The 196,952-nt window shown below is 39.6% G+C and carries 168 protein-coding genes, 1 tRNA gene and 1 pseudogene (1 of these 170 only partly in view); 70 read left to right on the top strand and 100 right to left on the bottom strand.

All coding sequences use genetic code 11. The annotated features are described in order from the left end of the window. From FBD94_RS19810 to FBD94_RS19800, 3 genes and pseudogenes are all read right to left on the bottom strand, one after another. Positions 1-190 (bottom strand): annotated as a pseudogene (locus tag FBD94_RS19810) (IS5/IS1182 family transposase); the annotation flags it as partial. Positions 191-323: 133 nt separating this feature from the next. Beyond that, positions 324-3,140: a carbamoyl-phosphate synthase large subunit gene (gene carB / locus FBD94_RS19805; protein WP_131612169.1), complete on the bottom strand. Its 2,817-nt coding sequence runs from the start codon at positions 3,138-3,140 to the stop codon at positions 324-326. 212 nt (positions 3,141-3,352) lie between these two features. Then, positions 3,353-3,667, bottom strand: coding sequence for a peptidase associated/transthyretin-like domain-containing protein (locus FBD94_RS19800; protein WP_136881476.1), 315 nt, complete (start codon positions 3,665-3,667; stop codon positions 3,353-3,355). Positions 3,668-3,811: 144 nt separating this feature from the next. Here FBD94_RS19800 and pnuC point away from each other — a divergent pair, with 144 nt between their 5' ends. From pnuC to FBD94_RS19775, 5 genes are all read left to right on the top strand, one after another. Next, complete coding sequence (gene pnuC / locus FBD94_RS19795) at positions 3,812-4,426, top strand: nicotinamide riboside transporter PnuC (protein ID WP_136881475.1); 615 nt, start codon at positions 3,812-3,814, stop codon at positions 4,424-4,426. Beyond that, the gene (locus tag FBD94_RS19790) at positions 4,410-4,940 is read left to right on the top strand and encodes an AAA family ATPase (protein WP_136881474.1); all 531 of its coding nucleotides are present in this window, start codon (positions 4,410-4,412) and stop codon (positions 4,938-4,940) included. Before pnuC ends, FBD94_RS19790 begins: the two co-directional genes overlap by 17 nt. Before the next feature lie 254 nt (positions 4,941-5,194). Then, positions 5,195-7,642, top strand: coding sequence for a TonB-dependent receptor (locus FBD94_RS19785; RefSeq protein ID WP_136881486.1), 2,448 nt, complete (start codon positions 5,195-5,197; stop codon positions 7,640-7,642). Between the two features lie 22 nt (positions 7,643-7,664). Beyond that, on the top strand, positions 7,665-8,297 hold the full coding sequence (locus tag FBD94_RS19780; RefSeq protein WP_136881473.1) for a thiamine phosphate synthase: 633 nt from the start codon (positions 7,665-7,667) through the stop codon (positions 8,295-8,297). A 67-nt stretch (positions 8,298-8,364) separates the two neighbouring features. Next, on the top strand, positions 8,365-9,639 hold the full coding sequence (locus FBD94_RS19775; protein ID WP_136881472.1) for an MFS transporter: 1,275 nt from the start codon (positions 8,365-8,367) through the stop codon (positions 9,637-9,639). Here FBD94_RS19775 and FBD94_RS19770 read toward each other — a convergent pair. The 8 genes from FBD94_RS19770 to rplM form a co-directional block, all read right to left on the bottom strand. Further along, entirely contained in the window at positions 9,636-11,387 is a 1,752-nt protein-coding gene (locus FBD94_RS19770; protein ID WP_136881471.1) for an ABC transporter ATP-binding protein, read from the bottom strand. The two genes, FBD94_RS19775 and FBD94_RS19770, sit on opposite strands and share 4 nt — an antisense overlap. A gap of 94 nt (positions 11,388-11,481) precedes the next feature. After that, positions 11,482-12,045 carry a ribosome recycling factor gene (frr, locus tag FBD94_RS19765; RefSeq protein WP_131612156.1) on the bottom strand — a complete coding sequence of 188 codons (564 nt, stop codon included), beginning with the start codon at positions 12,043-12,045 and terminating at the stop codon, positions 11,482-11,484. A gap of 41 nt (positions 12,046-12,086) precedes the next feature. After that, a complete protein-coding gene (gene pyrH / locus FBD94_RS19760; RefSeq protein WP_131612154.1) occupies positions 12,087-12,794 on the bottom strand; it encodes a UMP kinase in 708 nt (235 codons plus the stop codon). 38 nt (positions 12,795-12,832) lie between these two features. Beyond that, the gene (gene nagA, locus FBD94_RS19755) at positions 12,833-13,939 is read right to left on the bottom strand and encodes an N-acetylglucosamine-6-phosphate deacetylase (RefSeq protein WP_136881470.1); all 1,107 of its coding nucleotides are present in this window, start codon (positions 13,937-13,939) and stop codon (positions 12,833-12,835) included. Positions 13,940-14,026: 87 nt separating this feature from the next. After that, the gene (gene tsf, locus FBD94_RS19750; protein WP_131612150.1) at positions 14,027-14,866 is read right to left on the bottom strand and encodes a translation elongation factor Ts; all 840 of its coding nucleotides are present in this window, start codon (positions 14,864-14,866) and stop codon (positions 14,027-14,029) included. A gap of 98 nt (positions 14,867-14,964) precedes the next feature. Next, positions 14,965-15,789, bottom strand: a complete 825-nt coding sequence (gene rpsB, locus FBD94_RS19745; protein WP_084288521.1) for a 30S ribosomal protein S2 — start codon at positions 15,787-15,789, stop codon at positions 14,965-14,967. A gap of 18 nt (positions 15,790-15,807) precedes the next feature. Continuing rightward, positions 15,808-16,194, bottom strand: coding sequence for a 30S ribosomal protein S9 (gene rpsI, locus FBD94_RS19740; RefSeq protein WP_084288523.1), 387 nt, complete (start codon positions 16,192-16,194; stop codon positions 15,808-15,810). An 11-nt stretch (positions 16,195-16,205) separates the two neighbouring features. Further along, a complete protein-coding gene (gene rplM / locus FBD94_RS19735; protein WP_090785697.1) occupies positions 16,206-16,649 on the bottom strand; it encodes a 50S ribosomal protein L13 in 444 nt (147 codons plus the stop codon). A gap of 226 nt (positions 16,650-16,875) precedes the next feature. On the opposite strand from rplM, the gene FBD94_RS19730 reads away from it, so the two are divergent. Then, entirely contained in the window at positions 16,876-17,226 is a 351-nt protein-coding gene (locus FBD94_RS19730) for a hypothetical protein (RefSeq protein ID WP_136881469.1), read from the top strand. Between the two features lie 208 nt (positions 17,227-17,434). On the opposite strand, the gene FBD94_RS19725 is transcribed toward FBD94_RS19730, so the two are convergent. Both FBD94_RS19725 and FBD94_RS19720 read right to left on the bottom strand, forming a co-directional pair. Continuing rightward, positions 17,435-18,307 (bottom strand): Rpn family recombination-promoting nuclease/putative transposase, encoded by an 873-nt coding sequence (locus FBD94_RS19725; protein WP_136881468.1) that lies wholly within the window; start codon positions 18,305-18,307, stop codon positions 17,435-17,437. Positions 18,308-18,620: 313 nt separating this feature from the next. After that, a complete protein-coding gene (locus FBD94_RS19720) occupies positions 18,621-18,908 on the bottom strand; it encodes a hypothetical protein (RefSeq protein ID WP_136881467.1) in 288 nt (95 codons plus the stop codon). Between the two features lie 604 nt (positions 18,909-19,512). Between FBD94_RS19720 and FBD94_RS19715 the strand changes: the two genes are divergently transcribed. From FBD94_RS19715 to FBD94_RS19705, 3 genes are read left to right on the top strand one after another with little or no spacing between them, the layout of a single operon-like run. Further along, positions 19,513-19,719 carry a YtxH domain-containing protein gene (locus FBD94_RS19715; protein ID WP_131612138.1) on the top strand — a complete coding sequence of 69 codons (207 nt, stop codon included), beginning with the start codon at positions 19,513-19,515 and terminating at the stop codon, positions 19,717-19,719. An 8-nt stretch (positions 19,720-19,727) separates the two neighbouring features. Next, the gene (locus FBD94_RS19710) at positions 19,728-21,125 is read left to right on the top strand and encodes an MBL fold metallo-hydrolase RNA specificity domain-containing protein (protein ID WP_136881466.1); all 1,398 of its coding nucleotides are present in this window, start codon (positions 19,728-19,730) and stop codon (positions 21,123-21,125) included. A 26-nt stretch (positions 21,126-21,151) separates the two neighbouring features. Then, on the top strand, positions 21,152-21,853 hold the full coding sequence (locus tag FBD94_RS19705) for a class I SAM-dependent methyltransferase (RefSeq protein ID WP_131612134.1): 702 nt from the start codon (positions 21,152-21,154) through the stop codon (positions 21,851-21,853). A gap of 14 nt (positions 21,854-21,867) precedes the next feature. Here FBD94_RS19705 and pepT read toward each other — a convergent pair whose 3' ends face one another. After that, positions 21,868-23,121, bottom strand: coding sequence for a peptidase T (gene pepT / locus FBD94_RS19700; protein WP_136881465.1), 1,254 nt, complete (start codon positions 23,119-23,121; stop codon positions 21,868-21,870). A 67-nt stretch (positions 23,122-23,188) separates the two neighbouring features. Here pepT and FBD94_RS19695 point away from each other — a divergent pair, with 67 nt between their 5' ends. Beyond that, a complete protein-coding gene (locus tag FBD94_RS19695; protein ID WP_136881464.1) occupies positions 23,189-23,893 on the top strand; it encodes a hypothetical protein in 705 nt (234 codons plus the stop codon). Between the two features lie 6 nt (positions 23,894-23,899). Further along, entirely contained in the window at positions 23,900-24,517 is a 618-nt protein-coding gene (locus tag FBD94_RS19690) for a rhomboid family intramembrane serine protease (protein ID WP_131612128.1), read from the top strand. A gap of 4 nt (positions 24,518-24,521) precedes the next feature. On the opposite strand, the gene FBD94_RS19685 is transcribed toward FBD94_RS19690, so the two are convergent. Beyond that, a complete protein-coding gene (locus tag FBD94_RS19685) occupies positions 24,522-25,490 on the bottom strand; it encodes a hypothetical protein (RefSeq protein WP_136881463.1) in 969 nt (322 codons plus the stop codon). Positions 25,491-25,578: 88 nt separating this feature from the next. Here FBD94_RS19685 and FBD94_RS19680 point away from each other — a divergent pair, with 88 nt between their 5' ends. Next, positions 25,579-26,619: a dipeptide epimerase gene (locus FBD94_RS19680; protein WP_131612124.1), complete on the top strand. Its 1,041-nt coding sequence runs from the start codon at positions 25,579-25,581 to the stop codon at positions 26,617-26,619. On the opposite strand, the gene FBD94_RS19675 is transcribed toward FBD94_RS19680, so the two are convergent. Both FBD94_RS19675 and FBD94_RS19670 read right to left on the bottom strand, forming a co-directional pair. Next, entirely contained in the window at positions 26,603-26,794 is a 192-nt protein-coding gene (locus tag FBD94_RS19675; RefSeq protein WP_131612122.1) for a DUF6358 family protein, read from the bottom strand. The two genes, FBD94_RS19680 and FBD94_RS19675, sit on opposite strands and share 17 nt — an antisense overlap. A gap of 2 nt (positions 26,795-26,796) precedes the next feature. After that, positions 26,797-27,114 (bottom strand): rhodanese-like domain-containing protein, encoded by a 318-nt coding sequence (locus FBD94_RS19670; protein WP_090785787.1) that lies wholly within the window; start codon positions 27,112-27,114, stop codon positions 26,797-26,799. A gap of 171 nt (positions 27,115-27,285) precedes the next feature. Here FBD94_RS19670 and FBD94_RS19665 point away from each other — a divergent pair, with 171 nt between their 5' ends. Both FBD94_RS19665 and FBD94_RS19660 read left to right on the top strand, forming a co-directional pair. Beyond that, on the top strand, positions 27,286-28,407 hold the full coding sequence (locus FBD94_RS19665; protein ID WP_136881462.1) for a DUF4407 domain-containing protein: 1,122 nt from the start codon (positions 27,286-27,288) through the stop codon (positions 28,405-28,407). A gap of 34 nt (positions 28,408-28,441) precedes the next feature. Next, positions 28,442-29,398: a M28 family metallopeptidase gene (locus tag FBD94_RS19660; RefSeq protein ID WP_136881461.1), complete on the top strand. Its 957-nt coding sequence runs from the start codon at positions 28,442-28,444 to the stop codon at positions 29,396-29,398. On the opposite strand, the gene FBD94_RS19655 is transcribed toward FBD94_RS19660, so the two are convergent. From FBD94_RS19655 to FBD94_RS19645, 3 genes are read right to left on the bottom strand one after another with little or no spacing between them, the layout of a single operon-like run. Beyond that, positions 29,395-29,889 (bottom strand): GNAT family N-acetyltransferase, encoded by a 495-nt coding sequence (locus FBD94_RS19655; RefSeq protein ID WP_136881460.1) that lies wholly within the window; start codon positions 29,887-29,889, stop codon positions 29,395-29,397. The genes FBD94_RS19660 and FBD94_RS19655 overlap by 4 nt on opposite strands. Further along, positions 29,886-30,449 (bottom strand): thiamine pyrophosphokinase, encoded by a 564-nt coding sequence (locus FBD94_RS19650; RefSeq protein WP_136881459.1) that lies wholly within the window; start codon positions 30,447-30,449, stop codon positions 29,886-29,888. Before FBD94_RS19650 ends, FBD94_RS19655 begins: the two co-directional genes overlap by 4 nt. Positions 30,450-30,451: 2 nt before the next feature. Further along, positions 30,452-30,790 carry a hypothetical protein gene (locus FBD94_RS19645; protein WP_136881458.1) on the bottom strand — a complete coding sequence of 113 codons (339 nt, stop codon included), beginning with the start codon at positions 30,788-30,790 and terminating at the stop codon, positions 30,452-30,454. Between the two features lie 228 nt (positions 30,791-31,018). Here FBD94_RS19645 and FBD94_RS19640 point away from each other — a divergent pair, with 228 nt between their 5' ends. Beyond that, positions 31,019-34,885: a TIM-barrel domain-containing protein gene (locus FBD94_RS19640; RefSeq protein ID WP_205945910.1), complete on the top strand. Its 3,867-nt coding sequence runs from the start codon at positions 31,019-31,021 to the stop codon at positions 34,883-34,885. Positions 34,886-34,972: 87 nt separating this feature from the next. Continuing rightward, positions 34,973-36,052 carry an acyltransferase family protein gene (locus FBD94_RS19635; protein ID WP_136881457.1) on the top strand — a complete coding sequence of 360 codons (1,080 nt, stop codon included), beginning with the start codon at positions 34,973-34,975 and terminating at the stop codon, positions 36,050-36,052. 3 nt (positions 36,053-36,055) lie between these two features. Here the strand turns inward: FBD94_RS19635 and FBD94_RS19630 are convergent, their stop codons facing one another. From FBD94_RS19630 to FBD94_RS19590, 9 genes are all read right to left on the bottom strand, one after another. Then, positions 36,056-38,260 (bottom strand): alpha-galactosidase, encoded by a 2,205-nt coding sequence (locus FBD94_RS19630; protein ID WP_136881456.1) that lies wholly within the window; start codon positions 38,258-38,260, stop codon positions 36,056-36,058. A gap of 13 nt (positions 38,261-38,273) precedes the next feature. Beyond that, positions 38,274-41,615, bottom strand: coding sequence for a DUF5107 domain-containing protein (locus FBD94_RS19625; protein ID WP_136881455.1), 3,342 nt, complete (start codon positions 41,613-41,615; stop codon positions 38,274-38,276). A gap of 114 nt (positions 41,616-41,729) precedes the next feature. After that, positions 41,730-43,076 carry a sugar porter family MFS transporter gene (locus FBD94_RS19620; protein WP_136881454.1) on the bottom strand — a complete coding sequence of 449 codons (1,347 nt, stop codon included), beginning with the start codon at positions 43,074-43,076 and terminating at the stop codon, positions 41,730-41,732. A 104-nt stretch (positions 43,077-43,180) separates the two neighbouring features. Beyond that, a complete protein-coding gene (locus FBD94_RS19615; RefSeq protein ID WP_169472361.1) occupies positions 43,181-45,106 on the bottom strand; it encodes a glycoside hydrolase family 97 protein in 1,926 nt (641 codons plus the stop codon). Further along, positions 45,096-46,151 (bottom strand): aldose epimerase family protein, encoded by a 1,056-nt coding sequence (locus FBD94_RS19610; RefSeq protein ID WP_136881452.1) that lies wholly within the window; start codon positions 46,149-46,151, stop codon positions 45,096-45,098. The genes FBD94_RS19615 and FBD94_RS19610 overlap by 11 nt, the downstream gene beginning before the upstream one ends. Before the next feature lie 129 nt (positions 46,152-46,280). Then, positions 46,281-47,504, bottom strand: coding sequence for a DUF4998 domain-containing protein (locus FBD94_RS19605; RefSeq protein WP_131612099.1), 1,224 nt, complete (start codon positions 47,502-47,504; stop codon positions 46,281-46,283). A gap of 27 nt (positions 47,505-47,531) precedes the next feature. Continuing rightward, a complete protein-coding gene (locus FBD94_RS19600; RefSeq protein ID WP_136881451.1) occupies positions 47,532-48,764 on the bottom strand; it encodes a DUF4959 domain-containing protein in 1,233 nt (410 codons plus the stop codon). A 38-nt stretch (positions 48,765-48,802) separates the two neighbouring features. Beyond that, entirely contained in the window at positions 48,803-50,740 is a 1,938-nt protein-coding gene (locus FBD94_RS19595; protein ID WP_131612095.1) for a RagB/SusD family nutrient uptake outer membrane protein, read from the bottom strand. A 21-nt stretch (positions 50,741-50,761) separates the two neighbouring features. After that, entirely contained in the window at positions 50,762-54,046 is a 3,285-nt protein-coding gene (locus FBD94_RS19590) for a SusC/RagA family TonB-linked outer membrane protein (protein ID WP_136881450.1), read from the bottom strand. 504 nt (positions 54,047-54,550) lie between these two features. On the opposite strand from FBD94_RS19590, the gene FBD94_RS19585 reads away from it, so the two are divergent. Beyond that, the gene (locus FBD94_RS19585; protein WP_131612091.1) at positions 54,551-55,435 is read left to right on the top strand and encodes an AraC family transcriptional regulator; all 885 of its coding nucleotides are present in this window, start codon (positions 54,551-54,553) and stop codon (positions 55,433-55,435) included. On the opposite strand, the gene FBD94_RS19580 is transcribed toward FBD94_RS19585, so the two are convergent. From FBD94_RS19580 to FBD94_RS19570, 3 genes are all read right to left on the bottom strand, one after another. Continuing rightward, positions 55,432-57,768: a glycoside hydrolase family 95 protein gene (locus tag FBD94_RS19580; RefSeq protein ID WP_136881449.1), complete on the bottom strand. Its 2,337-nt coding sequence runs from the start codon at positions 57,766-57,768 to the stop codon at positions 55,432-55,434. The two genes, FBD94_RS19585 and FBD94_RS19580, sit on opposite strands and share 4 nt — an antisense overlap. Before the next feature lie 532 nt (positions 57,769-58,300). Then, positions 58,301-59,047, bottom strand: a complete 747-nt coding sequence (locus FBD94_RS19575; RefSeq protein WP_136881448.1) for a metallophosphoesterase — start codon at positions 59,045-59,047, stop codon at positions 58,301-58,303. Positions 59,048-59,182: 135 nt separating this feature from the next. After that, entirely contained in the window at positions 59,183-59,410 is a 228-nt protein-coding gene (locus FBD94_RS19570) for a hypothetical protein (protein ID WP_205945909.1), read from the bottom strand. 204 nt (positions 59,411-59,614) lie between these two features. Here FBD94_RS19570 and FBD94_RS19565 point away from each other — a divergent pair, with 204 nt between their 5' ends. After that, a complete protein-coding gene (locus FBD94_RS19565) occupies positions 59,615-60,010 on the top strand; it encodes a tetratricopeptide repeat protein (RefSeq protein WP_169472360.1) in 396 nt (131 codons plus the stop codon). A gap of 109 nt (positions 60,011-60,119) precedes the next feature. Here the strand turns inward: FBD94_RS19565 and FBD94_RS19560 are convergent, their stop codons facing one another. Next, on the bottom strand, positions 60,120-61,163 hold the full coding sequence (locus tag FBD94_RS19560; RefSeq protein WP_136881446.1) for a helix-turn-helix transcriptional regulator: 1,044 nt from the start codon (positions 61,161-61,163) through the stop codon (positions 60,120-60,122). A 102-nt stretch (positions 61,164-61,265) separates the two neighbouring features. Between FBD94_RS19560 and FBD94_RS19555 the strand changes: the two genes are divergently transcribed. Together FBD94_RS19555 and FBD94_RS19550 are read left to right on the top strand one after the other, a co-directional pair. After that, a complete protein-coding gene (locus FBD94_RS19555; RefSeq protein ID WP_136881445.1) occupies positions 61,266-62,720 on the top strand; it encodes an RtcB family protein in 1,455 nt (484 codons plus the stop codon). Positions 62,721-62,807: 87 nt separating this feature from the next. Beyond that, complete coding sequence (locus FBD94_RS19550; RefSeq protein ID WP_136881444.1) at positions 62,808-64,385, top strand: TROVE domain-containing protein; 1,578 nt, start codon at positions 62,808-62,810, stop codon at positions 64,383-64,385. A gap of 714 nt (positions 64,386-65,099) precedes the next feature. On the opposite strand, the gene FBD94_RS19545 is transcribed toward FBD94_RS19550, so the two are convergent. After that, on the bottom strand, positions 65,100-65,870 hold the full coding sequence (locus FBD94_RS19545; RefSeq protein WP_136881443.1) for a DUF2310 family Zn-ribbon-containing protein: 771 nt from the start codon (positions 65,868-65,870) through the stop codon (positions 65,100-65,102). 270 nt (positions 65,871-66,140) lie between these two features. Next, the gene (locus FBD94_RS19540) at positions 66,141-67,286 is read right to left on the bottom strand and encodes an outer membrane protein assembly factor BamB family protein (protein ID WP_136881442.1); all 1,146 of its coding nucleotides are present in this window, start codon (positions 67,284-67,286) and stop codon (positions 66,141-66,143) included. A gap of 379 nt (positions 67,287-67,665) precedes the next feature. Here FBD94_RS19540 and FBD94_RS19535 point away from each other — a divergent pair, with 379 nt between their 5' ends. Then, entirely contained in the window at positions 67,666-68,511 is an 846-nt protein-coding gene (locus FBD94_RS19535) for a DUF4595 domain-containing protein (RefSeq protein ID WP_136881441.1), read from the top strand. A gap of 148 nt (positions 68,512-68,659) precedes the next feature. On the opposite strand, the gene FBD94_RS19530 is transcribed toward FBD94_RS19535, so the two are convergent. Then, positions 68,660-68,734, bottom strand: a tRNA-Arg gene (locus FBD94_RS19530). A gap of 325 nt (positions 68,735-69,059) precedes the next feature. On the opposite strand from FBD94_RS19530, the gene FBD94_RS19525 reads away from it, so the two are divergent. Next, positions 69,060-69,857, top strand: a complete 798-nt coding sequence (locus tag FBD94_RS19525; protein WP_136881440.1) for a hypothetical protein — start codon at positions 69,060-69,062, stop codon at positions 69,855-69,857. A 1-nt stretch (position 69,858) separates the two neighbouring features. Here the strand turns inward: FBD94_RS19525 and metG are convergent, their stop codons facing one another. Then, the gene (gene metG, locus FBD94_RS19520) at positions 69,859-71,967 is read right to left on the bottom strand and encodes a methionine--tRNA ligase (protein WP_136881439.1); all 2,109 of its coding nucleotides are present in this window, start codon (positions 71,965-71,967) and stop codon (positions 69,859-69,861) included. A gap of 40 nt (positions 71,968-72,007) precedes the next feature. Between metG and FBD94_RS19515 the strand changes: the two genes are divergently transcribed. Beyond that, positions 72,008-72,907, top strand: a complete 900-nt coding sequence (locus FBD94_RS19515; protein ID WP_136881438.1) for a S66 peptidase family protein — start codon at positions 72,008-72,010, stop codon at positions 72,905-72,907. A gap of 158 nt (positions 72,908-73,065) precedes the next feature. Here FBD94_RS19515 and FBD94_RS19510 read toward each other — a convergent pair whose 3' ends face one another. The 6 genes from FBD94_RS19510 to FBD94_RS19485 all read right to left on the bottom strand — a co-directional run bounded on the left by FBD94_RS19510 (position 73,066) and on the right by FBD94_RS19485 (position 85,743). Continuing rightward, positions 73,066-73,494 carry a hypothetical protein gene (locus tag FBD94_RS19510; protein ID WP_136881437.1) on the bottom strand — a complete coding sequence of 143 codons (429 nt, stop codon included), beginning with the start codon at positions 73,492-73,494 and terminating at the stop codon, positions 73,066-73,068. A gap of 7 nt (positions 73,495-73,501) precedes the next feature. Continuing rightward, positions 73,502-74,995, bottom strand: a complete 1,494-nt coding sequence (locus tag FBD94_RS19505) for a SusD/RagB family nutrient-binding outer membrane lipoprotein (protein WP_136881436.1) — start codon at positions 74,993-74,995, stop codon at positions 73,502-73,504. A gap of 5 nt (positions 74,996-75,000) precedes the next feature. Then, entirely contained in the window at positions 75,001-78,162 is a 3,162-nt protein-coding gene (locus FBD94_RS19500; RefSeq protein ID WP_136881435.1) for a SusC/RagA family TonB-linked outer membrane protein, read from the bottom strand. 377 nt (positions 78,163-78,539) lie between these two features. Then, positions 78,540-79,895, bottom strand: a complete 1,356-nt coding sequence (locus tag FBD94_RS19495; RefSeq protein ID WP_136881434.1) for a SusD/RagB family nutrient-binding outer membrane lipoprotein — start codon at positions 79,893-79,895, stop codon at positions 78,540-78,542. A 20-nt stretch (positions 79,896-79,915) separates the two neighbouring features. Further along, the gene (locus tag FBD94_RS19490; RefSeq protein WP_136881433.1) at positions 79,916-83,158 is read right to left on the bottom strand and encodes a SusC/RagA family TonB-linked outer membrane protein; all 3,243 of its coding nucleotides are present in this window, start codon (positions 83,156-83,158) and stop codon (positions 79,916-79,918) included. Positions 83,159-83,256: 98 nt separating this feature from the next. Further along, positions 83,257-85,743, bottom strand: a complete 2,487-nt coding sequence (locus FBD94_RS19485) for a M14 family metallopeptidase (RefSeq protein ID WP_136881432.1) — start codon at positions 85,741-85,743, stop codon at positions 83,257-83,259. A 91-nt stretch (positions 85,744-85,834) separates the two neighbouring features. Here FBD94_RS19485 and FBD94_RS19480 point away from each other — a divergent pair, with 91 nt between their 5' ends. After that, a complete protein-coding gene (locus tag FBD94_RS19480) occupies positions 85,835-87,136 on the top strand; it encodes a UDP-N-acetylmuramoyl-tripeptide--D-alanyl-D-alanine ligase (protein WP_136881431.1) in 1,302 nt (433 codons plus the stop codon). Here FBD94_RS19480 and FBD94_RS19475 read toward each other — a convergent pair whose 3' ends face one another. Genes FBD94_RS19475 through FBD94_RS19465 form a run of 3 tightly spaced genes read right to left on the bottom strand, consistent with a single transcriptional unit; the run spans position 87,137 to position 90,217 of the window. Next, positions 87,137-87,607, bottom strand: coding sequence for a gliding motility lipoprotein GldH (locus FBD94_RS19475; protein ID WP_136881430.1), 471 nt, complete (start codon positions 87,605-87,607; stop codon positions 87,137-87,139). Next, on the bottom strand, positions 87,600-89,066 hold the full coding sequence (locus FBD94_RS19470; RefSeq protein WP_169472359.1) for a PSP1 domain-containing protein: 1,467 nt from the start codon (positions 89,064-89,066) through the stop codon (positions 87,600-87,602). Before FBD94_RS19470 ends, FBD94_RS19475 begins: the two co-directional genes overlap by 8 nt. A gap of 2 nt (positions 89,067-89,068) precedes the next feature. Further along, positions 89,069-90,217, bottom strand: coding sequence for a DNA polymerase III subunit (locus tag FBD94_RS19465; RefSeq protein ID WP_136881429.1), 1,149 nt, complete (start codon positions 90,215-90,217; stop codon positions 89,069-89,071). Between the two features lie 210 nt (positions 90,218-90,427). Between FBD94_RS19465 and ruvX the strand changes: the two genes are divergently transcribed. The 8 genes from ruvX to FBD94_RS19420 all read left to right on the top strand — a co-directional run bounded on the left by ruvX (position 90,428) and on the right by FBD94_RS19420 (position 98,345). Beyond that, on the top strand, positions 90,428-90,844 hold the full coding sequence (ruvX, locus tag FBD94_RS19460) for a Holliday junction resolvase RuvX (RefSeq protein WP_131610116.1): 417 nt from the start codon (positions 90,428-90,430) through the stop codon (positions 90,842-90,844). Then, positions 90,841-91,476, top strand: a complete 636-nt coding sequence (locus FBD94_RS19455; protein WP_136881428.1) for an O-methyltransferase — start codon at positions 90,841-90,843, stop codon at positions 91,474-91,476. Before ruvX ends, FBD94_RS19455 begins: the two co-directional genes overlap by 4 nt. Positions 91,477-91,479: 3 nt before the next feature. Further along, a complete protein-coding gene (locus tag FBD94_RS19450; protein WP_136881427.1) occupies positions 91,480-92,160 on the top strand; it encodes a glucosaminidase domain-containing protein in 681 nt (226 codons plus the stop codon). Further along, positions 92,160-93,071 carry a glucosaminidase domain-containing protein gene (locus FBD94_RS19445; RefSeq protein ID WP_136881426.1) on the top strand — a complete coding sequence of 304 codons (912 nt, stop codon included), beginning with the start codon at positions 92,160-92,162 and terminating at the stop codon, positions 93,069-93,071. Before FBD94_RS19450 ends, FBD94_RS19445 begins: the two co-directional genes overlap by 1 nt. Positions 93,072-93,119: 48 nt before the next feature. Continuing rightward, entirely contained in the window at positions 93,120-93,872 is a 753-nt protein-coding gene (locus tag FBD94_RS19440; RefSeq protein ID WP_131610120.1) for a hypothetical protein, read from the top strand. A 403-nt stretch (positions 93,873-94,275) separates the two neighbouring features. Continuing rightward, positions 94,276-95,313 (top strand): DUF3078 domain-containing protein, encoded by a 1,038-nt coding sequence (locus tag FBD94_RS19430; RefSeq protein ID WP_131610122.1) that lies wholly within the window; start codon positions 94,276-94,278, stop codon positions 95,311-95,313. A gap of 83 nt (positions 95,314-95,396) precedes the next feature. Continuing rightward, the gene (gene ffh / locus FBD94_RS19425) at positions 95,397-96,731 is read left to right on the top strand and encodes a signal recognition particle protein (RefSeq protein WP_131610123.1); all 1,335 of its coding nucleotides are present in this window, start codon (positions 95,397-95,399) and stop codon (positions 96,729-96,731) included. Positions 96,732-96,806: 75 nt separating this feature from the next. Continuing rightward, the gene (locus tag FBD94_RS19420; RefSeq protein ID WP_136881425.1) at positions 96,807-98,345 is read left to right on the top strand and encodes a YifB family Mg chelatase-like AAA ATPase; all 1,539 of its coding nucleotides are present in this window, start codon (positions 96,807-96,809) and stop codon (positions 98,343-98,345) included. On the opposite strand, the gene FBD94_RS19415 is transcribed toward FBD94_RS19420, so the two are convergent. From FBD94_RS19415 to FBD94_RS19380, 8 genes are all read right to left on the bottom strand, one after another. Next, positions 98,342-98,605 (bottom strand): hypothetical protein, encoded by a 264-nt coding sequence (locus tag FBD94_RS19415; RefSeq protein ID WP_131610190.1) that lies wholly within the window; start codon positions 98,603-98,605, stop codon positions 98,342-98,344. The two genes, FBD94_RS19420 and FBD94_RS19415, sit on opposite strands and share 4 nt — an antisense overlap. Positions 98,606-98,636: 31 nt before the next feature. Beyond that, positions 98,637-100,070, bottom strand: coding sequence for a COG3014 family protein (locus FBD94_RS19410; RefSeq protein WP_136881424.1), 1,434 nt, complete (start codon positions 100,068-100,070; stop codon positions 98,637-98,639). A 26-nt stretch (positions 100,071-100,096) separates the two neighbouring features. Further along, positions 100,097-100,690, bottom strand: coding sequence for a penicillin-binding protein activator LpoB (locus tag FBD94_RS19405; protein WP_131610192.1), 594 nt, complete (start codon positions 100,688-100,690; stop codon positions 100,097-100,099). A gap of 32 nt (positions 100,691-100,722) precedes the next feature. Beyond that, on the bottom strand, positions 100,723-101,121 hold the full coding sequence (locus FBD94_RS19400; protein ID WP_131610193.1) for a hypothetical protein: 399 nt from the start codon (positions 101,119-101,121) through the stop codon (positions 100,723-100,725). Positions 101,122-101,258: 137 nt separating this feature from the next. After that, the gene (locus tag FBD94_RS19395; RefSeq protein ID WP_235884570.1) at positions 101,259-101,858 is read right to left on the bottom strand and encodes a TlpA family protein disulfide reductase; all 600 of its coding nucleotides are present in this window, start codon (positions 101,856-101,858) and stop codon (positions 101,259-101,261) included. A gap of 103 nt (positions 101,859-101,961) precedes the next feature. Continuing rightward, complete coding sequence (locus FBD94_RS19390; RefSeq protein ID WP_136881423.1) at positions 101,962-103,275, bottom strand: hypothetical protein; 1,314 nt, start codon at positions 103,273-103,275, stop codon at positions 101,962-101,964. Then, positions 103,272-103,862 (bottom strand): RNA polymerase sigma factor, encoded by a 591-nt coding sequence (locus tag FBD94_RS19385; protein WP_136881422.1) that lies wholly within the window; start codon positions 103,860-103,862, stop codon positions 103,272-103,274. Before FBD94_RS19385 ends, FBD94_RS19390 begins: the two co-directional genes overlap by 4 nt. 147 nt (positions 103,863-104,009) lie before the next feature. Beyond that, positions 104,010-104,711, bottom strand: coding sequence for a DUF4397 domain-containing protein (locus FBD94_RS19380; RefSeq protein WP_136881421.1), 702 nt, complete (start codon positions 104,709-104,711; stop codon positions 104,010-104,012). Between the two features lie 395 nt (positions 104,712-105,106). Here FBD94_RS19380 and FBD94_RS19375 point away from each other — a divergent pair, with 395 nt between their 5' ends. Then, positions 105,107-105,571 (top strand): pyrophosphohydrolase domain-containing protein, encoded by a 465-nt coding sequence (locus FBD94_RS19375; RefSeq protein WP_136881420.1) that lies wholly within the window; start codon positions 105,107-105,109, stop codon positions 105,569-105,571. Between the two features lie 215 nt (positions 105,572-105,786). Continuing rightward, positions 105,787-106,386 carry a helix-turn-helix domain-containing protein gene (locus FBD94_RS19370; RefSeq protein ID WP_136881419.1) on the top strand — a complete coding sequence of 200 codons (600 nt, stop codon included), beginning with the start codon at positions 105,787-105,789 and terminating at the stop codon, positions 106,384-106,386. Positions 106,387-106,534: 148 nt separating this feature from the next. Here the strand turns inward: FBD94_RS19370 and htpG are convergent, their stop codons facing one another. Further along, positions 106,535-108,424 carry a molecular chaperone HtpG gene (gene htpG, locus FBD94_RS19365; RefSeq protein WP_205945908.1) on the bottom strand — a complete coding sequence of 630 codons (1,890 nt, stop codon included), beginning with the start codon at positions 108,422-108,424 and terminating at the stop codon, positions 106,535-106,537. A 157-nt stretch (positions 108,425-108,581) separates the two neighbouring features. Here htpG and FBD94_RS19360 point away from each other — a divergent pair, with 157 nt between their 5' ends. The 5 genes from FBD94_RS19360 to def are packed head-to-tail and all read left to right on the top strand — an operon-like array spanning position 108,582 to position 113,063. Then, positions 108,582-109,040 carry a hypothetical protein gene (locus FBD94_RS19360; protein WP_136881418.1) on the top strand — a complete coding sequence of 153 codons (459 nt, stop codon included), beginning with the start codon at positions 108,582-108,584 and terminating at the stop codon, positions 109,038-109,040. Between the two features lie 4 nt (positions 109,041-109,044). Further along, a complete protein-coding gene (locus FBD94_RS19355; RefSeq protein ID WP_131610203.1) occupies positions 109,045-110,028 on the top strand; it encodes a DUF2157 domain-containing protein in 984 nt (327 codons plus the stop codon). Beyond that, positions 110,025-111,212 carry a hypothetical protein gene (locus FBD94_RS19350; protein WP_136881417.1) on the top strand — a complete coding sequence of 396 codons (1,188 nt, stop codon included), beginning with the start codon at positions 110,025-110,027 and terminating at the stop codon, positions 111,210-111,212. Before FBD94_RS19355 ends, FBD94_RS19350 begins: the two co-directional genes overlap by 4 nt. A 42-nt stretch (positions 111,213-111,254) precedes the next feature. Continuing rightward, a complete protein-coding gene (locus FBD94_RS19345) occupies positions 111,255-112,484 on the top strand; it encodes a M16 family metallopeptidase (RefSeq protein ID WP_136881416.1) in 1,230 nt (409 codons plus the stop codon). Positions 112,485-112,502: 18 nt separating this feature from the next. Beyond that, on the top strand, positions 112,503-113,063 hold the full coding sequence (gene def, locus FBD94_RS19340) for a peptide deformylase (RefSeq protein WP_136881415.1): 561 nt from the start codon (positions 112,503-112,505) through the stop codon (positions 113,061-113,063). On the opposite strand, the gene FBD94_RS19335 is transcribed toward def, so the two are convergent. Genes FBD94_RS19335 through FBD94_RS19325 form a run of 3 tightly spaced genes read right to left on the bottom strand, consistent with a single transcriptional unit; the run spans position 113,060 to position 115,144 of the window. Beyond that, entirely contained in the window at positions 113,060-113,701 is a 642-nt protein-coding gene (locus tag FBD94_RS19335) for a peptidase associated/transthyretin-like domain-containing protein (protein WP_131610207.1), read from the bottom strand. The two genes, def and FBD94_RS19335, sit on opposite strands and share 4 nt — an antisense overlap. Before the next feature lie 54 nt (positions 113,702-113,755). Next, positions 113,756-114,001 (bottom strand): NifU family protein, encoded by a 246-nt coding sequence (locus tag FBD94_RS19330; RefSeq protein ID WP_131610208.1) that lies wholly within the window; start codon positions 113,999-114,001, stop codon positions 113,756-113,758. A 51-nt stretch (positions 114,002-114,052) separates the two neighbouring features. Beyond that, on the bottom strand, positions 114,053-115,144 hold the full coding sequence (locus FBD94_RS19325) for an Mrp/NBP35 family ATP-binding protein (RefSeq protein ID WP_131610271.1): 1,092 nt from the start codon (positions 115,142-115,144) through the stop codon (positions 114,053-114,055). Between the two features lie 119 nt (positions 115,145-115,263). Between FBD94_RS19325 and FBD94_RS19320 the strand changes: the two genes are divergently transcribed. Genes FBD94_RS19320 through FBD94_RS19310 form a run of 3 tightly spaced genes read left to right on the top strand, consistent with a single transcriptional unit; the run spans position 115,264 to position 118,692 of the window. After that, entirely contained in the window at positions 115,264-117,411 is a 2,148-nt protein-coding gene (locus tag FBD94_RS19320; protein ID WP_136881414.1) for a transglycosylase domain-containing protein, read from the top strand. Between the two features lie 5 nt (positions 117,412-117,416). Then, a complete protein-coding gene (gene hpt, locus FBD94_RS19315; RefSeq protein ID WP_131610210.1) occupies positions 117,417-117,974 on the top strand; it encodes a hypoxanthine phosphoribosyltransferase in 558 nt (185 codons plus the stop codon). 58 nt (positions 117,975-118,032) lie between these two features. Further along, a complete protein-coding gene (locus tag FBD94_RS19310; protein ID WP_131610211.1) occupies positions 118,033-118,692 on the top strand; it encodes a phosphatidylserine decarboxylase family protein in 660 nt (219 codons plus the stop codon). A gap of 75 nt (positions 118,693-118,767) precedes the next feature. On the opposite strand, the gene FBD94_RS19305 is transcribed toward FBD94_RS19310, so the two are convergent. From FBD94_RS19305 to FBD94_RS19270, 8 genes are all read right to left on the bottom strand, one after another. Beyond that, entirely contained in the window at positions 118,768-119,880 is a 1,113-nt protein-coding gene (locus FBD94_RS19305) for a mechanosensitive ion channel family protein (protein WP_225874748.1), read from the bottom strand. A 2-nt stretch (positions 119,881-119,882) separates the two neighbouring features. Further along, entirely contained in the window at positions 119,883-121,109 is a 1,227-nt protein-coding gene (locus FBD94_RS19300; protein ID WP_131610213.1) for a Glu/Leu/Phe/Val dehydrogenase dimerization domain-containing protein, read from the bottom strand. Between the two features lie 91 nt (positions 121,110-121,200). Further along, positions 121,201-121,548 (bottom strand): 50S ribosomal protein L19, encoded by a 348-nt coding sequence (gene rplS, locus FBD94_RS19295; protein ID WP_008241658.1) that lies wholly within the window; start codon positions 121,546-121,548, stop codon positions 121,201-121,203. 282 nt (positions 121,549-121,830) lie between these two features. After that, entirely contained in the window at positions 121,831-122,100 is a 270-nt protein-coding gene (locus tag FBD94_RS19290) for a hypothetical protein (RefSeq protein WP_136881413.1), read from the bottom strand. A 34-nt stretch (positions 122,101-122,134) separates the two neighbouring features. Continuing rightward, positions 122,135-122,416 (bottom strand): hypothetical protein, encoded by a 282-nt coding sequence (locus tag FBD94_RS19285; RefSeq protein WP_136881412.1) that lies wholly within the window; start codon positions 122,414-122,416, stop codon positions 122,135-122,137. 225 nt (positions 122,417-122,641) lie between these two features. After that, positions 122,642-123,319: a tRNA (guanosine(37)-N1)-methyltransferase TrmD gene (trmD, locus tag FBD94_RS19280; protein ID WP_136881411.1), complete on the bottom strand. Its 678-nt coding sequence runs from the start codon at positions 123,317-123,319 to the stop codon at positions 122,642-122,644. Positions 123,320-123,333: 14 nt separating this feature from the next. Continuing rightward, positions 123,334-123,861 (bottom strand): ribosome maturation factor RimM, encoded by a 528-nt coding sequence (gene rimM, locus FBD94_RS19275; RefSeq protein ID WP_136881410.1) that lies wholly within the window; start codon positions 123,859-123,861, stop codon positions 123,334-123,336. Between the two features lie 75 nt (positions 123,862-123,936). Beyond that, positions 123,937-124,539 (bottom strand): 30S ribosomal protein S16, encoded by a 603-nt coding sequence (locus FBD94_RS19270; RefSeq protein ID WP_131610218.1) that lies wholly within the window; start codon positions 124,537-124,539, stop codon positions 123,937-123,939. 161 nt (positions 124,540-124,700) lie between these two features. Here FBD94_RS19270 and FBD94_RS19265 point away from each other — a divergent pair, with 161 nt between their 5' ends. After that, the gene (locus FBD94_RS19265; protein ID WP_225874749.1) at positions 124,701-125,219 is read left to right on the top strand and encodes a 5' nucleotidase, NT5C type; all 519 of its coding nucleotides are present in this window, start codon (positions 124,701-124,703) and stop codon (positions 125,217-125,219) included. 33 nt (positions 125,220-125,252) lie between these two features. On the opposite strand, the gene pfkA is transcribed toward FBD94_RS19265, so the two are convergent. Both pfkA and FBD94_RS19255 read right to left on the bottom strand, forming a co-directional pair. Beyond that, positions 125,253-126,236 (bottom strand): 6-phosphofructokinase, encoded by a 984-nt coding sequence (pfkA, locus tag FBD94_RS19260; protein ID WP_131610219.1) that lies wholly within the window; start codon positions 126,234-126,236, stop codon positions 125,253-125,255. A gap of 58 nt (positions 126,237-126,294) precedes the next feature. Beyond that, positions 126,295-127,029 (bottom strand): biotin--[acetyl-CoA-carboxylase] ligase, encoded by a 735-nt coding sequence (locus FBD94_RS19255; protein WP_262710995.1) that lies wholly within the window; start codon positions 127,027-127,029, stop codon positions 126,295-126,297. Positions 127,030-127,113: 84 nt separating this feature from the next. On the opposite strand from FBD94_RS19255, the gene rsfS reads away from it, so the two are divergent. From rsfS to FBD94_RS19235, 4 genes are read left to right on the top strand one after another with little or no spacing between them, the layout of a single operon-like run. Next, entirely contained in the window at positions 127,114-127,488 is a 375-nt protein-coding gene (gene rsfS, locus FBD94_RS19250; protein WP_131610221.1) for a ribosome silencing factor, read from the top strand. A gap of 26 nt (positions 127,489-127,514) precedes the next feature. Further along, complete coding sequence (gene ftsH / locus FBD94_RS19245) at positions 127,515-129,596, top strand: ATP-dependent zinc metalloprotease FtsH (RefSeq protein ID WP_131610222.1); 2,082 nt, start codon at positions 127,515-127,517, stop codon at positions 129,594-129,596. Between the two features lie 57 nt (positions 129,597-129,653). Beyond that, positions 129,654-130,307, top strand: coding sequence for a LutC/YkgG family protein (locus FBD94_RS19240; RefSeq protein WP_090783416.1), 654 nt, complete (start codon positions 129,654-129,656; stop codon positions 130,305-130,307). Positions 130,308-130,362: 55 nt separating this feature from the next. Beyond that, positions 130,363-131,445 carry a 3-oxoacyl-ACP synthase III family protein gene (locus FBD94_RS19235; protein ID WP_136881408.1) on the top strand — a complete coding sequence of 361 codons (1,083 nt, stop codon included), beginning with the start codon at positions 130,363-130,365 and terminating at the stop codon, positions 131,443-131,445. A 99-nt stretch (positions 131,446-131,544) separates the two neighbouring features. Here the strand turns inward: FBD94_RS19235 and FBD94_RS19230 are convergent, their stop codons facing one another. Genes FBD94_RS19230 through FBD94_RS19215 form a run of 4 tightly spaced genes read right to left on the bottom strand, consistent with a single transcriptional unit; the run spans position 131,545 to position 134,097 of the window. After that, positions 131,545-132,288, bottom strand: coding sequence for a zinc ribbon domain-containing protein (locus FBD94_RS19230; protein ID WP_131610225.1), 744 nt, complete (start codon positions 132,286-132,288; stop codon positions 131,545-131,547). Then, positions 132,288-133,385, bottom strand: coding sequence for a Nif3-like dinuclear metal center hexameric protein (locus FBD94_RS19225; RefSeq protein ID WP_131610273.1), 1,098 nt, complete (start codon positions 133,383-133,385; stop codon positions 132,288-132,290). Before FBD94_RS19225 ends, FBD94_RS19230 begins: the two co-directional genes overlap by 1 nt. Positions 133,386-133,412: 27 nt before the next feature. Continuing rightward, a complete protein-coding gene (locus FBD94_RS19220; RefSeq protein ID WP_131610226.1) occupies positions 133,413-133,772 on the bottom strand; it encodes a TM2 domain-containing protein in 360 nt (119 codons plus the stop codon). Further along, on the bottom strand, positions 133,765-134,097 hold the full coding sequence (locus FBD94_RS19215; RefSeq protein WP_136881407.1) for a DUF2752 domain-containing protein: 333 nt from the start codon (positions 134,095-134,097) through the stop codon (positions 133,765-133,767). The genes FBD94_RS19220 and FBD94_RS19215 overlap by 8 nt, the downstream gene beginning before the upstream one ends. A gap of 200 nt (positions 134,098-134,297) precedes the next feature. On the opposite strand from FBD94_RS19215, the gene mfd reads away from it, so the two are divergent. Beyond that, complete coding sequence (gene mfd, locus FBD94_RS19210) at positions 134,298-137,639, top strand: transcription-repair coupling factor (RefSeq protein ID WP_136881406.1); 3,342 nt, start codon at positions 134,298-134,300, stop codon at positions 137,637-137,639. A gap of 10 nt (positions 137,640-137,649) precedes the next feature. Continuing rightward, entirely contained in the window at positions 137,650-137,868 is a 219-nt protein-coding gene (locus FBD94_RS19205; protein WP_131610229.1) for a DUF3820 family protein, read from the top strand. On the opposite strand, the gene FBD94_RS19200 is transcribed toward FBD94_RS19205, so the two are convergent. Together FBD94_RS19200 and FBD94_RS19195 are read right to left on the bottom strand one after the other, a co-directional pair. After that, positions 137,865-138,674 carry a phosphatidate cytidylyltransferase gene (locus FBD94_RS19200; protein ID WP_131610230.1) on the bottom strand — a complete coding sequence of 270 codons (810 nt, stop codon included), beginning with the start codon at positions 138,672-138,674 and terminating at the stop codon, positions 137,865-137,867. The two genes, FBD94_RS19205 and FBD94_RS19200, sit on opposite strands and share 4 nt — an antisense overlap. Further along, positions 138,671-139,579 (bottom strand): CPBP family intramembrane glutamic endopeptidase, encoded by a 909-nt coding sequence (locus FBD94_RS19195; protein WP_136881405.1) that lies wholly within the window; start codon positions 139,577-139,579, stop codon positions 138,671-138,673. The genes FBD94_RS19200 and FBD94_RS19195 overlap by 4 nt, the downstream gene beginning before the upstream one ends. A gap of 53 nt (positions 139,580-139,632) precedes the next feature. Between FBD94_RS19195 and dusB the strand changes: the two genes are divergently transcribed. Together dusB and apaG are read left to right on the top strand one after the other, a co-directional pair. Further along, positions 139,633-140,640 (top strand): tRNA dihydrouridine synthase DusB, encoded by a 1,008-nt coding sequence (gene dusB, locus FBD94_RS19190; protein WP_131610232.1) that lies wholly within the window; start codon positions 139,633-139,635, stop codon positions 140,638-140,640. A gap of 34 nt (positions 140,641-140,674) precedes the next feature. Then, positions 140,675-141,061 carry a Co2+/Mg2+ efflux protein ApaG gene (gene apaG / locus FBD94_RS19185; RefSeq protein ID WP_136881404.1) on the top strand — a complete coding sequence of 129 codons (387 nt, stop codon included), beginning with the start codon at positions 140,675-140,677 and terminating at the stop codon, positions 141,059-141,061. A 1-nt stretch (position 141,062) separates the two neighbouring features. On the opposite strand, the gene FBD94_RS19180 is transcribed toward apaG, so the two are convergent. Then, a complete protein-coding gene (locus FBD94_RS19180) occupies positions 141,063-141,755 on the bottom strand; it encodes a zinc metallopeptidase (protein ID WP_131610234.1) in 693 nt (230 codons plus the stop codon). 239 nt (positions 141,756-141,994) lie between these two features. On the opposite strand from FBD94_RS19180, the gene FBD94_RS19175 reads away from it, so the two are divergent. After that, positions 141,995-143,317, top strand: a complete 1,323-nt coding sequence (locus FBD94_RS19175) for a DNA recombination protein RmuC (RefSeq protein ID WP_131610235.1) — start codon at positions 141,995-141,997, stop codon at positions 143,315-143,317. Here FBD94_RS19175 and thiL read toward each other — a convergent pair. Both thiL and nadA read right to left on the bottom strand, forming a co-directional pair. Continuing rightward, complete coding sequence (gene thiL, locus FBD94_RS19170; protein WP_136881403.1) at positions 143,312-144,352, bottom strand: thiamine-phosphate kinase; 1,041 nt, start codon at positions 144,350-144,352, stop codon at positions 143,312-143,314. The two genes, FBD94_RS19175 and thiL, sit on opposite strands and share 6 nt — an antisense overlap. A 44-nt stretch (positions 144,353-144,396) precedes the next feature. Further along, on the bottom strand, positions 144,397-145,389 hold the full coding sequence (gene nadA / locus FBD94_RS19165) for a quinolinate synthase NadA (RefSeq protein WP_131610237.1): 993 nt from the start codon (positions 145,387-145,389) through the stop codon (positions 144,397-144,399). A 600-nt stretch (positions 145,390-145,989) separates the two neighbouring features. Between nadA and nadB the strand changes: the two genes are divergently transcribed. Both nadB and FBD94_RS19155 read left to right on the top strand, forming a co-directional pair. Then, positions 145,990-147,576: an L-aspartate oxidase gene (gene nadB, locus FBD94_RS19160; protein WP_136881402.1), complete on the top strand. Its 1,587-nt coding sequence runs from the start codon at positions 145,990-145,992 to the stop codon at positions 147,574-147,576. A gap of 3 nt (positions 147,577-147,579) precedes the next feature. Further along, on the top strand, positions 147,580-148,089 hold the full coding sequence (locus tag FBD94_RS19155; protein WP_136881401.1) for a gamma carbonic anhydrase family protein: 510 nt from the start codon (positions 147,580-147,582) through the stop codon (positions 148,087-148,089). Here FBD94_RS19155 and FBD94_RS19150 read toward each other — a convergent pair whose 3' ends face one another. The 5 genes from FBD94_RS19150 to FBD94_RS19130 form a co-directional block, all read right to left on the bottom strand. Further along, entirely contained in the window at positions 148,090-149,718 is a 1,629-nt protein-coding gene (locus FBD94_RS19150) for an Ig-like domain-containing protein (protein WP_136881400.1), read from the bottom strand. 143 nt (positions 149,719-149,861) lie between these two features. After that, positions 149,862-151,724, bottom strand: coding sequence for a tRNA uridine-5-carboxymethylaminomethyl(34) synthesis enzyme MnmG (gene mnmG / locus FBD94_RS19145; RefSeq protein WP_136881399.1), 1,863 nt, complete (start codon positions 151,722-151,724; stop codon positions 149,862-149,864). A gap of 262 nt (positions 151,725-151,986) precedes the next feature. Continuing rightward, positions 151,987-153,849 carry an ABC-F family ATP-binding cassette domain-containing protein gene (locus FBD94_RS19140; RefSeq protein WP_136881398.1) on the bottom strand — a complete coding sequence of 621 codons (1,863 nt, stop codon included), beginning with the start codon at positions 153,847-153,849 and terminating at the stop codon, positions 151,987-151,989. A 550-nt stretch (positions 153,850-154,399) separates the two neighbouring features. Further along, the gene (gene ybeY, locus FBD94_RS19135) at positions 154,400-154,834 is read right to left on the bottom strand and encodes an rRNA maturation RNase YbeY (protein WP_136881397.1); all 435 of its coding nucleotides are present in this window, start codon (positions 154,832-154,834) and stop codon (positions 154,400-154,402) included. A gap of 11 nt (positions 154,835-154,845) precedes the next feature. After that, positions 154,846-158,160, bottom strand: a complete 3,315-nt coding sequence (locus FBD94_RS19130; RefSeq protein WP_136881396.1) for a DUF4175 family protein — start codon at positions 158,158-158,160, stop codon at positions 154,846-154,848. A 157-nt stretch (positions 158,161-158,317) separates the two neighbouring features. Here FBD94_RS19130 and FBD94_RS19125 point away from each other — a divergent pair, with 157 nt between their 5' ends. After that, the gene (locus tag FBD94_RS19125) at positions 158,318-159,115 is read left to right on the top strand and encodes a glycerophosphodiester phosphodiesterase (protein WP_136881395.1); all 798 of its coding nucleotides are present in this window, start codon (positions 158,318-158,320) and stop codon (positions 159,113-159,115) included. Positions 159,116-159,203: 88 nt separating this feature from the next. Here FBD94_RS19125 and FBD94_RS19120 read toward each other — a convergent pair whose 3' ends face one another. The 3 genes from FBD94_RS19120 to FBD94_RS19110 all read right to left on the bottom strand — a co-directional run bounded on the left by FBD94_RS19120 (position 159,204) and on the right by FBD94_RS19110 (position 161,722). After that, positions 159,204-159,395 (bottom strand): cold-shock protein, encoded by a 192-nt coding sequence (locus FBD94_RS19120; protein WP_008241764.1) that lies wholly within the window; start codon positions 159,393-159,395, stop codon positions 159,204-159,206. Between the two features lie 98 nt (positions 159,396-159,493). Next, on the bottom strand, positions 159,494-160,432 hold the full coding sequence (locus tag FBD94_RS19115) for a hypothetical protein (protein ID WP_136881394.1): 939 nt from the start codon (positions 160,430-160,432) through the stop codon (positions 159,494-159,496). 48 nt (positions 160,433-160,480) lie between these two features. Continuing rightward, entirely contained in the window at positions 160,481-161,722 is a 1,242-nt protein-coding gene (locus FBD94_RS19110; protein WP_235884567.1) for an aspartyl protease family protein, read from the bottom strand. A 40-nt stretch (positions 161,723-161,762) separates the two neighbouring features. Between FBD94_RS19110 and FBD94_RS19105 the strand changes: the two genes are divergently transcribed. Next, the gene (locus FBD94_RS19105) at positions 161,763-163,115 is read left to right on the top strand and encodes a D-alanyl-D-alanine carboxypeptidase/D-alanyl-D-alanine-endopeptidase (protein ID WP_136881392.1); all 1,353 of its coding nucleotides are present in this window, start codon (positions 161,763-161,765) and stop codon (positions 163,113-163,115) included. A 10-nt stretch (positions 163,116-163,125) separates the two neighbouring features. Here FBD94_RS19105 and FBD94_RS19100 read toward each other — a convergent pair whose 3' ends face one another. The 4 genes from FBD94_RS19100 to porX all read right to left on the bottom strand — a co-directional run bounded on the left by FBD94_RS19100 (position 163,126) and on the right by porX (position 167,507). Further along, positions 163,126-163,806: a M15 family metallopeptidase gene (locus tag FBD94_RS19100; protein WP_136881391.1), complete on the bottom strand. Its 681-nt coding sequence runs from the start codon at positions 163,804-163,806 to the stop codon at positions 163,126-163,128. 11 nt (positions 163,807-163,817) lie between these two features. Continuing rightward, the gene (locus FBD94_RS19095) at positions 163,818-165,044 is read right to left on the bottom strand and encodes an alanine dehydrogenase (RefSeq protein WP_136881390.1); all 1,227 of its coding nucleotides are present in this window, start codon (positions 165,042-165,044) and stop codon (positions 163,818-163,820) included. Positions 165,045-165,105: 61 nt separating this feature from the next. After that, the gene (gene tsaE, locus FBD94_RS19090) at positions 165,106-165,531 is read right to left on the bottom strand and encodes a tRNA (adenosine(37)-N6)-threonylcarbamoyltransferase complex ATPase subunit type 1 TsaE (protein WP_136881389.1); all 426 of its coding nucleotides are present in this window, start codon (positions 165,529-165,531) and stop codon (positions 165,106-165,108) included. Positions 165,532-165,953: 422 nt separating this feature from the next. Then, complete coding sequence (gene porX, locus FBD94_RS19085) at positions 165,954-167,507, bottom strand: T9SS response regulator signal transducer PorX (RefSeq protein ID WP_131610274.1); 1,554 nt, start codon at positions 167,505-167,507, stop codon at positions 165,954-165,956. 105 nt (positions 167,508-167,612) lie between these two features. On the opposite strand from porX, the gene FBD94_RS19080 reads away from it, so the two are divergent. The 8 genes from FBD94_RS19080 to FBD94_RS19045 all read left to right on the top strand — a co-directional run bounded on the left by FBD94_RS19080 (position 167,613) and on the right by FBD94_RS19045 (position 176,298). Next, positions 167,613-168,836, top strand: coding sequence for an HD domain-containing protein (locus FBD94_RS19080; RefSeq protein WP_131610252.1), 1,224 nt, complete (start codon positions 167,613-167,615; stop codon positions 168,834-168,836). A 119-nt stretch (positions 168,837-168,955) separates the two neighbouring features. Then, entirely contained in the window at positions 168,956-170,041 is a 1,086-nt protein-coding gene (gene lpxD / locus FBD94_RS19075) for a UDP-3-O-(3-hydroxymyristoyl)glucosamine N-acyltransferase (RefSeq protein WP_131610253.1), read from the top strand. Then, on the top strand, positions 170,031-171,440 hold the full coding sequence (locus tag FBD94_RS19070) for a bifunctional UDP-3-O-[3-hydroxymyristoyl] N-acetylglucosamine deacetylase/3-hydroxyacyl-ACP dehydratase (protein ID WP_131610254.1): 1,410 nt from the start codon (positions 170,031-170,033) through the stop codon (positions 171,438-171,440). The genes lpxD and FBD94_RS19070 overlap by 11 nt, the downstream gene beginning before the upstream one ends. Continuing rightward, positions 171,437-172,222 (top strand): acyl-ACP--UDP-N-acetylglucosamine O-acyltransferase, encoded by a 786-nt coding sequence (gene lpxA, locus FBD94_RS19065; protein ID WP_131610255.1) that lies wholly within the window; start codon positions 171,437-171,439, stop codon positions 172,220-172,222. Before FBD94_RS19070 ends, lpxA begins: the two co-directional genes overlap by 4 nt. An 11-nt stretch (positions 172,223-172,233) precedes the next feature. Continuing rightward, positions 172,234-172,848: an ABC transporter ATP-binding protein gene (locus FBD94_RS19060; protein WP_131610256.1), complete on the top strand. Its 615-nt coding sequence runs from the start codon at positions 172,234-172,236 to the stop codon at positions 172,846-172,848. 157 nt (positions 172,849-173,005) lie between these two features. Continuing rightward, entirely contained in the window at positions 173,006-173,566 is a 561-nt protein-coding gene (gene efp / locus FBD94_RS19055; RefSeq protein WP_131610257.1) for an elongation factor P, read from the top strand. A 311-nt stretch (positions 173,567-173,877) separates the two neighbouring features. Continuing rightward, a complete protein-coding gene (locus tag FBD94_RS19050) occupies positions 173,878-174,438 on the top strand; it encodes a 5-formyltetrahydrofolate cyclo-ligase (RefSeq protein WP_136881388.1) in 561 nt (186 codons plus the stop codon). A 69-nt stretch (positions 174,439-174,507) separates the two neighbouring features. Next, on the top strand, positions 174,508-176,298 hold the full coding sequence (locus FBD94_RS19045) for an OmpA family protein (RefSeq protein ID WP_136881387.1): 1,791 nt from the start codon (positions 174,508-174,510) through the stop codon (positions 176,296-176,298). Between the two features lie 57 nt (positions 176,299-176,355). On the opposite strand, the gene FBD94_RS19040 is transcribed toward FBD94_RS19045, so the two are convergent. From FBD94_RS19040 to FBD94_RS19025, 4 genes are read right to left on the bottom strand one after another with little or no spacing between them, the layout of a single operon-like run. Further along, a complete protein-coding gene (locus FBD94_RS19040) occupies positions 176,356-177,327 on the bottom strand; it encodes a formimidoylglutamase (protein ID WP_136881386.1) in 972 nt (323 codons plus the stop codon). Then, positions 177,327-178,571: an imidazolonepropionase gene (hutI, locus tag FBD94_RS19035; RefSeq protein ID WP_136881385.1), complete on the bottom strand. Its 1,245-nt coding sequence runs from the start codon at positions 178,569-178,571 to the stop codon at positions 177,327-177,329. The genes FBD94_RS19040 and hutI overlap by 1 nt, the downstream gene beginning before the upstream one ends. 2 nt (positions 178,572-178,573) lie before the next feature. Beyond that, on the bottom strand, positions 178,574-179,344 hold the full coding sequence (locus FBD94_RS19030) for an exodeoxyribonuclease III (RefSeq protein WP_136881384.1): 771 nt from the start codon (positions 179,342-179,344) through the stop codon (positions 178,574-178,576). Between the two features lie 17 nt (positions 179,345-179,361). Continuing rightward, positions 179,362-180,084, bottom strand: coding sequence for a peptidylprolyl isomerase (locus tag FBD94_RS19025; RefSeq protein WP_136881383.1), 723 nt, complete (start codon positions 180,082-180,084; stop codon positions 179,362-179,364). Between the two features lie 146 nt (positions 180,085-180,230). Between FBD94_RS19025 and FBD94_RS19020 the strand changes: the two genes are divergently transcribed. Beyond that, a complete protein-coding gene (locus FBD94_RS19020) occupies positions 180,231-180,803 on the top strand; it encodes a YceI family protein (protein ID WP_136881382.1) in 573 nt (190 codons plus the stop codon). Positions 180,804-180,853: 50 nt separating this feature from the next. Beyond that, entirely contained in the window at positions 180,854-181,687 is an 834-nt protein-coding gene (gene ygiD / locus FBD94_RS19015) for a 4,5-DOPA-extradiol-dioxygenase (RefSeq protein WP_317131570.1), read from the top strand. A 2-nt stretch (positions 181,688-181,689) separates the two neighbouring features. Here ygiD and FBD94_RS19010 read toward each other — a convergent pair whose 3' ends face one another. Then, positions 181,690-183,090 (bottom strand): aldehyde dehydrogenase family protein, encoded by a 1,401-nt coding sequence (locus FBD94_RS19010; RefSeq protein ID WP_136881381.1) that lies wholly within the window; start codon positions 183,088-183,090, stop codon positions 181,690-181,692. A 74-nt stretch (positions 183,091-183,164) separates the two neighbouring features. Between FBD94_RS19010 and FBD94_RS19005 the strand changes: the two genes are divergently transcribed. From FBD94_RS19005 to FBD94_RS18990, 4 genes are all read left to right on the top strand, one after another. Continuing rightward, the gene (locus FBD94_RS19005) at positions 183,165-184,373 is read left to right on the top strand and encodes a hypothetical protein (protein WP_136881380.1); all 1,209 of its coding nucleotides are present in this window, start codon (positions 183,165-183,167) and stop codon (positions 184,371-184,373) included. 162 nt (positions 184,374-184,535) lie between these two features. After that, complete coding sequence (locus tag FBD94_RS19000; RefSeq protein ID WP_131612265.1) at positions 184,536-185,168, top strand: peroxiredoxin; 633 nt, start codon at positions 184,536-184,538, stop codon at positions 185,166-185,168. 15 nt (positions 185,169-185,183) lie between these two features. Then, entirely contained in the window at positions 185,184-185,495 is a 312-nt protein-coding gene (locus FBD94_RS18995; RefSeq protein WP_131612263.1) for a thioredoxin family protein, read from the top strand. After that, a complete protein-coding gene (locus FBD94_RS18990; RefSeq protein WP_136881379.1) occupies positions 185,492-185,743 on the top strand; it encodes a DUF6952 family protein in 252 nt (83 codons plus the stop codon). The genes FBD94_RS18995 and FBD94_RS18990 overlap by 4 nt, the downstream gene beginning before the upstream one ends. A gap of 60 nt (positions 185,744-185,803) precedes the next feature. Here the strand turns inward: FBD94_RS18990 and FBD94_RS18985 are convergent, their stop codons facing one another. The 6 genes from FBD94_RS18985 to FBD94_RS18960 all read right to left on the bottom strand — a co-directional run. Further along, positions 185,804-188,392: a phosphoenolpyruvate carboxylase gene (locus tag FBD94_RS18985; RefSeq protein WP_136881378.1), complete on the bottom strand. Its 2,589-nt coding sequence runs from the start codon at positions 188,390-188,392 to the stop codon at positions 185,804-185,806. 265 nt (positions 188,393-188,657) lie between these two features. After that, on the bottom strand, positions 188,658-190,826 hold the full coding sequence (locus FBD94_RS18980; RefSeq protein ID WP_136881377.1) for an IPT/TIG domain-containing protein: 2,169 nt from the start codon (positions 190,824-190,826) through the stop codon (positions 188,658-188,660). A gap of 31 nt (positions 190,827-190,857) precedes the next feature. After that, a complete protein-coding gene (locus FBD94_RS18975) occupies positions 190,858-194,115 on the bottom strand; it encodes a TonB-dependent receptor (protein ID WP_136881376.1) in 3,258 nt (1,085 codons plus the stop codon). A gap of 30 nt (positions 194,116-194,145) precedes the next feature. After that, positions 194,146-195,144 carry a fasciclin domain-containing protein gene (locus FBD94_RS18970; RefSeq protein ID WP_136881375.1) on the bottom strand — a complete coding sequence of 333 codons (999 nt, stop codon included), beginning with the start codon at positions 195,142-195,144 and terminating at the stop codon, positions 194,146-194,148. Positions 195,145-195,146: 2 nt separating this feature from the next. Further along, on the bottom strand, positions 195,147-196,481 hold the full coding sequence (locus tag FBD94_RS18965) for a fasciclin domain-containing protein (protein WP_136881374.1): 1,335 nt from the start codon (positions 196,479-196,481) through the stop codon (positions 195,147-195,149). 6 nt (positions 196,482-196,487) lie between these two features. Next, positions 196,488-196,952, bottom strand: the 3' end of a protein-coding gene (locus FBD94_RS18960; protein ID WP_169472358.1) for a fasciclin domain-containing protein. 618 nt of this gene lie beyond the right edge of the window; the window shows 465 of its 1,083 coding nt (coding positions 619-1,083); its start codon lies off the right edge, out of view; the stop codon is at positions 196,488-196,490.

Genomic DNA, 196,952 nt, shown 5'->3' with positions numbered 1-196,952 from the left:
ACTTAAACATACGGATCGGACTCTCCGCAGTACGTCCATTGGTGTGGCAGTACTTCTCGAGCAGTTCATCATAAATGAAACTGAAGTCTATTAGATCGTTGATCTTTCGAAGTAAATTGTCTTTGGGAATGATCAAATCATACAATCCTGAGTAGGCACTGAATTGAATCTTTTGTTGATGAGCTAACATTGGGCACCTTTTAAAACCTACTTTTAAGGTACAAAAAAAGAGCAGATAACCATAGTTCTTCTGCTCTTTTTGGACTCCAAATATTTAAAAGGACTTTTTCAGTGCCCTCTCTCACGATACAGCCCTTTTAATTTTATTTAGATAGGTACATTGATTTATCTTTAACAAGCTTTCTGAAGTAAGGATCTTCAGTATCTTTAATGAATCTGATGGCCTCACCTGTCGACTTCATTTCCGGACCTAATTCTTTAGTTATCTCAGGGAACTTATAGAAAGAGAATACCGGTTCTTTAATTGCGTAACCTTCAAGTTTACGCTCAATAGTAAAGTCTTTCAGTTTATTCACACCCAGCATCACTTTAGCGGCAATATTAATGTAAGGAACATCATAAGCCTTAGCAATGAAAGGAACAGTCCTTGAAGCTCTTGGATTGGCCTCAATTACATATACTTTCTCATCTTTAACAGCAAACTGAATGTTTAACAACCCGATTACATTTAATGCTCTGGCAATCTTTTTAGAGTAAGTCTCCATGTCGTTCATTACCTTTTCAGATAAACTGAATGGCGGCAATACTGCGAAAGAGTCTCCAGAGTGGATGCCTGCCGGCTCAATATGCTCCATTAATCCGATAATGTGAACATCTTCGCCATCGCAGATCGAATCTGACTCAGTCTCTTCTGCTCTGTCCAAGAAATGATCGATCAGTACACGGTTACCAGGTAAATCTCCTAGTAATTTTACTACTGCTTTCTCAAGATCCTCATCGTTGATCACGATGCTCATCCCTTGTCCACCTAGCACATAACTTGGTCTAACCAGCACTGGATAACCTACTTCATTTGCTACAACGATTGCTTCTTCAGCATTCTCTGCAACACCATATTTAGGGTAAGGGATTTCCAATTCTTTTAAAAGATCAGAGAAACGTCCCCTGTCTTCAGCAACATCCATATCGTTATATGAAGTACCTATGATCTTTATGCCGTTCTCCTGCAACTTCTCAGCCATTTTTAAGGCCGTCTGACCACCCAACTGAACAATTACACCCACTGGGTTCTCCAACTCGATAATTTCACGTACATGCTCCCAGAACACCGGTTCGAAGTATAATTTATCAGCCATGTTAAAGTCTGTAGATACCGTTTCAGGATTACAGTTAATCATGATGGCTTCAAAACCACTCTCTTTAGCCGCCAATAAGCCGTGTACACAAGAGTAATCAAACTCTATACCCTGACCGATACGGTTAGGACCAGAGCCCAATACAATTACTTTCTTCTTATCGGAACGGAGAGATTCATTCTCTTCCTCAAAAGTTGAGTAGTAATATGGTGTTTGCGCAGCAAACTCAGCAGCACAAGTATCAACCATTTTATAAACACGTTTGATGCCTAATGACTTTCTGCGCTCATAAACCTCATCCTCCGTTACATTTCCTAAAAGATAAGCGATCTGAATATCAGAGAAACCTTTCTGCTTTAAGGTAAAGAAGAAATCCTTAGGAATATTATTTAGTGAATAACGTTTCAATTCTGTTTCCAGCTGAACCAATTCATGTATTTGTGACAAGAACCATTTATCAATACGGGTAACTTTACGGATTGACTCTAATGGAACACCCATACTCATGGCATCTTTAATCAGGAATAAACGATTCCAGCTTGGATGCTCAAGACCATGCATGATCTCTTCGATACTGCGGCTATGTTTACCATCTGCACCTAATCCAGCTCTGCCAATTTCCAAACTCTGACAAGCTTTTTGTATTGCTTCAATAAAAGTACGTCCGATGGCCATTACTTCACCTACAGATTTCATCTGCAAGCCCAACTCCATATTCGCTCCTTTAAATTTATCGAAGTTCCAACGAGGAACTTTCACAATCACATAATCAAGTGTAGGCTCAAAATATGCAGATGTAGTTTTTGTAATTTGGTTTTCCAGTTCATCCAGGTTATAACCTATAGCCAGTTTAGCTGCTATTTTAGCGATCGGATAACCTGTAGCTTTACTCGCCAATGCCGAAGAGCGGGAAACCCTTGGGTTAATCTCGATGGCAATGATCTCGTCGTTATCCGGATTAACCGAAAACTGTACATTACATCCCCCAGCAAAGTTTCCTATCGCGCGCATCATTTTGATAGCCTGGTTACGCATATCTTGGTAACAACGGTCAGACATAGTCATAGCCGGCGCTACTGTGATTGAATCTCCTGTATGGATACCCATTGGATCGAAGTTTTCAATTGAACAGATAATGATCACATTGTCATTACTATCCCTTAACAACTCCAATTCGTATTCTTTCCAACCTAAAACAGCTTGTTCTACCAAAACCTCATGAGTTGGAGAAGCTTCAAGCCCACGTTGTAAAGCCTGGTCAAATTCTTCTTTTTTGTGTACGAAACCGCCACCAAAACCACCCAATGTATAAGAAGGGCGGATTACCAATGGATAACCAATTTCCTGAGCTGCTTCTTTACCTTCAAGGAAAGAATTTGCAATTTTTGAAGTTGCTACGCCTACACCTATATCAACCATTAACTGGCGGAAAGCTTCACGGTTTTCTGTTTTCTCAATTGCAGCAACATCTACACCGATTACCCTAACTCCATATTTCTCCCAAATTCCACGTTCAGAAGCTTCGATACAAAGGTTCAGTGCGGTTTGTCCGCCCATGGTAGGTAATACCGCATCAATTTTACGTTCTTGTAAAATCTGCTCGATAGAATCTACTGTCAGTGGCCACAGGTAAACATGATCACCAATCACCTTGTCGGTCATGATGGTTGCAGGATTAGAATTGATGATTGAAACTTCAATCCCCTCCTCTTTTAAAGATAAGGCGGCTTGAGATCCCGAATAATCAAATTCGCAAGCTTGACCAATGATAATAGGTCCAGATCCGATAATTAGTACTGAGCGTATGGAGGTGTCTTTAGGCATAAGGCTTTGAAAAGTCTAATGTATAATATGGTAAAAAATGCAATTTAGAGACTGGAACAGTCGAGAGATTTCCCTTAGATAGGGTCTAAAGCTCCGACTCTTCTGTCGGGATGCAAAGTTACAGTTTTACCTATTAAAAATCAGCTATTTTTTAAAAAAGCATCATAAATAAAAAAGGAGGCTAAAATACCCCCCTAATAACGTGTTAAAGCTTATTCCTGCTTTAGTTTGACCAAGCCAACATCAGTAGTTATACTGTCTATTACAGGCACATTTACTACAGACGTATCTTTGTACGGAGCAATCGCTTTTACTTGAATGGTATAAGTCCCCACTTTAACAGCGGGAAATGCGAAATTACCATTGTTAATTTCAGCCCTTAAAGTATCAGTTCCCAATACCGCTAACACCTGCGATGCGCCATCTGCCGGAGCAATACGGCCTTGGATTTTACCTGTCTTAATAAAAGTAAAGGCAAGCAAACCAATCACCAGTCCTATTATCATTAAAAAACTTAATCTTTTCATCGTCATATTCCTTTTAGCCCATTTTCTTATTAACGCTAAATTACATACAAATAGTTCGTTTCTATTGTTTCAAATAAATCTTGCGTCCCTAACCTTCGCCCCTACGGGATTTTTTTATGTAAATACGTTTAGTACTTTTGGGCGATGATTGAATTACTCAAGGATAGCTTCACTCAACTTTTTGTTCAAACAGGCGCATTAGAGTGGTTTGGCGTATTTACCGGAATCTTATGTGTTTGGCTTGCGGCCAAGAATAACATTTACAGCTGGCCAATAGCCATTGTAAGTGTGGTCATTTATATCTTTATTTTTTTCGAATCAAAGCTATATGCAGACATGGGCCTGCAGTTTTACTTTTTTATCATGAACATTTATGGCTGGTATTATTGGAGTAAAAACAGAAACAACCCCGAAGCATCAAGACCTGTCGCAAATATCACCCAAAAGGAAATATTAATTTCCATAGTCAGCATCATCGTTTTCACCTTCCTACTGGGGCAATTGCTTTACAAAAATACAGATGCTGCATTGCCTTATCTAGATAGTTTTTGCACCGCTTGCAGCTTAGTGGCACAGATTTTTCTGGCCCGAAAAGTGATGCAAAACTGGTTGATATGGATATTTGTTGATATCATTTATGTGGGCATGTACATTTCAAAAGATCTATATGCGACTGCGGTGATGTACGCGCTGTATGTTTATATTGCATCAGTTGGTTATTTAGATTGGAGAAAGATTTACCGTGAACAAGCAAATTAAAAGAATAGCTATTGTTGGGCCCGAGAGTACTGGCAAGTCTACCATAACAGCACAACTGGCATTGCATTACCACACGCTATGGGTACCAGAATATGCCCGATATTATTGTGCCGCTTTAACCGCTCCCTGCAACTTACAGGACGAAATCAATATGTTTCACGGACAGGTAGCACTTGAGGAATCCATAACGGCCATCGCTCAAAAAGACTTGATTTTCTGCGATACCACCTTCTTAACGGTAAAAATATGGAGTGATGAGGTATTTGGAGAAACGCCGAGATTGGTGTTAGATGCCTTACCCAATTACCATTACGACCTATATCTATTGATGGATATTGATTTGCCTTGGCAGGAAGACCCGCTACGTGACTTTCCGAATAAGCGTGAGTATTTTATGCAGGTTTGGCACAATGAGCTGAAGGCCCTAAATGCAAACTACGATGTGATAAACGGAACCGAAAACAGGCTACACAATGCAATTGCTGCTGTCGACCGCTTTTTATCCAATCACTAACAAAATCCCCTTTCTTGGTATTCACAAAATAAGCAAGTACCTTTGTTCCATCAAAAGGGGGTGCCTTGTTTTGTAAAAAACACAAAAACAGGCTGAGAGCATACCCATTATATCTGTACGCAGATATATGCACCTGATCCGGATAATGCCGGCGTAGGGATTGGAGTTATGGAGTTTAACTGGGCTGTAAGTACCCCTTACTTGCAGCGGTTTAACTAAAAAATCAAAAATTGAAAACATTAAAAATTGCCGTGATGGCGATGTTGCTGTTGCCGGTTCTGGCAAAAGCTCAATTCAGTATTTCGGGAACAGTATCCGAAAAATCAAACACACTTTCAGGAGCCTCTGTACGACTTAAAAATAAGGCTACAGGAATGACTACTGATGCACAAGGCAAATATCGGTTCAGCAATCTAAAAGCAGGGAATTACACCCTTAGCACCAGTTATATTGGCTACCAAACAATAGAGAAAACCATAAAGTTGAGTAGTGATGAAGTTGTAGACTTTACCTTGATCTTAAGCGCATTTTTGGCCGATGAGGTAATTGTTAGGGCTACGCGTGCCAACGAGAAATCGGCCGCCACCTACAAAAACATCGACAAAGCCGAAATTGAGCGAAACAACTTTGGCCAGGATCTTCCTTTTATTTTAAACAACACACCTGGCGTTGTAGTCACTTCTGATGCAGGTGCAGGCGTAGGCTATACCGGAATTAGAGTTAGAGGTAGTGATGCCAGTAGGGTAAATGTAACCATCAACGGCATTCCTTACAACGATGGCGAAAGCCAGGGAATATTTTGGGTAAACATGCCCGACTTTGCTTCCTCTGTAGATAACATCCAGATCCAACGCGGCGTAGGTACCTCTACCAACGGTGCCGGTGCTTTTGGTGGAAGTTTAAACATCCAAACAGCAGCACCTTCAGAAAACGCATATGCAGAGTTAAACAATACCTACGGCTCATTTAACACCTTAAAAAACACCGTTAAAATTGGTACTGGCTTAATTGACAACAAATGGAGCTTTGACGGCCGTTTATCACGCATCAAATCTGATGGCTTTGTAGACCGTAGTGCTGCTGATCTGAAATCATTCTTCTTATCTGGTGCTTACCATGGGAAAACAGATTTATTAAGGATAAATGTATTTGGCGGTACAGAAAAGACCTACCAAGCCTGGAGCGGTGTTCCTGAGGCAAAACTAAGAGGCGATTTAGTCGGCCTACAAACCCATTACGACAACAATAAAGATTATTTGTATTACACAGACGCCGACCGTGATAATCTATTTAATTCTGACAACAGGAAATACAACCAGTTTACCTACAAAGATCAAAACGACAATTACGCACAAAATCATTACCAGGCATTATATGCGAAACAGTTTAACGAACAGTTTTCATTTAATGGAGCCCTGCATTATACCGAAGGTAAAGGCTATTATGAAGAGTACAAAAACCAACAAAAGTTTGGTAAGTATGGCTTACCTAATGCAAATGCAGGTGGCACCGACGTTGCTAAAACAGACCTTATTCGTCGCCGTTGGTTAGACAATGACTTTTACGGAGTAACTTATGCGTTTAACTATAATCCAAAGTCCGATTTAAACTTCACCCTGGGTGGAGCATACAATCAATACAGAGGTAAGCATTTTGGTCAAGTTATTTGGGCCCAGTATGCCTCAACAGCCACAAATGACTATCATTATTACGATGGCAAAGGAAATAAAGATGATTTCAATACCTATGCTAAAGTAAACTACAGTCCGATAAGTCAACTGAGCTTATTTGCCGACTTACAATACAGAAACGTAAAATACGATATCACTGGATTAGACAAAAATCGTAACCCATTAGATTTCCACAACAACTACAATTTCTTTAACCCTAAATTTGGTGCTACTTACTTCGTAAACGAACAAAGTAATATATATGCGTCATTTAGTGTAGCGAATAAAGAACCTAACCGCGATGACTTTACCAATCTAAAAACAGGATTAGCAGTACCAAAAGCAGAAAATCTAAACAATATTGAAGCTGGATACCGCATTAAAAACAGCGATTTCAATGTTGGCATTAATGTATATGGTATGTTCTATAAAGATCAGTTGATTTTTACAGGAGAGGTTAACGATGGTGGCGATCCTTACCGTCAGAATGTAGATAAAAGCTCAAGAATCGGGATTGAATTAGATGGTTCATACATCATCAGTTCTAAATTTGCAGTAAATGCCAATGCTGCATTAAGCAGAAACAAGATCAAAAACTATATTGATTACGTTTCAGAATACGATGCCAATTTTGATCTGATCAATGTTCAGGCAACCACTTATGCAAATCCAGATATCTCTTTCTCACCAAATACAGTCCTTTTCGGCGAGTTGGTATACAAACCGTTATCGGGCCTTGCTGTTGCTTTCCAGAGCAAATATGTGAGCAAACAATTTATGGACAATACGCAAAATGATAGCCGCAAGCTAGATGCTTATTGGGTAAACAATGCCAGAATAGGTTATGATTTTAGCTTAAAAGGCATTAAAAACATCAATATCGGCTTATTAGCCAACAACATTTTCAATAAAAAATACGAAAGTAACGGCTATACTTACAGCTCAATCTATCCATGGGGAACAACTACCGAAAACTTTTACTTCCCTCAGGCAGGAACTAATTTCCTACTTTCGCTAAATTTGAAATTTTAAAAGACAAGGAATACCTATATATATGAAAAAGTTCATCGAGAAACTCCAATTTATTACGCACGATATCCAGCAGCACAGTCATATTGAACAGGCGCAAATTGCCTGCTCTGCCGGAGCAAAATGGATACAATACCGTTGCTTAACTAAAAATGATGATGAGCTTTTGATAGATATCAATGCTATTGCAGAAATCTGTGACGATTGGGGGGCTACCCTGATCGTTACAGATCATGTACATTTAAACGGCAAAGCCGATATTCAGGGTTTTCATATCGAAGATTTTGATGCCGACTTTGTAAAGCTGCGAGAACAACTGGGCGAAGCAATAACCATTGGCGGCTCTGCCACTACATTACAAGGCTTAATCAGACTGGCCAAAGAAGGTGCAGACTATGCCGGTTTTGGTCCATTTTACACCACAACCACCAAGCCTAACAACGCTCCATTATTGGGTGTAGAAGGTTATCAGAATGCGATGGCAGAATTAAAAAAACTGGACATCAACCTACCTGTGCTTGCTGTTGGCGGTGTAACCATCAACGACATAGACCCATTAATGAATACCGGAATTTTCGGGATAGCTGTTTCTGCAGCCATAAATCAAGCCGAGGATATGCGTTCAGCCTATCTTGACTTTTATGACCAAATCGTGTAAATACTTTTTTAAATAAATGTATGTTATTGCAAGTCGATGGCATACATTTGTTTAAAACAATTTTCTGTTGGAAGAACATATACCTATAGAGAAACCCGATCCTTTCGCCGCCTTGCGCTACAGAGAATTCCGATCTTATCTCGGAATGCGTTTCTTTTTCACTTTTGCTTATCAAATGCAGGCCGTAATCATCGGCTTTCACATCTATCACCTCACTAAAGACCCATTAGCACTGGGATTAATTGGCCTCTGCGAAGCCATTCCAGCCATTGGCGTTGCGCTATATGGTGGATATATTGCGGATAAATCCGAAAAAAGAGGCCTACTCCTTAAAATATTTATCGGTGTGTTTTTATGCTCTCTGGTGATGCTTGTGGTTACCACAAAACAAATGCACACCTACATCCCTACCAGTTATATTGTGCCTATTATGTATTGCATGATATTCGGGGTTGGTTTAGCCCGCGGCTTTTTTAGTCCGGCCACCTTCTCCTTAATGGCCATGATTGTTCCTAAAAAACTATATCCAAATTCCAGTACATGGAACAGCTCCGGCTGGCAAATGGCCTCTATTCTGGGCCCAGCAGCAGGTGGATTAATTTACGGCTTCTACGGCATCACGGTAACCTATATCGTGATCATTACGTTTATATTTATTTCCATTGTTTGTATCTTCTTTTTAAAACCACACCCGCCAAGATACATCCCTAAAGAAAGTATTATAAAAAGCCTTACCGAGGGTGTACAGTTTGTATTTAAAAGCAAAATGATGTTGGGCGCCATGAGCCTGGACCTATTTTCCGTGTTTTTTGGCGGCGCTGTAGCCTTATTACCAGTATTTGCTAATGACATCCTAAAAGTTGGCCCAGAAGGCCTCGGATACATGCGTGCAGCAGCATCAGGTGGCGCTGTGATTACCATGTTGGTAATGACTCGTTTTTCGCCCATGAATAAACCCTGGCGTAACCTCCTCATTGCAGTTACTGGATTTGGAACCAGCATTATCTGTTACGGTCTATCCAAAAACTTCTACCTTACCCTTATGTTCTTGTTTATGGAAGGTGCATTTGATAGCGTAAGCGTGATTATCCGATCTACCATTATGCAACTCCTTACCCCCGACGAAATGCGGGGTCGCGTATCTGCTGTAAACAGTATGTTTATTGGCTCATCCAATGAGATTGGTGCCTTCGAATCGGGCCTAACTGCAAAGCTGATGCGTACCGTACCCGCAGTAGTATTTGGGGGCAGTATGACCATCCTCATTGCTGGCATTACCTATTTAAAAACAAAAGGCTTAATAAAATTAAGCCTTGATGAGATAAACGAACAAAAGGTTTAAGCCGTTACATGGCGCTCACCGATCTGTTGTCTCCACATGGCATAGTACAAGCCATTTAGCAACAATAAGTCTTCGTGTCTACCTTGTTCAATAATGTGCCCTTTCTCGAGTACAAAAATGCGGTCAGCATGTTTGATCGTCGATAACCTGTGTGCAATCAATATCGTAATGTGATTAGTCTGCTCCGAAATATCACGAATCGTAGCTGTGATATCCTCTTCTGTCAATGAATCCAAAGAAGATGTAGCTTCATCAAACACCAAAATATCCGGCTTACGTAGCAATGCTCTCGCTATCGATAAACGCTGCTTTTCACCACCCGACACTTTTACTCCACCCTCACCAATTACAGTATCCAGGCCATTGTCTGCCCTTGCCAATAGATTATGACAAGCTGCCTGCTGCAAAACCCGCATACATTCTTCATCAGTAGCACCGGGTCTTACAAACTGTAAATTCTCTCTAATCGTTCCCGAAAACAATTGTGTATCCTGAGTTACAAAACCAATTTTTTCCCTCAATAAATCAAGGTCAATATCCTTGCTCGAAGTATTATTATAAAGCACATCTCCCTCAATAGGCTGATAGAGCCCAACCAACAACTTCACCAATGTGGTTTTACCTGAACCCGAAGGGCCTACAAAAGCAATCGTCTCTCCATTATGGGTACTAAAGCTAATGTCGGTTAGTGCATTAAATTTCCCAGTTAAGTGTTTAAAATTAACATCTTCAAAAGCCAACTTGCTAATCTTTTCAAGCTTAACGGGGTTTAAAGGCTTCTGATCTATTGGCATACTTAAAATCCGCTTAAAATTCCCTAGAGAAACTTCCGCTTCCCGCCATGAAAGGATTACATTCCCAAGCTCTTGCAATGGACCAAAAAGGAAGAATGAGTAAAATAAGAAAGAAAAATATTGCCCCGGAGAGATGGTATTTTCAAAAATAAGAATCAATAGAACCACAACCATACAGCTACGTACAAAATTTACCGTTGTGCCCTGTACAAAGCTCATACTGCGCACATACTTTACCTTTCTAAGCTCAAGGCCCAGTATTTTATAAGTTGTTTTATTTAAGCGTTCTATTTCCTGACTAGCCAATCCTAAACTTTTAACCAGTTCAATATTTCTTAATGATTCTGTAGTAGAACCTGCCAAAGCGGTGGTTTCGGCAACAATACTTTTTTGTATGGTTTTAATTTTCCTGCTCAAAAACCAGCTCACAAAGCTGATGATAGGAATTGCAGAAAAATAGATCAGTGTTACTTTATAGCTTACCGTAACCGAGTAAACGATTACAAAAACCATCCCGATCAGGCTAACAAACAAAATACTGATAAATGAGGTGATGAACTTTTCTGAGTCCTGACGCACTTTCTGCAATATTCCCAATGTCTCTCCACTACGTTGATCCTCAAATACCTGGTAAGGTAACTCCAACGAATGTTTTAAGCCATCAGCATACATTTGAGCCCCTACTTTCTGAACAATAATGCTTGTAAAATAATCCTGAAAGTTCTTTGCAATTCTGGACACCATAGCCGCGCCAACACTCAAGCCGACTAGTCCAAGTACTCCCCAAACGAATTCGCTACGCTCCAAAATATCTTTCTTTTCGATGAAACGATCCACAATTCTACCTGTAATGTAAGGGTCTAATAAAGAGAATCCTATATTAACAGCAGCCAGCACAAGCGCTAAAACTACTATCCATTTATAGTTCTTCAAATATTCAATCAGTAAATTCATCTATAAGTTTTGTTTTGAGCGGTCAAAAATAAAGAAAGGGAATGAAGCATTATCCTCATTCCCTTTAATTTACAAGCAGATTATAATCCGACCTTTAAACGGTCATGATATCCTTCTCTTTCGCTTCAGAGTGCTTATCAACTTTAAGGATATAAACGTCAGTAATTTTCTGAACTTCAGCTTCACCAGTTTTAATCTCATCATCAGAAACGCTTTCGCCTTTCAATTTTTTGATCTTTTCGTTGGCATCTTTACGGATGTTACGAATGGTTATTTTACCACGTTCAGCTTCCTCTTTTACCTTTTTAACGAGTTGTATTCTGCGTTCTTCAGTCAATGGTGGAACTACCAAACGGATTACCACACCATCATTCTGAGGGTTGATACCGATATTAGCTTCCATAATAGCGCGTTCTATAGGCACTAACATATTTTTTTCCCAAGGCTGAACAAGCAAAGTACGTGCATCAGGTGTATTGATACTTGCTACCTGAGATAAACCAGTAGCACTACCATAATAATCTACAAATATGCCGTCTAACATACCTGCAGAAGCTTTTCCTGCACGGATTTTAGTCAATTCAGCTTCACAATGGTCAATCGCCTTGTCCATGTTTGCCTGGGCATCTTGTAATTGTTTCTTTATGAGGTCATTCATGTTTTGTAAAATTTAACCAAAAATATAAAATTTATTTAGGATCAGTTCTTAACCAGCGTACCGATCTCGTCGCCATTAGCAATTTTCATAAAATTGCCTGTTTTATTCATATCAAAAACGATAATCGGCAATTCATTCTCTTCGCAAAGCGTAAAAGCAGTCATATCCATTACATTCAATCCTTTAGCGTAAACTTCTTTAAAGGAAATCTCTGAATATTTAGTCGCTGTAGGATCTTTTTCCGGATCAGCAGTATAAATACCGTCAACACGCGTACCTTTCAATACCACATCAGCTTTGATCTCGATAGCGCGTAATGCAGCTGCCGAATCTGTTGTGAAATAAGGGTTACCTGTACCGGCTCCAAAAATTACCACACGACCTTTTTCAAGGTGACGTACAGCTCTTCTACGGATAAATGGTTCGCAGATCTGCTCCATTTTAATTGCAGTAAGTAAGCGAGTTTTCAAGCCTACTTTTTCTAAAGCATCTTGTAAAGCCATACTGTTGATTACAGTAGCCAACATACCCATATAATCGGCCTGTGCACGGTCCATACCCGACTTTTCTGCACTTAAACCTCTAAAAATATTTCCACCTCCAATAACGATTGCTATTTCAAGACCTTGGGCATGAACCGCCTTAATGTCCTCAGCATACTGCCTTACCACCTCATTATCAATACCATACTGCTTTTCGCCCATTAGCGACTCGCCACTTAATTTTAGTAGGATCCGTTTATATTTCATGGCTCCAAAAATAACTAATTGTTTTAATTAATAAGGGATCAAATGTCTAAACCACCCACAAAAACTTTAGTCAGCTTAAGTTCTGGGTTCAATAACAGCAGATTAGCATCGTTACCAACGCTTAATGAGCCTATTTTATCTGCAAGACCAATCAATTTTGCCGGATGGGACGAAGCCATATTTAAAGCGTCCTGTAAAGGAATCTCACAATGCTGTACACAGTTCTGAATCGCCTGCAACATCGTAATGTTTGAGCCCGAAAGCGTACCATCAGGGGTAATAAATTTATCTCCGGAAAGCTGATGCTGATACGGACCAATGTTACATTCAGACACCGCATCAGTAATTAAAAACAACCGACCTTTCATCAACCTATGGCTCATCTTTACCATTTCAAAATCAACATGACTACCATCTGCAATAATACTGGCCATTGCAGTAGGGTGATTAAATACAGCTACAGGCAAATTAGGAGCCCTGTGATGAATTGCAGGCATGGCATTGAACAAATGTGTAGTTGTCTTAAATCCTTTGTTATACGCAGCCGTAGCCTGCTCAAAGCTGGCGTCACTATGCCCCAATGATAAAAGAACATGATTATCTAACAAATAATTGATCACGGCATCGTCCTGAAGTTCGGCCGCCAAAGTCATCATCTTTACAGTGCCATCAGCATAATCCAGCAACCGCTTCACTTCATCAAGCTCCGCTTTATGGATAAATGCTTCAATGTGTGCCCCTCTGCGCTTAGGATTTAGGTAAGGCCCCTCTAAGTGCAAGCCTAAAAAACCTTTCGCTTGTGGGCGGTAAGCCTTTGCTGCATCTAAGGTCTGATAAACAATTTCCATACTGTTGGTAGCCACACAAGCCAAAAAGCCCGTAGTCCCTTTATGGATTAAGTCATGATCCATTTGTTCTAAGGTTTCTGCTGTAGGGTAAGCAGAAAAAAGTGGACCAGCACTACCATAGATCTGAAGATCTATAAAAGAAGGGCTAAGGAAGTCGCCGCCTGCATCAACTTGTGTATATCCCTCAGGAATTTTTTCATTAGATACCCTGGTTATTTTTCCATTTTCAATTAGCACAGATTGGTCTGCCAGCAGCACACCAGATTTAAACAGCTTACAATTGGTTATTGCGATCATACGATTCTATTGTATAAGCCCAAATATAAGGCAAAAAAAAAGCCTCCTGAAAACAGAAGGCTCTTCTAAAAAAAAATTAATTAAGTATTAAGCTCCTAATTGTACGCGTTTAAATGCAACAACGGTTAAACCGTTAGAAACATCATGTAAAAATTTACGTACATCTTTAGATGAATCTTTAACAAACTCTTGGTTTAATAAAGTACTGTCTTTGTAGAATTTATTCAATTTACCAGCAGCAATTTTTTCTACCATTTCTTCAGGTTTACCTTCAGCACGGATTTGTTCTTTAGCGATTTCAGTTTCACGTTCGATAGTAGATGAATCAACATCACCTTTATCTAAAGCAACTGGGCTCATTGCTGCAATTTGCATAGCAACATCTTTACCAGCTTCTTCAACACCTGCACCAGCTTGGTTTAAAGCAACCAATACACCTAAACGGTAGTTACCGTGGATGTAAGGAACAACTAACTCACCAGTAACAGTTTCAAATTTAGAGATACCGATTTTCTCACCGATTTTACCAGTGTTCTCAACGATGATATCAGAAACTTTTTGTCCGTCAATTTCAAGAGCTAAAAGTTCTTCTAATGAAGCAGGATTGTTTTCGATAGCTAAATCAGTAAACTTGTTAGCTAAAGCAACGAAATCAGCATTTTTAGCAACAAAGTCAGTCTCGCAGTTTAATTCAACCACAACACCACGTTTGCCATCAGCAGTAGCTTTAGCGATAACAACACCTTCGTTAGAATCACGATCCTGACGAGAAGCTGCTACTTTAGCACCTTTTTTACGTAAATAATCAACCGCAGCTTCGAAATCACCATTAGCTTCGATTAACGCTTTTTTGCAGTCCATCATACCAGCACCAGTTTGTTGGCGCAATTTGTTTACATCAGCTGCAGAAATTTGTACTGTAGACATTTTATTTCCTTTTTAAGTTTTTATCAAAAAATTATGGGTTGTGCAGGACTTGTTGAAGTATAAACTGCAACGCACCATACACAACCCAATTATATTATTTAAGCTTCTTCGCTTGTACCTTCTTCAGTATCAGCTTCAACTTTTTTTCTTCTAGCACCTGGTGCAGCAGCTTCTGGAGCATCAGCAGCAGCTTTAGCAGCTACAGCTTCTTTCTCAGTTTCCTCGTCTTTTTCACGTTTACGCTCATCTAAACCTTCTTCAATTGCTTTGATGATTACATCAGTAATTAAAGAGATAGATTTAGTAGCATCATCATTCGCAGGAATTGGGAAATCGATGTTTGAAGGATCAGAGTTAGTATCAACCATTGCAAAAGTTGGAATGTTTAATTTCAACGCTTCGCTAACAGCGATGTGCTCTTTTTTAACGTCAATTAAGAAGATAGCAGCTGGTAAACGGTTTAAGTCCGCGATACCACCTAATAAGCTTTCTAATTTAATACGCTCACGTTGGATCATTAAACGTTCTTTCTTAGAAAGGATCGAATAAGTACCGTCTTTAGTCATTTTATCGATGGTAACCATCTTTTTGATTGACTTGCGAACAGTAGCAAAGTTAGTTAACATACCACCTAACCAACGCTCAGTTACGTAAGGCATGTTTACTTTTTTTGCTTGATCAGCAACGATTTCTTTAGCTTGTTTCTTAGTAGCTACGAAAAGAATCTTACGACCAGATTTAACGATCTGTTTGATTGCTGAAGCAGCTTCTTCAGTTTTAGTTAAAGTTTTATTTAAATCTATAATGTGGATACCGTTGCGCTCCATGAAAATGTATGGGGCCATTTTTGGGTTCCATTTACGGGTAAGGTGACCAAAGTGTACACCTGCATCCAGTAAGTCTTGATATGTAGTTCTTGCCATTGTTTTGTCTCCTTAAGATTAACGTTTACTGAATTGGAATTTCTTACGTGCTTTCTTGCGTCCTGGTTTCTTACGCTCAACCATACGCATATCACGGGTCATTAACCCTTTAGCGCGCAATGCTGGTTTTTTCTCAGCATCTAATTCAACAATAGCTTTAGCAATAGCTAAACGAACAGCTTCTGCCTGGCCTTTAACGCCACCACCGGCTACATTTACAGTTACATCATACTGACCAACTAATTCAGATACTGTGAATGATTGGTTAACGATGTATTGTAAAGGCAATGTTGGGAAATATTCTTTGTGATCTTTACCATTTACGGTAATTGTGCCGTTGCCTTCTTTTAAATAGATACGAGCAACTGCAGTTTTTCTTCTTCCTGAAGTGTTAGTAACTGACATTTCTTCCTTAATTAAAGTTTAATGGTTGTTGGTGATTGCGCTGCATGAGGATGCTCAGCACCTGCATAAACAAAAAGATTTGTGTAAAGTTTTGCACCTAATTTAGTTTTAGGTAACATACCTTTTACTGCCTTTTCAACAACACGCTTAGGATGTTTCGCCATTAACTCTTTTGGAGAAATGAAACGCTGACCACCTGGATAACCAGTGTAGGAAGTATAAACTTTGTCGTTCATTTTATTTCCGGTCAACTTAATCTTGTCTGCATTAATAACGATAACGTTATCACCGCAGTCTACGTGTGGGGTGTACTCAGGCTTGTTTTTACCACGGATGATCATAGCGATCTTCGATGACAAGCGCCCCAAAATCTCGCCTTCAGCATCCACAACAACCCACTGTTTGTTAACAGTTTTTGCATTGGCAGAGACAGTTTTGTAACTTAACGTATTCACTTGCTTGTATTTAATTTGTTAAACAATTATTTATTATCCCTAGTTTTTTAGGGACTGCAAAGATAGATAGAAATATTTAATTACCAAATAGTTGAACAGATATTTATTTCACCGTTAACAATAATAATAAATGTCGTTTCCTCTAAGATTTACACGGATGCGAAAGTTGCCGAGGTAAATTATGTTATTTTACTATCTTCGGTTATCTCTAAAAACACATTCAAAAATGAATCAAACTTGGCGAATCATCTGGATTAGCACCGTCATAGTTCTCCTTGCACTTAAATTATTCAGGTACCTTAACAAGGCACCCGAGGGGAATGCACAAATAATTGCAAAAATTTTTCAAACTGAATGGCACAATGACGGTGAATCAATCGAACAATGGGTAAAACATGCGCTAAAAGAAAATAGAATCCCCTATTCACGCTTTTACATTAAGAAAAATATTAACGACAGTAATGAAGCCGTCGTAGCCTGCACCAGTGACGACAAAACATACCAGTTCTATAAATACAATTATGAACAGAAGAGCCTCGAGGCTCTTGAAGACAACGGAATATCGAAACCCCGTTAACTTAAGCGCTCTTGTCAGTAAATTGTCACGAAATTATATTTACGAATCATCACAAAACTATTCCGCAACATTCTCCGTTATAGTTGCAGTTTGTTTGGTTTAGGTTGATCTGTGGTGGATCAACCATCTTTATAGCAGGGACGTCTCGAAAGACCGTCCCTGTTTCTTTTATACCCAATAACCATCCAGTGCTCTTCTCAATCGTTCATCAAATACTTGGCAATTCTTCGATTTCCTCAATTAAAAGACCTGTAACTTTAGCTATTTCATCAGAGGGGCGTCCTATTGCCTTAAGTTCTGAGGCTACCTTAAGCAAAGTTTTTCTAGTAGCTTCTTTTGTTGCTTGCTCTGCTGCTTGTTCCTTAGCCCAATCCATACCACCCTTCCAATCAGATTTAGCTTTTATATCTGATTCATACAATTCGCGCTGTTCTTTGGTTAATTTACTCACTTCCGCAATTTTAAATATCTTTTGAAATACTCTTTTATCCAGGAAGCGAGGAATCTCATTCAGTCGACTTAAGTTCTTTAATAAATAAAACCATTTGTCTAACTCAGACTCTAATTCATGCTCCTGTTTATCAAAGTTAGGCAATTCAAGGAACTTGAAACCCATACCTTTGTAAAATACTTTACCCGTATCAGTGTTCGTAAATGCAATATCATGCAGGTAATTACTATTGATGTTATTGAACTGAAACTCCATAATACCGATGAGATAAACTTCTTTTAATGGTACATTCCAATCATGTGTTCCTCTTGGTAGCTGTGCACTAATCAGTCTGGACATATAAAACACGCACCTATCTGCAAAGAATTTTTGTCCGGTTCTCTGCATTTCAATAATAAATTGCTCGCCATCCTGTCCGGTGCAAGTCAAGTCGAAAAGCACCTTTTTCTCTTCAATACGACTACCCCCATGCTCAGTAGGGCTGTAGGTAATATCAATAATGCGCTTCTCTCCTTGAAAAAGGGTATTTAAAAATTCAATAAGAATGTCCTTATTGGGTTCACTTCCAAATATATGCTTAAAGCCAAAATCAGTTAGCGGATCAATGTATCGGTTAATATTTTCCGTCATAATTATTAAATTTAGTCATGAAGAATTTAATCTATCTACAATAGAAAAACACACTTTTTATAAATTAATTTATTTTTTAATCGCAAACTCTTCCATAAACTCATGGATCAATTCCAAAAGTTAAAAATCTGAGGGAGAGTGTTCGACAGAATTAAACCATATAAGGGTTACGCGCTAAGACTTCTCCTCACATCATACACACATTAGACACACTTCCTTCACAAAAAGGTACCTGTTTGTGGGTTTGGTGTGAAGGAGGTGTGAACAATGTGTGAAGAAGTCTGCTTTTGTGAATAAATGACATCAGGTGTCACTACGTAGTCCAAACCTGCTGGCTTATCCTAGTATTATGCAAAATACTAGCAGCCAAAATCATTTGATGAAGATTCTCATAGAAACTCACCAAATTTTCTCGCTCCGGAACTTTTAATGCGGTAGAGGGATTGAAGAAACAATGTTTCATAATTTGCCATAACAAGTCTTGGCTTTCGTCAAGATTATATTCTTCGAAAAAAAGTTGAATTGAACTCAAAGCTGATGCTTTTAATTCAGCTTCGGTGCCTTTTGGCCAACTCTGGAAATACTCTGCGTGGTTACTCATATGCTCATTTTTTAGTTTAAAATCTTAAAAATGAGTCTCAATCGAAATTTAGGGGAAGCCATTACGGCTGTTCGTCTATTTGTAAAATAAAACGAAGGTGCAACTACAGCAAGTTCTAAATACCGGAGCGTGGGGCTTTCTGACGGCCTAGGAAACGGGTTTACAATAGAACCCATGACGCTATAGTGCACCTTCAAAAGTACAACAAATATTATCATGGGCATTAATCTATTGTCTCTTCCTAGCATTTGTCAGAAATTTCACGCTAGAGACTCTTTAAATTAATACCTCATTTAAGAAGTAATGATATGTTGTTATATTTCTTTATTTCATTGGCCGGCCTTAATCAGTTTTTGGTATATAGTCCCCATAAAGGACGATTTTTAGCTACCGCTGATTTATTCCATAAGTTAATTAAAAGCCCCTAAACCACCCACACATTTATATGAAAATTAATTTAACATTTTTATTCAACCATCCACACGCCCTCAAAAAATCCATTTGATCAAGAACTATTCGGCTTCATTTTTGTTTATATTACACAGATATGCGGGCAAGACTAAAGAGCCGTAACTGATCAGTAATTAAAAAAGGAGAAATTATCATGACAAAAGAAACGAAAATAATAGCAGGAGTATTAGCCGGAGCTGCTTTAGGCGCTGCAATAATTTTAATCTTATCAACAGAAAAAGGCGGTGACGTAAAAGATAAAATGTCGGACTGGTTTTGTGACCTTTTAGATGCTTCTAAAGACAAGCTAGCCGATGTAACCGATCATGTAAAAGACACAATTTCAAAAGTAAGAGCCTAATTAACTGAATGAAGATCGCTTTTCATGGTGCAGCGCGTGCTGTAACGGGTAGTAAACACCTAATCACTTTAAATAACGGGACTAAAATATTATTGGACTGCGGCCTTTTTCAGGGCATGGGCGATATTACAGACAAGCTGAATGAATCTTTCGGATTTAATCCGGCTAAGGTCACTTACCTCATTTTGTCCCATGCCCATATAGATCACTGCGGATTGCTGCCTCGTTTAGTGGCCGAAGGTTTTAGCGGGACCATTTACTGCACGCCCGCGACAAAAGATCTTGCCGAAATCCTAATGCTCGATTCGGCAAAAATCCAGATGCAGGACGCAGAATACCAGAACAAAAAAAACAAACAGCCAGGTTTCCATGCGATCCCTTTGTACACCGATATTGATGTACAACAAACCATTAGCCAGTTCAAAACTGTTCCTTACGAGCAGGATTTTAAAATAGACGATCACATTACGGTTAGGTTTACCGATGCAGGCCATATTGTAGGTAGCGCAGCGGTGCATCTACAGATCAATGAAGATGGCAAAGAAACCCATGTTACCTTTAGTGGGGATGTAGGCCGATATGGCGATTTACTGTTAAAAAGCCCCCAAACCTTCCCGCAGGCAGACTATATCATCCTGGAATCTACTTATGGAGATTCTTTACATGTCGATGTAGAGGCTATCGAAAATTTGTTACTGCAGATAATTACACAGACTTGTATAGAAAAACAAGGCAAAATTATCATCCCTGCATTTAGTGTTGGCCGTACGCAGGAATTATTATACGCCTTAAACTCCCTCGAGTTAAAAGGTCGATTACCCGATATTCCTTACTACGTAGACAGCCCGCTTTCTATGGAGGCAACTCAAGTACTAAAAGATCACCCGGACGTATATAACAATGGCGTAAAGGAAATCATGAAGGTAGACCGCGATATTTTTGATTTCAAAGGCTTAAGATTTATTGAAAGCGTAGAAGAATCCAAAGCGCTAAACAACGATCCGCAGCCTTGCGTTATCATATCCTCATCGGGCATGGCCGAGGGTGGTCGCGTAAGACATCACATCAAAAATAACATCAGCGATCGCAAAAACACCATTTTAATGGTGGGATATGCCAGTCCAGGCTCACTTGCAGGGCGCTTAGTTAGCGGCCAAAAAAGAGTTTGGCTTTTTGGACAGGATTACGATGTAATTGCTGAAGTCAGATCTATTAAATCCATGAGTGCACATGGCGATTATGAAGACTTACTACAATTCCTTACTGGACAAGACCCTACAAAGGTTAGGCAGTTATTTCTGGTTCATGGCGAGTATGATGTGCAGTTAAAATTTGCTGAAAGGGTACATAATGCCGGTTTTCAAAATGTTGCTATTCCAGAATATCATCAGGAGTTTGAGTTGTAAAAGAATCTCTTTTCTATCTTTGTGGCATGGATGTTTTTGGAGAAGCGTTAAAAGATCAGTTTTTAAAACCACCGGCAGAAACCCTTTGGGTACATAATTCTTACGACGAACCGGAGGAAATGCCGGTAGATATTTACTTCAGAGACGAGAATGAAATGCCTGAGCTGGAGCTTAAAGCACTAGATCTTTGCAAAGGCAAAGTGTTAGATGTGGGCGCCGGTGTAGGCAGCCACGCTTTAGTGCTACAAAAAAGAGGTTTGGATATTACTGGCATGGACATATCCGCATCTGCGGTAACCATCATGAAACAACGTGGACTAAAACAGGCCATGGAAGGAAATATTCTCACTTATAAAATTCCAGAAGGAGATAAAAAATACGACACCCTATTGTTTATGATGAACGGGATCGGACTTACAGGATCTATTCCTGGATTAAAAGCCTTTTTAAAGCATGTTAAAAGCTTAATCAATAAAGATGGTCAGCTGGTTTTTGACAGCTCTGACCTGTCCTATTTATACCTTGAAATTCCATTTCCTGAAAACGGGTACTTTGGCGAAGTAAGCTTTAGGTACGAATACAAAAGCGTAAAAGGCAAATGGTTTAAATGGATCTATGTAGATCAGAAAACACTTATTGATATTGCCAAACAAACAGGATGGCATACAGAGATCATCATGGAAGATGATTCAGATCAATATTTGGCAAGACTAACGCTTGCCAAATAATCGACCTTAAATTTTTAGGCTTTCTCTTCCCAGATTGCAGCGATATTAACGATCGTTTCAACCGCTTTTTCCATATCCTGTACCGATGCCCATTCTTGCTTGCCATGGAAAGCGTGCTCTCCGGCAAAGATGTTAGGACAAGGTAAGCCCATAAACGACAAACGAGAACCATCGGTACCACCTCTGATGCTTTGTTGTTTAGGCGTAATACCTGCACGTTTGATGGCTTCAATACCAATCTCGATAATTTGAGGATGCTTATCCAACACCTGCTTCATGTTGCGATATTGTTCTGTGATCTTCAATTCATACGAAGCGTTTGGAAAATCTTCTATAATATTTTGTACCGTAGCATCTAACAACTCGCCATTAGCGGTCAATTCTTCATCATTAAATGCACGAAGAATAAAGCGCGCCTCGGCCTGTTCTACATTACCACTGATCGTAACCGGGTGTATAAAACCTTCTTTTAATTCTGTGGATTCAGGAGAAAGACAATCTGCCGGTAACGAACTGATCACATCAGATAAGATCTTAATCGCACTTTCCATTTTGCCTTTAGCAAAGCCTGGATGTGCACTCACACCTTTAATGGTCAGTACGGCACCATCAGCAGAGAAAGTTTCATCTTCAATAGAACCCAGTGTTTCACCATCAACGGTATAACCGAAATCTGCGCCCAACTTTTCAATATTCACTTTATCTACACCGCGACCAATTTCCTCATCAGGCGTAAATAAAATCTTGATTGTTCCATGCTTAAATTCAGGATTCTGCATTAAAAATGCCGCAGCCTCCATAATCTCTGCCAATCCAGCTTTATTATCAGCACCAAGTAGCGTAGTACCACTTGCTGTAATGATGTCATTACCAATCTGATCCTTCAGATCATGATGTTCTTTCATTTTTAAGACTACAGAATTATCATCCGGCAGCACCAAATCTTGTCCCTGGTAGTTCTCATGAACAATTGGCTTTACATTTAAACCGCTGCAATCTGGAGAAGTATCCATGTGCGAGCAGAAGCAAATTACTGGAACCTGCTTATCTGTATTGGCAGGAATAGTTGCGTATACGTAACCATACTCATCTAAATGTGCGTCAGCCACACCAATCTCTAACAATTCAGCTACCAGAACCTTACCTAAATTCTTTTGCTTTTCGGTTGAGGGGACAGTTGGCGATTGTGGATCGGACTGTGTATCGATCTGAACGTATTTTATGAACCTGTTTTGAAGGGATTTGTTTTTATTTATATATTTTAGCATACTCTTATAAAACTCCAAAGTTATATAAAGATTATAGTTTTGCCTACATACTTAAAAGAAGATACGTTTGAAACCAATTTTAACATCATTAACAGCACTCTTAATTTGGTTTAATGCCAACGCTCAGTCCAATTTTTATAAAATGTCAGTCGGTGCAGGTGCCGGAATCACACAGTCTTTCGGAGATTTGGCTAAACATGACCTAGGTTTGGCAGGTTATGGAACATTTGATTATTTATTTACCCCTTTTGTAAGCCTCGGGATAGAAGGACAGATGGGCGAAATCAATGGTGGAGACGTTTTTAACGACCCCCATAACCGCCAATTTATAAACAGCTACAAAGCCTTTTCAATTAATGGGAAGCTATATCTTGGCGCAGTGATAGATTATGGCCGTACCGGCTTTGCTAACGCAGTAAAAGGTCTATATGTTGGTGCCGGCGCCGGAGTACTGATGAACAAGATGCGTTACGTGGCCAGACAAAAACTAACCGATCCGTCATATATCTTCCCAGGAAAGGATAGTTCCAACGACCTACTCGTTCCACTAAACATTGGTATTGCTTTTAACTTTATGGATCGGTACGGGTATTACAAATACGGCATCAACTTTAATTATCAAGCAAATGTTACATTGGGAGAAGGTATGGATGGATATGATGACTCTCCGCTGAAATTTAAAAGCGGTAACCCCGATATTTATACCTACTTTTCGATCGGCCTCAAATACCACTTCGGATCCACAGGCCTTTCTATAAAAAACCTATATTAATTTAGAATGGAATACCTAATTCATACCCCTGTTGCCTCGATCATCTTCCTGCTAACGATTGTAACCAGCATTTACGCTTTTAGCAATCATGATTTGTACGGAAAGTTCATGCTACACCCATACAGTGTTTCGAGAAGGCATAAGGTATATACTTTATTGACCAGTGGACTGATTCATGGAGACTGGATGCACCTTATTTTTAACATGATGACCTTTTACTTCTTTGCTTTTCAACTGGAAGCAATGATTGGATCATGGCAGTTTGCAATCATCTATATTTTTGGCTTGATCTTAAGTGATATCCCTTCAGTTATTAAACACAAAAACGACATGTGGTACAACAGCTTAGGTGCCTCTGGAGCCATCAGTGCGGTATTATTTAGCTACATTTTATTTCAGCCATTCTCTTCGATGATCATATTCCCAATACCAATACCTATTTGGGCAATCATCTTTGGACCATTATACCTGATTTACTGTGTTTATGCATCCAAACAATCCAGAGATAACATTAACCACGATGCACACTTTTTTGGTGCACTAACAGGCCTTATTGTTACCGTACTAATTGTTCCCGGAGCAATTCCACATTTTATAGGACAATTACTCGCTAAAATCGGGTAATTGATTAATTGGTTTCTGGCAATGCTGCCGGCTCGAAATAGCTGATTGGCTTGGTCGGATCTTTAATGATTTCGAACAAGGTGTGTCCCCAAGGTTTCCAAAAATCCTGTAACACCTGTGCGTAGGTTTTATGCTGCCAATGATCAAATAACGGCTTGTTAAAGGTTCCTTTAAGCGGCATTGCATCCACATATATAGCACCTTCTACAGGCATAATCGCATATTCCGGCAAACGGTTAAACAGGTAGGCCGAGTAAAAGAATCTTGCACACAACTCTTCAAACTGAGGTGCCGATAATGCCGAACCACCAATCTGATCAAGTAATTCCTGATGATATTTTTTATTGGTTCCATTATCCTGCAGGCAGGCAATGATGCCAAAATCTTTAAGCTTTAAAGAAAAGGTAAGGGTATTGATTTCATCTCTGAAGCTGAAAGCTGTATCCTTATCTTCGAGCGGAACCACCACAATAGACCAAGGTGTAAAATCTTCGAACACCACATCCCGGTAAATTCCCTGAATCATGGTATTTAGATTGCCAAACTTATGCATCAGCCCTTGCGACATGTTTAACCCATCATCACTTAACTGTTGTAAGCGAACGGCGCCATTCATTTCTATATAAATCAGGCTGTACATAAACTTACCGATCCATCTAAAAAGATCTACTTCATCCAGTTCAGATACTCCTGCATAACCTTTGGCGAAAGCAGCTGAGATTTTATCTTCCAAAGGCTGGATAAATTGAGTTAAAACCTCGGTACTACAAGGAACCTTTAAAGCATTATACGACCTTACACTTTCGTCGAGCAACTTAATTTGCTCTTCGCCACTAAAGTTTGCTACTTCTAGCAGCCATGCAGGTAATATATTTATTTCTTCAATTGGCGAAGTAAAGATATCTCCACTTAAAAAGCAGTTCTTATACTTAAAATCGAAGTTTTTAAAGGGTTGGTATATTGTGCTATTCATACTGAGCACAATATTAGGTATATTATTTTTACATTCGCTTTTGCACTACTTTTTATAACTTTTAAATTACTAAAAAGCTTTTCCTACGATGAAGATTGCCTACAACGCCTATAACCTGGAACTAAAACACCCATTTTCTATTGCAAAATTTTCCCGGACAAGCACGCCAGTGATGCTGATCAGGCTGAGTTACGAAAATATTGAGGGCTATGGCGAGGCATCTATGGTACCGTATATGGGCGAAAGTGTAGAAACAGCAGTAGCTTTTTTAAAAAAGGTAGACTGGAACCGCTTTGCTCATCCATTTAATTTTGAGGAGATCCTTGATTATTTGGATAGCATTGAAAAGGGACATCCAGCGATTAAAGCGGCCATCGATATTGCCTTGAATGACATCAACGGAAAACTACTAAACAAGCCTTGTTATGAGATTTATGGTGCCGATCCGTCAAAAATGCCAGTAACATCTTATACCATTGGTATTGATACAGCCGAAGTGATTAAAGAAAAAGTTGCCGATGCCAATGGCTTTAAAGTTTTAAAAATTAAACTCGGTAGAGACAACGATAAGGAACTGATCAACACGATCAGAAGTGTGAGCGATTTACCTTTGTATGTTGATGCCAACCAAGGCTGGACAAACAGGAAAGAAGCTATAGAGATGATTTACTGGTTACACGATCAGGGTGTACAACTGATAGAACAACCTATGGATAAAGCCGACCTAGAGGGCAATGCATGGCTTACCGGACGAAGTCCGATTCCTATCTTGGCAGACGAGGCAGTACAGCGACTATCAGATCTGGAAGGCTTAAGAGGGGCTTATCATGGCATCAATATCAAGCTGATGAAGAGTGGTGGCATCTATGAGGGTCATCAAATGATCCTTAAGGCCAAATCTATGGGCATGAGGGTGCTGATTGGCTGCATGAGCGAAACATCTTGTGCCACACAGGCAGGCATGGCCTTAGCACCATTGTGCGACTGGGCAGACCTTGACGGCCCATGGTTGACTAAAAACAATCCTTTTACCGCGCCTAAAATGATTGAGGGGAAATACCAGCTAAATCAGCTGCCAGGGCTAGGGCTGGAAGGGATAAACCCTTCTTTATTTACTTCCGGTTTTTAAGACTATTACGCATTTCTTTCACCAGCTGTAGCTTTAAGTAAAGAAAAAATGCTGCCGTAATTACGAACAAGCCAATTACTAAATATTTATGGTTGTTATAACCCCACACTGCTCCAAAAATGGAAAGTATGATACCCAGGTTATAAAAAACGTTTAATGCGATCTTCTTTCCCATGCTTAGTAAACAGGCATATTTGGATCAAAAGCTTCTTGCCATGCAAGGATACCACCTTTTAAATTGTAAAGGTTGGTTAAACCCAATTGATGCTCCAATTGCATTACTGCCGCAGCGCTTCTTTTACCGCTTCTGCATTGAAAAATTACTGGTTTATCTTGTGCTATTTGATCTGCTTCGATTAAAATACCACCCAAAGGAATGTTCAGGCCATTAAGATTCGAGGTCTCATATTCAAATGTTTCCCTTACATCAATCAATTGAAAATCTTCATTGTTGTCGATCTTTTCTTTAAGCTCTTGAACGGTTATTTCTTTTATCATGTTATTCAGTTTTTTCAAAGATAATTAAATCGGGCGTCATCCTAAAATAAATGGCCGCTGTGATCTAGAATATGAAATTACACTAACAATAGCCTATTTATTTCTGTAACAACTTAATAACCCGGGCGTTTAATAGTGAAGTCTTTATTAACTTTGTTTTTTTACATCATGAATTCTATATCTCGTTTCTTTTGGTTTTGCTCTGGCGCGCACATTTCGACCCTGGCAAAACACCCAACTGAGCACAATAAATATATAGGCATTGGCGCCACCATATTCTTTACCGGACTGTTTGCAGCCCTTTCGGGTGGCTATGCCATGTACTTTGTTTTTAAAGGTGATCCCGCAGCTGTCCTTTTTGCCGTATTTTTTGGCATCATCTGGGGATTGGCCATTTTTAATATGGATAGGTATATTGTATCCAGCATCAATAAAAGCGCAAGTGCCAATAAGCAGATTTTACAAGCTACCCCGCGTATTTTACTAGCCATTATGATCGGGATTGTAATTTCTCGTCCACTAGAACTTAAAATATTCGACAAAGAAATTAAAGAACGCTTAAAGGTAAGCTACCTGAACAACCAACGTTCGCAGATCGACACCCTCAATGTCGCATTTGAAAACAAATATGCCATAGAACTAGGCAAGCTAAATGAGGCCAAAGCACAGAGGGATTCGACAGCCAACGGCATAAAATCCGACAGGGAGAAACTCAACTTTGAGATATTTGGCAATAAAACGACCGAAACATCGGGTGTGATGGGTTATGGCCCCTACGCCAAAAGAAAGGAAACAGAGCTAAGGCAACGGGAAAAGGAACTAGATACTTTAACGGCAGACGTACGTGCCCTGGAGAAGTTTGTGGATGGCCGCAAGCAGTTTGATGGCCTGATGACCGAGAAACTATATACCGGGAAGCAACTGGATAGCTTAACTAGCTTAGCCGGGTTTGCAGACAGGAATTGGGCCTTGGGACAATTGAGCTTTAACCGAGATGGAACAAGGGACATGAGCACCTCTCTGGCCGTTACATTTATTGGTTTGCTATTTATTTTCTTTGAATGTCTGCCAGTTTTCGTAAAATTGATGAGCAGTAGAGGGCCGTACGACAAATCGGTAGAGAATTTAGAGCTTACACAGATTTACCAATCGGACAAGGACCGAGAGTTCGAAACCACAGTGATTGATGATGTACAGGAAACACGAGTCTCCACCGAAACTGAAAAACGAAAAGAAATTATAAAAGGACAGGCTTACCATGACCTTAAACACCATAATTGGGATAGCTAACCCCATTTAGAAACAACATAATCAAACTGAACTAATGAAAAAAACTGTTTACACGCTTTTAGCACTATTATTTACCCAGTTAGCCTGGGCACAGAACATCGACAAAATCATTAACAAGGAATACGTAGACAGGCTAATAAAAACGCTGAGTAGCGACGAGATGGAAGGTAGAGCGACCTTTAGTCCCGGTATTGATAAAGCTGCAACATTTATCGAATCAGAGTTTAAAAGTATCGGACTCTTACCAATGGAAGGTGAAACTGGATTTAGACAGTCCTTTGAAATGGACGGAAAGCCGCTATTTAACGTTGTCGGAGTAATTCCGGGAAAGTCTAAAGCCAAAGAACTAGTTATATTTTCTGGCCATTACGATCACCTTGGGATTATAAAAGCGAAGGGAGATGAGCAAGACAGTATAGCCAACGGCGCAGATGATGATGCTTCCGGCATTACGGCCATGATTGCCCTGGCAAAGTATTATAAAAAGCTAAACAACAACGAACGCACTTTAATTTTCGTGGCTTTTACGGCAGAGGAATTGGGCGGTTTTGGCTCAAAACATTTCTCGAAGAAATTGAATCCCGACGATGTAGTTACGATGTTTAACATTGAAATGATCGGAAAGGAAAGCAAGTTTGGTAAAAACACAGCTTTCATTACTGGCTTTGACAAGTCTGACTTTGGTAAAATCCTTCAGAAAAATCTAGCAGGAACGCCTTTTACTTTTCATCCTGATCCATACACCAGACAAAATCTGTTTTACAGAAGTGACAATGCCACCCTTGCTGCACTAGGCGTTCCGGCACATACCATTAGTACCGATCAGATAGACACAGATCAGTTATATCATACAGTGAAAGATGAGTACAGCACACTAGATTCGGAGAATATCCTGGCTACGGTTAAAGCGATTGCGCTTAGCGCGATAAGTATTGTAAAAGGTACGGATACCCCAACCAGGATCCCTAGATTAATAGAAAAGCACGATTAAATCGCCATTTCCATTACATAATCATTCATAAGGAAACCGTTACCGATATCAAGGTCAACGGTTTCTTTTATATTAAAGCCTGCTTTTATATAGAATTCAGTCGCTTTATTGTCTCTGTTTACATTCAGTTCCAGCGATTTTCCGCCCGCTTTTCTTACCATATTTACGACTTCATTAATCAGCAGCTTACCAAGGCCTTTACCATGCGCTTCGGGTAGCACATATAATTTGTGCAGTTTATAAATATGGTTAGTAGAATCTAGAATAGAAAAACTGGCAAAGCCAAGATCCAAGTCATTCTCTTCTGCCACTAAAAAAGTATAGCCTTTTTGCAATTGCGAGAGTAACTCGCCCTTATTGTACATTTTCTCGAGCATATACTCAATCTGCTTGGTCGAAATAATATCGCCATAAGCAGCAGGCCAGGTTTTCTTTGCCATCTCCTGGATACTTTCAATATCCTCTTCCTTTCCGCTTCTTAAAAGAATCATAATACTTCGCTTATAAATAAGTACTCCGTTGTAAAGTTAAACTCTACAAATCCATCATTTATAACGACAAAGTCACCATTTTCTTCTTGTCTAAGGTTGCTGGTTTCGAAATAAGAGATCACCTCGATTTTAAATATGCTGCCTTTGGGCTTCCATACTTTAAATCCGGACTTTATGGCATATGCCTTTTCCGTTTCTGTAAATACCACAATATTGATTTCGGAAATATAACTCCCCAATTCCCTTAAGTTACTTTTTGTATCAATCACATTAACGGCCTGATATTGCTCTGCAATCAGGAAGTCTAACACCGCATCCAACTCTTCTGTTTTAACTTCAATTACTCTTGTGTTTTCTTGAAAAGTATGATTGCCCGAAGCATTTACTACAGCATCAACCTTTAAGCCCATGCTGATGGCCTTCTCGTAAACAGAATCGTTAACGATCAAAGTAGGGCTCCATTCTAATAGCTGCCCTAGATATTCTTCATTAAAAGCACCGAATTGATGAATGTAAAGTGCCGGCTCTTGTTTTTCTCTGATGATATGGTGTGATGACATTTCTAACCTACTTTATAAACGTAGAACTTCTTATTTCTGATCGGCTGGCCCTTAATCTCCAAGCAATCTCCTTTTTTATCTCTGGTGTGTTTGATTACGAAAGGTTCATCGCTTGCCTTACAAGCTTCATAAGCTAGTTTCAAACGATCGATATAAGTATCTGCATCAACTTTCCATTTCTGGCCCAAATACCAAAAATATGCCGAGACATTTCTCGTACTTCCCAGCATTTTTCCGTCTAGTCGAATATGAGTTGGATTTTGCTCTTTATAAGGAAGAACTGCTTGAGTGTAAAACTCAGTAAAATCTTTGTATTCCGGAATAACGTTTATTGTGCTCATAGTTGATTTTCCCGCAATTTACATGATTTCCCATTCTTGTGATAATTTTTGAGATAATATGTTTGTTGTGTTCAATCTGAGAGCGTCATTATTAATGGATTGCAAACGTTTGCGCGGTGTTTACCTAAGCACATACACCGCTTACTTTACTACATTTTATAACTTTACGTTGCGTATAAACCAAAATCTATTTACATAAATTCCATCGCAATTAGCCAATAAACCAAAATGATGAAAATATTTTGCCGATCTAAACTTCAACGCACAGCATTGCTTGCACTAGCTTTCCCCTTACTGATTTCTGATGCATCAGCCTGGGCTGTACAAAAAACAACTGCCATACAACAGCTAACACAACAAAATCAAAAAGTCATTAGCGCAAAGAAAGTCGGCCCAACTGTGATTGAGGTACTGCTCTCCAACAATCAACGACTGACATTAGATTTTTATAGCGATCAAATATTCCGACTTTTTCAAGATAATTCTGGAGGAACAATGAGGGATCCAGAAGCCAAACCCGCAGCTAAAATATTGGTAGAAAACCCAAGAAGACAGGTCACACAATTAAATCTAACCGACGGAGCTAATTTGGTTACAATATCCACAGATAAGATCATTATTGAGATAGACAAGAATACCACCTTGTTAAAAATCACTAACCCGGTTACCAAGGCTGTTATTCTGGAAGAAACCACACCAACAAATTTCGAGAAAGCAGCAGTAACGCTGACATTAAAAGAAAACCCTCAGGAATACTTTTACGGTGGTGGCGTACAAAACGGTCGGTTTTCACATAAAGGAAAGGCAATTTCAATAGAAAATCAAAACAGCTGGACTGATGGAGGTGTAGCTTCTCCAACCCCTTACTATTGGTCTTCTAATGGCTATGGCATAATGTGGAATACCTTCAAAAAAGGTAAATATGATTTTGGAGCTAAAGAAAAGGGATTGGTAAAATTGTCGCACGAAACGGATTACCTGGATGTTTTTTTCATGACCGGCGATGGGGCTACCGCACTTTTAAACGGTTTCTATCAGCTAACAGGAAACCCAGTGTTGTTGCCTAAGTTTGGTTTTTACCAAGGGCACTTAAATGCTTACAACCGGGATTTCTGGAAAGAGGATGAAAAAGGAATTTTGTTTGAGGACGGCAAACGATACAAAGAGAGTCAAAAAGATAATGGTGGCACAAAAGAATCCCTGAACGGAGAAAAAAACAACTATCAATTTTCTGCCCGTGCCGTTATTGACCGATATAAAAAGAACGATATGCCATTCGGTTGGATACTGCCAAATGATGGTTATGGCGCCGGTTATGGGCAAACAGAAACTTTAGATGGAAATATTCAAAACCTGAAAAGTTTAGGCGATTACGCCCGGAAAAATGGTATCGAAATTGGATTGTGGACACAGTCCGATCTTCATCCAAAACCTGAAGTTAGTGCTTTATTGCAAAGAGATATCCTAAAAGAGGTAAAGGATGCCGGAGTCCGCGTATTAAAAACAGATGTAGCCTGGGTAGGTGCTGGATATTCATTTGGACTTAACGGAGTGACAGATGTGGCTCAAATCATGTCTAATCAAGGAAACAACAGCAGACCTTTCATTATATCCTTAGATGGCTGGGCCGGTACACAAAGGTACGCAGGTATTTGGTCGGGCGACCAAACCGGGGGCGTATGGGAATATATTCGGTTTCATATCCCGACGTATTTGGGCTCTGGTTTATCCGGACAGCCTAATATTACTTCGGATGTAGATGGTATTTTTGGGGGTAAAAACACAGTAGTCAATACCAGAGATTTCCAATGGAAAACCTTTACTCCAATGCAATTGAACATGGATGGCTGGGGATCTAACGAGAAGTATCCACAGGCATTAGGCGAGCCAATCACATCCATCAACCGAACCTATTTAAAGCTTAAATCTGAATTGATGCCCTATGCCTATAGCGTTGCCAGGGAGGCGGTGACAGGTTTACCGATGATCAGGGCGATGTTCCTTGAATATCCGAATGCCTATACCAAAGGAACTGCAACTCAATATCAATTCCTATATGGCCCTAATTTTTTGGTTGCCCCAATCTATAAGGCGACTAAATCAGATGAGAAAGGCAATGACATCCGCAACGGAATCTATTTACCGGAAGGGGTTTGGATTGATTACTTCACAGGAGAAAAATATGTCGGGAACAGTATCTTAAACAACTTCGATGCCCCAATATGGAAACTTCCCGTGTTTGTAAAGGGCGGCGCAATTATTCCAATGACAAATCCGAACAATAATGTCAAGGAGATCAACAAGGGAGTTCGTACTTATGAAATTTATCCATCGGCAAAGAGTTCGTTTACAGAATATGATGATGATGGAATAACAGAACAATACAAATTAGGAAAGGGTGTATCGACCTTAATCGAAGCTGAGGTTGAGCAGAAGAACACTGCAGTCGTTACCATTCATCCTTCAAAGGGTGATTTCGATGGTTTCGTAAAAGAAAAAACCACTGAGTTTAAAATAAATGTAACGGCAAAACCGAAGAAAATATCCGCTAAAATCGGGGGAAATAACGCCAAACTGACCGAAGTAAATTCAATGGATGACTTTCTAAAGAAGGAAAATGTATACTTCTACGATGCGGCTCCCAACTTAAATAAGTTTGCGACCAAAGGAAGCGAATTTGAAAAAGTTGCCATCACCAAGAACCCTCAGCTTCTGGTAAAACTTGGTGCTACCGACATTACGACAAATGCGATAAACCTCAGTATTGAAGGATTCAAATATGAACCGGCAAATAAACAATTGATCTCTTCTGGAAAATTAACTCCCCCTGTTAATGCCCAGATCACGGCCAATAATACGGAAGCTTATACCCTGAAACCAACATGGAAAAAGGTTGATCATGCCGATTTCTATGAAATAGATTTTAATGATATGCATTATACCACCATCAAAGACACCACGCTGTTATTTGACGGATTAACTGCAGAAACAGCTTATTCTTTTAAACTACGTGCAGTAAATAAAGATGGGCATTCGGATTGGACAGAAATCAAGGCAACTACTAAATCTAACCCGCTGGAGTTTGCAATCCAGGGAATTGTTGCCAAAACCACAGCCGAAAATCAAGGAGGATCCAACATCGGAAAATTGTTTGATTTCGATGAAGGCAACATGTGGCATACGAAATGGGGTACAAAATCGGTGCCTTTTGATGTGGTTCTTGATCTAAAATCAATCCATCAGCTGGATAAATTCCATTACCTGCCTCGTATAGGAAAAGGAAATGGCATATTATTGAAAGGCCAGGTATTCTACAGTAACAATAAAGAAATATGGACCACAGCAGGCTCTTTTGAATGGGCAAACAATGATGAGGTTAAAATATTCAATTTCGCTGACCATCCATCAGCGCGTTACCTTAAAATTGCGATTACCGATGGTGTGGGCGGTTTTGGTTCAGGTCGTGAATTATATGTGTTCAAAGTTCCTGGAACAGAAAGTTATCTCCCTGGAGACATTAACAATGACCGTTTGATTGACAGAAATGACCTGACGTCTTATACCAATTACACGGGGTTGAGAAAAGGTGATGCCGACTTTGAAGGGTATATCAGCAATGGTGATATCAATAAAAACAACCTGATCGACGCTTACGACATTTCGGTGGTCGCCACACAGCTCGACGGTGGGTTTGGTAACCTTAAAATAGATAAAGTAGCTGGTAAATTGAATATCAGTACAGATAAACAGACCTATAACAAGGGTGAAATCATCGAAGTTAAAGTGAAAGGCACAGACCTTAAATCTGTTAATGCTTTAAGTTTTGCATTGCCATACAATCCACAGGATTATGAGTTTGTAGGAGTCCAAACATTGAACATGAAGCATCTGGAGAACCTAACCTATGACAGACTGCATACGAACGGAAATAAAGCCTTATATCCAACGTTTGTAAACTTAGGAAACAAAGAGGCCTTAGAAGGCAATGGAGATCTATTTATATTGAAATTGAAAGCGAAACGGAAAGTGAAATTTGATCTTAAAGCGATTGATGGCGTCTTGGTTGACAAGAATCTAGATACTGTTAAATTCTAAAAAGATTTTAATAATCATCGTAATGACTAATAAAAAAACGCTCCAAATGGAGCGTTTTTTTATTAGTATATTCCTTAATATTACCCTATGGAAAATAGAGATCATTATGTACCGTTTAACCATTTCCGTTTCTATGAATTAGATCTTATGCGGTTTCTGGCGGCATTGTCAGTACTGTTTTACCATTATACTTTTTTCGCAACAAGGATACATTCAACACCCGAATTTGGCATAGACAAGTTGTTACGATACGGGTATCTCGGGGTAGATGCCTTCTTTATGATCAGCGGCTATGTTGTACTAATGTCTTCCATGAATAAATCCCCAAAATATTTTTTTGTTTCAAGGGTAACAAGACTATATCCTGCCTTTTGGACAGCCTGTCTGCTTACTTTCGCTATTTTATATTTTGGAAAAATAACACAACCGGGAGTTCCTGTTGCAAATTTTAAGCTGCTAGCCTATAACTTAACAATGTTACAAGGCTTTTTTGGCAAGCCAGATCTAAACGGGGTTTTCTGGACCCTTACTTATGAGATTGGCTTTTATTTTATCATCCTGCTGATCGCTGCACTTAAGTTTTGGAAGAACCTTTTGCCTATTATATTATTGTGGTTGGGTTACACCTTTATCGCAGGTCCGCATACCGCCAGTAATGCTTTCTACTTTTTACTGATGCCTAAGTACAGCTGTTGCTTTATTGCAGGTATGTTGTGCTATTTGCTACGTATTAAATATGCATCAGCCTGGAAAATTTATCTCTTACTGACTGTATGTTACCTATTGAATATCAAGCACGATATCGTCATTATGGAAGACATGAACAATTATTATCACGATGCAAATGCATACCGCAGTTACATAATGATAATAATCGTTACAATACTTTACCTTTTTTTCCTGCTATCAGCGTTACAAAAACTGGACTTCTCCAAATTAAAACAGGTAGCTCAATTAGGTGTACTAACTTACCCCCTTTATCTTATACACGGGTTTGGAATAGGTGCTTTTATGATTTGGGGCAACCATATAAATAAATATATTCTTTTAGCAGCTGTCACCATAGTCATGATCCTTTTTTCCTTTATCATTTATAAATATATAGAAAAGAAGGTCCAGCCCTTACTTAAATCGCTTATAACGAAGCTAATTGACTTCAGCAGCTAGCAGCTATTTATTCTCCTCTATTTGCAATACCACGCTGGTCCTTCCCGAATTTACAACAGGATTAAATCCCACTGTCATTAGAAAATCTCCCGTATAGCTTTTGGAACTGTCAATAGATGAATTGGTCCCCGGATAAACATTCAGTTCTTTAATGCTATATTTTTTTGCTTTATCCAATCCTTTAAGTTTGATTGGAAATTTGCTGCCTTCATCGTACCTGTTACTAACCAGATAATTAAACATCAATGCCTTAGTTTTATCTGTATTGACGTATGACATCGAAGCCACGCTATTTTCACGCGGATCGGCCAGTCGGTACTGGTCTCCCTGCCAGATAACTGGCTTTATAGCATTATAAGTTTTCACCGCGTCCTGCACATATTTCAGATCATTATCCTTCAAATGGCCGATCACAATATCAAAGCCCAGTTTACCCATCATGGCCACATCAGTACGAAACTTGATGGACTGCTTACCCCAATCCGTAACATGATTTGATGAGGTAATTGAAGGATAGAAATAAGAGTTTTCCCACTGGATAAAAATGCGTTCCAAAGGATCGGTGTTGTCACTTGGCCAAAACTCCGTAAAGTATTTTAACGCCGCATAATCCACACGGCCGCCACCACCTGAACAAAGCATCATCGGCACATCAGGATATTTGGCACGGATTCTTTCCAGTACTTTGTAAAGTCCACGCATATATTCGATGTAAAAATGATTCTGATTACCTATAGTAGCAGAATACGCATTATAAATTACGGCATTACAGTCCCATTTAAGATAGGCAAGGTCCGGATTTTTAGTAAAAAGGTCATCAACTACGCCGAAGACAAAATCCTGTACCTTGGAATTAGTAAGGTCCAGCACAAGCTGATTTCTGAAGTAATATTCTTTCCTCGCCGGCTGTTTAACGACCCAATCGGGATGTTTTTCATACAGATTACTTTTAGGATTTATCATCTCCGGCTCTATCCAGATGCCAAATTTTACGCCATTGTCCTTTGCCTCCTTCACCAGTGATGATATCCCGTTTGGAAGTTTGGTTCTATTTTCTTCCCAATCACCTAGTCCGGCAACGTCACCATTACGCGGATATTTGTTGGCAAACCAACCGTCATCCAGTAAGAACATATCCACACCCAATTTTTTAGTGTCCTTCAACAATTCAAACAGTTTACTTTCGTTAAAATCAAAATACGTAGCTTCCCAGTTATTCAATAAAGTCAGTCTTTGGCCTTTACCATCAAGAATCTTATAATTTCTGGCCCAGTTGTGCATATTCCTGCTGGCATTTCCCTTACCTGTGCTTGACAGGGTATATAAAAATGCCGGAGTTGTAAATACTTCGCCGGGCTTTAAAGTATAAGCAGAAGCAAAATTATTCATGCCTGAAATGATCTTCAGATTGTCCAGATTGTCCAGTTCTATATCGGTTCTAAAATTGCCACTATACTCCAGTGCTCCATAAAGCACAGTTCCTTCGTCTTCCGTAGCAGGTCTGTCCAGAGAAATCATAAACACAGAAGGCTGGAATAGATTGGCGCGTGTACCCAGTTTAGAATCCAGCGTTTTGATCCCATGGGTAATTTTTGTTTCCTCAGAACGCATTTCTTTGGCCCAATCCCCATAGTACTGTTTCAGGTAATAACTGCCAGCTCTCAAGTACAGATTAGCCGAAGCAAACTTATTAAGCAGCACATTGCCTTTTTCTTTATGTTTAATTACACTCCACTGCTCTACTATATCATCGGCAAAATAGGTTTTGTAATAAAGGATTACCTCAAAATTATACGCCGGATCCTTTAAAAGCACACTTGTCTGCGAAACATCATCTGCTATTTTTTCCACCTTATGGCTCACATACTGCAGATCAAGGGAATTATTGCCGTCTGCATGGGTTACACTGATTGCAGGTTCAAATAGATTTCTTGATCCCGAAGGTGTATAAGCCGAGCTCAAAACGCCGGTATAATCATCTGACTGTTTATACACAGAAGGAATCAGATTATATTCAGCTGGACTGGACAACTTTTTACCGAAGTATATGGTACCCAGATTTCCTTTTGCATCAGCCTGTAATACCAAGGCGTTGCTTTTTGTTTCTATTTGAATAGTCGTTTGGGCTGCGGTATTTAATGCACTAAAGGTTATTAAAATAAACAATAAGGGCGCATAAGTATAGCATAGTTTTGTATTGCGATTCATATTAGTAAAAAAACTAACTGGTGAAATTTGTGATTTGTTTAGAGATTTCCAGATGTTGTTTTGCCCCCGCATGTTCTGCATCGAGACTCAATACCTTTAAAAATGATTTCCTGGCCTCATCTTCTGCTCCGAGTCCCAACTGGCCGAGCCCGATGATAAAGTTGCAATGGATCTTATTCCTTATGTCCAGGTCATCTTCAAAAATCAGCATATTAGGTAGTGAAACAGCGAAATAATCAATTTTTACGCTGTCATTTAAATGCTCCTGGCCGTAATTAACCAGGCGGTTAAAAATCAGATCAGACTTCTCCAGTTCTCCCAATTTTTTCCACGCCAGCCCCTGATAGAAAATTTTATCCGGTTGCTGATCGTTATAAAAAATAGCTGCAGAAGGTTCTGTACTCCCGATGGTCGCCTTTTGGTAACATTCCATAGCTTGCTCATGCTGTCCAAGTTCATCAAAGGCGCAGCCCATCAGGTAAAATATATCGTTTTCCTGTGTCCCATGCAACTTCCCTTCACCCAGGTTATGCGGATAAACCTGCGCCTGATTTAATATTTCAATAGCCCGATTATAATACCCGTCCCTAATCATTATGCCTGCTGTTTGGATCAGTGCAAATACATACTGTCCAGAAGCTTTACCTTCACCACCTTCCCATGGATGAAATTTTCTGTCGCCCAGCAACTGCATTGCTTTGGTAGGATTACCCATAAAATTATGGATTGAAATCAATTCCAGGTAAACATCATCACGCTGTAATACAGCTTCATAATTTTGCTCTATAAATTTTAAACGCTCCTCCGGCTTACGGTTTAATCGTTTGTAAAGCTGATGAAGCTCCATCAATACACGGTCGTCTGTTGGGTCAAGTTCAAAGGCTTTTTCAAAGCACAGCAATGCCTTTTGCTGATCCTGAAGCTTATTGAAATAAGCAATCCCAAGATTTCTCCAGACAGTCGGGAAGCTATCGCCGGCTTTTGCAGAATTCTCCCAGTTACTGATCGCATCAATATACTGGCGTTTATCATAGAACAAATTACCTAGATAATAAGGCGCTTTGGAATCCTCCGGATTAAGTTTGATGGCCAACTCCAATACTTTGATCTCCTCTAACCTGTTTGGAAAACAAAGATAAGAATCTGCAGAAGCCGCCTTTTCAAGCCATTTTGATGCCTGCACTGCATTTCCTGAATAATGGCTGAATGATGCCAGGTGATAATAAACCAAAGGATGCGTTGAGTTTCCTTTAATCGCGTGACCAAGCAAATCCGCCGCTTCATGATATAACCCAGCAGCCGCATAATCCAACGCATAGGCAATAAAGTTTTGTTCATATCCTCTCGACAATCTGATCAGCTCATCCAGTGCATTACCGCATTCGGCAGGTTTACCGGTTGATCCGTAAACCAGAGAAAGCTCGTATAATGAACCAAGATTAAAAGGATCTCTTTCCAGTGCAGCCAGCGAAACCGCAATTGCTTTGTCGTACTGACTGGTTTTTCTGTAGGCCGCAGCCTTAACTACATAAGCCTTGCTGTTATTCGCATTAAAATCCAGTGCCAGATTGATGTGTTCAAGTGCCAGTTGATCGTCGCCCCTGGCTAAATCAATCTGAGCTACGGAAAAATAACCACTGTCTTTCCAGGCATTGCTCCAGGTAGACTTGTAAAAAGCTTTATAGGCTTCATCTGGCTGATCCTGGAACATCAAACACAAGCCCAGATTATAATAAGCTTCGGTATCATAAGGATTTGGGTTTCGCTGTATGCTGGTTGCTATCGCTTTTCTAAAAAAATCCTCACTTTTAGCAAACTTCCCTCTTCGCAAATACCATAATCCTAGTGCATTGTTACAACGGATATCCTTCGGATCCCGTTTTAATGCTTCTTCGTAATATGGTACCGGACTATAAGTGGCGTGTCGATATTGTTCCAGATGCTGGCCAGTCAGAAATAATTGTTCATTATTGTCAGTATCTTCCGGTGCTACTGCAGGTTTTGCTGGCTCAGGAATCTCATTGATCTTATTGCATGCAGCTTCATACCTAAGCAGTTCCTTACCTTTTTCAGAAGTGATCACCAGTAGTAATTTGTTTTCTTTTACTCCCTCAGGAATATTAACCGTACGGCTATACACTTCTTTTGGATCGATACTGATCTGTTCTTTAAACAACTCCTTTCCCAAATAACTGAGACGAATATTGATGTGCTTTTGAAAAGAAGTCACATAAATTTTTAGTTCGACCAGATTCCCTTTTGTATCAAAGGCCAGTAAGACATCCTTAGTTGCATTCTTGACCACGCCAAGATCCCTGTAAGGCATAAAGTACTGTGTAAAGGATTTCTCTTCATTTGGCATTAACCAGGTAAAATCAGGCTGATTATCAGTAAACATACCGGTCATGAGTTCTATATAAGGCCCGTCTTCGTCGGTCAGATTTCTATCCCATGCCTGTCCAAAATCACTGTGTCCCCAGGTCCATTGTTTTTTACCCGGAGAAACATGGTGATTCGCCACATGAAGCAGGCCTGCCTTTGAATCATGCTCATAGCCACCTACAAAATCATAATCTGAATTGATGGCCATATACGACGTCGGAACCGGAATATTCTTGTACATCGAGATGTCTGTGCCCGGAGAATAATCGACTTTATAATAAGTTCCTGTAGCAATTGGAAAAGTAGACACGTCACGTTTACCATGATCATATACAGCATTTACATCGGGAGGAAACACAGATTGATAGTAGTCATTGACCTTAACTGCCGGATTGGCCCACCATAAGAATGTTTGCGGCAGACTGGACCGGTTGAGCAATTTGGCTTTGATTTCTATATAAGCCTTGTCCGGATGTAAAGTAAAACCAGCCAGTCCTTTGGTATGAAACATTTGCTCCACCTCATTTACCCACACCGTTTTACTTCCGTCTTCATTTTCCTCAATCTTGTAATCAATAGGCGCAAATGTACTCGGGCGATGGTGCTGAGGCCAGTTAAATTCTATACCACCTGAGATCCATGGACCTGTAAGCCCTACCAAGGCAGGTTTGATCACCTGGTTGTAATAGATGAAATGTCTTTGTTTTATTTTATCATATGCCATCTGGATCCTGCCACCAAGTTCAGGTAGGATCATGATCTTCAGGTATTCATTCTCTAAAAACAACCCCCTATATGACTTGTCTACTTTTTCATCATAGATCTTTTCAATAACAGGATTTGGGTACACTACCCCGCTGCTTCCCTGGTAAATGCGTTTTTCAAAGAACATAGGATTCTTTTCGGGCTTACCTATACCATAAGTTGGTATCATAACCTCCTCTTCCCAAACGTTTACTTGTAATGTCTTCATTGTTTATTTGGTATAATAATGATGTACTATTTTGCGCTTATCCTCCGCCCATAAATGCGCTAGCCCGGATAATTTTATATTTATCAAACCCGGCTTAAAGCTGCGAAAGGAACATTAATGTCTGATCAGGTTATCTTCCAATTCTTCCAGCGTCTGCCCTTTAGTTTCCTTTACTTTTCTAAGTACAAACAGAAACCCCAGGAAGCAGATCACTGCGTATAGGTAAAAAGGTCCGTATGCCCCCAGCTTTTTGGCGAGGATGGGAAAAGTGAATACCAAAATAAAGTAAGCACCCCATAGTGAAACGATAGCCACAGAAGATGCGACACCTCTGATCTTATTGGGAAAAATTTCCGATATCAATACCCAGGTTACCGGGGCCAGCGAAATAGCATACATACTGATGGCCAGTAATACAAAAATGGAAACCATGCCTGCCGGATAATGATTTTGCAGCATAAAAGCCAGAATAATATATACTACAGACAGACCTAAAGATCCAATTAGCATCAGCGGACGGCGACCAAGCTTATCGACCTGCCACATAGCCAATATGGTAAAAACAAGGTTTACAATTCCGATGGCCACAGTTTCAAACAACTGTCTGTCCAGGTTAGCTCCTACAGACTCGAAAATGGTAGAAGTATAATTGAACACCACATTGATCCCGCAAAATTGCTGAAAGACAGCCAGCGTAATCCCGATAGCTACAGCCGGGCGGACACTTTTATGAAATACGTCTTTGTAAGACTGTTTAGTATTACCTGTAAGCGATTTGCGTATAGCTTCAGTCGTGTTTTCCATAAACGTAACTGAACCTATTTTATTTAATACCTTCCTAGCCTGCTCATCCTGTCCATCTTTTAACAACCAGCGCGGACTTTCGGGGAGCCAAATCACGCCTATCAGGAAGATGACAGAAGGTACAGTACCCAAGCCAAACATCCATCTCCAGGCATCCGGCCCGGTGTCAGCCAGAAAATAATTGACCAGATTTGTAACAAGGATACCGATAACCACCGTTAACTGGTTGATGGCAACATTCCTCCCCCTTACTTTGGCGGGCGACACCTCTGCTATGTACATCGGACAAAGCATAGAGGCCATTCCCACACCTATTCCGGCAGCAAATCGCATCACTACAAATAAGGTGAGGCCGGATGAAAGTGCAATACCAACAGAGGAGATCGCAAATATAATTGCGGCAAGCATGAGGCCTGGTTTCCGGCCATATTTGTCAGCAAGATTGCCAGCTAAAAGACAGCCTACTATACATCCCAAAGCCAAAGACCCGGTCAGGAATCCCTCCCATACAGGATCAAGCATAAATTGCGTTCTTAAAAAAGGCAATGCGCCGGATATAACAGCGAAATCAAATCCAAAAAGGTATCCACCCAAAGCCGATATGAAGGAAATGCCAATAATATAACCGCTATTAAATGCTTCTGGTTCTTTGTTCATTTTGTCTATATTTGATTGAAATAAAATTGAGATTTTTGTTCATTAAAGCCAATAGATTATAATTTCTAAAAGATGGATTTTAAAACCATGACGGTTTATAATCTTTATGGATGAATATAAATGGCCGCACCACCCCCAGAAGCCATTTTCAAATCCAACTTTGTGTTACTATTAACTTTAACTGACTTATAGTCATACCGTTCTGCGTTAAGATTTGCATCTTCATTATCCGTATAGATCTCGGCAGTATAACTTTTTCCAGCAGGTAAAAATCTAAAGTCCATAGGAATAGATCTTTCGGTCCAGTTTGTCATTGCCCCTACAAACCATTCCTGGCCTTTTCTTTTAGCTATTATAGCATATTCCCCTATTTTTCCGGCAAGTGGTTTGGTTTCATCAAATACCGTAGGCACCCTTGATAAATAATTCATGATATCCGGGTACTTCATATATTCTACAGGAGAATCAGCCAGCATAGCAAAGGTCTGATTATAAATAACAAACATAGCCAGTTCATGACACCTTGTTCCTTGTCCTGAAGGTAAACCTGGGTCGATAGGTTTAAAATCAGCTTTGGTTTTATTTCTCATTGCACCAGGCGTATAATCCATTGGCCCGGCCAGCATTCTGATAAAAGGAATGATAAGATGGTGATCAGGATTGATAGAATAATCCCACTTATCAGATTCCGCCCCTCTAACGGCTTCATAGTTTACAATATTCGGATAAGTCACCTCCATCCCAGAAGGTTTGGTACAACCATGAAAGTTAACCATAAGCTTCCTTTTAGCCGCTGCTTTCGCAATTTGTTCCATCCATTGCATAGCCAGCTGATCATCACGATCAAAAAAATCTACTTTTATACCAACAGCTCCCAAAGATTGAATAAAATCCAGACTTTTATCCAGATCCTTCATAATGGTAGATGCTACACACCATAAAAATATACCTACGTTCTTCTCTTTTGCACCCTTTATTACCTCCTTTATATCCAGTTTAGGGTTTATTTTCGTAACGTCGTAATTGTCAGACCAACCTGCATCAATCATCAGATATTCAAGATGATGTGTCGCAGCGAAATGCACGTAATAATTATACAACAAGGTATTTCTGTTGTCCATTCCCGATGGAATATCAAGCCCAGGGAGCATTGCATCATGCCACCACTCCCATGCAGCCTTCCCTGGTTTTATCCATTTGATATCCTTGATCAGTACGGGTTGCGCCAATTTAGCGATCAGGTGATTATTTAAAAGCGCTTTATCTTCATCAGCGATGATCAGCACCCGCCACGGATATGCTCTTTTACCATTAGTTCTGGCAAGAAAATTTTCTCTTTGTTTTACTACTGAAACAAAATTGCCCCAGCTCCCCATTTCAGTTTTAGCAGGATATTTAGCCCATTCACCAACAAACTTTCCTTCTTTCTTCTGAATATACATTCCCGGATAATCCCATACGTCAGATTCAGCAATCAATACTTTAACCGATGCATCTTGATAATCAAATAAAGCAGGTGTCGTAGCTCTTACCCCATTTGCAATAGCGTTTACAGAGGACGATTTAATGTATGACCCCTCCCAGCTCGTATAACTATCCGTTTGCTGTAAGATTGCAGCAGGCTGACCTGGTAAATTAAAATCTGCCTGCTCACTGATTACCTTTACCCCTCCTTTAAAGTCAGTCAAAAAACGATAGGCAATTCCTTCATTATATGCCCTGAATACCAAAGAAAATGAATTTTCAAAATTTATGATCAGTTCATTAAATTCATGGTTATGGTTAGTTTTTGTTGATTTAACGATGGATTCATTCCCCAATATTAATTTATCTAAAGTGAGGGAAATTGTTGAAGGCAACAAAACAGCTTTACTATTAAACAAAACCGAATAGACAATCTCTTTATTGACAGCGACATTTACAAGCAATTTTTCATCAGGCGATTTTAATTGCAATTGTCGATCAGCAGCGAAGCCCCCTAGGCTTCCCAGCGATAAAAGAGTGATAAAAAAAAGTGATTTAATTTTCATATTGTGATTTATTTGTGTGTATGTCAAATTTGAAGACAATCGCATGATGTGCAGTTGTCCCGGTTTTAAGCACGGGAGAAGGAAATGATATATGATTCGGGCTGTCCGGAAAATATTGTGCTTCTAAACATACACCATCAAATGGTTTATAAATGCGGCCATTATGCCCTTTATCAGTTGTATTTAAATAATCACCGGTATACAGTAGTACCCCAGGATAAGAAGTATACAAGCTTAACTTTCTTCCCGACAAAGGATCAAGAAGAGCAGCTACAGGCAGATCAAGAGTTTGCCTTTCAAAATCCAGTGCATAACAAGTATTTAAACCTTTAATTTTTCCATCGGACTGCAACAATTTATCCCCAATTTTACAATCAGAAAATGTATTTGTATCATCTGCAGCTATAATTTTCCCGGTTGAAATGTAATCAGTGCCCGCTTCTACAATTTGATCTGCATAAATATGAAGGTGATGTTCAAAAATATGACCTTTTCCAGCTGAAAGATTAAAATAACTATGATTGGTAAGATTAAACAGTGTATCCTGATCTGTTTCTCCAAAATAATCTATTTTTAATTCATTATCATCAGTCCAACGGTAATGGACCTGCGCCTTCAGATTGCCAGGAAAACCACCATTCCCATCTGCACTCAACAAACTAAATATCAGTGCATCTCCATTTATTTCGTATGCAAACGTCTTTTTATGAAAACCCGCACTACCGCCATGGTTATGATTTGGCCCATCATTTTGCTCCAGCTTAAATATCTTTCCATCTAAACTAAAACTTGCATTGGCTATCCTGTTCGCAAAACGCCCCACTGTTGCCCCTATATAATTTTGATCGTTGACATAACCTCGCAATAGTGGAAAGCCAAGAATAATATTTCCAAGGATACCGTCCTTGTCATGTGTATGAACAGAAATAAGAGTAGCACCGTAATTGCTGATCTCTACAAATGCGCCTTTCTGATTAATCATTTTAAAAAGATAAACATCACCATCACCCACATTACCCCACCAACGCTTTGAGATCTTATTCATTTGTATTGTAACTATTGATTTGTAAAAAGAAAAGTTTAAGAAATACAATTCCTGAATGATTACACCACAATGTGACCTAATCATTCAGGAATGGCAATGAATGTTTTAACTGAAAATCATTCAGGATGCTTACTCGTTTTTATAAAACGATAATTCTAAAAGGTGAATATAATTAGCTCCGCCCCATGTTTCCAGCACTTTAAACCGCAAATATTTTACTTGTGGTATCGACGATGAGAAAGTAAACTTTTCACCAGCTCTTGCAAATGCACGGTCTGCATCGGTAAGTTGTCCTGTCGGCAAACCCGAAGGCTTAACCGAAGTAAAGGTGCCCATCTTTGTCCAGCTGCTGTCAAAACTACCGTTCGGATTTGGACTGCTGCTGCCCCATACTTCAAAAATTTTAAGATTAGCACTGTTATACAAAGCATTATCGCGCTGCCAAAGCCTGAAATTGTCAAGCTTAACGGTTTGTCCCATGTCAATTGTAAATGACTGCGGCAGTCCAGATCCCCCTGTATGGAAGCCTGCTGGATCTCCACCGCCCGTACCATTATTGTTATCCCACAAATTCTCCAGTTTCCACCCATATTCGTCACTAATATCTGTAGGCAGTTTAAACGACCTGAATAGTGATTTGTCCAGTTCTGTAATTTTAATGATGGTCGGAAAATTCGAAAACTGTGTTACGTTAAAGTTATCAATGGATCCGACTTCAGGAATATAAGAAGACCGGTATTGAACTGCTGTACCAGGTTTATAATTCGGGATCAAAATCGAGTTGTTATCCGCCAATAGCTGCCGCTCTTCTATTGCATTTGCTACATTGGTATAACGTATGGTTGTCGCCACGTTCATCGTATCCCTTTTGTTAAAGTTTAACTGCAGTGAACCATCGGATAAAAATCTATACGGTTCACTCACATTTACACCTCGGTTTAGCAGGGTGTTAATATAAGTCGAACCATAGACCCTTACATTGTTAATTGCGGTTGCAACAGATTTATTGCCTTCGCTATCATAAGACACCACCAAAAAAGCATAAACATATTCATTAAGGTTAGGCACGATCACCTTTACCAGATCTGTGGGGTTGTGCGTGGTGGCGGCTATCTCCATTGTATTTTCACCGTTGTTCCAGGAAATAACATATTTGACAATACTTGGATCGGGACTTGGGTGCCAGAATAATTCCGCCCGTAAGTTACCCGTATTGTAGCCTGGGTTCTGAATCTTTCCCGAATATTTGACCTCTTTATTGTCCAGGAAAGATTTATAATCATCAGCGTACTTTTTACAACCCAAAAAAACCAGGGATATAAAAGTGATAAGTGCAATATTATATAATTTCATAATCTATTTCTTAAAATTAAACACCACTTATAATGGGTTACCATACATGCTTATCTCCAAAGCATTTACATAATTTAATCCTCCCCAGGTCTGAGTAATATCAATCCTGATATATTTAGCTGGAGGGGCCGATCTTGGCATAGTGAAATTAACCCCTTTGGCTACAAAGGCTTTGTCCGCTTCATTAGCCTGGTTTGGTGCCAAACCTGACGGCGGATTGGGGAAAACAAAATTGCCCATATTTATCCAATCGCCAGCTACCGTACCCAGAGCCGTACCTGTTGGTAGAGCTACATCGACAGGGTTATCCTTATTAGATCCCCATAGCGTAAATGTGCGTGTATTTTGGTATTCATAATAACTTGGTCCTCTTTGCCAGAATATAAAACGGCTGATTTTTGCTGATACACCCATACCAAATGTGCCTATGCTTTTGGAAACATTACCATTAGTATGCCAGCCTGGTTCACCCAAATTACCATCAAACATATATTTCAAATCCCAACCATAATCAGTCGTTGAAGCGTCGCTGGGTAACCGATAGGTAAAAAACTTACTTTTATCCAACAGGGTTTCGTATAGCGGGGTTAAGGTTTTAAATACCGTATCCGAAACATTGCCAAATCTGTCGGTAGTATAAACTCCCACCTTCTGGGGCGTTGGCGGCAAATTCCTGATAGAAATATCTATCGTATTGGTATTTAAATATTCCGGATCCTGTTCATCATATTTTTTGGTGGTTTCATTATAAACCAGCATGTGCAAAGCAAGCGGTACCTTATTGACATTTTGCCCAAAGAAATTAGCGCCTCCAAAATCAGAGGTAATGTCGAGCCCGGAATTGACTAAAATATAATTTGGAGTTTTTGGATTCACTTTTACCACTACCGGGTCAGACATTACATTTGCCCTGCTCACAGCATATAAAGTAACTTCATACTCTTTTTCTCTGGCAAAGCCATCTACCATAATGGTATCGGTGTAATAACTGGATTTGGTTTCCCTTACCCGGTTATCATTAATAGGATAACGGGCCAAAACGTATAAAAGATTTTTTGAATCAGGTAATTTGTAGGTAATCCTGGCCGATCCGTTAAAGTTTTCTACTTTTATATTACTAACCACACCGGGTTTTGTCATATCGTTAGATATGACATCAATGTTAGCTTCCTGTTCTTTACAAGAGGGAAGCAATATGTTAACCAGAACTATGGCCAGGATCAAAAAGGCAGGGCGTTTTCTGTAATTAATTTTTTTCATCTGTATAAATTTTTAAATATTGACCGATAAAATTTAAACTATTTCCAATAGATGGTTTGAGCCAGCTTTTCATTTACAACGACTTCAGTATTTTTTATCGGCCATAAATAATCCTTTAATCCAAAAGTTGGAACCATTACTGTTCTGGGTCTGTAATAATTTGCTGCAGCCCCTTCATTTATACTCCAACCTTGCAAAGGTCTGCTCAACACGCCCTGCAACTCCTTCCAACGCCGCAAATCCCAACCCGCCTGGCCTTCAAAACACAATTCTATTCTTCTTTCCTGACGGATGATCTCTCTTCTGCCTTCTTTAGTATCAGGCTTACCTGGCCTATTGGAATATGTTTGCCATGCAGTTGCTACCCCAGGTAAGCCGGCCCTGGTACGGACCTTATCTACCCATAATAAAACATCTGATTTAGAGGCCATTCCTTCTTCATTCAGCGCCTCGGCATATAATAAATATAAACCAGCTAAACGCATAACAGGTAGTTTAAAATTAGCAAAACTGACACGCTGGTTCATGATAGATCTATAGTGAACTAGTTTTTTAGGCCAGTATCCGGTAACATTTGTGGCGTATGTACTTTTAGGTCCCGCAAGTGCGAATGCCCCCCTGGCCTGTACGTAATCTGCCTCACTCTCATTTCCCTTATCATTGCCAAACCAGATACCACCGTCAAAACCTAGAGCTGCGTAAAATCTTGGTTCACGGTTAAAATTAGCTTTTGCAGTTTCATAGCCTTGTTTTAAGTAATGCTTGTTCGCATCATCGCCAAACTGGGAACTATTTCTGTTGGTGTAATCAAACACACCACTATTATCCTCATTTATAGGCACACCATTTTTGGTGTAAAACAACTCGGTAGTAGAAATTGGTACTGACCAATTTGAAGGATAGCTGTTACCCAAAGAAACCGACTCCTGATTAAGTTTAGGGAAGATAAAGCCCTGATAAGCAAAATCATACTGTGAGGAAATAATCAACTCCGGGTTTTGATCCCAGTTTTCAGTAATAACCGATTGCAGTTTTAACACTTGTTTCAGTTCGTTGGAAACATCATTTACTTTATCAGTAGGAATCCTGTTATATAAATCCCCGCCCCGTGCTATGACCTCGTCAATAGCGTCTTTACAAGCTTTGGCGGCTAATGCCCATTTTTGAGGATCAACTGTAGTTGAAAAAAGATTTATACCATCCTTATCTTTAAAATTAGCATAATCAGGATTACCATTAAATAAGGGGCTTGCAGCTGTAATTAATACTTCGGCCTTTAAAGCCATACCGATAGATCTGGTAGGCCTTCCTAACTCTAAAAGTCTATTTGTGAGCACGGCAGGCAAATCGGGTATAGCTTCGTCTAACAACTGGTTTACATAAGCAAAGGATTCATCAACGGTGGCCCTTTTAACTTTTGTTGCTTCTATTGACCCATCAATTGCCCTGTTCTCTTTAGCTAATGAAATCGGCCCATATAACCTGATTAAATAGTAATGGTAAAATGCTTTTAAAAATTTAACCTCAGCGATCCATCTTTTCTTTTCAGGCTCTTTCAAATCAAAGGGCTTATCAATATTTTCGAGCATGATATTACATCTTCTTAAGGCAAGATAAAGCGCCTGGCCACCGTTACCTCCAGTCCAGTAGTCAATTACGGGGTCTGATGCATTTTGTATGCCCCCTCTGATCAGTTTAAAGCCCGGTGATTTAATTGTGTTAAAAGGATGATCATCGAGGCCAAGCGGATAGATAATTTCTGAAGACGTTACAAAGCCAACATTATTTTCGACCTCCCGGTTTAAATTCTGGTAAGTATTATAACATCCAAAAAGGTAATTTTCTGCTTCATTTCTATTTGAAAAGGCGTAATCAAGCGTACCCACATTATTGGGAACGACATCCAGAAATTTTTTACACGACAGGCCTGTGATACATAGCACAACAACGCAAGTCAGTTTATAATAGAATTTCATATCTTTTGTATTTATTGACAATTATAAATTTACGTTTAAGCCGAAATTGAACACTTTTTGTATTGGATAAGCAAATCCATTGCCTCCCAACTCCGGATCCCATATTTTAAATGGGCTCCAGGTTACCAGGTTCAATCCATTAAAGTAAAAGCGGCAGTTTGAAACCCTTAACGATTTTAAAATGTTTTTTGGCAGCGTATATCCAACTTCAAGTGATTTTAACCGGATAAAGCTACCGTCTCTGAGCCACCAGGAGCTGGATTGTAAATTGTTGGCAATTATAGAATTACTCGTGCCTAAACGCGGATAAGTTGCATACAGATCCTGATTTTCTTCTGACCAGTGACTGTCCGCAAATTCCTGTAATACTTGCGCCCTGCCCTCTACATATTTTACATTACGTTCTAAAAATGGGCTTACCTTTTTTGGATCGATAAAGAACGATACCCTCGCTTGCCCCTGGAAAAATGCCGACAGGTCAAACCCTTTATAGCCTGTTGAAAGACCAAAGCCGTAAACGATTTCAGGAGTAGTTGGATAGCCCATGAATACCATATCCAAATCATCAAGCTTTCCATCTCCATTTACATCGCGATATTTAATATCACCTGCTTTTGGCAGCTCTCCCAGAATTTTATTGTCGTAAGCATCAACCGTATTAAACTGCTGCTTAGGCGAATTGGCAACTTCAGCATCATCAACAAATAAACGTTCTGCAATAAATCCATAGCCACGGCTAATTGGCTGACCCATAAAATGTCTCCAGGTTTCAGGGTAATTGGGTTCTTCTATATACGTATATTTATTTGTGGAATAGGTGAAGTTGCCTCGAACTGCAGCCCACAGGCCACTGTTAAAATTTTGTTTATAGTCAAGTGATAAGTCTATACCTTCTGAATCAACCACCCCCAGATTGGTTAAAACATCCGCTTCGAAACCTTCAGTCGCAGGTATGTTTCGCTTGCGTAATATATCATAACGGTGGTTTTTATAAAATTCGGCAATAAGATTTAAGTTTTTCAGCAAAGTAACCTCTGCTGCCAAATTGGTTTGCCTTGAGGTTTCCCAGGTAATGTTGGAATTGGCATAACTTCTGATGGTTACACCGTTTAACTGATTTTGGTTATTGATACCAAACTGAGCAAAGTTACCCCCATTCAACTCAACATCTGAAAGATAGAAAAACCGTTGTGAACCAATCGCATCGTTACCCACCAGACCATGGCTAAATCGGATCTTTAAACGGTTAACAATATCGTTCTGCTTCCAAAAAGCTTCGTTTGACGGCACCCAAGCCGCACCAATTGTAGGAAAAAAACCATACCGGTTGTTATCGGAAAAACGTTCAGACCCATTGTAGCCAAAGTTAAACTCGACAAAATATCTATCCTTAAATGAATAGGTTGCCCGGCCTGCCAAACCAAGATTTCTGAACGGCAAAGAATAAGGTAAAGTAGTTGTCTCTGTTCTTGGATCTTTAGCACTTGAATATAAGGTCTGCTGTGCGGTACCGATTAAAGTGGAACTTAATGTGTGGTTTCCAAACTTCCTGTTATAGTCTAGAGCAGTCTGTATATAATAGAAGGAATTGGCATTAGGCTCATTTTTACTATACACTAAATATTCTGTAGGCACATTGCCGAATGACGATCCCTTCATAGGGTTAAGCCAGGATAGGGAATAAGTATTAGCTATTTTATCATAACCATTTGCACTATAGAAATAAGGAGTATATGAAAGCTGGGAATCAAAATAAGAATACCTATTGGTATTAAAGATGCCTCTTAATTTAAGGCCCTCCGTTATAAAATCGAAATTCTGATTAAGCTCCAGCTGTGCAGACATACGCGATTCAGACGAGTTTTTGTGCCCCTTCAGCAGTTGCGCGTACGGATTTCCGTTTGGATAAAGAATACTATTATTTTGCGTTCCATTCGGTCCGCCTACGTTTCCAAACAGGATATGCTTAGCCCCGGCATTGGCTTCATCAGCAGGATAATAGGCCGGGAACTCAACCGGACTGGCGTGTGAGGCGATGGCATACAGATCAGATGCAAAGGAACCATCTAAAGTAATCGGTCCGTTGTAATCACTAAAAGTGCCTGAAAGCCTCACAATAAGTTCGGTAGATTTAGAGAGGTTAACATTAATGTTTGAACGCAACTGGTAATTCTTGAAATTAACGTTGTTTTTATTATTATTACGTATATCTGTTTTTAAAATTCCGTTATCCACATTATAAGAGCCTGAAATATAGTATTTGGCCACACCACCCCCGCCACTAACGCTTAGATTATTACGTTGTGTCGTAGCCCTGTCTTTAAACAACATACCTATCCAATCAACCGCAGGATATACATATTGGTTACTGCCTGGTGCACCTGCAAGGGTAGCTTTTGTATTTTGTATTTTTATTGGCGCGAACGGTAAAGGCAAAGCCGGATCACGGGTTAATGAAGCCTCATTATAAAGGTTCATGTATTCAATAGGATCCACCAGGTTAAGTGTTTGGGTAGATTGGGATAACGAATATTCTGAACGAAAATTAATATTAGTCTTTCCCTCTTTACCTTCTTTAGTACTTACCAGAATTACACCATTGGCCCCCCGGGCACCATAAAGTGCTGTTGAACTGGCATCTTTCAGTATAGTGAAACTAGCAATATCATCCGGCTGCAAACGAGCCAGATCATTTGAGGTCAACTCTACATTATCGATCAGGATTAAAGGATCTTGCTTATAACCAAAGGTAGTTACCCCCCGGATAAAGAAGGAAGCATTATCTTGCCCTGGTTGTCCACTGCGCTGATAAGCAATGATACCTGCAGCCTGCCCTGCAAGTGCCGTGGTCAGGTTACTTGCAGGTATCTTTAAATCACCAGGTTTAATGGTGGTTACCGAGCCTACCACAGCTTCTTTTCGCTGCTTTTGTCCCATTGCTGTAATAACTACCTCGTCGGCCAGCATGTTATCTTCTAACAACTGAATGGTTACAACTTTGTTAGCGGAGGAAGCCGTGAAACGCTTTTCCTTGTAACCAACATAGGAGACCCGGAGAATAACACCTTCATTTACATCGAGCACAAATTTACCATTTGCATCGGTTTGCGTTCCAACCTGGGAGTTGCCTACGACAACTATAGTTGCTCCCGGAATCTTCCTGTTCAATGTATCCATTACCGTACCAATAATGGTAATCTTTACAGGTTCCTGTGAGTAGGCCTTATTCCCCACAATCGTAAAAAAGCATAACAGCAGCCATGCTGATGCCCATCGACCTTTACTAAAAATGTAAATGTATTTCATAAATATGAATTAAGTTTTTTTAACCAGTTTAGTGTGTGCGTTAGAGATATAGGGATTAGGCGCGTACGAATAAGTACGTCGTTACAAACAAAAAACTAAATGCCTGTAAAAGCAGATCATCAATTGTCCAGATCTTAAATGGAATAAAAATAGCGGTCATAACGAGTGGTTTAAGTTTATATTTGGTAAAGTAAAGCTATTCGATAATCGGCAGTCAGAAAATGTACTAATTAACCATAATGATGGACAATAAAATCATTTCAACACTCCTGCGGTAAATACCATTAGAAAAAATCTTATCACAAAAAAAGCCACTTTAAGTTTTCATCAAAAGTAGCTTGCCCCTAGATGATTAGCTCAAAATCAAGATACACCTTTGATTAAATATAAAGCTATCCTATTCAGCTGATCGAAAAATGTATAAATTAATCATAACAATGGATAATATACTCTTTTCATATGCAAATGTTTAGGTTATATTTGTATCACCCCTAACCAAATAGAATGGAAGAACAAAAAAAAATCATGGAAGGTTTTCTTGGACAGAGAATGATTGTCTTAACTCCAAATATTAGAAAAGAGATTAAAGAAAACCCCTTGATCAGTTCCTTTTACCTTACAGCTTTAGGCTATTATCCACATGCCGATGGTCATGAGTGCGAACGTCCGCGGGGAGCGAGTGAATTTATCCTCCTATATTGTATAGACGGAGAGGGCGAAATAGAAATGAATGATGAAGTATACCTACTAAAGGCGAATACTTTTTTCATTATTCCAAAAAACACCCCACATCGTTACTATAGTTCAGACAAAGCTCCATGGAGTATTTACTGGCTGCATTTTAGCGGCACAAACTCACGTAAGCTCTACGAGCGTTCTTTGATCGACGGCGCGTTCCATGTACATTCCATCCCATTCGAGCAATATCGGATCAAGTCATTTGACCAGATTTTTAATACGCTCGACAGAAGCTTCAGTTCCCGTGATATGGAAATTATGAATTTCCGATCGCTTTATTTCCTAACTTCATTCATTTACTACAGAGACATCAATCCAGCAGTTTACAGCATAGACATGGTGAGTAACTCCATCGCCTATATGAAAATTAACCTGGACAAAAAACTTAGCATTAATGCGCTGGCCGATGAACAAAACTTATCCATTTCCCACTACCTCCGGAGCTTCAAAGCCAAAACAGGACAATCGCCAATTGCCTATCTGAACCAGCTTAAAATACAGCAGTCCTGCCAATATCTTTATTTTACGGATAAAAGTATTAAAGAAATCTGTGCATTACTGGGTATAGACGATCAGTATTACTTTTCCCGATTGTTCACAAAATTGATCGGCACGTCCCCATCTGCCTACCGAAAAGCCTATAAGCGTTAGTTAAGGCTTACCTTTTCTTCCCTGGTTATTCCGTTTACCAGTACTTTTACTTTTTTATTTTTTACCGAACGGACCTTATAAGTAGTAACCTTTCCATCTTTCCATGAAAAGTCTACAGTGTAATTTCCTCTTGCCTTTAAGCCCTTCACTGTCCCCGAAGCTTTCCAGGCATCCGGAAGAGCAGGGAGCAGCTCAATTTTTCCCGTATGGCTCTGAATCAGCATTTCAGCAATCCCCGCAGCTCCTCCAAAATTACCGTCAATCTGGAACGGGGGACCTGCAGATAACAAATTAGGGTATACCCCACCTCCTGCTCCATAATTAATATCCGTACGCAAAGTGGGTTTAAGCAGTTCCTTAAAGAGCTTATAACTACGCTCGCCGTCGTGTAAACGTGCCCAGAACAGCAATTTGTAGGCGATACTCCAGCTAGGCCCATCATCACCCCGCACATCGAGGGTTCGGCGACAAGCCTCAGCCAGTTCAGGTGTGCCATCGGCTGTGATCAATGCCGCAGGAAATAAACCATATAAGTGCGAAATATGGCGATGCTGAGCGTCAGTCTCTTTATAATCTTCCATCCATTCCAATAGCCGCCCATCCTTTCCTATAATTCCTGCTGGCGGCACATGGCTTAATTTCTGTTCCAGTTCGGTGGCGAAATCCTGATCCATCTTCAGTATGCTGCTTGCAGTAATTACATTCGAAAACAATTCACGAATAATCTGATTGTCAATTGTAGGGCCTGCGCAAATACTGGCGGTTTTACCGTTAGGTAAATAAAAAGTATTTTCAGGTGAGGAAGAAGGGGAAGTGACCAGGTAGCCGCTTTTAACATCCTTAATGAGCATGCTGCTGTAAAACAGTGCTGCCTGTTTTAGCACCGGATAAATCTTTCGTAGATATCCATGATCTTCAGTGAAGGCATAATGATCCCATAAGTTACTGCATAACCAACCCGACCCAACTTTAGTTGCCCCCCAGGAAGCACTTTCACCGGGCTCGGTAAAACCCCATATGTTGGTGATCACATGTGCAACCCATCCCGGTGCATCGTAATAGGCTTTAGCTGTACGCTGCCCCGGAGCAACCATACCTTCTACCAGATCGGCCAGAGGAAGGTTCAGCTCAGAAAGGTTACTCACCTCCATTGGCCAGTGATTCATCTGTACATTTACATCCAGATGGTAATCACCATTCCAGGGTGTCTGGATCTGATTCGCCCAAAGTCCCTGCAAATTGGGCGGCAATAAACCTTTCCTGGTGCTGGAAATAGCCAGATATCTTCCGTACTGATAAAACAATACCGGCAGCCCATTATCAGCCTCCGGATGCAAACAAAAGTTTTTTAGCCTTTCATTCACCGGCACATGACTAAGGTCGGTTCCCCCAAGTTCAAGGTACACCCGGTTATAGAGCCGCTGAAAATTAGCAACATGTGCTTCCTTTTGTTTTAAATAGCCCTGTTTTACAGCCTTGGCCATCATCGCAGCCACACTGGCACTAAAGTCTTTATTTTTGTAACTCGTACCTGCCGAAACGTAAATGATTACCTCAGTCGCATTTTCGATAACCAGACGGTTGTCTTTTGCTGTTTGTTTTCCACCTTTGAGTACTGCGCGGACAGCGGACAGGTAACTCATTCCCCGATCTGGTGTTCCGCTGTCAAGGGTACCATACATCTGCAACTCGTTGCCAACTACCCTAATATCCGCCTTTTCAGGTCTGCTAAGTGCAATGCTGAAATTCAAACGACCCGGGACATCACTTGTAATCCGGATCACATTTACGTCATCATCAAAACTGGAGAAATATTCCCTCGTATAATTTACACCATCTATACGGTACTTACTATGGATTAGCGCATCGCCTAAAGCCAAATACCGGTTATAATTTGTATATTCTTTTACCCCAGCTTTATAATTGAAATCAAGGTTCAATTCACCAAGCATCTGAAAACAGCCGAAAGGTACCGAACCAGAGCCATTTCCGGTACAAACAAATGATTGATTGACTAAAGCCTGCGCCTCATCATTTTTCCCTTCAGCGATCAATCTGCGAATTTCAGGAAGTGCTTTATAAGCATTATAATTATTAGCATCCTGAGGTGCTCCTGACCACAACGTAATGTCATTCAATACGATTTTTTCTGAGAACACCCCACCATCAGGAGTCATCCCCAACCTTCCATTACCTACAGGTAAAGTCTCCTCCCAAACCATTGCAGGCTTGCTATACCAAAGCTGTAGCGGTTTACGCTGTGCAAAAGATATTTGATGTATTCCAACCCAAAAAAAGATAAAAATACCGAAGCATTTATAATTTATAGTCATAAGGTTATTAAGTAATGATGCAAATTTATCCCTAAAAGGAATATAAAGAATGGATTAACATTTCAATTCGATGGACTTTATGAGCATACCAAATGGCTCCCGAACTTGAACCTCCAGGAAAAATCTACGTATGTTCGGATGCTGCGAACTCTCTATTAAGTGCCATAATTAACGTACGAGGAAATTCAACCTCTTGCCTTTTTAGAGAACCTTGTAGGATCTTTCTCAAATCTCGTAAACTACTACTACCTGACTGATGAATATCCGCTTAAGATTCACATAACGCTATGAAGATCATTCAACCATGCAAAGAATATAATAACCGATAAAAAATTTTTCGGACAACCTTCCCATGTTGTTCACACGGTAGGTCATTTTGTTGTCCCGACGATAGAAAAAACAGTGGTTTTTGTGGATCAAACAGCATCAAAGCAGGTCATGTTTAGTCAGGTTTGATCAAAATAACTTACCCATTTATTTACCCCAAATATTATTGCCAGGCTTTTTCAAAAGGTTTTTTAACACATGATTTTTATATTTCGATTATCAACTCCTTATTGTAGCCATTATGTTTTTCATCAAGATATCCATGTGGATTACATATAATTTCGGTCTGATCTATTTTATATCTTGCTGGAGTATGAATATGACCATGTATCCAATACAATGGATTGTATTTGGAAATCAGCTCCTCAAGATTGGAAGCATATGCGGAAGTTACTGGATCATTTTTGTATAATTCCGGTACAGATCTTATACTTGGCGCATGATGAGTGATAACTACATTTTTATAATCCCTAGATTCTTCGAGACTTTTCTCTAGCCATAATTTTGAAAACTGGTGAATTTTATAGGTATCTATAGTTTTCAATTTCGAATAAGAAGGATCTTGGCGGATTTGCTTGTAATCATTCATCTTAGCTTGGCAGATAATCCCGTATTCAACTGGGTTTCCAAATAAGGAAAAATCTGTCCATAAAGTTGCGCCGTGAAACCTTATTCCATTAAACTCAATTCTATCATTTTCAAGAACGGTTACATTTGAATCCCTTGATACCTCAATGATCTTACGCAGTGTGTTAGGGTATGTCCCCTTATAATACTCGTGATTCCCAAGAATATAGATCACGGGCTTGTAAGGAATGTATTTCTTAACCCACTCAATCCCTTTGGTCCCCAAATTAGTATCCCCAGCTAAAATGACTAGGTCAGCATTTTCAAAGTTTAAATCTGAAATCCCAAACTCTTGATGTAGGTCGCTTATAATCTGTATCCTCATTTGTTCAAATTGAAAAAATCTTATTTCTAAAGAATCTCATCCCGTCAATTTTCAGGAAATCCTATAGCCCTTGCATCGATATACATTAAGCTGGAATTATTAATGGCGAAGGATTCGCCAATAATTTCGTGTAGCTTATCTGTCCCTAATAATCAAGTAATAGATCACATATAGCCACCCAAACAAACCTGCCAAAGCAGAAGTTAGCACCGAATGCGTCCTTGACCAGCAAATCGAAACTGCAAGTGCACTACCAATACCTATACCATTGTACACTACTGTATTTTTTACCTGTTGTGTTGAGTCTGCATAACAGGATATGCTGATGAGCATAAATAAAAGGAAATTGAACAGCGTTTTCATTATACCAAATTACAAATACTTTTGAAATCGCAGCAATAAAGTTAAAGAGAAACAAAAACCGGCCTTGTCTGAGGTGTCTCTCTACATATGGTGCCCCATTAAGAATTTTCAGTATCTTCATATATAATAAAACAAACTAAAATGAAAGTCGCCTTGTTTCTATTTATCCTATCATTTAATTACACCGCGTCAAACGCACGGGAGATGAACAACATATCTAGGTATAGTATTGAAACAAAATTTAGCGATAGTTCGAAAGCCGTTAGGCTGTACAACAAAGGTTTGTTATTTAATAAAAATAAGGATTTCAAGAAAGCTTATCAATCTTTTGATAGGGCAATTGCATTAAATGCTAATTTTGCCGAGGCATACCTTGGAAGAGCCGTTTTAAAGTATAAAATAGCTAGTCCCTTTGGAATGTGGGATGATTTTTCAATGGCAATAAAATTGAAGCCTAATTTCGGAGAAGCTTACTATGAACGGGGACTTATAAAGACATTTATTAGTGGAAAAAGCCTTTCGGCTAATAATGATGGCGAAACAGACTTTAAAAAAGCCACAGAATTAGGGTTTAATAGAAAATCCAGCAATTTTAGATAACATTATCTATTTTCCTACCATTTATTCCCTGTAATGTTCAATCCCCTCCCTCCCGGTTTAACGGGGCTTATTTAGGTAGAAAGAGGGGTTAGCCTTTCAATAAGTCTTATTAACTCTTCATCTTAATCGTACAATCTTCAAGTGTATTATAGCGATTAATCGTCTTTTGTAATTGCTGTTTCATTTGCTTTACCAAAATCCTTGGGCCTAATACTTTCATTTTAGCGCCAAAACCTAATAGCTCCCGTTCCAGCTCAAAATTTAAAACTACCCTTATACTGAACACCTTACCTGTTTCATCTTCCTTTAACAGCTTTTGGGTATGATGTAAGGGCTTGGTAATTACATAGGGTGCATTGTCTTTATCTATCCAGAATACAACCTCGCAATCGCGCTGACCAGGAGATTTTGTAACCCCTATCGTGTCATTATAGTAAGTTGAAAGGTCAAGCGTCGTATTTTCCCTGTAAGGTTGCTCCTCGTCCTCAATAGATTGTATTCGGTCCAGCGCCAGATTGTATAGCCCCCCGTTTTTCTTATGCTGCACCCCCAATACAAACCAGCGGTTCCGGTATTCCTTCAATAAATATGCACTAAAACAAAAGGTATTGGAATCCCTTGCCTTAAATGACCGATAGGTTAAGCACAAAGTTTTCTTTGCTACGATTGCTTTTCGTATCACTTCAATGTACTCGAGCCCTTTCAGATTATCATTTCTTTCAAAATCTATTACCGGAGCGCTATGAGTCTTCTCCGAATAGATCTTATCTTCCAGCTTACTCACCATTTCATTCAAATCAGCAAAATGGTTAAACCCCTTAAACTGCTTTAATAAACCAGCTACTTCAGTTAGCACCTGCATGTCCTGCTGGTTTAACGGACTATTGGTGATGCTGTAATTCTTATCACTATAGGTGTAATACTTTTTATCGACTACAATAATCGGCGCCTCATAGCCAAGCTTATTACTGCGCATCATTTCCATATCAGCCTGTACAGTTCTTCTGCTTACTCCGGTATCAATGCCCTGATATTCATAGATCGCATCACTGCATGCAGCGATCAGGTCGTCGAGCGTCCACTTCTTATAGCGGTTTTGAAGGCATTGGTCAATAGTACGGTAACGGATGAGGGCATTTCTGTTGACTGGCATCTAATCTGAAATTATTTTTATGAATTTATGAATTATTTTGATCTGCGCAAATACACTGCGCAGATGCTATATTTCTTTGTATCAATAAATAATAAAACAGTCATGGAAAACGAGAAAATCGGTAACAACGAATTAAAGGCTTTAGGTATCAACGATGTAGAAATCCTGGTAAACTTCAGCCGCGTGGCCAATGGTTTATTGAAACATAACGTAATGGGTAAATCTGAAATCCTTGCCAATTTAGAAGCACTGATCGACGACCCGATGCCTTACGCATTAAAGAAAGGCGGCAAGTTTAAGAACCTTGCCGAGGATGTAATCGCCCTGCGTAAGGAAGGTAAGTTTGTAAAGCAAGAACGCAGCAATTTTAAGCTGAAAGAAGAAATAGCCGAGTTTCCGGTGTGGGGACTGGAACATATAGAGGTGGGGGCCTTGGCACAAATGAGAACCGCGGTACAACTACCTATCGCAGTTGCTGGTGCCCTTATGCCGGATGCACATCAAGGTTATGGCCTTCCTATCGGTGGCGTACTGGCTACTACTGCTAACACGATTATTCCGTTTGCTGTTGGAGTCGATATTGCCTGCCGCATGTGCTTAAGCATATTTGACATACCTGCAGAAGCTATTGATACTGAAGCTGACAAGCTGAAAAACATATTAGTTGACAATACTTATTTCGGTATGGGATGTACCACCAAATCATATTTTGACAGTTCATTGTTTGACAGCAAGATCTGGAACGAAACCAAGGTGATCCGCTCATTGAAAAATAAGGCCTATGCTCAATTGGGTACAAGCGGTACCGGGAACCACTTTGTGGAATGGGGTGAGTTAACTATAGCCGAGGGTGTCTTAGCTGGTATTCCTGCAGGTAAATATCTGGCATTGTTGTCACACTCGGGTTCACGTGGATTTGGCGGCGCTGTAGCAGACCACTATAGTAAAATTGCCATGGTTAAAACAAAACTTCCTGCCGAAGCCAAACATTTGGCTTGGTTAGATCTGGATAAGGATGAGGGACAAGAGTACTGGATAGCTATGAATCTCGCTGGTGAATATGCAAGTGCAAACCACCATGAGATCCATAATAAGATCGCCCGTGCTTTGGGAGTCAATCCGATTACCCGGATAGAAAACCACCACAATTTTGCATGGAAAGAACAACTGGCAGATGGCACTGAGGTAATGGTACACCGTAAAGGTGCCACACCGGCGGGCGAAGGTGTTTTGGGGATCATTCCTGGAAGTATGAGTACACCTGGCTTTCTAGTGCGCGGAAAAGGTAACGCAACAAGCATCAATTCCGCCAGTCACGGTGCAGGTCGCTTAATGAGTAGAAGCGCTGCCTTTAAAACATTGGACAAAAATTTAATTGCGGCCAATCTTGTGGAGAAACGAATTACGCTGATGGGTAGTGACGTTGATGAAGCGCCGATGGCCTATAAAGATATCCATGCGGTAATGGCTGCGCAAAATGACCTGGTTGAAGTACTTGCGAAGTTTGAGCCAAGGATTGTGAGAATGGCTGATGCAAGAGAAAAACCAGAAGATTAAAAATAATTTAAAATAATTTTTACTGCGCAGATACACTGCGCAATTGCTTTCAACCTTTGTGTTAACGAAAGAAAAAAGGAGGTCATTATGAAATTCAATCTATTAAGCAGAACAAAAAATCAAACGGTAAACCATGAAGGCGCAAAAGCATTTGTGATGACACCAGAGATGGAATTATATGCTGCCGTGGTTACCTGGAGCTTAAATGATTCCTTTTACGAAAAAAATGAAATAAGACTGGAACGTCTGCGCCTGTTAATAGCCAAATGCGAACCATTATTTGTGGGTAAGCTAGCTGTATATGCCCGGACTAAAATGTATATGCGTTCGGTACCACTGATGTTGGTTACCGAATTGGCCAAGCTGCACTCTGGCGATAATCTCGTCGCCAGAGTTACTGACGGTGTAATTGGTCGTGCAGACGAGATTACAGAGTTATTGGCTTGCTATGAATTGCTGAATGAGCGTAAAGGCACTAAAAGGCTAAACCGCTTATCAAAGCAATTGCAAAAAGGCTTGTCAAGTGCATTTAACCGTTTCGACGAGTATCAATTTGGTAAATACAACCGCGACGGTGCTATCAAACTGCGTGATGCTTTGTTTCTGGTTCACCCTAATGCAAAGGATGACTTGCAGCAATTACTCTTTAACAAAATAGTGACGGGTGATTTGAAAACACCTTATACCTGGGAGACTGAATTATCAGCATTAGGCCAATTGAATTTTGACAGTGATGAAGCTAAAGCTATTGCGTTTCGTGCCAAATGGGAGGAATTGATAGATAGTGACAAGCTGGGCTATATGGCCTTGTTGAGAAACCTGCGTAACATTCAGGAAGCACGTGTGAGTTATGCACACTTTGAAAAGGTATGCGCACGTTTGGCCGATGCCGAAGAAGTAGCAAAAGCAAAGCAGTTTCCATTCCGTTACCTTGCGGCATATCGTGAGCTGATCCATCCGACTGCACCTGTACAAAGCTTGGCAAAGAAACTAGTGGCGTTGGTGCAGGGCGGGAACAAAGGATACACTGGTGACTTGCTAGATGCTTTGGAAAAAGCTGTTCAGGCAAGCGCGGCGAACATCAAGGGTTTTGACCATGAAACAAGTGTGCTGGTAGCCTGCGACGTTTCTGGATCAATGCAGAAACCTGTGTCGGCAAAGTCTAAAATCTTGCTGTACGATGTGGGATTGATGCTTGCTATGCTCTTACATTCACATTGTAAAAACGTTGAGGTTGGAATGTTTGGTGATTCCTGGAAAACGATCACAGTGCCACGTAATAACATATTGGGCAATGTGCAGGAGTTTTATCGCCGCGAAGGTGAAGTTGGTTACGCTACCAACGGTCACCTGGTGATCAAGGATATATTGTCTCGTAAGGTCAGGATGGACAAAGTGATGCTATTCACTGATGGCCAGTTGTGGAACAGTTCGTCAGCATCAGGCAATGATATACAGACTTTATGGTTGCGCTACAAGGCAGATGTATCGCCAGCGGCTAAACTCTACCTGTTCGACCTACAAGGTTATGGACAAGCGCCGTTGCAAATATTACGCAATGACGTTTACCTGATAGCGGGCTGGAGTGATAAAGTTTTTGAAGTATTAACAGCTTTGGAAAATGGTGACTCGGCATTGGATGCGATCAATAAAATAGAATTATAAGTATGGGGTGTTCTCCACCCCATACTTTTAAAGAGATTAATAAGGATGCCGTAGAAACGGGTTACTTCGCGCCATTGAGGGGGTGGGCAGTGTTGCACAGGCAATGCTGTGGGTTCGAGTCCCAAATGCAGTCCCCCGTCCCGAATCACCAGTTGCTCCTTATAAAATATAAAAGAAAGTGCCGTAAATGAGTGTTACTTCAACCAAGACCCGCTGTCGGGCTTTAGCTACGAGCGGGATGAATCACTTATTGCTTTTTGCCTTTCTTTCTAAGAATTTAAAATATTAAGATGCCGTAAATATGCGCTACTTCGTGTCACCGGTTCGATTCTGGTCATTGGCTTAGGCCAATGTAGCTCAGTTGGTAGAGCAGTACAACCGCATATTGACTTTTTGTCGCTCTTAATAAATAAAGAAGATGTCGTAGATCAGTGTTACTTCGCCTGTCACGCAAAAACCAAACACTGGTTAATTGTTGCTCTTCTTTTAATTTATCGCTCATTAAAATAAAAGGTGCCGTAAACTGGTGATACTCCGGTATGATGTTCCCTTAGGGGAAAGGTGCAGATTCAAATTCTGCCTGCGAGTAATTGCAGTAGTCTAAAAAAAAAACCGGTTGCTTTTTGCCCTTTTATTAAAATATTTTTTACCCATCCTGCTTTTTGGAGGAGTAAATCTTATAACTCAAACATGTATAAAGGTTTAAATGAACAATCAACTTCTACTTGTCAATGTACTGGCTAATTTACATCTGTCACATTTGAAATCATAGAATGCCAACCACTTTTCATTCAACAGCCAGTCTCCATTACAGGAAGGACATTTCCTCAATTTATCCTTTGCAATTGAAATAGCTTGATAGTTGAAAAGATAATAATATGTAGGCACTCCTGTCAATTCAGTTATTCTCTTACAAATATCCCTGCCAACTTGCGAAAGTTGAGATCTAGGATCAGACATTTGTTTTATCGCCCATTTTTCTCCAACGTTACAACCCATATTCAAGTTATCACATGAGACATAATCCCCTTCCCAAGACTCGATATCAGTCTGTTCTTTATCAGTCAAACCTTTTATCTTATAAATAGGGACCGAGCCGCCACAGGTGCCACAATCAACTGGTGAGCTTTCATTCAAATATGTCGTAAACAACAAATACGAATCGTGTTGATCGCAAGTACAAACATCCTTATAAAATGGAACATGCTCTCCAAGAACTTCTATCTTCAATTTAGAATTACATCCCTCCTCTAAGTTTTTGATTCTAAGATTGACCCATTTGTTATTGCATTCTGTATCCAACGAGTTTCGTTCCAGAGTAGTCTGATAACAAATTAATTCATTTCCTGCGACATAAGGAGATTCAACCCCACCCATAATTTGGCCCGTTCGACAAAGACTGCTCATTAACATGATGAACTCATCATATAATTTCTCTTTATCAAAATCCGAATTTATAGTTATCGCTATTTTTTGCTTGTACATTAAATGATACCCTTTTTATACCAATACCTAAGATATAAAAGATATGCCAATAAAAAAGCCTTCAGATTTTAATCCAAAGGCTTGCTAATCTTGTGGTCCCGACGATAGAAAAAACAGTGGTTTTTGTGGGGCAGTTGACGCCAAAACCAGTCATATTTCGCCAGGTTCAATCAAATAAGTTTCCCTTTTTTTACCCCCTATAACCTCAGCAGATTTTCCACCAAGGCTTTGAGTGATATCTTACTGCATCTCAATAAAAATTACCCATAATTAACGACGAACAACAATACCCCGAGAATCAATCAGACACGGGGTGGAGGTAGAGATTCCAGACATATCAGAGTTCTTCCATTTAACATTTCCAGTTCTTTCATCATAAGCATAAATATTCTTATAGCCACCAGCACCTACAAACACTAATCCATCAGCACCAGCTGCACCAGCACCATTTGGAAGTATATTTTTAGACCACAATTCCACTCCTGTTAAAGCATTGAACGCATGAAAATATCCATCATCAGCAGATACATACAACAATCCGTTTAAAACAGAAGGACTACCGCCAACTCCGATCCCTTTAAGGCTTTCCCACTTTAATTTACCTGTAACCTCATCAAGAGCAAGCAAAGATCCAGCGATACTAAAATCACTTATGTCATACCAGCTCCCAACATATACCATCCCATTAGCTACAACAGGACTAGACTGCTCCATAGATATCCCATTTGTTGAATATTTCCATTTTAAACTACCATTGTTTGCATTCAATGCATACAAATGACCATCACGGCTCCCAATAAAGATAATACCATTACTTAAAGCTGGACTGGACTGATTAATCATTCCTCCAGTTTGATAGCTCCAAATTAAATTTCCGGTCTTTGCTCCTACTGCGTATATGAGACCATTTGAACTTCCGAAATAAACTATATTATTTGCGACTACCGGACTGGAACTGACATTTTTTGAAGTTTCCATTTTCCATTTAAGTTCACCAGTCGTGGCATTCAGGGCATAAAAAGAACCATTATTACTTCCAAAATAGATTATGCCGTCACAAACGGCTGGACTTGACTCAATACCAACTGCAGCAGTAAAGAATTTCCATTTGACACTACCATTAATAGCATCAAATGCATACATATTTCCGTCTATTGACCCTGCATAAACCGTTTCGCCCACAACGATAGGATCCGAATAAGAGAAATTTCCAGCTGTATACTTCCAAATCAATTTTCCATTGGCGGCATTCAATGCGTAAAAATTATTATCACTACTTCCTATATAAACTCTATCTTTAAGTCCTATTTCTCGTATTTCCGGATCCTTTGATTTATCTTTTTTACATGAGAATAGAGACACAACGAGAAAGAACATCCCGAATACCAGACACTTACAAGCGTTTTTGTTTTTCATAATTATTAATTTACAAATTTTAAAATAGCCAACAAGCACAAGTAACTATATTTTTACAAAAAATAAAAAGCGCATGATAAAAATAAAAAGCCCACTCTACATATAGTAAAGTGAGCTTGTGGTCCCGACGATAGAAAAAACAGTGGTTTTTATGGGTCAATTAGCGTCAAAACAAGTCATAATTGATCAGGTTTGATCAAATTAGTTACCCTTTTATTTACCCCTTCTTTTAATAAAGACACTCTTTTCAAATCTGATAAATTATCGGCTCTATATAATTTAGCTTGGTATCTCCCTAAAATTCATCTGACCCTAAAATTATTATACGTTGGGAATTTTACAGCTTTTTGCTATCTTTATGTAAAGAGATGCTCCCATCATGACTATCAGAAATTCAATCCTTCTTTTTCTTCTTTTATTTTTATTTGCGTGTAGCAAAAACGATTTAACTACAGATCCGAACCCCACGACTAAAGACACGTGCAGGTTACTTTCTGCAGACCTCTTTGATGGACAAAATAAAATACATGGATCAGCAACCTTTACCTACAATAATGATGGCTATATAACGGCATCAACGAGCACGCAAGATTCGGCTTTTACGACCTACTCTGCAACCTACACAAACAATAAAATTGTCCTCAAGACAAAATATTATGGAGACTATGTTTACATTTTGGATGATCAGAGAAGAGCGATCTCATTTGAAGAAAATAATTTACCATACTCACATGTTTTAGAAACCTACACTTATAATTCGGATGGTTACTTAGACAGACTAACTCGTACCGAGTCTTACGGTATAACTACATATCAACTTAGCTATACTAATGGTAATCTGGTTTCTGCAAAAGGTTCAACAGTACCGGAGCCCAACAGCTCATATCGTGATTATGTTGACGTTACCTTTGCTTATAGCGAAGATAAAGCGGTTGAACTCTTGGAGCCACTTAATCCATTAAAAGCTTTATATGTTACCAAACCTCTAGCTGGCTTTTTCGGAAAACCAAGCAAGAATCTTCTGATCAAAACCTCCTCGTTTAGCTATATCAATCCTAGCTATAAATTTGGATCAGAGAATACTTTCTCCTTTGAGAAGGACGCAAATAATAAAATTACCAGAATAAACGTTAGGCAATTATTAACAGATAATACTATTGACGCAACACCTTATGTTAGATTAGATCGATCTGATTATTACTTAATTAGGTATTCATGTAATTAAGTAAATAATAATTTAGAAATTGATTGTCAACTTCCAAAAATGTAATCTGCTGTTGAAGAATCAGCGAGGCGATATTGCACAACTATCGCAGATACTATACTCCTTCAAAAATAAGGCCTTCAGATTTGATCTAAAGGCCTTATCTATTTGGTGGTCCCGACGAGAATCGAACTCATATCTAAAGTTTAGGAAACTTCTATTCTATCCGTTGAACTACGGGACCAAATCTTGAATTTTAGATCAATAAAACTTAAAATCCAAGCCGCAAATATAATAATAAAACCTTTCGCTTCTAAAAGTACTTTAAACAATTTCTGCAGCAACCTTTTCCTCATCCAACACACTCCAGGGCAGAAATTTCATCGAGACACGCACCGTATACTTTTTTATCAAAGTCCATGGTGAGTCCATGTATAGTCCATGCTAAGTCCATGTATTTTAAATAAATACTTGGACTTATTCCATACTTTAAGTATATTCGGCTTGGAGTTTGGTAAAGGAGTACCTTAACCGTTTAACTCGTTAACCTTTCAACCAAATAGAATAGTATGGGAAAATTAGATGGTAAATTCATCCGTGGAGCCGTAGGAGACATCACATTCAAAAAAGTAGGCAAAAAACAGTATGTGCAAAAGAAGTCCAAAATGACTGTAAAGGACCAAACTGAAGCAACAAAAAAATCAGCACAGGTCTTTGGTCAAGCTAGTAGTTTGGCCAGCAGCATCAGGGTTTCATTAGATTCAATCATTGGATTTTACGACACCTTTATGGTCTCTCGCTTTACTGGCGACACCGGCTATGTGCTAAACACAGCCTTAGTGGCGGAAACACAAAAATTTGTCTTTAATCCAAACTCATTCAACAGGTTTAACGGCTTTGAATTTAATCTCAACTCACCTGTAAAAAACTACCTATTTGCCCAGCCAGAAGTAACCACTTCCGGGAACACACTTGAATTAACCTTGCCTGAAATGAATATCCCTCAGGACTTAAGGTTTCCTCAGCCAGGGAGAAATTGTATAATAGCCCTCCAAATAGCTCAGTTTGACCTTAAGCATGGCTATCACATGGAGTCTAATATACAAAGCGCAGAAATTAATTATGCATATAAACCCGCTATAATTCCGGCCAGCAAATTTACGTTTGAGATAGCGCCAGGCTGCCTATGCATAATAGGGATTGCATTGAAGTATTACGAAAAGACATTTGCTGGAAATGACACCGTCAATAATAAAACTTTTAACCCTTCAGCCATTTTAAAAGCTTTTATGACTGAAGGGGAACCCAATATGGAGATTACCGGAGCATGGCTCGAAATGGATTTTAAAAACCAACCGAACCCTTAAATTACTTGATCACACTACCGTTCTGATGTTTAACTGTTGGCGCTACAAAAGCAAGCTTCCCATCTGTATCCCCAGACATTAAAATCATACCTTGCGACACGATTCCTTTGATTTCTCGTGGCGCAAGGTTTACCACAAGACTCACCTGTTGACCGATAATATCTTCCGGCTTGTAATATTCAGCGATACCAGAAACTACCGTACGTTGACCTATTCCTGTATCCAGCGTTAATTTTAATAACTTCTTGGTCTTCTCCACCTTTTCAGCTGCAACTATCGTAGCCACACGAATATCAACCGAAGTAAAGTCTTCAAACTGAATGTTCTCTTTCGCTGGCGCTATAACTGCCGAAGCGGCATCATTATCAGCTTTGCTTCTGTTCAGTTTATCAATTTGAGCTTGCACCGCGTCATCTTCGATTTTCTCGAATAACAAAACCGGTTCATTCAATTGGTGACCTCTGTGTAGTAAATCTATCTGGCCTGCAGCTTCCCAGGTGTGTCCGCCATAATTCAACATCTTCATCAGCTTATCTGCTGTGAATGGCAAAAATGGCTCAATTAATATCTCCAGATTGGCAGCAATTTGCAAACTGATAAATAAGATGGTACGAACTCTGTCTTCATCCGTTTTGATCACCTTCCAAGGCTCTGTATCTGCCAGGTACTTATTTCCTAAACGAGCAACATTCATCACCTCACCAAGTGCCTCTCTAAAGCGATAATTTTCTATAGAAGCACTTATTTTTGCAGGGAAGGTAGCCAGTTCATCTATTACTTCCTGATCCTCTGGTAGGATGGTCATACAGGTAGGAACCTTACCCGCAAAATACTTGTGCGTTAACACCACTACCCTGTTGATGAAGTTACCAAATACGGCAACCAGCTCATTGTTATTTCTAGCCTGAAAGTCTTTCCAGGTAAAGTCGTTATCCTTTGTCTCAGGTGCCGTTGCCGTTAATACATAACGCAATACATCCTGTTTATCTTTAAACTCTTCTAAATACTCATTTAACCAAACAGCCCAGTTTTTAGAGGTCGAGATTTTCTGCCCTTCAAGATTCAGAAACTCATTGGCAGGAACATTATCCGCCAGGATATAATCGCCATGAGCCATTAACATCGCCGGGAAAATAATACAGTGGAAAACGATATTGTCTTTTCCGATGAAATGCACCAACTTGGTTTCATCATCTTTCCAATACTCCTCCCAACTGCCCTTCTCCATGTGAGTCTGATTGATATAATACTCTTCAGCTTTAGGATTCCAAACATCCAAACGAGCATAATCAAAAAGCTCTTTAGTCGCCGAAATGTAACCAATAGGCGCATCAAACCAAACATAAAGCACTTTGCCTTCTGCATCCTTTACAGGTACTTTAACGCCCCAATCCAGATCGCGGGTCATGGCCCGAGGCTGTAAGCCTGAATTTAACCAGGACTGACATTGTCCAGAAACATTTGGTTTCCATTCTTTATGGCTTTCAATATATGTTCTAAGCTGATCTTCGTATTTATCCAATGGCAAAAACCAGTTCTTAGTCTCTTTTCTTACAGGAGGCTCTCCAGATAAGGTCGACTTCGGATTAATGAGGTCTGTAGCATTTAATGTACTGCCACAGCTCTCGCACTGATCGCCATAAGCGTTCTCATTTCCACACTTCGGACAGGTTCCGGTAATGTAACGATCGGCCAAAAACGTTTGAGCCTTTTCATCAAAATACTGCTCAGTAATTTCTTCCGTAAAAACCCCTTTTTTGTATAAGGTTTCAAAAAAATCAGAAGCCGTTTGGTGATGCATCAAGGATGATGTTCTGTGATAGATATCAAAAGAAACGCCAAATTCCTTAAATGAATCCCCTATAATTTTGTGGTATTTATCAACAACAACTTGAGGTGACACCCCTTCCTTTTTTGCCTTTAGCGTAATAGGAACACCGTTTTCATCAGATCCACAAATAAACTTAACATCTCTTTTATTAGAGCGCAGGTATCTTACATAAGTATCAGCAGGTAAATAAACGCCCGCCAAATGTCCTATGTGTACCGGTCCGTTAGTATAGGGCAATGCCGCTGTAACGGTATATCTTTTTATTTTACTGTTATCCAAAACTATTTTTATTATTTTGTCAAAGATAAGTGTTTTACCTATGATTAAACAGCCAGCATATTTAAAAAAAGGAGACAAAATTGCAATAGTTTGTCCGGCAAAGAAATTACCGGGGAGTATTGCCCCTGCCATTGCGATCCTTGAAAGCTGGGGCTTGGAAGTTGTATTAGGGCAAACCGTCACTGCTGAGCATAACCAGTTTGCCGGCGACGATGCTTTAAGAGCGGCAGACATACAAGGTTTCCTGGATGATCCAGAAATTAAAGCCATTATTGCCGGAAGGGGCGGCTATGGCACCGTACGGATCATTGATGAGCTTAATTACGACAAATTTAAAGTTGATCCTAAATGGATCATTGGATTTAGCGACATCACAGTATTGCTCTGTGATTTATTTGCGAGGTTAAAAATCCAAAGCATCCACGGACAAATGCCATATACCTTTGAAAAAGCAACGCCTGAATCATTGGATTCATTAAAAAAGGCTTTGTTTGGAGAAGCCATTAAATACGAATATACAAATTCGTTTCCTGGGCGCTCGGGAACAGCCGAAGGCATCCTGATTGGAGGCAATTTAACCCTTATGGTGATGGTACAGGGCTCAGCATCGGAAATAGACTATAGGAATAAGATTCTGTTTCTGGAAGACGTTGGCGAGCAAGAATATTCCATTGATAGCATGATGCACATGCTAAAAAGATCCGGAAAACTGGCTGGATTAAAGGGCCTCATCATAGGCGCTTTTAATGAAATCGCAACGGAGACTATACCATTTGGAGCCAGTCCAGAACAAGTGATCTGGGATATTGTGAAGGAATATGATTACCCGGTATGTTTTAACTTCCCTGTAGGGCATATAGATGACAATAGAACCTTAGTAGTTGGTAAGCCCGCCAAGTTGATCATTAACCAACAAAACGTGGTGCTGACTCAATCCTAAGCACAAAAACATTCCTATTCAGGAATGAGCATAAAAACAAATAGCAACAAGGAGATTCCTTGTTGCTATTTGTTTTTATGCCCTTAAGTAAAAACCACTTAAGGAGCAAGCAGGTTCAAGACCCACGGTCTTTAGAGTACCTACCGGTGTAGCTAGTTTTAATTTTTCACGATTAAAAGCGGTCTTACTTCGTTGCTATTAGCTCCCAAAGCCCCAATAGTAAGATTTGTAGCCCCTTTTGTTGCTCCAGTTATTGTAAACGCAGCATTCCCTGGAACCGTAGCAATGGGAACGGGTAGAATAACATTTGCAGCAAGCACCCCCTTAGGGATTGTTACAGTCCCTGTAGTCGTAAAAGTACCTGAAACAGCATATTTTACAACCACTGGCTCTTGAACAGCAGTCTTTAAGCGCACGGCAATAGTCCCATTGGCTCCCGCTACAATCGTTAATTGAGCTTTACTTGAAATTTCTACATAAGGGGGTAAGCTATCACTAAAATCGTAATTATCTCCCGGCCCCTTTTTTTCGCACGATTGCAACAAAAAAGCGGTTACTATCGACATTAATATTATTATCTTTTTCATATTTCTGTTATAAATCAAACCACATTTTTACATTATACTTAATCGTCTCTTTCGGAGCATTCGGATTTCTGGATATCTCATTTATAATAGGATACTCATATCTTCTAAAGATAGGTCCAGCCGGTGCGCCGATAGGAAGGGTCAAAACAGGTACTTCACTAGCATCCGGACCAGATCTCCTCCACTGCGTAAAGCCGTCCAAACCTCTATCCATTTTATCTACCCATTGCTGAGCATGAATAGTTCTGATTGCTACTGCCTGACTAACAAACGGCGGAATAAACTGATCCGCAAAGCTTTTAGCCGCAGGCGCAGGAACCCCAAAAGATAAGCATGATGCTTCAATTCCATCGCGGAAGCGAGCTGTGGCTGTTGCTAAATTCACAGCAACTCCCAGTCCCCTTGCATATACTTCAGCTTCATTAAATAACTGCTCTTGATAAGTAAACATTACTTCAGGCGCTGTTGGCGAATGCAATGTTTTTGCAACCCTTGGATTTACGCTATCATCACCATCCGCACCAGGCACCACACCAATATAATTGGTAGCCGCGGCAGGCTTATCGAAAAATTTAGGTAAACGCGGATCTGCAACAGCAAATGCCGGAGTTGGATCCATAATATCGGTTACAGGCTTAGTAGCAAAGAAAAAGTTAACCCCATTATTGTATTGCAAACTAATTGCATACTTAGGATTGCGTTTATTGGTAATATCCTGATAAGCGATTTGAGCATTATTCGCTGCTGAATTAACCATGCTAGTTGCTCCTGCAGAAATAAGTGTTCCGATAGCCGCCTGCTTTGTAGGATCTTTGTCTACCATAGTCAACAACGAGCGCAACTTAAGAGATTGTGCAAGCCTTTTCCACTTAGCAAGGTCCCCTTGATAAAACAAGTCATACCCGTCATTATTTGCTCCAATTTTCAAAGGACTAGCATCATCAAATTGAGCCAGGGCTTCATCTAAAATACTGATCGTTCCTTCTAAAACTGTTTTCTGGTCATCAAATTTCGGATAAATGATATTCTCATTCCAGGCTTCTGTGTAAGGCACGTCCCCAAAAGTAGTAGTAATATCATAAAGTACCATCGCCAATAAAACCTTACATTGAGCCGCAGCGTTGTTGTTAGCTGGACTAGCTCCCTCTGATAACTTAATAGCCTGCTTAAGGTTAGCTCCTGCCCTTACATAAAGCGACACCCAAGTGTTGTTTATAAAGTTAGCAGAAAATGTATATATATCAGGACTTGGATCGCCACCAGACCAACCTGTTGGATTATTCCCCCCAGCGCTAAGCATCTGACCAGCTAGCCCCATAGGAATATACAAATCTCCACTTGACCTTAAATTGATATAAGCAACGGATGCATAGGAAAACAACAACTTAGGGTCTACCACAGGTGCCCTGTTTGGACTTGTGTTAATGTCCAGATATTTTTTGCAGGATGGTAGTGTTAACAATAATGTTAGAACACTAAACGTATATATAATTTTTTTCATTTCTTCTAAATTTTAAGTCTTATATTAAAACCAAGGGTCCTTGTAGATGGAATAGAGTTAAACTCAACACCTTCCGCTACACTTTCGGTACCAAAAAAGTTTGCTTCAGGATCGATGTGAGGAACATTATCCTGTATGATCCATAAGTTCCGTCCTTCCAGTCCAATCTCAGCTGATTTTATAAACTTTAAGTTTCTCTGCAGAAGTTTTGTAGGCAGCAAATACGAAAGTCTAACTTCTCTAAGCTTCACATACGAAGCATCAAAAATATTTGCCTCAGTATTTGTAGTGCTATATTGAGCCCAATAATCCTGCATACTTGTAACCGGAACCGTATTTGGAACAAATGTTCCCCCGGCACCAGCCACCACTCCTTTATCAATAAAGATATTTCCTCTGTTAAGTAATGTTTCTTCTGCCAATCCACTCGTTCTTAATGATGAAACAGAATTTGAGAATATTACCCCTCCTTTTCTCATATCTATTAAGAAACTAAGCGAAGCGCCCTTATAAGAAAAAGTGTTTTCAATACCACCTGTCCAATCAGGACTCATGTTCCCTAATCTTTTATCGCTAACCGTTTTTCTTAATCCGGTAGCAGCGTCAATAATGAGATTTCCTGAAGGATCTCTCTGCCAGGCAACACCATAAATACCAAATGATTGACCAGTTTCAGCTTTAATCGACAACCCACTCCAACCACTAGCAAGCGAATAAGAAGTCAATTCAGGTGGCAACTCTACTGTTTGAACATTTTTAGCAAAATTAATATTCATATTCCAGGTAAAATCTCTTCCCTTAACCGGCACTAGACCCAAGCCAACCTCAACACCTTTATTTTTCACTGAACCTGCATTTGTATTAACGAAAGAGAACCCTGTTGATTGTGGAAGTGCTAAATCTATAATCTGATCTGAAGTATTGGTGTAATAATAAGTCAGATCAAGATTAACGCGACTATCCAAAAACCTTAACTCTGTACCGACCTCATATGAAGCTTGATTTTGCGGCTTCAGATCAAAGTTTGGGATAGTCGCAGGATTACTGAATGCCAAAACCCCATTAAATGGAAAAGTAGAACCATAACCATACTGAGCAAATGCTGCACTAATAGGAAGATAACTAAATGCACCTCCATATGGCTCGGTATCACTACCCACATTTGCATAACTAGCCCTTAACTTACCGTAATTAAACCAAGTGGTTTTAGGCAAAACTTCACTGAAAACAAAACTTGAACTCACTGAAGGATAAAAATATGATCGATTTTGGATCGGCAGGGTTGAAGACCAATCGTTTCTTCCTGTAACATTTAAGAATAAGTAGTCTTTATAAGACAAGCCAATATCCCCATAAACACCCTGAATCCTTCTCATATTAGATGTATTTGTCGCCACCACACTTCCCGCATTTGCATAGTTATACAATCCGTCAGCAATTAGCTGTTGTGCATCGGCTAGATCTCTACGATAATAAGACTCAAAAACATTATAACCAGCAATGACCTTTAAACTAAGGTCCTCAGTTAATTTTTTATCCGCAGTCAGGATCAAATCATTATTTATAATTCTGTTATAAAGATTTGCAGTATAGAAATCACCTGTTAGCGAACCTATTGTTCCTTGTCTTGTAACACCTCTTCTGTACTCATTGTAAAAATCTGTACCTAAGTTGTCAGAAATCGTTAACCACTCTAACGGTTTATAAGTAACGATAGCATTACCATAAAACCTATCAACAACATTAGAGAAGTTATTGTTATTTACTACCCAGAATGGGTTATTTCCTGTTCTTGTTGGTGTTAAAGCGATTTGTTGTTTGGTGATGGGATCAACATAGTGATCTCTCAAAACATTAACATCAATTGTTCTTGGTAACCCATAAACGATAGATTGTAATACACTCGGATTGTTAGAACTTTGAACAGGACGACCATCAGCAACCGTACGCGTATAGTTTGCACTTGTTCTAATGTCCAACCCTTTGAAAATAGTTCTACCCGAATTTAAACTTAAAGCGTTCTTTTTAAGCTTTTCATTTGGAACAATACCATCCTGTGTCGTATTTGTAAATCCAAAACGATAATCGCCAGAATCTCCACCACCTTCAAAGGAAACAGAGTTGATATACGTTTTTCCCGTTTCATAGAAATCCTTCACATTATCAGGATAAGCCTTTAAGGTAACTTTATTACCCAGGTAATCAGTAAACAATTGGTCTTGAACTTCACTAATTTTAGGTCCCCAGCCATTTAGGCTTGAGCTATTAACGTTAGGCCCTGTACTATAAACACCCTGAACACCCTGAGCATACTCATTTTGAAAATTTGGAAGCTTTAATACATTATCAAAACGTGTTGAAGAATTAAAAGATACAGAAGCCTGACCTTTTTTACCTTTCTTAGTGGTGATAACAATAGCACCATTTTTTGCTCTGGCACCATAAAGTGCAGTAGCAGCAGCTCCTTTAAGTACAGTTATGGTCTCAATATCATCAGAGTTGATATCACCAGCCCTGTTACCATAATCAGACCCAGCACTTCCCTGAGGAACGGAACTGGTAGTAATAGTATTGATTTGCTGAGAACTGTTATCCACTGGTAGTCCATCAATCACAAATATTGGTTGATTTGAAGTACCTGTCGAGTTGAAAGATGAGGCCCCTCTAATAATAATTTTAGCAGAACCACCTACAGTACCCGATTGAGAAGTAACCCTAACACCTGCAACTTTACCCGCAAGTGAATTAATCACATTGGTTTCTCTCGCTTTAGTTAATTCATCACCCTTTATGGTCGTAACCGAATAACCAAGTGATTTTGCTGTCCTGGTAATACCCATAGCGGTAACAACAACCTCTCCCAATTGCCTGGAATCTGTAGGCATAAGGGCATTCACAACATTCGATGAACCTACAGCCACCTCCTGTCGAATGTAGCCAATAGAAGAAAATTCAAGTGAAACTGATCCCGATGCTATTTTAATAGCGTATTTTCCATTTGCATCTGTTGATGTACCGGTCGTGGTACCTACGATTTTTACAGAGACTCCTGGGATTGGTAGCCCATCGTCCTTTCCTGTAACTGTACCAGTAATTGTTCTATCTTGTGCCATCGCTGCTCCAGCAACGAACATCAAAATGAACAAACTTTGTAAAAGTTTTTTCATAAGAAATTAAAATTTAGGTTAGTTAATAATGGTCTAATATACCAAAATTGATATGCATGCATAATTCAATAACAACAATCAGACTACATATGACAATCAAATGACACAATAAGACGGCTTCAAAACATTGTTGTTTATTTTTTAGCAGAATATTATAATTTAAAAATAAATAATATCAATATTTAATTCCAACACAGACCTATCACTGCCCCTGTAACAAAACTTTTAACATTAATTAACATTTATTATATACGATTGTCATATAGCAAAGTTTTTGCAACAAAAAAACTAGTAAAACTCTAGAAGTTACATAAATTATATAAAAAAAGGCAGAATTAATATCCTGCCTTTTTAATATAATTTGAAGTTTTTAATCACTAAGGAACATCCCACCAAACACGTTTTAACATACTCGTGTTTTTCGGAGAATTAGAATTATTCCTTTGCTCTCCCGAAGGATAAAGCAAGGAGCGTGGCAATGCCCCTCCGAGAGCACTACCAGCTGGCGCAACCAATGCCGGAACACCCGTTCTCCTCCAGTCAGCCCAAACCTCAGGATTTAAAAATAAGGCCACATATTTTTGGCTCATAATATCAGCAAGTGTAATATTTCCTGCAGTTTTTGCAACTGTTGCTGCATAACTTGCATCGTCAATTGTCCTTAACAAATTCGCTGTCACCGCTGCATTATAAGCCGCAGCCGAAGCACCCCTATTTTGTGCGGCTTTTTGGAAATGACATTCGGCCTCTATAAACCTCAATTCATCATAACTCATCAATACCACAGGAGAATTTGCACTTCCATACAAAGGACCTAAGCCCTCAGCCCCATCGCTATACACATCCAACCGCGGATCTGAAGCAGCCCCCATTGAATCATAAATATATCCGGTAAAAGAAATATCTCCCCGCTGATCGTTAAACTGAAACCACGGACCTTGTGTCGGTAAACTGGTTCCCGCATACAATATTGAGGCTGTTTCACCGGGTAAAAATCCATTAGGAATCTCTAAGAGCGCCTTATCATAATTAGACCTGTCTATCTTTCCTTGATGCAGATAGAATTTCGCTCTTAATGAATGCGCAAATCTTAGCCATTTGGCTAAATCACCTTTGAATAAAAGATCATCTGCTCCAGGCTGAAACTGGCTGCCATCCGTAGCACCTAGACTAGCTATAGCTTCACTAAGCAACTGATCAATAGCTGCATAAATTTGTTGCTGCGTATCATATTTCGGCTGCAAGACAGCAAGTCCCTTAAAAGCTTCACTATATGGAACATCACCCCAAAGATCAGTAGTAAGACCGAGGTTATTCGCCATCATCACTTTACCTACGGCAGCATAATGCCCTTGTTTCAATGAATTAGCCGAATTAATCATAGCATAGGTATTATTCATAATTCCCCCACCATACAAGCCGGCAGTCCACATATTATCTACATCATCTGGAGAAACAGCGTAGCGGCTTGCCGATACCGATTGATTTGCCGCACCAGTTGTCTGTTGCATAAAAAGCGAGACAAACCTGGATGCATCACCACCCCACACATATCCGGTTGATTGTATAATTCCCGGCAAAAGACTCGAAGGCACAGGGTTCTTAAGTTCTGAGGGATCATCATTAATCCCTTCATAAAAATAACCCTTTTTACAAGAAGTAATCAGACCCATGGTCCCGATAAGCAGGATTAATCCTGTTCTTGTTATTCTATTTATACTTAAAAGTTTCATATTCGAAATTTTAGGACAGATTAAAACTTAAACTTCAGGTTAAGACCATAACTCGCCGTTCCAGGATTATTAAAATAGTCCATTCCTTGCGAACTCGTTGCTCCCGTCAAACTAGTTTCGGGGTCAATCCCGTGATATGGTGTCCAAATAATTATATTTCTGGCAAAAACACCAGCCGTCAATCCTTTAACAAATTGCTTTCCATCTTTATTAAATAGTTTAGAAAAATTGTAGCTCAACGCAACCTCCCTTAATTTAATAAAAGACGCATCTTCAATAAAGGCTTCATTTAAGTTCCCAAAACCACCTCCATCTCCTAAATACCAAGCCTCATCCAAAGGAACACTCATCGAATTGATGCCACCTGCTCCTGCAACTTCATTTCCGGCTCCATCAAAATGCACCAAATCCCCATTTTCATTCATATGCCCAAAAACACCGGGAAATTGCTTCATCGTCCCTCTATTATTGGTCAAATCTGATGTACCTATAGCTGCCAACGAACCTCTTGTGCCATTCCAAAGATCTCCTTTAAATTTCCAGTCTATCAATGTATACAAGGAAACACCTTTATAGGTGAAAGTATTACCAAAGCCCATCAAGAATTTAGGGTTAGGATTACCAATTTGTTTCTGAACATTTGTATTTGTTAGCGGATAACCTACGTTATCCCGATCATCAATAATTATATTACCGTTACCATCATCACTATAGCCGTAACCATAGATCACCCCCGCTTGCATCCCCGGCAATTGAGCAATAACTGTCCCCGTAAAGCCATTAAGTGTAATCTGATTTACACCGGGGGCTAACTCCAACACTTTACTTCTGTTCATGCTAAAATTCAGGAATGAAGACCATTCAAATTCCGTATTCTTAATAGGGGTACCGGTAAGCTGTAACTCCAAACCACGATTCCTGATAGAACCTGAATTTAAGGTCACAAATTGATACCCAGAAGAGCCTGGAACCGGAGCCTGAACGATTAGATCCTCTCCTTTACTATAATAAACGGTCAAATCCATACCTAAACGATTATTAAAGAACTGCAATTGAGCTCCTAATTCGTAAGCAATGGTCTTTTCAGGCTTTAAATCCGGATTCCCCAATACATTATCTAAACCAAACGACCCAATACCATTTGACGGGAATGAGATACCACTAGTATAACCATCCGGAAATGTAGTTGGCACGTAGTAAGAATTCAGTAGAAATGGTCCGGGATCTTTACCCACCTGAGCGATTGATGCTCTAAACTTACCTAAACTTAGCGCTCCCCCCTTTATACTTTCAAGCTCAGAGAACACAAAACTCACGTTCGCAGAAGGATAGAAGAAAGAGTTCTTACCCTTTGGCAATGTAGAAGTCCAGTCATTTCTACCTGTAGTCTCTATAAACAACATATTTTTGTAAGAGAAGTTAAGATCATAATAGATCCCGCCTTTCCGATAGGGTGTTACGAAATTCGCAGACTTCAATGTACTCGCGTTATATATATTGTCAAATCCTGGTGCCACTAAACCATCTCCCTGAACATAAAGTTCATCTAGCTTCCTATTGTAAAGGTTACCACCTACTTTTCCATCAAAACGCCAATTATCACTAAGTTCCTTTGTATAACTAAATATCAGATCGGAGTTTATGCTTCTATAAGTGAACCGATCATCAAAGATTCTTCCTCCACTAAATGCACCGGATTGAATTTCATAATACTGATGACGATTGTCATTATAAGTATCCAAACCACCTCTATATGTTGCACTAAATCCATTTCCAATATTATAGTCCAATTGCAAATTACCCATCAACCTGTTTAACAAAGTTTTGTACGGGTTATTATTGATTGTCCAATATGGATTATCATAAATTCCGTTTCGATAAGAACGCTGTAAACCATCGCTAAATAAAAAAGCTTTTGGATCATCAGCTTTTGTCGCTCCGTTAGAGTTATCAAAAGATATAGGCGTTCTGGTTAATCCCAACATGATACCAGATAAATTACTACCCTGCTGAGGCATATTTCCATCGCTGGTTATATAAGTCATGCTAGTGGCCAACTTAAGTTTCTCCGATATCTTTAGATCACCAGCAAAAGAAACCGTTGTACGCTGAAAATTTTGCAATGGAACAATTGAATTAGAATAGGCATTACTTATCGATGCTCTATAAGTAGCCGTTTCATTTCCACCACTCACTGCAACAGAATTGCTAAAAGTAGAACCTGTTCTAAAGAAGTTTCTTAGATTATCATAAGGAACGAAAGGGGTTTTAGCTGTAGGGTCTGTATTTAAAACAACATTGCCATGAACATCGTACTCATTAGCATTTCCATCCCAGGATACATCCCTTACATGGGGACCCCATGAATAACGATTAGTTGAAGAAAAAGGGGCAATAACACCTCCAGAACCTTTAACCCATTGATCTTGTAACCCCGGGTAACGATTTACTGCGTCAAACGAAACGCCCGTATTAAAATCTACCTGAATTTTACCTGCCTTACCTCTTTTGGTCGTAATAACAATCGCGCCATTCGCAGCATCTATACCATAAATAGCCGCAGCAGCTGGACCTTTCAGAACCGTTATACTTTCGATATCATTCGGATCAATATCTGCCCCCCTATTGGAATTAGAGGCTCCCTGCAATAAATTATTCTTCTCATCCGAAGGATCTCCAGAGTAATTTTGAGAATTATCAATCGGACTTCCGTCAATCACAAACAGAGGCTGATTATTCCCTGTTAATGAATTAGCACCCCTTAACTGAATATAACTGGAAGAACCGGGGGTACCTGATGAAGAAGTAACCTGCACGCCGGCAATTTTACCGGAAAGAGATTTCAAGACATCTCCCTGGTCTGTTTTTGTCAAATCATCTCCTTTAACACTTTGAGCAGAATAACCCAGCGCCCTTACTTCACGCTTAATACCTAAAGCAGTAACCACAACCTCGCCTAATAATTTCGCATCAGTAGCCAGAATTGCATTCACAACACTCAATGAACCTACAGGCAACACCTGTCGAACATAACCAAGAGAAGAAAATTCAAGTGAAGCCGATCCTGATGCGATCTTGACAGCATATTTACCATCTGCATCTGTTGAGGTACCGATTGTAGTTCCAACCACTTTTACTGAAACGCCCGGAATCGGAAGTCCGTCATCTTTCCCTGTAACTGTACCCGTAATTGTTCGATCTTGTGCCATAGCAGTTCCCACTACGAACACTAAAATGAACAAACTTTGTATGAGTTTTTTCATGATGAATTAGAATTTAGTTAGTTAGCTAATAGCATATTAACAGAACAACCATAAAAAAGTTTTTATTGATTTTCTACCTGTTTAAATGCAGAAAAATTCTAATTCACTAAGAAAATAGCATTAGCAAACATTTGTTTTCCATTTTCCCAAAAAGAACGGAAAAGGACACTCGCTCCGAGATATATGATCACTCCTTTACCCTCAGGTTGCACACCAAACAACATCCCACCCTCAAGTTTTTTAAGCACACCTTCACCGGCAATACCCGCAACATAACTATCCGATTTTAAAACTCCTGTATTCCAACCTCGGCTAAGAAATTCATACAACCTTTCGTCGGTCTTCAGTGTATAATAATAATTGCCTAATCCTGCAGAAATCGGATGGCTCCGATCCAACTCCACTTTAAAAATTGCCCCCGGAATAGCATTCGATAAATTAGTCTGCCTCCTACTCTGGTATTTCGCGGCAACTTCGACAGAGAGTTCATCCTTAAAATATGTTTTCCTTTGAATGTCAAAAGGTTTCTTCCCTACAACGCTCAATATGGCATCTTCCATCAAAATCAGTTTTCCACCAGCCTTAACCCAATCCTGAGTTTTTTCATTGATGTTATCCCCATATGCGCCATCAGGCAAGATTAACGTATTTATCTTATTAATATCCAATACCCCAACGTCATCCAAACTGATCATCGTTATGGGATAACCTAACTCTTGTTCAAAAAAGTGCCATACCTCTCCCAAATTTTGAGCATTAGCTTCAGCACTGGCAACCACGGCCACTTTTGGCACCGGCAATACCGGATATACCGAAGAGCCAAAGTCCTTACCCTTATCGACTGAGCCGCCATTAACCGTATAAAAAAACACCTTTAAATGCTTCTGTACCTCCACGATTTTGGCCGATAATTCCTTCACAAGCTTTTCATTTTCGGATCGATAAACCAATAACGATCCAATTGGATAGCTAATTCCACCAACAGCAAAGCCTTCTTCTGCCATCCGAACCTTTATCCCAACCTTCTGTAACGCGATCAATACCTTTGCATCCTCAACAGAGCCCCAAGGCAAAAGCCAGGCGTACGGCTTCTGTACTTTACTCAAAGCAGGGTTTGGATCTTCCAAAAATTGATATTTCCCTTTAATTATCGATTTAACCGCATAAGCATTTAAACCATAAGCATAGGGCAAGGCCCAGGCCGTAATGTCATAAGTATTGGAGTCGCTTACTTTTGTTTGCGGTTCAAAAAGCACATTTGCCAATACGGCCGCTGGCTGATCCAGATTTACAATTAAATCATTCCGTTCTATCTTGAAAGGCTCTACCTTTCCCGTTTCATAATGATAACCTTCTGCAGCCGCATCACCACCAAAAGCAAAGTCTACATTATTCCGCTTTAACAATACAGCCAAACGCTTTAGTTTACCCAAACTTTGTCCTTTTACCACATAGCTCATAAAACCCCCAGGAGATATAACTCTGGCATTCTCAAAATACTTTCTAAATTCATCCACTAAGCGCTCTGCATTTTTCGAGACCGTCTCCAAGGTGGCCATTCCAGCCACAAAATGATGATCTATCCGGTCCTTTAAAGTCAGTGTATCCCCATCAATCGTAACCACCGCTAGCCCAGCACCGATCCCACCCTGCTCATAAGTCATCCCTATGGCTCCATTATACAAGGGATAGGTATCACCATAAGAAGGGTACAACAGATCAAACTGCTCCTTTGTAAAATATTTCCAGCCCTTCTGATCAAAGTATTTTGCATTATTTTTCCCAACTGTAACCTGAAACGCCCTTTGCCAAGCTGTAATATCTTGATGAATAGGCTCCGCAGCTGGCGCAAAATAATAAGGCTCATTGTAGTTTTGCTCATGGAAATCCACATGTACCTCAGGCATCCAGTCGTGATACAAAGCCAATCGTTGCTGCGTTTCAATTTGTGATTGCCAGGCCCAGTCGCGGTTCAAATCGAAATAATAATGATTCGATCGACCTCCCGGCCATAGCTCCAAATGCTCTCTGGCCAATGGGTTAGGATTAGGCTTTATACCCGCAACACTATTAAAATAACTTAAATATCGCTCCCTGCCATCTGGATTTAAACACGGGTCGATAATAACCACCGTATTCCTTAGCCACTCCTGAATATTCGAACTTTTAGCTTCTACAAGCGCATACATCATTTTTATGGCTGTTTCAGTGGAACTAGCCTCATTACCATGCACATTATAGCTTAGCCACAATATAGCCGGCTGCTTAATCGACTTCCCAGATATTTTCTGCCCATTGCTCAGGCTCAGATTATTTGCCCTGATCTGCTCCAGTTTATCCATATTTTCCTTGGCAGACACAATGCCTACCAATAATTCACGCCCCTCATAGCTCTTCCCGTAACCGACAACCTTTACATTCCGCGCTGTTTTACCCAGATATTTATAATAATCCAATACCTTATCCAATGGCGTAAATCGGCTTCCTAAAGTATAACCCAAAAACTCATCGGGCGACCTTACCTGAGCTTTTACAACCCCAAACTCCAACGTTAAAAACAGAAATGGAAGCAGAAAGTATTTCATCTGAGGAATTTATATACCTAAAGTACTAAAGAATCTTTTTTGTTTCTCTTTCATAGTGTAATTTTACAGCTTCATTTCATCAATTTAACATATGGCCACCATCAATTCCTTATATCAGCACTTCCTTCAACATTCAACGATATGTACAGATACGAGGAACATTACCGATGGTTGCCTATTTTTTGCCCTTAAAGGCGATAAATTTGATGCGAATACATTTGCTGCACAAGCCATAAGTCAGGGTGCAGCTTATGCCATTATTGACGATGAAAATTACCAAACAGATGAACGCTGTATATTAGTGTCTGATGTTTTAACCGCCTTGCAGGATTTGGCCAAACACCATCGCAATCAACTAAACATCCCTGTAATTGGCTTAACAGGAAGCAACGGAAAAACCACCACCAAAGAGTTGATCAATGCCGTGCTTGCTCAGAAATACACAAGTTTTGCGACCAAAGGAAACTTAAACAACCATATCGGCGTACCACTTTCTATCCTTTCCCTTACTTCGAAAACAGAGATAGCGGTTATAGAGATGGGCGCTAACCATCAAAAGGAAATTGAGTTTTTATGCGATATCGCACAACCTACCCACGGTTTGATCACCAACATAGGCATGGCCCATTTAGATGGATTTGGAGGCTTTGAAGGTGTGAAAAAGGGAAAAGCAGAGTTGTTTGCTTATCTAAAAAGTCAGGATGGCACGGCTTTCATCAACAGGGATAATCCTTATATAATGGAGATGAGTGAAAAGGCTATGCTAAACAAAGTAATCTATTATGGCACAGAAGCTAATAACACCGTATCAGGAAAACTACTCAAATCCGATCCATTTATTGAACTTTCCTGGACCAACAATGCCGAATCATTTAATACTGAAGTACATTTAACCGGTGCCTATAACTTTGAAAACATACTGGCCGCAATCGTTATTGGGCAATTTTTCGAGGTCAGTCCCGATCAAATTAATGCTGGCTTATCGGGATACCTGCCGAACAATAACCGCTCCCAGATCACTAAAACAGCTACCAATACGGTTATCTGCGACTTTTACAACGCCAACCCAAGTAGCATGGCCGCAGCACTTAAAAATATAGAACTTTTAAGTAGCGACAATAAAACGATCATTATTGGGGATATGTTTGAATTGGGACAAGAATCTCCAGCACAACATCAACTCATCATTGAACAAGCGGAAAAACTACCAATAAACACCTTAATCTTTATTGGCCATCATTTTTCAGAAGCAAAACAAGCCAATAAAGGACATTTCTTTAGCACACCTGCAGAAGCTCAAACTTTTTTAAAGGAGAATCCAATAAACAATAGCCTTGTCCTGTTAAAAGGATCACGGGGAATGGCATTAGAGCAGCTATTACCGCTGCTTTAACTAATTTGCCTGCGACACCTTTATTCCGACGTCGCTTATTTCTTTAAGGGGATTATCACGCATATTCTGCTCTAGCTCTAGCTCATACCTTCCCGGCTCCGGGAATTTAAACTGAGTTAGCAACGGAAAAACATAAGTATATAGATTTCCGGAGCCCGATCCATTCCACTGCCCATCGGGCTGTGCCAACTTAAACTCGTAACGTCTACTGCGCTTTTTTTGTCCGCCTTTTACATTCAGCAGGACAAAAATATTCGAATATCTATAGTCAGCAGTATGCCTTAATTTAAAGTATATATTATAAGGCTTACTACTGTCTGTAATATCAACCACGATCTTCACCTTATCGGCATAACTCCAGTTACGTGAAGGCATGGCATGATTACTATCTTCAATAATATTGGTATCGCAACCGCTAAACAACAAGGTTAAAACGATCGAAAACAAAAGTAAAAATCTACGATTATTCATCTTTAGGCTTATCCGTTGGCTTCTTTCTGCGGTTATTGTTCCTATTTCGATTGTTCTTTTTAGCCGCAGGTTGTCCTTCTGTAGGCTGCGCAGCATTAGGTTGCCCTTCCTGTACACCAGCTACTTTAGCCTTTGGTTGCGGTGCTTTAGATTGAACCTGTCCTGGGACATTTTCTTTCTTAGCTACATCAGGCTTATTTTTTGCCTGTTGCGGAGCTTTCTGTCCCTGCTGTGGCTGCTTCTGTGCCTGTTGTGGTTGTTTTACCTTATCAGGCCTATCCGAACGCTCTGCGTTGTTTTTACTACGGTTCTGATTGTTATTTCGGTTATTGTTGTTTTTGTTGCCTTTATTTCTCGGCTTATCATCCAAACGTGTCAAACTATCCTGTCCAACTACATTTTCATAATCCGGAATCTTATCAATTACAGCCGTAGAAACCAATTCAACAGCCTCTTCTTTAAGGTTATTAGGTTTCTGTCCCTTTTTATTCATCGCCATGATCTCTTTCACACGGTCAACTTTTAAAGGAATCCAGTCTTCCATATTCGGATAACTAAACCACATTAACTTCTTAAAAATATCCGTTTTTTGGTGTCTGGCCACCCCAACTTCAGTCTGCAAACTATCCACACGGTCAGGAATATCCTTAAGCGCATCCAAATAAGTATCCAGCTCATAGTTTAAGCAGCATTTCAGCTTACCGCATTGTCCGGCCAGTTTTAATGTATTTAAGGATAAGTTCTGATATCTTGCGGCAGCTGTAGACACAGTTTTAAAGTTCGTTAACCAGGTAGAGCAGCACAATTCCCTTCCACAAGATCCAATTCCACCCAATCTACCAGCTTCCTGACGCATACCAATCTGGCGCATTTCAATTCTGATCCGGAAAGTTTCGGCCATTTTTTTAATCAACTCTCTAAAATCTACTCTGCCCTCGGCAGTGTAAAAGAAGGTTGCTTTGGTCTTATCACCTTGGTAATCTACATCGCTAATTTTCATAGACAAGCGTAAATCTAATGCGAGTGTACGGGCTTTATGCATGGTTTCCCATTCCATTCCCTTCGCGATTTTCCACTTCTCTACATCAGCTTCAGTAGCTTTCCTGTAAATTTTCCGAGTCACCTGATCTATCGCGGTTTTCCTGCGTTTCATCTGCATTCTTACCAATTCGCCAGTAAGTGATACGTGCCCGATATCGTAGCCGCCAGTTGGTCCTTCAACCGCTACCAGCTCGCCAATTTCAAGATAAATGTTATCATTATTTACAAAGAATTCTTTCCTTGCACCTTTAAATTTAACTTCTATTACCTGAAAAGGCTTATAATTTGAGGGCATGTCCAAATTCGACAGCCAATCGTAAACTTCCATTTTTCCGCATCCGCCAGTAAGGCAAGAGCCATTACTTTTGCAGCCTGCGGGGGCGCAACCGCCACCTGTAGAACAACTTCCACATCCCATAATTAATTGTATATATGTTGAGTCCCTTTCGGGAACGTTTTAAACTTAATTATTTTTACCAATTGTAAAGATACATCTAAAAACAGAATTTTAGGGTTCGCATTTCGTTCTATGTGATAATGAGCCTTTTCCAATTCCGAGATAATGGCATCCGCCATGTTCAGATCTAATACATGCGTTGATAATTTTTTAGCGGTTTCTAGTGCCCTGACAGGCAATTTCACCAAATCATCAGCCCCGCTAAGCAACAAACTGCACTCACGTAAAAAGCTGATTCCATATTTTAAAAAGTTCTTTTGATTCTCTCTTCCCCAAGTTGCAGCCTGCTCTACAAAAGCGGTTAAGTCGAGCACCCGATTTCCATAGCCCATCCGCAACCACTCGGCAAACTTATCCGCATTGTCGTTGTGTGTATTGGCCACCAGCGATTTCGCCTCAATTAAATTCCCATCTGCCAGAAAGCTATACTCTGTCGCCTGATTTTCTGACAAACCATGTCCATCCATCAAATAATGCTCAACCGTTGCATGAGAAAGCTTTGGTATTTTGACAATTTGCGTACGCGACAAAAGGGTGGAAAGGATTTGTTCCTGATTATTGGCAACCAGAATAAACAAAGTATTTTGAGGCGGTTCTTCGATAATTTTAAGTAGCGAATTGCCTTCTTTATCCAGGTACTCTGGCAACCACATAATCAGCACCTTTGTCTCTGCCTCAAAAGCTTTATAGCTTAATTTTTTTATGATGTCATGACACTCGGCAATGTTAATATTTGCCTGTTTGTTCTCTGCACTTAGCTTAGATCGCCAAATGTCCATATCAAAATAGGCATCTGCCAGCAACATACTTCTCCACTCTTCCAACACATCAACTGTTGTTTTTACATCTTTTGAAGCAAAGAATGGATAAGAAAAATGCAAATCGGGATGAATATATCTTTCGTATTTACGGCATGAGGAACATACACCACAACTATCATCGGCCTGCTTATCTAAACAGTTGATGTATTGGGCATAAGCAATGGCCAAAGCCAAAGCGCCACTACCATCGCTTGATAGAAACAACTGGGCATGACTAATCCTGTTCTCGGCAACTGTTTGTATCAATTGCCGCTTTATATTCTCCTGACCTACGATTTCTTTAAATTGCATTTGGTGCAAAATAACAATTTTTTAAGACTTGGATATACTGTCCCACCAATTTGACACTTTAGACATGGACAAAACCTGCACTCTGGTCGGATTTTGTCTAGGCTGTGTAGTAGTTTTCTTTTACTATCCTGACAGAACACGACCTTTACACAGCTCAGACAAAAAGAGACCTTTTTATAACCCTTTAGGAAATTACTTATCTTTGCCCACATGCCCAGAATTATTGCTTTTGATTATGGAACCAAGCGTATCGGTATAGCCGTTACCGACCCTTTGCAAATTATTGCAACCGGACTGGACACCATACATCCTAAAGATATTATAGAATATTTGAAAAAATACATGTTAACCGAACAGGTAGAGGCCTTTGTTTTGGGTGATCCGAAACAAATGGATGGCTCTCCCTCAGATTCAGCACAGCATGTGAAGGGTTTTTCTACAACATTAAAAAAGACCTTTCCAAATATCCCCCAACACTGGATTGATGAGCGATTTACCTCTAAACTTGCCCATCAAACCATTATGCAAAGCGGGTTAAAAAAGCAAGATCGACGGAACAAAGAAAGAGTAGACACCATATCAGCAACCATAATTTTGCAATATTTTATGGAAACCCAACGTTTATGAGCTTAATTAATGACGACATGCAGCAATTGCTGCTCAACTTTTGTGACCCTGAAACTGAACTACTGCAAAAGATAGATCGGGAAACGAATCTGAAGGTTTTGATGCCTAGAATGCTTTCCGGACATTATCAGGGTCGTGTATTGAGCATGCTGAGCAAAATGGTTAGCCCAAACAGAATCCTCGAGATTGGTACTTTTACCGGTTATGCTACACTTTGTTTGGCCGAAGGGCTAACTGAGAATGGACTCATTTACACACTAGACAAAAACGAAGAACTGGAAGAAATGGTCCTTAATAATTTTGCTCAATCAACATACAATGATAAAATAAAATACATCCTGGGTGATGCCAATGAAACCATCAATGCATTAAACGAAACCTTTGACCTGGTTTTTATTGATGCAGACAAAAAGAACAATAGCACTTACTACGACCTGATTTTCGACAGGGTAAGACCTGGTGGACTGATCATTGTGGATAATGTACTGTGGAGTGGAAAAGTATTGAACAGCAACCCAGACAAGGACACTAAAAATATTACGACATTTAACGATAAGGCTTTGGCAGACAGAAGGGTAGAAAAACTCATCCTCCCGGTTAGGGATGGCTTGTTTGTCATCAGAAAAAAATAAAGTATGATTAAAAAGGCATTATATATCTGGCTATTCCTAACCTGCTTTACTTTTAGCGCCAATGCGCAAACCATCGAAGATTACATCAATAACTATGCAGCGCATGCGCAAGAGTTGATGCGTGAGTATAAAATTCCTGCCAGCGTTATTCTGGCTGTTGCCATTCATGAATCGGCTGCCGGAACTAGCAAAATCGCCCGATACCTGAACAACCATTTCGGAATTAAGGGCCCAAATAGCAATACCGAAATCCGATCTTCATATCGCGATTACCCCGCTGTAAGTGAATCTTACGCCCATTTTTTAGATTTTCTGAAAAGTAGAGGTTCCTTTAACGGTCTGTTTGACAAATATGACCAATACGATTATCGGAACTGGGCCAAAGGGATCCAACGCGGTGGATATGCCAGAAGTCGCACCTGGGCTTCACAAATTATTGGCATCATTAAAAAGAACAACCTGGTGCAATACGATGAGCGGCCGGACGACTACATAGAGCCTATTACCGCAAAACCTACCCCATCAAGCAAACGCAAGACTTCTTCCTCGAAAATATATACGGTTAAGCGTGGAGACAACCTGCACAACATTGCAAAAGCACGCCGTACAACTCCAGCAGCAATTATGAAAAAGAACGGTTTAAAAAGCCACGCCATTAAACCCGGACAAAAACTCAAATTATAATGAACAATAAAATATTATTAGCATTACTAGCCCTTGCATTTTTTAGCGCCTGTAAGTCCAGAAAATACAGTCACAACAATAAACAAATAGAAAAAGCCGCCAACAAGGCCAATCCTGATGCTAAATCATATACTACCCTCAATTATATTGAATCTTTTAAAACTGTTGCCATTGAGGAAATGAACAAGAATGGCATCCCGGCAAGTATTACCCTGGCTCAGGGCATCATAGAATCTGGAAGCGGCAACAGCAGTCTGGCCAAATATGCCAACAACCATTTCGGTATTAAATGTACCTCTGATTGGAAAGGAAAAGGTTATTATAAGGATGATGACAAAGTTGATGATTGCTTTAGAGTTTATAAGGATGCCCGGGAATCCTACAAAGACCATTCTGAATTTTTAAAAAGAAAGCGTTACAGTGCTTTATTTGAGCTGGACAAGAATGATTATAAAAACTGGGCTTTGGGCTTAAAACAGGCTGGTTATGCGACTAATCCTAAATATCCGGCTATGCTGATTAGTGTGATTGATAGGTACCAGCTTTACCAATACGATTCCCCAGAATCTGAAAAGGACAAAATTAAAAGAGAAGACAAGGTCTTTTCTGAGATCAATGCCAACATCCCTAACGAGAAAAAGAAATTTACACCAGTGGTTACTCCACCTTCAAAACAGGTGATGAAAACTCCTGATACCTTAAGGATTTCTACCCCCACAGTCACAGATAGCGCCCATGCCGAAAGCAATACCGCACCGATATTTAAACCGGGCTCTTACACAGTTAAACAAGGTGATACGCTTTATGGCATTTCCAAAAGATTTAATGTAAGCATTGATACTTTAAAAACGCTAAACGATCTTAGCGACGTCGGAATTAAAATAGGTCAAAAACTCATCTTAGTTAAATAATGTTAATGATTATTTAACCGCTATCATTATCTTGTATTTTTGTATTAAATGAAGTTTTATAGCCTTGTGCTCCTTTTTTACTGTTTAACATTTAAAGCTTTTGCCCAACAAACGTCGGTGCAGGGCTTTGTAATAGACAAGGATTCCAAGCTTAGGCTGGCAAAAGTTTACATCTACAATTCTGCCAATGATGAAGGCATTTACAATACCCCGAAAGGAGAATTTACCATTAAAGCTAAACCCGGCGATACACTATTCGCTGTTTTACAGGGATACGCTTTAGATACCGTTGTCATAAACACTCAAAAGGCCTTTTATTTCCAATTGAAACCTTTGGGTATTTCACTTCGCGAAGTCTCGATTGTAGGCAATAAGTACACCCCAAAGGAACTTCATGAGAAATCCTTAAAGGAATATAAATACGCGCTGGACAAAGGGAAGGCAAAAGATCTGCTTAATCTGGGCCTTGGTGGTGCCGGATTGGGTATAGATGCCATTTATAATCTACTTAGCCGTCAAGGAAAGAATGCCCGACACCTGCAAAAAATATTGGAAAGAGATTACCGAGAGGCCATTGTTGACTATAGGTTTAAACCCGACTACGTAAAGCGTGTTTTACAAATTGGTGATTACGAAGCAGAAGATTTTATGTTGCAATACCGCCCGTCCTATGATTTTGTTTTAACAGCTTCAGATTATGCTTTTGTAGTTTATCTAAAGAACAATTATGCAAATTACAAACGTAATCCTGCGGCATTCCGACTACCCACACTGCCCAAAATAACCATTGAAACGTTTTGAAACCGCTCTTCCTAGTTGTTGCAAAAATACCCGCCCATGCCATGGCAATCTTCCCTTTTATTCTGTTAAAGAACAAGGGGCAAAAAAACGACGCTGTTCTGATAAACCATGAGCGAATACACTTACGGCAGCAACTGGAACTCCTGATATTCCCTTTTTATTTATTATACCTGCTGAACTACCTTGTTTTGCTCATCAAGTACAAAAACCATTATCAAGCCTATTTCAATATCATTTTTGAAAAGGAAGCTTATGCTGCCCAGCAGGACCTAAATTATTTGAAGCAAAGAAAGTTTTTCTCCTGGCTCAGATATCTCTGAAAGACCAGCATTTTTGCCGGATTTATCCAATTAGTTTACTATTAAACTTTTAATCCGTCACTTTTTTGTTTTTCTTTGTAACAATGAAGATTTTTTATGCCTCCCTACTTCTTGTTTTTAGCGGTACTGCAAACCTGTATGCTCAGGAGATCGACACCATCCCAATTAACACCAAAGGGCTTGATATTAAATTAAAGCGCAGTCCACTGCCGTCGAGAACCGGAACAATCCCTTTTAAGCCTGTAGAGTTAAACCCTATCGTGGTAGATGCCCGGGTAAATTACTGGAAAACTAAAACTTCTGTAGGTATTAACGTGAACCAGGCTACATTTTCCAACAACTGGAAAGGTGGGGGTGTAAATTCCCTTGCTGTGGGCGGTATTGTAAATTATAAAGCGGAATACAGCAAAGAAAGCTATAGTTACGTAAGTGAGGTAATTTTGGAATATGGGAAGGTTAAAAACAAAGATCAGTTGCAAAAGAAAACCCGAGATCGGATTTTCTGGGACAATAAAGCCGCATTGCAGTTGTCTAAAAACTGGTACTTCTTCGGTTCGATCAACTTTGAGTCACAGTTCGATTCGGGCTTTTCTTATAGCAAGAATTCTGATGGGAACGAGTTTCCAAACCTAATTTCAAAATTCATGGCACCGGGTTACCTGACTGAATCTTTCGGTTTTGAGTACAAACCCAATAAATATTTCTCCACCAGGATTGGTACAGGTAGTGCGCGACAAACATTTGTATTAGATACAGGCGTTTACATCACAAAGGATCCGAATGATCCAAATAACAGGGCGAAAGATAAAAAGGCGGCTACAAAATATGGCGTTGACTTTGGTAAGAAATTTAAAAATGAACTGGCCTTCCAGATCGTAAGTAATTTCGAAAAAGAAGTAATTACCAATACCGTGCTTAAAGCAAGGTATCAGATGTTTATTCCTTACGACAGGGCTTTAAATCAAATTGACCACCGTTTGGATGCCTCCATAACCTCCAAATTAAACCGGCTGATGAACGTTTCATTAACCTGCGTGGGTTTATTTGACAAAGACAACGATAAGAATATACAATGGAGCCAGGCACTCTCACTTGGTGTATCATTCTACTTCCCTCGTTAATACTTTTTAATTAACCATTACTCTTTCCTTCAAAATTAATACCTTTGAGGCTACAAAAAATTGAACACTAAGCATTAAAGACAATGTTTGAAAATTTACAGGATAAGCTAGATCGTGCGTTTAAGGTCTTAAAAGGACAGGGAAGCATTACAGAAATCAACGTGGCCGAGACCATGAAAGAGATCCGTAAGGCTTTATTAGATGCCGACGTAAACTATAAAACGGCAAAAACCTTTACCGATGAGGTAAAAGAAAAAGCTTTAGGCTTAAATGTACTTACAGCTGTTTCTCCTGGTCAGTTGCTGACCAAGGTAATGAATGATGAACTGACTGCCTTAATGGGTGGTGAGGTTACTGAATTAGACTTAAAAGCAAACCCCACCATTATATTAATTGCAGGTTTAAACGGTGCGGGTAAAACTACTTTTACCGGAAAACTAGCCAACTACCTTAAAAGCAAAGGCAAAAAACCTTTATTGGTAGCGGGTGACGTTTACAGACCGGCAGCGGTAGATCAGCTACAAATACTAGGTGAGCAGATCGGCGTTCCAGTATATGCAAATACGGCATCTAAAGATCCGGTTGCGATTGCCTTGGAAGGTATTGCTGAAGGTAAAAAACAGCAAAATAATGTAATCATTATAGATACAGCAGGCCGTTTAGCAATAGACGAGCAGATGATGGACGAGATCGCTGCTGTAAAAGAAAATACGAAACCCCACGAAATCCTATTTGTTGTGGATGCCATGACCGGACAGGATGCGGTTAACACAGCAAAAGCATTTAACGATAGGCTAGACTTTACCGGTGTTGTATTAACCAAATTAGATGGTGATACACGTGGTGGTGCTGCCCTTTCCATTAAATCTGTAGTCAACAAACCGATCAAATTTATCGGTACTGGCGAAAAGATGGAAGCCCTTGATGTGTTCTATCCAGAAAGGATGGCTTCACGTATTTTAGGGATGGGTGACGTGGTTTCATTGGTTGAACGTGCACAAGAGCAGTTTGACGAAAAAGAAGCCGCAGAACTTCAGAAAAAGATCCGTAAGAACAAGTTTGATTTTAACGACTTCTACAATCAGATCCAGCAGATTAAAAAAATGGGTAACATGAAAGACCTGATGGGCATGATACCTGGTGTTGGAAAAATGATGAAGAACGTTGAAATTGAGGATGATGCCTTTAAAAATGTAGAGGCCATTATTCAATCCATGACCAAATTTGAGCGTGAAAACCCAGATAGTATCCAACAAAGCAGGCGCTTGCGCATCGCTAAAGGTTCTGGAAATAAAATTGAAGAGGTTACCAAACTCATCAAGCAGTTTGAAGATATGCGTAAGGTAATGAAGCAGTTCTCTAACCCGGCTACAGCTGCCAGGATGATGAAGAATATGCCTAAAATGCCGCAGAGATAAAAAATTCGGTTTTTCTTAACCAACCGAACATCTAATCAGTATAGATTCACACTTAGGACATCTAAGTGTGAATCTATGCTGATAAAAACATATGGCAGCGCCGTCTTTGGCGTAAATGCTTTAACCATTACCATCGAAGTAAGTATAGGCGGGGGCAACAGATACCACATTGTTGGTTTGCCCGATAACGCCATCAAAGAAAGCCTGAGAAGGATTGAAAGTGCCATCCAATCGGCTGGACTTAAAATGCCCCGACAAAAGATTGTCATTAATCTGGCCCCAGCCGACATTCGCAAAGAAGGCTCTGCTTACGACCTTCCAATTGCCATGGGCATTTTGGCGGCCTCAGGGCAAATAGAAAGCGCAGCGTTAGATAAATACTTTATTATGGGTGAACTGTCCTTAGACGGCGGCTTACAACCTATAAAAGGTGCATTACCCATATCCATCCAGGCCCGAACTGCAGGCTTTAAAGGTTTTATACTCCCAAAAGACAATTCCAGAGAGGCTGCAATCGTAACTGAACTCCTGGTATATGGCATGTGCAACCTAAGCGAAGTTGTCGCTTTTTTTAACGGCACAGCACAGCCTGAACCTGTTATTGTCAATACCAGAGATGAATTTTACAATAATGTAAGCAATTACGAGCAGGATTTTTCGGACGTAAAGGGTCAGGAAAATATAAAAAGAGCATTGGAAATTGCTGCTGCAGGCGGACACAACCTGATCCTTATTGGCCCACCTGGAGCCGGAAAAACCATGCTAGCTAAGCGCCTGCCCACCATTTTACCGCCCTTAAACCTTCAGGAAGCTTTAGAGACCACCAAAATACATTCGGTAGCTGGAAAGCTGAATGCTGCCGAATCACTAATGACAGAGCGCCCCTATCGTAGCCCCCATCACACCATTTCGGACATGGCTTTGGTAGGAGGCGGTGCAAACCCACAACCTGGGGAAATCTCCCTTGCGCACAATGGTGTGTTATTTTTAGATGAATTACCAGAGTTTAAGCGCAGCGTGCTCGAAGTAATGCGCCAACCGCTCGAAGATCGTTCAGTAACCATTTCACGATCACGTTTGAGCGTTGAGTATCCAGCTAGCTTTATGCTAATTGCCTCAATGAATCCTTGTCCATGTGGCTTTTTTAACCATCCTGAAAAGGAATGCATTTGCGGTGCTGGCGTCGTTCAAAAATACCTCAGCAAAATATCTGGCCCTTTATTAGACCGCATCGATTTGCATGTAGAAGTAACGCCTGTAAATTTCAACGAGCTAACTTCTGCTTTCGAAACAGAAAAGAGTGCCACCATTAGAGAAAGGGTGATTAAGGCTCGGGCTATTCAGGATACCCGCTTCAGTACCAGTCAAAACTTATACTACAACGCACAAATGAGCCCCAATATGGTTCGAACCGTTTGCAAAATAAATGATGCTGGGCAAGGTTTAATTAAAAAAGCGATGGAAAAGCTCGGCCTTTCGGCCCGCGCTTATGATCGTATTTTAAAAGTATCCAGAACCATTGCCGACCTTGCGGAAAGTAAGGACATTAAACTAGAGCATCTGGCAGAGGCAATACATTACCGCAGTCTTGACAGGGATAGTTGGTCGGGTTAATCTAAAAGATCTTCCTCAGTTTCGTCCTCATCCTCTTCTTCCGGTACATGCGCCACAATCGCACGGCCAATGGCGTTGATCTCCTCGTTGGTTTCAAATAAAGGCAAAGCCGTCACCTCATCGAGCTTTAACCATTGCTCTTCCGTATCTTTTTGAATGTGCACGTATTCCTTTCCGTCTTTAAAAATAACGTAAGTATCTTCCCCTTCAGGAAATACAGCATAATCTATTGTCCCTATTGTAATGTCAAATGGTTGCATATTGTATTCTATTGTTAATTGTATGAAACGGTTAGCGTAAAGTTGAGTAGTTATAAAACTGTAGCCTTCCAGTTCCTGTAATTTCTATTGTTTTCGATTCTTCAGTCCCCGATGCGCTTTTTAAACTCAGGGTGATGGTATTGTTTCCTTTCTGCAAAGGTATGCGTGTATAACTAATATTAGCAGGTAAAGATTGCCAATTTCGCGTATCCGCTTTTTCTGAAAGCAAACTATACAACTGCATCCCAAAGCCCAGTCCTTCTAACAAAGAGTTGTCCTTACCATCTTTACCTGATCCTTTTGAACTTTGCCTAAGCACATATTCCGCACCCTTTTTAACTGCCAACCTAGTCAAGACCTTCCCCATCTCTTTCATAAAACGCTGACTCAAGGTTTTAAAAGCGAGCTCATTTATGTCTTCAGCCTTTTCAAATGAAACGGTTTGTGCACCATTGCTTAAAGTGGCCGAATTATAATATGGCGCTCGGGCAACATATTTTGGATAGGTGGCTCTTAAGCTCTCTACACCATTCAGGTTAAAATTACCATCGCTATAGCCATAATTAAAGGGTATAATGATCGACCCTCCAAGGTTGGTAAAAAACAAATCGCCAGAGCTGCCCTTAACTAAAGAAAAGAAGAATTCTTCCTGTTGTTTTACTGGTGCAAGGCCATTCTCCCAAAAGAAAACGACCTCTCCACCTTCAAGTGCAGCCTTAGATTCGTATTTCATACCAAATAGACCTTCAAAGCGTCCCAGTTCGGAAGTAAAGCCATTCAAATAGGCCGTTCTCAATACATCCCGCTTAAGTTCATCCGGCATTTTTGTACCATAGTAGGTCTGATTTTCACTTTTCAAGTACACCTCTACGGCATTTCTATAAGCAATAAAAGCATTGTTTACATCCCTATCGCTTTCATAAATCAATCCCTGAAGCATTAGAGAGAAGGCATCTTTTGAATAGCGGCTATCTTTATCGTTAAACTTATCGCCTTGCTGCTGTGATTGCAGGCTGATCCGTCTGGCCTCCACTATGGCGTCTTCCGTTTTATTCAAGTACACATAGTTTAAGGCTTTATAATAATGAATCATAAACTTCTCAAAATCCTCGCCCTTATAGCTTTGTGTCATTGGGTTTACCAATGTTCCCACTACTGCATCCATAGCCCCGCCAATTCCATTCTCCAGGAGCTGATCGGCTTCATTAAAATATTGGTTGCTACTTTCATAATCGCCAGCAAGGTGACTAGCTTTCCCCTTCTCCATTAAAAAAAGGAGCTTGTTCCGTGGCTTTTGTAACAGCTTGTTCTTATCCAACTCTTTCACTGCTTCGGCATAATTACCTGCAGAGATTTGCTTATAATAAGACGCAATCATGTCGTTGTAGCTGGAACAGCCGAAAAGAAAAAGCATCACCCCTAAAAAAAATGATGCTTTAAAGATATTCCTGCGGATATGTGTCATATTGTATTTAGTCGGTGTAATGCCGACTAATTTTTAACGTATTTAGCTATTTTCTTATCTCCAATCCAAACGACTTCGTTGGTCTGAATATCAGTAAGCTCTAAATTCACCTGGTAATACACTACTTTTTTACGTTTATGCGAATCTACGATAGAATTGATCGATCCCTGAAGGATATAATCCGCTCCATTTTCTAATCCGAATTTCTTCATCGTAGAGATCGTTGCATTGTCTTGCTGGTCTGCTTTCTCCCCACGTAACTCTTCTCTTTTTTTACCGCCTTGTACTAAACGTACACGCTCACTTTTAATAAAAGACTGCTCTACATCTTTAACAAAGGTTTCGGCATCAATATGTTCGTGACTTTTGTTTTGCATAACACCAACAATAACCACAGGTCTTTTGCCTTGTTTCTCTTCCAGGTGAGTGGATAGCCACTTACCCCCCAAAATTGTCTGTGTCATCTCTTCGGCAACAAGTCTGGAATCGGTATTGTTCCAATTGCCACTTACATCAATCGCCTGATCGGTGCTTACGCGTGTTACTTGTCGTGAACAAGAAGTGATTATCATTCCCGAAACGGCAATAGCCGCAATAGTCATTATCTTTTTTACCTGCATTTTTTTGAATATAAAGTTTTTAAATATGCTGTTTACCATCCGTACCACGGTCTGCTGTTGCCAAAACCAAAACCGACATGAGCGCCATAACCAAATCGGCCGCCAAAGCCATAATTGCCATAGCTGATTGAAGGATAAAAGTATGGACTACCGTAATAATACCCGCCGTTAAGGTTTAACTGAAAATTACGTTCTCTTCTTAGCTTCCTTTTCTCTTCACGTGCCTCGTACCAATCGTAAGCTTTATAGGTCTTTTGAGCTGTTGATCCCTGATCACGATTCAAAGAATCTGCCAGCTCAATATATTTAGCTCTGCTTTCCTGATGCCTGGGATTCTGATCCTTTATTGGATCGACTTTTTGCGCATAACCGCCCGTTGCGTAGGCCACTCCTACGATACAACTCCATACAAAAATCAAATTGCTTTTCATCCGTATATATTTTTAATAAGCCCCGGCATAGATCCTCCCAGATTAACCGGTTCTTTGTTTAATGCTCTATAAATTTACAGAATTTTTAACGTCCTGTAATCATTTAACTTATTTTAACCTTAAGACCTTAATTTGGGCTAATTGTTACTTTCCTTTAACTTTTTTATGAAGTCAATAAATTTTTGACTGGCATAATTTGCTGCACCCGCCTCATTGTAAGAAATGCGCCCTTGCTTATCAAAAACTACAGTCGTAGGCAATGAGCCTTTAAAAATCTGCTCTGGAATGTTACTGGCGACATGATATACTGGCATTTTATACTCCTTTCCATCCATATACTTTTGCGATTTTGCAAAATCACTGTCCGCATCTACCATGATAAAGACAACGTCTTTATCATCCTTAAACTGCTCATACAACTTATTTACAGAAGGCATTTCGGCCAGGCATGGTGGACACCAGGTAGCCCAGAAGTTCAGAAAAATAACTTTCCCTTTTAGACTTCCCAAATCAACGATACGACCTGATTGATCTTTAAAACTAATACCTCCTAGGTCAGCTACAGCTTCTGGAGCCGCATTTTCCTTAGAGCTCTCCACAGATGGACTAAAAAGCCCAACTGACATCAAACCACGAATCATTAAAGCTTTTGCTGCAGGCACAAAAATAAGTACCAGAAAAAAGCCAAGGAACAGTCCGTTTACAATATTCTTTTTATTAAAAATCTTCTTCATCATCTATCCGTAGAGCGCTTTCCCGTAAAGCTACGAGATTCGTTGTTCAACAAGCCTAGATAGGGAAGCTTTTGACATTTGATTGTTAATCCTATATCTAGGGGCGCTAGAAATCAAACTTCAACCGAAGCCCTGTACCAATAAGGTTCAGGTTATCTTTTGTAAACTCTTTCATCGGCAGCTTCATAAAGGGTTCAACAGCAAATGATTTACTGCCAGACAATTTCTGTTTAAAGCCGAAGGAAATATTGTAAAACCCTAAATATTTATCGTTTGGCAACTCGGCAGATGGTACCGGCTCAGAAACCGATTTTGTTGTAAAAACAGTTTTTAGGGCCAAGGTATTTGATGCATCCTGAACCGCATATTCAAGAGACCCTTTCAGGTAGTTATTGTTTTGCTTCTGGCTTAAAACAGCGAAAGCCGATACACCAACATTGGTATAAAACTTTTTGCTGAGGTTATACTTAATTCCAAGAGGAATATCGATCCCTATCACGTTGGCATCAACAGACTGCAAGCTTTGGGTATTGCTAACCATAGCGCTAGTAGTTGGCGAATCATAAGTATTTCCTCCACCGGTCATGCTTTTTGAAGCCCCCATTTCATTATAAGATACGCCAGAGCTAATGGAAACTTTATCGGATAATGCGTAGCCTAAGCTTAGCCCATAGCCCATATTTAACTTTTTACTGTTACCAATAGAAGGGGCAACAACTAGTCCCATTTCCCATTTATCTGCCTTTTTAGCACTTGGCTTTGCCGATGCGAGCGCATTGCTACTCGCTTTTACCTCAGCATCAAGAAAGTCCTGAAAACTGCGCGTTTTACCCTCTGTAACCGGCGTATTTTCTTTTACCAGAACTTTAGCGATGCTACCAGAATCCACCGCTGCCGAGATCACATCATTTTTCTTAACAAGGTTTGTTGGCTTGGCATTTACTACATTATTTTGTGCTTGCACAACAAAAGGCTGTTCGTTTGAAACAGCAGCTTGCTGAACTGGCTTATCAGGTTGAACAGCGACAATTAAAGGGCTATTTGCCACCAGATTATTCTTTCTTTGTGCAACTACGCCAACATTCTCTGCAACCTTAGTATTTAAATTTTCTGTTATAGTGCGCTGTGGGATCGCTTCTAATGCTTCCTTCGGTAATACAGCTGTACTTTGTTTAGCTGTTTCAACTTTTGCCTGATCTTGTACAGGTTGGGTCACTAATATTTTATTATTGGAATAAAATACAACGAAGCCAATTAAAAGTACGGCCGCGGCAGCACTTAAGCTTGTCAGCCATGCCCAGCCAGCTCTTTTGCCTTCTTTTTTCTCAAAACGCTCCCATGCACCGGGAACATAAACCTCCTCGTGCTCCGTCAAACTTTCCTTTATGTGAGCAAACAGCTCGTCATCTGCCCGTTTCATATTTTTCGGATATTTTGTGTTGTCGGTTCATATGAATCCATCAGGGAGTTTCTATACAGTTCTCTCAACTTGTTCTTTGCTCTTGTTAAATAAACCCTGCATGAGCTTTCGGGGATGTTTAGCATTTTTGAAATCTCTTCATGCGAAAAGCCTTCAATTTCGTACATATTAAAAATCAATTTATGTGTTTCCGGCAGCTTATTCAATAGCTTCATAATATCCTGCACATTTAACTGCGATACTGCATTTAGTTCAGTAAGCGGTTGCTGCTCTTCAGTAATATCATCTACGTATAAAAAAGTCCTTTTACTCCGTAAAAAATCGATAGCCGTTCGGGATGAAATTCTAGCTATCCAGCCTTTAAAGGCTTTTTTCACCTGGTCATTATATTTTGGGGCACTAAACTGACCTATATTCTTAAAAACCTTTATAAAACTATCATTAACCAACTCTTCCGCGTCATTTCGATCCTCAACATAACGTAAAGTTACGCCCATTAAATAGCCGTAGAATGATTTATACACCATCTCTTTACTCTTATTGTCATTCCTTAAACACCCTGTTATAGCGTCCTCAAACTTGAGCATCCTTTCTTAAGCAGTTAGGGGTTAGTTTATACGTTTTCCATTAATATACGCCTTTTTTTCAGGACAAGATCAACTTGTCATCTTCAACATTGTTTCATTCTTTTATTAGAGGCTGTTCTTTTGAACAACCCCTAATATAAGCAGCTATTATTTGTGTGTGTAAATTGCAGCTCCTAATTTCAAACTGTCTATCGTTGCAGTTGAAGTCCCTTTTGCATAAATGGTATAGATTTTACCTTTCTCTATTTTAACATTTGGCAGCGTTGTTTGAGCAGCTGTACCTGTTATGTTAAAGGTTACGCTTTCACCTGGATCTATTGAAGTAAAGGTTGTATACTCATAAAACGCTTTGTTTGTAAACAAATCAGCATCTTTCCCATTAATTCTAAGACTTAATGCAGGTGCATCTTTACTTAAATTGATGAAACGAACTTTTGCTTTATCAGCAGCAGGCGCGCTTAAATCATCCTGAGTTAAAAGGTATTTTTTAGTGTTCGTATTCACGGTATCCAATACAAAAATAGAGTATCCCTGGCCCGAAACCAAGTTAAAACGCTCAGAAGCCAAAGCTTTATTTGATCCTCTTTTAGCTATGCTTAGCGCTCTGTTTCCTGGAAATAAGTTTTTATAATCAATTTTACTATTGAATTTGAATGCCGTATCATTCACTCTTGTTTGATCGACATAAAAATCTAAAGGGTCTGGTGCAGCAAAGGCATTAATCATAGAAAGACCTGCCACTTGAACAGTCTCATATCTGTCTTTTGAGCAAGCTACAAAAACTACAGATACAGTAAGTAAGGCAATAAAGGCTTTAAATATCGTTTTGAAACTATTTACTTTTTTCATAATCATTTACTTTTTAAAGGGTTTCGAAGTCCTCTTATCTGAAGTCTTCATTTTTATTTTTTGTAAAACAACAGGTTAATGGCCATTAACTGTTTTTCCTACTAAAACGAGGCTGACTTGAAAAACGCTACAACGGGGAGTGCTTTTTTATGAGTTCACAAAATTTATGATCGGATGATGGAAATCGCTTAACGCATTAACGAGGCCTTTCTGGGGCTTTAACCCCAGAAAGGCCTAACCAACACCCCGACAACGCTCCAGTAATTAAGAGATCTGATTAAGCCCCCAAAACTGACCGGAATATTTGCGGAGGTCGACCAACTTTAATTTTATTACATTAATTTTGGCCAGGAATAAATAAGTGTAGATTTAAATTACAAAAATCCATTAAAAACATGCAGGAAGCAAATTCATTAAACCAGGTAGCAGAGTTTCATAAAACATTTAAGCATCCAATAAAAGAAACTCCAGGCATTCCATCTAGAGAAAGGGCTAACTTAAGGGTTTCCTTACTGGCCGAAGAACTTAACGAATTGAAACACGCCATTGAAACCAACGACTTTGTAGAAGTGGCTGATGCCTTATGCGACCTACAATATGTACTGGCAGGTGCCATCTTAGAATTTGGACTAGGTGATAAATTCAAAAGTCTTTTTGATGAGGTGCACCGCTCTAACATGAGCAAAGCCTGCAAATCAGAAGAAGAAGCCAATCAAACGATACAACATTACAGAATAACTCAGCAGTGCGATGCTTATCATAAAGAAGAGGATTCTTTATTTTTGGTTTACAGGTCTAACGACAATAAAACCTTAAAATCTATCAATTATTCTCCTGCAGATCTGCAAAGTATACTTTAAGTATTTAGCAGAGGGCAGCCTCTGCTAAACTTTTATTTCAACACACGCTCCCCTTCCTACGGCAAATCCATATGTCATTTCGCTAACCCCACATACCCCCTACATAAACAGCCTTTAAACCGCATTAGGCAGAGATGTCGTAAAAATGCCGTAAACAAGTCGTAAAGAAAAAAGCACAACTTGCCTTAGTTTTGGCTCCGAACTAAAATAACTAAATGATGAAAAATATCGAGTTGGCGAAAAAAATTAAAGAATTACGAACCAAAAAGGGTTTTAGTCAGGACGAACTGTCAATAGCTACTCAGCTGAATTTAAGAACCATCCAAAGAATTGAAAGTGGTGAAACAGAACCAAGGGGTGATACATTAAAACGCTTAGCAGCAGCGCTGCAAGTTACGCCTGATGAATTGATTGACTGGACAGAAGAGGAAGACACGACCGTGCTAATGTTTTTAAACATATCCGCATTAAGTTTTATTGTCTTTCCATTATTAGGTGTAATTATTCCTTTTGTTTTATGGGTGTCTAAAAAGGATAAAATAAAGAAACTCAATGTAACCGGAAAAAAGCTGCTGAACTTTCAAATTACATGGTGTATCATCTTTTTCACTATGAATGTCTTATACTTCATGGCATTTATGTTTAAAAAAAAAATTAGCTCCTCTTTCATTCCGGGTCTTGGGGGGACTGAATCATTCATTCTCTTGATCCCGATATTGTATGGATTAAACATCATTATCATCGTTTTTAATGCAATCAGAAGCTACAAGAACAAGACAGTAATCTACCAGCCTGCTATTCCATTTCTAAGATAACCAACCCATAAAAAGTAAACAAAAAAAGCGTGCTACCTTTTTTGCAGCACGCTTTTTTTTGTGAAGAAAAAATTACCTTCTCTGAAAAGGCCTCAGGCGCTTTTGCCCTTCGCAAAAGATGCCAGCCTTAGAAGAGAACGGTTATTTTTTAAATTAATTCGACACTTCTGCTTACAAAAGCAGTCAATTCCGCTCCGGTCAACATTCCTTGTGCAAGTAAAGCTAAATCTATTGCCTGTTTAGCCAATAAACCTTGTTCTGCGTCATTGTCAGTTGCAATGATCTTTCCAATTAACTTGTGGTTACCATTGATGGCTACTTTATAGCTGTCTGGCATATTGCCATAAAAGCCCATTCCGCCACCCATTGCTGCCATATCTTTCATACGACGCATAAACTCATCCATAGTCACAGTTACCGGCAACTCTTCAGGGTTTAAGCCCACAATCTCTACACTATATCCTGGTTTAGTTATCGCTTTTTCAAAGATTTCTTTAACCTTGTTAGACTGATCTTCTGACAATACCGACTCTACGTTCTCATCTTTATCAATCAGCTTGCTTGCTACACTTGAATCTACGCGTTTTAAAGACGTTTTCTCTAGCTTCTGCTCTAACTGACTGATGAAGTGATTATCTATCGGAGAATTCATCAATAATACGTCGTAATCCTTTTTATTGGCCGATTGGATAAAGCTATCCTGTTTTGCCGGATCGTTAGCGTAAATGTAAACTACCTGTCCGTTTTTGTCGGTCTGCAGGTCTTTTACCTTATTGTGGTATTCTTCTAATGTATAATGTTCTTCTTTAGTATTGGTTAACAAAGCGAAGTCTTTTGCTTTTTCGTAGAATTTCTCTTCGCTCACCATGCCGTATTTTACAAACAGGCCAATGTCACTCCACTTATCTTCGTAACCTTTACGATCTTTATTGTACAGTTCCTGCAACTTATCCGCTACTTTTTTAGTGATATAGCTGTTGATCTTTTTAACGTTACTATCGGCTTGTAAGAAACTTCTCGAAACATTCAATGGAATATCCGGCGAGTCAATCACACCGTGTAACAACATCAAGAACTCAGGAACGATGTCTTTAACCTCATCAGTAATGAATACCTGACGCGAGAACAACTTGATTTTGTTGCGTTGCATATCAAAATCATTCTTCACTTTAGGGAAGTACAATACACCCGTTAAGTTGAAAGGATAATCTACATTCAGATGGATCCAGAATAATGGATCTTCTGAGAAAGGATACAATTGCTTATAAAATGCAAGGTAATCCTCGTCTGACAAATCTGCAGGTGCTTTTGTCCAGATTGGATTAGTTGTATTGATGATGTTATCAACCTCAACACTCTTAGTTTTAGGCTTTCCTTCTTCATCTTCCCCATCTGGTTCTTGCTCTGTTTTAGTACCAAACTTAATTGGAACAGGTAAGAACTTACCATATTTATCAAGAATTTCTTCCAGCTTATTTTTGCTTAAAAATTCTTCTGATTCTGCATTTACATGTAATATGATCTCTGTACCTCTAGTAGTTTTATTACCAGCGGTAATTTCATACTCGGTACTACCATCACATACCCAACGTGCAGGCTCTGCGCCATCCTGATAAGAAAGTGTTTGGATCTCTACCAAATCAGCAACCATAAATGCAGAATAGAACCCTAATCCGAATTTACCGATGATTTCGTTAGCATCTTTGGCATCTTTAAACTTCTCAACAAACTCGCTGGCACCCGAGAATGCAACTTGATTGATGTATTTTTTTATCTCTTCGGCAGTCATACCTAAACCATTATCTGTAATGGTAATGGTCTTTTTCTCTTCATCTACTGCAACCTCTACTAATGGGTTACCTAGTTCTCCACTGTATTGTCCAAGAGCCGCTAAACGTTTAATTTTTTGTACCGCATCAACGGCATTTGATACAAGCTCTCTTAAAAAGATCTCGTTATCTGAATACAGGAATTTCTTGATAATTGGGAAAATGTTCTCCGTGTGAATGGATATGCTTCCTTTTTCTTCTATGCTCATATGTAAACTCATTTTTAAGTACATAACACACCTATCAATGGTTATTCCAAACTAACTATGTTGTCAAATTGACAGTAAACTCGCTTTATAAAAAACCATCAATATGAACTATTTATAAAAACATATATATATTAGTACAAATCAAAATTAACGACTAATGAATTCTTCTAAATTAAAAGCTATGCAAATTATACTTGGTGCATTTTGCTTCGCTATAATCAGTTTTGCAATGGTAACCCTCTTATTAAATAAAGAAACCATGCACTTTAACCTGTCGATAGCTTCGGATCGTTCGGGTCTGTATCCACTATTTCCATTAATTGGACTGGGACTTATTGTCTTTGGAAGGTCCATGTTTAATAAACTGCTGGGCAATTTACCCGAAGGGGCTAATGCCGATGAAAAAATTGCAGGCTATCAAGCAGCTTTTATTGTCCGTTCTGCTTTTCTAGAAGGGGCCTCGCTCATGAACATCGTAGGCTTCCTAATTTCGGCAAATGCCATATTTCTAGTAGTCCCGGCAATTGCTATTGTCTTATTAATCCTTACCCGGCCAAGCAGACAAGGTGTAATAGATACTTTAAACTTGAGTTATCCAGACACAGAAAAATTATAATACCATGAACACCGGTCTATATGAAAAGCTATTTGAGGAAGGCTGTATCCGACAGGAAACCTTAAATAATATCCGCGAGAAAAAACGGAATCAGCTATTCTCTTTACATTGGGAATTGAAATCTTTACTCTATCTAGGCGTAATGTTATTGAGTACCGGTCTAGGTATTTTGATCTATAAAAATATAGATACCATCGGTCATCAGATTATTCTGGCCTTCATTGCTGCGATATGCATCGGTTGTTTCTACTATTGTTACCGTCGAAAAAAGCCCTTTAACAAAGAAAAGGTAAATTCTCCTGATTCCCTTTTCGACTACCTATTGCTATTAGCGTGTCTCAGTTTCCTTATTTTTGTTGGCTATCTGCAGTTTCAATACAGCGTATTTGGGACCAATTATGGTCTCGCCACTTTTATACCAATGTTGGTGCTATTTTATGTAGCATACGACTTTGACCACCTGGGGATCCTGTCTATGGCCATCACCAATTTAGGCGTTTGGCTGGGCATCTCTGTAAATCCTATGACGCTGGTATCTGACATTGCGGAAAGTAATGGTAGACCATTTATTTTAACCGGGCTATTTCTTGGCCTATTTTTGGTCCTTGTTGCTTTTCTTTCGGAACGTTTCCATATCAAAAAGCATTTTCATTTTACTTATCTTCATTTTGGTACACACGTGACCTTCATTGCCCTTTTATTCGGGTATTTCTATGATTTCGAGCAGGAAATTTCTATCCTATGGATCATTTTACTCCTTGCCTTTACCTGGTACATTTATAACAATGCTATCCGACATAAATCTTTCTATTTTTTGCTTTTATGCACGATTTATTCGTACATCGCCATCTCCGCATTGGTCATTCACTTCCTGGTAAAAGGGAACGATCTCGGTGCAATTTACCTTGGCTTCTTTTATTTCATTGTTTCAGCCATCGGATTTATAAAAGTGTTAATTCACCTAAATAAAAAAGTAAAATCGTTATGATCATCTACAATAAAGAGTGGCTTAATAGCCTTAGCATTCAGGATGAAGCCACGATTGCATTTGCACAGGGAAATATTGATACCGAGGAACATAATAATATAAAGGAAAAGTATCCAGTTGGCTTTTACAGTCCCAATATCTTTATGAGAGCAGGGATATTTTTGCTAACACTGATTATCCTTAGTTTTAGCATCGGGCTTTTAAGTTTAGTGCTATCCGATTTTAAGATCATCGATTCTTTCTATTATCTTCTTTTCCTTGGTGTGGTAACTTATGTTGCTTTAGAGTTTATGGTAATTGAAAAACGTCATTACCAGTCGGGCGCAGATGATGCATTGATGTGGGTGTCAGGCGGACTACTACTCTTCTCCTTCATCTTTATGATGGATAATATTTTTCTTTCAAAAAATTCCGGACAAGCGGAACTTTTTATCTCTGGTTTTATCTTTTTGCTTTCTGCCTATTTTATGGCCCGATTTGCAGATACTCTAATCGCCATCACCTGCATACTTTCATTGGCCGCATTCGTTTTTTATGGATGGCTGGAGATCGGATTTTATGCCCTTCAAACATTGCCATTTCTAATGATGATACTCTCCGGGGCAATATATTATGTAGCCAACCTGCTGCAACAACGTCAACAATACCCTTTCTACAAGAACTGCATCAGTGCCGTTAAAATGATTAGTCTGCTACTCTTGTATTTATCCGGAAACTACTTTGTTGTTCGCGAACTTGGGAGCAATCTGAGCGATGATGCATTAAAAGAAGGCCAATCTATTCCTTTTGCCTGGTTCTTTTGGTCATGGACTTTTATCATCCCATTGTTATATATTGGCTTCGGACTGAAGAAAAAAGATACGGTTTTACTCCGCGGAGGATTTATATTGGTAGCCATTGCTGCTTTTACCTTTAGAAATTATTATCATATTCTGCCAACTGAACTGGTACTTGTACTGGCAGGTATCGCTTTAATTGGGATTGCCTGGTTTACAATGAAGTATCTAAAAAGCCCTAGAAACGGCTTTACAGCTGCAGAAATAGCGGATGGGCATATCTTAGATAAGATTCAAGTCGAATCGCTTATTGTTGGGGAAACCCTTTCCAGTCAGCCGGTTGGTGCAGACGCTCACCGTATGGGCGGTGGAAATTTTGGCGGCGGAGGCTCCAGCGGTAGTTTCTAACGCCTATCGCTTTTCGTTAATCTTACGTACCTTTGCCCCTTTATGGAATACAACGTTCATACTTTGCCAAATGGCATCCGCTTACTTCATGTACCTTCTGCATCGGCAATATCTCATGCTTGCATCATCATAAACAGTGGTTCTAGGGATGAGGCGGAAGAAAAATCTGGCCTTGCCCATTTTATTGAGCACCTGGTATTTAAGCGCACAGAAAAGCGTAACACGAATCAGATCCTGAACAGGCTGGAAAGTGTGGGTGCCGACTTAAATGCGTATACGACCAAAGAATATACCTGTATTCATGCTTCCTTTCTTAATCCTTACCTAGATAGGACTCTGGAGCTATTTAATGATATTGTTTTTCATTCTACCTTCCCGGATGATGAGATGGAAAAAGAAAAGAGTGTCATCCTTGACGAGATTTCATCTTACCTCGATCAGCCCGAGGAAGCAATATGTGATGATTTTGAAGATCAGCTTTGGGCGGGACATCCACTGGGAAGAAATATACTGGGGACTACCGAAAGCGTAACTAAGCTGGATAAAAAAGATATTCTACAGTTCATTAAAGACAACTATCACACAGACAAAATAGTCGTTGCTGTACTGGGAAACTACTCCTTAAACAAAGTTGTGAAGGTTGGATCAAAGCACTATTCAGATATCCCAGCCAACCTACATGTTTTATCTAGAATTGCTCCCGTAAAGAATCTTACAACGTCTCAATCCTTTCAAAAACCTATTCAACAGGCACATGCCATGATGGGTACACAAGCCTATTCCTTACACCATCCTTATAAAACAGGTCTTTTATTGCTAAACAACCTGATTGGTGGAACAGGAATGAGCTCTATTTTGAACTTACAAATCCGCGAAAAATACGGCATTGCCTATACCATTGAAACTGGATACAGCCCGCTTAGTGACACCGGTATTTTCACCTTGTATTTTGGTACAGATAAAGAGAAGGTAAGCAGGGCATGGTCGCTAATTCTTAAGGAATTTAAAAAGATCAAGGATCATCCTCTGACCGAACTTCAGCTCCAAAAGGCGAAAAATAAGTTTATTGGTCAAATAGCGCTGGGCGAAGAAAACAGGATCGGCCTGATTGTAGCAATGGCAAAAAGCTTGATTGATTATGACAAAATCGATGATCTTGAGACTGTATTTAAGAAGATTCAGGCGGTTAGCACCACTGATATGGCCAATATTGCCAATGAAATATTAGATGAAAGTAATCTTACATCGCTAACCTTTTATCCTTTAGGGTAATATTTGTACTTTTGTACCATGAAATTTCCCATTATAGCTTACGGAGATCCGGTTCTTAAAAAAGTGTGCGCACCAATTGACGAGAATTATCCGGATCTAAAACAATTAATCAGCAACATGTTCGAAACCATGTACCACGCGCATGGCGTTGGGCTGGCCGCTCCACAGGTGGGTTTGCCGATACGCTTATTCATCGTAGATACCGGGGCTGATGAGAATGATAAAAACAAGTTTAAAAAGGTTTTCATCAATGCCGAAATCATCGAAGAAACCGGTGAGCCATGGGCTTTTAATGAAGGTTGCTTAAGTATCCCTGACGTTAGGGAAGATGTAATGCGTAAGCCTAATGTCCGTATCAAATACTTCGATGAGAACTGGGTACAACACGAGGAAGAAGTTACTGGAATGCCTGCACGTGTGATCCAACACGAATACGACCACATTGAAGGAAAGCTATTTACAGACACTCTAAGTTTATTGCGTAAAAGAATGCTGAAAAGCAAATTGGATGCGATTTCTAAAGGAAATATAAAGGCTGACTATAAGATGCGTTTTCCAAATCAGAGCAAAAAGCGTTAATTGCTTTCGCTTCTAACCTTATCTCCTTTAAAGATAGATTGCATCAACTTACCCCATGCAAATGGGTTTAATAACGGATTGGTTTGAACCATGTTCTTGTTTAAAGCACGATCATGGTTTAACCGGTTGTTGATACTTTGAATTTCACCACCGTCTCTTGGAAGGGTCATCATTAATCCCCCAAGGCTCTCCGAAGAAAGATTTCGAGCCGCAATGGCATAATCATCATCAGCGATCTTCATGGACATAAAATCCCTTGTAAAGTCTTCTACAGTTGCCCATGGGTAAACTCTTACGGTTGGTAGATTTACAATTTCCGCCTTCATTTTAACCATGGCAGTGTACTTACTGTCATTAATTTGCGAAGGAATAGCCAATAGTAAGTCTTTATAACCAACTGCACTGTATAATATCGTGTCTCCTGGATGTGCTATAAAAGAGAAATAGCCTTTATAATTTGCGGCATAGCGTTGTTCCTTATTGGTTAAATTGGTAACCGTTACATAAGGAACAACAGTATTGCTATCCACATCGGTAATAATTCCGGCGAATTGAATCAATTGTTTCTCCTTAGTAATTTGCTGTGCAAATACAGAAGAAACAAAAAGAGACAACATGATGGTTAACAAATACTTCATATTACAAAAATAGCTGTTATAAATAAAACGGCTAGTTAAATTGTGTTAAATCATTTAAACCGACTCTGTCAGGTTTATTGCTTCAACTGCGGTAATTTGAGGAACAGCTTTCATAATTGCTTGCTCAATCCCTGCTTTCATGGTCATCACACTCATTTTGCACGATCCGCAGTTACCCAATAATTTCAATCTAACTACATTTTTCGCCGTAATCTCCTCGATAGCAACATCTCCACCATCAGCAATTAAATATGGGCGGATAGTTTCTAATGCTTCCTCTACTTTTTCTGTTAAATTCATTTTGGTATATTAAAATATAAAAATAGTAATTTTTTTCCTCATTTAGCATCATTATTCAGCAACCAGAGGAGAGGCTGCTACGGTTTGCGCATTATTAATAGCAATTTGTTGTGCAACCCGACCCGCAATTTCAGCAAAAGACACTGCTATTTTGTTGTCTTTGTCTAAAGCCACTGGCCTACCACTATCACCGCCAGCAGTAATGCTTTGTACAATCGGAATCTCTCCCAGAAATGGTACCGCAAACGATTTTGCCAATTCCTTACCACCGTCTTTTCCAAAAATATAATATTTATTGTCTGGCAGCTCTTCTGGCGTAAAATAAGCCATGTTTTCTATCACTCCCAATACAGGAATGTTAATGCTCGGCATTTTAAACATCGCCAATCCTTTACGTGTATCAGCCAAAGCCACCTGCTGAGGGGTCGTCACAATCACCGCTCCTGCAATAGGAAAGCTTTGCGTAATGGTAATGTGAATATCGCCTGTTCCCGGGGGTAGATCCACAATCAGGTAATCCAGCTCGCCCCAGTCGGCATCGTTAAATAGTTGCTTTACTGCATTAGATGCCATTGGTCCACGCCATGGTACTGGCTGATCTGGATCTGCAAAGAAGCCTAAAGAAAGGAGTTTTATACCATACTTCTCTATCGGCATGATTAAAGTTTTGCCATCTTCAGTTTCTCTTGCAGATGGTTTTGCACCTACAAGGTCAAACATAATCGGCACAGATGGTCCATAAATATCGGCATCTATAAGACCCACCTTCGCACCATCAGCCGCAAGGGTAATCGCCAGGTTACTGGCCACTGTAGATTTACCAACTCCACCTTTACCCGAAGAAACCAAAATAATATTTCGGATTGCTTTTAGCTGTGTGGTATCCATCGGCTTGGTTACTCTAGAAGTAATATTAATCTCTACCTCTGCTTCCTGACTCACGAAGTGCTTAACGGCATTTAAACATGCATTTTTAAGCATATCCTTCATGGGACAAGCAGGGGTGGTCAACTCTAAGGTGAAACTTACCTGTTTATCTACTATTTTTAGGTCTTTGATCATGTTCAGCGTAACCAAATCTTTCTTAAGATCTGGATCCTCAACATTTCTCAAAGCGGCTAGAACTTGTTCTGGGCTAATCATCATTATTCAAAATTAACAAAAGACGGCCACAATTAATTTTAAATGCCCCTTTTTATTGTAATTTTAACACGAAATAAACATTTGAGTTTAACGTTTAGCAATAAAATCTATTTCATAGCATGCATCTTCCAAAAATTAACATCCCTAAAAAGTACATAAAGACCGGAGCGTGGGTATTGGGGATTTTTCTTCTTTTGCTCATCATTGGGGGTGTTATTGCCTATACCAAAAGAGAGGCCCTTTTAACAAAAATGATGGCAAAGGCCATTACAAAGGCCGAAAATGATTATGGACTTGATGTTAAAATTGCTGAATATGGATTTAATGGACTGAGTACGGTTCATATGAAAAACATCTCGGTAGTCCCCAAAGACCGAGACACCCTGACCACCATAAACGACATGACCATTGGCGTTAAGCTTTTTCCATTGATTTTTGGTGACGTTAAACTATCCGAAATTAATTTAAACGTAGGCAAGCTAAATGTAGTTTTCAGAGACTCTTTAAGCAATCTGGACTTCATCCTGAAAAGAAAGAAGAAAGACAGCACAGAAAATAAAACGAAAACAGGTCTCGCCGATCTTGCTCATAACCTGCTAAATCAGGTTTTATATAAGATCCCTGACAATATGAAAATCACAGATTTTCTATTGAATGTAAACGACAACGATACCGCAAAGCTTAGTTTTTTGACGACGAAAGCCACGATTGACGATGGTGACTTAAACTCAACGATTTTAGTAAATGGCACTGAGTCTACCTGGCACATTAACGGAACGGTAAAACCCGGAAAGAAACAATTGGACATCATGTTGTTTGCAGACAATAAAAAGGTAGAATTGCCTTATCTGGATCGTAAGTTACGTGCTAAATTGAGCTTTGATACGGTAAGAACGGAAATGAAAAATGCCGAATTTAGTGGTGATGATTTCAAAATATCAGGCTCCTGGTCGATAAAAAACTTACTGATCAACCATCCTAAAATCGCAGCAAACGACATCGTCGTTTCAAATGCGAAGATTGATGCTGATATGCTTATTGGAAAGAATTTTGTTGCATTAGACAGCTCTTCAACCGTTTTTCTTCAAAAAGCAACTCTTCACCCCTATTTAAAATACACTTTATCGCCTAACAAAATTTATGAGGTAAAACTTCGTGCACCGGAACAGGATGCACAAGAAATTTTAACGGCTTTTCCGCAAGGGTTGTTTGAGTCTCTTGATGGAATGCAGGTAACTGGAAAGATCCGATATGACCTTGATTTTTACCTTGACAGTTCGCTTCCGGACAGTGTAAAATTCAATTCCTCGCTGACACCTACTAATTTTAAGATCCTTAAATGGGGAAAAACGGATCTTCAAAAGATAAATGGAGACTTTGTTTACACGCCATATGAGCGTGGGAAACCTATGCGTGATATTTTAATCGGCCCCGCTAACCCGAATTACACACCATTATCAGAGGTATCCAGCAACTTTAAAAATGCTATTCTGACCTCTGAAGACCCTTCTTTCTTTACCCATAAGGGCTTTGTACAGGAATCTATCCGTAAATCTATTGCGGTCAATTTTAAGGCAAAGAAATTTGTTAGGGGTGGAAGCACCATTTCCATGCAATTGGTGAAAAACGTCTTCTTGAGCAGACAAAAAACACTGTCCCGAAAAGCAGAAGAAATTCTTATTGTTTGGTTGATTGAAAACAACCGCCTGGTGAGCAAAAATCGGATGCTAGAGGTTTATTTTAACATCATAGAAATGGGCCAGAATATATATGGGATTGGAGAAGCCACCAGGTATTATTTTGGCAAAAAACCTTCTGATCTGAACATTGGAGAAGGAATTTTTCTCGCCAACATCGTACCAAGACCTAAAATAGCCTTATATAAATTTAAAGATGACGGCGGGCTTAAAGACTACCTCTATCCTTACTTTAAGTTTATTGGAAAGATTATGGCCGGAAGAGGCCTAACGGCAACAGATAGCAGCGGATACGGCTTTTACAATGTCCGCCTGCGCGAAGGATTGAGAAAGTACTTGCTTCCTGATTCTACAAAAATAGATACAAATGCATTTGACAATGATGATCCGCTGCCGGCTGTCGAAACTCATGATGCACCAAAAAGCTTATTTGATCGGATATTTGGCAAACAGAAAAAAGACACTACTGCTGTAAAAACAGACACGACCAAAACAAGAAAAGAATTGAGGCAGGAACGTCGCGAACAACGGAAAAAAGAAAAAGAACAGGAGAAGGCAAAACAGCTGTAAGTAATATGAACAATATTGAAATAGAGGATAGAACCTTTGAAATTCTTTTAGAGAACCACACCATCAGCAAACGGACCCGTTTAATCGGTATACAAATCAATGTTGACTACGAAAAAAGATGTCCCGTATTTATTGGTGTATTAAATGGTAGTTTTTTATTTATGGCCGATCTGCTGAAGGAGGTCGAGATTCCTTGTGAAATTGGCTTCATTAGAGTTTCCTCTTATGAAGGTGCCGAAAGCAGCGGAAGCATAAAAGAAGCATTTGGGCTACCAGACAACCTGCACAATCGAGACATCATCATTGTGGAAGATATTGTAGATAGCGGCCTTACACTCAATTACGTCATTAACGAGATCCAGAAGCAAGTCCCTGCATCAGTTAAAGTGTGCAGCCTTTTATTCAAACCTGCAGCCTTAAAAGTGCCAATAAAAGAGCTTGAATACGTAGGTTTTGAAATCGCAAATGAGTTTGTGGTGGGTTATGGTTTAGACTATGTCGGGCTTGGCCGAAACCTAAAAGATATCTACAGAGAGAAAACTGTTCTCTCTCCCTTACCTTAAATGTAATTTTTTTTTCACAATTTTGTGAAAACATACATCTTAATATCAATCTATATCAATGACCATACACAAAGAAGGTTACACCACCATTGCATTATCTGTCCTTTTCATATTTATTTTGAATGCTGTCGTTTCTTATAAATTTGATGACGTAACCTGGTTGAGGTGGCTAATCTACATTTTCTCGTTTTCTCTTTTCGTTATTGTTTTACAGTTTTTTAGAAACCCATCCCGCACATTTACTAGCGGAGAAAACCTGGTGATCTGCCCTGCAGACGGAAAAGTTGTTGTAATAGAAGAAACTGAAGAAGGCGAATATTTTAAAGACAAAAGATTACAGGTATCTATATTTATGTCGCCTGTAAACGTACACATCAACAGAAATCCTATCTCTGGTGTTGTTAAATTTTTCAAATACCACCCAGGCAAGTATTTAGCAGCATGGAATCCTAAATCGTCTACAGAAAACGAGAGGACTACAGTAGTTGTAGAGCATAAAAATGGTACACCTGTATTGTTCAGACAAATTGCAGGAGCGCTTGCGAGAAGAATCGTTTGGTATGTAAAAGAAGGTGATAAAGTTGAGCAGTCTAAAGAGTTTGGGTTTATCAAATTCGGCTCGAGGGTTGACATATTCCTACCTATTGGCACCAAAGTAAATCTGGAGTTAAATCAGGTTGTAAAAGGCGGAATTACTGTGCTAGCCGAGCTTGCATAAGCAACCATAAAAATTATCAATAACACAAAAGGCCCGGAAATGTTCCGGGCCTTTTTGTTTGTATCTAGTTACATTTTATTTAGGGGTATCTCCTATTGATCTTTGCGTAGGATAGGCGAAGTCAGAGCGGTACTGCTTAACGATCTCCATCAGCTTAAAGTTGACCTCTTCCTTAACTTTCAAGTATTTGCTGTGATCCATATTATTTACAAGATAAACCACTTGTATATGTAACGCGAAATCGCCAAAATTATCAAATGTAGCATAACCATCCTTCGTGTCGGGATGTGCCGTTAGAAAGTCTCCAATGGCCTTTATGATCAATTTAATATCGGCTGCATCTGTTTCATAAGTTATCCCAATAAAGAAATTTACTCTACGGTAGTTTCTCAAGGTTACATTTTCAAGCACACCGTCAATCATCGCCCTGTTAGGGATAACAATTGTTGTTTTATCAGGACTAATCAACCAGGTACTTCTAAAGCCGACCTTATCTATCGTTCCTTCGATACCATCTACTTTAACCACATCACCAACCGTGAAAGGTTTATCCAGAAATATAGTGAAGGATCCAATTAGGTTCTCCAGACTTTCTTTTGCAGCTAATGCGATCGCAATACCGCCAATTCCCAAACCGGTAATCAGGGTAAGAACATTGATCTCGAAAACAAAACCAAGCAGGACAAAGAAACCTAAAAAACAAATCAAGGTCTTGGTCAGCTCTTTTAAGAATGGCACCAATTGATCGTCCGTCCTATTATTGGTTATTGCCGCTCTATGCTTCAATACAAACGCGATAAAATCAATAATCCTTAAGATGATCCAGAAAATAGACAGGATGATCAGGAATAGAAATACCTTATCCAGGCAATCACCAATCGTAACTTCTATTTTTGTTTTAGATCTGTGCCACAATACCGTATCGAGCGGATGGGTTAAATGATTGACAGCAAGATAAATCGTACAAAAAGAAATAAATGACTCTATAGGTTTTAGCAGCAGCGCAGCAAAAGTATCTCCATTAACCTCTGCTGCAAACTTTTCAAATATTTTAAAAAGACCATGGCTAATTAACTTGGAAACCAATCTTTTAAACAGTAGTCCAAGTAAAATAATCCCCACAAAAAAACAGTATTGCTTAACTGTATTCCCCCAGAAAATCTGTTCAAAAAATTGATTGTCCATCATAATTATACCAATTGTTTTAATGCAATTTCAAATGCCGTTTTAGATAACTGTGTGCGCTCCGGCGACTCCTCATGGATCGCTTTCATTGCTTTATAAATCACTTGTGATGCGTCAGTAAAGATCGCATCATCGCTCATCTCTACGTTTCTTTGCATCAAATAAGCAAAAACTCTGGCCATACCACAGTTTGAAATAAAATCAGGAATTACAGCGCAGTTGTCATCAACATGCTCCATGATGCTTCCAAAGAAAATCTCTTTATCTGCAAAAGGAACGTTTGCACCACATGCAATTACTTCTAAGCCACCAGCGATCAACTGATCCACCTCATCTTGTTTCACGAGTCTTGATGCTGCCGCAGGAACAAAGATCTCTGCACCCACATTCCAGATTTGCTTACTGGCCTCTTCAAAAGAGATCAGATCAGGAGAAACCAATGTATTTCCAACTCTGTTATTAAACAAAGCTATGATCTCCTCTTTTGTAAAACCGTCCTTATTGATTAATCCACCAACACGGTCAATAATACCGACAATTTTTACACCATTTTGTGCCAGATAATATCCTGCCGCTGCCGCAACATTACCCCAGCCTTGAATTACCGCACTTTTACCTGCTAATTCTCCGCCCCAAATGCTATAAAAATGCGCAATCGATTCTGCTACACCGTAGCCAGTAATCATGTCTGCAACTTTGTATTTCCTTTTGATATCTGGCGTGTAGTTTAAATCTTCCAGCACTTTGGATACACCATAGCGCAATTGACCAATCTGATGAATACGCTCATTTTCTCTGGCCTGGTAATGTCCATTGATTACACCCTCTTGTGGGTGCCATAAGCCATAATTCTCCGTAATTGGAATTACTTCGTGGATCTCATCAATATTTAAGTCTCCACCAGTACCATAATAGCTCTTCAGCAAAGGCATTACGGCTTTATACCAGCGTTCTAATACTTCTTTCTTTCTTGGATCAGCAGGATCAAAGTTTATCCCTGATTTAGCGCCACCTATAGGCGGGCCTGATACGGTAAACTTTACCTCCATTGTTTTGGCTAAGGATTCAACCTCTCTTTTGTCTAATCCCTTACGCATCCTTGTACCACCACCGGCAGCACCACCACGAAGTGAATTAATGACCACCCAGCCCTCAGCTTCAGATTCTTTATCCTTCCATTCAAAAACAATCTCCGGTCGCTTCTCTTCGAATTTTTTTAACAGTTCTTTCATTATTATATTAAGTTAGTTGGCGCAAAGATATACAAACAAAAAAACCTCACCGATATGATCGGTGAGGTTAATATATTTTTTTTTAAAAGAGTTAGACTCTTTTAGATTTGATACGAGCTGCTTTACCAGTCAATTCGCGCAGATAGAATAATTTCGCTCTACGAACTTTACCGTGGCTATTCACTTCAATTTTAGCGATGTTAGGAGAGTTAATCGGGAATATACGTTCCACACCTACGCCATTAGACATTTTACGAACGGTAAACGTTTCGTTTGCGCCAACGCTATTACGTTGTAACACTACGCCTTGGTAAATTTGAATACGTTCTTTATTACCTTCGCGAATTTTATAGTGAACACTCACTGTATCTCCTGATTTGAATGCAGGAAACTCATTTTTTGCGATTACCTGCTCTTCAACAAATTTTACTAAATCCATGATTTTAAGCTATTAAGCCGACTTTTTGTTGTTTAAAATCGGACTGCAATATTAGGAATTTTATTTTAAAAATAAAAGCCTTTTTTGTTTTTTTCCACATTCTTTAACATTTCCACAAAAATAGCGCGCCACACAACCTGCTGATCATCACTATAAAATGGCGTTATTTTTTTATCAATCCGGCTTTATACTATCGTACGCGGCTATAAATTACAAAAACTCAATGATCGTTCCTTATAGCACAACTTCAGCAAATCAATTCTTAACAAAAAAATAAAATAACTAATTTTTCTTCTTTTTATAGATCAAGGATTTTAAGTCTGATCCTTTGATCACCGAATTTTCCAAACCTCCTCGCTTCATTTTAAAAAGAATCTCCATTTTCCTCACCATTGCATAAGGGATATCGGTCACTGCATCCACTTTAATATTGCGGTAATTATGAAAGGTATTTAATGAAATCTCCAATTCTTGAGGAATAATCTTTCTGGCTGCTGAATATTCAATAACGTTTAACCCATATAAATATTCATTAATCTTATACTTGTACATGTTTAATAAAAATAAGTTAGCGGATAGATAAAAATTACTTGCCTAAGCTCTCGCGTAGCATAAGCTCCTTTAATGGCTTACAACGTGTCTCTTTATTGATCAGCTCACCCATCCTCATTTCAAATAGCTTCTCGATCATTACAACCTTCTCATATGGAATATCCTGCCTGTCATTCGATAAAATATTCCGGTAATTGTGAAATGTGTTCAAAGAGATCCCTAAAACCCTGGGAAGAATCTTTATGGCCTCTCTATATTGAGGTACTGGTAACCGTAACAAAAAATCATTGATCTTGTATTTTCTTACTCTATTCATGGGGCGCATATTTAGTTAGTATTAAGTTGATTTGTATTTGCACGTTAAAAACAACGGCAAATACATAGTTTTTTAGCGTGAACTTACTCAAAAAATCACCAAAACTCCACAATAAAACAATTTATTTTTTGCACAATACAGAATTTATTACGCTCAAGCATAAAAAAGAGCACAACAAAGCCCTGCCGCATAAAAACACAGCAAAAGAAAATCTAAGAAATCACACTAATCTTCCAAAAGATCGGGCCTACGCGTTTGCGTACGGATCAGCGCCTGGTCATGTCGCCATTCATTGATCTTTGCCTCGTGCCCACTCAGCAGAACATCAGGAACCTTATGGCCTCTCCAGTCCGCAGGTCTCGTATAAACAGGCGCATCAAGCAACTCGCCCTGAAAACTATCAGACAATGCCGAAGTTTCATCATTTAAAACCCCTGGAATCAACCGTACAATAGCATCAACCAGCACCGCTGCCGGCAGTTCTCCTCCAGAAAGCACATAATCCCCAATCGATATCTCGCGGGTCACAAACAGGTCTCTGATACGCTGATCTATGCCCTTATAATGTCCGCATAAAATCATGATATTTCCCTTTCCAGAAAGCTCGTTCGCAATCGTCTGGTTAAACGTTACCCCATCAGGACTCATAAAGATAACCTCATCGTAATCACGTTCGGCTTTAAGCCCCTCAATGCAGCGAGCAAAGGGCTCAATAGACATCACCATGCCACTACCACCACCGTAAGGATAATCGTCTACACTCTTTTGTTTATTAGTTGCATAATCTCTTAAATTATGAACCACAATCTCAGCAATGCCTTTTTTTTGTGCGCGCTGAAGAATAGAATGAGCAAAAGGACTGACCAATAAATCAGGTAAAACGGATATAATGTCGAAACGCATCTTGTAAAGTTAAATTAATTTGACAGATAAATATCCAATAAACCCTCTGGTAAATCCACCAATAAGGTTTCTTCCTCTTCATCAATTTCAACAATCATATCCTCATTTAAAGGGAACATAATCTCAGTTCCTTTATATAAAACTGTTGCTACAAACTGTTGTGGATATTCATTTACTTCAAGAATTTCTCCAAGCTCTCCCTGCGTCTCATCCGAAACGGTAAAGCCTTTAAGGTCAAAATAATGAAATTCCTCGTCAGAGCGATCCGGCATTTTAGACAATGGTAAATAGATTTTCTTCCTCACCAAAGCTTGAGCCTTATCTATATGATCGACATCGTCGAAATAGAAATTGCCCGTATTATTTGTTTGCAATTTACAGGATGACACAAAAAACGGAACCATTTTACCATTTATCTCTGCAAAAACCACATCCAGGTCTAACAATCCCGGCTCATCATATTCAAAAAACAATTGAACTTCACCCTTTAATCCCTTAGTCTTGGTAATATACCCTATGTAAAACGCTTCTTCTTGTGTCATATCTACTTAAAATAAAAATAGCGAAGAATTCATTTTCATGAAATTTCTTCGCTATCCATTAGCATAAAAAAATGATTATGCTTCTTCTTCTTTGCTTTCTTCAGCAGCAGGAGTTGCCTCTTCAGTAGCCGGAGCTTCTTCAGTAGCAACAGGAGCCTCATCAGCAGCAGCAGTTTCTTCAACAGCTACTTCTTCTTCAGCAACAACTTCTTCTACAACTGGTGCATTTTTAATTGCAAGAGCAGCAGCACGATCAGCATTTTTCTTGCTTTCAGCAGCTAAAGCAGCTTTTCTAACTTCATCCTTAGATTTAGTTAAGCCGTCTTTTTTGCCTTCAATACGTCCGTCTTTTGCAGCTAACCACTCAGCGAATTTAACTTCAGCTTGTTCAGCAGTTAATGCTCCTTTTTTAACACCACCTTCTAAGTGTTTTTTGTACAAAACACCTTTGTAAGAAAGGATAGCACGACAAGTATCCGTAGGTTCAGCACCTTTGTTTACCCAGTCTAAAGTTTTATCGAAATTAAGGTCGATAGTAGCAGGATTGGTGTTTGGGTTGTAAGAACCTAAACGCTCAATAAATTTACCATCTCTTGGTGAACGGGAATCCGCTACCACTACGTGGAAAAAAGGTTTCCCTTTTTTACCGAATCTTTGCAATCTGATTTTAGTTGCCATTTCTTCTTTTTGTTTATGTATTCAACATAGTTCCCGGAGCTTCGTGCTTGCGGGGATGCAAAAGTAAGTAAAATACTAATGATTAACAAGATGCAATAATTTTAAATTCAATTAACAGAACTATTCCGTGATTTAAAGATATTTGGGCAAAACAAAATCAAATGAGAATAGCCATTGACATGGATGAAGTGTTAGCTGATCCTTTAAGTAAATTCATCGAACTGTATAACCGAGACTATGATGTACCATTAGACCTCGTTCTTGAACCCGGCAACGAAATTTATCACCACGTTCCCGAACATGCCAACAACAAATGGTTCGACTACATCAATGAAAAGGGCTTTTTTAGAGATCTCCCTGTAATTGAAGGGAGTGTTGAGGCGGTCAGGAAACTACAAGAAAACCATGATGTTTACATTGTTTCTGCAGCTATGGAATTTAGAAATTCATTAGAAGACAAGCTGGATTGGCTGGCTGAGCACTTCCCTTTCATCAGCTGGAAAAATATCATTTTCTGTGGCGACAAAATTGTTAATGTCGATGTAATGATAGACGATCGCATTAAAAACTTCCAGGGTTTTAATGGCAGAAAGCTGTTGTTCTCCTCCCCACATAACCTATTGCTTACCGGTTACGAACGTGTTGATACCTGGCAACAGGTCCTAGATAAACTATTATAATAAAAAAGGGGTCGGTTAACCGACCCCTTTAAGTTACAATGACAATATCTCTACCAGCTTTAACCAGGCTGGACTCACTTCTTGTGCATCTATATGCTTTATCGCGTGATCAAAACGCGTAAATACCAGTTCCCTGTTTACTTGTCCAACCATCACTCCAGATTGGCCAGCCAAAACACCTTCGACTGCAGCAACACCAAAGCGGCTCGCCAAAACACGATCCATACAGCTTGGCTTTCCACCACGTTGAATATGTCCTAAGACAGAAATTCTGATGTCGTAGTTCGGGAACTTCTTCTTCAGAACCTCTCCTACGTTAAATGCTCCACCCACTTCATCCCCTTCGGCTACCACTACAATTTTAGACGCTTTATCCTTACGGCCACTTTCCAAACGTGTAATCAATCCTTCCACACCCATATTTGCTTCTGGGATAAGAATAGCCTCAGCACCTACGCCAATTCCACTTCTTAGCGCGATCAAGCCCGAATCCCTTCCCATCACCTCAACAATGAAAAGTCTATCGTGCGATTCAGCGGTATCCCTGATTTTATCTACAGCATTTACAACGGTATTGATCGCCGTATCGTAACCGATGGTAAAATCCGTTCCTTGTAAATCGTTATCTATTGTTCCAGGTAAGCCAACTACAGGAAAATCAAACTCACTTGTAAATAAGTTTGCCCCTGTAAATGTACCGTCTCCACCGATTACAATTAATGCATCTACATTATGCTTTAGCAACTGCGCATGGGCTTGCTCTCGCCCTTCCATGGTACGAAAAGCATCACTGCGTGCTGTTTTTAAAATTGTCCCTCCTCGTTGAATAATATTCGCTACAGATTTTCTGTTCATCTCGATAAAATCTCCATGAACCAACCCTTCGTATCCCCTTAAAATTCCTGTAACCTGTAAATCATAATAAATTGCCGCTCTAACAACTGCCCTAATGGCAGCATTCATTCCAGGGGCATCGCCACCTGAAGTTAATACTCCAATATTTTTTATTTTATTCATTTAGTTTCTATGCCGATTAAACAATGGTACTACAAGGCTGTGAAAATAGCTATAATCTTTAAATGTTGTTTAAAAATTCTACTTCTTTAAAATTATACTGCTTTTCAACACCCTCCGACAGAATCACCAGCAAACCAGTATCGGTTACTGTTGTGATCATTCCCTCAAAGGTCGCCCCGTCTTGTCGAAATAGCGACTTTTGGTTAAATTTGTACAAACCATTAAGGTAGTTTTCCTGCAAATTATTAAGATTTCCAGATTTTAATTTCAGGTATTGCCGCTCTATATGGCTAGATATTTGCCCCAGGAGCTCAATTAAATTAACATCCCGTTGTAAAATTTTTCCCATCGAAGTTGCCCTGTTTAACAGCGCTGAATCAAAATCCAACTGATTTACATTGATTCCAACTCCAATAATACTTGCCTTATATTTTGTTCCAGACAGGATATTTTCTATTAAAATACCACCTAATTTCTGATCATTATAATACAAATCATTTGGCCATTTTATTTTAAGAAAATCCCCCAGATAAGCTGAGAGCGCATCTCTAATACCTACGCTTACAGCCATATTCAGCAGAAACTGCTTGCTTATCGGCAAAAAAGAAGGACTTAAATAAAGACTAAAAGTAAGATTCAATCCGGGTTCCGCATACCAGGTGTTGTTCTGTTGCCCCCGCCCCGCAAACTGCTTATCTGCCATAATAACAGTTCCTTCGGGTAATGGCTCGGAATTTGAGACCATAGCCTTTAAAAAGTTATTAGTAGAATCGACTTCGGGTAATCTAATCAAATTTTGACCAACAAATAATGTTGGAAAAGTGTTATTTTGCAAGTGTTGATTGTATATTTGTTATATCAAAATTAAAATATTTTAATGATAAAAAAGAAAATTGGAAACCTTTCTACATACCTCTCAGAGATAGCTGTACACGGCATCCAGGAAAAAAAAGGACACGACATAGTAAGGTTAGACTTAAGAGAATTGAACAGCTCTGTTTCTGATTACTTTATCATCTGCAACGCAGATTCTGCTACCCAGGTAAAAGCAATTGCCGATAGCGTAGAAGAAGAAATCTACAAAAACACGCAAACTAATCCATGGAGAAAAGAAGGTATGGATCATGCCGACTGGATCATTCTTGATTATTTTGACGTTGTAGTTCACATTTTTAAAACTGAAAAGCGCGAATTTTATGGAATCGAAGACCTTTGGGGAGATGCCCAGTCTACATCCTATCAAAGCGCATAATCATTCACCCCACTTTTGATTTAACGATGAAAGAGAATCCGAATACGAAACCCAAGTTGATAAAGAGAGTCCCGAATATTCCAAAAAAACCCCAAAAAGGTTCAAAATTTAACATCTTTTGGGTATACGCTGCTATTATTTTAGGTCTGATTTTATTACAGTTCCTATTTAGTGGTGATACTGCAAAAACCATCCCTTACCGCACATTCGAAGCTCAAATGCTTGCACCTGGTGATGTAGATAAATTGATTGCCTATAAGCATGAAGATCTAGTTAAAGTTGAAGTATTCATTAAAAAGGACAAGTTAAAAGAAGCTAAATACAAGCCGTACATAGGTAAAAATAGTTTTGGCAATGCAGAGGGTCCTCTTGTTTACTTCAATGCCGGTTCTTTTGACCAGCTAAGTAAAGATCTGAAAGAATCTCAGAAAGATGTCGCTCCTGAGCAACAGATACAGCCCGATATACAAACCAGACAGAGTTCTTTTAACTCTTGGTTCTTAACTATCATCTTACCTGTTTTGTTATTTATCGGCTTCTGGATATTTATCATGCGCCGTATGGGCGGTGGTGCTGGTGGTGGAGGTGGACAGATCTTCAATATCGGAAAATCAAAAGCCACACTGTTTGATAAAGAAAGTCAGGTAAACGTTACGTTTAACGACGTAGCGGGCCTTGAAGAAGCCAAGCAAGAGGTAATGGAGATCGTCGATTTCCTTAAAAACCCTAAAAAATACACCAATTTAGGTGGTAAAATCCCTAAAGGAGCCCTATTAGTAGGTTCTCCTGGTACAGGTAAAACATTGTTAGCCAAAGCTGTTGCAGGCGAAGCGCAAGTGCCGTTCTTCTCCCTTTCGGGCTCAGACTTCGTAGAGATGTTTGTTGGAGTTGGCGCCTCACGTGTTCGTGATTTGTTTAAGCAAGCTAAAGATAAAGCACCTTGTATCATCTTTATTGATGAGGTAGATGCAATCGGACGTGCGCGTGGCAAAAACAGCATGATGGGTGGTAATGATGAGCGTGAGAATACATTAAACCAATTATTGGTTGAAATGGATGGTTTTGGTACAGACTCTGGAATTATTATTCTTGCTGCAACCAACCGTCCTGACGTATTAGACTCGGCTTTATTGAGACCAGGACGTTTTGACAGACAAATATCTATTGATAAACCTGATTTAGTTGGCCGTGAGCAGATCTTTAAAGTTCACCTTAAGCCTATTAAAACCGCTGAAGTTGTAGACGCGAAAAAGCTTTCTGCACAAACCCCGGGATTTGCAGGTGCAGAAATTGCCAACGTTTGTAATGAGGCCGCATTAATCGCTGCACGTCGTAACAAAGACTTTGTTGACATGCAAGATTTCCAGGATGCTATTGACCGTGTGATTGGTGGTTTAGAGAAGAAAAACAAAATCATCTCTCCTGAAGAGAAACGAATTGTTGCTTATCATGAGGCTGGACACGCTATCGCAGGCTGGTTCCTTGAACACGCTGATCCATTGGTAAAAGTATCTATCGTTCCACGTGGCGTTGCTGCATTAGGTTATGCACAATACCTTCCTAAAGAACAGTTCTTGTACACTACGGAGCAACTAACTGACGGAATGTGTATGACTATGGGCGGACGTGTTGCAGAAGATATCGTTTTTGGTAAGATCTCAACTGGTGCGCAAAACGATTTAGAGCGTATTACCAAACTGTCTTACGCCATGGTAACAATCTACGGAATGAACAGTACCATTGGTAACATCTCCTTCCACGATCCTCAAAACGAGTACAACTTTAACAAGCCATATTCTGAAAAAACTTCAGAAATGATTGATCATGAGGTTCGTTTATTGATTGCCGATGTATATACCAGAACAAAGGCATTACTGACTGATAAAAGAGACGGTTTAGAAAAACTAGCTCAAAAATTAATTGAAAAAGAGATCCTTTTCCAAGCTGATTTAGAAGAAATCTTAGGCAAACGTCCTTTTGACAACCGTACCACTTACGATGAATTTGTAAACGGTACAGGTGATCAGAAACCTGCTGCTAAAGGTTTATTGCATGATGGTGTTGGCGATAATGCAACACCGATCGCGCCAACTAATACAGAGTCTTAATCACAATATTTATGGGGCTGCCGTTTCTTTAATGGGACGGCAGCAAATCCATTTTTTATGCAAGAAAACATTTCTTCAAAAGAGCTCATGCTAAAAAAGATAAGAAAGGCCCTTCTGGAAAGAAGAGACAACCCTTATCCAAATTTAGAGGACACCCCTCTTTATACAGAGCAGGAAGACCACAGAGAATATCCTGAAATTTTATTTGCAGAGCAACTTACCGCTGTTTCCGGCAATTTCATTTACTGTGAAAATGGAATAGAATTTATTGAAAATATCCTTCAGCTGGCAGAGAAATTTAACTGGAGAAAAATATACTGCTGGGAGCCGGAATTACAAGACCTACTGGCTACCTATGAATTCCCCTTCTATCAGACCGATAAAGACTTTGAAATGGCTGAGGTAGGCATAACACTATGCGAAGCCTTAATTGCCCGTAACGGCTCTGTAATGGTCTCTAATCAAAACGCTGCCGGTCGTAGACTGAGCATATTTCCTCACCACCATATTGTAATTGCGCGCAGCGGGCAAATGGTTATGGATTTAAAAGATGCATTTAAAATAATCAAGGATAAATACGGAAGTCAAATTCCATCAATGATTAGCACCATCACCGGACCTAGCAGAACAGCCGATATTGAGAAAACTTTAGTGCTCGGCGCTCATGGACCAAAAGAATTATTCGTATTTTTAGTCGACGATTTTTCTTAATCTAAATTATTTACTCTAATTTTATACTGTACACCAAAACAGTATACGGTTCAAAATGGGCATTAAAACAAACTTACACTCAGTTATTACGGGTACCGGAAGCTATATTCCACAAAATATTATCTCAGGAAATGCCTTTTTAAACGCTACTTTCTACGACAATGGCGTTAAACTTGAGAAAGAAAACAGTGAAATAATCAGCAAATTTTCAGAAATTACAGAAATTAATGAGCGCCGTTACATTGATGACAATCAAGTGAGCAGCAACATTGCAACAATTGCAGCTCAAAGGGCAATTGACGACGCCAAAATAGATAAAGAAAGCCTTGACCACATCATATTTTGCCACAATTTTGGCGATGTAAAAATTGGCAGTAACCGCATGGATATTCTTCCATCTCTTGCGGCTAAAATCAAACAAGCATTAGAGATAGAAAATCCTGACTGTGTAGCCTACGACCTTATTTTTGGTTGTCCAGGTTGGGTACAAGGAGCGATACAAGCCAATTACCTCATCCAAAGCGGTGATGCCAAACGCGTAATGGTAATTGGTGCGGAAACGCTGTCCAGAATCATTGATGCGCATGATCGCGACAGCATGATTTTTGCTGATGGTGCCGCTGCAGTCATTTTCGAAGCTCAGGAGAGCGACGAGCCCCTTGGCATTATTGCCCATAAAACACAAACCCATGCCCTTACGCATGGCTCGTTGCTGGTTATGGGAAAAAGCAACAATCCAGATGAAAAAAGCGACAATGCTTACCTAAAAATGAACGGCCGTAAGCTATACGAGTTTGCGGTTATAAACGTGCCTCAGGTCGTAAAAATGGCTATAGATAAAGCAGGAATAAGCATCCAGGACATCAAGACCGTTTTTATTCACCAGGCCAACGGGAAAATGGATACCGCCATTATGAAACGCGTGTTTAAGTTGTATGATTTAGATACAGTTCCAGAAAACCTGGTTCCAATGACCATTTCCTGGCTTGGAAACAGCTCGGTAGCCACCATACCTACCTTACTTGATCTGGTACGAAAAGGCTTGGTTGAGGGATATAAAGTTAATAAAGGCGAGTATGCCCTATTCACTTCTGTAGGCGCAGGCATGCATATTAACGCTTTCGTTTACCGCTTCTAGACGACCCTCCCGCTCGCGTATCTTTTACGACAATAAAAAATTTAAACATAAAAAAAGGTCAGATGAAACATCTGACCTTTTTTTATACGTTATCGCTTTTTAAACTGGCGCTACTTCTTGAGTAAGCGCTTCATCTACTAAAATTCTTCCGCAATGCTCGCAAACAATAATTTTCTTACGTTGACGAATATCCAACTGACGTTGAGGTGGAATCTGGTTGAAACATCCTGAACATGAATCACGGTCAATCGTTACTACCGCTAAGCCATTATTAGCATTTCCTCTTAATCTGTTATAAGCAATCAAAAGACGCTCATCGATTAAAGTTTCAGCTTTTTCGGCTTTCTTAACCAATCCTTGCTCATCTTTTTCCGTTTCAGCAGTAATCGTTTCCAACTCTCCTTTTTTAATCTCAAGATCTTTTTTTCTTGATTCTAAATCAGCAAGCGCTTTATCATAAATCTCAGTTTTTTGATTTATATCGAATCCGAATTCTCTGATCTTCTTCTCACAAACCTGAATCTCAAGCGTTTGTATTTCAACCTCTTTTGTCAAGGCATCATACTCACGGTTGTTTTTAACATCCTTTAATTGAGTTTCATATTTTTTGATCAGGTTTTGAGCATCCTTGATCATATTTTTACGCGTTACAATGGCATCTTCAGTATCATCCAATTCGCCTTTGAATTTTTGTATACGTGTTTCCAGACCTGCAACGTCATCTTCTAAATCGGCAACTTCCATTGGTAATTCACCACGGATCTGACGTATTTTATCAATTTGAGTATGCAGGGTTTGTAATTCGTATAAAGCTTTTAGCTTTTGCTCTACAGTTTGTTCCATTAAATGAAATAATTTATGGGGTTTGTGTTATGCTCCGTTAAACGGATTGCAAAGTTAGGAAATTTTTCTTGAATAATATCTATCAACAAATCAGATGTAAATTGTTCACTTTCAAAGTGTCCGATATCAGCGATTACTATTTTTTCATCTGCATCAAAAAACTCGTGGTATTTAAAATCTGCCGTCACAAAAGCATCCGCTCCTGCGGCAATGGCTTCTTTCAGCAAAAAGCTTCCAGAACCACCACAAACAGCCACTTTTCTGATCTTTTTAGGTAACAAACGGGTATGTCTAATCACCGTTGCGTCCATATTGTGTTTTACCAGTCTCAAAAATTCCGCTCCCTCCAGCGCCTCTTCCAGCCAACCGATCATCCCGGCACCAACTGTTCCCAGTTTATTATCCAGCGAATAAATATCGTAAGCTACCTCTTCATAAGGATGATTTTCTAATAGTGCCAGCAATACTTTTCGTTCATCCTGAACCTTAAAAATAGTCTCCAGCCTAATCTCTCGCTCCTGATGTAATACTCCAGGTTCACCCACAAAAGGATTCGTATCCTCATCTCCTTTAAAAGTCCCGTACCCTTCCGTATTAAAGCTGCATTCGCTATAATTAGAAATCTCGCCTGCGCCTGCAGCAAATAGTGCTTCTCTAACCTCGTCCGCGTGTGTAACCGGACAAAAAGTAACCAATTTCTTTAAAAGGGATCCTTTAGGACTGAGTATTTTAGTGTTTTTTAAACCTAGTCTATTGCAAATTACTCCATTTACCCCATGCTGTACATGATCCAGATTGGTATGTATTGCATACAAAGCAATGTTGTTCCTAATGGCTTTCAGCACTACACGTTCCACATAAGTTTTACCTGTAATCTTTTTCATGCCCTTAAAAACGATCGGATGGTGGGTAATAATCAGGTTGCAATTGTGCAAAATTGCCTCATCTACCACACTTTCAATACAATCTAAAGCAACCAGAGCGCCCCGGATCTCCTCATTCGGATCACCAACTATCAAGCCCGAATTGTCATAATCCTCCTGGTAATTTAAAGGCGCAAATGCCTCCAGATGCTTTATTAAAACCGACAATCTCATATTCATTAAATATACGATAGATTTTAATTATTGAATATTCCCCATTTTTACCATTTGCAGGCTTTCGAAAACCATCCGTTGGTTATACTCGTAGGCAAGATTCTTATGGTTAACCAGGTCAATGATCGTACCAATAAAGCACAAACCGATCGTAAAAAAGTACAATACCCCCATACCGATCTGGTTTACCAAAAAACGAGGTAATCCTGGTACAAAAAATCCAAGGATACAATACAAAATCATATCATCAGGATTTCTTCTTTTACTCCCGTAAATCATTAAAAACCCTCTTAACTGTTGTTCGCTAAATCCGGTAGTTGCACTTTGCAAATACGAATATTCCTGCGGCGTAATGCCCGGCAGCGACATAAATGGTGAATCAAACATATCTTTCTTCCTTATATTTTAAGTTCAATACTTTCTTATTTTTCAAATTCAATCTAATCAAAGTCACGATCCTGCTGCACAAAATCAGCAATGCAGGCAATCCAAACCAATGTTGCTTAAAGCTTTCCTCAAAATTGCCCTGCAACAAATGCGCTATAGACCTTCCTATCCCACATCCAGGACACCAGTCGAAGCCCATATTCGCCAAAGGACACAATGTGAAATGAGGTCCCGTACCGTGGTCATGTATATCAGCCGTAGCCAACAATAGCAAAGCTGTTATCCAAAAGATCAATTCAAAAGGTAAACGTTTTACTATTTTCATCTTACAAAAACATCAATTTGTTAAAGATATACACTTCCCCTTAAAACAAGCCTTAAAACAATCGGATGTGTATAAATTATCCCAGCCTCCAGATTCCCAACACCTCCATTTCTCTCCTTCTTTTCGACCTTTCTAGCTTTAGATCAATCGGTTGAAATTTTGTTACATTTAAAGCCCGCCATAAACATTACATTTGTGATGTGAACATTCGCGACCTGATCAACAGATACAAAACAGATGAGCGTATTGTAGCATTGGCAAAGGCCCTTAACGCGGGCAAAGGCACCAAACTTCAGCTTAAAGGCTTGGTGGGTTCTGCCGATGCAACAATTGCAGTGGCTACTTATTTTTTATTACATAAGCCCCAATTATTTATACTTCCAGACCGGGAAGAAGCCTCGTATTTCCTTGCGGATTTGGAAAGCATACTCGATATAGAGGTATTACTTTTCCCCTCTTCTTTCCGCAAAGCATTCGATTTTACCCAGGTTGATACGGCCAATGTATTGGCCCGCGCAGAAATTTTAAATGAGTTAAATCATCACTCAGAATACGGAAAGATTGTCGTTTCTTATCCCGAAGCCATCGCCGAAAAGGTAATTGACCGCGCAGTACTCGAAAAAAATACGCTCGAAATTAGCTTAAATGCCAAATTGGGTATTGATTTCATCAACGAGTTTCTATTCGATTATGATTTTAATAGAACGGATTTTGTATACGAACCGGGACAGTTTTCTATCCGAGGTGGTATTGTAGATATCTTCTCCTTTTCCCATGATCTCCCTTACCGTATAGAGTTCTTTGGTGATATTGTAGAAAGCATCCGTACATTTGAAATAGAAAGTCAGCTTTCTGTTGAGGACGTAAAAACGCTCACGATCATCCCTAATGTGCAGTCTAAATACCTCACAGAAAACAACATCAGCATACTGGATTATATAGAAAAAGATACCCAGTTATGGTTTAAGGATGTCGAGTTCACTTTAGATGTCGTTAAAAGCGGGCATAAAAAAGCCGTTGAACTTTGGAAAGCGCTTCCTGCAAAAGAAAAGCAGGAAAATGCGGACTGGATAGATCCCAAATTCTCTTTTACAGATGAGAAAATGATGGCAGATATGTTCCAGGATTTCGCCTTGATTGAATTTGGTAAGCAGTTTTTCTATAAAACCGAGCATGTTTTTCAATTCGAAACCAAACCACAACCTTCCTTTAACAAAGATTTCAATTTACTGATTCATAACCTTAAAGAGAACGAAAAGCAAGGCCTGCATAACTTTATATTTAGCTCATCGATCAAACAAACAGAGCGGCTATACGCCATATTGGACGATATTGATAAAACAGCCAAATTTACTCCGATAAACATACCGCTTAGAGAAGGCTTTATTGATGGCCAGCAAAAGCTTGCTTTTTATACAGACCACCAAATATTCGATCGTTTTTACAAATACAAGCTTAAAAGAGGCTATCAGCGTAGTCAGGCTATTACCCTAAAAGAGCTGAGAGACCTTAAGCCTGGCGATTTTGTAACCCATATAGACCACGGTATAGGCAAATATGCCGGTCTGGAAAAGGTAGAAGTAAACGGTAAAACTCAGGAAATGATCCGGCTTGTTTATGCTGATAATGACCTGTTGTATGTAAATATCAACTCCTTAAACCGCATTGCAAAATACAGCGGCAAGGATGGCACAGCGCCAAAAATGAATAAACTAGGCACAGAAGCCTGGGATAAGCTTAAAAAGAACACTAAAAAAAAAGTTAAAGACATTGCCCGCGATCTGATTAAGCTATATGCACTAAGAAAATCGCAGGTAGGAACCGCCTTTAGTCCGGATGGATACCTCGAAACCGAGCTGGAAGCTTCATTTATTTATGAAGATACCCCAGATCAGGAAAAAGCAACCAGCGATGTAAAAAAGGATATGGAAGCTCCACATCCTATGGATAGGCTAGTGTGTGGTGATGTAGGCTTTGGCAAAACAGAAATTGCTATCAGAGCTGCCTTTAAAGCCGTTGCAAATGGCAAACAGGCCGCAGTGTTAGTGCCAACTACTATTTTGGCCCTACAACACTTTAAAACCTTTTCAGCACGTTTAAAAGATTTCCCTTGTACAGTCGATTATATCAACCGTTTTAAAACCAACAAACAAATTAAAGAAACCCTGGCTAAACTTGCCGAAGGGAAGGTTGATATTGTAATCGGCACGCACCGTTTACTGAGCAAAGATGTAAAGTTCAAAGATCTGGGCATCATGATTATTGATGAGGAGCAGAAGTTTGGTGTTACTTCCAAAGAAAAACTAAGAGCTTTACGGGTAAATGTAGATACGCTAACCCTTACTGCAACGCCAATACCACGTACTTTACACTTCTCGTTAATGGGTGCACGCGATTTGTCCATCATGAGCACACCACCACCGAACAGGCAGGCTGTAAATACTGAACTGCATGTTTTTAATGATAAACTGATCCAGGAATCTATAAAATTTGAATTAGACAGGGGTGGGCAGGTATTCTTTATCCATAACCGTGTTAACGATCTGCCACAATTAGGCGGATTAATTAAAACCCTGGTGCCAAAAGCACGTATCGGTATTGCGCACGGTCAGTTAGACGGTGATCAGCTAGAAGATGTAATGCTTGATTTCATCAATGGAGAAAAGGATGTATTAGTAGCCACAACCATTATTGAGGCCGGTTTGGACATTCCAAATGCCAATACCATCATCATCAACCACGCCCATATGTTTGGTCTAAGCGATTTGCATCAAATGCGGGGCAGGGTCGGCCGATCTAACAAAAAAGCCTTCTGTTATTTGTTAAGTCCACCATTGTCAACCCTTACTTCCGAAGCGCGCAAACGCCTTAGCGCCATTGAAGAGTTTTCAGACCTTGGGAGCGGTTTTAATATTGCAATGAGGGATTTAGATATCCGAGGTAGTGGAAACCTCTTAGGGGCAGAGCAAAGTGGCTTTATTGCCGAAATAGGTTTCGAAATGTACCACAAAATTTTGGATGAAGCCATTCAGGAGCTAAAATCCGATGAGTTTAAAGATCTCTTTAAAGATGAACCTTTACGCCCATTTGTGAATTATACCCAGGTGGACACCGATCTCGAGCTTTATATTCCTGATGATTATGTAACCAATATCACCGAGAGATATAACCTGTATACAGAGCTTTCTAAGATCGAAAACGAAACTCAGTTAAAAGCCTTTGAACTTTCCTTAAAAGATCGTTTTGGCCCCGTTCCTGAGCCCGTAAATACCATGTTAAGTGTATTAAGGTTACAGTGGGTAGCCAAAAAACTCGCTTTTGAAAAGCTAAGCTTTAAAAAGGGAGTTTTACGCGGTTATTTCATTACCGACAAACAATCGGCATTTTTTGATTCCATAATGTTCAATAAAATATTGCATTTTGCACAAATCCACCCGCGTTTATGCAACCTTAAAGAGGTTAAAGATTCGTTGCGCATTGCCTTTGACAATCTGAAAACCGTTGATGAAGCCGTTGAAATGCTTCAAATGGTAGTCAACTAAATCCATTAAAATGAACCCACAGTTATTACAAGACCTGGTTACGATGCAAATGCCTTTCGGCAAATATAAAGGTCGAATTATATGTGATTTGCCCGAATCCTACCTGGTCTGGTTTCATCAGGAAGGATTTCCACCAGGTAAACTTGGCGAAATGATTGCCACACTTTATGAAATCAAATTAAATGGACTGGAATACTTATTAGAACCCTTAAAGAAAAAGAAGTACTAATTAAGGATCAAATACAGATAGGTATAAACTACAGGAGCAGCAATCAAAAGTCCGTCAAAACGATCTAAAAAGCCTCCATGACCTGGTAATATGTTTCCTGAGTCTTTTACATTAAGGCTTCGTTTAAGCATGGATTCTACCAGATCTCCTAATGTCCCAAAGCCAACGATCAAAACGGCCATTCCACCAAATACCAATGGATTGATTTCCGTAAAGAATAAAGAGATCACGTAAGAAACTACCACACTGGTAAATACACCTCCTAAAAAGCCTTCCCATGATTTTTTAGGTGAATGACGTTCAAATAACCGTGTTTTACCAAACTTAACACCAAAAAGATACTGACCGGTATCACTGGCCCAAAGCATCAATAAAAAGGAGAGGGGTAAGTGAAAATTATATTCAGCCTGATTTTGTATAAACCCTAAGGAATAAAAAAAGCAAAAAGGCACTGTAACGTAAACAAAGCCTACAAATGTGTACGAAATATTAGAAAAAGGTATCTTTTCCTTTTTATACAATTCGCTGATAAACACAGAGAAAATCAACGGCACAATAAGCAACATAAACTTAGTTTCGAATTGTAACAGGTGATAGCCCGCAGTCATTAGAAATATCAATGCTGCAGCAAACAATGCAATGTTTCTATGCGGTCTGATACCTGCAGTTTTAATCATATTAAAGAATTCCAGCAAGGCAGCCAGACTCAAAATCAGATAGAAAAAAGTAAAAGTATAGCCCCCTAAAAAGATGGAGCCCAGCATCACTATAGTAAAGAAAAAAGCAGTTATTGCCCTCGTTTTCATTCTGTTTTATTTTTAAAGTATCGGAATAGTAAAAAAGTTAATATTGCACTAATCACATAGCCATACCAGGCTATATCCATTGTTTTATCAGCTTCGGACAAAGGTATATTGTTTTTTTGCATATACCATGCAGCACACACCGCATATGCATTATTTATAAAATGACCAATTATCGCATACCACAAACTACCACTCCAAAAATAAAGATATCCAAAGGCCGCGCCTAGGAGCAATCGCGGTAAAAACCCATAAAACTGCATATGGATCGCACTGAATATAAAGGCAGTAAACCAAATGGCAACATGCGGATTGTTATACAGACGACTTAACGAACGCTGTAGTCCTCCTCTAAATAAAAGTTCCTCCGCAATAGCAGGCAACAATGCAATCATACCGATGTTAAGGAAAAACATACCAATATTATCCATTTTTAAGAGTGTTTTGGTTGTTTCCATCCCTTGATCCTCTGCTTCCTTCATCCATTTTTCTATCCCTTTAAAAGCTTCTGGTAATACCATTTTCTGGTTAATTTGAGTTACCCATTCCAAAACGGGCATCGCACAAATCATGATCAACAAAACGATAAAAAGCAATTCGCCCTTTGGTCTTTTAAAACCATAAAATACATCCAGCTTTTTTCCCTCTGTTTTAGCTAATAAAAGCGCTGGGACTACAAAAAGACCAATTTGTTGAGCTGTTAATAACATTCTTTGAGCAGGTAGATAATAGGGGTTATTGCCAGTCATCCAACTCATATCTGTTAAGATACTACCACCATATTGAAAATAGATCAGTGCAAGTGCTACAAATGATACTCCTGCCAAGCCAACAATGGCATAAAAAACAAGCATTAGTATCTGTATAAAAGGGTTATTCTCTTCTCTTATTTTTTGTATGGAGTTCATTATTTGTAATATTTGTACCTTTGCTGCGTTAATTTTGGCTTGAAGATAGAGAAATGTCGGTAAAGATAGGAAATATTGATCTGGGAGAATTCCCTTTATTGCTTGCTCCGATGGAAGATGTAAGCGATCCACCTTTCCGTTTTGTATGTAAACAAAGCGGCGTGGATATGATGTACACCGAATTTATATCCTCAGAAGGGCTAATTAGGGATGCTGCAAAAAGCAGGGCCAAGCTCGATATTTTTGAATATGAAAGACCAATTGGGATCCAAATATTTGGAAGTGAGATTGATCATATGCGTGAGGCAACTGAGATTGCTACGCTTGCCGGACCTGATTTAATGGACATCAATTATGGCTGTCCGGTTAAACAAGTAGCCTGTAAAGGGGCCGGTTCTGCATTATTACAAGATATTGACAAAATGGTAAAAATGACAGAAGCTGTCGTTAAAGCCACCCATTTACCTGTAACTGTTAAAACCAGGTTAGGTTGGGATGATACGACTAAAAATGTGGAAGAAGTTGCCGAGCGTTTACAGGATATTGGCATTCAAGCATTAACCATTCATGGTCGTACCAGAGCACAATTGTACAAAGGACAGGCAGATTGGACATTAATCAGGGAGATTAAACGTAATCCAAGAATTAAGATTCCTATTTTTGGCAATGGAGATGTAGATAGCATTAAAAAAGCAGTAGACTGGCGCCTTGAATATGAGGTTGATGGCATTATGATCGGTAGAGCTGCCATTGGTTATCCTTGGATATTCAGGGAAATAAGGCACTTCTTTAATACCGGCGAAATTTTAGCCGGACCAACAATTGAAGAACGTGTTGCGGTATGTAGAACGCATTTTGAAAAATCAATTGCCTGGAAAGGACCAAGGGTTGGTATTTTTGAAATGAGAAGACATTATGCAAACTATTTTAAAGGAATACCCGACTTTAAAGCCTATAGAATGCAATTGGTAAAAGAAGAAAATATAGATACTATTCATAGTATTTTAGACGAAATAGCAGATAAATATCAACATGTTTTCACTAATGGTGAAATGGCCTGATTTTTGAAAACTATTTATTAAATGATAAGTTAAAATGGTTACTGCTATTACATTAGGCGTTAAGATTTCGGTAGAAACAACTTACCAGGAAGAACATTCAAATCCTGCTGCTGGACATTTTATGTTCGCATATAGAATCACTATAGAGAATTTAACAGATTACGCCGTTCAGCTAAAAAGAAGACAATGGTTTATTTTCGACTCTAATGGCTCACAAAGAGACGTTGAAGGCGAAGGTGTAGTAGGAGAGCAGCCAGTAATTGAGCCTGGTCAAAGACATTCCTATGTATCTGCTTGTAACTTAAATACCGATATGGGTAGTATGAGTGGCAATTACCTGATGCACAGGGAAGCCGATAACTCAGATTTTATTGTAGATATTCCAAAATTTGAACTGATTGTTCCTTATCGCTTAAACTAAACTATTTATTTCTACCGAATAGGACAGAGGCGTAGTAAAACAGATTTGCCAACGAACCTAAAGCCGCTACTACATAAGTCATAGCTGCCCACCAAAGAGCATCTTTAACTTGGCTATGTTCTTCAGTCGTGTACAATACTTCTTTATTGTTTTTTAACCACAATAGCGCCCTTTTACTGGCATCAAATTCCACAGGGAGAGTAACAATGCTAAATACAGTAATTAAGGACAAGCCCGCAACGCCTATACCCAATACAATAGGGTTAAAAGTAAAAGCAATTAACAAAACACCTATAATAAGTACCCATTGCATCAAGTTTGAGGTAATGCTAACCACCGGTACCATATCAGACCTTAGTTTTAACCAATGATAAGATCTGGCATGTTGCACAGCATGGCCACATTCGTGCGCAGCTACAGCAGCAGCAGCAACACTCCGTCCATAATAAACATCTGTACTTAAATTTACGGTCTTATCTTCAGGATTGTAATGATCAGATAAAGCTTTATCCGTACTCATCACCTTTACATCAAATATTCCGTTATCGTGCAACATTTTCTCTGCCACTTCCTTTCCCGAAAACTCTGAATTTAACTGCATTTCGGCATATTTTGAAAACCTGTTTCTAAATCGCCACTGCACAAACATGCTAACTATCAGTATCGGAATTATCAAAATAATATAACTTCCCATTTTATATAATGAATGTTTCCCTTAGCTATTAAACAAAAAGTGTTCCCATTTTATTTAAATGAAGATTTAAATCATTTTTACGCAGACAATTAGCATTGTTTTAACAATCAGGGGCTATATTTTTTTTACGAATAAAATGGCTTTAAACGTCCTATGTGTAACTATCCAAAAAATTAGTAGTAAATAAACATCATTTGTTAATGCCATAGATTTTAATCATTTTTGATAAAAATATTAGTATGGAAGCCTTTTTAATCCCCTTATTGATCATAATTTTAGTACTGCTTATCATTCTGTTTTTTAAAAAACCAGCGACTCAGGAAAATTCTGCAGCCTTGCTCGAATTAAAAGAGCAGGAAAATTTAAAAGCCATAAACTGGCTAAAAGAAGAAAAGCAAAAACTGGAAGATGAACTGAATGACCTGCGTTCTATTTTTATGACTGAACGGAGCAAAGTCATTAAAGCCGAAGAAAATTTATTGGCGCAGCAACAGAAACAATCTGAGCAGGAAAAATATATAGCTGAATTGCAATTGCGCTTTAAATTGGAATTTGAAAATATAGCCAATAAAGTACTGGAAGAAAAAACAGAAAAATTTACACTACAAAATAAAGCCAACCTCGATATTATTCTAAATCCATTAAAAGAAAATATTAAAGCATTTGAAGACAAAGTTGACAAAGTTTATAAAGCTGAATCCGATGAGCGAAATATTCTAAAAGGAGTGATCTCGCAACTAATGGATCAGAGCAAACAAATTCAGGAAGATGCCAATAATTTAACCCGGGCACTTAAAGGCGATAACAAGAAACAAGGGAACTGGGGAGAAGTTATACTTGAACGGGTTTTAGAACGCTCAGGTTTAGTAAAGGATAGAGAGTACCGGATACAAACCAGTTTAAGCTCATCTGAAGGCTCCAGGATGCAACCGGATGTTATAATTGACCTTCCGGACGATAAACATATAGTAATCGATTCTAAGGTCTCTTTAATCGCTTATGAACGATTGGTTACTGCAGATACGGATGAAGATAGAGAAACAGAGCTTAAACAGCATTTAAATTCTATCAAAGCACACATCCAGGGCTTATCTTCAAAAAATTACCACGAGCTGTATCAAATCAACTCACCCGATTTTGTATTGCTCTTCATTCCTATCGAATCTTCTTTCGGAATTGCCGTTCAAAAAGATGCCGAATTGTTTAATTATGCTTGGGATAGAAAAGTAGTCATTGTAAGCCCTTCAACCTTACTAGCCACTTTACGTACCATTGCCAGTATTTGGAAACAAGAAAGACAAAACAGAAATGTATTGGAAATTGCTCGTTTAAGCGGCAGTATGTATGATAAGTTTGTTGGTTTCTTAGCAGATATGGAAGGTATTGGTCGCAACATAAAGCTCAGCCAGGACGCTTATGATAAAGCACTTAACAAGTTATCCACAGGCTCAGGAAACCTTTCAAACACCTCAGAAAAGATCAAAAAATTAGGTGCCAAAGCCACAAAGCAGATTGACACCAAATTTTTAGATCCTATTTTGTCTTCAGACGAAGAATTATAATTTAAAGGCATTCCAGCCCTGTGCTTTCAATTCGTGCACTACATTAGATTTCGAAATCATCTTACATCCAGCGTTTTTCTCTGTGATGTGGCCAATGATACTGATGTCTACATCATGCTTTAATTTTTCGTAATCAGCTTGTTTAATGGTAAATAGCAATTCATAATCCTCACCACCATTTAAAGCACAAACCGTTGGATCAAGTCCTAATTCTCTCGCAGTTTGATAAGTCATAGGGTCAATAGGGAACTTTTCCTCGTACAAAGTAACACCCTTATCAGATTGCTGACAGATGTGTAAAACCTCTGAAGCCAAACCATCCGAAACATCAATCATTGAAGTAGGAACAATATTCATCTGCGCTAGCAAATCAACGATATCTCTACGACCTTCAGGCTTTAACTGACGCTCAATAATATAGTCTTTACCCTCCAGATCAGGCTGAATATTAGGGTTTTCTAAAAATATCTGCTTTTCTCTTTCTAGTATTTGTAAGCCTACATAAGCACCACCCAAATCGCCAGAAACACACAAAAGATCACCTTCTTGCGCACCATTTCTATAACAAACAGTTCCTTTTTCGGCATGTCCAATACTGGTTACACTGATCACTAAACCTTGTTTGCTCGACGAAGTATCGCCGCCAATCAAATCAATATTAAATTTGTCGCAAGCCAGATGAATACCCTTATAAATTTCTTCAACAGCCTCTAGCGGAAATTTGCTCGACAAGCCAATGGAAACAGTAATCTGAGTGGCTATACCATTCATAGCATAAATATCGCTTAGATTAACCTGCACGGCCTTGTAGCCTAAATGCATCAAGGGAACATAAGCCAAATCAAAATGGATGCCTTCCAGCAACAAATCTGTAGAAATTAAAACTTCCTTATTTTCAAAGTTTAAAACTGCCGCATCATCACCAATACCTTTGATACTGCTTTCATGCTGTACCTTAAAATTATCTGTCAGGTGCTTAATCAGTCCGAATTCACCCAGTTCAGCAAGTTCCGTACGCTCTTTATTTTCAAACATTATCTTATTCTTTTACAGTTAATTAACATAGTTACTAACATTTACTATAGCCCTAATTTTGCTGAAATTTCCAACATTCTTTCAATTGGTTTACGAGCCCTATCAATGATATCTGCAGGTACAGTTACCTCTGGTAAACCATTTTTTAAGCACAAATACAGCTTTTCAAGTGTATTTCTTTTCATATATGGGCAATCATTACACGCACAATTGTTATTTGGAGGTGCCGGAATGAAGGTTTTGCCTGGACTAGCTTTCTCCATTTGATGGATGATTCCACTTTCTGTAGCTACAATGAATTCTAAGGCGTCGGAATTGATAGAATATTTCAATAATCCAGTCGTAGAACCAATATAATCAGCCATTTGCAACACCGATTCTTCACATTCAGGATGCGCAATAAATTTAGCCTTAGGATGACGCTCTTTTAGCTTAGTAATTTTTTCTCTCGAAAAAATTTCATGTACCATACATGCACCATTCCACAGAACAAGCTCTCTACCAGTCTTTTTAGCCACCCAAGCCCCTAAATTCTTGTCTGGACCAAAAATAATTTTCTGATCTTTCGGTAAACTCTCTACAATTTGAACCGCATTTGTCGATGTACAAACAATATCACTCAATGCTTTTAATTCAGCTGTACAGTTCACGTACGTAATCACCAGATGATCTGGATATTTTTCTTTAAATTTCTTGAATAAGTGCGGTGGACAGCTATCTGCCAGCGAACAACCAGCTTTTAAATCTGGCAACAATACCGTTTTTTCAGGAGATAAAATTTTAGCAGTTTCGGCCATAAAATGCACTCCTGCAAATACAATTACATCAGCTTCTGTTTTAGCTGCTTCTTGCGAAAGACCTAAACTGTCTCCAATATAATCAGCAATATCCTGTATATCAGGCTCCTGATAATAATGCGCTAATACAATAGCATTCTTCTCCTTTTTTAATTTCTCAATTTCTTCAAAGAGGTCCAGTGTTGGATCAATACTTTCCTCAATATATCCTTTTCTGTTTAATTCGGTTAAGGTGTCCATTTTGTCTGCTTATTTTATTCAATTTTTAAATGTGTATCCACAGATTGAATACACTTATCAACTTTATGGTTTTCATTTGAAAAATTGAAAACTGTTTTTCTTGATTTTGTAAAGGTACGCAGTTTCAACACTTCAATAAATTATAATTAATTTAATATAAATAGATTTCTATTGTTTATTAGTGTGTTGATAACGTTTATAAAAAACTTTTTTTTCTGCGAGTATTTGAGTTATTAATAATTTACCAACATTTATATTGTTTTTTTATTTAAAATATCTGCTGATTTACAGCGATATATTTTTTAAGCTTAAATTTTATCAATATAAATATGTGTATTGTTAGTAGCTGTGCAAAAAGTTAATAAACTACTCAGCTCTGGTTAAAAATAACTCAAAATATTGTGGCAAATTCCCTTTTTAGCTTAGCTTTAAACATTCAAAAATATTTGCTCTGTTTCTATAGACAAGTAATTAACATTAATATCAACGTTGTTAACAACCTGTGTTTAACTGTATAATTATTGTAAATATGTACAGGTTCAGATCAAGTAGTAAAGCTTATAAAAGTTTTATAATAAATTGGAAAACAATAGTATACAAATGAGAGAAGTAGATTTTTTAGTTATAGGATCGGGAATTGCCGGTTTAAGCTTTGCGTTAAAGGCTGCTCAGCACGGTAAAGTATTAATTGTTACAAAATCAAACGAAGACGAGTCAAATACAAAATATGCCCAGGGTGGAGTAGCTGTAGTTGTAGATAAAGATGATTCTTTTGAAAAACATATAGAAGATACACTGATTGCAGGCGATGGTCTGTGCGACAAGAAGATAGTAGAGATTGTTGTCAAAGAAGGACCACAAAGAATACAGGAAATTATTGATTATGGGATCAATTTTGATAAAGATAGGACTGGTGTGTACGATTTAGCTAAAGAGGGTGGGCACTCAGAACACCGTGTTTTGCATTATAAAGATGTAACAGGCTACGAAATAGAGAGTGTCCTTTTAAGGCAAATTCACCAGAATAAGAACATAGAGATATTAACACATTACTTCTGTTTAGAGTTAATTACTCAGCATCATTTAGGGGAACATGTGGATAAGAGCACTGAAGATATCCACTGTTATGGTATATATGCCTTTAATACAGAGCTTAACGATGTGGAGAAGATCTTAGCTAATGTGACTATCATGGCATCCGGTGGCGCAGGACATGTCTATTCGAGCACTACAAACCCTGTAATTGCCACGGGTGATGGAATGGCAATGGTTTATCGTGCTAAGGGAAAAGTGAGGAATATGGAGTTCATTCAGTTCCATCCAACAGCTCTATACAACCCTGGAGAGTATCCTGCATTTCTAATTTCAGAAGCTGTAAGAGGTTTTGGCGGTGTTTTGCGACGCAAAAACGGGGACGAATTTATGTACGAATATGATCAACGTGGTTCATTGGCACCACGTGATATTGTAGCTCGAGCCATTGATGCAGAGATGAAAAAGTCAGGTGAGGACTTCGTTTATCTAGATATTAGAAATAGAAAAAAGCAAGATATTTTAGCTCATTTTCCTAATATATATGCTAAATGTCTATCTATAGGTATCGATATGACTAAGGATTTAATACCAGTAACACCTGCTGCACATTATATGTGTGGTGGTATTTTGGTAGATGAATATGGTAGATCTTCTATTAAAAACCTATATGCTTGTGGCGAATGTTCTTCAACAGGTTTACATGGTGCCAACAGATTGGCCTCTAATTCACTGCTAGAAGCGCCAGTATTTGCGCATAGAATTTATGAAGATGCAATAAAAGCATACAAGAATAGTGTAATTCCTGCTGATATTCCAGAGTGGGATGCACAAGGCGTAACGCAATCAGATGAAGACATTTTAGTCACACATAATCTACGTGAAACTCAAAAATTAATGAGTGATTATGTAGGTATTGTACGCTCTAATTTTAGATTAGAAAGAGCGATGAGAAGGTTATTTTTACTCCACGAAGAGACGGAAGAATTCTATAAAGCCAATAAAGTTTCTGTAAAACTATGTGAGTTAAGAAACGTTATCCAGGTTGCTTTTTTAGTCATTAAATCGGCTAAAATGAGAAAAGAAAGCAGGGGACTGCATTATACAACAGATTATCCAAACCATTCAGTAGAATTGACAGATACTATATTTTAAGCTATGCCAGTAATATTACCAGTGAAAGATAAAGACCCAAAATGGGGTGATAATTGTTTTATAGCACCAAATGCAACTATAATTGGTGATGTGCTGATGGGAAATAATTGCTCTGTTTGGTTCAATGCCGTGATTAGAGGCGATGTAAACAGCATTACCATTGGTAATGATACTAATATACAAGATGGAGCTGTGATACACGCTACCTATCTTAAAGCCGCTACAATCATAGGAAATAGGGTATCAATAGGTCATAATGCTATTGTTCATGGTTGCATCCTTAGAGATAATATATTGATAGGAATGGGCGCTATTGTTATGGATAATGCACTTGTAGAACCTTATTGTATTATAGCTGCAGGTGCTGTAGTGCTTGAAAATACACGTTGCGAAAGTGGCTTTATTTATGCGGGAACACCAGCTAAAAAAATAAAGCCCATTACTGATGAGCAACGGGCTTTATTGGATAAGTTGCCGGATAACTATATCATGTATTCCGACTGGTTTAGGTAGTTATTCTTTAGGAATAGTTACCGTTTCATTACGTTCCCAATTGGCTCTTATAGAGAGTTCTTTGGGTTCGTTCCATATTTTTTCGGGTTGTAAGCCTAATTTTACATTACCAGTATCCCATTTTCCGTTTTTATTGGTGTCATAGCTTATTCTTAACCAATACTTCCCGGCTCTGTAGTTTAAAAACTTAACAGTAGTATCCCTGGTAATAACCAGTGTATTTACTACCCCTTTATTGTCATTTAGGACTTCCAGGATGTAACTTTTCTTAAACTCAGGCGGTACAATTTTAACGATCAATGACCCATAATCATCTTTGTTAGCTAGTTGGAATGTTTTGATAAACTCCTTGTTTTTTGCATTAAAAATAGCTGTGAAAGCACCCGCTTCAAACTTGACTTCATAAGTCTTTTTAGGTTTCCATGTATATTTAAAATAGTAGGAGAGGAGGTCTGTACTGTCTTTAACCAAAGTAAATCCTTTGCGTTCAACAGAGTCTTCCAGCAGACTTACTTTAGTCAGATCGGTGGACTCAATTGGAAAATTAAAAGTTAATTTCAATGGCTTATTAGGGTTTAACAAAGCATTATCTAAGTTATCTGTTGCAGTAAGTACCCTTGTATAAGTTTCCTTTTTTCCCCTGGTTAAATTGGCCGTTTGAAGTACTTTTCCATTTTCTTTGATAGCTAATTTGGTCGAATCAAAGGTCAATTCTTTAAGCCAGACCTTTAATGAATCATTATTTTTACTGAATTTAATCAGCTTTTTAGCATCTAATGCGGGTGGATCTGCAACCACAACCTCAGGGTTTTTTAGTTTCTGATTGAATGAAAGTGTGATACTACCATCTGTATTTAGCTTTTTATCTATAATTCTAAATTCAGTAGCGTCTTCTTTAAATAGGCTTAGATTAACGTTATCCAAAGGCTTGTTTAATACGATAGAATCTTTGAGAAAACCAATTTCGTCGGTTGCCTGCTGGTATACTTTGTCACCATTTTTTTCCTTAAGCGCATAGATTTTATATGTATCTTTTCTTAAGTTATTTAATGAATAATTACCACTGCTATCTGTAGTTGTAAAGATAGAAGGTCTTTTCTTTCCAAAAAGGGTATCTCTCTGCAAGGGAAAAATGAAAACAACGGCATCAAGTTCAGGTAAACCAGTTACAGAATTGGTTACATTTCCCTTTATACTTAAGGAATCCAACTGTGGACCGGTAGAGAATACATACGTAAAGTTCTTAACCACATTGCTCTCATTTACGTCGGCAATAGCCTTACCAAAATTAAGCGTATAAGTTGTATTCTTTTCTAATGTATCCTTTATACTGATTTCTAATTTTTTAGCTTTTACTTTTAGCTCAGGAGGTTTCTCCATTTCTGGCGACACAGAAAATTCCTTGGATTCATTCTGTACTTTAAAATACTCATTAAATTCAATGACAATCTTTGGCGCATTAAAATTAACACTCAGATTTTTAGGTGTCATTTTTAAAATCTTCGGTGGCTCAGTATCTTTTGGCCCTCCTTGGGGCTGTTGAATGCTGGCACAAGCGTAAAATAGGATGCTGATGAAAATAAAAGCAAAGATTTTCGGCAAGTTTTCTATGATTCGATTTTTAGCCATTTATAAGCGCTGTGTTTAGTTTATATATGTTTTTAATGAATAATATTAAAGATTTCTAAAAGTGTCTTATAATGCATTTAATAAGGTCGTTTTTGAAGATCTATGATTGTTTGTTAATTTATTATAAATCAATAAGTTGGACTCTATTTACTAATATGAACCATTAAAACTGAGATATCGGATGGTGAAACACCCGAAATTCTCGAAGCCTGACCTAAAGTTCTAGGTTTTATCTTCAATAATTTCTCCCGAGCCTCTTTAGATAGAGAAACCAATTGTGAATAATCAAAATTTGGGTTGATATCTTTGTCCTCCATCTTTTGCATTTTATTTACAATCTCTTGTTCTTTTTCAAAATAGCTTTCATACTTGATCTTGATCTCAGCTTGCTCAATAGTTTCCTTGTCAAATTGATTAAGCATTTCATTAAAGGTAGTACTTACTTTTCTTACATTATCTATACCAACCTGAGGTCTGCCCAATAAGCTAACTATTTTTACATTTTGATTTAAAGGACTTGTTCCAAGTTCTTCAAGCATGGCATTGGCACTGCTCATTTCTATACCTTGTTTTTTAGAAAAGGCAACAATGGCATCAGAATTTTCTACCTTCTTATTTACTAGGTCAAGACGTTCATCACTGATCAGTCCAAGCTTGTGACCGATAGGGGAGAGCCTGATATCTGCATTATCCTGACGTAATAATAAGCGGTGTTCAGCTCTTGAAGTAAACATACGGTAAGGCTCTTCTGTACCTTTTGTAACCAGGTCATCGATTAAAACACCTATATAAGACTCCGAACGTTTCATGATCAGTTCTTCTTTGTTAAAGACCTTCTGATGGGCGTTGATTCCGGCTATAAATCCCTGACTAGCAGCCTCTTCGTATCCCGTTGTGCCATTAATTTGACCCGCAAAGTACAGATTACTAACTAACTTGGTTTCAAGGGTTAAAGAGAGCTGGGTAGGTGGAAAATAGTCGTATTCTATGGCATATCCCGGTCTAAACATTTTGGCTTTTTCGAAGCCTGGGATCTGAGTTAAGGCACGATATTGTACGTCTTCAGGTAGGGAAGTAGAGAATCCATTCACATAGATTTCGCATGTATTCCAGCCCTCTGGTTCAACAAATATCTGGTGTCTTTCGCGCTCAGCAAAGCGGTTTATTTTGTCTTCAATAGATGGACAATATCTAGGGCCAAGGCCTTTGATACGACCGGTAAACATCGGCGATTTTTCAAAACCTTCTTTTAAAGTTTCATGAACATTGGCATTGGTATAGGTAATCCAGCAGCATCTTTGTTCTTTAGGAAGTTCTACATTGGTGAACGAAAAACGACCTGGATTTTCGTCTCCCCATTGTTCTTCCATAAGGCTGTAATTTAAAGAACGGCCATCCACGCGAGGTGGGGTACCAGTCTTCATCCTGCCAGCTTCAAAACCAAATTCTGTCAGTTGTTCAGTCAAGCCTGTTGCAGCTTTCTCGCCTGTTCTACCACCACCAAATTTCTTCTCTCCAATATGGATTAAACCATTTAGGAAGGTTCCGTTTGTAAGCACAACAGATTTACCTTTTATCTCTACGCCAATGGAAGTTTTAACTCCAACAACAGTGTTGTTTTTTATGATAAGGCTACTCACCATGTCTTGCCAGAAATCTACATTAGGCGTACGCTCTAATGCTAGTCTCCATTCCTCAGCAAATCTTTTTCTGTCGTTCTGTGCTCTAGGGCTCCACATAGCTGGACCTTTTGAAAGGTTAAGCATGCGGAATTGAAGTGTTGTCTTATCGCTAATTATTCCTGAGTATCCACCCATCGCGTCAATTTCACGAACAATCTGACCTTTCGCAACACCACCCATTGCAGGGTTGCAACTCATTTGTGCAATGGTCTCCATGTTCATTGTGATCAGTAAAACGGAGGACCCAAGGTTCGCTGCAGCGGCTGCTGCTTCACAACCTGCATGGCCTGCGCCTACAACGATTACATCATATTCTTTAAACATTTCGTTTTGTTATTAGTTAGTGTTTCACGTGGAACGTAGGGAGCTTATATTCGATTTTCCGGAAGGGTTCCACGTGAAACGTATGTCTTTTGTTTGCTTTTTTTATTTTTATTTAAGGCGCTTTACTTTATTTTATGCTTTGAAAATTGAGTTTGAATTTTAAATATATTATTCCTTTTAGCTTTAAATAGGGGGTAGTTATATTTGTTTTTCTGTTTCTAAATCTTCCTTTTTATAAACGATAGCTAAACTTAAATAGTGTTTATTGCTCAGAAAGCGTTAACCAACGTTCTGTTATCACTTCCAGTTCATTGGTTAATTTTTCTATTAATTGTGTTGTATTTTGTAGTTCTTGATAGTTTGCACTATCAATCTTAGAAAGAGATGAAGTCAAATCTGCGATTTCATTTTCAACTTCCGCAATCCTTGATTCTAATTCTTCCAGTTCGCGTTGTTCTTTATAACTCAATTTTTTTGCAATAGGAGTAGGTGCTGGGGCAGCAACAGCTTGTTTTTGCTTAGGCTCTACTTTTTCCTTTGGTGCATCTAAGCTTAATCTGTATTCAGAGTAATTGCCATTGTAAATTGCTACTTCTCCATTGCCTTCCATGATGAATAATTGCTCACTCATTTTATCAAGCAAGTATCTATCGTGAGAAACTAAAATTAAAACACCAGGGAAGTTTTCAAGAAACTCTTCCAGTACATTTAATGTATCAATATCCAAATCATTGGTAGGCTCATCCAGAATTAAGAAATTAGGATTTTGCATCAATACTTTCATGAGGTGTAAACGTTTCTTTTCACCACCACTTAATTTCTCTACCATCCCGTGTTGTTTTTTAGGAGGGAACAAGAACAAGGTTAAAAGTTGAGATGCAGAAATGGTTTGTCCATCGGCCATCTTTATATATTCGGCGTCCGACTTTACAATATCAATTACACGTTCTTTTTCATTGAAGGCTAAACCGCCTTGTTTGTAATATCCATAAACTGTAGTTTCACCAGTGCCAACTATTCCTTTTTCAGGTTGTAAAAATCCGGTGATAATGTTCAGTAGGGTAGATTTACCCGTTCCGTTTTTACCAGCTAAACCAATACGGTCGGCACGCTTAAATGTGTAGCTAAAATCATTGATGATATTTTTGCCATCAAAGGATTGACCGATATGATCCAGTTCAAGAATTTTATTTCCTTGTCTGGACATTTTCACATTTAAGGTGACTTTTTGATTGTCCGATCTTTGCTTGGTTTTGGCATCTAAATCATAAAAAGCATCTATTCTGGATTGAGATTTTGTGGTACGTGCCGCGGGCATTCTTCTCATCCATTCCAGTTCTTTCTTCAGGAGGTTTTTATTCTTTTGAAAAGTACTTTCGTCAGCTGCTTCTCTTTCAAATTTCTTTTCCAGGAAGTAGCCATAGTTACCATTGTAGTTATAGATCTTGCCTCTATCGAGTTCTACAATTGTATTACATACATTATCTAAGAAGTAACGATCGTGCGTAACCAACAGTAACGTTTTATTTCCTGTGGTCAGCAGTTTTTCCAACCATTCGATCGTATCAATATCCAAGTGGTTGGTTGGCTCATCCAGTACATAAATCTCTGGATCTTCGATTAAGAGTTTGGCCAGAGCCAGACGCTTCTTCTGTCCGCCTGATAGGGTAGAGATCTTTTGTTGCAAATGGGTAATACCCATTCTGCTCAGGATGGTTTTTATTTCATGCTCATATTCCCAGGCGTTATGTTCGCTCAGTTCTTCATACAAACGGTTCAATTTCTTTTCATCCGGATTAGGATCCTCAATCAGTTCCTCGTACTCCTTAATCAGCTGTTGCTGTTTATTTTCGAGAGAAAATATAAAGTCGCTAATGGAGTAACCATCTGTAAATGAGGGTTCTTGGTCTAAAAAACCTATTTTAACGGATTTGTTTTTTACTATTTTTCCTTCCAAAGGAGAAAACCTTTCGGCAAGAAGTTTTAGTAGGGTGCTTTTTCCGGCACCGTTAATACCCACCAACGCTACGCGTTGACCTGTCTGGATGCCCAGGGTTAAATTTTTAAATAGCCATTCGTCGTGGTAAGCATGGCCTAAGTTTTCGGCTGCAATAAGTGTGCTCAAAGTCTGTGTTTAACGATATTATAGATAAGAAATTACTGCAAAAGTAAGCAATAATTATTTGGTATGTAGCTGGCGCTATTGAATGTACAGTATGAAGAAGGTAAAATAATATCGACATTGAAAAAAATCTGGCAATCTGGAATGTTTCTCCAATGGATTTTTAAACAAATCTGACAAAATGAATCAGAACGCGATTTTTTAGAAGCAGCGATTAGGGAGGTGTAAGTTTAGTCGTATACCGAATGTAACAGAAAAGTGATATGTTAACGTTCTCTGTTTTTTGTCATCGTTTTTTGGGGTAATTTGGCCTGAAAAATGACCTCATTAGGAGGCTGCAGAACGAGAAATAGATAAAGGTCCAATACATTTATCATAAAAGCATCAAAGCTTGTTTAAGGGGCTAAAAATAGCTTTAATTGGCTCGGATGATTTTTGATAAAAAGCCTGTTTTTTTTCCGTTAAAAATCCTGAAAAATCCGTCGATTTTGTTGGTTATTTTCTTTAAGACTATTATATTTCGCCGCGTTAGATCTTTCTAGACATTTAATTTTTACGCGTTGAATAGAAGGGATAGGTAGTGATCCTCCTTTTCGGTCATCTTCAACTTTTCTGCTTTACTCTTATCCTTATAACCTAAAAGGTGAAGTGCCCCGTGAATCATAACTCTGGATAACTCATGTTCAACGGTGTGCTTAAATGTTGCTGCGTTTTCTTTGATTCGTTCTATGCTGATAAATATATCGCCCACGATCGTTTTAAGCTCCTCAGAGTTGTCAAAAGTGATCACGTCGGTATAAGTGTCATGATTTAAGTAATCCTGGTTCATACGCAGTAAATACTCGTCAGAGCAGAGGATAAAGTTTAATTCCTGTAACGAATACCCCTCAGCAGCAATAGCAGATTTCAACCAATCTTTTAGAATGGTCTTTTTTTTAAGGTTATAATTGGTGTCTTCGGTAAAAAAATTAATGCTCGGTTTGCCCATCAAATCATAAATTAATGCCCCGAATTTAGCAATTTAAAATATTCTGCAATTTTATTTTTATAATAATGGTTCAGATTAGGCGGCAATTTTTGTAGCCATTCCGTTTCATTTTTCTCCAGCGTTTTAAATTTTTCCTGCATTTGTTTGTAGGAAGGAGGTAGGTCTTTGCCTGCTTTACTTTCCCTTTTTGCGTCCTGATCCTGCTCACGCTGAGCATTGTCCGCCTCTAATAGTTTGGTCAGCAAGTCCTTCTGGCGCCTCATCGTTTCCTGCTCCAGACGCTTGTTTACCAATTCCGATTCCGTAGCCTTCATGTCTTGGATCATTTGGTTGAGGTTGCCAAGGCCGCCTTTCCCATCTTTGTTTTCTTCTCTATTTATTTTTTGCAGCGCTTCGCGGATCATCTGTTGCTGCTGGGCCATTTTGCCAAACTCTTCACTCATCGTACCCTTAGGCACTGCCCCTTTATTTCCGCCTTTTTGCATTTGATCACGCGCTTTTTGCATGTTGTTGTTCAGCTGTTGTTGCATCTGCTGTAACTGCTTCATGCTTTGTTTTTTCTTCCCTTTTCCGCCACCTTTAGCATTTTTCATCATGTCCTGAAGTTGGTCAAGTGCCTCATTCAGCATTAAGGAAAGATTATTTACCGAAGTCATGGTGTATTGCTGGTTCTTATTGGCTGCAGCGGTATTTCTTTCGCCCAGGTTTTCCAAGCCCTTATCGATATTAAAATTAATCTTCTGCATTTCCTCATTTACGGCTGTTTCAATCTGGGGAACGCGTTTACTTAATGAAAAAAGACTGTCGGCAATGGTTTTCATATTGTCTTTGATCTCGCGTTGTTTTTGCACGTTGGCCGTATATTGCGGGTCATTGTTGTTTAAGCGTCTAAGATTCAGCATCACCTTTTCCTGATCAAATGATGTTTTAAGTAGGTTTTCTAACAACTGACGCAACTCTTGCGCATTCAGATTATTTTCCATCTCTGCAGATTCCTGTTGCATTTCAGCCATTTTTTTAGCCTGTTGCTCCATCTGCTCCGCTGCTTTCTGTTGATTGTCGGCAGCCTTTTTCTTGTCATTTTTGCCAAGCTGCTCTTCGCTGCTTTTTTGTTGCTGCTCAATGTCTTTCATTTCCTTTTCGGGAGCCTGAAAAGCATTGGGGCGCTCTAATTCCTTATTTTTCTCATCCAGATTTTTAATCTCTTTTTTCAGCTCCTCAAAGGATTTGGAAAGCTCCTTTTGTTTGTTTTTCAAGTCCTCAAGTGGAGCGTCTTTGCTTAAACTCTCCTTTGAAAGCTCCTTTTGGTCTTTGGCCAGGTCATTTAGCCGATCTATCTTGTTTTGTAGACTTTGTTCAAATTCTAGTTGCTTGTAGAGTTCTAAAATTCGGTCCAGCTCATTCTTTAAAGATTTATTGTCCATTTGCATTTTGGACAGTTCATTTTGCGTCTGATCTTTGTTGTTTTGATCCATCAAGCTTTGCAGCTTTTCCAGCAAGGCTTTGGTCTTCTCGTCCAGCACATTGTTAAACAGGTCATCAATCTGCTTTTGCTTATCCGCCAGCTCCTGTTTTAGTAGGTTATTCTCTTCTTTTTCGATGGTATTCTTTTTATTCAGGGAATTGATCTCTTTAACCGCTTCTTCCAATTGTTTTTGCTTCTCTAGTAGCTGTTCAATCTGCTTTTTATCATCAAATGAGATTTGTTTTTTATCCAGCAAGGTTTCGCCCAGTTTCTTACTTTCCCTTTCAACCTGTCCGGCAAGCTTTATGGCCTTTTCCATTTTCTGTTTAAGCGCCTGACTGTTTTCATTTATTTTTTCGGCAACCTGTTGGGAAGAAGGTACAGCATATACTTTAAGCTCCGATTTAGTTGTTTTAAGCCCGTTTACGCCATCATTGTCTGTTACTTCAAAGAAGTACTCTAAAGTCTGGCCCGGTTTTATCAGCGGCTCGTTTAAGTCCCAAAAGAAAAAGAATGAATCTTCCTGTTGCGCTTTTTTAATGGAAATGGCCTTACTTACGGTACTGATAATTTTATCCTTTTCCTTGATGTTGTATTTGAATTTGAGAGAACTAAATCCATGGTCGTCCGTTATATTTCCAGAAAAGTATAAAGCTTTGCTGCTTAAGGAGTCTGGCGCTTCAGTAATCGAAATCCCCGGAAACTCGTCTTTGATCACATTCAACTGATGCGTAAGGGAGTCATTACTGCTAACAAAACTGTTTTTAGGGATAATGCTGTACTTTGAGTTATCACGAATGGTACTGGCATAGGAAAACACATTATTTAAAGCCGTTAATACCTGTGGCTTATTGCCCAGTACAAAAGTCAGACGATCGCTGTTTCTAGTTTCCAGTTCCCAGGTTACATGGGTACCTTCAGGAAGTGTCAGGTCTCCTGCATTTTTAATCTGTTCGTTTTTTTTATTTAAGTAACCAGGGTAGCGCAATAGGGCTGTTACCATAACGACAGCGGGGCGTGGCTTTACTTCAATCAGAAAAGAAGCGGAGTTGAATCCTCCTGCAGAAAACGTTATTTTTTGTGTTTTTTGGAGGTTTTTGAAGGTGTAATTAAAGTGGGTATTGTTTTCTTTTTCTAATTTATAAGTATTTGTACCATCCGTGAGGTACACTTCTTGAGGAATCTCGTTGCCATTTAATTTAAGTTTTAAAGGCACATCATCGCCTTGGGCAACCATTAGATTGGTGGTTAAGAGCTGAAAATCAAATGGAGCTTTGGGTAATATTTCCTTATTATACTGCACAAAACTACTGGTTCCTTCTTTTAAGATGCGGGGAGCGATTATGGCAATCAGTAAAATAACGGATGCCGGAGCAAGAAAATATTTGATGTATTTTCTGTTGTCGCCCAGCTTTATGGCGCTCGAAAAGGGGATTGGATTTAGTTCGGCAATCTTCTGATCTATTCCAGCCATGATCAGCTGGCTGTTGTCCGGTGAGGCATCAGCCATAGCCTTCAGTTGTAGTGTATTCAGCAGTTTGTCTTTTACATTGAAAAAATGATGGCCAATAATAGTTGAGGCTTGTTCAATGCTTAAGTTTTTTCCCAGTTTAAAATAAGCCAGCGCAGGCTTAATAATCAGGACTGAAATGGTGGCGATAGCCAAGCCCAGGTACCCGAAAAAAAGTACTGTTTTAGTCGTTGTGCCGGGCTGAGTATAATAGGTAAATACAAATAATAACAGATATAAAGCCAGTAACAGGGCCATTGCATAAATGCTGCCCCGCAAAAGTTTATTGAGGTAAAACTTCTGCGTAAACTCATTAATTTTAGCAATTAAAAGTTCGTAGTTACTGTTCATTTGTTGGGCTAATAGCTTAAAGGTAAACGTGAGGACAGTTTTTTGATAAAAATAGAGATATTAATCTTTGTTTTATTTAAGTCTCGTCAATTATTAACTTTAAGAAAACATTTATATTGTTTTATTAATGATATTTTAGTAGAAAAAACACAAACAAATGAAACATTCATCTTTAATCATTATCCTTATGGTAGTGACTTTAAATGGCGCTTTCGCGCAGAAGAAGGCAAAGCCGATTAAAACCTGGAACAAAAACGTGGTGATTGCCCACCGCGGGGCTTGGAAAAAGAACGGTCTACCCGAAAACTCTATTGCATCGTTAAATGAAGCAGTGAGAATTGGGTGTCATGGGGCTGAATTTGATGTCCACATGACTGCCGATAGCGTACTGGTCGTGAACCACGATGCAGATTTTTTGGGTCTGCATATAGAAAAATCAACTTATCAGGAGCTGTTGAGTAAAAAGCTTTCCAATGGCGAGTCTATTCCTACCCTTGAGGCTTATTTAAAGGCCGGTATGAAGCAAAAGACTACCAAACTGATACTGGAGATCAAACCATCGAAAGCAGGAGCGGAGAACGACAAAATTTTGGCGACTAAAGTCGTGGCGATGGTTGCTAAATTAAAAGCTCAGCCATGGGTGGATTATATCAGTTTTAGTTACGAGATCTTGAAAAAGGTTAAAGAACTTCAACCAGATGCAAATGTAGCCTATCTTTCTGGGAATGCTCCATTGGAAAAGCTTAAACAAGACGGGTTTTATGGTGCTGATTACCAATATGGCGTGTATCAAAAAGGAGAGTGGTTTGCCAAGGCAAAAGAATTGGGTTTAACCATCAATGCCTGGACGGTAAATGCAGAGCCTGAAATGAAATGGTTGTTGGATAGTAAAATAGAATTTATCACTACCAATGAGCCTGAAAAGCTATTTGAACTGATCAAAGAGCGGAAATAGGCTTTAAAAATTCAGCATGAGGAGTGCCATAAAACAAAAAAGCATCGCGGGTTATCCGCGATGCTGTACAATTTATGTTTTTAATAATCTAGATTACTTTAACATTAATCGCATTCAACCCTTTTTTGCCGCTTTCAACGTCGTATTCAACTTTGTCGTTCTCACGAATTTCGTCGATAAGGCCTGTTGAATGTACAAAGATTTCGCTATCTCCGTTTGCAGGGATAATAAATCCGAAACCTTTTGTTACATTAAAAAATTTTACTGTTCCTTCTTGCATTGTATTATTTATTAATAAATTAAGTGTGCAAGATACATATTATTTTTTTATAATGTGCAAACGCTTCATATTTTGATAAATATAAAATAAAACGTCCTTTAAACACCTTTCTTACGGCCTGAGACGATTAAATTTATCTCGCTGGAATGCGGAATTCCGAGCGTTTTTCCTGGAATAACCTGGAAGAGGTTTTGCAGATAAACATTGATTATTGCCTCCAATGTTTTCTTCCTTGGCTCGTAATTTTCAGGGAAATCTACACGGAAATTGCCGAGGTGAATTTTGCCTTTTTCATCTACTACTGCCGAAAACTCATAGCCAAAATTATCATATGCATTTGCAAGGTCTATCCGGTAGCGTGGGAAAAGATAATCATAGGATTCTGTCCTACCCACCAGCTTATCAACGGTACTGATTTTCTTTACCTGAACCATTTTACTTAAGGGAATAAAGGTTACCGGCTGGCGCCCAGCAAAGGCACTATCTCGGCTATCAGGATTCCTATTCGATTTTGCTGCAAGCTGTTGAATATAAAGCGTGTCCGCCTTTGTAGGACGTTGTAGCGCCTCTGCCGTCGTTTTAAGTGTTTTATTGATATAGTCTTGAGCGTAGTAAGTAATATTTACATCCGATCGGATGTCTTTTGATATTTCCCTGCCCGTTAAATGAAGTCGCTGAAACACCAGGCTGTCTTTGCTAATCTTTTTGATCTTAAACCACTCCTTCGCAAAATTATATACCTCACCATGATCGTAATGCAAGAAAAAACTTTGCATCCTTTTCTTTTGCGGACTATAAGCGCTTATGGTATCGGGAGATTTGAACTGGATAATCCAGGTTGGTTCCTGCTGAAAGCCCAGTTCATTAAAGGAAAGCCCGTTACTGAATCGGCGTTTTACCTCATAATATTTTATACCAATAATCGAATCAAAGGACAATCGGCCAGCAGGTTTTGAACTTTCTTTAGTTGTACTGTTACAGCTGCTGATAAGTAACGCAAGGCATGTCAGGGTGGTTAGAATACAAGATTTCGTCATGCAAGGATTAAAGGCTTCTATATGGAAAGGCAAAGTTATAAGAATCCTTTATATTCTTTGTTTAAGCTTAAAAACCTTCAGAACCAATTCATCATTTCGCCTAATGGACAGGATAATTGTTTTGCCTTCTACAGATTTAAAGAGGCTATTGATATCATCTAGTTTAAAGGAGGCTGCCGGAGTAAAGTTGATCGTTATAATTTCATCGTCGACCAATACGCCTGCGTTTTCGGCTGGAGATCCTGGTTCAATCCTGCTGATGAAGTAGCGCCTTATTTGTCCGTCTTCCAGATATAACTCAATTCCCGACATATCATGCTCAAAAGGGCGTTTAAACTGGCTATTTTTTCGTAAGTACATCGAATTGTCCGCGTAGTCGAATATCACATTAAACCGGCTCAATATGTCCGCTCCTAAGTTTCCATTGCGGTCTTTTAGTAGAACTTTAGCTGCAACATCATCATATTTGGGGTAAGATGCCAGTACGTTTTTCATCGCAAAACTGCCTATTTTTAAAGCGGAAACCCTGCCAATATTCCCGTCTATAGGACCACTCATGCCTACCCCCAGATTTGCCTTTATAGAAGCCGCCGGAACAGGGAAAGGCTTTTCGTTCAATCGTTCTAATGAAATGGCATGACTGGCGCCGTTATCAATCAGCATTTTGACCTCAGCTTTGCCATATTCAGGATTTTCAATGGTGATATTTGTATAGGGTTTATAGGAACTGATCTCAATAGGAATCCTTTCACCCTTTATTTTACCCCCACTATTGGGGTGTTTAAACAATAATCTCTTGGTCGAATACCGCAACTCAACCACAAAGCTTTTAAAGAAATAATAGCCCAATAAGCCATACACTTTTGTGCCTAAATAGTTTGATAAACCGAAAATGTCTCTCTTCAATATGGCTGTAGGAATGTTATCTATGTATGATTTACCTAGCTGTGCCGAAACATCATTAGAGATATAAGCCTCTATTTCATTCCCGCTCCCCAGGCCCGAGATTTTAATTGTACGAGACACTTTAATTCCAATGCTATCAATTAAGCTTGGATCGGTAATAATCAGAGGGCCAACGCCAGTGTCTAAAATGAAATTATAGGGACCTTTGTTGTTCAAATAAAGCGGGATGATGATGAGGTTTTTAACTTGCAAAAAAGGCATTGCATCCTTATTTCGGTCCCCTTTAAAATAAAATTGCTGTCCTTGAGCTGTAATAACCACACAAACCTGAATAATCAAGACAAGCGGATAAATTCTAAGTTTGCGGAAATTAATTATGCTCATTAACAATTTCATTAAACTAAACTACTAAATTAGTAGCAGTATGGTTAGATCTGCGCATAAAAGTATTCAACTAAAAAAGAATAATTTAAAATCCTACCTGTATGTCGGCCTGATTAGCCTGGGTCTTTTTACCAGCTGCTCGACCGAAAGGCGAATTTCAAGGAATTTAAACAAGTTTTTTTCCAGCTCTACGGTACTTAAGCAGTATTATGCTGGCTTTGCGTTGTATGACATGACTGCCGATCGGATGTTGTTTGAACAGCATGCTGATCAGTATTTTACCCCTGCATCGAATACCAAGTTGTATACCTTTTATGCGGGTTTAAAAATGCTTCCCGATTCGATTCCGTCTCTTAGGTACATAGAACGAGGAGATTCTCTAATTTTTTGGGGAACAGGTGATCCATCTTTTTTGCAAAGCAAGCTAAAGGGAACAAAAGCAGCCGATTTCTTAAGGAATACCACTAAAAAACTGTTTTATGCCCCAGGTAGGTATACAGGTAATTTTTACGGTGGTGGTTGGCAATGGGATGATTATAATGATTACTATCAGGCCGAGATCAATGAGCTGCCCATCATGGATAATTTGCTCGACATTAGGAATAAAAATGGAGCACTAGTACTGTCGCCAGCGATATTGGAGGATTGCTTTGCAATGGATTCACTTTCAACACAAAAGATATTTAGTGTTACCAGAGATTTTGGTACTAACCACTTTAGGTATCCAAATAGACCCGTGCCAGCAAATTATCGCCAGCAGGTTCCGTATAAAGTGGGGCTTCCGCTTACATTAACGCTACTTTCCGACACACTCCATAAGGATATCGAGTTGATCGCGCTAAAAATGCCTCCTAATGCGAAGACCATTTATAATTTAAAAACCGATTCGGTGCTTAAGGAAATGATGTTGCCAAGTGATAATTTCATCGCAGAACAACTGCTTTTAGTCTACGCGAACCAATTGGGAGAAGAGCTGAATACAGCTAAAGCCATTGCTTATATTGAAAAGAATTACCTCTCTACTTTGCCGGATAAGCCGGTTTGGGCTGATGGATCGGGTCTTTCGAGGTATAATTTGTTTACACCCAGAGATATGGTTAAGTTGTTGGAGTTGATTTATAAAGAAGTAAATGACCCTCAGCGCTTATTCAGTATGATGCCGGCTGGCGGTAAAAGTGGAACGCTCAGAAATGCTTATCCTAAAACAAGCCAGCCCTTTGTATTCGGTAAAACAGGTACGCTTTCTGGGGTGCACAACCAAAGTGGTTATGTGCTTACGAAGAAGGGTAAAACCTATATTTTCTCTTTTATGAACAACAACTTTGTCCTACCTACAGGTGATGTAAGAAGAGAAATGGGCCGGATTATGACCTATATCCATGAAAAGTTTTAAAGCAAAGTATTTATAGCTTTTTAAATGGGATATCCATCAAATTATAGGCCTGCCAGCCGATAAAATCGAAATGCCACCATTCATTTTCTAATACCCTGAAGCCATATTGCTGCATGGTATTGATGAGCAACTGCCTGTTTTTTATAATTTCGGGGGGTAACTTGGTATAGGTTACCGCCGCTTCGGGGGCAAAACTGTCATATGCCGTCGGCATTTTAAGCTCCTTACCGGTTTTTAAGTCGATTAAAGTCAGGTCAACGGCGCAACCCCGATTGTGTCTGGAGCCTTTATTTGGGTTGGCTACAAACATTTTGTCCGATGCTTCCTTATAAAAAGCAACCGTTATGCTGTAGGGACGGTAAGCATCAAATATTTTTAGGCCATAGCCCTTCTTTTTTAGCTCTGCCTGCACTTTTTTAAGTTGAAGTACCGCCGGTTTTCGGGCGAATGCTCGGGCTTGAGGGTACATTACGCGCTTCATAAAGTTGTCTTTAGTCGCGTATTTGATATCTAGAACGAGCCCGGGAACATACTTTTTAATTTCCAGAAGCCGATAGTTGCTGTTCTTTTTGCAAGAATCTAAATATTCAGGATAGGCGTTTATAGCCAGCCCATAAGGGTTGGGGTTATTCTTTTGTGCATGAACAGAAAAACAATAGCCTACCAATAAGAGCAGGAGAATTTTTTTCATTGATGAGGGCGTTACTGATTGGCAGCTACGATTAGATCCAGGTCTTTATAAGGCAAATTAAACATGCTGGCTAGATCTTTACTAGTAAGATGGCCTTGGTAAATGTACAGCGCCTCTCTTATACCCGGTTTGCTCCAAACAAGATTCATTAATCCTCCCATATCACCTATGTCTACTAAAATTGGGGTAAAGATATTGGTAAGTGCATATGAAGCCGTCCTTGGTACTCTAGAAGCTATATTAGGCACACAATAATGAATCACATCATGCTTTCTAAATACTGGATTCTTATGGTTCGTTACTTCCGAAGTTTCAAAACATCCACCCTGATCAATACTTACATCAATCACCACCGAATTTGGTTTCATCCTGGCCACAGTTTCTTCCATCACCACGCAAGGGCTTCTGCCATGCGTAGCTCGAATGGCGCCAATCACCACATCACAGGTTGTAATGGCTTTGCTCAGCACGATAGGTTGCATCACAGAGGTGAATACGCGGGTTCCTAAGTTATTTTGAAGACGTCTAAGGCGATAAAGAGAGCTATCGAACACTTTCACCTCTGCGCCAAGCGAAATGGCTGCACGGGCAGCATATTCGCCGACAGTTCCTGCACCTAGAATAACAATCTCAGTTGGTGGAACACCGGTAAAGCCACCCAGCATTAATCCCTTTCCTCCGGTTACATTACTTAGGTATTCAGCCGCAATTAAAATCGAGGTTGCTCCAACAATTTCACTCATTGAACGGACAACGCTTAAAATATTTCCTTCATCTCTAATGTGCTCAAAACAAATCGCATTGATCTTTTTATTTAGGAGTGCTTTAAGGTAGGATTCTTTAAGTGCGCCCATTTGCAGGGCTGAAATTAGGGTTTGTCCTTTGTGCATCATGGCAATTTCCCCTACAGTTGGTGGCGCGATCTTTACAATGATATCGGCATCAAAAACCTCCTTTTTGTGGAAGCTAATTGTTGCACCCTGTTCACTATACTCATTATCAGAGAAATTTGCGGCTACACCAGCTCCGCTCTCAATAATTACTTTGTGTCCATTGTTTACAAGTAATGCAACAGATAAGGGGGTCAATGCAATCCTGTTTTCCTGAAAGGAGATCTCTTTTGGAATGCCAATGTACAAGTTGTTGTTCTTCTTACTTATCTCTGCCATTGCCTCCTTTGGTTGTATTAAACCTTGCTGAGCAATGGAGGCCATACCTTCGCGTAATCCTGTAGCCATTTTCATTTATAGATTTGGATTGAAATTAAGCAAATTAGCTGAAATAAAGAGTGTTTGGCGTTTAAATTTTTGAAATTGACAATATACGGTCATTCTCATTCTGTGCCGAAACTTCTATTTTTACAAAATGTAGGGGTAAAAGGGGGGAAATTTTCTCCGGCCACTCTATAAAACAGATATTTCCCGAATAAAAATATTCTTCGTAGCCAATATCATAGGCTTCCTGCAGGTTTTTAATTCTGTAGAAATCAAAGTGATAAATGACTTTGCCATTGGCATCGTATTCGTTCACAATAGAAAATGTTGGACTGGTAACCACTTTCGTTACCCCCAGTTCTTTAGCTAAAGCTTTGATCAAGGTGGTTTTTCCAGCGCCCATTTCTCCCTCAAAAATAAAAATCTGGTCGTCCTGAGTGGCTTCTATGATTCTTTTAGCCGCATTTTCAAGGCCATCAAGGCCATTAACTTCAATTTTTATAGTTTCCATACTTAAGCAAATTTATAACAATTCGACTTAATTTCTAAGTGTACTCATACAGATTGGGCTGAACAGATCTGTATCAGCGTTTTGGCAGCGTGCTTAATGAATAGGGAATGACAAGGGGGTAAGTAGGGAATGAGTAGCGGATTCCTTTACCTTTCCTTTACCGTTGGGTTAGGGTTGCTATACCCTAGGGGTAAAGCAAGGGTATAGCAAAGGTAAAGGAAGGGTAACGCAGGGGTAAAGCAACCCCCTACTTATCCGCTACTCATTCCCTACTTATCCCCAACTCATAGTAATACGTGACAACACCGTGTCTTGTCCTGATTCAGCATGTGTTTTATAAACTCATGGCAGTAATTAACAACAGAAAGGCCGCATCAAAACATGATGCGGCCTCCGGTAAAATTGATAAAAGCGGTTATTGACTATCTCGAGCTGTAGGTTGCAATAGGGATAATCATCTCTTCCAGGGAAATACCTCCATGCTGGAAAGTCTCATTGTAATAGTTTACAAACTGATTATAGTTGTTCTGATAAACAAAATAGCGGTCTTCCTTCGCGAAAATGTAGTTAGAGCTGATGTTTATTTTAGGCAACTGAGCTTCATGTGGGTTTTTAATCAAAAATACCTCTTTAGCATTGTAATTAAGGTTTCTTCCTTGCTTATAACGCAGATTGGTATTGGTATTTCTATCGCCAATTACCTTACTTGGGTGTTTAACCCGGATGGTACCATGGTCGGTCGTAATCACCAGTTTAACCCGTTTCTGTGAAATCTTTTTAAGCAAGTCCATCAATGGAGAGTGCTCAAACCAGGAAAGGGTCAATGAGCGATAGGCAGCATCGTCGTTAGCTAGTTCGCGAATCATCTGCATATCGGTACGGGCATGTGAAAGCATATCTACAAAGTTGTAAACAATAGCATTGAAGTCGTTTTGCAATAAGTTGTTGACTTGCTCATTCAGGGCCCGACCATCGTCATAAGTCAGGATTTTATTGTAGCTGAATTTGCATTCCTTCCGTAGGCTACGTTTGATCTGATCAGCAAGAAAAGCAGCTTCGTGCATATTCTTTCCTCCTTCATCATCATCATTCTGCCACAAACCAGGGAAGCGTTTTTCCATCTCCAAAGGCATTAAACCTGAGAATATGGCATTTCTGGCATATTGCGTCGCTGTAGGCAGAATGCTGCTATAAATATCCTCATCATCCATTCTAAAGTATTCGGTAATTAATGGATTAATGATGCGCCATTGATCGTAGCGAAGGTTATCAATCAGGATAAAGAAGACAGGAGTGGTGTCGTTAATTAATGGGAATACCTTCTTTTTTAACAGTTCGTTTGACAATAATGGAGCCGTTCCTTTGCCATTTACCCAGCCCAGGTAGTGGTCTTCAATAAATTTGGAAAATTGAGTATTGGCTTCAGATTTTTGCATCGTTAGAATCTCATGCATTTGTGGGTCGTCCAATTTTTCGAGCTCTAGCTCCCAAAAAACCAGTTTTTTATATACTTCAACCCATTCCTCATAACTCAGCTTGTCATTTAGTGTCATCCCCAGCCGTCTAAAGTCCTGCTGGTAAGCCATAGATGTCTTTTCGCTAACCAGACGCTTATTGTCAATGAGCTTTTTAATGGTCAGTAAAACCTGCTTAGGATTCACTGGTTTAATCAGGTAGTCATCTATTTTAGATCCAATGGCATCTTCCATCAGGTTTTCTTCTTCACTTTTGGTGATCAGCACCACAGGCACATCGTTTCTGATGTTTTTTATGGCACTAAGGGTTTCCAATCCACTCATTCCTGGCATATTTTCATCCAGAAAAACTAAGTCAAAATGCTCCTTTCCAAACGCTTCAAGGGCATCATTTCCATTGGTGTAGGTGGTTACATGATATCCTTTTTCATTCAATAATAATATATGTGGTTTTAATAAGTTAATCTCATCATCGGCCCATAAAATCTTAGTCTCTTGCATCATTATATCTGTATAATGTAAAAATAATTCCTCGAAAAGAGTCTTCTCCTTCTTAGTTATGGATAAAAATAGCAATTTTTGTACCGCATAATTTATTTTTAGAGATTGAACAAAAAGAAAATCATAAATGATCCGGTATATGGCTTCATAAATATCCCTTCTGAAATCATATTCGACCTGATCGCTCATCCGTATTTTCAAAGGCTCAGGTATATTAAGCAGCTGGGAATGACACACCTTGTGTATCCAGGGGCTTTACATACCAGGTTTCATCATGCTATAGGCGCGATGCACTTGATGAGTTTGGCGATTGAAGTGTTGAGAGGGAAAGGGCATGAAATTACTTCCGCGGAAGAAGAAGCTGCCACAATTGCCATTTTGCTGCATGACATTGGCCATGGGCCTTTTTCTCATGCGCTGGAGCATACTTTAGTGAATGGGATTAAGCATGAGGATATTTCTATGATGATGATGGAAAAACTGAATGTAGAATTTGAAGGGCGATTAACTTTAGCAATCAATATCTTTAAAGGGGATTACGCAAAAACTTTTCTTCCCCAATTGGTTTCTAGTCAACTTGATCTTGACCGAATGGATTATTTGAATCGTGACAGCTTTTTTACGGGGGTAAGCGAGGGCGTAATTAGTTTTGACAGGATCATTAAGATGTTTAATGTACTGGATAACCAACTGGTGATTGAGGAGAAGGGGATTTATTCAATCGAAAAGTTTTTGATTGCCAGAAGGTTAATGTACTGGCAGGTATATCTGCATAAAACGGTGATTGCCGGAGAAATGTTGTTGGTTAAGATTTTAGAGCGCGCAAAATATTTGGCTGGAAATGGTGAAGTGTTATTTGCAACGCCAGCACTGCAGCATTTTTTAAAAAATGAGATTACGGAGTCAGAATTCTTTACTTCGGATTTGCATTTATCGCAGTTTTCAAAATTGGATGATCAGGATATTTTTGCTTCGGTAAAAGTTTGGGCGGATCATCCGGATAGAGTTTTGTCGGTGCTTTGTGGCATGCTTACCCAAAGAAATTTGTATAAGGTGGAGATCAGTAATGAGGTTCCTAACAAAAACAGGGTGAATGACTTGCGGGAAAGAACGGCAGCTTTTTTAAAAGTAAATGAAACAGATGTATGTTATTTTGTGTTTACGGATATAATTAGAAATAGGGCCTATAACGCCGGTAGTGGCAATATTAATATTCTGTTGAAAAACAATACGATCATTGATATTGCAAAAGCATCGGATTTATCTAACTTAGAATCTTTAGACAAGACTGTAAAGAAACATATACTTTGCTATCCGCGAATTATTTAGCACAATTTAACAAAATATTAAATAATTAATCCCGTTTTTTAGGTAGTTGATTGAAGACGCCAGTCAATTACCTAAAGAGGTTTATTTGTTCATATCAATTTAACATATAACTTTGTAAAATGCAATTTACTGCCAAGCAGATAAGTGAGTTTATAGATGGTACCATTGAAGGCGACGAAAACGCAAAAGTCAGCGAGCTTTCAAAAATAGAAAATGGTAAGACTGGTTCTTTATGCTTTTTATCTAACCCTAAGTACGAGAACTATTTATACCAGACAAATGCGTCAGTGGTAATTGTTGGGAAAGACTTTGTGCCTTCACAAAAGGTAGGCAGCACCTTAATTCGGGTTGCTGATCCATACAGCGCTTTCTCAGTTTTACTGGATAAATATAATGAGGTGGTTAATCAGGCCAATACTCAAACGGGCATCGAACAGCCAAGTTTTATCCATCCATCAGCAAAAATTGGTAAAAATGTATTTATTGGTGCATTTTCTTATGTAGCTGAGAATGTGGAGATTGGTGATAACAGTAAAATTTCGCCCCAAGTATTTATTGGTGCGGATAGTGTTGTCGGAAAAAACTGCATTATTTCTCCGGGGGTAAAGATTTACAATCGTTCTGTTTTAGGAAATAACATCATCATCCATTCTAATACCGTAGTTGGTAGTGATGGATTTGGCTTTGCTCCGCAGGCAGATGGAACGTATACTAAAATCGCGCAGATTGGCAACGTGGTGATTGAAGATGATGTAGAGATTGGGGCTAATACGGCGATTGATAGGGCTACAATGGGCTCTACTTTCATCAGAAAAGGCGTTAAGTTGGACAATTTGATCCAGATTGCGCACAATGTTGATGTTGGTGAACACAGTGTTGTTGCAGCACAAACCGGAATTTCTGGCAGCTCAAAATTGGGCGAGAAGTCTGTTATTGGCGGCCAGGTAGGTATTGCCGGACACCTTTCCTTAGCCAAAGGAACGCAGATTGGTGCTCAGGCAGGAATAAATTTTAATACGACTGAAGAAAATAAACAATGGCATGGCAGCCCTGCTCAGCCATTAAGAGATTGGATGCGGGCTTCTGTGATTTTTAAGCAGTTGCCGAGCGTTGAAAAAAGAATAGCTAGCCTTGAAGCAAAAATAAAGGAGCTTACCTTGATCATCGAACAAAACAGTACAATAGCAAATAATAATGAACGTTAAACAAAAGACCATAAAAAACGAAGTTTCGGTAAGCGGTGTAGGCTTGCATACTGGAGCAAATGTTACACTTACATTTTGTCCGGCACCGGAAAATCACGGGTTTAAATTTCAAAGAATTGATCTGCCTGGAAGTCCGATAGTTGATGCAGATTGTGATAATGTTACCGATACAGCGAGAGGAACAACCATTACTCAGAATGGAGCGAGTGTAAGTACGGTAGAACATGTTATGGCCTCTTTGGTTGGGATGGACTTGGATAACGTGCTGATGAAGCTTGATGGCCCGGAAACACCAATTATGGATGGAAGTGCAATCGAGTTTTTAGATGCTTTAGAAAGTGCTGGTGTTCAATTGCAAAGCGTGGATAGAGAATATTTCCAAATTCCACATAACATTACTTATACAGAGCCTGATAGAAAAGTTGAGATTGTTGCAATGCCTTTAGACGACTATAGGTTTACTTGTATGATCGATTACAATTCACCGGTTCTGGGTAGTCAGCATGCTGGCATATCTAGTATTGCTGAATTTAAGAAAGAAATTGCTTCCTGCAGGACTTTCTGCTTTTTGCATGAACTGGAATATCAATTGCAAAACAACCTCATTAAAGGTGGTGATTTGAATAATGCCATTGTTATCGTTGATAAAGAGGTAACTAAGGAAGAATTGGATCATCTGGCTAAAATATTTAAGCGGAATGCAATTGAAGTTGCACCGCAGGGTATTTTAAATAACATGGAATTGAGGCATCAAAATGAGCCGGCAAGACATAAATTGTTGGACATGATTGGTGATCTTGCCTTGGTTGGTGTTCATTTAAAAGGTCATATTATGGCTGCAAGACCTGGCCACGCGGCTAACGTTGCTTTTGCTAAAAAAATCAAAGCAGCCATCAAAAAAGAAAAAAATAAAAAGGTGCATCATGTTTATGATACGACCGTAAAACCGCTATACGATATTGTTCAGATTATGGACATATTGCCTCACCGTCAGCCATTTTTGTTTATCGACAAGATATTGGAATTGAGTAAAACTCATGTTGTTGGTGTGAAAAATGTAACCATGAACGAGGAGTTCTTTAAAGGTCATTTTCCGGGGGCACCTGTTTTTCCAGGTGTGATTCAGATTGAAGCTATGGCTCAAACTGGAGGAATTTTAGTGCTGAGTACGGTGCCTGATCCAAGAAATTACCTTACCTTGTTCCTCAAAATTGACAATGTGCGATTTAGAGCACAGGTTTCGCCTGGCGATACTATAGTTTTCAGATGTGATTTAATGGAGCCGATTAGAAGAGGCATCGCACAAATGAAAGGTGTAGGAATGGTAGGCGGAAAAGTGGTGGTTGAAGCAGAAATGATGGCCCAAATCGTAAAAGTAAAAGAAAACGAAACTACATGATACAACCCTTAGCATATATACATCCTCAGGCGAAAATAGCCGATAATGTGGTTATTGAGCCCTTTGCTGTCATTCATAAAGATGTGGAGATCGGTGAGGGTACCTGGATTGGCTCTAATGTGGTGATCATGGATGGTGCACGGATAGGCAAGAACTGCAGGATATTTCCTGGCTCTGTAATCTCCGGTGTTCCACAAGATTTAAAGTTTGCCGGAGAGGTGACTACGGCGGAAATTGGCGATAACACAACCATTCGTGAGTGTGTGACCATTAACAGGGGTACTAAAGATAAATGGAAGACTGTTATTGGCAGTAATTGTTTGATTCAGGCTTATTCTCACATTGCGCATGATTGCGAGGTTGGAGATTACTGCATATTTTCGAATAGCACTACGCTTGCCGGTCATATTACAATTGGTAACTACGTGGTTTTGGCAGGATTGGTGGCAATCCACCAGTTTGTAAAAGTGGGTTCGCATGCTTTTGTAACCGGTGGTTCATTGGTTAGAAAAGACGTCCCTCCATACGTTAAGGCTGCTAGAGAGCCTTTGTCGTACGCTGGAATCAACTCCGTTGGTTTGAGAAGAAGAGGGTTCTCTTCTGAAAAGATCAACGAGATACAGGAAATTTACAGGGTTTTGTTTGTGAAACACAACAACGTAACCAAAGCTCTGGACATGATAGAAGCTGAATTTGCACCTACGGAGATCCGTGATGAGATTGTAGATTTCATCAGAAACTCTAATCGTGGCGTGATGAAAGGCTTTGGTTCGGGAAGTTAGGATCCTGGTGAATGACAATCGACTTAGCTAACGTTGGGAGAAGATTTAACCAGGAGTGGATTTTCAGGAATGTAGATTATTCGTTTCTTTCTGGAGAAAAATATGCGGTCTTAGGACCAAACGGTTCTGGTAAATCTACTTTGTTGAGTGTCTTGCTAGGAAATTTATCTCCATCTGAAGGAACTATAAGTTACAAATCGGGGGTTGATATCCCCGTAGAGGAGATTTATAAATCCATCAGCTTTGCTGCGCCTTACCTCGATTTAATTGAAGAGTTTACACTTCAGGAAACCATTAACTTCCATTTTAAATTTAAAGCCTTTTACGAGGGTATGAACGCCGAATCGGTGTTAGATCTACTCGGACTTGCCAAATCGCAAGATAAGGCTTTAAAATACTTCTCTTCGGGAATGAAACAGCGCACCAAGCTTGTGCTGGCTTGTTGTTCCAATACTCCAATTCTTTTACTGGACGAGCCCACGTCTAACCTGGATCTGCAGGGAATGGGCTGGTACTTGCAGTTAATTGAGCGATTTTCGGTAAACCGAACGCTAATTATAGGCTCAAATCAAGAGTCGGAGTATTCCTTTTGTAACCATTTTGTGGAGTTGACGGATTATAAATAAGTAATATTTATATTTGAAAACAGGCCAAAACGGGCTATTTGAGACTTAAAATGCTTTTATTAAATTATTTTTAAATTACTATTGTGGAATCGATAAATAGTCTTTACCTTTGCGGCACGAAAAAAGGCCGAAAGTTTAGGCACAATTTCAAAACAAAATGGCAAAAGCATCAGAAGTAAAAAATGGGAACATACTTCGTTTCAACGGAGATCTGGTACAAGTAGAGGAGTTTTTACATCGTACACCCGGAAATTTACGCGCTTTTTATCAAGCTAAGATGCGGAATGTGAAGACTGGTAAAACAGCTGAGTATAGGTTCCGTGTTGATGAAGAGGTTGAGATTTGCCGTGTTGAAACCAGCGATTACCAGTTTTTGTATGAAGATGGTGAAGCACTAGTAGTAATGGACAATACTACATTTGAACAGTTTAACGTACCGAAAGCATTATTCGGTAAGAGTATTCGGTTCTTGAAAGAAGGAATGAATGTAATTATCGCATTTGAAAGTGAAGAGCCAATTATGGCGCAGACACCTTCTCATGTTGAATTAGAAATAACCTACTCAGAGCCTGCAGTTAAAGGCGATACTTCTACAAATGCATTGAAATATGCGACGTTAGAGACAGGAGTAGAAATAAAAGTCCCAATGTTTATCAATCAGGGCGATAAAGTTAAGATTGATACACGTACTGGTGACTATGTTGAAAGAGTAAAATAAGAATTTTCATAGTTTAGTTTTAGGTTTAGGTTGATTGTGGCTTCGGAGTGGTTCCCGAAGCCATCTTTTTTTATGGGATTTTTTTGGGTTGAAAAATCAAATTATGCTTCTGAGGCTGGAACCTTTTGCCCAGAAGAAGGGCAAAACTGCGAAGCATTCTTGAGGGCTAAAATCAGTAAGAACTGCCGAAAAAATTCCTAGGCCTCTTCAGCACAATATTGATTTTTCTTTATGGGCCCAAACTGGGGCCATAAAAAAGATAGATTCGGGGTTTTGTGTATATTTCAGGGCTTGTCGTTATATTTGTTTTGATGACAAAAGCAGAGATTAGAAAAGTTGCAACAATGCAGCGGAAATGGCTTTCTGAAGACCAGATTGAAGATTATAGTCTACAATTGCTAAGGCAATTCTCTTTGTTGGACTTCTCATCGGTTCGTACGATTCATGTATTTCTGCCTATTACGGAGAAGAAAGAACCAAATACTTTCCTTTTTATTGATTGGTTGAGCGTTAATTATCCTGAGATCAAGATCATAGTTCCAAGGGCTGATTTTGATACTGCATTGATGACTAATTATGTGTATCAGGGTAAGGATGGTCTGGTTAAGAATCTATACAATATTCTAGAGCCTGCACAGGGGGAGTTACATACCGGGGAAGTGGATCTTGTGCTTATTCCTATGTTGGCTTTTGACTTACGGGGTTATCGCGTAGGTTATGGTAAGGGTTTTTATGATCGGTTTTTGCAAAATATAGCGACTAAAAAGATTGGGCTATGCTTTTTTGACCCGGTTGAGCAGATCAGCGATGTGAACGAACATGATGTATGCCTGAATCTTTGCATTACCCCAAATAAAGTTTATTCATTTTAGGGGGTAACAAATATTAACTTTTGCTGATATCTCTCCAAACAGTTTGATTGTAAACTAAAGGAGAACGTTATGAAAAGGTTAATATTAGTGGTACTGGCGGTTTTGTTAACCGGCCTTACCTGGGCACAAAAGAAGTCGGATGCGAAGATAAATAATAGTGGTAAACTTCAGATTTCGGCCTTTGGAGGCCTTAGTATGCCGCAGGGCAAATATAAAAATGAGATTGGAAGAGCTAAGAATGGCTATTTTGGTGGCCTTGCCATTGATCAGTATTTTAAGGGGAATAAATGGGGGATTGGTATTGATGCCCGGTTTTTGAACCATGATATCAGGAAGTTTGACAGTGTATTTTTTGATAATGGGTACATCGCTACTGATTATGTAAATCACCCTTCTTTCCAACACATTGGAGTTAGTATTGGTCCAACTTATAAATCTAATTTTGGTAAGCTAGATCTGGAAGCTTTCCTTCGTGGTGGTGTATTGTTTCAAGGATTTCCTCAATACAAAGAGTCTGTTTATGTACACCAGGCCTCTGGTCCGCCACTTCCTTTATTCGATACGCAGTATACGAGCAATCCTAAGCGCATTACAAAGGCTTGGATGGGATTAGGCGGTCTTCGGATATCTTATGCGCTTAACGAGCATTGGGGCGTGTTTGCGCGGGCTGATTATTTGAGAACCTTCGGCAAAAGCTTTGGCGGCGACTCCAGTGAGTTTCATATCACTAAATACGCGGTAAAAAAAGCACTGACAGCTTCGGACGTGCTTACGGTAAACAATAATGCTATCACCAATATAAATACTTACTATGAAGAAACCCCTACTATTCAAAATACATATGTACAAGCCGTAAATGTTGGCTTTGGAATTAAATATACATTTGGCGCTAAACGTAAAGTTGCACCGGTAGCTCCAGCGACTAAAACGGTAGCTCCGCCAGTAATTGCTGCACCTAAAGATATTTTGGTTGTAGTAAAGGATAGACAAACTGGCCTGGCTTTAAGTGGTGTTATCGTTAAAATCAGCAGGAACAATATCGACAATACTTCTATCAGTAATGCGGACGGCCAGGCTGAACGTGTTTTAAAAGCAGAAAAGGGTGCTTATCTGATCACAGCTGTGAAAAATGGCATTGCAGCAGAGCCCGTGGCGATAAGTATTGCTGATTTTGACAATGCTAGTAATGTGATTTATAAAGAGATTTATCACGATGACCCTAGATTTACCTTGATTGGAGAGACGGTTAGGGCTAATGATAACTCTAAATTGCCGGGTATTGGTACGGTACTGACTAATGCAACGAACAGTAAAAACATGACTCAGATTTCTGATGGAGAGGCTAAATTTGTTTATCAGTTGGAGCAACAGTCTGATTACAATATTGTGGCCAATCAAGCAGGGAAATTTTCGCAAACTGAAGGCGTGACCACAAAAGGGCTGGATAGAAGTAAAACGTTATATGTTACGCTGAAACTTGGGGTTAATAATTTGGATGCGGGGGCTGTCTTTGTACTTAAGAATATCCATTATGACTTTGATAAGTCTTATATCAGACCAGATGCTGAGCGGATATTGGACAATTTGTTAAATGTGATGTCGCAAAACCCTACATTGAGAATCGAGCTATCATCTCATACGGATAGTCGGGGTAAGGATGCTTATAACATGCGTTTATCGCAACAAAGGGCGGAGGCCGCTGTAAATTATTTGGTAAGCAAAGGTGTAGATCGCAACAGGATGGTGGCTAAAGGTTATGGGGAGACCCGTTTGCTGAACCGTTGTGGAAATGGCGTAGAATGTAGTGATGAGGAGCATCAGGCGAATAGACGGACCGAAATAAAGGTTTTGAAGTATTAAAATGTACATAAAAGTAAAAAGGAGGTCCGTATCATAAGTCATGATGCGGGCCTCCTTTTATTTTTGCGACTTGATAAAATCGCTTATAAGGTACGTTAGGGTCTTCGGGGTGGTTTTACACTGTCTGCCGTCAATTAAGGCAACAGCGCCCTCGCAAATGTGTAAATACGCGAATTTTTTGGCTGAAGTTAATATCAACTTCCGGATTTCGTTTAAACTGAAGCCTGAAGGGGTCATTGCACTGGACAATACATTTTCTATGCAATCCATATCAAGTTCCAATCCTGTTGTAGTTCCTGTTTTTTTAACAAGATTATTCCATGCGGAAAAGATGGGCTGATCGCTTTTTAGAAGATCATCAAAAAATACTGGATAGATATGTTGGTTTGCGGCTATGGTTTCAAGGATAGCGTTGTTGTTGTAGTTTTGGTGCAGTCCAAATATACCATAGCGGGTTAAGAAGCCATCTTTTATCGCATAACTGAACCCGTTGCCGCTATGTCTCCCGCTTGCAGGTCTTAAATCTGCATGTGCATCTATATTGATGACATCAATAGGGACTTTAAAGCCTAATGATGCTCCTTTGATAATTGGGTAGGCATTGTTGTGGCCTCCGCCGATAACAATGGGTGTTTTGCCTGCGGTGATTATCTTTTGAATGACCGGGTAAACCAAGGCATCGATCTCTTCTACTTTTTGTTGAAGGAGGGGGATGCCTTCTCCTGAAGGTTCAGCAAAAACAAAGTGGCCGAGTACCAGGAGCTCCTCTCCATTAAAAAAGGGGGTGCTTTGTATGTTTAAGAGCGCTTTAAGCGTTGGTTCCCATGAAGAGGCTGCGCCGGCAATGCCGTAGTTGGCACGCACGCCAATATCTTCGGGAATGCCAACCAATACAAACTGAGCACTTGCGTCTGCAATTTCATCTAGTGTGTTTACGGACTGAACTTTCTGGCCCAGCTTAACTTCTCCCTCACGTAGATTGGTTAAGGCCAGGATTGCTGCAGCATTGTATAACTTAAGGCCGTCCATTAGCTTATTTTGCCGTTTAATACGATGGTTTCTATTTGCGATTGGCCAAAGCTATAAGGCAGAAAAGCAAGGGAAGACATCGGTCTGGTTATAAACAGGTTGGCTTTTTTGCCTTTGGCAATACTACCTACTTCTGCACTTAGTTCCATTGCTGCGGCTCCATTGATGGTGGCTGCGTTTATGGCTTCTTCCGGGCGCATCCGCAGTTTAATACAGGCTAAAGAAACTACTAGATTCATGTTTCCGGAAGGAGTAGAACCAGGGTTATAATCTGTTGCTACGGCTACTGGAATGTTTGCATTGATTAGCCCTCTGGCATTGGCAAAAGGGATATTAATGTAGAATGAGCAGGAAGGTAGTAGCGTTGCGACGGTGTTGCTTGCTGCCAAGCTTTCAATCGCGGCATCATCTGTAGCTTCCAGATGGTCTACAGAAATGGCCTGATGTTTTACGCCAACCTGTACACCGCCAGATACAGACAATTGATTGGCGTGTATTTTAGGCTTTAAGCCATATTTTGCGGCAGCTTGTAGCAACCTATCTGTGTCGTCCACAGAGAAAAAGCCTTGCTCACAAAAGGCGTCCATATAATCCGCAAGCCCTTCATCTGCAATTCTAGGCAGCATTTCCTCAATAATCAGTTTGATATAACCTTCATGATCGTTTTTATACTCGGGCGGGTAGGCATGCGCTGCGAGAAAAGAGGCTTTAATTGGAATTGGGAAGTTCTCTTTTAACCTGCGGATGGCCTTCAGCATTTTTAACTCACTGTCAGTTGAAAGCCCATAACCGCTTTTTATTTCTACCGCTCCGGTGCCTTGTATGATCATGTCAGTTAAGCGTTGTGCTGCAGAATCATATAAATCGTCAGCTGTTGCTACCTGTAATTTCCTTGCCGAATTTAAGATGCCACCACCTGCTGCAGCAATATCTTCATAGCTTTTACCATCAATTTTCATCACAAACTCTTCCTCCCTTGAAGCGGCAAAGACGATATGTGTATGCGAATCGCACCATGAAGGGAAAACGAAACCGCCATTGGCATCGTGTGTAACGATGTAATTGGGCAAATGATCCGGTAACTGGTCCATGGAGCCAAAGTCTTTTATTTTTCCACCTTCACATAAAAGCCATGCATTTTCTATTGTCGGAAGGTTTTGCATCTGGCTACCCCTTAAAAGGAGCATCTTTTCTGGATGCAGACCAACTAGTGATTTGATATTGGTTATGAGCAGGTCTGACATGACTAAGGGTTTAATTCCAATAAAACAGGACAGTGATCAGAGTGAATGGCATCGGCCAGAATGGTCACATTTTTCAATTTCTCCAACATTGGTTGTGTAGCCAGGTGGTAATCGATCCGCCAACCCAAGTTCTTTCCTCTGGAACCGGCTCTGAAACTCCACCAGGTGTAATGGTGCGGATCTTTGTTGAAATGCCTGAAAGTATCGATGAAGCCGTTTGTTAAAAATAATTCCATCCACTCGCGTTCTTCAGGCAGGAAGCCGGAAGAATTGGCGTTTGATTTCGGGTTATGGATATCTATCGCAGTATGGCATATGTTGTAATCCCCAGAAATGATCATGTGAGGGTGTTCTTTGCGCAATTCATCGATATAGGTATCGAAGAACCGCATAAATTCATACTTTTTAACTTGTCTTTCATCACCACTAGATCCTGAAGGCATGTAAAGGCTCATCAGCGAGAATCCGTCGAAATCGGCTCTTAATATCCGTCCTTCTTTATCAATCCATTCTTCTCCACAACCATATTCAACATGATTTGGTTTTATTTTGGTGAGTATAGCAACACCGCTATACCCCTTTTTTTCGGCAGGAAACCAGTAGTGGTGGTAGCCTAATTGTTCTATTAAAACAAGGATTTCAGGGATTTGTGAAGGTAGAGCTTTAACTTCTTGCAGGCAGACCATGTCTGCATTAGTTTCTTGCAGCCAGCTAATAAAGTTTTTGGTGGTGGCAGAGCGGATGCCATTGACGTTGTAAGATATAATTCTCATTATCGTATGCTTGTTTTTTATGCAGTTAATGATGCTTTTTTTAATGCTTTAGCTTGTTTAGCAAATTCTTTTTCTAGCTTTTTTGCTTCACGACGTTTTAAAACGGTAATGGTCATTTTTACGTCGGTTATGGGCCTGTTGTTGCCGTCGGTCTCCATAACTGCAATTTTATCTACCAGTTCAATGCCTTTTACAATTTCTCCGTAAACGGTATAGCTTTTGTCTAAATGGGGAGTGCCACCCAGTGTTTTATAAATTGCTCTTTGCGATTCTGGAAGTTTAAATTTCAGGCGGTTTTTCTCTAGCGCGTCCAATTGTTCATCCGTAAATTTTTTACCTTGTACCAGGTAAAACTGACTGCCGCTGGATGCTTTTTCCGGGTTGTCGTCTCTTGCTGCGGCCAGCACTCCTTTTTTATGAAAAAGACTGTCACGAAATTCGGCAGGAACGGTGTAGCCTACGGTTCCTTCACCCAATAGGGCCCCTTTAACGGCGATCTTTGAGTCTGGATCACCGCCTTGGATCATAAAATCTTTGATCACCCGGTGAAATAAAGTTCCGTTATAAGTCCCTTTTTCGGTTAATTTTAGGAAGTTGTCACGGTGTTGTGGAGTTTCGTTGTACAGCTGGATAATGCATTCGCCCAGGTCTGTTTTTATTTTAACGTATTGGTGTTTTGGCTTTGCTGAAAAGGCGGAAATAAAGCACGCACAAAGTATTAGGGTAATATAATTCTTCATTGTCAGTTTAATTACCCGGCTAAGTTAAGTTAAATCTACTTTATTCAATAGGGCGCATTAAAATGTTAAGCATAGTCTTTCTTATCATAGATCAACAATTGGGGCGGATATTCGTTATAGCTTTGTAACTTATTAATTTAAAGATTATGAAAAGATTATTTTTATTCCTGGTTGCTGTTTCAATCAGCGTTGCCTCATTTGCGCAAACGAAGTGGACAGTAGATCCAATGCATTCTTTTGTTAACTTTTCGGTTAAACACATGGGAATTTCATTTGTAGATGGTTCTTTTAAGAAATTTGATGGTTCGGTCGTTGCGGCGAAAGCGGATCTTACCGATGCAAAAATCAACTTTACCGTGGATGTAAATAGTGTGAATACCGGTGTTGAAATGAGAGATAATCACCTTAAAACCGATGATTTTTTTAATGCAGCTCAATATCCAACAATGACTTTTGAAAGCACTTCATTCAAAAAAGGTAAAGAAAACAATTATACTTTGGCTGGAAAATTAACTATCCGCGACGTGACTAAAGATGTTGTGTTTGCTGTTGTTTATGGCGGTACGGCTAAAGATCAACAAGGAAATACTAAAGCAGGTTTTACTGCAACTACAACCGTTAACCGTTTGGATTATAACATTAAATACGATCCTACCGGTGCTGGTGTAGCTAAAGATATTAAAGTTACTTTAAACCTTGAGTTTACTCAAGCTAAGTAGTCTAATCAATAACAGGCTGGATCATTAATTCGGCCTGTTATTAAATTTTGATGATGATGTCGACCTTATCTCAATTCAATACTTTTACCAGTAATTTGCCTTTGCAGGATAGCTTAATGCCTGTTTTGTTTATTGGCCACGGCTCGCCGATGAATGGAATCGAAGACAATGAGTTTAGCGCTAAATGGGCCGGCATTGCTAAAGATATTCCGCAACCTAAGGCTGTTTTAGTCGTTTCTGCGCATTGGTTTACCAAGGGGACACACATCACTGCCATGGATTTCCCTAAGACAATTCATGATTTTGGAGGCTTTCCGCAAGCACTGTTTGATGTCGATTATCCGGCTCCGGGTAGCCCGGCTTTGGCTTTGGAGACTGCTGGATTGATTCATAGTACCGAGGTAGGATTAGATCATGACTGGGGACTTGACCATGGTGCGTGGACTGTTGTTAAACACATGTACCCAGCCGCAAATATCCCTGTTTTGCAACTTAGCATTGATTCCACCAAGGATGCGGCATATCATTATAACCTCGCAAAAGAGTTATATGACCTTCGAAAAAAGGGTGTCCTGATTTTAGGGAGCGGTAATATGGTCCATAACCTGAGGATGATGAGTTGGGAAATGATTCATGGAGGCGGCTATGATTGGGCCCTGGAAATGAACGATAAATTTAAAAGCCTGATCTTAAACCGCGAACATCAACAGTTGGCAGATTACAGGAATTTAGGTCGGGAGGCTATGCTTGCTATTCCTACACCAGAGCATTATTTGCCACTGATGTATACTCTTGGCTTGCAAAATGGTACTGAAGCTGTTTCTTTATTTAATGATAAAGCCGTTGGCGGTTCTTTAACCATGACCTCAGTCAGGATTGGCTAAGCTTACATCAGTTTTTTAAGCCATTTTAATAAGCCGTGTTTACCCTCGTAAGGGGGGTAAATCAAATTACTCATGTTCATCGCGGATTGGAATACAATAGCGCGTTCATGAGAGAAGGTTTTGAACCCGAAAAAACCATGACAGCTGCCCATACCGCTACTATTTACTCCGCCAAAGGGTAGTTTAGGGTTGGAAATATGGATCAATACATCGTTCACACAGGTGCCGCCAGCAGAAGTGTTTTTGATGATATGATTGATGTTCTTATGGTTTGCGCTAAAAATATATAGGGTCAGCGGTTTACTACGGCCGTTTATTTGCTCAATGGCTTCTTCGGATGTTTGATAGGTAATGATGGGTAAAACTGGCCCAAAGATCTCTTCTTTCATGATGTTCGAATCCAGGTTAACTTGAGTCAATACGGTTGGGTTTATGGTCTGTTTGGCCTCATCCTTTCCGCCACCAAAGGCTATTTTTGCGCCTTTTTCGGTCGCATCATCCATTAATGTCGTTAGTCTGTTGAAATGTCTTTCGTTGATGATCTTTGCATAGGCATTTTCATTGATTTGCTGGTTGCTATTAAAAAAAAGACGGTTAGCTGCATGGGCATATTCCATCACAAACTCTTCTTGTCTGCTTTCGGGGATTAAAATATAGTCTGGAGCGATGCAGGTCTGGCCAGCATTGATGAGTTTGCCCCAGGCAATTTTTTCTGCAGCTTTTTTAAGGTTGGCACTTTCGTCAATTATGGTGGGCGATTTGCCTCCAAGTTCGAGTGTTACTGAGGTTAAGTTTTTTGCTGCGGCTTCCATCACGACCTTGCCAATTGCAGTGCTTCCGGTAAAAAAGATATGATCAAAAGGAAGGGCAAGTAAGGCGGTTGATACTGACGCGTCGCCCTCAAAACAGCAAATTTCCTGTTCTTCAAAGCATTCTTTGATGATTTTGTTAATGATACTGCTGGTTGCCGGGCTTAGTTCCGAAGGTTTCAATATGGCACAATTTCCGGCTGCAATAGCAGACAAAAGCGGGCTCATCATTAACTGAAAGGGATAGTTCCATGGGGAAATGATCAGACAGGCACCTTTTGGCTCGTAATAGATCCTGTTTTTGGCCATCAGACTTGTTAGACTTTTTCCGACACGCTTGGGTTTCATCCATTTGCCTACGTTCTTTATCGCGAAGTCTAATTCCCCATAAATAAATATGAGTTCGGTTACAGCAGCTTCGAACTGACTTTTGCGCAAGTCGGATTGCAAGGCGGCGTAAATGTCCTTTTCATATTTCTCTATGGTGGCCTTTAAAGTTTTTAATTTATCAATTCTTTGTGTTGCATTGCTGTTTCTAAGCGTATATTTATGTTTTTGCTGAGCTTCGAATACGGAATTGATGGTTTGCGTCATGGCGATGTTAAAGCTGGGGAATTATTAATCGATATTGCTGATCGTTATTAAATATATACATAAGTACGTACAAAATGAAAAAAGGATTGTTTGTTGTTTTCGTGATTTCTGTGTTTACACAAATTGCCGCTGCTCAGACCATTAAAACTGGGGTTTTAGTAATTGGCAAGGGGGATAACGCTATTGGATCAGGGTTTCAGTCGGCAATTTCGGGCGTTAAAACCATCATGCTAATTCAGGCTGCAGATCTGGTTGTTACGCCTCAGGATAAGAATGTCAGTTCGGGCCTTGAATCCTTGTTTTTAAAAAAGATGCGTTTGGCAAAAGGGATTTCGGATAGTTTAAGCAAGGTATATGTGGATGAGACCAGTGCAAATGCGGTACTTAAAACCTGGTCCGACAGCACTAAAAATTTAACCGTGTTGAGGAATGTAAAATGGTCCAGGATAAAAAGATCAGGTAACAATTGGAATGTGCTGTTGGAAGATGGGCGAACCATAAAAGCGGAGGTGCTTGTTAATGCAGATGGTAGCGGAAATGTAACGGAGGCTTTGGCGTTAAAAGGGGCCGTTAAGAAGCAATGGCAGCCTTTAAATTATAGTGATAATCTTTACCGGGGAAGCGTTAGTGCAGGCTATTGGGTTAACAACAGCAACGCTAATGTTATTCTGTTAGACAGCTTCCTGCTGCCGAAGCAGGAAAACCTGGTGGTTTTGAATCCAGAAGACGAAAGTTTTGCCGGAGGACAGGCGGCTGGGGCTACAGCAGCTTATGCGGTGTTTTTTAGGACAAAAACCTCACTCTCGGTTTTAAAGTCAATACAGAAGGAGCTAATCAACCATCGTTTGTCGGTTATGCCTTTTGCCGACATTTTACATGACGATCCCAATTGGAAGTCAATTCAGTTTGTCGGTCTTTCGGGCTTTTTAAAGGCAAGTTTGGTAAATGGCCTGGCTAATTTCAATCCAGAGCAGGAGGTGACTACAGCCGAAATAAAAGCGCCATTAAAGGAGTTTTACTACAAAGCCCAAATTTGGTTTGATGATTATAAAGAAGCAAACATGACGTTAGGTGCTGTGTTAAACATGATTTGTATGGTTGGCAACAAATCACCTGAAACTACCAAAGCCGAAGTTCAGAAAAGATGGGTGTCACGCTATCATTTTAAAAATGAGTTTGATTTAAATAGGAATGTTACCCGTCGTGAATTTGCCGTATTGGTGGATGAATACTTAACTCCCTTTGATGTGAATATTGATAAGTCGGGTAGGGTAATCAGATAAAAGCCACATAGATAAAAACTAATTTCAATAATCGCATTATAGATATCCTCTATATGCCTATCAAGATTTAGTATCCGTAATATCCCAAATGCGGTTGTTTTTGAGTGCAGATAGGCTTATCTTTGCACTGTAAAAAAAGAACAATAAAATACAAAAATAATTATGGCAATAGTAGGTAAAAAATTCCCGAGCGTAAGCATTGATGCAATGTCAGAAATGGGTGACGATTTGAAAATCAACATTTTTGAAGAAGCAGTAAGTAAAGAGAAAAAAGTTATATTATTCTGGTATCCAAAAGATTTTACTTTTGTTTGTCCAACAGAATTACACGCTTTCCAAGCCGCTTTACCTGATTTTGAAAAAAGAAATACAATTGTAATTGGTGCTTCATGCGATACTAACGAAGTTCACTTTGCATGGTTAAATACTGCAAAAGAAAATGGTGGTATTGAAGGTGTAACTTATCCAATCTTAGCGGATACACACAGACATTTAGCTAACATTTTAGGTATTGTAGATCAGGACGTTGAGTACGACGAAGAAGGAAACGAATCTTTCTCTGGTTCAAACGTAACTTACAGAGCTACTTATTTAATTGATGAAACTGGTAAAGTATTCCACGAAAGTGTTAATGATATGCCGGTAGGTAGAAACGTAAAAGAATATTTACGCTTAATTGATGCTTATGCTCACGTTCAGAAACATGGCGAAGTTTGCCCTGCTAACTGGGAAGAAGGAAAAGAAGCAATGAATGCGAACAGAACTGGCGTTGCAGAATACCTGAGCGCTAACTAATAAAAAATAAAAATTATGTTTTTAGAATTAACAGAAGATAATCTTCAACAGTATGTTGCTGAAAACAACAAGGTTATGGTTCAGTACGCTGCATCTTGGTGTGGAAACTGCAGAATCATGAAACCAAAATTCAAGAAGCTGGCAGCTGAGAACGAAGATGTTACTTTCTTAATTGTGGATGCGGAAAAACTTCCTGGTTCACGCAAACTTGCAAACGTTGATAATTTACCAACTTTTGCAGCCTTTGAAGGTGGAGTGCTGGTTGATCAGGCTCAGACCAATAAGGCAGAAGTGTTAAATGAATTATTTGATAAAATAAAATCATGAAAATACCAGTAATAAGACAGCTATTCCAAAATAGCACGCCTGAGGATCTTAAAGCAACTTTAACTGTTTTAGAAGCTTTCTGTGAATTTAGAGGCGTAAATGAGGAAGAGGTTAATGTAGCGGGTGAAATGATTACCAATATCTGTGGTGCACTTGAAGTTCATGAGAGTGTAAAGAGTGGTATGGTTGAAAAAGACGCGCTGAATGCATTTGGCCAAAAGGTAATGGGCTCAATTGATAGAAATTAATTTCTGATACATACACAAAAAAAGGGCGATTCCAATTGGAATCGCCCTTTTTTTGTGCTTTTAAGCCAGGTTACGACCAGCATTTACGATGCCATACACCGTTCTGATCGCTAATTTTTCGTAGGATTGTTGCTCCTCATCTGTGATTTTGGACTGTAATTCTTCCAATGCGTAGTGTTGGATGAGTACAAGAGGTAGTACAATCTTCTCTCTGACTGCAATAGAGCTCTTCTCAACGGGGTAATTCTCCATTAAGGCCGTATGTCCCGATAGCTTCAATAACATGTCTTTAGAGAGCTCAAATTCGTCATGTAAGATTTTCCAGAAGGCACCGTACTCTTTATCATTTGCAAAGTGAGCGGTAATAGAAAAATCAGATTTGCTCATCGACATCATACAGTTATCTACGATAGTTTTAAAGTATCCTGATTCCTGATAAGTCTTTACTACCTTATCCCAGTTGCCCTCAGCTTCCTGATTTTTTAAAGCCGTTCCCATTCCATAAAAACCAGGAATGTTTTGTTTTAACTGGCTCCAGGCAGTTACAAAACTGATTGCTCTAAGGTCTTCAAGTTTTAAAGCGCCTCCCGAATTACGTTTTACCGGCCTGCTGCTAATGGTGATTTTAGACAATAGGGTTAGGGGAGAGAATTTCTCCAGGTAACTTAAAAATAGGGGATGCTGACGTAAAGCAAGGAAGGATTCGTAACTGTCTTTTGCCATTACATCCAATAGGTTTTTGTGCAGTGGGTCGAGTAAAATATTGTGTGTTTCTTTCATTCCCGCAGACATGCCGGCATTGATCAGCTGTTCGATGTTAAATTCGGCACTGTCGATTGATCCGTACTGTGAACTGATGGTTTGACCCTGTATGGTCAATTGAATGTTCTTGTTGGCAATTTCTTTACCCATAGAGGCATAGAAACGGTGTGTTTTACCCCCTCCACGTGAAGGTGGGCCGCCACGACCATCAAAAAAGGCTAGTTGTATATTGTGTTGGTCCGCAATTCCTGTTAAGGCTACTTTAGCATTAAAAATAGACCAGTTGGCCATTAGATAACCACCATCTTTGGTGCTGTCTGAGAAGCCCAACATGATGTGTTGTTTGTTGCCGCGGTTTTTTAAGTGTTTTTTGTAAAAAGGATGTGTGTAAAGCGTATTCATGATCTCTGCAGCATCTGCAAGGTCATGTACCGTTTCAAATAAAGGCACGAAATCAATAGATAGGTTGTCCTCTTCCCAGCCATTCCATAGGAAAAGCTCCATCAACTGCAAGATGTCGCTAGCCTGCTGACAATTACTGATGATGAAACGGTGGCAGGCCAGTTCTCCATTGCTTGCCTGGATCTGTTTGATCTCAGCGATGGTTTGCAAGGTATCCTTAATCAATGAGTCTGTAGTTTCAGCAGCATTCAATTTGGCGCTTTTGAACGACATGTTTTCAATCTTTTCTGCTTCGGAAAGACTGTCGTAGTTTTCAGGGAACAAGGAAACGATTGGCTTGCTTTGACGGCAGAAAGCGTGTACATCTCTAAGTACGCGGCTGTCTTGTCTGATGTCTAAAGAAGCGAAATGACTACCATAAAGTTCTACTTTACGGATCAAATCTGATACTACATCAGTGAACAGGCCATCGTGGTCTTCGTTTAAAGTGGTTAAGATTTTATTGAGGTTTTCGATTAAGAAATCGGCAATATTCTCCATCGGGATATTAGGATCGAAGGCATTTTTGTACAATACATCTTGTACAATTGCAATCGTATCTTCTACACCTCTGAAGGTAATGCGACGTTTAAGGTTTCTGAAATCACGGTAATAGCACCTAAATAGGATTTGACGTAGCATTTTTGAAACCTGTACCGTAGAATCGGCATGTACATTCGGATTGCCATCCCTGTCGCCACCTGGCCAGAAGCCCAATTCGATGATCTTTTTAGACTGCAGGTTGTAATCGTTTAAGCTCTTATCTACTTCTGACTGGATATTTGCAGCCGCAAAATAGAATACGTTTTCAAGGTACCAGGCCAGGCTTAATGCTTCATCAACAGGGGTTGGCGACTTCTTGTTAAAGAAAGGCGTTTTACCCAATTGCTGTAACAACAGGTTGATACTTGATATGTCATTGGTTTTGATCGCAGTGGTTAGATCGGTAATGATCGACAATACGCTACCTGGATAAAACTGGGTAGGGTGTGCGGTTAATACCAGACGAAGAGAAAACTCTTCGATTAGTTTTTCAATCTTATCGGTAAGGGCTTTATTGTCTGTGCCCTTTTTAAGGTACGATAATAAGGCATTGTGTTCATCGGCAGCATTCAGCTTATTGAAGGAAGCATCCTCTACAGCATCGAATAATACAACCTGACGCTCTATGTATTGTATAAAACGGAATAAAAGGTCTATAATGTCCTTCTTTGAATGCTTTTGGGTGTACTTCTTGAAAAAAACATCAATAATTTCTGCGGGAGTGTCATGGTTTTTTACACCATCCTCGCAGTATTTTAAAAAGAGAGGGAGTAAAGTACCGGTGTCTTTAACTTTGTAAAACGGAAGGGTTAGGAAAAGGCTATTATAAAGTTCGAACCGGGATACGACTTCATTGTTAAATATAGACTCTCTCTGACCTTTTGCTCGTTGTTTTTGCATCATAATTTGAAGGTAATATTTTCGCGCTTAATCTAGCAAAAATCATCCAAATAATGGCTTAAAAGGCAATAATTTTATTTTGATTTATTTATATAAATCGATAACTTAGAGGTGTAGAGATTTAAAAAATCTTTAAAGAGGGTTGGTATATTTAAGCGGAGACGCTGGGCGTATACCATTTAATTGTTATTTTTTTTGGGGTAAAAGAGGTTGATTCATCGATAAAAGATGATCAACCTCTTTTTTTATGATAAGGTCATTTTTAAGATTACTTCAAAAACACTTTCCGTATCGCTTTATTTGCGGCATCTAAAATGTAGATATTTCCATCTTTGTCAACGGCCATATCGGCCATTGAGCCTATTTTGGCCTGAGAGAATGAACCATCTGCAAAACCATTGGACAATTTTACCAGCGTTGAAACCTTTTTACTGGCAATATCAACTTCTCTTAATGCGTAATTGTACTTGTCACCGGCAATCAATTTACCAGGGCCATATAAAGCCAATCCACCTGAAATACTGTTAAATCTTGCCGCTAATCCTATTCCATCCTGGAATCCAGCATCAGAACTACCTGTGAAATAGTTTTCATTTCCACCTCCTGCAGCAATACGTCCAATCGCATTATTACTGCTTGAACTGGAATCTACATAATATAGATTTCCATCTGCATCTACCACTGCCTTAGCCATAGGCCAAAATGGACCGCTGATTTTCGTATAACTACCGGCTGTATTTACTTTGTTCATACCCGCATAAGCAGCCACAATGTTCACATACAGATTTCCAGCATTGTCAAATGTCATTAAACCTGGCGCAAAGCCGGAAACATAGACCGTATTCTGACCTGAAGGCGTAATTTTCCTGATGTGATTGCGGCCAATATCTGACACATATATATTATCCTGTTTATCGATCACAATTCCGTATGGGGTATCAAAAGTAATGTTGGTACCATTGGCCTGTAATATACTGACCTCCCCAGCTGGTGTAATCTTTTTCACCACACCATTCATTCTGTCCGCTGCATAGACATTTCCACTGTTATCTACTGCTATACCAGCCATGAAACCTCCAAAAGTATCACTGTTAGGTCCACCGGCTAGTGTCAGCATTCCTGCTCTTCTAAATTCCTGTGGCGCCAGTGCTTCCTGACCGTCCACCACTACTTTTAAATCACCGGTACTTAATCCTGCTGGTGCATCCAGTACCAATGTGTTTTCTGTGGCGGTTTTTACAGTTGCCAGTAATCCGCTAAAGTACACTTTGTTGTTTACAGGGCTGGCACTAAAACCTGATCCTTTAATGGTAATTGTTGTACCAGCCAAGCCGTTATCCGGACTTACAGAAAGGATACCCAGCGTTTGGTCTTTAAATTGCGGACCATCAGTTGCCTGATCATTCACTACCACTTTTACCAATCCAGTACCTGTACCGCCGGGCACTAATAGCTTGATCTGGTTTTCGCTAGCAGCTTGAACTGGAACGGAAACGCCATTAATAAAGACTTTATTTTCGTCCAGAACCGCACTAAACAAAGCCCCAGAAATAGTCATTTCAGCTCCTTTCGGGCCGCTTAATGGCGTTACGACTTGAATCGATGGTGGAGTAACTACGGTAAATACAGGTCCAGACGTTTTTTGCCCGTTGATGTTTACAGAAAGTGGTCCTGTTTTAACGCCATCAGGTGCCAGCACTACCAGTTTTTCTTTCGTCGCTTCCAATACTGTGGCGCTTGTTCCGTTAAAATCGATCAGGTTACCCGCAGCAAGTTCTTCAAAACCCACACCAGTGATCGTCACTTTTGTGTTCTTGCCGCCGCTTAAAGGTTTAATATTGCTAATGGCCTGATAAGTGAAGTTCTGACCTTTGGCTTCTTTACCATCCACCTTCACGACTATCGGCCCAAAACCAGCATCTACCGGTACTTCGGCTACAATAATTTCGTCAGATACGCTGACTACCAAGGCTGGTTTTCCGTTGATGAAAACCGTAGCCGGCCCAGTAGTACTACTGAAACCAGCGCCGGTAATCCGGATTTGAGAGCCCGCAGGGCCATTGGCGGGAAATACATTCTGCACGCTTAAGGCCTGGTAGATATATTGTCCCAGGTCAAAATTGCGCGAATCATAGGTAAGCGCCAATGCACCGGTTACGCCACCTTCCGGCATCCGAACCACGATGGTGCTTTCTGTGGCACTGATCACTTCTGCGGCTTTACCAGAAATGGTTGCCGAATACTTACTTAGCTCGGTTCCAAAACCTTCGCCAACAATGGAAACCAAGGTTCCTGCATTCCCACTATTCGGGTAATAGCTGTCTATTTTGAAGGGCACCACAGGTACTTCTACCTTATCTTTTTTACAAGCACCAATAAACAGCAGGAAGCACAGCATCATGCCGATACTAAAATTCCATTTGTGTTGATTATTCATCTTTTTATGACTTAATTTCTAAACTAATAAACTAAAAGGTATACCTCAATCCGAACTGCATTTGCACTCTCGATCCAAAATAATCGATGCTGTAAGGCTGACCAGGGTTGTTAAAAGTAAAAACAGGATAATTATCTGTGTTTTGCTGAGGTGGAAATAGCGAAGGTGTTAAGCCCACACTGCTGGTGGAGTTAAACGTATTTGGCGAGAAATACTGAACACCCCAGGTCTTGCTGATTAGGTTGGTCACATTCATCACATCCACCGTAAAGCTTAAAGATTTCGACTTATTGGCGTTCACAAATAACTCATGAGAAAGGTGTAAATCAGCCTGAACATTCCATGGTGTCCTGCCTTTATTACGCTCTGTGTACCTGCCTCTTCTGCTGCTCAAGTATTCATTTCCATCAATAAATTGATTAAAAGCTGCTGCTTGCTGCACTGCCGTTTGTGTTGGAATATCTTTGAAATATCGGATGGCTTCTTCTCTTAAAGGAATGTAAGTTAAACTCACTTGCTGTGGCAAGCCCTGGATATTGCCGTTTACAATACCATAAGTAAAGGGACTGCCCGATTGTGCTGAGAAGAATAGACTGATATTCGTTCTACCCGATCTGCTCCATTCGTAGTTATAACTGATGGTGGATACAATGCGGTGGCGAATGTCAAAATTGCTGGCACTTAGCGTTGGATTGTTTGGGATCAAAGCTTGATTCAACTGCCAGTTACTTTCCATGGAGTTACGCACCCCATTGCTCAGGTCTTTTGATTGTCCGTAAGTATAAGAAGTGCTTACATTTAGCGCCTTGATAAATGTCTTAGCAATGGTACCAGTTAGGCTGTAGCGATAGCCTTCTTTGGTATTGCTCAATAGGTAAATATTGGAGAAACGTGGATCTACCGCGCCACCATAAACAGGCTGTTGCTTCTCTTTGTCATAACCGTAATACAGTGGATTGTCTTTGGTATTTAACTGCTGGAACAGTACGTCTTTTAAGTTTTTAGTGTACATTCCTTCCAGGGTAAAACGCCATTCGCTTTCTGTTTCGTAATCGATCCCTAAACTTCCACGCAATACCTGTGGCATTTCAAAGCCGTTATCCACCAAGTCGACCTGTGTGCGACCGCTATTTGGGTTATTGATCACCGTTCCGTTTTGTTCAATAAATCCGCCAATGCCATTCGGACTAGGTTTAATCGGATCTGTGCCCGGTAAAAAAGCCTGCTGATCAGCTCTCTGATCAATTGCACCAAAAGTATTTCCAGTATTGTAATATGCATAAGCTAACCATGCAAAAGGAATCCGGCCGGTAAACATCCCTACTCCTCCTCGAAGAATTAACTTTTGATCTCCCAATGCGTCATATCTAAAGCCTAAACGCGGAGACAATTGTACCTTGTTTAAAAACTTATTGTCGATTCGGTTCAATGGCGTATACGTGTAAGTACTGCCAAAATAAGGATCTGCGATAATGTCCCGAACCTTGTCGCTCAAGGTTGGCATGGTTGGTAAATTCACAAAATCTGCACGTAATCCTGGCGTGATGTGTAGTTTATCACTAATCCTGATTTCATCCTGCACATATAAACTATACATGTTGACGTTGAAATCTGCTGCCGGATTCGCCAATAAATAATCTCTGTCGTTATTGAAATAATTGTAGCTTCCTCTTACGCGGTAAGGGTTGTTGTTGGTGAAATCTTCAATGCTCTGATAGTCTACACGGCCATTCCAGGCATTTACGAAACCATATTTGATGTGGTACAGTTCATTATGCGTCCCTATTAAGAACTTGTGACGTCCTTTTGTCCAGTTTAAGTTTGCGGTAAACTCCCAGGTTTTCTGCTTCATATTGAAGATACTCGCTTCGCGATCTGTACCTAAATAAATAGTGGTTCCTGGTGTGCGTCCCATAATTTGCACTTGTGGCAAGGTCGGATCGCTTAATGGATCCCTGTTGTCGTTCACATGGGTAAAGCCGACTAATAAATTACCGGACAGTTCATTATTGAAACGGCTTTTCAGCTCAGCAACGGTACTGGTCTGGTTATTTTCCTGTTGAAAAGCCATGCTGCTAAACCTGAAATCCTGCTGATCTCGGTCCATATGTGTCGCCTTACTGAAAATCGTGTTGTTTCTGATCGCCAGCTGGTGTTTATCATTGATATTCCAGTCTAAACGGTTAAAAAACTTCTGAGATTTGCTCCAATTGGTATACACGTCGGCGGTACCGGCGTCAAACACACTTCCATATCTGGTTTTCACCGTATTTGCAATGGATTGTGCATCAGCCACGCTGAAAATTGGGGCTGTTTCTGCTGTTCCTACGTATAATTGTGTAGGATCCTGACGATGGGTAATCTCTTCATTCGAGAAAAAGAAAAGCTTGTTTTTGATGATGGGGAAACCTACGCGGAAACCAGCCTGGTAATCATGGAAATCAGAATTCATCTTACCCAGACTGCCCACACGATCGTTGCCTGTCAAGGCTGCATTTCTTCCTAAACCATAAACCGAACCTGTTACCGTATTGGTACCACTACGCGTCACTGCGTTTACGGATCCACCGGTAAAGTTTCCGATTTTAACATCAAAAGGTGCTAGGTAAACCTGCATATCTTCTATGGCATCTATAGAAACCGGATTGGTCCTGGTACTGCTGCCATTCATACCTGAAGTACCCGTTTGTCCGCCTTGTGAAGGGCTAAAACCAATAGCATCGTTGTTTACGGCACCATCGATGGTCACATTGTTGTACCTGAAGTTGGTACCGCCGAAACTATTGTCGCGGCTGCCCTGAGGGGTTAAGCGGGTAATATCAGTAATGCTCCTGTTGATCGTTGGCATGTTTTTCAGCTGCTCAGCGCTGATATTTTTACCCGTTCCATAGTTGTCCGCTTTTTGTCGGACGGTTTTTCTGGCGGATACCTCTACTCCTTTCAGTTCCTGTGCATTTTCTGACAAAACAAAGTTGAGCTGCTGACTTCCACCCAGGCGCACTGAAATGTCATTGCGCACTGCGTTTTGCATCCCCATCGTGGAAACGGTGACCAGATAAGGTGATCCAATGCGGAGATTATTTAGGAAATAACGGCCATCTTTATCCGCTGACATGGCGTAACGAGTGCCCGATGGCGCGTGAATAGCCACAACCGTAGCACCGGGTATTGCCAAACCATTGGCATCTTTAACCTGTCCGGTTAACGAACCACTTGTTTCTTGCGCCATGCTATAAAACGACACCAACATCAGGGCGCAAAGCATAACGACTGAATATATTTTCTTCATTTTTTAAGTTTAATTGTTTTACGAAGCCGGTTATTGGGTGATTCGCAAAGCGCCATCAATAATATGTAATACACCATTTCCAGAAAGGATGTCTTGTTTCAGCAGTTTTACCTCCGTCGTATTTCCGATTCCTCTGAGTGTAATCTCCTTAAAACTTCCTACTGCACTTTCATCTGGCACCAAGGTCATCGTCACCGAATTACCATCCAACATGGCTTGCCTGCTGCTATTAGAAGGCCCGGTGCTTAAAATATAGTCGTAGATAAAGCGTCTGTCTTTCACAATATGGTAGTTGACGAAACGCTTCAGCTCTGTCGGATTGGTGTTGCTGATTTGCTCGATACTTATATAGCCAATTGCCTGCATCGCGGTATTATTAGGGGCAAAAATGGTGTAAGGGCCTGCTTCATTAATGGTTTGCAACAGACCAGAACTTCTTAAAGCCTGGGTAAAAAGCGTGGTACTCGCTTCTGCGGCGATGGCATCGCCTAATAAATCATGCAGATAAGGTGTTAACACACGATTAACCACCTGGATCAATCCATTGGAAGCTGGGATATTTTTCGAAATCACCCTGGAACCATTCAGGGTCAGGATCGTATCCTGGCCTTTGATCCAGTGTGTGGCATACAACTTTCCTCCTCGGGAACGCAGTTCCTGATTAAACAAGAAAGGGAGCTTATTCAGTTCATACTTTCCGTCCAGGGTATGGTAGTTCGCAATACGCGAAATTGTGGTCGGGTTGGCCGTCATGACGCCTACCGCCCCGGAATAACCCGCAGCAGTAAAGGCCGCATCTGAAGGCACCAAAGCCGTATAAGGACCGGCACCCTCCTGTAGGGACTTGTCTAATCCACTGCGTTTTAAGGCAGCGCTAAACGCCGAAAGGTTAAAGTTATCGGCGATCACCAGGTTGATCTTATTATTATCGTAATCGCTATTTTGCTGGTCATCTTTACTGCATGATATTCCCAATATGGTCATCAGCATTAAAGAAAATAGGGCGTTCTTTTTATATAAATGTGCCATGTTTAGTTTAATTTAAATCCTTTAGGAAAAATCAGGCGATCGACCACGTGGACAGGTCCATTTAAGGTGTTGATGTCCGTTTCTGTCACCGTAGCTGCCGGATAGGCGGAACCTTTTGCCTTCATCTGAATGCTGTTATTTACTGATGAAAATTCGATTGGCATTTTATAGGCAAATTCTGCGGGTGGGTTACCACCCAGATTGACCATGTAATCGTTCAATCCAGCATTGAGCACATTGCCATAAAATATAGTGGTATTGGCGTAAGCCTTATCGCCGCCTGAGGTAACCGGTTGAAACATCCTTCCCCAGTCGCGGTGAAAGTTGTACACGGTATCCATCGGAAAGCCGCCCACTCCGGTAAATAGGTTCTCATCAAAACGGATCGTGCTGGCACTGCGTTCATTAAACTTCATCACATCGGCCAGGGTTTGAAATCCTGCTTTATGAAAAGCTTCATCCGTTGGTGCAAAGAGTGTGGATATCGTGATATTTGGCCCGACATACCCATCATAAATCGGCGCATTTATGCCCCAGCCAACTTGATACAGCTTTCGGGAGCTGATGTAAGGGAGGACTTCCTCCGGACTAGGTCTATAACCGAAAAGCGGTTCCATATCATTGATCATGGCCTCTATATAATATTCATCGGCCAGGCGCTGAGATTCCAGGAATATCGTAAATCTGCCATCATCAGTTAAAGCTTCCAAAATGGTTTTTCTTGGCTTTTCTACGGTATTTTCCAGGATATAAACGCCGCCATTGGTTGCTGGCAAATAGTTTAGTTTACCTGAGTTCTTGCCATTGATCAGTAAGGATTCTCCTTTTACGCCTACGTAATTTCTGTAGTAATATAAATCGTACTGATTTAGTCCTGTTCCGGTATTCTCATAATAAGGAAGATAAAGTCCTGGGCGCTGCAGCAAAGTCTTCACCACAAAATTGTCGTTCCGTTGTTTCAGCTCTGACTGGGTAACCGGGCCAATAGTGGTGTAAAACATCATTAAGCTGTCCAGTTCTGGTAGGGGCATCTGAGTAATTGCGCTGGCGGTTAAACCTGCGGCTTGCATCGCCGCATCATTCGGGGCGAAAACAGTATACACCAATTTGGGTCCTTTTTCTTGCAGGATATTCTTGATGTTGCTCCTTTGCCAGGCGCTGTAATATAGTTTTGCCGGCGATTCGGCCAATAATTCTTCTACGGTTTGTGTGGCTTCAGGTTGAAAAGGAATCTGAATTCCTTCCGGATCAGGCAGAAATTCACTCTTGGTACAAGCTGCTAAAAGAAATAGACTTGACCATAAAACAACTGACCTTAAATTTCTCATATTCATCATGATATCTTATTTTTTTATTGCTTGTTCTGGTGTTACCAATCCATCCACCAGGTGGTGAACAAGCCCATTGCTACATAAATTGTCATTTTTTGCGACGATCTCGCTGGTCACTGCTTTTATAGGACTATCCGAAGGTCCGTTACCCGGATACAGGACTAATCCATAACCGAGTTTAAAGCTTGGGTATTGTTTTCCGCCTCCGAAAGTCATGTAATGGCTGTTGTTCTTCAGGAAATAACTAAAGGAACCATTAGAATTGATCCTGGAGAACACCTGTCCATCGGAAACAAAAAAGTGTCTGTCGTATAAGAGGTAAACCCCAAAAAGCAGATCCCCCAGGTATTTGCTGGCATCCATCTCATTTAAAGAAGCGGCAGTAATCCCTACATTTTTAAGGGCTTCATTATTTGGCGCAAAAACAGTGAATTGCTGTGTTGTTGCCAGTTGATCCCATAAGTTAAACTTCTTTAA

The sequence above is a fragment of the Pedobacter hiemivivus genome (assembly GCF_005144565.1).
Classification (GTDB): Bacteria; Bacteroidota; Bacteroidia; order Sphingobacteriales; family Sphingobacteriaceae; genus Pedobacter; species Pedobacter hiemivivus.
Note: the sequence above shows the minus strand (reverse complement) of the source record. Positions and strands in the feature narration are given on the sequence as shown.

Coding starts and splice junctions, on each gene's coding strand:
- carB (WP_131612169.1), bottom strand. CDS start 3,140: ATGCCTAAAGACACCTCCATACGCTCAGTACTAATTATCGGATCTGGA.
- FBD94_RS19800 (WP_136881476.1), bottom strand. CDS start 3,667: ATGAAAAGATTAAGTTTTTTAATGATAATAGGACTGGTGATTGGTTTG.
- pnuC (WP_136881475.1), top strand. CDS start 3,812: ATGATTGAATTACTCAAGGATAGCTTCACTCAACTTTTTGTTCAAACA.
- FBD94_RS19785 (WP_136881486.1), top strand. CDS start 5,195: ATGGCGATGTTGCTGTTGCCGGTTCTGGCAAAAGCTCAATTCAGTATT.
- FBD94_RS19780 (WP_136881473.1), top strand. CDS start 7,665: ATGAAAAAGTTCATCGAGAAACTCCAATTTATTACGCACGATATCCAG.
- FBD94_RS19770 (WP_136881471.1), bottom strand. CDS start 11,387: ATGAATTTACTGATTGAATATTTGAAGAACTATAAATGGATAGTAGTT.
- frr (WP_131612156.1), bottom strand. CDS start 12,045: ATGAATGACCTCATAAAGAAACAATTACAAGATGCCCAGGCAAACATG.
- pyrH (WP_131612154.1), bottom strand. CDS start 12,794: ATGAAATATAAACGGATCCTACTAAAATTAAGTGGCGAGTCGCTAATG.
- nagA (WP_136881470.1), bottom strand. CDS start 13,939: ATGATCGCAATAACCAATTGTAAGCTGTTTAAATCTGGTGTGCTGCTG.
- tsf (WP_131612150.1), bottom strand. CDS start 14,866: ATGTCTACAGTACAAATTTCTGCAGCTGATGTAAACAAATTGCGCCAA.
- rpsB (WP_084288521.1), bottom strand. CDS start 15,789: ATGGCAAGAACTACATATCAAGACTTACTGGATGCAGGTGTACACTTT.
- rpsI (WP_084288523.1), bottom strand. CDS start 16,194: ATGTCAGTTACTAACACTTCAGGAAGAAGAAAAACTGCAGTTGCTCGT.
- FBD94_RS19730 (WP_136881469.1), top strand. CDS start 16,876: ATGAATCAAACTTGGCGAATCATCTGGATTAGCACCGTCATAGTTCTC.
- FBD94_RS19725 (WP_136881468.1), bottom strand. CDS start 18,307: ATGACGGAAAATATTAACCGATACATTGATCCGCTAACTGATTTTGGC.
- FBD94_RS19720 (WP_136881467.1), bottom strand. CDS start 18,908: ATGAGTAACCACGCAGAGTATTTCCAGAGTTGGCCAAAAGGCACCGAA.
- FBD94_RS19715 (WP_131612138.1), top strand. CDS start 19,513: ATGACAAAAGAAACGAAAATAATAGCAGGAGTATTAGCCGGAGCTGCT.
- FBD94_RS19710 (WP_136881466.1), top strand. CDS start 19,728: ATGAAGATCGCTTTTCATGGTGCAGCGCGTGCTGTAACGGGTAGTAAA.
- FBD94_RS19705 (WP_131612134.1), top strand. CDS start 21,152: ATGGATGTTTTTGGAGAAGCGTTAAAAGATCAGTTTTTAAAACCACCG.
- pepT (WP_136881465.1), bottom strand. CDS start 23,121: ATGCTAAAATATATAAATAAAAACAAATCCCTTCAAAACAGGTTCATA.
- FBD94_RS19690 (WP_131612128.1), top strand. CDS start 23,900: ATGGAATACCTAATTCATACCCCTGTTGCCTCGATCATCTTCCTGCTA.
- FBD94_RS19685 (WP_136881463.1), bottom strand. CDS start 25,490: ATGAATAGCACAATATACCAACCCTTTAAAAACTTCGATTTTAAGTAT.
- FBD94_RS19680 (WP_131612124.1), top strand. CDS start 25,579: ATGAAGATTGCCTACAACGCCTATAACCTGGAACTAAAACACCCATTT.
- FBD94_RS19675 (WP_131612122.1), bottom strand. CDS start 26,794: ATGGGAAAGAAGATCGCATTAAACGTTTTTTATAACCTGGGTATCATA.
- FBD94_RS19665 (WP_136881462.1), top strand. CDS start 27,286: ATGAATTCTATATCTCGTTTCTTTTGGTTTTGCTCTGGCGCGCACATT.
- FBD94_RS19660 (WP_136881461.1), top strand. CDS start 28,442: ATGAAAAAAACTGTTTACACGCTTTTAGCACTATTATTTACCCAGTTA.
- FBD94_RS19655 (WP_136881460.1), bottom strand. CDS start 29,889: ATGATTCTTTTAAGAAGCGGAAAGGAAGAGGATATTGAAAGTATCCAG.
- FBD94_RS19650 (WP_136881459.1), bottom strand. CDS start 30,449: ATGTCATCACACCATATCATCAGAGAAAAACAAGAGCCGGCACTTTAC.
- FBD94_RS19645 (WP_136881458.1), bottom strand. CDS start 30,790: ATGAGCACAATAAACGTTATTCCGGAATACAAAGATTTTACTGAGTTT.
- FBD94_RS19640 (WP_205945910.1), top strand. CDS start 31,019: ATGATGAAAATATTTTGCCGATCTAAACTTCAACGCACAGCATTGCTT.
- FBD94_RS19635 (WP_136881457.1), top strand. CDS start 34,973: ATGGAAAATAGAGATCATTATGTACCGTTTAACCATTTCCGTTTCTAT.
- FBD94_RS19630 (WP_136881456.1), bottom strand. CDS start 38,260: ATGAATCGCAATACAAAACTATGCTATACTTATGCGCCCTTATTGTTT.
- FBD94_RS19625 (WP_136881455.1), bottom strand. CDS start 41,615: ATGAAGACATTACAAGTAAACGTTTGGGAAGAGGAGGTTATGATACCA.
- FBD94_RS19620 (WP_136881454.1), bottom strand. CDS start 43,076: ATGAACAAAGAACCAGAAGCATTTAATAGCGGTTATATTATTGGCATT.
- FBD94_RS19615 (WP_169472361.1), bottom strand. CDS start 45,106: ATGAAAATTAAATCACTTTTTTTTATCACTCTTTTATCGCTGGGAAGC.
- FBD94_RS19610 (WP_136881452.1), bottom strand. CDS start 46,151: ATGAATAAGATCTCAAAGCGTTGGTGGGGTAATGTGGGTGATGGTGAT.
- FBD94_RS19605 (WP_131612099.1), bottom strand. CDS start 47,504: ATGAAATTATATAATATTGCACTTATCACTTTTATATCCCTGGTTTTT.
- FBD94_RS19600 (WP_136881451.1), bottom strand. CDS start 48,764: ATGAAAAAAATTAATTACAGAAAACGCCCTGCCTTTTTGATCCTGGCC.
- FBD94_RS19595 (WP_131612095.1), bottom strand. CDS start 50,740: ATGAAATTCTATTATAAACTGACTTGCGTTGTTGTGCTATGTATCACA.
- FBD94_RS19590 (WP_136881450.1), bottom strand. CDS start 54,046: ATGAAATACATTTACATTTTTAGTAAAGGTCGATGGGCATCAGCATGG.
- FBD94_RS19585 (WP_131612091.1), top strand. CDS start 54,551: ATGGAAGAACAAAAAAAAATCATGGAAGGTTTTCTTGGACAGAGAATG.
- FBD94_RS19580 (WP_136881449.1), bottom strand. CDS start 57,768: ATGACTATAAATTATAAATGCTTCGGTATTTTTATCTTTTTTTGGGTT.
- FBD94_RS19575 (WP_136881448.1), bottom strand. CDS start 59,047: ATGAGGATACAGATTATAAGCGACCTACATCAAGAGTTTGGGATTTCA.
- FBD94_RS19570 (WP_205945909.1), bottom strand. CDS start 59,410: ATGAAAACGCTGTTCAATTTCCTTTTATTTATGCTCATCAGCATATCC.
- FBD94_RS19565 (WP_169472360.1), top strand. CDS start 59,615: ATGAACAACATATCTAGGTATAGTATTGAAACAAAATTTAGCGATAGT.
- FBD94_RS19560 (WP_136881446.1), bottom strand. CDS start 61,163: ATGCCAGTCAACAGAAATGCCCTCATCCGTTACCGTACTATTGACCAA.
- FBD94_RS19555 (WP_136881445.1), top strand. CDS start 61,266: ATGGAAAACGAGAAAATCGGTAACAACGAATTAAAGGCTTTAGGTATC.
- FBD94_RS19550 (WP_136881444.1), top strand. CDS start 62,808: ATGAAATTCAATCTATTAAGCAGAACAAAAAATCAAACGGTAAACCAT.
- FBD94_RS19545 (WP_136881443.1), bottom strand. CDS start 65,870: ATGTACAAGCAAAAAATAGCGATAACTATAAATTCGGATTTTGATAAA.
- FBD94_RS19540 (WP_136881442.1), bottom strand. CDS start 67,286: ATGAAAAACAAAAACGCTTGTAAGTGTCTGGTATTCGGGATGTTCTTT.
- FBD94_RS19535 (WP_136881441.1), top strand. CDS start 67,666: ATGACTATCAGAAATTCAATCCTTCTTTTTCTTCTTTTATTTTTATTT.
- FBD94_RS19525 (WP_136881440.1), top strand. CDS start 69,060: ATGGGAAAATTAGATGGTAAATTCATCCGTGGAGCCGTAGGAGACATC.
- FBD94_RS19515 (WP_136881438.1), top strand. CDS start 72,008: ATGATTAAACAGCCAGCATATTTAAAAAAAGGAGACAAAATTGCAATA.
- FBD94_RS19510 (WP_136881437.1), bottom strand. CDS start 73,494: ATGAAAAAGATAATAATATTAATGTCGATAGTAACCGCTTTTTTGTTG.
- FBD94_RS19505 (WP_136881436.1), bottom strand. CDS start 74,995: ATGAAAAAAATTATATATACGTTTAGTGTTCTAACATTATTGTTAACA.
- FBD94_RS19500 (WP_136881435.1), bottom strand. CDS start 78,162: ATGAAAAAACTTTTACAAAGTTTGTTCATTTTGATGTTCGTTGCTGGA.
- FBD94_RS19495 (WP_136881434.1), bottom strand. CDS start 79,895: ATGAAACTTTTAAGTATAAATAGAATAACAAGAACAGGATTAATCCTG.
- FBD94_RS19490 (WP_136881433.1), bottom strand. CDS start 83,158: ATGAAAAAACTCATACAAAGTTTGTTCATTTTAGTGTTCGTAGTGGGA.
- FBD94_RS19485 (WP_136881432.1), bottom strand. CDS start 85,743: ATGAAATACTTTCTGCTTCCATTTCTGTTTTTAACGTTGGAGTTTGGG.
- FBD94_RS19480 (WP_136881431.1), top strand. CDS start 85,835: ATGGCCACCATCAATTCCTTATATCAGCACTTCCTTCAACATTCAACG.
- FBD94_RS19475 (WP_136881430.1), bottom strand. CDS start 87,607: ATGAATAATCGTAGATTTTTACTTTTGTTTTCGATCGTTTTAACCTTG.
- FBD94_RS19470 (WP_169472359.1), bottom strand. CDS start 89,066: ATGGGATGTGGAAGTTGTTCTACAGGTGGCGGTTGCGCCCCCGCAGGC.
- FBD94_RS19465 (WP_136881429.1), bottom strand. CDS start 90,217: ATGCAATTTAAAGAAATCGTAGGTCAGGAGAATATAAAGCGGCAATTG.
- ruvX (WP_131610116.1), top strand. CDS start 90,428: ATGCCCAGAATTATTGCTTTTGATTATGGAACCAAGCGTATCGGTATA.
- FBD94_RS19455 (WP_136881428.1), top strand. CDS start 90,841: ATGAGCTTAATTAATGACGACATGCAGCAATTGCTGCTCAACTTTTGT.
- FBD94_RS19450 (WP_136881427.1), top strand. CDS start 91,480: ATGATTAAAAAGGCATTATATATCTGGCTATTCCTAACCTGCTTTACT.
- FBD94_RS19445 (WP_136881426.1), top strand. CDS start 92,160: ATGAACAATAAAATATTATTAGCATTACTAGCCCTTGCATTTTTTAGC.
- FBD94_RS19440 (WP_131610120.1), top strand. CDS start 93,120: ATGAAGTTTTATAGCCTTGTGCTCCTTTTTTACTGTTTAACATTTAAA.
- FBD94_RS19430 (WP_131610122.1), top strand. CDS start 94,276: ATGAAGATTTTTTATGCCTCCCTACTTCTTGTTTTTAGCGGTACTGCA.
- ffh (WP_131610123.1), top strand. CDS start 95,397: ATGTTTGAAAATTTACAGGATAAGCTAGATCGTGCGTTTAAGGTCTTA.
- FBD94_RS19420 (WP_136881425.1), top strand. CDS start 96,807: ATGCTGATAAAAACATATGGCAGCGCCGTCTTTGGCGTAAATGCTTTA.
- FBD94_RS19415 (WP_131610190.1), bottom strand. CDS start 98,605: ATGCAACCATTTGACATTACAATAGGGACAATAGATTATGCTGTATTT.
- FBD94_RS19410 (WP_136881424.1), bottom strand. CDS start 100,070: ATGACACATATCCGCAGGAATATCTTTAAAGCATCATTTTTTTTAGGG.
- FBD94_RS19405 (WP_131610192.1), bottom strand. CDS start 100,690: ATGCAGGTAAAAAAGATAATGACTATTGCGGCTATTGCCGTTTCGGGA.
- FBD94_RS19400 (WP_131610193.1), bottom strand. CDS start 101,121: ATGAAAAGCAATTTGATTTTTGTATGGAGTTGTATCGTAGGAGTGGCC.
- FBD94_RS19395 (WP_235884570.1), bottom strand. CDS start 101,858: ATGATGAAGAAGATTTTTAATAAAAAGAATATTGTAAACGGACTGTTC.
- FBD94_RS19390 (WP_136881423.1), bottom strand. CDS start 103,275: ATGAAACGGGCAGATGACGAGCTGTTTGCTCACATAAAGGAAAGTTTG.
- FBD94_RS19385 (WP_136881422.1), bottom strand. CDS start 103,862: ATGCTCAAGTTTGAGGACGCTATAACAGGGTGTTTAAGGAATGACAAT.
- FBD94_RS19380 (WP_136881421.1), bottom strand. CDS start 104,711: ATGAAAAAAGTAAATAGTTTCAAAACGATATTTAAAGCCTTTATTGCC.
- FBD94_RS19375 (WP_136881420.1), top strand. CDS start 105,107: ATGCAGGAAGCAAATTCATTAAACCAGGTAGCAGAGTTTCATAAAACA.
- FBD94_RS19370 (WP_136881419.1), top strand. CDS start 105,787: ATGATGAAAAATATCGAGTTGGCGAAAAAAATTAAAGAATTACGAACC.
- htpG (WP_205945908.1), bottom strand. CDS start 108,424: ATGAGCATAGAAGAAAAAGGAAGCATATCCATTCACACGGAGAACATT.
- FBD94_RS19360 (WP_136881418.1), top strand. CDS start 108,582: ATGAATTCTTCTAAATTAAAAGCTATGCAAATTATACTTGGTGCATTT.
- FBD94_RS19355 (WP_131610203.1), top strand. CDS start 109,045: ATGAACACCGGTCTATATGAAAAGCTATTTGAGGAAGGCTGTATCCGA.
- FBD94_RS19350 (WP_136881417.1), top strand. CDS start 110,025: ATGATCATCTACAATAAAGAGTGGCTTAATAGCCTTAGCATTCAGGAT.
- FBD94_RS19345 (WP_136881416.1), top strand. CDS start 111,255: ATGGAATACAACGTTCATACTTTGCCAAATGGCATCCGCTTACTTCAT.
- def (WP_136881415.1), top strand. CDS start 112,503: ATGAAATTTCCCATTATAGCTTACGGAGATCCGGTTCTTAAAAAAGTG.
- FBD94_RS19335 (WP_131610207.1), bottom strand. CDS start 113,701: ATGAAGTATTTGTTAACCATCATGTTGTCTCTTTTTGTTTCTTCTGTA.
- FBD94_RS19330 (WP_131610208.1), bottom strand. CDS start 114,001: ATGAATTTAACAGAAAAAGTAGAGGAAGCATTAGAAACTATCCGCCCA.
- FBD94_RS19325 (WP_131610271.1), bottom strand. CDS start 115,144: ATGATTAGCCCAGAACAAGTTCTAGCCGCTTTGAGAAATGTTGAGGAT.
- FBD94_RS19320 (WP_136881414.1), top strand. CDS start 115,264: ATGCATCTTCCAAAAATTAACATCCCTAAAAAGTACATAAAGACCGGA.
- hpt (WP_131610210.1), top strand. CDS start 117,417: ATGAACAATATTGAAATAGAGGATAGAACCTTTGAAATTCTTTTAGAG.
- FBD94_RS19310 (WP_131610211.1), top strand. CDS start 118,033: ATGACCATACACAAAGAAGGTTACACCACCATTGCATTATCTGTCCTT.
- FBD94_RS19305 (WP_225874748.1), bottom strand. CDS start 119,880: ATGATGGACAATCAATTTTTTGAACAGATTTTCTGGGGGAATACAGTT.
- FBD94_RS19300 (WP_131610213.1), bottom strand. CDS start 121,109: ATGAAAGAACTGTTAAAAAAATTCGAAGAGAAGCGACCGGAGATTGTT.
- rplS (WP_008241658.1), bottom strand. CDS start 121,548: ATGGATTTAGTAAAATTTGTTGAAGAGCAGGTAATCGCAAAAAATGAG.
- FBD94_RS19290 (WP_136881413.1), bottom strand. CDS start 122,100: ATGTACAAGTATAAGATTAATGAATATTTATATGGGTTAAACGTTATT.
- FBD94_RS19285 (WP_136881412.1), bottom strand. CDS start 122,416: ATGAATAGAGTAAGAAAATACAAGATCAATGATTTTTTGTTACGGTTA.
- trmD (WP_136881411.1), bottom strand. CDS start 123,319: ATGCGTTTCGACATTATATCCGTTTTACCTGATTTATTGGTCAGTCCT.
- rimM (WP_136881410.1), bottom strand. CDS start 123,861: ATGACACAAGAAGAAGCGTTTTACATAGGGTATATTACCAAGACTAAG.
- FBD94_RS19270 (WP_131610218.1), bottom strand. CDS start 124,539: ATGGCAACTAAAATCAGATTGCAAAGATTCGGTAAAAAAGGGAAACCT.
- FBD94_RS19265 (WP_225874749.1), top strand. CDS start 124,701: ATGAGAATAGCCATTGACATGGATGAAGTGTTAGCTGATCCTTTAAGT.
- pfkA (WP_131610219.1), bottom strand. CDS start 126,236: ATGAATAAAATAAAAAATATTGGAGTATTAACTTCAGGTGGCGATGCC.
- rsfS (WP_131610221.1), top strand. CDS start 127,114: ATGATAAAAAAGAAAATTGGAAACCTTTCTACATACCTCTCAGAGATA.
- ftsH (WP_131610222.1), top strand. CDS start 127,515: ATGAAAGAGAATCCGAATACGAAACCCAAGTTGATAAAGAGAGTCCCG.
- FBD94_RS19240 (WP_090783416.1), top strand. CDS start 129,654: ATGCAAGAAAACATTTCTTCAAAAGAGCTCATGCTAAAAAAGATAAGA.
- FBD94_RS19235 (WP_136881408.1), top strand. CDS start 130,363: ATGGGCATTAAAACAAACTTACACTCAGTTATTACGGGTACCGGAAGC.
- FBD94_RS19230 (WP_131610225.1), bottom strand. CDS start 132,288: ATGGAACAAACTGTAGAGCAAAAGCTAAAAGCTTTATACGAATTACAA.
- FBD94_RS19225 (WP_131610273.1), bottom strand. CDS start 133,385: ATGAGATTGTCGGTTTTAATAAAGCATCTGGAGGCATTTGCGCCTTTA.
- FBD94_RS19220 (WP_131610226.1), bottom strand. CDS start 133,772: ATGTTTGATTCACCATTTATGTCGCTGCCGGGCATTACGCCGCAGGAA.
- FBD94_RS19215 (WP_136881407.1), bottom strand. CDS start 134,097: ATGAAAATAGTAAAACGTTTACCTTTTGAATTGATCTTTTGGATAACA.
- FBD94_RS19205 (WP_131610229.1), top strand. CDS start 137,650: ATGAACCCACAGTTATTACAAGACCTGGTTACGATGCAAATGCCTTTC.
- FBD94_RS19200 (WP_131610230.1), bottom strand. CDS start 138,674: ATGAAAACGAGGGCAATAACTGCTTTTTTCTTTACTATAGTGATGCTG.
- FBD94_RS19195 (WP_136881405.1), bottom strand. CDS start 139,579: ATGAACTCCATACAAAAAATAAGAGAAGAGAATAACCCTTTTATACAG.
- dusB (WP_131610232.1), top strand. CDS start 139,633: ATGTCGGTAAAGATAGGAAATATTGATCTGGGAGAATTCCCTTTATTG.
- apaG (WP_136881404.1), top strand. CDS start 140,675: ATGGTTACTGCTATTACATTAGGCGTTAAGATTTCGGTAGAAACAACT.
- FBD94_RS19180 (WP_131610234.1), bottom strand. CDS start 141,755: ATGGGAAGTTATATTATTTTGATAATTCCGATACTGATAGTTAGCATG.
- FBD94_RS19175 (WP_131610235.1), top strand. CDS start 141,995: ATGGAAGCCTTTTTAATCCCCTTATTGATCATAATTTTAGTACTGCTT.
- thiL (WP_136881403.1), bottom strand. CDS start 144,352: ATGTTTGAAAATAAAGAGCGTACGGAACTTGCTGAACTGGGTGAATTC.
- nadA (WP_131610237.1), bottom strand. CDS start 145,389: ATGGACACCTTAACCGAATTAAACAGAAAAGGATATATTGAGGAAAGT.
- nadB (WP_136881402.1), top strand. CDS start 145,990: ATGAGAGAAGTAGATTTTTTAGTTATAGGATCGGGAATTGCCGGTTTA.
- FBD94_RS19155 (WP_136881401.1), top strand. CDS start 147,580: ATGCCAGTAATATTACCAGTGAAAGATAAAGACCCAAAATGGGGTGAT.
- FBD94_RS19150 (WP_136881400.1), bottom strand. CDS start 149,718: ATGGCTAAAAATCGAATCATAGAAAACTTGCCGAAAATCTTTGCTTTT.
- mnmG (WP_136881399.1), bottom strand. CDS start 151,724: ATGTTTAAAGAATATGATGTAATCGTTGTAGGCGCAGGCCATGCAGGT.
- ybeY (WP_136881397.1), bottom strand. CDS start 154,834: ATGGGCAAACCGAGCATTAATTTTTTTACCGAAGACACCAATTATAAC.
- FBD94_RS19130 (WP_136881396.1), bottom strand. CDS start 158,160: ATGAACAGTAACTACGAACTTTTAATTGCTAAAATTAATGAGTTTACG.
- FBD94_RS19125 (WP_136881395.1), top strand. CDS start 158,318: ATGAAACATTCATCTTTAATCATTATCCTTATGGTAGTGACTTTAAAT.
- FBD94_RS19120 (WP_008241764.1), bottom strand. CDS start 159,395: ATGCAAGAAGGAACAGTAAAATTTTTTAATGTAACAAAAGGTTTCGGA.
- FBD94_RS19115 (WP_136881394.1), bottom strand. CDS start 160,432: ATGACGAAATCTTGTATTCTAACCACCCTGACATGCCTTGCGTTACTT.
- FBD94_RS19110 (WP_235884567.1), bottom strand. CDS start 161,722: ATGAGCATAATTAATTTCCGCAAACTTAGAATTTATCCGCTTGTCTTG.
- FBD94_RS19105 (WP_136881392.1), top strand. CDS start 161,763: ATGGTTAGATCTGCGCATAAAAGTATTCAACTAAAAAAGAATAATTTA.
- FBD94_RS19100 (WP_136881391.1), bottom strand. CDS start 163,806: ATGAAAAAAATTCTCCTGCTCTTATTGGTAGGCTATTGTTTTTCTGTT.
- FBD94_RS19095 (WP_136881390.1), bottom strand. CDS start 165,044: ATGGCTACAGGATTACGCGAAGGTATGGCCTCCATTGCTCAGCAAGGT.
- tsaE (WP_136881389.1), bottom strand. CDS start 165,531: ATGGAAACTATAAAAATTGAAGTTAATGGCCTTGATGGCCTTGAAAAT.
- porX (WP_131610274.1), bottom strand. CDS start 167,507: ATGCAAGAGACTAAGATTTTATGGGCCGATGATGAGATTAACTTATTA.
- lpxD (WP_131610253.1), top strand. CDS start 168,956: ATGCAATTTACTGCCAAGCAGATAAGTGAGTTTATAGATGGTACCATT.
- FBD94_RS19070 (WP_131610254.1), top strand. CDS start 170,031: ATGAACGTTAAACAAAAGACCATAAAAAACGAAGTTTCGGTAAGCGGT.
- lpxA (WP_131610255.1), top strand. CDS start 171,437: ATGATACAACCCTTAGCATATATACATCCTCAGGCGAAAATAGCCGAT.
- FBD94_RS19060 (WP_131610256.1), top strand. CDS start 172,234: ATGACAATCGACTTAGCTAACGTTGGGAGAAGATTTAACCAGGAGTGG.
- efp (WP_131610257.1), top strand. CDS start 173,006: ATGGCAAAAGCATCAGAAGTAAAAAATGGGAACATACTTCGTTTCAAC.
- FBD94_RS19050 (WP_136881388.1), top strand. CDS start 173,878: ATGACAAAAGCAGAGATTAGAAAAGTTGCAACAATGCAGCGGAAATGG.
- FBD94_RS19045 (WP_136881387.1), top strand. CDS start 174,508: ATGAAAAGGTTAATATTAGTGGTACTGGCGGTTTTGTTAACCGGCCTT.
- FBD94_RS19040 (WP_136881386.1), bottom strand. CDS start 177,327: ATGGACGGCCTTAAGTTATACAATGCTGCAGCAATCCTGGCCTTAACC.
- hutI (WP_136881385.1), bottom strand. CDS start 178,571: ATGTCAGACCTGCTCATAACCAATATCAAATCACTAGTTGGTCTGCAT.
- FBD94_RS19030 (WP_136881384.1), bottom strand. CDS start 179,344: ATGAGAATTATATCTTACAACGTCAATGGCATCCGCTCTGCCACCACC.
- FBD94_RS19025 (WP_136881383.1), bottom strand. CDS start 180,084: ATGAAGAATTATATTACCCTAATACTTTGTGCGTGCTTTATTTCCGCC.
- FBD94_RS19020 (WP_136881382.1), top strand. CDS start 180,231: ATGAAAAGATTATTTTTATTCCTGGTTGCTGTTTCAATCAGCGTTGCC.
- ygiD (WP_317131570.1), top strand. CDS start 180,854: ATGATGATGTCGACCTTATCTCAATTCAATACTTTTACCAGTAATTTG.
- FBD94_RS19010 (WP_136881381.1), bottom strand. CDS start 183,090: ATGACGCAAACCATCAATTCCGTATTCGAAGCTCAGCAAAAACATAAA.
- FBD94_RS19005 (WP_136881380.1), top strand. CDS start 183,165: ATGAAAAAAGGATTGTTTGTTGTTTTCGTGATTTCTGTGTTTACACAA.
- FBD94_RS19000 (WP_131612265.1), top strand. CDS start 184,536: ATGGCAATAGTAGGTAAAAAATTCCCGAGCGTAAGCATTGATGCAATG.
- FBD94_RS18995 (WP_131612263.1), top strand. CDS start 185,184: ATGTTTTTAGAATTAACAGAAGATAATCTTCAACAGTATGTTGCTGAA.
- FBD94_RS18990 (WP_136881379.1), top strand. CDS start 185,492: ATGAAAATACCAGTAATAAGACAGCTATTCCAAAATAGCACGCCTGAG.
- FBD94_RS18985 (WP_136881378.1), bottom strand. CDS start 188,392: ATGATGCAAAAACAACGAGCAAAAGGTCAGAGAGAGTCTATATTTAAC.
- FBD94_RS18980 (WP_136881377.1), bottom strand. CDS start 190,826: ATGAATAATCAACACAAATGGAATTTTAGTATCGGCATGATGCTGTGC.
- FBD94_RS18975 (WP_136881376.1), bottom strand. CDS start 194,115: ATGAAGAAAATATATTCAGTCGTTATGCTTTGCGCCCTGATGTTGGTG.
- FBD94_RS18970 (WP_136881375.1), bottom strand. CDS start 195,144: ATGGCACATTTATATAAAAAGAACGCCCTATTTTCTTTAATGCTGATG.
- FBD94_RS18965 (WP_136881374.1), bottom strand. CDS start 196,481: ATGATGAATATGAGAAATTTAAGGTCAGTTGTTTTATGGTCAAGTCTA.